This is a genomic window from Piezobacter thermophilus (assembly GCF_055386745.1).
In genome coordinates this window covers 2,208,804-2,430,633 of sequence record NZ_AP042380.1, presented here as the reverse complement: position 1 = coordinate 2,430,633, position 221,830 = coordinate 2,208,804, and the positions used below count along the sequence as shown (strand labels likewise).

Genomic DNA, 221,830 nt, shown 5'->3' with positions numbered 1-221,830 from the left:
AGGAAGGGCTCGGCCTTCAGCCGCTGCAGCCACATCTCGCGCCAGTCCTCGCGCAGGGCCGGGTCGGGGGCGCGCGAGGAATAGGCCCACATGGTCGCGCCCCATCCGAGGTTCTCGTTCAGCAGGCAGCCGCCCTTGTAGTGGATGTCGTTGGCGTAGCGGTCCACGGTCGAGCACAGCGTGATGATGGCCTTGAGAGGTTCGGGGGCCAGTGCCGCCACCTGCAGGGCGTTGAACCCGCCCCAGCTGATCCCCATCATGCCCACCGTGCCCGAGCACCACTCCTGCGCCGCCAGCCAGTAGATCACCTCGACCGCGTCGGCCAGCTCCTGCGGGGTGTATTCGTCCGCCATCAGCCCTTCGCTGTCGCCGTTGCCGCGCATGTCCACGCGGATGCAGGCATAGCCGCGGCGGGCGAACCAGGGGTGGGTCAGCGCGTCCCGCTCGGCGGTGCCGTCGCGCTTGCGGTAGGGGAGGTATTCGAGGATCGCCGGCACCGGATCGCGGCCTGCGTCCACCGGTCGCCAGACGCGGGCGGAAAGGCGGGTGCCGTCGGACAGCCGGATGCCCAGGTCGGGCAGTTCCTCGATCTCGCGCGGGGTGTTGCATGGCGGGCGGGTCATGGCGGGACTGTCCGGCCGGCGGGCCGGGCTGTCAAGCGCGGGCGGGGGGCGCTGCCCCCTCTTGCCCCGTACCGGGGCAATTCACCCCCGGGATATTTGCCGCCAGAAAAAGATCGGAGGGGTCAGTCTTGCAGGGCTGCGAGGGCTTCGTTGAGGTCGAGCGCGCCGTCGTAGAGTGCCCGGCCCGAGATCGCTCCGGCGATGATCCCGGTATCGCGCAGGGCGATGAGGTCGGCCAGCGAGGAGACCCCGCCCGATGCAATCACCGGGATCGAGACGGCGCGGGCCAGGGTCTCGGTGGCGTGGATGTTCGGCCCCTGCATGGCGCCGTCACGCTGGATGTCGGTGTAGATGATGGCGGCAACGCCTGCGTCTTCGAAGGAGCGGGCAAGATCGGTGGCATCGGTGTCGGTTTCCTCGGCCCAGCCGCGGGTGGCGACGCGGCCGGCGCGGGCGTCGATGCCGACCGCGACCCGGCCGGGGAAGGCGCGGGCGGCTTCGCGCACGAGGTTGGGGTTTTCCACCGCCACGGTGCCGAGGATCACCCGGGCAAGCCCCTTTTCCAGCCAGGCTTCGATGGTGGCCAGGTCGCGGATGCCGCCGCCAAGCTGGGCGGGGATGTCCACTGCGGCAAGGATTGCCTCGACCGCCGCCGCATTGACCGGCCGGCCGGCGAATGCGCCGTTGAGATCCACCAGGTGCAGCCATTCGGCCCCCGCCCGCGCGAAGGAACGGGCCTGGGCGGCGGGATCGTCGTTGAAGACGGTGGCCTTGTCCATCTCGCCGCGCAGCAGGCGCACGGCCTGGCCGTCCTTCAGGTCGATGGCGGGGTAAAGGATCATGGGGCAGCCTTTCCGGTGAGGTTCGGGCGGTTTCTTGCACCGGACGCGGCGGAATTGCAACGCGTGCCCTTGCCGGGCTTGCCAGACCGGCCCGGCCTGCGCCAATCTGCACCCATGACAGGGAGGCAAGACAATGCGGAAAATCCTTCTCGGCCTGGTTTTGGGAATGGGAGTGGCCGGCGCCGCGATGGCCGATCCGGTTTTCGGGAACTGGCGGACAGAACCGGATGACAATGGCGATTCCGGACTGATACGGATCGAGGCTTGTGGCGACAAGATCTGCGGTACGCTGGTGAAGGCTTTTGACGCCAGCGGCGCAGAAAAGGAGTCTGAGAATATCGGCAAGAAGATCGTCTGGGACATGGTCAACGAAGGTGACGGCGCCTATGGCGGCGGAAAGATCTGGGCGCCGGATCGGGACAAGGTCTATGCGTCGAAAATGCAGCTTCAGGGCGACAAGCTGGCGGTGTCCGGCTGCGTGCTGGGCGGGTTGATCTGCCGCAATGGCGGCAACTGGACGCGGCAGTAGGCGGACTTGGCCGCCCGCAGGCCGGCGCATGAGAGCTGGGGCGGGGCCTTGCGTGGCGCTCAGGGCCGCCAGCGCAGGAAATTTCCGATCAGGCGAAGGCCCACCTTCTGGCTTTTCTCGGGGTGGAACTGCATTCCCAGCATGGTGTCGCGGCCGATCACGGCGGTGACGTCGCCGCCGTAATCCACATGCGCCAGCCGGTGGGCGGGATCCTCGACCCGGAAGTGGTAGGAATGCACGAAATAGACGTGATCGCCGGTCCGAACCCCGTCGAACACGGGGTGGTCATGGTCGATCACCAGGTCGTTCCAGCCCATGTGCGGGACCTTGAGCGAAGGATCCGAAGGGATGATCCTGACCACTTCGCCGCCGATCCAGCCCAGCCCCGGCGTGTCCTCATATTCGCGCCCCCATTCCGCCATGAGCTGCATTCCCACGCAGATGCCCAGAAACGGGCGCCCGCGAAGTTCGACCGCCTCGCGCAGCGCGTCATGCAGGCCGGACTGGCCGCGCAACGCCGCCGCACAGGCAGGAAAGGCGCCGTCGCCGGGCAGCACGATCCGGTCGGCGCGCGCGACCACGTCGGCATCCGAGGTCACCACCACGGTTCCGCCGCCCACCTCGCGCGCCATGCGCTGAAACGCCTTCTCGGCAGAATGCAGGTTGCCGCTTTCGTAATCGATGATCGCCGTCAGCATGGGGTCACAGCGCACCCTTGGTCGAGGGCACCGCATCCGCCTTGCGCGGGTCCGTCTCGACCGCCTCGCGCAGGGCGCGGGCCACAGCCTTGAAGGCGGCCTCGGCCAGATGATGGCTGTTGAAGCCGTGCAGGGCATCCACATGCAAGGTGATGCCGCCATGAGTGGAAAAGGCGGTGAAGAATTCGCGCACTAGCTCGGTATCGAAACTGCCGATCTTCGGGGCCGGCAGGTCAAGGTTCCACACCAGATAGGGCCGTCCCGAAAGATCCAGCGCCGCGCGCACCAAGGCATCATCCATCGGCAGCAGGCAGGCACCATAGCGGCGGATGCCGGTCTTGTCCCCCAGTGCCTGCGCCAGCGCCTGGCCCAGGGCAATACCGGTATCCTCGACCGTATGGTGGTCGTCGATATGCAGATCGCCCTCGGCGCGAATCTCCATGTCGATCAGCGAATGCCGCGAAAGCTGGTCCAGCATGTGATCGAAGAACCCTATGCCGGTGCTGTTGTCATAGCGCCCGGTCCCGTCGAGATTGACGGTCACGGAAATCTCGGTCTCTGCCGTCCTGCGGCTGATCGTGGCGCTGCGCATCTCTGCATCCCCTGATGATCGCGACGCTTATAGACGCAAGCCCGCGCCGGGAAAACCCGTTTCCCGCCGGCTCGCCCATGCCATGCTTCCTCTTGCCCCAAATACTCCGGGGGTGAATTGCCCCGGCACGGGGCAAGAGGGGGCAGCGCCCCCTTCCTCCCGCCTCGCCAAGGCCGGGGATTGCGCCCGCCTGCGCGGCATGCCAGCTTGGGCAGCAAAGACCGAACCGAAGGCAAATCCCATGACCACCTGCGTTTTCGTCCAGATCCGCTGCAAGCCGGGCACCACCTACAAGGTCGCCGAGGAAATCGCCCTGCGCGAAATCCATTCCGAGCTCTATTCCACCAGCGGCGAATACGATCTGCTGATGAAGCTCTACATCCCCGAGGACGAGGATGTGGGCAAGTTCATCAACGAACAGCTGCTGGACATCCCCGGCATCGAAAGGTCGCTGACCACGCTCACTTTCAAGGCATTCTGAACCGGCCCCGGGCACGCATCCACGGCCGCCCTGCGCCGCCCGGGCCTGCCGCCGCCGGCACGCGGGATGGTGCTGTGGGCGGGGCTGTCCGAAAATGGAAAAGCCCCCGGAAAACCGGAGGCTTTTCAATGGAGCGGGCGATGAGATTCGAACTCACGACCCTTACCTTGGCAAGGTAATGCTCTACCCCTGAGCTACGCCCGCGTCCTTGGGTGAGGCGTGAAATATAAATATCCGCGTTGCGCTGCAAGAGGAAAATCGCGGGATCGGAAAAATTTTTGGCGCGGCGCAGGGCAGGCGGCAAGGTCCGCGATTTGCGGCACGCCCAAGGGGCCGCCCGGCCTGTGCCCGCGCGGAAGATGCGGCGGTCCGCGCCGGCCCGGCACGCCGCCCGGGTAACGGGCCGCCCCCGCAAGGCGCGGGGAGCGGTTCGGGTCATTCGTCTTCGAACTCGACCAGCAGATCCTTGGCATCGACCTGGGTGCCGGGGGCGACATGGACCGCCCTGACCACCGCCGCATGCTCGGCATGGATGCCGGTTTCCATCTTCATCGCCTCGATGGTCAGCAGCAGGTCGCCCGCGCTCACCTTCTGCCCGGCGGCAACCGCCACCGTCGCCACCACGCCGGGCATCGGCGCGCCCACATGGGCGGGATTGCCCTCTTCGGCGCGGGCGCGCGCAGATGCCCGCGACGCAACCCGCCGGTCGGGCACGCGAATCACCCGCGGCTGGCCGTTGAGCTCGAAGAAGACCTTGACCTCGCCCTCTTCATTGGTCTCGCCCACCGCCTGCAGGCGGATTTCCAGCGTCTTGCCGGGGTCGATCTCGGCGCTGATCTCCTCGCCCGGCTCCATGCCGTAGAAGAAGGTGGTGGTGGGCAGGGTGCGCACGGGGCCGTACTGGTCGTGCCGCTCCATGTAGTCGAGGAACACCTTGGGATACATGAGATACCCGTTCAGATCCTCGTCGTCGATCTCGCGCCCGCCCAGCCTTTCGCTTAACTCGGCGCGGGTCTTTTCCAGATCCACCAGCGGCAGGTGCCGGCCCGGCCGCCCGGTGTCGGGCTTCTCGCCCTTGAGCACCTTCCTCACGATCTTCTCGGGAAAGCCGCCCGGCGGCTGGCCCAGATTGCCCCGCATCATGTCGATCACCGAATCGGGGAAGGCGACCTCGACCTCTGGGTCTTCGACCTGCTCGCGGGTCAGCCCCTGGGCCACCATCATCAGCGCCATGTCGCCCACCACCTTGGAGCTGGGCGTGACCTTCACGATATCGCCGAACATGCGGTTCACTTCCGAATAGGTCTGCGCCACCTCGTGCCAGCGCTCCTCGAGCCCCAGGCTGCGCGCCTGTGCCTTGAGGTTAGTGAACTGCCCCCCCGGCATCTCGTGCAGATAGACCTCGGAGGCCGGCGCCCGAAGGCCGGCCTCGAAGGCGGCATACTGGTTGCGCACCGCCTCCCAGTAATCGGAGATGGCGCGGATGGCGCCGATATCCAGCCCGGTATCGCGCGGGCTCCCGCGCAGCGCCTCGACGATCGAACCCAGGCAGGGCTGCGAGGTGCCCCCCGACATCGCGTCCATCGCCGCATCCACCGCATCCACCCCGGCCTCGGCCGCGGCGAGGATGGTGGCGCCGGCGATGCCGCCGGTGTCGTGGGTGTGGAAGTGGATCGGCAGGCCGACCTCTTCCTTCAGGGCCCGGATCAGCACCCGCGCCGCGGCGGGCTTCAAAAGCCCCGCCATGTCCTTGAGCCCCAGGATATGGGCGCCGGCGGCCTCCAGCTCGCGGGCCATGGAGACGTAGTATTTCAGATCGTATTTGGCCCGGTCGGGGTCGAGAATGTCGCCCGTGTAGCAGATCGCGCCTTCGCAGAGCTTGTCCTGCTCGATCACCGCGTCCATGGCTACGCGCATGTTCTCGACCCAGTTGAGGCTGTCGAAGACGCGGAACAGGTCCACCCCGCTGGCGGCGGCCTGGCGGACGAATTCGCGCACCACGTTGTCGGGATAGTTGGTGTATCCCACCCCGTTCGCGCCGCGCAGCAGCATCTGCGTCATCAGGTTGGGCATGGCCGCGCGCAGATCGCGCAGCCGCTGCCACGGGCATTCCTGCAGGAAGCGATAGGCCACGTCGAAGGTGGCGCCGCCCCAGCATTCGACGCTGAACAGACCGGGCAGGTTGGCGGCATAGGCCGGCGCCACCCGGATCATGTCGATCGAGCGCATCCGGGTCGCCAGCAGCGACTGGTGCCCGTCGCGCATGGTGGTGTCGGTGATCAGCAGCCGCTTCTGCGCGCGCATCCAGTCGGCGACGGCCTTGGGGCCTTCGCGCTCCAGAAGGTTGCGGGTGCCCGGCGCCGGGTCGGTCATTCTTGCCGGCGGGCGCGGGGGCTTGAGGCCCGCGGGCGGGCGCGGGCGATCGCGGGTTTCAGGGTGCCCGTTCACGGTGACGTCGGCGATATAGGTCAGGACCTTGGTGCCCCGGTCGCGGCGTTTCTCGAAATGGAACAGCTCGGGCGTTTCGTCGATGAAGCGCGTCGTGTATTCGTTGCTCAGGAACTTCGGGTGCTTGAGCAGGTTCTCGACGAAGGCGATGTTGGTCGCCACCCCGCGGATGCGGAATTCGCGCAGGGCGCGGTCCATGCGGGCAATCGCCATCTCGGGCGTCGGCGCCCAGGCGGTGACCTTGGTCAGCAGGCTGTCGTAATAGCGGGTGATGACGCCGCCTGAATAGGCGGTGCCGCCGTCAAGGCGGATGCCCATGCCGGTGGCGCTGCGATAGGCGGTGATGCGGCCGTAATCGGGGATGAAGTTGTTCTGCGGGTCCTCGGTGGTGATCCGGGTCTGCAGGGCGTGACCGTTGAGGCGGATGTCCTGCTGGCACGCCATGCCGGTGGCCTCGGCAATGGATTTGCCTTCGGCGATCATGATCTGGGCGCGCACGATGTCGATGCCGGTCACCTCTTCGGTCACCGTGTGTTCGACCTGGATGCGGGGGTTGACCTCGATGAAGTAGAATGCGCCCGTATCCGCATCCATCAGGAATTCCACGGTGCCGGCGTTCTCGTAGCCCACCGCGCGGGCGATCTTCAGCCCCAGCTCGCACAGTTCGGCGCGGCGGGCGTCGTCCAGCCAGGGGGCGGGGGCGCGCTCCACCACCTTCTGGTTGCGGCGCTGGACCGAGCAGTCGCGCTCGTACAGGTGATAGATCTGCCCGTTCCGGTCGCCGAGGATCTGCACCTCCACATGGCGGGCGCGGGTAATCATCTTCTCCAGGTAGCCTTCGCCGTTGCCGAAGGCGGCCTCGGCCTCGCGCCGGCCCTCCATCACCTTCTCGGCCAGCTCCTCGGGACCCATGATCGGGCGCATGCCCCGCCCGCCGCCACCCCATGAGGCCTTGAGCATCAGCGGATAGCCGATGGCATCGGCCTGGGCGCGGATTTTGTCCATGTCGTCACCCAAAACCTCGGTGGCGGGGATCACCGGCACGCCGGCGGCAATGGCCACCTGCCGGGCGCTGGCCTTGTCGCCCAGCGCCCGCATGGTTTCGGCGCGCGGGCCGATGAAGGCGATGCCGGCGGCCGTGCAGGCATCCACGAAGTCTGGGTTTTCCGACAGAAGCCCATAGCCGGGGTGGATCGCGTCGGCGCCGCTTTCGCGGGCCACGCGGATGATTTCGTCGATGGACAGGTAGGCCGCGACCGGCCCCAGCCCCTCGCCGATGCGGTAGGCTTCATCCGACTTGAAGCGGTGCAGGCTCAACTTGTCTTCTTCCGCGTAGACTGCCACCGTGCGTTTGCCCATCTCGTTGGCAGCGCGCATCACGCGGATCGCGATTTCGCCGCGGTTGGCGATCAGGATCTTCTTGAACTCGGTCATGTGTGGCCTCGGCTGGGTGATGAGTTGCGGCGGTTTGTAGGGGGTATTACGCGTTCCGTACAGGCGCGGTGAGGGCGGATCCGGCATGATAACGCCAACAGGCGACCTTGCCGCGCGATGGCGGGAAGTATTGCAAAGCCTTGCCGGCGTGCACGGAAACTTCCTGTCTCAGCCGACCGGTCGGTCGGGATTTTCCTGCATTTCCGGCAGGTGGATCGGCGGTGGCAGGCTTTGCAGATCGCGGGCCCCCAGCTGTCCCATGTTCGCTTCCATGTCCCGCTTGAGGATGTCGATCAGGTGGTCCGGGCCGTTCGCGCCCAGGGCGGCGAGGGCGAAATGGAAGGCCCGTCCCAGCATCACGAAATCTGCGCCCAGCGCGACGGCGCGCAGGATGTCGAGTCCGCCTTCCACGCCGCTGTCGAAGATCAGCGGCAGTTTCGTCGCCGCGCGAATGGAGGGCAGGGCGTCGATGGCGGCGGGTGCGCCGTCGAACTGGCGGCCGGCATGGTTGGAAACCCACAGCGCATCGGCGCCTGCCGCCTGGAGCCGGTCGGCATCCTCGGGGCGCAGCACGCCCTTGACGATGAAGGGCCCGTCCCAGTGGTCGCGCAGCCATTTGACGTATTCCATGTCGGGCGAGGTGCGCAGGATATATCCGATATGCGCGGTGGGTGGCAGGGTCTTCAACTGCCCGTCGATATACTTGTCCAGCGTCCGCATGCGCGGCATGCCCGTTCGCGCCATGCCCAGCGCCCATGCCGGCCGCAGCGCCACCTGAGCCAGCAGCCGGGGTGTGAGTTTCGGTGGCTGGGTCAGGCCCGATCGGGTCTGGCGTTCGCGTCGGGACGCCACGGGAACGTCTGCGGTGAGGACAAGCGTGGTGAATCCGGCATCGCGCGCGCGGTTCACCAGGTCGCGGCGGATCTCTTCCCGTTTCGGGGGGTACAGCTGGAACCACGCATGTTCCCCCAGATGCGGCGCCATGTCCTCGGGGCTTTGCGTGGCAACGGTGGAGAGCGTCCATGGTATGCCGGCCCGGGCGGCGCAGCGGGCGAGGTGGCGCTCCGCTTCGGGCCAGATCAATCCCGACATGCCGATGGGCGCCACGCCGAAAGGCAGGGGAAAGCGGTGCCCGAGAAAGGTGGTGGAAAGGTTGCATTCCAGCGGACCGTGCAGGATCGACGGCATGAACCCCACCCGGTCGAGTGCTGCGCGGTTGCGGGCCTTGGTGGCCTCGGACCCGGTGCCGCTGTCGAGATATTCCCAGACGAATTTCGGCAGGCGCCGTCTTGCGCGCCATTTCAGGTCCATGACCCCCGGAAAGGTGCTGTGCAGGTTCATGATGCGAGGGTTGCGGCAAGGCAGCCGCGTTGTCCAGAGGGGGCTCTGCCCCCTCCGGGCCTTTGGCCCGTTCACCCCCGGAGTATTTCGGGCAAGAGGAAGGGGGCAGATCAGTAGCTGGAGATGGCCTGTTGCAGCGCGGAGCGGTCGGCGGTGCCCCCCTGGGCCCTCACCGCAATGTCGATCAGGCGGGCGGAAACATAGACGAGGCGGGCGGCATCGTCGGGCGGAGTTCCGTAGCGAGCCTGATAGCGGGTCGGAAAATCCGGGCCGTCAAGGAATTCGGTACGCGCGCGGGGGAGCACCTCGTCAAGCGTGAAGGCCCAGGCGGAGCCGGTATCGTCGGGCAGGGTGGCGGGTGCGATGGCCACGACGATGTCCGAATCCGGAACCTGCATGCCGGGGGTGACAAGTTCCAGTTGCGAATCGAGCCCTCCGAGATGGCCCTCGGAGGTTTCGCCCGCGTGGCCGTCGCGTTCCGACGAGGCCAGCAGGAAGGCTGCCCGTGCCTGTGGCTGCGCGGATTGGGCGATGATGTAGGTGACGGTGAATTCATGGGCCGTGGCCGCCGTCGGAAGCATCGCCGCGGCGGCAAGGGCAAATCTGAGGGTCGGGATCGGCATTCGCTGGCACTCCGTTCCGTGTCGGGCCCTGCCAGTATCGCAACATGCCGGACGCGGAACAAGAACTCCGGCTGCAGGCCCCGGTCAGGCCGCCTTGTTTCTGGCGCAGGACGGCGTCGTATCCGGTGCTGGCCGGGAATCGGGATGCGGAGCGGCGTCATCCCGCTCCGGGCCGGCTGTCCGAGACCCGTCCGCCGGTTCCGGGGCCCCGCGCACGCAGGCCTCGCCAGGTTGACAAACCGTGTTCCGGCCGCACGCCTTCGCGTCATAGAGCGCGTCATCGGCGGATTTCACCAGTTCCTGAACGGTCTGGCCATGCTCGGGGTAATGCGCGACACCGACCGAGATGGTGATTCGAGGCAGATCCTTGCCGGCATAGTGTACATGAAGCCCCTGAACGGTGGCGCGAAGCTGCTCGGCACGGGCGCGCGCGTTGTCCGGGGAGAGCCCCGGCAGGATCACCGCGAATTCTTCGCCCCCGGGACGGCAGGCGATTTCGTCGCCATTGACGCTGTGTTCCAGAAGTTCGGCAACACGACGCAGAACCGCATCACCCGCGTCGTGGCCATGATTGTCGTTGAACAGCTTGAAGTGATCGACGTCGATCGACAGCAGCGAAAGCGGCGTTCCGTCCTGCCGCGCACGCAGTAACCGGCGACGCAGTGTCTCGGTCATGTGGCGGCGGTTGAACAGGCCGGTCAGGGGGTCGCGAATCGACTGCTCGCGCAGCTGGTCGCGCATCTGCACGTTGGCGATGGCCATCGAGATCTGCTCGGCCGCCATCTGCGCCAGTTTCCGGCAGGAGCGGAAGCCCGATTCCGATTCATGTTCCGCCGCACGCAAATGCATGAGGCCGACGGTTTCCCCATGGGCGAGGATCGGAAAGCAGAAATAGGGGCGTCCATCATGCGGTTCGGTGTGCTCGCAGGCGAAATTGACTTCGGCGTTGCCATAGGCGTAGGTTCGCCCCCGGCGCAGGCCCCAGCATTCGTCGGGCCGGATGTGATCGCGCAGTTCCGCGCCGTTCCACGCGACCCACCCGTCCAGCACGTCGCGCGAATTGGAAAAGACATAGATCGCCCCTTCGGATGCGGCGAAAAGATGGGTCATGAAGCGCGACACCATCGCAAACAGTTCATCCAGCGTTGCCGCCGACTGCAGCCATTCGTTGAGTTCGCTGAGCAGTTGCACCTCGCGCGCAAGTTGCACTTGCCGGGCCATCGATTCTGCATCGCGCGCGGAGCGGGCATTCATTTCCTGCACGCGCTTGCGGTTCGCGCGGATCAGCGTGACAGTCCCGAAACCGGCAAACAGCAGGCCGCTGCCGCCGATCGTCAGAAGAAGCAGCCTGACCATGCGCAACAGCGCCGCGTGGGGGGCGGTCACATCCGAATAGAACTCCACCGCGCCGGCGAATCGCCCGCGCGCCCATATCGGCGTATAGACTTCGGCGACGACATGTTGGGGCCGTCCGGCACCAGGGCCCGAATGCAGGTCCAGATTGTCGATTTCCGAGGCCGGTGTGCGGTCCAGCCGCGCGAATTGCCGACCCCGGGCGACGGTATCGAAGAAATAGGCGGCAGTGGTGGTGGACCCGACCTCGCCCGGTCGCGATGACCAGATGATGCGCCCGTCGCGGTCAAAGATCTTCAGCCGATAGATGTCCGACATGAGCGGCAGCGCGGAAAGCCGCAGCTGGGCTTCGGGCGTCAGCCCGCCGGGTTTCAGACGCGCGACATCCTGGTCCAGAAGGGTCAGAACCCGGCGCTTCCACAGTTCGGCCCGGCGGGCGGTTTCCTGCAGAACGATGCTGTTGGCGACCGGCTCCGGCAAACGGGTCACTGCCAGCGCCACCGCCAGCGTGAGCGCCGAGAGAAGCGCCAGCGCCAGCCAGCCCGAGGAACAGTTCGAGGGTCGTGCGGCGGCAAGCCGGCGCAGCCGGGCCGCAAATCGGACTGCCCCTGCGCGCAAGGGCCGGGCGCGTTTGCGCAACTCCATCTCTGGTGAGGACATGGTGCCTCCGCCTTGAACTCCGGTTCCGGTTCTGGCCGAGGGATGTGACCGTCGGGTTAACGGCGGCGGGAAAAATCATGAAAACTGGCTGGAGGGAGATGGAACAATTATCGAACATGGTCTTTCCGACGCCTTGGAAAACGGGTAATCAGGGGGACATGACATATCCCGACGATACTGATGCCTTCGAAGCTGCCGATTCACTGTCTGCCCGTGCCGCGGCCGCACGGCCCGCACCTTATCTCGAGGGGCTGAATCCGGCCCAGCGCGAGGCGGTCGAGCGCCTCGACGGCCCGGTGCTGATGCTGGCCGGGGCCGGGACCGGAAAGACACGGGCGCTGACCGCGCGCATCGTGCATCTGCTGGCCACCGGCCGGGCGCGCCCGAACGAGATTCTCGCCGTGACCTTCACCAACAAGGCCGCGCGCGAGATGAAGGAGCGCGTGGCCGCGATGCTGGGCCAGCCGGTCGAGGGGATGCCGTGGCTGGGCACCTTTCATGCCATCTGCGTGAAGCTGCTGCGCCGGCATGCCGAGCTGATCGGTTTCGACCGGGGCGAGGCGGCCGGGGAAGGGGCGGACCGTATCCACCTGAAGCCGAATTTCACCATTCTGGATACCGACGACCAGCTGCGCCTGCTCAGGCAGCTGGTGGCGGCGGCCGGCATAGACGAGCGGCGCTGGCCCGCCCGTCAGCTGGCCGCCATCATCGACGGCTGGAAGAACCGGGCGCTGGCGCCCGGGAAGATGCCGGCGGCGGATGCGGGCGCCTACAACCGGATGGGGGTCGAGATCTATGCGCAATATCAGCGCCGCCTGGTCGAGCTGAACGCGGTGGATTTCGGTGACCTTCTGCTGCACATGGTCACGATCTTCCAGGGCCACCCGGACATTCTGGAGCGATACCGGCGCTGGTTCCGCTATATCCTGGTGGACGAGTATCAGGATACCAATATCGCCCAGTATCTGTGGCTGCGCCTGCTGGCGGGAGGGCACCACAACATCTGCTGCGTGGGCGATGACGACCAGTCGATCTATGGCTGGCGCGGGGCCGAGGTGGGCAACATCCTGCGCTTTGAAAAGGACTTTCCCGGCGCCCATGTGGTGCGGCTCGAACAGAATTACCGCTCGACCCCGCATATCCTTGCCGCGGCTTCGGCCATCATCCGCGGTAATGAAAGCCGGCTGGGAAAGGAACTGTGGACCGAGGCGGAAGAGGGCGAGAAGGTTCGCCTGATCGGCCACTGGGATGGCGAGGAAGAGGCCCGCTGGATCGGAGACGAGATCGAATCGATGCAGCGGGGCACGCGGGGAATGCGCCCCTTCGGCCTGAATGAAATCGCCATCCTCGTGCGCGCCAGCCACCAGATGCGCGCCTTCGAGGACCGTTTTCTGACCATCGGCCTGCCTTATCGCGTGATCGGCGGGCCGCGCTTCTACGAACGCCGCGAGATCCGCGACGCCATGGCCTATTTCCGGCTGGTGGTCAGCGCGTCGGATGACCTGGCCTTCGAACGCATCGTCAACACGCCCAGGCGCGGCCTTGGCGAGGTGGCGCAGCAGACCATTCAGCGCATGGCGCGCGACAACGGGGTGAGCCTGCTGCAGGGGGCGGCGCTGGCGGTCGAGTCGGGGGCGATCAAGGGCAAGGGCGGCGCCGCGCTGCGGCAGCTGGTGGCGGACCTTGCCCGCTGGCGGGGGATGATGGCCGAAACCGGCCATGTGGAGCTGGCCGAGATCATCCTCGACGAATCCGGCTATACCGGGATGTGGCAGAACGACCGCTCGCCCGAGGCGCCGGGGCGGCTGGAAAACCTCAAGGAACTGGTCAAGGCGCTGGAGAATTTCGAGAACCTCGAAGGGTTCCTCGAACATGTTGCTCTGATCATGGACAACGATTCCGATGATGGCGGCGACAAGGTGTCGATCATGACCCTGCACGCCGCCAAGGGGCTGGAATTTCCCGCCGTGTTCCTGCCGGGGTGGGAGGACGGCCTGTTCCCTTCGCAGCGCAGCATGGACGAAAACGGCATCAAGGGGCTGGAGGAAGAGCGCCGCCTTGCCTATGTGGGCATCACCCGCGCCGAAGAGCTGTGCACCATCTCGTTCGCCGGCAACCGGCGGGTCTATGGCCAGTGGCAGTCGCAGCTGCCCTCGCGGTTCATCGACGAACTGCCCGCCGAACATGTCGAGGTGCTCACCCCGCCGGGCCTGTATGGCGGCGGTGCCGGCGTGGCGGCGAGGGCCGGGGCAGGATCAGGGGCCGGATCGGGGGCCGGACCGGGAATCGAGGATCGCGCACGGTTGGCGGACGGCTACAACTCGCCGGGCTGGCGGCGGCTGCAATCCCGCGCGGGCCGGCATGAACCCGCCCGGCGGCCGCGAGCGGCGCGCGATGCGGTGATCGAGGCCCAGCCGGTGGCAAGCTTTGCCGTGGGCGCGCGCGTGTTCCACCAGAAATTCGGCTATGGCACGATTATCGGCATCGAGGGTGACAAGCTGGAGATCGCTTTCGAGAAGGCCGGCACCAAGAAGGTGGTGGCCCGTTTCGTGACCGCGCCCGACGACATCCCGTTCTGATCCCGCTCCGAGCGTTTGCCGCGCCCCTTCCGCCGGCGATGGCCGGCAGCGATGGAAGGCATGGGCGAAAGGAAAAACGGCGGCCCCCCGGGAGGAAGGGTGCCGCCGTCTTGCCTTTTGGGCGCGACCGAAGGGAGGAGGAGGAAGGCGGTCGCTGCCCCGGCCCGGCTGTTGCCGGCATGGAAGGGGCGGGCGGCGCCAGGGAGGAGGAAATGCGCCGCCGCGCCCTTGGTGGCGCCGGACCCTAGGGAGGAGGAGACGGGGCCGGTGCTCGGTCCCGGGTCTTGCGGCCCGGTATTGCTGGTCGCGGCGGCACCCGGGAGGAGGAGAGGTGCCGCCGCGCCTGTCTCAGTGACGGACCCAAGGGAGGAGGAAAAGGCCCGTTTCACTGATCCCGGCTTTTGGCCGGTATGGGTGCGGCAGCATCAGGGAGGAGGAAGGATGCTGCCGCAAATGTCAGGCCCTCAGGGAGGAGGAAGGGGGCCTGAACGGTCGTTCCTGGGTCGGCTCAGCGATCGTTGTGCGCCGCTTCCAGCGCGACCGCCTTCAGCCCGGACCGGTGCAGGCCCAGATCGGCCAGTTCGCGGTCGGTCAGCTGTGCCAGCTCGTTCAGGGTCCGGCGATAGCGCCGGTAGGCGTGAAAGCGCTCGCGGGCGGCCTCGAACAGCGCCGCCGGAGCGGCGAGATTGAGCCCCTTGCGGGCGAAGTTGTGAGTGGTAACGGCCATCGTCGTAGTTCCCGTCTGCTTTGCCGTGCGCCGATCCGCATCGGCCTGTTGCGAGGAACATAAGTCGATGCTGCAGATGCACAATCCCCCTGCGCGTCAATGCCGCTATGCAGCATTTGCATATTTGCCCCAAGGTCAGGGCGCCGGTCTGCCGTGGCGCCGGTGAACCGGGGATACATGGAGCCGAGGCGCGGGAATTCATGGCACCGGCGGCGTCGCTTTGGCTCATCTGCCGCGAATCAACGTCCCGGGACGGCGTGGAACGCATGGGAAACGGGAAGGTGGACACCCGGATTCGGGGCGAAGAAGGGCATGTTCGGAAGTGGAGGCAATGGATTTCGGGATTTTATGGGAAATTTTTTGAGGCCAGGGGATTTGCCATATATAGCGCTTTATATCTCATGATGCGCTAATTATGGTATGATGCAGAGAAATAATCTGCAGAATTGGCGATTCTGGTGGCATGAAGTACCGTGATTCAGTGGCAAGTGAGCAAGATTTTTATTGATTTCCATGAATTCCCATGTCATTCATTGGTCATCGGATGAAGGCGGGGATCAAGTTCACACGAACCCACCCACACAAGAAGAAAAGCGGGCTTCATACAGGCAATCCGCTTTCATCCAGCGAAAGATCCGGCGCGCGAGCGAGCAGACATCCCCCCAGGTGGCGCGCGCAGTCGGACACCCCGCAAGGCGGGACAAGGGCGGCGGGTTGAACGGTGGCAGCAGTTCAACCCGCCGTTTTCTTTCCGGGGGGGGCATGCGCGGGGGCGTGGGCACGAGAACGGGGACGGACGCGAAAGTGGGTCTGAGCTTCAGAGGCGAATTCAACCAGAAGGTTGACGGCAAGGGTCGCATGTCGATCCCGGCCAATTTTCGCCGCGTGCTGGAGACCGGCGATCCCGAGTTCCCCGAGAAGCGTTCGAGCCCGCGCATGGTGGTTCTTTACGGCCCGCATCTGAAAAACTGCCTGCACGCCTACACCATCGATGCCATGTCGGAAATCGAGGCCTCGATCAACGCCCTGCCGCGCGGCTCGGTGCAGCGCAAGACGGCCAGCCGCCTGATCCTGGGCAAGTCTCTGGAACTCGAGGTGGACCGCGACGGTCGGATCGTCCTGCCCAAGGAGCGGCGCGCGCAGATCGGCCTCGGGGCCGAGGCGACGATGGTCGCCATGGGCGAATATTTCGAGATCTGGGATGCCGCGACCTACGCGGCCGAGGAAGCCGCCGAGCTGGAGGCCTTCCTGGCCGACCAGCCCGAGGATTTCGACCCGCTCTCGCTGCTGGACGGCGCGGGGGGCGCGTGACGGCATGGCAGCGGCGGCCCGCCAGATCCCGTCCGAGCCGCATGTTCCGGTCCTGCTGGGCCCGCTGATCCGGGCGGTCTCGCCGGTGCGGGGGGTTTGGCTGGACGGAACCTTCGGCGCCGGGGGCTATGCCCGTGCACTGCTCGATGCGGGGGCCGAGCGGGTGATCGCGGTGGATCGCGACCCGCTGGCCTTCGAGATGGCGCGCGAATGGGCCGGGCAGTATGGCGACCGGTTGGTGATGCAGCCGGGGGTGTTCTCGAAGCTGGATGAATACGCCACCGGCCTTGACGGCGTGGTGCTCGACCTCGGCGTGTCCTCGATGCAGCTGGACCGGCCCGAGCGGGGATTTTCCTTCCGCAACGACGGCCCGCTGGACATGCGCATGTCGCAGAGCGGGCGCACGGCCGCCGATCTGGTCAACACGCTTTCCGAAAAGGCGCTGGCCGACATCCTGTTCCACTATGGCGAGGAACGCGCCAGCCGGCGGATTGCCCGCGCCATCCTTCGTGCCCGCGCCGAGGCCCCGATCACCACAACGCTGCAGCTGGCCGAAATCATCGAATCCTGCCTGCCGCGGCGCAAGCCGGGGCAGTCGCATCCGGCGACCCGGTCGTTCCAGGCGCTGAGGATTGCTGTGAACGACGAACTCGGAGAGCTGTTGCGCGGCCTCATGGCGGCCGAGCGCGCGCTTCACCCGGGGGGCGGACTTGCCGTGGTCACCTTCCATTCCATCGAGGACCGGATGGTCAAGCGCTTCCTGATGGCGCGGTCGGGCAGTCTGGGGCGGGCCAACCGCTATGCGCCCGAAGCTCCGGCGCAGCCGCCGCAATTCGTCCTGCGCCCGCGCAAGGCGATTGTCCCGGACGCGCGGGAACTGGCCGGGAACCCCCGCGCGCGCTCGGCCCGGCTGCGGGTGGCGATCCGCACCGACGCCCCCGCCGGCTCGGTCAATCCCGGATCCATCGGCATGCCGCAACTGAACGGGACCAGCCCATGAAAAGTCTGATCTATGTCCTGACCTCTCTCGTGGTGATCGGGCTTGCCTTCTGGGCCTATCGCGAAAACTACGCGACCCAGGAGGTGCTCAAGGAAACCCGCCGCCTGCAGCGCGAGATCGGCAAGGCGCGGGCGCGGCTCAACGTTCTGCACGCGGAATGGGCCTATCTCAACCGCCCCGACCGGCTGCGCGAGCTGGCCGAGATCAATTTCGACCGCCTCGGCCTGCTGCCGCTGCGCCCCGACCAGTTCGGCCGGGTGGATGAGGTCGCCTATCCGCCGCAGCCGGTGGTGCAGGTCACCAATCCTGTTGACGTGTCCACGATGAACGACGAGCAGCTCCCATGATTCGCACACCGCTGCGCCCGCTCGCCCGGATCCTGCCGGCCCGCGTGCGGGGCGAGAACCCCGATGCCATCGAGCGCGAGAACATCCGCCGCCGCCACGCCGAGATGCAGGCCCGCGCCCGCGCCCGGGCCGAGGGGCGCCTGCTGATGCTGGGGCTGTTCTTCGTCGGCGCCTTCGCCACCATCGGCGTGCGCATGGGGATGATGGCGACCTCCGACCCGCATGAACCGGTGGCCGGCCGATCGGGATCGGCCATCGTCATGCAGCGCGCCGATATCGTCGACCGCAAGGGGCGGGTTCTGGCGACCAATCTCGAGACCGTCTCGCTTTATGCGCAGCCCCCCCTCATGATCGACCCGATCGCTGCCGCCAGGGGGCTCAAGCGGATTTTCCCGGATCTTGACGAGGACCGGCTGATCCGCGACTTCACCGGCAAGCGCAAGTTCGTCTGGATCAAGAAGAAGATCAGCCCCGAACAGCGCCAGGCGGTGTTCGATCTGGGCGATCCGGGGCTTCTGTTCGGCCCGCGCGAGATGCGGCTTTACCCCAACGGGCGGCTGGCGGCCCATGTCCTGGGCGGGGCGAGCTTCGGCCGCGAAGGCGTCAATGCCGCCGAGGTGATCGGGGTGGCCGGGGTGGAGCGCCGCTTCGACGACTACCTGCGCGATCCGGCCAATGGCGGCCGGCCGCTGCAGCTGTCCATCGACCTCACCGTTCAGGACGCGGCCGAAAGGGTGCTTGCCGGCGGCATGAAGATCATGAACGCCAAGGGGGCGACCTCGATCCTGATGGACGTGGACACGGGCGAGGTGATCTCGCTGGTGTCTCTGCCCGATTTCGATCCCAATGAACGCCCGGCCCCGCCGACCAGGGGGGATCCTTCCGACAGCCCCCTGTTCAACCGCGCGGTGCAGGGCGTTTACGAGCTGGGCTCGACCTTCAAGATATTCACCGCCGTGCAGGCGATGGAGCTGGGCCTGCTGGGCCCGGATTCGCCCGTCGATACCTCGCGCCCGCTGCGCCAGTCCGGCTATGAGATTGGCGAGTTCAGGAACAAGAACTACGGACCCAGCCTGACCCTGGCCAAGGTGATCGAGAAAAGCTCGAACGTGGGCACGGCGCGGGTGGCACAGATGATCGGCACCGAGCGGCAGAAGCAGTTCTTCGAAGAGATGGGCTTTTTCGACCCGATCGGGATCGAACTGGCCGAGGCCCGCGGCAGCAGGCCCCTGATCCCCCGCCGCTGGCGCGAACTGGAGACGATGACCATCGCCTACGGTCACGGCATCTCGGTCACGCCGATGCACTTGGCCGCGGCCTATGCGACGATTGCGAATGGTGGCTATTACGTCAGCCCGACGCTGTTGAAGCAGGAGGGACCGCAATACGGGCCGCGGGTGCTGTCCGAGAAGGTCGCGGCCGATGCCCGGCGGATGCTGCGCAGCGTGGTCACCGACGGCACCGCGACCTTCGGCGAGGTTCCCGGCTACGAGGTCGCCGGCAAGACCGGTACCGCCGACAAGCCCGACCCCAAGGGCGGCTACTACAAGGACAAGGTCATCGCCACCTTCGCCTCGATGTTCCCGGCCAGCGACCCGAAATACGTGCTGATCGTGACGCTGGACGAACCCTCCATCACCGCCGCCGGGCAGCTGCGCCGCAGCGCCGGCTGGACCGCGGTGCCGGTGGCGGCCGAGATGATCGCGCGCGTTGCGCCGCTGCTGGGCCTGAGACCGAAAGTTGAAGCCCCGCGGGTGACTGGTATAACGCTGACGTCCAACTAGGGCGACGATCGACATCAAGGGGGCCGCGACTTGGGCGTTCAGCCGAGATCACTCAGCCAGCTGGCGCTCACGGCGCGCGGCGGGCAGGATCCGCGCATCCTCGGGCTGGCCGTGAACAGCCGCGAGGTGAAACCCGGCTTCCTGTTTGCGGCCCTGCCCGGCACGCGTGTCCACGGCGCGCAGTTCATCGCCTCGGCCCTGCGCGCCGGCGCGGCCGCCATCCTGACCGATGCCGCCGGGGCAGCCACCGCCGCGGCTGCGCTGGAGGGGTCGGGCGCCGCGCTGGTGGTGGTCGAGGATCCGCGCCAGGCGCTGGCCTTTGCCGCGGCGCTGTGGTTCGGCGCCCAGCCCGAGCAGGTCGTCGCCGTGACCGGCACCAACGGCAAGACCTCGGTGGCCAGCTTTACCCGCCAGATCTGGACCGGGCTGGGCCATGAGGCGGTCAACCTGGGCACCACCGGGGTCGAGGGCGCCTGGACCGCGCCGCTGGCCCATACCACCCCCGAGCCGGTCACCCTGCACCGGGTGCTGGCGCAGGCGGCAGAGGCCGGCGTGACCCATGCGGCCATGGAGGCCTCCAGCCACGGGCTGGAACAGCGCCGGCTGGACGGGGTGCGGCTGCGGGCGGCGGCCTTCACCAATTTTACCCGGGATCATCTGGACTATCACGACAGCTTCGCTGCCTATTTCTCGGCCAAGGCGCGGCTGTTCCGCGAGGTCCTGCCCGAAGACGGCACCGCGGTCATCAATCTCGACGACCCGCGCGGGGTAGAGATGCGTGCCGTCGCCTGCGCCCGCGGGCAGGATGTGATCACCGTCGGCCGCGGGCTGGGAGACCTGAACCTTCTGGCCCTGCGTTTCGACGCCACCGGGCAGGACATCCGCTTTGCCTGGGCGGGGCGTCCGTTCCAGGCGCGGCTGAACCTGATCGGCGGGTTTCAGGCCTCGAACGCGCTGATTGCGTGCGCGCTGGCCATTGCCACGGGGGATGCGCCGGACGAGGTATTCGGCTGCCTGCCGCAGCTGGCAACGGTGCGCGGGCGGATGCAGCTTGCGGCCAGGCGGGCGAACGGTGCGGCGGTATTCGTGGATTATGCCCATACCCCCGACGCGGTGGCCACCGCGCTGGCGGCGCTGCGCCCGCATGTGATGGGGCGGCTGGTGGCGATTGTGGGCGCGGGCGGAGACCGCGACGCGGCCAAGCGCCCGCTGATGGGGCAGGCGGCGGCTGAAAATGCCGACATGGTGATCGTCACCGACGACAACCCGCGCAGCGAAGACCCCGCCGCCATCCGCGCCGCGGTGCTGCGCGGAGCGCCGGCGGCGCAGGAGGTTGGCGACCGCGCCGAGGCGATCCTGCGCGGGGTCGATGCGCTGGGGCCGGGGGATGCGCTGCTGATCTGCGGCAAGGGGCATGAAACCGGCCAGATCGTGGGCGACGACATCCTGCCCTTCGACGACGCCGAACAGGCCTCCGTCGCGGTAGCGGCCCTGGACGGGGGGCGGGCATGACCCTGTGGACGGCGGCAGAGGCGGCGGCGGCCACAGGCGGGCAGGCCCGCGGCGACTGGGCCGCCACCGGCGTTTCCATCGACAGTCGGACCCTGCGGCCGGGGGATCTGTTCGTGGCGCTCAGGGCGGCGCGGGACGGGCATGATTTCGTCGCCGCCGCGCTGGCCAAGGGGGCGGCCGCGGCAATGGTGTCGCGCATCCCCGAAGGCGTGGACGAGGCGGCGCCGCTGCTTGTGGTCGCAGACGTGCAGGCCGGGCTCGAGGCGCTGGGGCGTGCCGCGCGGGCCCGCAGCCGCGCCCGCATCGCCGCCGTGACCGGCTCGGCCGGGAAGACCTCGACCAAGGAGATGCTGGTGGCGATGCTTTCGGGGCAGGGGCGGGTGCATGCCTCTGCCGCCAGCTACAACAATCACTGGGGCGTGCCGCTGACGCTGGCGCGGATGCCGGCGCAGACCGATTTCGCGGTGATCGAGATCGGCATGAACCACCCCGGCGAGATTGCCCCTCTGGCCCGCCAGGCGCGCCCCCATGTGGCGCTGATCACCACCGTGGCCCCGGCGCATCTCGCGGCCTTCGACAGCGTCGAGGCCATCGCCGCCGAAAAGGCCGCGATCATGGAGGGGCTGGAGCCGGGCGGCACTGCGGTGCTGAATGCCGATATCCCTCAGGCCGGGCCGCTGTTCGATCGTGCTGCGGCGCTGGGTGTGCGGGCGATGGGCTTCGGCCGCAGTGCGGGTGACTGGCGGCTGCGGTCGGTTTCGGTCGCGGGCGGGGCGCTGACCGTGCGCGCCGAGGCGCAGGGGCGGGCGCTGTCCTTCGGCCTTCAGGCCGAGGGGGTGCATTTCGCCGCCAATGCGCTGGGTGCGCTGGCGGTGTGCGCAGCGCTGGGGGCCGACCTCGACCTGTCGGCACAGGGCCTGGGCGGCTGGCAGCCGGGGCCGGGGCGGGGGGCGCGCGAAACCGTCCCGCTGCCTGGCGGCGGCGCGCTCGAGCTCATCGATGACGCCTACAATGCCAACCCGGCCTCGATGGCGGCGGCGCTGGAGCTGCTGGCAGGCGCAACCCCGGAGCCGGGCGGGCGCCGTATCGCGATCATCGGCGACATGCGCGAGCTGGGTGCCGAAGAACGGGCGCTGCACGCGGCGCTGGCCGATCTGCCGGCGATGAAGCGGATCGACCGGGTGCACTGCGTGGGAGAACTGATGCGCGCGCTGCATGGCGAACTTCCGGTCGGCCGGCGTGGCGACTGGTGCGAAAGCGCCGCCGAAATGGCCGAAGGGATCTCCGCGCAGGTTGGCATCGGCGATATCGTGCTGGTCAAGGCCTCGCTCGGCACCGGGCTGGCAAGGGTCGTTGACGCGATCCGCAAAATGGGCCATGGCGCGCCGCGCAAGGATGCGAACGAAGGCGCGAACGGGAAAGGGTGACATGCTTTACTGGTTGACCTTGCTGTCGGACGGGGGGGATGTGTTCAACCTCTTCCGCTACATCACCTTCCGTGCCGGCGGGGCCTTCCTGACCGCGCTGGTCTTCGGCTTCATCTTCGGCCGCCCGCTGATCGACGTGCTGCGCCGCCGCCAAGGCAGGGGCCAGCCGATCCGTGAGGACGGCCCCGAAGGCCACGCCGCCAAATCCGGCACCCCGACCATGGGCGGGTTGCTGATCGTCGGCGCGCTGACCACATCGACCCTGCTCTGGGCCCGGCTCGACAACCCCTTCGTGTGGATGGTGCTGTTCGTCACCCTCTCATTCGCGCTGATCGGCTTTGCCGACGACCTTGCCAAGGTCAGCCGGCAGAGCAGCCGCGGCGTGCCCGGCCGCGTGCGACTGGCAATCGGCATCGTGGTGGCAGTGATCGCGGGGCTGTGGGCCGCCCAGTACCACCCGGAGACGCTTCAGAATCAGCTGGCGGTTCCGGTCTTCAAGAACCTGCTGATCAATCTCGGCTGGTTCTACATCCCCTTCGTCACCCTGGTCATCGTGGGCTCGGCCAATGCCGTCAACCTGACCGACGGGCTGGACGGGCTGGCCATCATGCCGGTGATGATCGCCGCCTCGTCGCTGGGCGTGATCGCCTATGTGGTCGGCAACTTCAACTTCGCCGAATATCTCGAAATCCACTACGTCCCCGGCACCGGCGAGATCCTGATCTTCACCGCCGCCCTTTTCGGCGGCGGGCTGGGATTCCTGTGGTACAACGCCCCTCCCGCGGCGGTGTTCATGGGCGACACCGGCAGCCTTGCCCTGGGCGGCGCGCTGGGGGCGATTGCGGTCGCCACCAAGCACGAGCTGGTGCTGGCCATCATCGGCGGCCTGTTCGTGGTCGAGGCGCTTTCGGTCATCATCCAGGTGCTCTACTACAAGCGCACCGGCAAACGGGTCTTCCTGATGGCCCCGATCCACCACCACTACGAAAAGCTGGGCTGGTCCGAACCGACCATCGTCATCCGCTTCTGGATCATCTCGCTGATCCTCGCGATGATCGGGCTGGCAACGCTCAAGGTGCGGTAGGCCCATGAGACCCTCTCCCTTCCCTTCCTCTTGCCGCAAATACTTCGGGGGTCCGGGGGCAGAGCCCCCGGCGCGCCGCCCGTGATCCCCGTCCGCGGATATGCGGGCGCGCGCGCTGCGGTGCTGGGGCTGGGGCGCTCGGGCCTCGCGGCGGCACGGGCGCTCAGGGCCGGCGGGGCCGAGCCGGTCTGCTGGGACGACAACCCGGCTGCGCGCGAAGTCGCCGGGAACGAGGGCTTTTCCTGTACCGACCTCTCCCGCCCCGGCGCCTTCGAGGGCATCTCTGCCCTGATCCTGTCGCCCGGCATTGCCCATCTCTACCCCGAGCCGAACCCGGTCGTGGCCGCTGCATTCGAGGCCGGGGTGCCGGTGGACAACGATATCGGCCTGTTCTTCCGCTCTCTTGCTACCCCCGAATGGGACGAGTTCGACGTCTTCCCGCGGGTGGTGGCGGTGACCGGCTCGAACGGGAAATCCACCACCACGGCGCTGATCCACCACATCCTGACCGAAGCCGGCCGGCCCGCCCAGATGGGCGGCAATATCGGGCGCGGGGTGCTCGACCTCGACCCGCCGCGCGACGGCGAGGTGATCGTGCTGGAGCTGTCCAGCTACCAGACCGAGCTTGCCCGCGCGCTGACCCCGGACGTGGCCGTGTTCACCAACCTCTCGCCCGATCACCTCGACCGCCACGGCGGGCAGGGGGGCTATTTCGCGGCCAAGCGGCGGCTTTTCTCCGAGGGCGGCCCCGATCGCGCGGTGATCGGTGTGGACGAGATCGAAGGCCGCTTCCTGGCCGGCCAGATGGGCGAAGGCCCGGGCGATGACCGGGTGATCCGCGTCTCGGTCACCCGCAGGCTGACGGGGCCGGGATGGAACGTGTTTGCGCGCAAGGGGTTTCTGGCCGAATATCGCAAGGGACGCCAGGCGGCCTCGGTCGATCTGCGCGACATCCGCGGCCTGCCTGGCATTCACAACCACCAGAACGCCTGTGCCGCCTGGGCGGCCTGCCGGACACTGGGACTTGCCCCGCGGGTGATCGAGGCGGCGCTGCGCAGCTATCCCGGCCTGCCCCATCGCAGCCAGGTAGTCGCCGAAAGTGGCGGCATCACCTTCGTCAACGACAGCAAGGCCACCAATGTGGACGCGGCCATCAAGGCGCTGGCCGCCTTCCCCCGCATTCGCTGGATCTGCGGCGGGCTGGAGAAGGAAGGCGGCCTTGCCGCGCTGCGCGGGCAGACCGGCAACGTGGTCAAGGCCTACGTGATCGGCCGCGAAGCCGCCCGCTTCGCCATGCAGCTCGATGTCGAGGCCGAGATCTGCACCACCATGGCACGCGCCGTGGCCCTTGCGGTGGAAGAGGCCGAACCGGGTGACACCGTGCTGCTGGCGCCTGCGGCCGCGAGTTTCGATCAGTACGACAATTTCGAGCGCCGCGGCGAGGATTTCATCGCCGAACTGCGCCGGCACCTTGAACGCTGACGGGGGCCGGCGGGGTCGCGCCCGGCGCATTTCTGCCGCTCCGCCTCACCTTTGCCAAATTTCAGGCTGACACTGAGGCCCGGCTTTGTCACAACGGGGTTGGGGATGGGAAGCGGAAAGAGGGCGCGATGGCGAGAGTGCTCATCGTCAACGGCAAGGCATACGAGGTCGATCTGCCCGACGACATGCCCCTGTTGTGGGTGCTGCGCGACGGGATCGGCCTGACCGGCACGAAATATGGCTGCGGTGTTGCCGCCTGCGGCGCCTGCACCGTGCATGTGAACGGCCAGGCGGTGCGCTCGTGCCAGTTGCCGCTGGGCGAGGTCGCGGGCGAGGTCACCACCATCGAGGGGCTGGGCGCCGCCGGGGCGCTGAGCGCGATCCAGCAGGCCTGGGTGGACAACCAGGTGGCCCAGTGCGGCTATTGCCAGTCGGGTCAGATCATGCAGGCGGCGGCCCTGCTGGCGGAAAACCCCGACCCCGACGATGCCGAGATCGACGCGGCCATGCAGGGCAACCTGTGCCGCTGTGGCACCTATCCGCGTATCCGCGCCGCCATCCATGACGCTGCCCGGCGGATGAAGGAAGGCTGACCCATGGCCAGTGTCGGAAAGATTGCCCGCCGCACGTTCCTGATCGGATCGACAGCCATCCTCGGCGGCGTGGCCTTCGGCGCCTATGCGGTCTATCGCCCGGCGCCGAACCCGCTGAAACCGGCCGCAGGAGAGGCGGCCTTCAACCCATTCGTGATGATATCGCGCGAGCGCATCACGCTGATCGCGCCTAGGGCCGAAATGGGGCAGGGCGTGCGCACCACCTGGGCTGCGCTCATCGCCGAAGAGCTCGATGTCGATCTCGATCACGTGACGGTGCTGCACGGGCCGGCGGCGGCCGCCTATTACAATTCGGCGCTGATCGGCGAGTCGCTTCCCGACCGGGGCTATGACAGGTCCGGTTTCGGCGATCTGCTGGGCGACATCCTGTCGCCGCTGGGCAAGGTGCTGCGGCTCCAGGTGACTGGCGGGTCCACCTCGATGCGCGACGGGTTCGAGCGGATGCGCGCCGCCGGGGCCTCGGCCCGCGAGACGCTGAAACAGGCGGCGGCGGTGAAATACGGGGTCAAGCGCGAGCAGCTGAAAACCGCGCGCGGGCGGGTGATCCTGCCCGACGGGACCGAACTGCCCTATACCGAGCTGGCCGAAATCGCCGCCAAGGTCCAGCCGATCGACGCGCTGGTGCGGGATCGCTCGGAATGGCGGCTGCTGGGGCGCTCTGTGCCGCGCATCGACATGGTCGAGAAGGTGACCGGCGCTGCCCGCTACGGCATCGACGTGCGGCTCGAGGGAATGAAATTTGCCGCCGTCCGGATCAACCCCCGCCTGGGCGGCGGCATGAGGGGGTTCGATGCCGCCGAGGCCGAGGCGATGGCGGGGGTCGAAAGGGTGGTGGATCTGGGCAACGGGGTGGCCGTGGTCGCCACCAACACCTGGCTGGCCATGAAGGCGGTCGATGCCGTGCGCATCGACTGGGACGAGGCCCCCTATCCGCCCGACACGGAGGCCATTTTCGCCCGGATCGAGGCGGCGTTCGACGAGGCTCCCAATTCCACCCTGCGCGATGACGGCGACGCAGGGGCGCTGCCCGAGGGGGCGGCGGTACTCGAGGCCGAATATCGCCTGCCCTATCTGGCCCATGCGACCATGGAGCCGATGAATGCCACCGCCCGTTTCACGCCTGGGCGGCTGGAGATCTGGGCCGGCACCCAGGCCCCCACCTTCCTGGCGATGAAGGCGGGCGCGGCGGTGGGGCTGGATGCCGATGACGTGGTGGTGCACACGACCTATCTGGGGGGCGGATTCGGCCGGCGGGTGGAGTTCGACTTCGGCGTCATCGCGGCGCGTGTGGCCCGCGCTATGCCCGGCGTGCCGGTGCAGGTCACCTGGTCGCGCGAAGAGGACATGACCCATGACATGTATCGCCCCGGAGCGATCGCACGAATGCGGGGCGCGGTGAGGGACGGCCGGGCGGTGATGCTGGACGGGCAGGTGGCAGCGCAGTCGCCGACGCGGGGGATCGTGCAGCGGGTGATGGGGCTTTCGGCCTTCGGCCCGGACAAGGCGCATGTGGAAGGCCTCTTCAACCAGCCCTATGCGATTCCCGCCTTCCGCATCCGCGGGTATCTTGCCGATCTGGGCGTTCCGGTCGGGTTCTGGCGCTCTGTCGCCAGTTCGTTCAACGGCTTCTTCATGGAATGCTTCATCGACGAGATGGCCCATGCCGCCGGGCGCGATCCGCTGGAATTCCGCCTGGAAATGGCGCGCGCGGGATGGGAGCCGGCGGCACGGGTTCTGGAGGCGGTGGCCGAGATGTCCGGCTGGAGCGGCCCCACGCCAGCCGGCGTGGGGCGCGGCGTGGCCATGACCTACAGTTTCGGCACCCCCGTGGCCGAGGTGATCGAGGTGGTGCAGGCGCCCGGCGGCATCCGCATCGAACGGGCCTGGATTGCCGTCGATCCGGGGATTGCGCTGGATCCCGGCAATATCCGGGCGCAGATGGTCGGCGGCATGGTCTATGGCCTGTCGGCCGCCTGTTTCGGAGAGATCACCTTCGCCGACGGCGCGGTCGAGCAGCAGAACTTCCCCGATTATGATGCCCTGCGGATGCACAACATGCCGCGGGTCGATGTCCGCATCCTGGAAAACCAGCCGGATCTGGGCGGGGTGGGCGAACCCGGCACGCCCCCCGCCGCGCCGGCGCTGGCCAACGCGCTGTTCGACCTGACCGGAAGACGCGCGCGCAGCCTGCCACTGATCCACGATTTCGATCTGGCCAGCTGAGGCATGATGGCGGCCGGGGTACCAGAGCATGTCGCTCAAGAGCGGGAAGCGGTTTTGAGTTTCTCGGACATGCTCGAGCGGCTCAGGCCGACCGCCGTTGCCCGTCCGCCTGCGATTTCCCGGCCGCCCAGGCCCGCACCGCGTCGCCGAAGGCGGTGAACAGCGGTCGCGATACGGGGTCATTGGCCGCGTTCCATTCCGGGTGCCATTGCACCGACAGGGTAAAGCCCGGCGCATCGCGGACATAGATCGCCTCGGGGGTGCCGTCGGGGGCGGTGCCGTCCACCACGATGCGCGCCCCCGGCGTCTTGATTCCCTGCCCGTGCAGCGAATTGGTCATCACCTCGGTGGTTCCCAGAAGCTGGTGGAAGACGCCGCCCTCGGTGAAGGTCACGCAGTGGCGCAGGGCGAACTTTTCCTCCAGCGTGCCGTCGGGCGGCATCCGGTGATTCATCCGCCCCGGCAGGTCGCGGATCTCGGGGTGCAGGGTGCCGCCCATGGCCACGTTGACCTCCTGGAAGCCGCGGCAGATGCCGAAGAAGGGCTGGCCGCGCTCCACGCAGGCCCGCACCAGCGGCAGCGTGATCGAATCGCGGCAGCGGTCGAAATCGCCATGCTCGGGGGTCGGCTCCTCTCCGTATTCGGACGGGTGCACGTTCGGCCGCCCGCCGGTCAGCAGGAAGCCGTCGCAAACCTCCAGCAGTTCCTCGACGCTGACCAGCCGCGGGTCCGAGGGGATCAGCAGCGGCAGGCAGCCCGACACGCCCGCCACCGCCTGCGAGTTGATCAGGCCGGTCGCATGGGCCGGGTACTGATCGCCGATCAGGTAGGAGTTGCTGACGATGCCGACGACGGGCCGTGCCATCCGGGGGGCTCCGAACTGTTGCGCTGGATCCGGGATATCGCCGAAAACGCCGTCCGGCAACCGCCCGGCCCCTGCAGACAGGCACAAGCGGGGCGGCTGTTGCGCACATGAGCCGGCAAGGACGCAAGGCGGGCGCGAAGGGCAGGCGGGCCCGACACGCGCGCCGATCCTGACATCCCGTTCACGCCGGCGGCCGTTCAGCGTCCGCGGATGCGCGGATCCAGCGCGTCACGCAGCCCGTCGCCCAGGTAGTTCACGCTCAGCACCGTCAGCGAGATCGCCATGCCCGGCCAGAACACCCGTTCGGGGTATTGCTGGAGGTAGTCGGTGGCATCGAACAGAAGCCGGCCCCAAGTGGGGTAGTCGGGCGGAAAGCCGAGTCCGAGGAAGGACAGCGCGCTTTCGGTGATGATCGCCGTGGCGATGCCCAGCGTCGCCGACACCATGATCGGGCTGAGCACGTTGGGCAGGATGTGGCGGGCGATCAGCTTGGTGTTGGTGGTGCCGATGGAGCGGGCGGCGAGGACGAACTCGCGCTCCTTCAGCGCCAGCACGTCGCCGCGCACGATGCGGGCGGTGGGCATCCAGCTGGTGACTCCGATGGCGGTGACGATCAGGATGAAGATGCCCTGTTCGGGGCCGAAGGCGGCGTTGAGCGGCTCGCGGAAGAGCAGCATCATCACCAGCAGCAGCGGCAGCAGCGGCAGGGCGAGGAAGAGGTCGGTCAGCCGCATCAGCGGCCCGTCGAGGCGGCGGAAGAAGCCCGCCAGCACGCCGATCAGAGACCCCAGACCCAGTGCCAGCAGCATGGCGGCGATGCCGACCGAAACGCTTGTGCGCCCGCCGGCCATCATCCGGGCGAAGGTGTCGCGGCCCAGCTGGTCGGTGCCGAAAGGGTGCGCGAGGCTGGGTCCCTGGTTGCGGGCGCGGATGTCGATGGTGGTGGCATCAAGCGGCCACAGCCACGGGCCGACGAAGACCGTCAGCACGATGACCAGGAACAGGATGCCGCCGGCCATGGCGCCCTTGTGATGCTTGAACTGGTCCCACACGTCCAGCCACTGGTTGCGCGGCGGGCGGGTGAATTCCTCGATCTCGCCGGCGGCTGGAATGGCGGTCGAGGCGGGGGCAAGCCCCTCGTCGGGGACGAAGCGTTCCTTGTCAGTCATAGCGGATCCTCGGGTCGAGCACGCCGTAGAGGACATCGGCGATCAGGTTGAAGACCACGATCAGCACTGCGAAGATGAAGGTCAGCGTTTGCACCATGGGCAGGTCGTTGGCCTGGATGGCGCCGATCAGCAACTGGCCGATCCCGTTCACCTTGAACACCTGTTCGGTGATGATGGCGCCGCCGAAGATGGCCGGCACCCCCAGCGCGATCACCGTGACCACCGGGATCATCGAGTTGCGCAGGACGTGCACCATGACCACGGTGCGTTCGGTCAGGCCCTTGGCGCGAGCGGTGCGCACATAGTCCTGGTTGAGGTTGTCCAGCATCGAGGCGCGCATGAAGCGGCTGATCTGGGCGGTGATCTGCAGCGCCAGCACCATCACCGGCATGACCATCTGTTTAAGCTGCTGGAGGAAGGTCTCCCAGCTGTCCACCACCAGCGTGGTATCGTAGATCGATGGGAACCAGCCCAGTTCGACCGAGAAGATGACGATCACCAGTACCCCGGAAAAGAAGGGCGGCACCGAAAAGCCCACCATGGCGACGAAGGTGCCGATCTGATCGAACCAGGAATACTGCCGGTAGGCCGAGTAGATGCCGATGGGCAGGGCGATCAGGATGCCAACCAGATAGGCCGTGCCCACCACCCACAGGGTCTGGGGGATGCGCTGGACCACGATGTCCATGACCGGGCTGCGGGTCTGCCACGAGATCACCCGCAGATTGTCGGCCGAAAACGAGGTTCCGAAGAAATGGTCGATCAGCACCTGGGGTTCGACCCAGAAGAACTGGACGATCCATTTCCAGTATTGGACGTAGAGCGGCTGGCCCAGCCCCAGCGCCTCGCGCATCTTTTCCTTGACCTCGGGCGGCACGGTCAGCGGCACCTGCGCCATCGGGTCGCCGGGGGCCAGCTGCAGCAGCAGGAAGATGACCAGCGAGATGAACAGAAGCGTCGGAACCGCAAGGACCAGTCTGCGGATGGTGAAGGTCAGCATTCGGCGCGCCCTTGCTGGCTGTTCGGTCGGTCGGGTCGTGAGGAGGCGGCCCCGCCGGCAGCGGGACCGCCCGTCCGTTTCTCTAGGCCCGGATCACTTGATGCGGTACCAGTCGGCGATGTTCCACATCTCGCTGTCCCAGACGTTCATCTTGTAGCCGCCCAGGCTGCTGGCGATGGCCGAAACCCGGCCGCGGTGGACAAGCGGAACGATGGTGTAGCTGTCCTTGGTCAGCATGTTGTTCATCCTGATCGCGATCTCGCCGCGCTTCTTGATGTCGCCGGTGCGGGCCAGCTCGTCGATCAGCTTGTCATATTCCGGGTCGCAGTAGCGGTTGATGTTCTCGCCCTGCCACTGGCTTTCCGGCCTGGGTTCGTTGCCGCAGCGATAGGCGGCCAGATACTGCTGCGGGTCGGTGCCGTTGAAGGTGTTGGCGTACATCTCGACATCGGCATAGAACTTCTGGAAGGTATCCGGGCTGCCCGGGTCGCCGCCGAAGAACACCGATGCGTTGATGTTGCGCAGCTCGGTTTCCACCCCGATCTGGCGCCACCACTCCTTGATCAGCGCCTGGAAGTCCTGACGCACCGCGTTGGTCGAGGTCTGGTAGAGGATCTTCAGCGGCTTGCCATCCTTCGTTTCGCGGATGCCGTCGCCGTTGGTGTCCTTGTAGCCGGCCTCGTCCAGCAGCGCGTTGGCGCCGGCGATGTCCTGCTTGAGGCAGTAGTCGTTCTTGGCCGCGTAGTTGTCGGGCGAGGGCACCAGGTCGCAGGTCACCTTGCCCGCCTTGCCATAGCCGATCTCGACCAGCAGCTCGCGGTCGATGGCCATGCTGAGCGCCTGGCGCACGGCCTTGTCGCTGAGGAAGGGGTGCGGGTGCTTGCGGGTCGAGCGTTCGCCCTCGGGCAGGTCGGGGGAGGGATCGGTGAGGTTCATCTCCAGCCGCTCCACCAGCGGGCCGAAGCCCACCTGCACGGTGCCCTTGCCGCCCTGTTCCATCTTGGCGATCACGTCGGGGGCCAGCTGCAGGTTCCAGGCGTGGTCGAATTCGCCGGTCTCCATCACCGCGCGCGCCGCTGCCGTGGCGTCGCCGCCGCCCTTGAAGGTGACCGAGGCGAAGGCCGGCTTGTCCGGGTCGCGATAGTTGGGGTTGGCCACATACTGGATCACGTCATTGGGACGGAAGTCCTTGACCATGAAGGGGCCGGTGCCGACGGGGTTGAAGTTGGCCTCGGTGCATTCGGGGGCCTTGGCGCCGGTGCAGTTCTCGAACTGCTTCTTCTGGATGATCGGCGACTGGCCGCCCACGAAGGGGCCATAGGGGTTGGGCTTGGGCTGGTTGAAGGTGACCTTGACGGTCAGATCGTCCAGCGCCTCGACCTTTTCCACCCCGTCGAAGAAGGACAGCGAGGCGCAGCCGCCCTCGGGGTTCATGCAGTATTCGGCGGTGAACTTGACGTCCTCCGAGGTGACCGGCGAGCCGTCCGACCATTTCAGGCCCGGCTTCAGCTTCCAGGTGATGCTCTTGAGGTCTTCCGACACGCCGCCATTAGCGAGCGTCGGGATGTCCTCGGCCAGATAGGCCACGAGATTGCCCTTTTCGTCATAGCGGGCCAGCGGTTCGATCACCAGCGCCGAGGCGTCGATGTCCTTGGTGCCGCCCGAAAGATAGGGGTTCAGGATCGAAGGGGCCTGCCAGTAGATGATCTTCACTTCGCCGTCGCGCCCGCGCCCGCCTTCGGCGAATGCCGCCGGGGCCAGGACGGCGGTTGCAATGGTGCCAAGCAGAATGGCCTTGAAATTCATGTCGTTCTCCCGTGTTGGACACATGCGTGCCTTCTGTTGTCCGCGCGTCCCTGTCGTGCGCGGGGCTTGTGCCGCCTACCGGAAATGGTGCGAAAACAGACGCCTGGCGCACCATGACCCATCCGTTCCGGGGGGGCCGGTCGGCGGATACGCGGGTATCGAAGCAGAAGTAGAAAAAAAAGCAAGCCTTACCGCAGGGGAAAGCTTTTGCGGGTTTGACAGCGCGGCCACCCTCGCCGTAGCGTTTGCCGGCCGGAATGGAGGATGCAGGTGCTGGATCAACGCCCGATTGCACAGGTCAGGGAGCTCAGGGTCGAATTCCAGACCAGGGACGGCCCCGTCGTCGGGGTCGAGGACGTCTCGTTCGAGATCCACCCCGGCGAAACCGTCTGCATCGTGGGTGAATCCGGGTCGGGCAAGTCGGTGTCATCGCTGTCGCTGATGCGGCTGGTCGAGTTCGGCGGCGGCGAGATCACCCGCGGCCGGTTGCTTTTCGATCGTCGCGAGGGGGGCGAGATCGACCTTGCCCGCGCCGATCCCGATCTGATCCGCCACATCCGCGGCAACGAGATCGGCATGATCTTCCAGGAGCCGATGACCGCGCTCAACCCGGTCTTCACCGTCGGCCGTCAGCTGACCGAGGGGCTGCGCGTCCACATGGGGATGAACCGTGCGCAGGCCGAGGCCCGGGCGCTGGAGCTTTTGCGTCAGGTGCGCATCCCCGAGCCCGAGCGACGGCTGAAGCAGTATCCGCACGAGCTGTCGGGCGGGATGCGCCAGCGGGTGGTGATCGCCATGGCCATGGCCTGCGAGCCGCGCCTGCTGATCGCGGACGAACCCACGACCGCGCTGGACGTGACCATCCAGGCGGAGATCCTGGCGCTGATGAACCGGCTCAAGCGCGAGACCGGCACCGCGGTGATGTTCATCACCCACGACATGGCGGTGGTGGCGCAGATGGCCGATCGGGTGGTGGTGATGTATCGCGGCCGCAAGGTCGAGGAGGGCCCGGTCGAGGAGATCTTCGCCAACCCCCGCCACGACTATACCCGCGCGCTGCTGGCGGCGGTGCCCCGGCTGGGCGAGATGCGCGGCCGCCCCGCCCCCGAGCCGATGCGCCTTCTGGGTGTGGAGGATCAGAAGATCGCGCCCATCCCCGGCACCGACGAGCCGCTTTTGCAGGTGCGCGGGCTGGTGACGCGCTTTCCGGTCAAGGGCGGGTTCTTCCGCCGTACCGTGGCCAATGTGCACGCGGTCGAGGACGTCTCGTTCACCCTCAACAGGGGCCAGACGCTCAGCCTGGTGGGCGAATCGGGCTGCGGCAAGTCTACCGCCGGTCGCTCGATCCTGCGTCTGGTCGAGCCGCTGGCCGGAAAGATCGACCTCGACGGGGTGGACATCATGCGGCTGGATGCGGCCGGGCTGCGCGAGGCGCGGCGCGACATGCAGATGATCTTTCAGGATCCCTTTGCCTCGCTCAACCCGCAGATGCAGCTGATGGATCAGGTGGCCGAGCCGATGCGCAACTACGGCACCGCGGCGGGGTCCGAGCTGACCGACCGGGTGGCGCATCTGTTCGACCGGGTGGAATTGCCGCGCAGCTTCCTGCGCCGCTATCCGCACGAACTTTCCGGCGGCCAGCGCCAGCGCGTCGCCATTGCTCGGGCGCTGGCGCTGAACCCCAAGCTCATCATCGCCGACGAGGCGGTTTCGGCGCTGGATGTCAGCGTGCAGGCGCAGGTTCTCAACCTGATGATGGAGCTGCAGGCCGAGCTGGGCCTGTCCTTCCTGTTCATCAGCCACGACATGGCGGTGGTCGAGCGGGTCAGCCACCATGTGGGGGTGATGTATCTGGGTCGCATCGTCGAGATCGGCCCGCGCGCGGCGGTGTTCGAGAACCCGCGCCATGCCTATACGCAGGCGCTGATGAAGGCGGTGCCGGTGGCCGATCCCGGCCGGCGCAAGACGGAAAAGGATCTGAATTTCAAGCCGATCCCCTCGCCGATTCACCCGCTCGGGCATGTGCCGGGCCCCTCGGAATACGAGGAGGTCGAGCCGGGCCATTTCGTCCTGACCACCGACTGCGGGTATTGACGCCATGGCGGCGCGGCTTTCGCCCGAGGAGATCCTGGAGCGGCTGATCGCCTTTCCGACGGTGAGCCGGGAGTCCAACCTCGATCTGGTGCACTGGGTGCGCGACCATCTTGCCGGTCACGGGATCACGGCGCAGCTGGTGCCCGATGAAACGGGCCGCAAGGCGGGCCTTTTCGCCCATGTCGGGCCGCTGCGGGAAGGGGCGGTGGTGCTCTCGGGCCATACCGACGTGGTGCCGGTGGACGGGCAGGAATGGACCTCGGACCCCTTCACGCTGACCTTGCGCGAGGGGCGCTATTACGGGCGCGGCACCTGCGACATGAAGGGCTTTGACGCGCTGGCCATATGGGCCATGGTCGAGGCCGCCGGGCGCGGGCTGCGCCGGCCGCTGCAGCTGGCGTTCTCATATGACGAGGAGGTGGGCTGCCTCGGCGCTCCGCCGCTGATCGAGGCCATGGCCCGGGCGCTGCCCGAAGGCGGGCCGGTGATCGTTGGCGAGCCCTCGATGATGCAGGTGGTGACTGCGCACAAGGGCGGCTACGGCTTTCGCACCCGGGTGATCGGGCATGAGGTGCACTCGTCGCTGCTGCATCGGGGGGTGAGCGCGGTCATGCAGGCGGCGCGGCTGATCGAATGGGCCAACGAGGCCAATGCGCAAAGCGCCGCCGCGTCGCCCTCGCCGGTGGCGGCGCTGTTCGATCCGCCCTGGACGACGGTGCATGTGGGCATGATCCGGGGCGGCACGGCGCCCAACATCACCGCCGGCGAGTGTGCCTTCACCATGGACATGCGGGTGCTGCCCGACGAGGATCCGCAGGAGTGGCGGGCGCGCTACATGGAGCAGGTGCGCCGGGTCGAGCGCGACATGCAGGCGGTGCACCCCTCGGCGCGCATCGAGGTGCAGGCGAATTTCGGCGTGCCGGGTCTGCGCCCGGAACCGGACGGCGCGGCCGAGGCGCTGGCTCGCCGCCTGACCGGCGACAACGGCACTCATGTGGTCAGCTACGGCACCGAGGCCGGGCAGTTCCAGCAGGCGGGCCATTCGGCGGTGATCTGCGGCCCCGGCAGCATCGAGCAGGCCCATCAGGCCGACGAGTTCATCTCGGTGGCGCAGTTCCGGGCCGGGCGGGCCTTCATGGAGCGGCTGCTGGACATGCTGAGGGAGGAATAGGGAATGCCGATCAGGAACCGGCTGGCCGAGCTGCATGACGAGATCGCCGCCTGGCGGCGGCATCTGCACGAACACCCCGAACTGATGTACGAGGTTCACGAGACCGCCCGTTTCGTCGAATCGCGGCTGCGCGAAATCGGCGTGGACGAGATCGCCACCGGCATCGGCCGCACCGGAGTGGTGGCGGTCATTCGCGGACGCTCCGATACCTCGGGGCGGGTGATCGGGCTGCGCGCCGACATGGATGCCCTGCCGATCACCGAGGCCACAGGGGCGCCATATGCCTCGAAGGTGCCGGGGCGGATGCATGCCTGCGGCCATGACGGGCACACGGCGATGCTGCTGGGGGCGGCGAAATACCTCTCCGAGGCGCGCAATTTCGACGGCACTGCGGTGCTGATCTTCCAGCCCGCCGAAGAGGGCGGGGCCGGCGCGAAGGCGATGTGCGACGACGGGCTGATGGAGCGCTGGAACATCCAGGAGGTCTACGGCATGCACAACATGCCGGGCCTGCCGGTGGGGCAGTTCGCGATCCGCCCCGGGGCGCTGCTGGCCTCTTCCGACGAGTTCGAGATCACCGTGACAGGGCGCGGGGGCCATGCCGCCGCCCCGCATGAGGCGGTCGATACCACCCTGGTCGCGGCGCATGTGCTTATTGCGCTGCAAAGCATCGTTTCGCGCAATGTCGATCCGATCCGGCGGGTGGTGCTGAGCGTGGGGATCTTCGAGACCGACAGCGCCTCGTCCAACATCATCGCCCACCGGGTGCGGATGGAGGGCACGGTGCGCACGCTCGACCCCGAATGCCGGGCCCTGGCGGAAGAGCGCGTGCGCCGCATCGCCACCGACACCGCCTCGGCCTTCGGGGCCACGGCCGAGGTCGTCTGGACGCCCGGCTACCCGGCCACCATCAACCACCCCGGCCAGACCATCCACGCCGCCGAGGCCGCCCGGGCGGTGGCCGGCACGGTCATCGACAATGTCGATCCGGTCATGCCGTCGGAGGATTTCGCCTACATGCTGGAAAAACGCCCCGGCGCCTACATCTTCATCGGCAATGGTGATACGCCCATGTGTCACCACCCGGCCTATGACTTTGCCGACGATGCCATTCCCGCCGGCAGCAGTTGGTTTGCCGAGCTGGTCGAACGCCGGATGCCGGTCGGCTGAAACGCAGGACGAAACGAGAGGAAGCACGATGCCGGTCAAGAACCGATTTGCCGAAATGCATGACGAGATCACCGCCTGGCGGCGCGACATCCACCAGCACCCCGAAATCCTGTTCGAAACCCGCCGCACGGCGGCGCTGGTCGCCGAGAAGCTGCGCGAATTCGGCTGCGACGAGGTGGTGACGGGGATTGGCCGCACCGGGGTGGTGGGGGTGATCCGCGGCCTCTCCACCGCTTCGGGCAGGGTGATCGGGCTGCGCGCCGACATGGACGCGTTGCCGATCCAGGAGCAGACCGGGGTGGGCTATGCCTCGAAGACGCCCGGCGCCATGCACGCCTGCGGCCATGACGGGCATACGGCGATGCTGCTGGGGGCGGCGAAATACCTGGCCGAGACGCGCAATTTCGACGGCACCGCGGTGGTCATCTTCCAGCCCGCCGAAGAGGGCGGCGGCGGCGGCAAGGAAATGTGCGACGACGGCCTGATGGAACGCTTCGGCATCCAGGAGGTCTTTGGGATGCACAACTGGCCGGGCCGGCCGGTGGGCAGCTTCGCCATCCGCCCCGGCGCCTTCTTCGCCGCTACCGACGTCTTCGAGATCGACTTCGAGGGCAAGGGCGGCCACGCGGCCAAGCCGCAGGACACGGTGGACACCACGGTGATGGCCGCGCAGGCCGTGCTGGCGCTGCAGACCATCGCCAGCCGCAACGCCGACCCGGTGGATCAGGTGGTGGTCTCAGTGACCTCGTTCGAGACCTCTTCCACCGCCTTCAACGTGATCCCCCAGCGGGTGCACCTGCGCGGCACCGTGCGCACCATGAGCAACGCCATGCGCGACCTCGCCGAAACCCGGATCCGCGAGATCTGCACCGGGGTCGCGGCCACCTTCGGCGGCTCGGCAAAGGTCGAATACACGCGCGGCTACCCGGTGATGGTCAACAGCCCCGAACAGACCGAATTCGCCGCCGAAGTGGCGCGCAAGGTCTCGGGACAATGCGACGAGGCACCGCTGGTCATGGGCGGCGAGGATTTCGCCTTCATGCTGGAGGAACGCCCCGGCGCCTACATCCTCGTCGGCAACGGCGACACGGCGATGGTCCACCACCCGGAATACGACTTCAACGACGAGACGATCCCGGCCGGCTGCTCGTGGTGGGCGGAAATCGTCGAAAGCCGGATGCCCGCCAACTGATCGCCCACCCCCCCGCCGGTGCAGCCATCCTGTTCTTTTTCTGGCCTCAAATATCCTGGGGGGTGAGGCCCGCAGGGCCGAGGGGGGCGACGCCCCCCTTGCCTGTGAAGCAGGGCTTCTCAGGGCCGGGCCAGTCGCCATTTTCCGCCCAGCCCGTCTCCACCCCGGTCGCCGGGACGGGAATCGCCGCTCCACAGGTAGAGCGGCCGGCCGCGGAAGGCGGCCTGCATGCGGCCGTCCTCGCGTTCGATCAGGGAATAGCCCTCGCCCAGCGGCGTGCCGGGGTCCAGCACCGCCGGCGGCCATTTCTCGGCGCATTCGCCGGTGCAGTTGGACTTGCCCCGCGCGTCTTCGTCATAGGTGTAAAGGGCCATGTGATTGTAATACATCACATAGGTTTCGCCCTGGAATTCGCGGCTGTGCACCCATTTGTTGCCATGCGCATCGGCCAGTGCGGCCGGGGCCGTTGCCAGCGTGGCGATGAGTGTCACCGAAAGAGCCGCCCCTCTCGTCAGGTTCCGTGTCATGCGTGTCTGCCCTGTTGGTATCGTTCCCGCCGGATCCTATGCGGCGGGCGGGCATGAAGACAGCACCCGCCCGGTCACATCTGCGCGAGTGCCCGCATCCCGCCGCATCCCGTCCCGCGCCGGTCAGCGCACAGCACCCTGCCAGAGCGCGTCATAGACCCGCGCGATCCCGGCGGCCTCGGCGGCGGCGCTGAATTTCTGCCGGGCGGTTTCGCAGGCGGTCCGGCCCATGGCCGCGTGGCGGCCGGGATCAGAAAGGATGGCGCGGGCAGCCTCGGCGGCGGCGGCCGGTGCCTCGCGCGGGACCACCAGCCCGCAGCGCTCCTCGTCCGAGAAATCGCGGTAATGCCCGGCATCCGAGGCGACGAAGGGCACGGCGCTGGCCATGCCCTCCAGCGGCACCATGCCATAGCCTTCATAGCGCGGCAGCTGCACCACCAGCGACAGCGCCCGCATCAGGGCGGGCAGGCGGTGGGCGGGCATCTCGCCGACGAAGCGGATGCGGTCGATCATCCCCGCCCGCTGCACCCGGTCCTTGAGTTCGAGGTCGAATTTGTGGTGCTCGCGCGCGGCCCGGCCCACCACCAGCGCCACCGCGTCGGGCAGATCGGGCAGAAGGCGCAGCATCGCCTCGACGAACAGGTCGGTGCCCTTTTCCGGGCGCACCCGGCCGATGGTGGCGATGCCGAAGCGGCCGCCATATCCCAGTGCGGCCCATTCGGCGGCGCGGTCGGCGGCGGGGGCGAAGATATCCGTTTCCACCCCGTGCGGGACTACCGCGCGCACATGGGGGACGAAATCCGCTGCCTGCTCGGTGGTGGCGATGACTGCATCCATGCGCGAGATCAGCCAGCGCGGAAAGGCCGAGTGCCGCCGCTGGGCGGCCGAGGTGAAGACGATGCGCACCGGCAGGCGCAGCACGTCGCGGGCCCAGATGGCGGCGCGCATCTCGGGGTTGCGGCGCACATGCCAGATGGCAAAGGGGCGCCCGGGCGGCGGGGTGCGCGAGAGCGCCCGCGCTTCGCGCGGCGTGATCGGCTCGGGGCAGCCGGGCAGGGGGCGGCCCACGAGGCGCAGGTCGAACGCCCCCACCTGCTGGCGCACCACGTTTGCGGCGGTAGCCGAGACGCCGGTGAAGCGGGGATTGAAATTGGTGACGAAGAGCTCAGCCATCCGTCCCCCCCAGTTCCAGCGCGTCGATCAGCCGCCCGGCAACCTTGTCGAGGGCCGCGTCCTGCGCCTGAACATGGGCGTGTCCGGCGCGGCGGGCGGCCTCGAGCGCGCCGGGGTCGTCCAGCCACCGCGCCACCTGTTCGGCGATGCCGGTTGCATCATTCACCGTCGCCAGGGCGCCGGCACGCTCAAGCCCGGCATAGGCCTGTGCCGCATTGTCGCGATGCGGCCCGGCCATGATCGCGCAGCCGGCCATGGCCGGCTCGTAGGGGTTGTGGCCGCCCTTCGGCACCAGCGTGGCGCCCAGGAACACGATCTGCGAAAGCGCATACCATGTGCCGGTTTCGCCCAGCGTGTCGGCCAGATAGACGGAATGATCCGGGCCGGGCATCTCTCCGCGGCTGCGCCGGGCGAGGGGCGGGCCGGCGGCGCGGAGGGTTTCCTCCACATCGTCCCCGCGCTCGGGGTGGCGTGGCACCAGCACCAGGTGCAGATCGGGCCGGTCGCGCAGCAGCCGGGCATGGGCGGCCAGCACGATCTCCTCCTCGCCGGGATGGGTGGAGCTTGCCACCCAGACCGGGCGGTTTCCCAGCCGGGCGCGAATCCTAGCCAGCGCGGCGGTGTCCACCGGCGGGGCGGCGGCGGCGGCCTTGAGATCGCCGCCGATCTCCACCCGCGCGGGATCGGCCCCCATCGAGCGCAGATCGCCCGCGCTGGCCCCGTCCCGGGCCATGAGCAGATCGAAGCGGCTCAACAGGAAGCGGGCGGTATCGGGGTGACGGCGCCAGCCGCGGACGGAAGCCGCCGACAGGCGCGCATTCACCAGCGCGAGGGGCACCCCGCGCGCCCGCGCCATCACCAGCATGTTGGGCCAGATTTCGCTTTCGACGAAGATCCCCGCTGCCGGGCGCCAGTGGTCGAGGAACCGCCCCACCGGCCCCGGCGCATCCAGCGGTGCGAACTGGTGGCGGCTGCGCGGCGGCAGGCGCGCGCCGATCAGCTGCGCCGAGCTTGCCGTGCCCGAGGTGATGAGGAATTCGGCCTGCGGCAGCCGCTCGCCCAGGCGGCGGATCAGCGCCAGCACCGAGAGGCTTTCGCCGACGCTGGCGGCGTGGAACCAGATCACCGGCGCGGCCGGGCGCGGCAGGCTGGCATGTCCCAGCCGTTCGTGCATTCGCTCCACCGCCACGCCGTGCCGACGCAGCTTGCGCGACACCGCTGCCCAGGCCAAGGGCACCAGCAGGATGCTTGCCACGCGATAGAGGCGGAAAAGCGGCGTCGGGCCACCGCCGGCTGCGGCCATGTCAGCCGCCCGTGTGGCTCATGTGCCGGGGCATCTGCCCGCCCACCTGCCCGCCCGGGCGCTGGCGCGAATAGTCGAAATCATGCCCCTTGGGCTTGCGCGCGATGGCGGCGCGGATGGCGGCCTCAAGCGGCGCGTCGTCGCCGGGGTTCTCGCGCAGAGGCGCCCGCAGATCGGCCACGTCCTCCTGCCCGAGGCACATGTAGAGCTCACCCGTGCAGGTCAGCCGCACGCGGTTGCAGCTTTCGCAGAAATTATGGCTCAGCGGGGTGATGAAGCCGATCTTCTGTCCGGTTTCCTCAAGCCGCACATAGCGCGCCGGGCCGCCCGAGCGTTCGGCCAGGTCGGTGACCGTGTAGGCGCGTTCGTAAGTTGCGCGCACGTCCCCGAGCGACCAGAACTGGCCGATGCGGGCGGCGCTGTCGATGTCCTCGCCCATGGGCATGACCTCGATCCAGGTCAGGTCCATGTCCTGTTCGGCGCACCATTCGGTGATGCGCGGCAGCTCGTCCTCGTTGAAGCCCTTGAGCGCCACGGTGTTGATCTTGACCCGCAGCCCGGCGCGGCGGGCGGCGTCCACCCCCTCCAGCACCTGTTTCAGCCGCCCCCAGCGGGTGATGCGGGCGAATTTGTCCTCGTCCAGCGTGTCGAGCGAGACGTTCACCCGCCGCACCCCGGCGGCGTGCAGCTCGTCGGCAAAGCGGGCCAGCTGCGAGCCGTTGGTGGTCAGCGTCAGTTCCTTCAGCGCGCCGCTGTCGAGGTGGCGGCTCATGGACCGGAAGAAGGTGAGGATGCCGCGCCGCACCAGCGGCTCGCCCCCGGTGATCCGCAGCTTCTCCACCCCCATGCGGATGAAGGCCGAGCACATCCGGTCGAGTTCCTCGAGCGTGAGCAACTCCTTCTTGGGCAGGAAGGTCATGTTTTCCGACATGCAGTAGACGCACCGGAAGTCGCACCGGTCAGTGACCGATACGCGCAGATACGAGATCGGGCGGGCGAATGGATCGATCAGAGGTGCGCTCATGGGGAAATAGGTAAAGCGGGGGGGGCGTTGCGGCAAGCGGAATGTTGCGGGCGGCTCTTGTGGGCCGCCTTGCCGGTCCGGCGGGTGGTTGGTAGACAGGCGCAAAAGGCGAAAGGCAGGTGGATGCGGTTTCTCAAGGGGGTGGAGCGGGCGGCGAAAAAGCTGGTGCCGAAGCGGTGGCGCAAGTATTTCCGAGCCTCGAAATATGAACTCCTGATGGAGCGCCGCGCGCCTGTCGATCTGGTCGTGCATGTGGGGGCGCATTGGGGCGAGGATGCCGCCTTCTACGAGGCTTGCGGGGCGGAAACGGTGCTGTGGATCGAGGCCGACCCGGACACCCATGCCGAGCTGGTGCGGCGCCTGGCCGGGCGAGACGGGCCGGCACGGCATCTGGCGGAATGTGCGCTGGTATCCGCCAGTGGGGGTGAAAAGCTGGCATTTTTCCGTTTCGATGGCGACGGGGCGTCCTCGTCGGTACATCATGCCACCGAGACCTTCCGCGACCGCTTTCCCCATGTGCGCGAAAGCGGCGAGGTGCTGGAGCTGACGACCCGCAGCCTGCCCGAGATCCTTGCCCGGCATGGCATCGACCTGTCGCGGGCGCGCCGCCCGATGCTGGTGCTGGACGTGCAGGGGCATGAATACCCGGTGCTGCAGGGGCTGGGCGAGGGGTTGAAGGCCTTTGCCCAGTGCAAGTGCGAGGTCAGCCGGGTGCCGATGTACGAGGGCGCCTCGCGCTTCGAGGAGATCGACGCGCACATGCGCACCATGGGGTTCCGGCTGGCCTCGCACCGCTACTGGCAGGTGCCGCGGCATGGCGACGTGCTGTATTTGCGCGACTGAGCTCAGCCGCCCTGCCGGGCGGTCAGGGTGATCGTCAGGGCCATGGTCGGGGCGGGAGGCGCGGCCGCCGGCGCGGGTGCGAAGGGCGCAAGGTCCAGCCGGGTCCGGAAGGACAGGGTGCCGTCCCCCTGCACCGCGATTTCGACCGGCGCGCTGACCGGCTCGGTCCGCTCGCCCACGGACAGGGTGCCGATGGCCACATCGCCGCTGTCGCCGCGCCCGATTTCGGCCGTGAAGATGGTCGTGGGCCAGGTACTTGCGCCGAACAGGTCGCGCGGGGAGAGCGCGTCGCCGCTCCCGGCCAGGGTCGGCGAGCCGGACTCGATCACCACATCGACATAGCCGGCGGGGCCGGGAGAGGGCGGCGCGTTCCAGACAATGGCGGCGCTCCAGTCGGTGAAGGCGCCCGAGACGGTATTGCCGGCGCGGGTGACGGTCAGCGCGATCTGCCCGCCCGTCACCTGCCAGTTGTCCGCAGGCGGTGCGTCAGGGGCGGGTGAGAGTTCGGGCCCGGGCTGGGCGTTTTGCGCGGACAGGTTCGGCGGGGGCGCGAGGGATCCGGTGTTGACGGCGATGGCAAGGCCCGCCGCCCAGGCCGCCAGCGCGGCGAGGACGGGGCGGATGGTGCGGCGTTGCGGGGGTGGAACCGGGGTTGCTGCCGGCCCCGGAAGCATCCGCCGAAGCGTGGCGTCACGGTCGATCAGGGCATGTTTGAGCGCGCCTGCGACGTGCAGTGCCAGGGCGACGAAAAAGATGCGTTGAAGCACGACATGGAGCGAGCCGGCCCATGCGGCGAGGGCTTCGCTTTTCGGCACGAAGGGCAGCGACTGGCCGAAGGGCCACCAGATCGGTGCAAAGCCGGTCGCGGCTGCATGGCTGATCCAGCCCGAGAGCGGCACCAGGACCAGCGCGCCGTAGATGACCCGATGGACGGTTTCGGCCAGGAAGGCCTCGGCCCTTAGGTGCGCGTTCAGAAGGCCGGGGCGCGGCTGGATCAGCGCCCAGCCGATGCGGGCCAGCGCGAGAAGCAGCAGCGTCAAGCCCAGCGTCTTGTGCAGGCTGAACAGCAGCGCGGTGCGCTCGATATCGGCCAGCGTGGCCGGGGTGGCCGGGTCGCGCAGGTCGGCGGCAAGGCGGTTGGCATAAAGGCCCAGCGGGATCTGGGCGAAGATCAACGCCGCCATGAGCCAGTGAAAGGTCTTGGCGAGGCTGCCGTAGGATCGGGGCGTGTTGGCAAGCGGCATCGCGGTTTTCCGTCCTCGGTTCCCGCCCAGCATGTCCCTTGCCGCGGGCAGGCGCAACGCCTGCCTGCCGGGGCCGGCTTGTGCCGGGCGGCGACGCGGTCTACACCGGCGCAGACGCAGACCACTGGGAGAACCAGATGACCATTGCATTCGTATTTCCGGGGCAGGGTGCGCAGGCCGTCGGCATGGGGCGGGCGCTGGCCGAGGCCTGGCCCGAGGCCCGGGCCGTCTTCGACGAGGTGGACGAGGCGCTGGGCGAGAAGCTGAGTGACCTGATCTGGGAGGGCGATATCGAGACACTGACGCTGACGCGCAATGCACAGCCGGCGCTGATGGCGACATCGCTGGCAGCCATGCGGGCGCTCGAGGCCGAGGGCGTGCCGGTGACGCGGGCGGCTTTCGTCGCCGGGCACTCGCTGGGCGAGTATTCGGCGCTGGCGGCGGCGGGGGCGATGTCCGTTGCCGACACGGCGCGGCTGTTGCGCACGCGCGGGCAGGCCATGCAGGAGGCGGTGCCGGTGGGCGAGGGCGCCATGGCGGCGATTCTGGGCCTGGATCTGGACGCGGTGCGGGCAGTGGCGGCCGAGGCCGCGCAGGGCGAGGTCTGCGAGGCGGCCAATGACAACGATCCTGCCCAGGTGGTGGTCTCGGGTCACAGGCAGGCGGTCGAACGCGCGGTGGAGCTGGCCCGGGAAAGGGGCGCGCGGCGGGCGGTGATGCTGCCGGTGAGTGCTCCGTTCCATTGCGCGCTGATGGCGCCGGCGGCGCAGGTAATGGAAGAGGCGCTGGCCGCGGTCGCGTTCCGGGCTCCTGCGGTGCCGCTGATTGCCAATGTGCGCGCGGCCCCCGTCACCGACCCCGACGAGATCCGCGCGCTGCTGGTCGAGCAGGTGACCGGCGCGGTGCGCTGGCGCGAAAGCGTGCTGGCCATGGCCGGGGCCGGCGTCGGCGAGATCTGGGAAATCGGGGCCGGCAAGGCTTTGTCTGGGATGATCCGGCGCATCGACCGCTCGATCACCACGCGGGCGGTGGGCACGCCCGACGATGTGAAGGCGGCGGTGGCGGCGCTGACCGGGTGAGGGTTCGGGGCCGGGGTCGTCCGAAAGGCCCCCGCCGGAAGATGGCGAAAACTATTGGCTGCCGGTCTCGGCGGCAGGGAGAAAGGGAAAGATGTTCGATCTGACGGGAAAGCGGGCGCTGGTCACCGGCGCATCGGGGGGGATTGGCGGCGCCATCGCGCGGGTGCTGCACGAGGCGGGGGCAACGGTGGGCCTGTCCGGCACGCGGGTGAAGCCGCTGGAGGCGCTGGCCGCCGATCTGGGCGAGCGCGCCCATGTGCTGCCCTGCGATCTGAGCGATTCCGCCGCCGTCGATGCGCTGCCGAAACAGGCGGCCGAGGCGATGGGCGGGGTGGACATTCTGGTCAACAATGCCGGGATCACGCGGGACAATCTGTTCATGCGCATGTCCGATGAGGAATGGCAGAGCGTGATCGACGTGAACCTGACCGCCACCTTCCGGCTGTGCCGGGGGGTGCTGCGCGGGATGATGAAGGCGCGCTGGGGGCGGATCGTCAACATCTCGTCGATCGTGGGGGCCACCGGCAATCCCGGCCAGGGCAACTATGCCGCCTCGAAGGCGGGGGTGATCGGCATGTCCAAGTCCCTGGCGCAGGAGGTGGCGAGCCGCGGGATCACCGTCAATGCGGTGGCGCCGGGTTTCATCGCCACCGCCATGACCGACAAGCTGAACGACGACCAGAAGGCGCGGATCAACGCCCAGATCCCGGCCGGTCGCATGGGCGAGCCCGGGGAGGTCGCCGCCGCGGTGCTGTATCTGGCCAGTCCGGAGGCGGCCTATGTGACCGGCGCCACGCTGCATGTGAACGGCGGCATGGCGATGCTCTGAACGCCCGGCTTCGGGCGGGTGGCCAGGCGGGCGGGAAAGCGTTTGCCTCGGCCTCCGACTGTGCTATAGGCGGCGCAGAACGGATGGGCGCGGCCGGCCTTGGCCGCGCTTTGACACGCCCGGATCACCGGGACCGAACCGCCCGGAGAGGGCATAGCAAAGCCGCGCCGAAAGGGCATGGGCAGAACCGGGCCTCGGGCCCTGAAGAACGAGGAATTGACATGAGCGACATCGCTGATCGCGTGAAGAAGATTGTTGTGGAGCATCTGGGCGTCGAAGAGGACAAGGTTGTCGAGAACGCCTCGTTCATCGACGATCTGGGCGCGGACAGTCTCGATACGGTCGAGCTGGTCATGGCCTTCGAGGAAGAGTTCGGCATCGAGATCCCGGACGACGCGGCCGAAACCATCCAGACCTTCGGCGACGCGGTGAAATTCATTTCCGAAGCGTCGTAGGCGCATCGAACCGACTTCGTGCAGGGGCGTCCGTTCGGGCGCCCTTTTTCGTTTCTTTTCAGCCCGCTGCCGGAGCGCCCCGTGATGCGTGGCCGGGCTGCACGAATTGATGCCCAGAAATCGCATCTTTTGCGTTATGATGGAGTGACCGGTGACCATCACAAGGGGGGGAGCGGTCATGATCATCTATCCCGCCATCGAACTGCTTGGCGGCCGTTGCGTTTCGCTCGAAAAGGGGCGGATCGAGCGGCCGATGATCTGGCATGTGGATCCGGTCGAGAAGGCGCGCAGCTTTGCCGAGGCCGGGGCCGAGTGGATGCACCTGACCGATTTCGATGCGGTCGAGGGCAAGACGGTCAACGACGAACTGGTGGGCGAGATCATCCGTGCGGCCGGCATTCCGGTGCAGCTTTCGGGGGGGATGCGCAGCCGCGACCGGATCGAACAGTGGATCGACCGGGGGGTGGGGCGAATCGTCGTCGGCACGCTGGCCGCGCGCGAGCCGCACCTGGTGCGCGAACTGGCCGAGCATCATCCCGATCAGATCGTTCTGGCCGTTGATGTCTGGCGCGGGCAGGTCATGACCGAAGGCTGGCGCGAAGCCGGCGCGTTCGCGCCCGGGGATTACATCACGGCCTTCGGTGACACGCCGTTCGCGGCCATCGTGGTGACCGATATCGACAGCGACCTGGACGAGGTCGATGCCTCTCTGGGGCTGATTTCGGGGCTTGCCGAACGGGCCCGGGCGCCGGTGATTGCCAGGGGTATCGTGCGCACCATCGACGATGTTGCGCGGCTGAAATACGTTCCCAACATCGCCGGGGCGGTTGTCGGGCGGGTGCTGTTTCGTCGGACGCTGGATCTGCGCGAGGTGCTGGAGGCGGCCCGACCGGCGACCGAACCGGTGGCCGAGTTCCTCTGAACCCTGCCGTCGGGCTCTTGCGCTGCGCGGGAGCGCGCGCCACTCTGGGGGCAAGCGGGGGAGGGCGGCACATGGTGGATCTGAAGGACATGTTCGGCGGCGGGGACGAGAGGGGAACCTTTCTGGGCCTGCCGGCAGCCGGCGGCTGGGACGCGCTTGCGGCCGATATCGTGATCTTCGGGGCCGACTGCGCGACGCCTTATGCTTCGGTCGGCGCCTATTGCGCGGGCGGACCGGTGGCGATACGGGCGGGGATGGCGGCCTATGCCGGCGATACCGGGCGGGTAAATTTCGATCTCGGCGGGCCGGTCACGTCCGTCAAGGTGGTGTAATTTGGGTGGCCTCGTGTCATGATCATGCGGCCTGAGTTGTTATGCTGAGAATGGGGTCGGTCTCCTCGTTGTCGATCTGGGCGAAGGCCTCGACCTGCATGTAGCGGCTTGCGGTCTGCCATTCGTCGTTCTGCTCGAACAGGACGGCGCCGATGAGGCGGGTGATGGAGGCCTCGTTGGGGAAGATCCCGACGACGTCGGCCCTGCGCTTCACCTCCTTGTTCAAACGTTCAATCGGGTTGGTGCTGTGCAGTTTCTTGCGGTGCTGGCGGGGGAAGGCCATGTAGGCCAGCACGTCGTGCTCGCTCTCGTCCATCAGCTCGGCCAGTTTGGGCCAGCGAGAGCGTAGCTGGTCGGCGACGCGGCGCCATGTCTCGCCGGCCTGCTTTCGGTCGGGTTGATCGAAGGCCTGGCGGATGGCGGCGGCGACGACGGTGTGCTGGCCGCGCGAGACGTGGGCCAGGGCGTTGCGCATCCAGTGGACGCGGCAGCGTTGCCAGGTAGCGTCGAAGACCCGCCCGATGGCCGCGCGCAGGCCGCTGTGGGCATCCGAGATGACCAGCTTGCTCCCGTCAAGCCCCCGGGCCTTGAGGCCGCGGAGAAAATCCATCCAGAAGGTTTCTGCCTCCGACGGTCCCAGCCCCAGGCCAATGATTTCACGGCGTCCGTCCGTGTTCGCGGCGACGGCGATTATGGCCGCTACAGAGACAATGCGCCCGCCTTGGCGCACCTTGAGATAGGTGGCATCCAGCCAGACATAGGGCCATTCACCGGTAAGCGGCCGGTTCAGGAATTCGTTGACCCGTTCGTCAATGTCCTTGCACAGCTTCGACACCGTGCTTTTGGAGATGCCGTGCAGGCCCATCGCCTGTGCCAGTTCGTCCACGCGGCGGGTCGAGACGCCACCGATCCATGCCTCCTGGATCACTGCGACCAACGCCTTCTCGGATGTCTTGCGCGGCTCCAGAAAGCCCGGGAAGTAGCTGCCCTGCCGCAGCTTGGGCACCTTGAGGTTCAGCCGGCCCAAACGGGTATCGAGAGCGCGCTCTCGATACCCGTTGCGCCACGTCGTGCGTTCACTGTTGCGCTCATGCTTGCCGGCGCCGATCAGGCCCTCGACATCGGCCTCCATCAGAAGCTGCAGCACGGCCTCAGCAACGGCGCGAAGAAAATCGCCACCGTCCTGCTTGGCCAAAAGTTCGGAAAGGTCCATATTCGTCTTGGTCATCGGGGTCTCCGTGTGGTTCGTGGTTGAAGCTCTGAAACTCCACCGCAACCATACACCTCGATGGCCACCCTGGTTACACCGTCGAAGGTGCAGAAATTACACCACGTGCGCGAACACTAACGGCGGGCCGGTGCTGCCCGAAGGCGTGCGGGCGGTGGATGCCGGAGACCTGCCGACGGATCCGGCGGATGCGCTCGGCAATCGCGCGCGAATCGAGCGGGCCACCCGCGCGGTTCTCGAGGCCGGCGCGGTGCCGGTTCTGCTGGGCGGCGACGACTCTGTGCCGATTCCGTTTCTTGCCGCATTCGACGGGCAGGGGCCGGTGACGATCGTTCAGATCGACGCCCATATCGATTGGCGCGACGAGGTACAGGGCGAACGGCTGGGGCTGAGTTCGACCATGCGCCGGGCAAGCGAAATGGGCCATGTGGAACGTATCGTTCAGGTTGGTGCGCGGGGCATCGGGTCGGCCGGGATGGAGGCGCTGGCTGCCGCGCGCGGATGGGGGGCGCATCTGGTCTGCGCGCATGAACTGGACGGTGGCGGTATTGCCCGCGCGATCGAACTGGTGCCAGAAGGCGCGCGGGTGGTGATCTGTTTCGACTGCGACGGGCTGGACCCGTCGATCATGCCTGCGGTCATCGCGCCCACCGCCGGCGGGCTGAGCTATCGCGAGGCGCTGGCGCTGATCCGGGGCGTGGCGGGGCGGGCGCGGATTGCCGGGTTCGACCTGGTGGAGTTCGTGCCCGAACGCGACCGGACCGGCGACGGTGCGCGAACGGCGGGGCAGCTGCTGGCATCCGTGGTGGGGATCATCGGCCGGCAGGTGGCGGATTGCCGCTAGGAAGGGCGGACGTCCGAAACTCTTGCTCCTCTGCCCCGTGGCAGGGTAAGAGCGGGCGGAGTTTTCAGGGGCAAGAGGGCACCACATGCGCAGAGTAGTCGTAACCGGGCTGGGAATGGTCACGCCGCTGGCCTGCGGGGTCGAGGAAACCTGGTCGCGGATTCTGGCCGGAAAGTCCGGCGCCGGGCCGATCACGCGGTTCGATGCGGTGGCAAGCGGCCTGGCCACTACCTATGCCTGTGAGGTGCCCACGGGCGACGGCAGCGACGGCACGTTCAATGCCGATGACTGGCTTGCCGCCAAGGAGCGGCGCAAGATCGACGATTTCATCCTGTTCGGCATTGCCGCGGCCGAAATGGCCGTGCGCGATTCGGGCTGGATGCCCGAAGACGAGGAAAGCCGCCTGCGCACCGGGGTAATGATCGGGTCCGGGATCGGCGGGCTGAGTTCGATCGCCGACACTGCGGTGATGCTGAAGGAGCGGGGGCCGCGGCGGGTGTCGCCATTCTTCATTCCGGGGGCGCTGATCAACCTGATTTCGGGTCAGGTGAGCATCCGCCACGGCTTCAAGGGGCCGAACCACGCGGTTGTGACCGCCTGTTCCACCGGCGCTCATGCCATTGGCGATGCCAGCCGGCTGATTCAGCATGGCGATGCCGAGGTGATGATTGCCGGGGGCGCCGAGGCGGCGATCTGCGAGATCGGCATTGCGGGTTTCAACGCCTGCAAGGCGCTGAGCACGAAATTCGCCGACAATCCGCAGGCAGCCAGCCGCCCCTATGACCGCGACCGCGACGGTTTCGTGATGGGCGAGGGCGCCGGGGTCGTGGTGCTGGAGGAATACGAACATGCCCGCGCGCGCGGCGCGAAGATCTATGCCGAGGTTCTGGGCTATGGTCTGTCGGGGGATGCCTATCATATCACCGCGCCGGCCGAGGATGGCGAGGGTGCCGAGCGGGCGATGCGCGCGGCGGTGGCCGATGCCGGGATCGAGCCCGGCGATATCGACTACATCAACGCGCATGGCACCTCGACCATGGCCGACACGATCGAGCTGGCGGCGGTGGAGCGGGTTCTGGGCAATGCCGCGGGCAAGGCCACCATGTCCTCGACCAAGTCGGCCACGGGGCATCTTCTGGGCGCGGCCGGGGCGATCGAGGCGATCTTCGCGATTCTCGCCATTCGCGACCAGGTGGCGCCGCCGACCATCAACCTTGACAACCCGGCGGTCGAGACGCCGCTGGATCTGGCGCCCAATGGCAAGCGCGAGCGCGAGATCAACGTGGCGCTGTCGAACTCCTTCGGGTTCGGCGGCACCAATGCGAGCGTGATCTTCGGGAAAGCCGCCTGATGTGGCGTGCGATTGCGTCGAACGTGCTGACCATTCTGGCCGTAGGGCTGTTCCTGCTGGCCGGGCTGATCATGTGGGGCAAGGCGCAGTACACCGCGCGGGGGCCGCTTGAAACAGCGATCTGCGTGAAGGTGGACCGCGGGTCGAACCTGCGCAAGGTGAGCCGGCAGCTCGAGGCGCAGGGGGCGATCAGCAATGGCACGATCTTTCGGATCGGGGCCGACTATACCGGCAAGGCCGACGATCTGAAGGCGGGCAATTTCCTGATCGACGAGGGGGCCTCGATGGCCGAGATCGTTGATGTCATCACCCGCGGCGGGGCCAGTACCTGCGGGACCGAGATCGTCTACCGGATCGGTGTGCGGCAGTCGCGGGTTCAGGTGCGTGCGCTTGACCCCGCGACGCAGAAATACGTGGAAGAAGCGGCTTTCGTGCCGGGCCAGGGGGAAGCGCCTGCCGCGTACGAGAGCAGGCGGGCCGAGCCGGACACGCGCTATCGCGTTCTGGTGGCCGAAGGGGTGACCAGCTGGCAGGTGGTCGATGCACTCAAGGCGTTTGATGTGCTTGGCGGCGAAGTTTCCGAGGTACCGGCCGAAGGGATGCTTGCGCCTGACAGCTACGAGGTGACGCCGGGCACGCCGCGCGCGGTGTTGCTTGCGCGGATGGAGGAGAAGCAGCGTGCGCGGCTGGCGGCGGCGTGGGAGGGACGGCAGGAGGGATTGCCTTTGAAGAGCCCGGAGGAGCTGCTGATCCTGGCCTCGATCATCGAAAAGGAAACCGGGGTGCCCGAAGAGCGCGAACAGGTGGCCAGCGTGTTCGTCAACCGGCTGAAGAAGGGCATGAAGCTGCAGACCGATCCGACGGTGATCTACGGCATCACCAGGGGGCGGGGCGTTCTGGATCGAGGTCTGCGGCAGAGCGAGTTGCGCAAGGCGACGCCCTGGAACACCTATGTGATCGGGGGGCTGCCGCCGACGCCGATCGCCAATCCCGGCGAGGCGAGCCTGCAAGCGGCCGCGCATCCGGCCGATACCGACTATGTCTATTTTGTCGCCGATGGCAGCGGGGGGCATGCCTTTGCCTCGACGCTGGCCGAGCACAATCGCAATGTCAGGAAGTGGCGCAAGATCGAGGCCGAGCGGGAGACGTCGGGCAACTGATGCCCGGCGGGCAGAGCTCGTGGGGCCGGGCAGGCGGGCGGACGGGGGGATCACGGCCTGTGCCCCGGCATGGCGAAACTGCGCAGAGACGGGACCGCATGTTGTGGGTAAGGGATGGGCTAAAGCCCGTCCTTCGGGCAAGGCGGGGATTCCGTGCATGGCGCAGATCTCCAAATAACCTAACAAAATCATAATGTTGCGTACGCAGGTCGCGGCAGCCATCTTGACTCGCGGGCGATGTTCCCGTATAAGTTGTGTCATGCTGGAAGGGGCGGACAGGCGGTGACGGGGCGGTCCCCCGTGCGCTGCGGGAAGCTTCTCTCGTGCGGAGATCACTCACGCATGAGGTCGGGACTGCATGACTTTGATTACCCCGGAGGACCGGGTTTCCCGGACGGCCGATCTGCTTCGGTCGCTGGAGGATTCGATTCGCGAGCTGCGGCAGATGGCCGAAGAGCTGAAGCGGCAGATCGAGGCAGGGGAAAGTGCGGACCTTGCGGATGGAGGCCGGCAGGTGGAGCAGGCGGTACGCCTGATCCGGTCCTGCCAGAAGGTGGAGGAGTGTTTTGTCGAACAGCGCGAAAGACAGGCGGGAATCGTGCGGGGGGGCTATGCGCTCGACCTGCACAAGGCTCGACTTGAAATCGGGTGCCGGCTGGCTCGCCTCCGCGCCTGCCGCGATTCGCGAGGCGTTCCTGAGTGAGATCGGGGAGGGGGGGCTAATGGCCCTCCCTTTCCTTTTCGAATTCTGGGCCCTGCCGCATCAGCTGCCGCCCGAGGGGGCGTGGCGGACATGGGTGATCCTGGGCGGGCGCGGGGCCGGCAAGACGCGGGCCGGGGCGGAATGGGTGCGGGCGCAGGTCGAGGGCGCGCGGCCGCTGGATCCGGGGCGGTGCCGGCGGGTGGCGCTGGTGGGCGAGACCTATGACCAGGTGCGCGACGTGATGGTGTTCGGCGACAGCGGCATCCTGGCCTGTTCGCCGCCCGACCGACGGCCGGTCTGGAGAGCGGGCGAGCGGCGGCTGGTTTGGCCCAACGGGGCCGAGGCGCGCGCCTTTTCGGCCCATGATGCCGAGGCGCTGCGCGGGCCGCAGTTCGATGCCGCCTGGGCGGACGAGCTGGCCAAGTGGAAACGGGCGGGAGAGGCCTGGGACATGCTCCAGTTCGCCTTGCGGCTGGGCGAGGATCCGCGGGTCTGCGTGACCACCACGCCGCGCAGCTCGCAGTTGTTGCGCGACATTCTGGCGGCGGGTTCGACGGTGATGACCCATGCCCCGACCGAGGCCAACCGGGCCAACTTGGCGGCGTCGTTTCTTGAGGAAGTGCGGGCGCGCTATGCCGGCACGCGGCTGGGGCGGCAGGAGCTGGACGGGGTGCTTCTGGAGGATGTGGAGGGGGCGTTGTGGAGCAGCGCCATGCTGGAGGCGGCGCGTGCCGAGGCCGCCCCCGATCTGGACCGGGTGGTGGTGGCGCTGGATCCGGCGGTGAGCGCGGGTGCCGATTCGGATGCCTGCGGCATCGTGGTGGCGGGTGCGCGGCTGCAGGGGCCTCCGCAGGACTGGCGCGCCTGGGTTCTGGCCGATCGCACGGTTCGGGGTGTCGGGCCGCTGGGTTGGGCACGGGCGGCGGTGGCGGCAATGGAGGCATTCGGTGCCGACCGGCTGGTGGCCGAGGTGAACCAAGGGGGGCAGCTGGTCGAGGAGGTCTTGCGCCAGGTCGATCCGATGGTGCCGTTCCGGGCGGTGCGGGCCTCGCGCGGGAAGGTGGCCCGGGCCGAGCCGGTGGCGGCGCTCTATGAGCAGGGTCGGGTGAAGCATCTGCGCGGTCTGGCCGAGTTGGAGGAGCAGATGTGCCAGATGACGGCGCGGGGGTTCGAGGGGCGGGGCTCTCCTGACCGGGTGGATGCACTGGTCTGGGCCCTGCACGAATTGATGATTGCTCCGGCTGCGGCGTGGCGGCGGCCGCGGGTGCGGCTGCTGTGAGCGGCGCGGGGCGGGTCGCGGGGGTGTTGCGCGGCCGGCGCGCGGTGGTTTTGCCGGCCGTTGGTGAATTTGCGCGATAACCGCCGCATCGGGCCGGCGGGGCGCGGGCCGGAACGGCGTTAGGCAGACGGGAGAACGGGCATGGTATTCGATTTCTTGCGGCGCGGGGGCAGGCAGGCGTCCCCCGAGGCCAAGGCGAGCGCGGTCGGTCCAGTGGTGGCCTGGCATGGCCCCGGTCGCGTGGCCTGGAGTCCGCGGGACACGGTGTCTCTGACCCGCAGCGGTTTTGCCGGGAACCCGGTGGGGTTTCGTTGTGTCAAGCTGATCGCCGAGGCAGCGGCGGCGCTGCCGCTGGTGCTGCAGGATCGCGCGCGCCGTTACGAGGCGCATCCGGTTCTGTCTTTGGTGGCGCGGCCCAATCCGGCGCAGGGCCGGGCCGAGTTCCTGGAGGCGCTGTTCGGGCAGCTGCTGCTGTCGGGGGACGGCTATGTCGAGGCGGTGGGCGGCGCCGAAGGGGTGCCTCTGGAGCTGCATGTGCTGCGCTCGGACCGGATGCGGGTGGTGCCCGGTGCCGACGGCTGGCCGGTTGCGTATGAGTATGCCGTGGGGGCGCGCAAGCACCGTTTCGACGTGACCGGGGAGATCTCTCCGATCTGTCACATTCGCAGCTTTCATCCGCAGGACGATCATTACGGCTTTTCGCCCATGCAGGCGGCAGCGATGGCGGTGGACGTGCACAATGCGGCCTCGCGCTGGTCCAAGGCGCTTCTGGACAATGCGGCGCGGCCCAGCGGGGCGCTGGTCTGGAAGGGGGCCGACGGGCAGGGCGTGATGTCGGAAGAGCAGTTCCGGCGGCTGTCCGACGAGATCGAGGCCAATTTCCAGGGCGCGCGCAATGCCGGGCGGCCGATGGTTCTGGAGGGCGGCCTGGACTGGAAGCCGATGGGCTTTTCGCCATCCGACATGGAGTTCCAGAAGACCAAGGAGGCGGCGGCGCGCGAGATCGCACTGGCCTTCGGGGTGCCGCCGATGCTGCTGGGGATACCGGGGGATGCGACCTATGCCAATTACCAGGAGGCGCATCGGGCCTTCTATCGGCTGACGGTCCTGCCGCTGGTCTCGCGGGTGGCGGCGGCGCTGGCGCACTGGTTGTCGGGGTTTGCGGGTGAGGCGCTGGAGTTGCGGCCCGATCTGGATCAGGTGCCCGCGCTTGCGGCCGAGCGCGACGCGCAATGGGCCCGTGTGGCGGTGGCAGATTTCCTGACCGAAGCCGAGAAGCGGCGGTTGCTGGGGTTGCCGGCGCAGCCGGAAGGGGGGGCGAATGGCTGAGGAGCGGCGGATATCCGAGCCGTTCGAATGTGCTCCGGGGTTGCGGCTGGCGGCGCATGAGCGGGTGAGCGCCATTCATCACGAGCATCTGAACATGCGGCTGGATCGTCTGGAGGAGATGATGGAGCGGCTGGAGCGGCGGCTGTGGCTGGCGGTCTATGGCGTGGCGGGGGTGATCCTGGCGCAGGCGTTCCAGTCCTTCCTGGCGGCGGCGCGCTAGGGTTTCGGGCAAGGGTTTCAAGGAGATGGCAATGGATTTCGAGGTGGGGCTCGAACACAAGTTCGCGCGTTTCGGCGAGGCGCTGCGGGTCGAGGACGGCGCCGTGATTGCCGGCTATGCCAGCCTGTTCGGCGAGGTGGATCAGGGGGGCGACGTGGTGGCGCGGGGGGCTTACGGGGCTTCGGTGGCGGCGCTGGCGGCCGAGGGGCGGCGGGTGAAGATGCTGTGGCAGCATGATCCGGCGCAGCCGATCGGGGTCTGGGACGAGGTGCGCGAGGACGAGCGCGGGTTGTGGGTCAGGGGGCGGGTGCTGGACGTGACCCAGCGCGGCCGCGAGGCGGCGGCCCTGATTGCGGCGGGGGCCATCGACGGGCTGTCAATCGGGTATCGGACCAGGCGGGCCTCGAAGGATGGTCGGGGGCATCGGGTTCTGGATGAGCTGGAGCTTTGGGAGGTATCCCTGGTGACCTTTCCGATGCTGCCCGGGGCACGGGTGGCGGGCAAGGGCGACGCGCCCGGTGCGGTGGCTGCCCTGCGTGGATTGGCGGCGGTCTTCGAGGCCGCGCGGCAGGACCTGGCGCGGGACTGAGCGCGCCGGGAAAATTCGGGAAAAGGGAGTGCGGATGAGCAAGACCGAAGTGCCGGCCTTGGCCGGGGAAGATGTGCCTGCGGTTCGGGAAGTGAAACAGGCGGTTGCCGGTTTCATCAGCGAATTCAAGGGATTTCGCGACGAAATTCAAGATCGACTTCAACAGACGGAAGAGCGAGTGACCATGCTGGATCGGAAAACACAACTGGCGGCCAGGCCGCGTCTTGCGGCGGCTGTCGAGGAGGGTGCGCCGCACAGGAAGGCCTTTGATGCCTATCTGCGCAACGGCGATGATGCCGGTTTGCGGGGGCTGGAGTTGGAAGGCAAGGCCATGTCCAGTGCGGTCAATGTCGATGGCGGCTATCTGGTTGATCCGCAGACGGCCGAGACCATCCGCTCGGTGCTGCAATCGACGGCCTCGATCCGTTCCATCGCGTCGGTGGTGAATGTGGAGGCGACGTCATATGATGTGCTGGTGGATCATGCCGATGTCGGGGCCGGATGGGCCTCGGAGACGGCGGCAACGGTGGAGACGGCGACTCCGCAGATCGACCGCATCACCATTCCGCTGCACGAGCTGAGCGCCCTGCCCAAGGCCAGTCAGCGGCTTCTGGACGACAGCGCCTTCGACATCGAGGGCTGGCTGGCGGCGCGGATTGCCGACAAGTTCGCCCGCGCCGAGGCGGCGGCCTTCGTCAATGGCGACGGCATCGACAAGCCGACCGGGTTCCTGTCGCATCCGAAGGTGGACAATGGGGTCTGGGCCTGGGGCAATATCGGCTATGTGCCCACCGGCATTGACGGCGGTGTCGGCGCCGACAGCATTGTCGATCTGGTCTATGCGCTGGGGGCCGAATACCGGGCCAATGCCAGCTTCGTGATGAATTCGAAGACTGCGGGCGTGCTGCGCAAGCTCAAGGATGCCGATGGGCGCTTCATGTGGTCGGACGGGCTGGCCGCTGCCGAGCCGGCCCGTCTGATGGGCTATCCGGTGCTGATCGTTGAGGACATGCCTGATCCCGCGACCGACGCCTTTGCCGTGGCCTTCGGCGATTTCGCCGCCGGCTATACCATCGCCGAGCGTCCCGATCTGCGGGTTCTGCGCGATCCCTTCAGCGCCAAGCCGCATGTGCTGTTCTACGCCACCAAGCGCGTGGGTGGTGACGTGAGCGATTTTGCCGCGATCAAGCTGCTGAAATTCGGCCTGGCGTAAGCGGGCCGGGTGACGGGGCCGCACGGCGGCCCCGTCGCGGGCGCGTGCCGGGCAAGACCCCTCACGTTGTCTGGCTGTCCCCTCCGTTCGAGCAGCGTGGGGCGGCGCGCGTCCGTGCAAACGGTTGAACGAGGGTCCGCAGGGGCCGGATTTGCGGAGTGAATCGATGAGGTTGATCGAAGAGACCACCGTGCCCGATACGGCGCTGCCGGTGGACCAGTTCAAGGCGCATTTGCGGCTGGGCTCGGGGTTCGACGAGTTGAGCCTGCAGGACGGGGTTCTGAACGGGTTTCTGAGGGCTGCCATCGCGGCGATCGAGGCGCGCACGGGCAAGGTGCTGATCGCACGGAATTTCACATTGGTGGCGTCGGGGTGGGACGATCCGCGGGGGCAGGTTCTGCCGGTGGCGCCGGTGACGGCGGTGAACCAGGTGGTCGTGGAGGATGCGGCCGGGGTTCAGACCGCGGTGGCGGCGGATCGCTGGTGGCTGGAGGCGGATGATCAGCGGCCTCGCCTGCGCCCGCGAGGGGCGTGTCTGCCGGCGGTGCCTGCGGGTGGCGCGGTGCGGGTGTCTTTCTCGGCCGGCATGGCGCCCGACTGGGGCGGGCTGCCGGCCGATCTGGGGCAGGCGGTGATGCTGCTGGCGGCGCATTACTACGAATATCGCGACGAGACGGCCCTGGGGCCGGGCTGCATGCCGTTCGGGGTCAGCAGTCTGATCCAGCGTTACCGGCAGGTGCGCCTGGCGCCGGGGGCGGTGTGATGAAGCTGCCGCGGCTGAACCGGTCGCTGGTGCTGGAGGTGCCGATGCGCGTCGCTGACGGCTCGGGCGGGTTTGTCGAGAGCTGGCAGGCGCGCGGTGCGTTGTGGGCCGAGGTGAGCGCGCGCGGCGGGCGCGAGCGGGGCCAGGGCGGGGCGCCGGTGGCCAGCGTGTCCTGGCGGATCGTGGTGCGGGCGGCGCCGGTCGGGTCGTCGATGCGCCCCCAACCGGGGCAGAGGTTTCGCGACGGAGCGCGGGTTTTCGTCATTCGTGCGGTGGCCGAGCGCGATGCGGATGGGCGCCATCTGATCTGTTTTGCCGATGAGGAGGTTGCGACATGAGTTATGGCGTGGCGGGGGCGTTGCAGGAGGCGGTCTATCAGCATCTGCTGGCCGATCCGGGGGTGAATGCCCTGGTCGGTGGGGGTGTTTATGATGCGCTGCCTGCCGGACCGGTGCCCGAGACCTATGTGAGCCTGGGCGCCGAGGAGGTTCTGGACCGCTCCGATGCGTCGGGGGCCGGGGCCTTGCATCGTTTTACCGTGAGCGTGATCAGCGAGGCCTCGGGTTTTGCCGCGGCCAAGGCGGTGGCGGCTGCGGTGGGGGATGCGTTGCTGGGTGCCGATCTGGTGCTGAGCCGCGGGCGTGTGGTCGGGCTGTGGTTCGAGCGCGCCAGCGCCCGGCGCAGCGGCCGGGCGGGGCGGGTGCGCCGGATCGATCTGCGCTTTCGCGCCCGGGTGGAAGACAACTGAAGCGTTTGAATTTGGAGAGAGCCGATGGTTGCTCAGAGTGGCAAGGATCTGTTGATCAAGGTGGACATGACCGGGGGTGGTCTGTTCGAGACGCTGGCGGGGCTGCGGGCCACGCGGATCAGTTTCAACGCCGAAAGCGTGGATGTCACCACCCTGGAAAGCCAGGGGGGCTGGCGTGAACTTCTGGGCGGAGCGGGGGTGAAATCGGCGGCGATTTCGGGATCTGGGGTGTTTCGTGACGCCGGCACCGATGAACGCGCCCGGCAGCTGTTCTTTGATGGCGAGACGCCGGATTTCCAGGTCATCATCCCCGGTTTCGGCATCGTTCAGGGGCCGTTTCAGGTGACCGCGATCGAATATGCCGGCACCCACGACGGCGAGGCCACCTACGAGCTGTCTCTGGCCAGTGCCGGGGCGCTGACCTTCACGGCGGTGTGATCATGGCGAACCCTTGGGCGGGCGAGGTGGCGCTGGTCATCGATGGTGAGCGGCGGGTGATGAAGCTGACGCTGGGCGCGCTGGCCGAGCTGGAGGCGGCGCTTGCCGAGGGGTCGCTGGTCGATCTGGTGCGGCGCTTCGAGGAGGGGCGGTTTTCCACCCGCGACGTGATGGCGGTGATCGTTGCCGGGCTGCGTGGCGGTGGTGTCGATCTGGATGCGGAGGCGCTGCGCCGGGCCGACATCTCCGGCGGGCCGATGGCGGCGGTGCGGGCGGCGGCCGAGCTGCTGGCGCGGGCCTTCATGCTGCCGGGCGAGGCGGGATGAGCCGGTTCGACTGGCCCGCCCTGATGCGGGCGGGGATGCAGGGGCTGCGGCTGACGCCGGATCGGTTCTGGCGTCTGACCCCGGCGGAGCTGCGGTTGATGCTGGGGCAGGCGGGGGCGGTGGCGCCGCTGGGGCGCGAGGGGCTTGAGGCCCTGATGGCGGCCTGGCCCGATGCTGCGCCCGGTCCCGAAGCGGGGTCGGGCACAGGTGTCGGTATGGCCGGGGAAGGAGAGCGGGATGCAGGATCAGAGCGGGTTTGACGAGTTGGAGGCGCGGGCGGCGGCGCTGGAGGACAGTCTGGGTGCGGCAGCCGGGGTGACGGCGGATTTCGAGGCCGAGCTGCGCCGGATGCGGCGTTCGCTGGCAGCGACGGGGCGCGATGTGGCGTCGCTTGAGCGGGGGTTTTCGCGCGGTTTGCGGCGGGCTTTCGACGGGGTGATTCTGGACGGGATGAAGCTGTCGGATGCGCTGGGCGTGGTGGCCCGGTCGATGATCCAGACGGTGTATTCGGCGGCGCTTCGGCCAGTGACCGATCAGGTGGGCAGTGCGCTGGCCGGTGGGGTGGAGCGGTTCGTCAGCGGGCTTTTGCCTTTTGCCGATGGTGCCGGTTTCGCTCAGGGGCGGGTAATGCCCTTTGCCAGCGGCGGGGTGGTTTCGGGGCCGGTACGGTTTCCGATGCGCGGCGGGGTCGGGTTGATGGGCGAGGCCGGGCCCGAGGCGATCATGCCGCTGGCGCGCGGGCCCGATGGCAAGCTGGGGGTCAGGGCTGCGGGCGGCGGCGGCACGGTCAATGTGGTGATGAACGTCACGACCCCCGATGTGGAGGGGTTCCGCCGCAGCCAGGGGCAGATCGCGGCACAGCTGGGTCGGGCGCTGAGCCGCGGTGCGCGCAATCGCTGAGGCATGGAGGAAGCGATGGATTTTCACGAGGTGCGGTTTCCCGCGTCGCTGAGTTTCGGCTCGGTTGGTGGGCCCGAGCGGCGGACCGATATCGTCACGCTGGTCAACGGGTTCGAAGAGCGCAACACCCCCTGGGCGCATTCGCGCCGGCGCTTTGATGCCGGGGTCGGGTTGCGGTCGCTGGACGATATCGAGACGCTGATCGCCTTTTTCGAGGCCCGGCGCGGGCAGATGTACGGGTTCCGCTGGAAGGACTGGTCGGATTTCAAGTCCTGCCGGGCATCTGCCGTGGTGGGTTTCGACGATCAGCAGATCGGTGTTGGCGACGGGCGAGAGACGGTGTTCCAGCTGGTCAAGACATATCGTTCGGGGGGGCAGAGCTATGCCCGGCCGATCCGCAAGCCGGTGGCGGGCACCGTACGCGTCGGGGTCGAGCAGGACGAGCTGCGCGAGGGGGTGGATTTCGAGATCGACACCACGACGGGTCTGGTGACGCTGGCCCATGCTCCGGCCGAGGGGATGCGCGTGGTGGCCGGGTTCGAGTTCGACGTGCCGGTGCGGTTCGATACCGACCGCATCCAGACCAGCGTGGCAAGTTTTCAGGCCGGCGAGGTGCCCAGTGTGCCGGTGTTGGAGGTGCGAGTCTGATGGCGGGGCAGGAGGCGGCGCTGCGGGCGCATCTTGAGGGCGGGGTCACGACGCTGTGCCGGTGCTGGGCGGTGACCCGGCGCGACGGGGTGCGGTTCGGCTTTACCGATCACGACCGGACGCTGGTTTTCGACGGGCTGGCGTTTTGCGCCGATACCGGCATGTCGGCTCTGGCCCTGCAGCAGGGCACGGGGCTGGCGGTGGACAACAGCGAGGCCGTCGGCGTGCTCAGCGATGCGGCGGTGCGGGACGAGGACATCGAGGCAGGCCGCTTCGACGGGGCCGGGGTCGAGGTGTGGCTGGTCAACTGGGCCGCGCCGGAGCAGCGCCGGTTGTTGTTTCGCGGCATGTTGGGCGAGGTGCAACGGGCGGGCGGAGCCTTCCGCGCCGAGTTGCGGGGTCTGACGGAGCTGCTCAACCGTCCGGTGGGGCGGGTCTATCAGAAGCCCTGCAGCGCCGTTCTGGGGGATGCGGCCTGCCGGTTCGACCTGTCGCAGCCGGGGTATCGGGCGGAGCTGGCCGTGGCGGCGGTCGAGGACGGGCGCCTGTTCCGCTGGGCGGAGCTGCCCGGTTTCGATGCGGGCTGGTTCGCGCGCGGGCGGCTGGAGGTTCTTTCGGGGCCGGGGGCGGGGCTTTCGGCCCTTGTCAAGCGGGATGTGGTTGATGGGGATGGGCGTCTGATCGAACTGTGGGAGCCATTGCGAGCGGCCATCGAGGTGGGGGATCGGGTGGCGATCACCGCCGGTTGCGACAAGCGCTTCGAAACCTGCCGGCTGAAATTTGCCAATGGGGTCAATTTCCAGGGTTTTCCCGACATTCCCGGCGAGGACTGGCTGGCGGCGGTGCCGCGTTCTTCGGGAACGAACGACGGGGGGAGCAGACGGTGAAGGCGGATCCGGGGATTGTTGTCGCGCTTGCGCGGGGCTGGATCGGCACGCCGTATCGGCATCAGGCGTCCTGTCGCGGCGCGGGGGCCGATTGCCTGGGGCTGGTGCGCGGGGTGTGGCGCGAGCTGCACGGGCAGGAGCCGGCAAAGGTGCCCGCCTATACGCCCGACTGGTCCGAGCCGCAGGGCGAAGAGCGGCTGTGGGCGGCAGCGGCGCGGCATCTGGTGGCGCTGGCTCCGGGGGAGCCGGAGGCTGGCGACGTGGTTCTGTTCCGCATGCGGGCGGGGGCTGTGGCCAAGCATCTGGGCATCGTCACCCGGGCCGGCTGTGCGGGTCGGTTCGTGCATGCCTATGACGGGCATGGGGTGGTGGAAAGCCCGCTGAGCGGGCCGTGGGCAAGGCGGATCGTGGCAAGGTTCGCATATCCGGGGGAGATTGGCTGATGGCGACGATCGTTCTTGCCGCTGCGGGGGCGGCGATTGGCGGTTCGGTGGGGGGCACGCTTGCGGGGATTTCCTCGGTCGCGATCGGCCGGGCGGTGGGGGCGACGCTGGGCCGGGTCATCGATGCGCGGATTCTGGGTGCGGGCGCCGAACCGGTAGAAACCGGCCGGATCGATCGGTTCCGGCTGACCGGTGCCGGCGAAGGGGAGCCGGTGGCGCGGGTTCATGGCCGGATACGGGTTGGCGGGCAGGTCATCTGGGCCTCGCAGTTCCGCGAGACGGTGACGGTTTCCGGTGGCGGCAAGGGTGGTTCGGCGCGCCCGAAGACGCGGCGTTACAGCTACAGCGTGTCGCTGGCGATTGCCCTGTGCGAGGGCGAGATACTGAGCGTAGGCCGGGTCTGGGCCGATGGCGAGGAAGTTTCGCGCGATGATCTGAACATGCGCGTCTATACCGGCAGTCGCGACCAGCAGCCGGACCCGGTCATGGAGGCCATCGAGGGGGTCGGCGCGGTGCCGGCCTATCGGGGCACGGCCTATGTGGTGATGGAGGATCTGTCGCTGGAGCGGTTCGGCAACCGGGTGCCGCAGTTTTCCTTCGAGGTGGTGCGGGCCGAGCAGCCCGGCTCGTCCCGTTTCGGGCGCGATCTTTCGCAGATCGTGCAGGGGGTGGCGCTGTTTCCGGGGACCGGAGAATATGCACTGGCCACCACGCCGGTCTATCGGTCGGGCGGGCCGGGGCAGTATCGTGCCGACAATGTGAACACGCCCTCGGGGCGCACCGACTTCGTCACTTCCTTTGATGCGCTCGGCGAGGAAGTCCCAGCCTGCCGGGCGGTATCTCTGGTGGTGTCCTGGTTCGGCAGCGACCTGCGCTGCGGATCTTGCGAGATCCGCCCGAAGGTAGAGACGGCCGAGGCCGACGGCACCAACATGCCCTGGTCGGTGTCCGGGGTCGGCCGGGCCGGGGCGGGGGTGCTTGCGCAGGTGGATGGCCGGCCCGTCTATGGTGGCACGCCGGCCGATGCGGCGGTGGTCGAGGCGATCCGCCACATGCAGGAGGCGGGCAGGCGGGTGATGTTCTACCCGTTCATCCTGATGGAACAGATGGCCGGCAACGGGCTGCCGGATCCCTGGACGGGGGCAGATGAGCAGCCGGCCCTGCCGTGGCGGGGGCGGATCACGCTTTCGGTGGCCCCGGGGCGGCCGGGCAGCCCGGACGGGACGACGCAGGCCGAGGCGGAGGTCGCCGCCTTCTTCGGCACTGCGCGCGCGTCCGATTTCACCGTGGGCGACGGGGTGGTGACCTATTCGGGTCCGCAGGAATGGGGGATGCGGCGGTTCATCCTGCATTATGCCGCCCTTTGCGCCGCGGCCGGCGGGGTGGATGCGTTCTGCATCGGCTCGGAGATGCGGGCGCTGACGCAGATCCGGGGGGCGGGCTCCTTTCCGGCGGTGCAGGCGCTGCGCGATCTTGCGGCCGAGGTGCGTGCGCTGCTCGGGCCGGGTGTGAAGATCGGCTATGCCGCCGACTGGAGCGAATATTTCGGCTACATGCCGGCGGATGCGCCGGGGGACCGGTATTTTCACCTCGACCCGCTGTGGGCTGACGACAATATCGATTTCATCGGCATCGACAACTACATGCCGCTGTCGGACTGGCGCGACGGGTCGGATCATCTGGATGCCCGCGCCGGTTGGCGCAGCATCTACGACCCCGCCTATCTGGAGGCCAATGTCGAGGGCGGCGAGGGCTTCGACTGGTATTATCATTCCGCGCAGGCGCGTGCGGCGCAGATCCGCACCCCGATCACGGACGAAGCCCATGGCGAGCCCTGGATCTGGCGCTACAAGGATCTGCGCGGATGGTGGGAGAACGCCCATCACGAGCGCATCGGCGGCGTCAGGCAGGCGCAGCCGACGGCGTGGGTGCCGCGCTCCAAGCCGTTCTGGTTCACCGAGCTAGGCTGTGGCGCGGTGGACAAGGGGTCGAACCAGCCCAACCGGTTTCTTGACCCCAAATCTTCCGAGTCCGGGCTGCCGCATTTTTCCAGTGGCCGGCGCGACGACCTGATCCAGCGGCGCTATCTGCAGGCGATGCTGGGCCATTGGGCGAAGGGGGAAAACAACCCGGTTTCGGAACTTTACGGCGGCCCGATGCTGGATCTGGCCAATGTTTACATCTGGGCATGGGATGCGCGGCCCTTTCCGGCCTTCCCTGCCAATGACGAGCTGTGGGGAGATGGCGAGAACTACCAGACCGGGCATTGGCTGAACGGGCGGGTGGGCGCGCGCAGCCTGGCCTCGGTGGTTGAGGAGATCTGCCGCGATTGCGGGCTGACGGCGGTGGAGACCTCCGAGCTGACCGACATGGTTCGCGGCCATGTGGTCGAGCAGGTCGGCGATGCGCGCTCGGCGCTGCAGCCCCTGATGCTGCGATACGGATTCGACGCGGTGGAGCGTGACGGGGTGCTGAAGTTCCGGCCCCGGCCGTCGGGGGAACCCGTTGCCATCGGTGCCGAGGAACTGGCGGCCAGCCCCGAGCTCGAGGGCGATCTGGAGCTGAGCCGCGCCGCCGAGGCCGAGATGGCCGGGCGGGTGCGGATGCGCTTCGTGCAGGCGGAGGGGGATTTCGACGTGGTGGCGGAAGAGGCGGTTCTTCCCGACGACGAAACCCATGCGGTGGCCGCCCGTGATCTGCCGCTGGTGATGTCGCGGGGCGAGGGGCGCGCCGTGGCCGAGCGCTGGCTGGCCGAGGCGCGGCTGTCGCGGGACGTGGCCCGTTTCGCCCTGCCGCCGTCGCGGCTGGATCTGGGTGCCGGCGATCTGGTGCGGCTGCCGGCGCGGGGGGACGTGCCGGGGGGCATCTGGCGTATCGACCGGGTGGAGCTGGCCGAGATGCAGTTGATTGAGGCGGTGCGCAGCGAGCCTTCGGTTTACGAACCGTCCGAATCGGTGCGCGAACCGGCCCGGGTCCGGGCCTTCGTGCCGCCGGTGCCGGTTCGGCCGCTGTTCCTGGATCTGCCGCTTGTCGCCGGGGACGAGGTGCCCCATGCGCCGCATCTCGCGGTAACGGGCAAGCCGTGGCCGGGCAGCGTGGCGGTCTTCGCCTCGGACAGCGACAGCGGCTATGCCCTGTCGGACCTGATTGCGCGCCGGGCGGTGGTGGGAAGGACCGAGACCCCCCTGCCGGCGGCGCGGCCGGGTCTGTGGGACGAGGGAGATGCGCTGCAGGTGCGTCTGATCTCCGGCGCCTTCGAGTCGCGCCCGCCCGAGGCGGTGCTGGGTGGTGCCAACCTGGTGGCGATCGGGGACGGCACGGCGGCGGGCTGGGAGCTGTTCCACTTCGCCGATGCCCGGCTGGTGGCGCCCGATACCTGGCAGCTGTCGATGCGGTTGCGCGGGCAGTTCGGGTCGGATGCGCTGATGCCGGCGGTATGGCCGACTGGCTCATGGGTGGTGCTGCTGGACGACGCGGTGACGCAGATCACGCTGAGCGCCGACCGGCGCGGCATGGCGCGGCACTACCGGATCGGTCCGGCGGCGCGGGGCTATGACGATCCGTCCTATCGGCATCGGGTCGAGGCATTCGACGGAATCGGGTTGCGTCCCTGGGCACCGGCCCATCTGCGGGCCGGGCGCGCCGAGGACGGCAGCCTGCGGGTCAGCTGGATCCGCCGGACGCGGATCGACGGGGATCGCTGGGACGTGACCGAGGTGCCTCTGGGCGAGGAGAGCGAAGCCTATCTGGTGCGGGTCACCGAGGGCGGGACCCTTCGGCGCGAGGCGACCGTGACGGCGCCGCAATGGATCTATGACGCGGCGCTGCAGGCCGCTGACGGGCTGGGCTTTCCGGCGCGTCTGGAGGTGGCGCAGATCTCGGCCCGGTTCGGTCCGGGGGCATGGGCCGGTATCGATCTGCAGGGCTGAGCCGGATGCGGCCGGTCCTGCATGGCGATGTGAGCGCGGCGGCGCGCGCCCTGCTGTCGGTACCGCCCCCTGCGCGGAGGGATCTGTGCGCGCGGATGATCCGCGAGGCCGAGAGCGCCCATGTCTTCATGCTGCGCACCGGCCGGCCGCATCCGTCATGGGGCAATGGCTCGCTCATGGCGGCGGCGCGCCGGCGGGTGCTGCAGGACGAGCCGGGCTTTGACGACGTGGAGTATTGCCACTGCTTCGAGATGGTCTTGCAGGCGGTGGTCGCCCACCACCTCAGCCGCGGGCGCAGGTGATGCAGAGGGTGGCGGCCGGGTTCAGTTCAAGCCGGCGCAGCGCGATGTCAGCGCCGCAGTCGTCGCATGCGCCATATTCGCCTGACCCGATCCGCGCCAGGGCTGCGCGCAGGCGCCGGGTTTCGATGTCGCGCCGGGACTGCTGGGCGCGGGCCATGGCCTGGTTTTGCAGCGCGTCCATGCGGCTGAGCCGCCCGACCGACTGCTGATCGAGCGGCACCACGGCCTGACCTTCGCGGCCCCGCGCATTTTCTTCCTCGATTTCGGCCAGCCGCGCCCGGATGAGGGCGGCCAGGCGGGCCTGTTCGGTGTCATTCATGGCCGGATCTGCCTCATCACGGGTTTGCGTTTGGCATCTTTCGCCGTAAATGGTTAGTCTCGGACAAAAGACGGGAAAGGCAAGCCATGGCTGAAAGGCGCGCATTTGTTGCCCCGGTCGATCCGGTATGGGACCGGATCACCGCAGAGGCGGAAGAAGCGGTCCGTAACGAGCCGCTGATGGGGGCGCTGATTCACGCCTGCATCCTGCACCACACGACGATCGAGAAGGCGCTGTCCTACCGCATCGCGGCCAAGCTGACCTCGAACGAGATGTCCATGGTCGTGCTGCGCGAGATCGTCGATCAGGCCTATGAGGACGCCCCCGAACTGATCGAGGCCGCCCGCGCCGACCTGGTGGCGGTGCATGAGCGCGACCCGGCCTGCCACCGGCTGCTGCAGCCGATCCTGTATTTCAAGGGCTATCAGGCGATGCAGGCCTATCGTGTGGCGCACTGGCTGTGGAACCGCGGTCAGCGCGATCTGGCCTATTTCTTCCAGATGCGATCATCCGAGATCTACGGCATCGATATCCACCCCGCGGCCCGGATCGGCAAGGGGATCATGATCGACCATGCCCATTCCATCGTCATCGGAGAGACCGCGGTGGTGGGCGACAACGTGTCGATGCTGCATTCGGTGACGCTGGGCGGCACCGGCAAGGAGGACCAGGACCGCCACCCCAAGATCGGGGACGGGGTGCTGATCGGGGCCGGGGCCAAGATCCTGGGCAATATCAGGATCGGCAACTGTTCGCGCATCGCGGCCGGCTCGGTGGTGCTCAGGGACGTACCTCCCTGCACCACGGTGGCCGGCGTTCCGGCGCGGATCGTGGGCGAAGCCGGCTGCGATCACCCCTCGGTCGAGATGGATCAGCTGCTGCGCGATCAGACCTGACCGCCGTGAAGCGCGTCAGGAGATGGGATTTACCGAAAGTGCCCGCCCGCAGCGGCGGGCCTTTTCATGGCAGGAGGAGAACGGATGACACGGCAGACCGAAGGGCGCGGCAGGCTGTACGACGACATACTTGACACGATGGGCAACACGCCCTGCATCCGCATCAACCGGATCGCGCCGGATCATGTCACGGTTTACGTCAAGTTCGAGGCGTTCAATCCGGCCGGGTCGGTCAAGGACCGGCTGGCGGTGAACGTCATCGAGGCGGCCGAGAAGAGCGGCGCTCTGAAACCGGGGCAGACCGTCGTCGAGGCGACCAGCGGCAATACCGGCATCGGGCTGGCCATGGTCTGCGCGGTGAAGGGCTATCCGCTGGTGGTCACGATGGCCGAAAGCTTCTCGGTCGAGCGGCGCAGGCTGATGCGGTTTCTGGGCGCCAGGGTGGTTCTGACGCCGAAGGAGCTGAAGGGTTTCGGCATGTACCAGAAGGCGAAGGAACTGGCCGAGGCGCATGGCTGGTTCCTGGCCCACCAGTTCGAGACGCAGGCCAATGCCGACATCCACGAACACACCACGGGGCGCGAGATCGTCGCCGATTTCGACGGGCAGCGGCTTGACTACTTCGTCTCCGGTTACGGCACCGGCGGGACCGTTTCCGGGGTCAGCCGGGTGCTGCGGCGCGAACGCCCCGAGACCAGGATCATCCTCACCGAGCCCGCCAACGCGGCGCTGGTGGAAAGCGGCATCCCCCAGCCGCGCAATGCCGAGGGCGAGCCCGCTGCCAGCCACCCGGCGTTCGAGCCGCACCCGATCCAGGGCTGGACCCCGGATTTCATCCCGCTGGTGCTGCAGGAGACGCTGGACGAGAGCCGCTATGACGACCTGGTTCCGGTCGCTGGGCCCGAGGGCATCGAATGGGCGAGACGGCTGGCGGTGGAAGAGGGGATCTTTTGCGGCATTTCCGCCGGTTCGACATTCGCCGCGGCGATGAAGGTGGCCGAGAGCGCCCCGGAAGGCTCCGTCATTCTGGCAATGCTGCCCGACACCGGCGAGCGCTATCTGTCCACGCCGCTGTTCGATGGAATCGAGGCGGACATGGACGAGGAAGAGATCGCACTGATGCGCTCGACGCCCGGCTTTCGGATGACCTGAGCGCCGGGCACGGGCGGATAACGGCCACGGGTGGCGCGGGACGGCGCGTCGCATTTACATTCAATTTTTTTGAATCTCATATTTTCGTTACTGCAGATATTGACGGGAAAGGCTGTCCGCATGACGAAACGCGTTCTCACGACCATTGCCATGGTCGGTGCTCTTGGCGCCGCATCGACCGCGGTGGCGCAGGATGACAAGGCGGCCCTGGCCGCCGAGGGCAAGGCCGTGATCCAGAGCTTCGCCGGCGCGCTCAAGAGCGAACTGAAGGCGGCGATGAAGGCCGGCGGCCCGACGCAGGCCATCGGGGTGTGCAATCTCGAGGCACCTCAGATCGCCGAGAGGGTCTCGGCCGAAAGCGGCTGGACGGTGGCTCGCTCCAGTCACAGGTTACGCAACCCGGCCAACGCCCCCGATGCATATACCGCGGCTGTGATCGACGAGTTTCTCAAACGTCAAGGCGCGGGCGAGAAGGCGGCCGACCTGGTCAAGGCCGAGATCGTCGAAGAGGACGGCCGCAGGATGTTCCGCATGGTCAAGGCAATCCCGACGGGCGAGATCTGCCTTGCCTGCCACGGCGGAGCCGAGGTCAAACCCGAGGTCGAGGCACGCCTGGCCGAACTCTACCCCGACGACCGGGCCCGCGGCTTCGACCTTGGCGAAATGCGGGGCGTGTTCACCCTGAGCAAGCTGCTGGAGTAGATCCGGCAGCCTTCTTCCTCTTGCCGGAAATACTCCGGGGGTGAGGCCCGCAGGGCCGAGGGGGCAGAGCCCCCTGCACCCCTTTTCGGCACATCCTCCCGATCTGCCCGCCCGCGACTTCTGCTGCGTCAGGCCAGCATCGCCAGTGGATTTTCGAGGTTGTCCCTGATCGCCTGCAACAGCTGCGCCCCCAGCGCCCCGTCGATGACCCGGTGATCGACGCTCAGCGTGACCGACATGACCGTGGCCACGCACAGCTCTCCGTCATCGCCGACAACTGGCTTCTTCACCCCGGCGCCGACGGCAAGGATCGCGCCATGCGGCGGATTGATGACCGCGTCGAAACTGTCGATGCCATACATGCCCAGATTGGAAATGGCGAAGCTGCCGCCCTGGTATTCATGGGGGGCAAGCTTGCGGTCGCGGGCGCGGGCGGCCAGATCCTTCATCTCGGCCGAAAGCGCCGAAAGAGATTTGACTTCGGCATCCTTCAGCACCGGGGTGAACAGCCCGCCCTCGACGGCGACCGCCACGGCCACGTCCGAGGGCTTCAGCCTCAGGATCCGGTCGCCGGCCCAGACGGCATTGGCATCGGGCACCTGTTGCAGCGCCAGCGCGCAGGCCTTGATGATGAAATCGTTGACCGAAAGCTTCACGCCCCGCCCGGCCAGCTGCGCGTTGAGCTCGGCCCGCAATTTCAGCAGCGCGTCCAGCCGGATGTCGCGGCGCAGGTAGAAATGCGGGATGGTCTGCTTGGCCTCGCTCAGGCGGGCGGCGATGGTCTTGCGCATCCCGTCGAGGGTGATTTCCTCGTAGTTGCGGCCCTCGTAGATGCGCGCAATGGATTCCGCCGAAGCTGCCGGCGTTGCTGGCGCGGGGGTGGCCGGGGATGGGGTCGGGGCCGTGGCCGGCGAAGCGGCGGCGGCAGGTTGTGCGGCAGGCGTGGCTGTGGCGGCCAGCACGTCGGCCTTGACGATCCGCCCGCGCGGCCCCGAGCCGGAAATGGCCGCAAGGTCGATCCCCTTTTCCGCGGCGATGCGCCGGGCCAGGGGTGAGGCGAAGATGCGCCCGCCATCGGCGGCGGTCGGGGCGAGCGGAGCGCTGGCCGGGGCGGCGGGGGCGGCGTGCGGGGCAGGGGCAGAGGTCTCGGGGTCCCCTGCGGGGGCCGCCTTGTTGCCCGGCCCGGCCGCGGGTGCGGCCTCGGTCATGGCGTCGGCGTCCTCGCCTTCCTCCAGCAGGATGGCGATGGGGGTGTTGACCTTCACCCCTTCGGTACCTTCGGGGACGAGGATCTTTCCGATCACGCCGTCATCGACGGCCTCTAATTCCATCGTCGCCTTGTCGGTTTCGATCTCGGCCAGAAGGTCGCCGGATTGCACGCTGTCGCCCTCTTTCACCAGCCATCTGGCCAGCGTGCCTTCCTCCATGGTCGGCGACAGGGCGGGCATCAGGATTTCGGTGGGCATGGGGTTATGCTCCTGGATCGGTCCGGGGGCGGGGGCGAGGGGCCAGCCCCTCGCGCTCCCCGGAGTATTTTCGGCAAGAGGAAGAGGCGGTGTGGTGCATCATCGGTAGGTCACTTCGTGCACGGCGGCGACGACCTCGTCGGTGGTGACCAGCGCATGTTTTTCCAGGTTGGCCGCGTAGGGCATGGGCACGTCCTTGCCGGTGCAGGTCAGAACCGGCGCATCCAGCCAGTCGAAGGCCTCGCGCATGATGACCGAGGCGATATAGCTGCCGACTGATCCCTGCGGCCAGCCTTCCTCGACCGTGACGCAGCGGTTGGTCTTCTGAACCGAGCGGATGACCGTGGCGGTGTCCATGGGGCGCAGGGTGCGCAGGTCGATCACCTCGGCGCTGATGCCGTCGGCGGCGAGGCGCTCGGCCGCGTCCAGCGCATAGGTCATACCGATGCCGAAACTGACGATGGTCACGTCCGTGCCCTCGCGCCAGATCCGTGCCTTGCCGAAGGGGATGGTGAAGTCGTCGAGCTCGGGCACGTCGAAGCTGCGGCCGTAGAGGATTTCGTTTTCGAGGAAGATCACCGGGTTGGGGTCGCGGATCGCCGATTTCAGCAGCCCCTTGGCGTCGGCGGCCGAGTATGGCATCGCCACCTTCAGCCCCGGGATCTGCATGTACCAGGCGGCGTAGTCCTGGCTGTGCTGGGCGGCGACGCGGGCGGCGGCGCCGTTGGGGCCACGGAAGACGATCGGCACGTTCATCTGCCCGCCTGACATGTAGAGGGTCTTGGCGGCCGAGTTCACGATCTGGTCGATGGCCTGCATGGCGAAGTTGAAGGTCATGAATTCGATGATCGGCCGCAGCCCGGCATAGGCCGCGCCGACGCCGATGCCGGCAAAGCCCTGTTCGGTGATCGGCGTGTCGATTACCCGGCGGGCGCCGAATTCGTCCAGCAGCCCCTGGCTGACCTTGTAGGCGCCCTGGTATTCGCCCACTTCCTCGCCCATCAGGAACACGTCCGGGTTGGCGCGCATTTCCTCGGCCATGGCGTCGCGCAGCGCCTCGCGCACGGTCTGGGATTTCATCGGCGTGCCCTCGGGCCAGTCGGGCGAGAGATCGGCCGCCGGCGGTTCGGGCGCAGCAGCAGCGGCCGCCGGGGGTGCGGCCGGTTCGGAGGCGGGGGGTGCGGTCTTCGTGGCGGAGGAGGCGGGCAGGGCCGCGGCGTCCTCGCCTTCTTCCAGCAGGATGGCGATGGGGGTGTTGACCTTCACCCCTTCGGTGCCTTCGGGGACGAGGATCTTGCCGATCACGCCGTCATCGACGGCCTCGAACTCCATGGTCGCCTTGTCGGTCTCGATCTCGGCGATGATGTCGCCGCTGGATACGCTGTCGCCCTCTTTCACCAGCCATCTGGCCAGCGTGCCTTCCTCCATGGTCGGCGACAGGGCGGGCATCAGGATTTCGGTTGCCATGTCTGTCTTTCCCCTCAGGCGTAAATGTCGGTCCACAGCTCCTCGAGCGGCGGCTCGGGGCTTTCGCGGGCAAAATCGGCGGCCTTGTTGACGATCGCCTTGATCTCCTTGTCGATCGCCTTCAGGTCGTCCTCGGAGGCGTGTTTGCCGTCCAGCAGCAGCTGGCGCACATGCTCGATCGCGTCGCGGGTTTCGCGGATCTTCTGCACCTCTTCGCGGGTGCGGTACTTGGCCGGGTCCGACATGGAGTGGCCGCGATAGCGGTAGGTCTTGACCTCGAGGATGTAGGGCCCCTTGCCAGCCCGGCAATGCGCGGCGGCCTTCTCGCCCGCCGCCTTCACCGCCAGAACGTCCATGCCGTCCACCGCCTGGCCGGGGATGCCAAAGGCCTCGCCACGGGTGAAGATGTCCGGGGTCGAGGTGGAGCGCGTCTGCGCCGTGCCCATGGCATACTGGTTGTTCTCGATCACGAAGATCACCGGCAGCTTCCACAGCGCCGCCATGTTGAAGGTTTCATAGACCTGGCCCTGGTTGGCGGCGCCTTCGCCGAAATAGGTGTAGGTCACGCGGCCGGTTTCCCCGTATTTGTCGGCGAACGCCAGCCCCGCCCCCAGCGGCACCTGGGCGCCGACGATGCCGTGGCCGCCATAGAATTCCCGTTCCTTCGAGAACATGTGCATCGAGCCGCCCTTGCCCTTGGAATAGCCGTCCACGCGCCCGGTCAGTTCGGCCATGACGCCGCCAGGATCCATGCCGCAGGCCAGCATGTGGCCGTGGTCGCGATAGGAGGTGATCCGCCGGTCGCCTTCGCGGGCCGTGGCCTCGAGGCCGACGACGACCGCCTCCTGCCCGATATAGAGGTGACAGAACCCGCCGATGAGCCCCATGCCATAGAGCTGCCCCGCCTTTTCCTCGAATCGGCGGATCAACAGCATGTCACGGTAGAACCCGGTCAGTTCCTCGGCTGAAATGTTCGGTTTTCTCGTGCTTTTTCGCGCGGCCATGGGGGGAATGCCTCCTCCGGGAAAAATAGTTTAGCGTTAAACTATTTCATAATTGATTTTCTGAGGAAAGGCGAGAGGGAATATGACGCGTGATCACGAGGGCTGGGCCGGGCCCTCGCAGTGGCGCGCCGGCCCCCCCCTTGCCGGGACGATGGCGGGGTTAGCGGATCACCAGTTCGTCGGCGCGCAGCAGGCCCAGGACCGAGCGCGCCTGCTGATCCAGAAGATCGAGGTCCAGGTAGTCGTCGGACAGGCGGCGGGTGAGGTTTTCCATGCGCGCCACCTCGGCGTCGAGCTGCTCCAGCTCGCGTTCCAGTGCGCGTTTTTCGGCCAGGATCTCGACCCGCCGGAACAGGCCGTAATCGCCCTGCACGGCGGCAAAGGTGAAATAGGTGCCCACCGAAAAGGCGACGGCGAAGAAAATCAGCGAACCAAAGCTGTAGCGGTTGGAACGGGTCACGGTCATCTGCCCTGAACTGCCTCGAAACGGCGCCTCTGGCGGGCGCTCTGTGTGAGCGTGCCACAAGCGGGCGGCGATGGGAATCCCCGATCGTGCGGAGATTGGCGACGCGGCAATGGCGTGGCCATGACGCAACGACGCGCTGGCCCGACTCGCCCCTGCGCGGCATGCTGGCCATGACCCGCGAGGAGGAACCACCATGACCCGTATCGCCCCTGCCGCCGATCTTGGCACTCACGAAGTCATCAACCAGCCGCTGCCCCCCGGCGGGCGCGACCTGTGGGCATCGGATGCGGCTCTGCGTGACCACGCCTCCGCCGCCGGCGCGCGCACCGATGCGCTGGCCCGCGCCGGTGCCGAATATGGCGACGAGGCGCTGCTGCAGGCGGCCACCGACGCCCGGCGCGATCCGCCGCGGCTGGTCTCCTTCGACCGTTCGGGGCGGCGGCTGGACGAGGTGCATTTCAACCCCGGCTATCACAAGTGCATGGCCACGGGGATGCGGCTTGGCTATGCCCATGCCGCCTGGGACGGGGCGCCGGGCGGTCACGCCACCCATGCGGCGCTGGTCTACATGCAGGCGCAGGTCGAGCCGGGCGTGGGCTGCCCGCTGACCATGACCTATGCCGCGGTGCCGGCGCTGGCGGCCGAGCCCGAGCTGGCGGCGCTGTGGCGGCCGAAGCTGACCTCGGCCCGATACGACCCGTCGGTGCGGCCGGTGACCGAAAAGACCGGCGCCACCATGGGCATGGCCATGACCGAGAAACAGGGCGGCTCGGATGTGCGCGCCAACACCACCCGGGCGGTGCGCGATGGCGATGACTGGCGGCTGAACGGGCACAAATGGTTCTGCTCGGCGCCCATGTCCGACGGCTTTCTGACGCTGGCGCAGGCGCCGGGGGGGCTGACCTGTTTCCTGGTCCCGCGCTGGCTTCCCGACGGCACCCGCAACGGCATCCGCATTCAGCGGCTCAAGGACAAGATGGGCGATCGTGCCAATGCCAGCTCGGAGATCGAATATGTCGATGCGCTGGCCCATCGCCTTGGCGATGAGGGGGCCGGCGTGCGCACCATCATCGAGATGGTCCACCATACGCGCCTTGATACCGCGCTGGCGCCTGCCGGGCTGATGCGCGCGGCCCTGGCCGAGGCGCATTGGTGGGTGCAGGGCCGCTCGGCCTTTCAGCGCCGGCTGATCGACCAGCCGCTGATGCGGGCGGTGCTGGCCGATCTGGCGCTGGACTGGGAGGCGGCGACGGCGGCCGGATTCCTCGTCGCCCGCGCCTTCGACCGCGGCGACGAGGAGGGGCGCGCGCTTGCCCGGATCGGCGTGGCGCTGGCGAAATACCTCAACAACAAGCGCTGCGTTGCGGTGGTGGCCGAGGCCATGGAGGTTCTGGGCGGCGTCGGCTATGTCGAGGAAACCCCGATGCCGATGCTGTTCCGCCAGTCGCCGCTGAACGGCATCTGGGAGGGATCGGGCAATGTGATCTGCCTCGACATCCTGCGCAGCCTGTCGCGCGAGCCGCGCGCGGGGCAGGTGCTGGACGCCCTGTTCGACGGCCTGCGCGGCCAGGACGCGCGCTTTGACGCGGCGCTTGCCGCCCACCGCGACCGCTGGCCCGGCCTGCCGCCCGAGGCCGAGGCCCGCTGGTTCGCCGAAAGCCACGCCACGCTGCTTGCCGCCGCCGCCCTGATGCAGGCCGCGCCGACCGCGGTGGTGGACGGCTTCCTCACCGGCCGGGTCGAGGGGCGGCGCGGTTCGGTGCCGGGGGCGCTCTCGGGGCTGGACGAGGGGGCGATCCTGTCCCGCCTCGGCGGCGCGGCGGAATGACCTGCCTTCCGCCGGCCGACGCGCCCATGCGACAATTGCGCGCCGACGGTTGCCGGGGCAGGCGGGGGGCATATCTCGGATACCGGTCACGCCTGCCTGCCGCCGGCGCGGGCTGACAACCGGGACAGAGGGGAGACGAGAACATGACCGACAAGGCAACCACGCTGGAAAATCTGCAAACCGCGCTGTCGATGGAGCTGAGCGCCGCGGCGCAATATCTTCTGCATGCCCATGTGCTGGAGGACTGGGGGCTGGACCGGCTGGCGCAGACCATGCGCACGGAGATGAGCGAGGAGCTCGGCCATGCCGGCGCCTTCATCGACCGGATCCTGTTCCTGGGCGGCAAGCCCGAGATGTGCCAGCAGAAGACGCCGCATCTGGCCGCCGATCTGCGCGACATGTTCGAAACCGACCGCGCCGACGAAAAGGAGGCCATCGCCTTCTACACCCGCGCCGCCCGCGCTGCCCATGACGCCGACGACATCGGCTCGCGCGCGCTGTTCGAGCGCATCGTGATGGACGAAGAGGGGCACTGGGGCTGGCTCGATCAGCAGCTTTCGCTGCTGGAGCGGATGGGCGAGGCCGCCTATATCGCCAATTTCATGACTGGCGAGAGCGGCGAGGGCGCGGCCTGAGCGCCCCCCGCAATCTCACCCTCGCGCGGCCCTACCCCATGAGTGCGGCTACGCCCGGCAGGATCTTGCCCTCCATCCATTCGAGGAAGGCACCGCCGGCGGTCGAGACATAGGTAAAGTCATCGACCACGCCCGCCTTGTTCAGCGCCGCCACCGTGTCGCCGCCGCCGGCCACGCTGCGCAGCCGGCCGGCCCGGGTCAGCTTTGCCGCCTTGCGCGCGGCCAGGGTGGTGGCGGTATCGAAGGGCTCGATCTCGAAGGCGCCAAGCGGGCCGTTCCAGATCAGCGTGCGCGCGCCCTCCATCACCCGGCCGATCCGCGCCACCGTCTCGGGGCCGGCATCGAGGATCATTGCATCCGCCGGGCAGGCATTGGCCGCCACCGTTTCGCTTTCGGCGCCGGCCCGGAACTCGCGCGCCACCACCACGTCCACCGGCAGCACGATTTCGCAGCCTTCCTTGTCCGCCCTGGCCAGGATGTCCGTGGCAGTGGCGGTCATCTCGTGCTCGCACAGCGACTTGCCCACATCCATCCCCTGCGCGGCCAGGAAGGTATTGGCCATGCCGCCGCCGATCACCAGGTGATCGACCCGCGCCACCAGGTTGCCCAGAAGATCCAGCTTGGTGGAGACCTTGGCCCCGCCGACAATGGCCACCACCGGCCGCTCGGGATTGCCCAGCGCCGAGTCCAGCGCGCTCAGCTCGGCCTCCATCAGCCGCCCGGCACAGGCCGGCAGCAACCGCGCCAGCCCTTCGGTTGAGACATGCGCCCGGTGCGCGGCGGAGAAGGCGTCATTGCAGTAGATGTCGCCCAGCTTCGCCATCTCGGCGGCAAGATCGGGATCGTTCTTCTCCTCGCCGGGGTGAAAGCGAGTGTTCTCCAGAAGCAGCACCTCGCCCTCGCGCAGCGCAGCCACCGCCGCCTCGGCCGCCGGCCCCCGGCTGTCGGCGCAGAACATGACCGGCACGCCAAAGGCCGCCTCCAGCGCCGGCACCAGCGGGCGCAGAGACATCTCGGGCACCACCTTGCCCCTCGGCCGGCCGAAATGGGCCAGCAGGATCGGCTTGCCGCCGGCTGCCAGAATGTCGCTGACCGTCGGTACGATGCGGCGGATGCGGGTATCGTCGGTCACCCGCCCGTCCTGAACCGGCACGTTGATATCCACCCGCACCAGCACCCGCTTGCCGGCAAGATCCATGTCGTCCAGCGTCTTCCAGCCCATCAATCCCTCCCGTGGCAACAGGAAAATGAAAATCGCCCGCTGTCTGGCGCAGAACCCCGCCGCCGGTCAATGCGTCACTTGGACGGGCAACACCTGCCCCCTTCCTCTTGCTCCAAATACTCCGGGGGTGAGGCCGAAGGCCGAGGGGGCAGCGCCCCCTCGACGACCACCCCTGCCACCGGCCCCTCAGGCCAGTTCCGACAACCGCGCCAGCGCCTCTTTCAGCTTCGCCTCTTCCTCTTCCCGGGCGGCCAGGTTGGCACGCGCCTCCTCGACGACCTCCTCCGGCGCCGAGGCCACGAATTTCGGGTTGCCGAGCCGCCCGCGCAGGCCCTTCAGCTCCTTCTCCAGCTTGCCCACCGCCTTTTCCAGCCGCGCCTTCTCGGCCCCGATATCGATGATGTCGGCCAGCGGCAGGCCGAAGGTGGCCCCCTCGACGGCAATCGTCACCGCACCTTTCGGCATCTCCTCGACGCTCTGCAGATCGTCCACCCGGGCCAGCCGCCGGATCAGCGCCTCGTTGCGCGCCCAGGCCGCCCGGCCCCGGGCATCGATTTCGGCCACCACCAGAGGCACGTAAATTCCCGCGCGTACATGCATCTGCGCCCGGGCCGAGCGGATCTCCTCGATCAGCGCGATCACCCAGTTCATCTCGTGATCGGCGGCCTCGTCCACCAGATCGGCCGGAGCATGTTCCGGCCAGTCCGCATGCACCAGCATCTTCTCCCGCCGCCCCGACAGGCCCCACAGCTCCTCGGTGATGAAGGGCATGAAGGGGTGAAGAAGGATCAGGCACTGATCCAGAACCCATTTCATCACCGCCCGCGTCTCGTCGCGCAGGGCCTCGTCCTCGCCCTGCAGCAGCGGCTTGGAGAATTCCACGAACCAGTCGCAGACCTTGCCCCAGACAAAGGCGTAAAGCGCATTCGCCGCATCGTTGAAGCGGAAATTCTCCAGCGCCTCGTCCACCGCGGCCCGGACCTTGGCGGTCTCGCCCAGGATCCAGCGGTTGAGCGTCGCCTCGGCCCGCGGGATGCCCTCCACGGAGACCTCGAAAACGCCATTCATCTCGGCGAAACGGGCAAAGTTCCACAGCTTGGTGCCGAAATTGCGGTAGCCGGCAATGCGCTGGGTCGAAAGCTTCAGATCCCGCCCCATCGCCGCCATCGCCGTCAGCGTGAAGCGCACCGCATCGGCGCCATATTCGTCGATCAGCTCCAGCGGGTCCAGCACGTTGCCGAGGCTCTTGGACATCTTCTTGCCCTTCTCGTCGCGGACAAGAGCATGGGTATAGACGGTGCGGAAGGGCCGCTTCCCCACCACTGCGAATTGCATCATGATCATCCGCGCCACCCAGAAGAACAGGATGTCGAACCCCGTCACCAGCACGTCGGTGGGGAAGTATTTCTTCAGCTCGGGCGTGTCCTCGGGCCAGCCCAGCGTGCCGATCGGCCACAGGCCGGAGGAAAACCAGGTGTCCAGCACGTCCGGGTCGCGCGTCAGTTCGCGCCCGCCGGCCATCTCGCGCGCCTCCTGCTCGTTGGCCGCGCAATACTGGTTGCCCTCGGCGTCATACCACACCGGGATCTGGTGCCCCCACCACAGCTGGCGCGAGATGCACCAGGGCTCGATGTTTTCCAGCCAGTGGAAATAGACCTTCTTCTGCTGCTCGGGCAGGATCTCGATCTCGCCCGAGCGCACCGCCTCGATCGCCGGCCCGACGATTTTGGCCGTGTCCACGAACCACTGATCGGTCAGCATCGGCTCGATAACCACCTTCGAACGATCCCCGAAGGGCTGCATGATCGGCTTGTTCTCGATCAGCGGCACCTCGTTGCCCTCGGCATCGGTGGTCATCACCGCAAGGCCCTCGCTGGTGATCTGTTCGACCACGCGCTTTCGCGCCTCGTAGCGGTCGAGCCCGCGCAGATCGTCGGGCACCAGGTTGAGACTGTCCACCAGCGCGGCGTCGAATTCCATCTCGCCACGGGCGATTCTCTGCGCGATGGCGGCGCATTCGGCATAGGGGGCGCCGTCGTTGCGCATATGCGCGCGGGTATCCATCAGCCGGTAGAGGGGGATGTTGTTGCGCTGCGCCACGGCGTAGTCGTTGAAGTCGTGAGCCCCGGTGATCTTCACCGCGCCCGAGCCGAAATCGGGATCGGGGTATTCATCGGTGATGATCGGAATGAGGCGCCGATGCTCCTTAGGTCCGACAGGGATTTCGCAAAGTTTCCCGACGATTGGCGCGTAACGCTCATCCGACGGGTGAACCGCCACTGCGCCGTCGCCCAGCATGGTCTCGGGCCGCGTGGTGGCGATGGAGATGTAGTCGCGCTCTTCCTCCAGCACGATGTTGCCGTCCGCGTCGCGCTCGACATAGGTATAGGTCTCGCCGCCGGCCAGCGGATACTTGAAATGCCACATGTGGCCGTCGACCTCGACATTTTCGACTTCGAGATCGGAAATGGCGGTTTCGAAATGCGGGTCCCAGTTGACCAGCCGCTTGCCGCGATAGATCAGGCCCTTGCGATACATGTCCACGAACACCTTGATGACGGCATCGTGGAAATTGCCCTCCTCGCCGTTGGGGGCGCCGGGGGCGCCGGACATGGTGAAGGCGTTGCGCGACCAGTCGCAGGAGGCGCCCAGCCGCTTGAGCTGGTTGATGATGGTGCCGCCCGATTGCTGCTTCCATTCCCACACCTTCTGGAGGAACTTTTCGCGCCCCAGATCCTGGCGGCGGATGCCTTCCTCGGCCAGCTTGCGTTCGACCACCATCTGGGTGGCGATGCCGGCGTGGTCCTGGCCGGGCTGCCAGAGCGTGTCGAAGCCGCGCATCCGGTGCCAGCGCACGAGGATGTCCTGCAGCGTGTTGTTGAAGGCGTGCCCCATGTGCAGGCTTCCGGTCACGTTGGGCGGCGGGATCATGATGCAGAAGGTTTCCGCGCGGCGGGCATTGGCGCCCGCCCTGAAGCAGCCGGCCCTCTCCCAGGCCTCGTAGAGGCGGCCTTCGGCCTCGGCCGCGTTGAAGGTCTTTTCCATCGCCATCGTGAGCGTCCCCTTTCCGGTCGGGGGTTCCTCTAGCGAAAGGCGCGGGGAAGGGGAAGGCGGAAATGGCCGTGGCCGGGAACGGGAGGGGTGGCGGCGGGGCCGTGGTCAGGCCTCCAGTTCGGCGTCCCAGTAGAGGAAGTCGATCCAGCTTTCGTGCAGCAGGTTGGGGGGGAACTTGCGGCCGATGTTGCGCAGCTCCTCCGGCTGGGGCTGGCGTGGCGGGCGGCGCAGGGTCATGCCGGCCTCGCGCAGCGATTTCGCCCCCTTCTTCAGATTGCACGAAGAACAGGCCGCCACCACATTCTGCCAGCTGGTGACACCGCCGGCGGCGCGCGGCACCACATGGTCGAAGGTCAGATCACCCCTTGCGCCGCAGTACTGGCAGCGGAACTCGTCCCTCAGAAAAAGATTGAAGCGCGTGAAGGCCACGCGCTTGAGGGGTTTCACATAGTCCTTCAGGACCACGACGGAAGGGATGCGTATTTCGGTGCTGGGACTGCGCACCACCGCGTCATATTCGGCCACGATGGCGACGCGATCCAGCCACACCGCCTTGATCGCCTCCTGCCACGGCCAGAGCGAGAGCGGGTAATAGGACAGCGGCCGGTAGTCCGCGTTCAGCACCAGTGCCGGGTGCTGCTTCAACGCGCCCGGTTCGCGCACGAAGCCGGTTCTGAAATCGCCGTCCATTCGTGACTCGTCCTCCGCCCTGTCGGCCGATCCTCGACCTCTCCAGGGCGGGGAGTCCCGCCCCAGCCTGAAGCCGACTATATATCGCGCATGTCCGCAGGCAACCCCGGAGTTGAACACAACATGTCGCGGCTGCGGGCGGCGCGGCCGGCGTTTCCTGCGCCCGCTCCGCTTGCGGCGGGCGGGCGGCGGCTGCTAGAGCCGCGCCCATGACCCGCCTGATCCGCTTCAACAAGCCCTTCGACGTGCTGGCGCAATTCACCGACCGTGGCAATGCGGGCACGCCCCGCCGCACGCTGTCCGATTTCATCGATCTGCCCGGCGTCTATCCGGCCGGGCGGCTCGACCGCGACAGCGAGGGGCTGATGCTGCTGACCGATGACGGGCGGCTGCAGGCGCGCATCAGCGATCCGCGCCACAAGATGGAGAAGGCCTACTGGGTCCAGGTCGAGGGCCTGCCCGACGAGGCCGCCCTGCAGGCGCTGCGCCGGGGCGTGGAGCTGAAGGACGGCCGCACCCGCCCCGCGAAGGTGCGCCGCATCGACGCGCCGGACGGCCTGTGGCCGCGCAACCCGCCGATCCGGGTGCGAAAGACGGTGCCGGACAGCTGGATCGAGCTGGTCATCCGCGAGGGCCGCAACCGTCAGGTGCGGCGGATGACGGCGGCCGTGGGCCACCCGACGCTGCGCCTGATCCGCTGGCGGATCGGGCCGTGGACGCTCGGCGATCTGGCCCCCGGCGCGTGGGGGGAGCTTCCCCGCGCCGCGTGGCCGGCTCAGTTCAGGTAGAACTCGCCCACCACGTTCTGCCACTGCCCGGGCGAGATCATCTTGCGATGGGTGAAACGGACCGAGTGCAGCGGCCCGTCGATCTCGCGCTGCCAGAATTCGATGAATTCGAACAGGCGCGGATGATCCGGGGCAATGTCGTATTCCTGCCAGATGAAGGTGTTGAGCACATGCGCATGGTCCGGCATGTGGTAGAAGAATTCGGCCGTGGTCAGGCCGTAGCCCTTGAGCATCAGTTCGGTTTCGCTTCTCTCCATGAATCGCCTCATGTTCCCTGCTTGCGGAATCATGATGCGCCAGAAATCTTTATTTTCAAAGAAAACAAAGTGTTATCAGGTGACGGCCGCGGCTGCCAGTTTCGTGCTCCGCGGGCCATTGCACCTCATATGCCGGGTCTGATAAGGTGCATCCACAAGATGTAGTCCCTGCGGAAAGACAGGCGGAAAACGTGAGCGACACCCCGGAAGGCCCTGAAAACGTGGAAGAAAACGGATCGGACCTGCGCGGTCACGACGGCCCGACCATTTCCATCGAATCCGAGATGCGGACGTCCTACCTGGACTACGCGATGTCGGTCATCGTCAGCCGTGCGATTCCTGATCTGCGCGACGGGCTCAAGCCGGTGCACCGGCGCATCCTCTATGCGATGCACGAAACCGGCAACACCCATGACAAGCCCTACCGCAAGTCGGCCCGCCCGGTGGGCGACGTGATGGGTAAGTATCACCCCCATGGCGACAGCGCGATCTACGACGCGCTGGTGCGCATGGCGCAGGATTTCTCCATGAGCCTGCCGCTGCTGGACGGGCAGGGCAATTTCGGCTCGATGGACGGGGACAACCCGGCGGCTATGCGCTACACCGAGGTCCGCATGGCCCGCGCCGCGGCCTATCTGCTGGCCGATATCGACAAGGACACGGTCGATTTCCAGGACAATTACGACGGCAAGGACCGCGAGCCCACGGTGCTGCCGGCGCGCTTTCCCAACATGCTGGTCAACGGGGCGGGGGGCATCGCCGTGGGCATGGCCACCAACATCCCCCCCCACAATCTGGGCGAGGTGGTCGATGCGACGCTGGCGCTGATCGAGAACCCCGATCTGTCCAGCGAAGAGCTGATCGCCCACATCCCCGGCCCGGATTTCCCCACCGGCGGGATCATGCTGGGGCGCTCGGGGGCGCGCAAGGCCTATCTGGAGGGGCGCGGCAGTGTCATCATCCGCGCGAAGACCCATGTCGAGGAGCTGCGCAAGGACCGCTTCGCCATCGTCGTGGACGAGATCCCCTATCAGGTGAACAAGGCGGCGATGATCGAGAAGATCGCCGAGGCCGTGCGCGAAAAGCGCATCGAGGGCATCGCCCATGTCCAGGACGAATCCGACCGCAACGGCGTGCGCGTGGTGATCGAGCTCAAGCGCGACGCCACCGCCGATGTGGTGCTCAACCAGCTGTGGCGCTTCACGCCGATGCAGACCTCCTTTGGCTGCAACATGCTGGCGCTCAATGGCGGGCGGCCCGAGCAGCTGACCCTGCGCGGGTTTCTGACCGCCTTCCTCGATTTCCGCGAAGAGGTGGTGGCCCGGCGCACCGCCTATCTTCTGCGCAAGGCGCGCGAGCGCAGCCACCTGCTGTGCGGTCTTGCGGTGGCGGTCTCCAACGTGGACGAGGTGGTGGCCACGATCCGCGCCTCGGCGGACGCGGCCGAGGCCCGGCGGCGGTTGATGGAGCGGCGCTGGCCCGCGGCCGAGATTGCCGACTACATCCGCCTGATCGACGATCCGACCCACAAGATCAACGAGGACGGCACCTACAACCTGTCCGAGGCGCAGGCCCGCGCCATCCTCGACCTGAGATTGCAGCGCCTGACCCAGATCGGCGTGCGCGAGGTGACCGATGAGCTGGAGGAGCTGGCCGGGAAGATCCGGGAATATCTGGCGATCCTCGCCTCGCGCGAGCGGATCCTTTCGATCATCGCCGACGAGCTGCGCGAGGTGCGCGAGCTGTTCGCCGTGCCCCGGCGCACCGAGATCGTCGAATGGGCCGGCGATCTGGAGGACGAGGACCTGATCGAGCGCGAGGACATGGTGGTCACCGTCACCGCCTCGGGCTGGATCAAGCGCACGCCGCTGGCCGAGTTCCGCGCCCAGAAGCGCGGCGGCAAGGGGCTTTCGGGCATGGCCACCAAGGAAGAGGACGTGGTGACCACCCTGTTCGTGGCCAACACCCACACGCCGCTTCTGTTCTTCACCACCGACGGAATGGTCTACAAGCTCAAGTGCTGGCGCCTGCCGCAGGGCGGGCGCACCGCGCGCGGCAAGGCCATCGTCAACATCCTGCCGATCCCGCAGGGCGTGTCGGTGGCCGCGATCATGCCGGTCGATGCGCCGGAAGAGGACTGGGACAAGCTGCAGATCGTCTTTGCCACCAGCGCCGGCGACGTGCGGCGCAACCGGCTTTCCGATTTCACCAATGTGCGCGCCAACGGCAAGATCGCCATGAAGCTGCCCGAGGGGGTGGAACTGGTCAATGCCCGCATCGCCTCGGAAGAGGACGACATGATGCTGGTCACCCGCGCGGGCCGGGCGATCCGTTTCCCGACCACTGCCGTGCGGGTCTTCAAGGGGCGCGATTCGACCGGCGTGCGCGGCATCCGTCTGGGTGCAGGCGATCGGGTGGTGTCGATGTCGGTGATCCGCCATTTCGAGGCCACGCCGGATGAACGCGCCGCCTATCTCAAGATGCGCCGGGCGGTGGCCGGCGACACCGAGCCGGTCACGGAGCTGGCCGAGGAGGAGGAAGCCAGCGCCTACGCCACCATCAGCCAAGAGCGCTATGCCGAGATGTCGGCGGCGGAAAACCTCATCCTCACCATCACTGCCGGAGGGCTGGGCAAGCTGACCTCCAGCCACGACTACCCGGTGCGCGGCCGGGGCGGGCAGGGGGTGACGGCCTGGGAAAAATCGATGCGCGGCGGGCCGCTGGTGGCCTCGTTCCGGGTCGGGATGGACGATCAGGTGATGCTGGCCACCTCGACGGGGCAGTCGATCCGGGTGCCGGTTGCGGGCATTTCCTTCCGCTCGCGCAGCGCCGGCGGCGTCAAGGTGTTCAACACCCGCCCCGGCGAGGAAGTGGTCAGCGTGGCCCGCATCGCCGAACAGGGCGACGAGGAAGAATAGATCGCGGCGGGCGGCCGTGGCCGCCCGGTCGGGGGGGGCGTGCTCACATCAGCGCCGGCGAGAGCACGTAACCCAGATAGACCATGGACATCAGGATGAGACGCATTTTCCTGTCCTCTCTTGCGCCCTCACCCGTGCCCGATCCGACATGAAACTTGCGGCGCGAATGTGGCGCGGATCCGGCGGGGGGACGGGATCGTGCCACATTCCGCGCCATCGGCGAAAACCCGCCATTCTCCTCCGTCGGGCCGGTCGCACAGGCCCCCGGTTCGGCGTCTTGTGGTGCGCTGGCGCACAGAACATGTTGGTTCGCTGGAATTGTTCGCTTTTCGAAAGGGACTATTCTGATCCCCGGGAAACGCAACAAGGAAGGGAACCACCGAAATGGACAACTTCAAGGATACTGGACTTCTGGCCGCCCGCATTCTGCTGGCGGTTCTGTTCATCGTTGCCGGGCTGGGCAAGCTGGGCAACGTGCAGGGCTTTGCCGCCTACATGGCCTCGGGCGGCGTGCCGGCCTTCCTGGCCTGGCCGGTGATCGCTTTCGAGCTGCTCGGCGGTCTGGCGCTTGCGGTTGGCTGGCGCACCGTCTGGGTCGCGCTGGCGCTTGGCGCGTTCAGCCTTGCGACGGCAGTGCTCTATCACCTGAATCCGGCGGACCAGTTGCAGATGACGATCTTCTTCAAGAATCTCGGCCTTGCCGGGGGTTATCTGGCGCTGGCGCTGAGCGGGCCGGGGAAGTATTCGCTTGATGCCCGCGGCGGGCGATCGGGGCAGGGCGTGGCCGCCTGACACGCGCCCGAAAAACAAGGAATCCAGCCCGGCGCGCAGATCACGGCGGGCCGGTTCGCATCGCGGCCTTCCCGGGTCACAATCCGTAGAGCGCCCCGAATTTCTCTTCCAGGTAATCCAGCAGCGGCGCTTCGGACGGGGCCATGCCGCAGGCCTTCTCGATCGTCTCGCGCGGCGCGTAGAGCTTGCCGAAACGTTGCAGATTCTCGCGCAACCACGCGCTTGCCCCCGACAGGTCACCGGCCGCAAGCTGGTTGTCGAGATCGGGAACCGCCCGGCGCAGGGCATCGTGAAGGCAGCCGGCATAGATGTTGCCCAGCGCATAGGTGGGGAAATAGCCGAACAGCCCCACCGACCAGTGCACGTCCTGAAGGCAGCCGTTGGAGGGCCTGTCCACCTCGTGCCCGAAATCGGCGCGGAAGCGGTCGTTCCAGGCGGCCTCCAGATCGGCGACCTGCAGATCGCCGGCCATCAGCGCGCGCTCCAGGTCGAAACGCAGGAAGATGTGCAGGTTGTACTGCACCTCGTCGGCCTCGGTGCGGATATGGCCCCGATGCACCCGGTTCACTGCCGCGTGGAAGGCGTCGGCATCCTGCACGCCGATATCGCCGAACGCTTCGCGCATCTGCCCGAACAGCCAGCCGGTGAAGGCCCGCGACCGCCCCAGCTGGTTCTCGTAGAGGCGGCTCTGGCTTTCATGCACGCCCATCGAGGCCCCCCGGCCCAGCGGGGTCAGCGCCAGGCCCGGATCGACATTCTGTTCATAGGCGGCATGGCCGGTTTCGTGGATGGTGGAATAAATGCAGTTGAACGGGTCGGCCGGGTCGGTGCGGGTGGTGATGCGCACATCCGCACCGCTGCCGGAGCTGAAAGGGTGCACCGCCTTGTCCAGCCGGCCGCGATTCATGTCATAGCCGAACACCCGTGCCAGCCGGCGTGCCAGCCGCATCTGCGCCTGTTCGTCGAACTGCCCCGACAGGCCGGCCGGTTCGGGACGCGCCAGAATCTCCGCCCTGAGCGCCACCAGCCGCGGTCGCATGGCGTCGAAAAGCCCGGCCACCGCTGCGCCGGTCATGCCGGGTTCGTAATCGGCCAGCAGCGCGTCATAGATATCGCCACCCTGCGCCAGTGCCGCGCCTTCCTCGCGCTTGAGCGCGACCACCTCTTCCAGCACCGGCCTGAAGGCGGGGAAATCCTCCTCGGCGCGGGCGCGCGCCCATTTCCCCTGCGCCTCGGAGGTCACCTGCGCGATACGGCTGGCCAGGTCGGCGGGCACCTTGTTCGCCCGCTCCCACGCCCGGCGGATCTCGCGCAGCTGCGCCGCCCCGGCGGCATCGGAGGGCGCGGCCGCCTCCAGCCATTCGCCCACGCGCGGATCCGCGCGGCGGGCATGCAGCACCGCCTCGATGGCTGCCATCTCCTCGCCCCGCTGGGCGGCGGCGCCGCGCGGCATCACCGTCTCCTGATCCCAGCCCAGCCGCCCGGCGATCTGCGCCAGCGCCTCGGTGGTGCGCTGGAATTCCATCAGCGCGTCGAAGGCATTCATGCGCGTGCCTCCCGGATCGACGAGACCACCGGATAGAGGGTCTGGAACCGTGCCCGCAGGATCAGTACCCACACCGCCACCGCCATCAGCTGATGCACGATCGCGATCTGCAGCGGCGCGGCATTGAGCACCGTGACGATGCCCAGAGTCACCTGCACCACAAGCGCGGCCAGGGCCTCCGTGAAGGCGGACCGTGTCGCGGCATGGGCCGAGCTCCGCCCCCGCACCCAGGCAAAAATCCCCCAGCCCAGCAGTGCATAACCCGCCATCCGGTGCATGAACTGCACCAGCGAGGCGGTCTCGAAGAAGTTGCGCCACATCGGCGTGATCTCGAACGGCTCGGGCGGCAGGAACTGCCCGGCCATCCACGGCCAGTCGGTATAGGTCCGGCCGGCGTCGATCCCGGCGACCAGCGCGCCGAGGATTACCTGCAGAAAGGCGAAATGCATCCACCCGGTCGCCACCCGGGAAAGCCGCTCTTCCTTCGCCCGGCGTGCCTGCAGCAGGTCATGCTCGCTCCGGCCCAGCAGGAACACGTACCACGCGATGACGCCGAGAATGATGAAGGCCAGCGCCAGGTGAATGGCCAGCCGGTAGGATGCGACCGAGGTCATGCCCTCGCCCTGGGTCACCCCCGACGACACCATCCACCAGCCCACGGCGCCCTGAAGCCCGCCCAGAAACCCCGGCACCAGCATCCGCCCGGTCCAGCCGGGGGGGATCTTCCGGGCCAGAAGAAAGCCGAGGAATCCCGCCGCCCAGACCAGCCCGACCAGCCGGCCCAGCTGACGATGGGTCCATTCCCACCAGTAGATCTCCTTGAAATCCGAAAGCTGCATCCAGCTGTTTTCAAGGCGGAACTGGTCGATCTGCTTGTAGCGCTCGAATTCGGCCTGCCAGTCGGCCTCGTTCATCGGCGGCAGGGCGCCGGTGACGGGGCGCCACTCGGTGATCGACAGGCCGCTCTCGGTCAGCCGGGTCAATCCGCCCAGCGCGATCATCGCCGCCACCATCACGAACAGGATCACCAGCCAGACCCGCACGCCACGCCGCGCGCCGCCGCGCCCGCGGTCGATCAGACCCGGCCTTGCCTCCCGTGCCGCGTCGCCGGTTTCGGAAACTTCCTCGAAGATGCTGCGTTTTCCGCTCATCTGCCCCTCGCTCATAGCTGTTCGCCGCAGGCTAGGCAGGCCGCCGGCCCCCGTCCAGACCCAATGCTGTCCAGAGCCGATGCTCTGTCCAGACTCAATCCCGTTCAGCTTCTCTCCCGCGCTCCTTCCAGCGCACCATCTGCCGCATGATCCCGTGCAGCATCTGCACATCGGCCCGGGTCAGGCGCATCCGGCTCCACAGGTTGCGCAGGCTCAGCTTCATGCTGGCGGCCTTGGCCTCGGGAAAGAAGAACCCGGCCTCCTCCAGGCGCGCCTCGTAATGCTCGGCAAGCTTCTCGACCTCGAGGGCGCTGGCCCAGTCATGGCGGCCCGGCATGTCCACCTCGTGCACCACCTGCACCCGCTGGCGCTGCCACTCATAGGCCATCAGCAACACGCATTGCGCAAGGTTGAGCGATGGAAACTCCGGGTTGACCGGCACCGTAACGATGGCATTGGCCCGGACGATATCGTCATTCTCCAACCCGGTCCGCTCGGGCCCGAACAGGACCGCGACCCGCTCGCCGGCGGCAATCCGATCGGCCGCCAGCCGCATGGCGCGCTCAGGACTCAGAACCGGCTTGGTCAGATCGCGCCCCCGCGCCGTGGTGGCCAGAACCCAGCTGCAGTCGCCCACCGCGCAAGCCAGGTCCTCGGAAATAGGCGCCTCGCCCAGCAGCCGCCCGGCGCCGCTGGCCATGGCCACCGCGCGCGGGTTCGGCCAGCCGTCGCGCGGGGCAACCAGGCGCATCCGCTGCAGCCCGAAATTCCACATCGCCCGCGCCGCCGCCCCGATATTCTCGCCCATCTGCGGGCGCACCAGAACGAAAACCGGCTGAGGCCTCTCGCTCGCCATTCCGACCCTCCGCTGAAAACCGCCCCCGCTGTAATCCGCCCGCCCACCGGGGGCAAGCGGCCCGGTCTTTTCTGGCCGGCAAATATCCCGGGGGTGAATGGCGCCGCGCGCCAGAGGGGGCAGCGCCCCCTCCCGCATCGCGCCATTCCTCCGCGGCACTGGACCCTGCCGCCCGGCCCGGATATTCGGCAACCCATGCTGAATCGCATCACCCACGGAACCGCCACCGACCGCCCGCCCCTGGTCATCGCCCACGGCCTGTTCGGCTCGGGCCGGAACTGGGGCGTGGTCTCCCGGCGCCTCTCGGACCAGCGCCAGGTCATCGCGGTGGACATGCGCAATCACGGCCACAGCCCGTGGAGCCCGGTCCACGACTACCCCGCCATGGCCGACGACCTGGCCGAGGTGATCGAGGCGCATGGCGGGAGGGCCGACCTGCTGGGCCATTCCATGGGCGGCAAGGCGGCGATGATGCTGGCCCTGCGCCACCCCCAGATGTTGCGCCGGCTGATCGTGGCCGACATCGCGCCGGTGCGCTACGCTCACTCCCAGATGCCCCTCATCCAGGCCATGCGGGCGGTGGATCTGTCCAAGGTTGAACGTCGCTCGGACGCCGAGGCGCAGCTGGCCGCTCACGGAGTCGAGCGCGCGCTGCAAAGCTTCTTCACCCAGTCGCTGGACATTCCGGGGCGGCGCTGGAGACTCAATCTCGATGCGCTCGAGGCCGAGATGCCGAAGATCATGTCCTTTCCCGACACCGACGCAACCTGGCCCGGGCCGGCGCTGTTCCTGTCCGGGGCGCAGTCCGACTATGTGCGCCCCGAGCACCGCCCCGTGATCCGGGCGCGCTTTCCGGCCGCGCGTTTCGCGAAGATCCCCGGCGCCGGGCACTGGCTGCACGCCGAGCGCCCGCGCGCATTCGAAGCGGCGGTGCGCGCCTGGCTGAACGCCGAATCGTGACCTTCTGCCCGCCGCGAGACCTGCCCGCAGGGCAGGGCGCACCCGGCCCGCTCCTGCGCGAGCGCCCGCGCCCGTCCCGCCGCCGTTCCGATCGCCTGTCCGGTCACATGCCCGGATCCATCCCCTCGATCTTGTCGCCGGTCCAGTCCTTCAGCCCGCCGAGATTGTAGACCTCCCTGTACCCCATGTCCTTCAGCAGCTTCCCGGCCAGCGCCGCCCGCCCGCCGCTGGCGCAGTGCAGCACCACGGGCCGGTCAGGGCGCATCTCCGGGTCGTGATAGGGCGAGGCCGGATCGGCGCGAAACTCCAGCATCCCCCGCGGAATGTGATGGGCGCCGATGGCGCGGCCGGCCTTTTCCAGCTCGGGCGCATCGCGGATATCAAGCAGCAGCGCGCCCTGCGCCACCAGCTCCTGCGCCTTTTCGCCATCGATCCGTTCCACCACCGCGTTGGCGGCATCCAGCAATTCCTTCAGGGTCAGGGGCATCTGCGTCTCCGTTCTTCGACTCTGTTCGCGCGGACGCTAGCACGGGTCCGGCGCGGGGTGTAGGGGTGGGGCGCGGGCGCGACGGTCGGTCGCCCATCATCCGGCTGGACAATCTGCTTCGCGGCGGGAAGATGCCCCCGGTCGAGGCATCGCGAACTGGCGAACAGGAGGTACAGGAGGCCATGCGCATGCGCCCCCCCGAGCGAACCGGAGAGGAGATTGCCGAGCTTGCCGATCTCATGCGGGCGCGTCTGGGCGTGCGGGGGCCGACGCTGCGGGCCGTGCTGGCGCGGGCGCGGCACCGGCTGCCCCGCCGCATCCGGGCACGGGCGGCCCGGCTGGCCGAGGCCGAGCCGCTCGCCCGCCATCCGAAACTGCGCCTGACGCTGGATCACGCGGCGCTGGCACGGGCGGCAGCCGAGCTTCGCGGTCATCTCGACGCCATGGACCTGGCCGAGCGGCGCCGGGGCTGGTGGCTGGGTGTGCTGGGGGGGCTGGCCTTCAACATGCTGCTCTTGGCGGGGCTGCTTCTTGCGCTGCTGCGCTGGCGCGGGTTTGTCTGAAGCCGCCCCGCCGCCGGGGGCACCTGCCGCCGGCCGTTTCGGGATCATGCGGGAAACGGCCTGGCGTCGGTCGGGCCTTACCAGTGCGGCGGGCGCTCGTCGCCCAGGATCACGCCGCCGCTTTGCGCCGCCTCGCGTTCGGCCTCGCGCTCCATCAGCATCCGGACATGGCGGGACAGCCGGTCGATCTCGGCCTGCTGGCGGGTGACGATGTCGCTGAGGTCGTCCACGGCGCGGGTGAGGTGGGCGATCTGCTCTTCCAGATTCTGCATCGGCTCGGTTCCTTGTCCTCGGCGCGCGCGGCTCGGCAGGCCGGAGGCGATGTTGCCGGGATCCGGGCTTGCCTTGTGCCGTGGCCTGGCGCCACTCTCGGGGTCGGGAGAAGAGGGATAGCACATGACGGTCAGGGTCGAAACCGGCGAAGGGGTGACGGTGATCACCATCGACCGCCCCCGGCGGCGCAATGCGGTGGACCCGGACACGGCGCGGGCGCTGTTTCGCGCCTTTCTCGATTTCGAGGCCGATGCGGATGCGCGGGCGGCGGTGCTGACCGGGGCGGGGGGCAGCTTCTGCGCCGGGTTCGATCTTGGGGCGGCGGCGTCGGGGGCCGGTGACGACTGGCTTGAGGAGCTGGCGATTCCGCCCGGCTGGGCCGATCCGGTGGCGCAGCCCCTTCCCGGTCCGATGGGGCCGACGCGCTTGATGCTGTCGAAGCCGGTGATTGCGGCGATCGAGGGCCACGCGGTTGCCGGCGGCATGGAGCTTGCCGCCTGGTGCGATCTGCGGGTGATGGCCGAGGGCGCGGTGGCGGGGGTGTTCTGCCGCCGCTGGGGCGTGCCGCTGATCGATGGCGGCACGGTTCGGCTGCCGCGGATCCTGGGGCAGGGTCGGGCCAGCGACCTGATCCTGACCGGGCGCGGGATCGACGCGGCCGAGGCGCGCGAGATGGGCTTTGCCGACCGGGTCTGCCCGCGCGGGCAGGCGCGCGCCATGGCCGAGGCTCTGGCCCGCGATCTGGCGCGTCTTCCGCAGGCCTGTTTGCGCGCCGATCACCTGTCTTCGCGGCTGCCGCCGGCAGAGCTGGCCGCGGCGCTGCGGCGCGAGTGGGAATCGGTTGCGGTCTTTGCCGCCGAGGGGCGTGCGGGGGCTGCCCGCTTCGTTGCCGGCCGCGGCCGGTCGGGGGATTTTTCGGACATCTGACGGTGCTGCGCGGCGGCGGCCCGTTCCGGGCCAAGGTTTTTGCTGGCGCGCCTTGCGGCGCGCGTGCCTCCGGCGGGAGTATTTGGGGCAAGAGGAAGAGGGGGGCGGGGCGGCAGTGCCTTGCTCCGCGCGGGTGCTTGGGCTAGACCGCGCCGCGAGTGCAGCGACCGGGACAGATCCGCATGGCCAGGAAGAAGAAGCAGCCCCGCCCCAGGGCCGAGACGCCGAAGGGGTTTCGCGATTATTTCGGCGCCGAGGTGACGCAGCGGGCCGAGATGCTGCGGACCATTGCCGGGGTCTATCATCGCTATGGTTTCGAGGCGCTCGAGACCAGCGCGGTGGAGACGGTCGAGGCGCTGGGCAAGTTCCTGCCCGATGTGGACCGCCCCAACGAGGGTGTCTTCGCCTGGCAGGAGGAGGATGGCGGCTGGCTGGCGTTGCGTTATGACCTGACGGCGCCGCTGGCGCGGGTCTATGCCCAGTTCCGCAATGATCTGCCCACGCCCTATCGGCGTTATGCCATGGGGCCGGTGTGGCGCAACGAGAAGCCGGGACCGGGGCGTTTCCGGCAGTTCTACCAGTGTGATGCCGATACGGTGGGGGCGGCGAGCATGGCTGCCGATGCCGAGATCTGCGCCATGCTGGCGGATGCGCTCGAGGCGGTGGGCATTGCCCGCGGCGACTATCTGATCCGCATCAACAACCGCAAGGTTCTGAACGGGGTGATGGAGGTTGCCGGGATTCTGGACCCGGACGATCCTGCGCGCATGGAGCGCGAGCGCGGCATCGTGCTGCGCGCCGTAGACAAGCTCGACCGGCTGGGAACGGACGGAGTGCGGGCGCTTCTGGGCGAGGGGCGCAAGGATGACAGCGGCGATTTCACCCGCGGGGCGGGGCTATCGGAGGAGCAGGCCGGGATCGTGATGGGCTTTGTCGAGGCCCGGCGGGCGGACGGTGCGGCGACGCTGGCGCGGCTGCGCGAGCTGGTCGCGGGCAGCTCCACGGGCGGGCTCGGGGTGGACGAGCTGGAGCAGATCTCGGCGCTGCTGGAGGCCGGCGGTTACGGGGCCGACCGGGTGGTGATCGACCCGTCGGTGGTGCGGGGTCTGGGCTATTACACCGGCCCCGTCTACGAGGCCGAGCTGACCTTCGAGATTTTCGACGAGAAGGGCCGCAAGCGGCAGTTCGGCTCGGTGGCGGGGGGCGGGCGCTACGACGATCTGGTCAGGCGCTTCACCGGGCAGGCGGTGCCGGCCACGGGCATCTCGATCGGGGTGGACCGGCTGCTGGCGGCGCTGCGCGCCAAGGGCCGCGTCGGCACGGAGGCGCATGGTCCGGTGGTGGTGACGGTGATGGATCGCGACCGGATGGCGGATTACCTGGGGCTGGTGGCCGAGCTGCGCAACGCCGGCATCCGGGCCGAGCTTTATCTGGGCAACCCGAAGAATTTCGGCAACCAGCTGAAATATGCCGATCGCCGCCGCAGCCCGGCCGCGGTGATCGAGGGTGGCGACGAGAAGGCGCGCGGGGTGGTTCAGGTGAAGGATCTGATCCTCGGAGCGAAGATCGCCGAAACCGCGACGCTGGAGGAATGGAAGGAACGGCCGAGCCAGTTCGAGGTGCCGCGCGGTGAGCTGGTCGCAAGGTTGCGCAAGCTTCTGGCCGCGCACGGGATCGGGCAGGGCTGATGCCGGGCGGAGCCGACAGGCGGGTCGAGGAGCGGGCCCTGGCCGCCCGGTTGCGGGCGCAGTTCGAGGCGGCCGGTGCCCGGCCCGTGGAGGCGGCGATTCTGCAACCGGCCGAGACGCTTCTGGACCTTTACGGCGAGGACATCCGCGGGCGGGCCTATGTGACTTCGGATGCGCTCAGGGGCGAGCAGATGCTGCGCCCCGACTTCACCGTGCCGGTGGTGCAGATGCACATGGCGCATGGGGCCGAGCCGGCCCGCTATACCTATGCGGGCGAGGTCTTCCGGCGGCAGGAGCACGACCCCGACCGGCCCAGCGAATATGTGCAGGTGGGCTACGAGCTGTTCGCGCGCGAGGGCGCGGCCGGGGCGGATGCGGAGGTGTTCGCCCTGATCGCGCGGGCGCTGGAGGGGCTGGAGCTGCGGGCGGCGACCGGCGATATCGGTCTGCTGATGGCGGCGGTGGAGGGGCTGGAGACCACGCCCATGCGCAAGGCGGCGCTTTTGCGCCACATCTGGCATCCGCGCCGGTTCCGGGCGCTGCTGGAGCGTTTTGCCGGGCGCGTTCCGGTGCCGCCGGCACGGGCGGCGTTGCTGGCGGCGGGGGATCCTCTGGTCGGGATGGCTCCGCTGATCGGGCGGCGCGGACGGGACGAGATCGAGGCGCGGATCGCGGCGTTGCGTGCAGATGCCGCCGCCCCGCCGATTTCGGAACGCGAGGTGGCGGCGCTGGAGCGGTTGCTGGCGGTGCGCGACCGCGCGCCGCGGGCGCTGGAGCGGCTGCGGGATCTGGCGGCGGATCTGCCGCCGATCGGTCCGGCTGTGGAGCGTCTGTCGGCGCGGCTGGAGGCGTTGTCCCGCCATGGGGTCGCGGTGGAACGCCTCGACTTCGAGGCCAGTTACGGGCGCACCACGATGGAATACTACGACGGGTTCGTGTTCGGCTTCTATGCCGGGGATCGGCCGGATCTGCCTCCGATCGCCACCGGCGGGCGCTATGACGCGCTGACGCGGCGGCTGGGCGGAGGGGCCGAGATCCCGGCGGTGGGGGGCGTGATCCGCCCGGGGCTGATGCTGGAGCTTGCGGAGGGCCGGGGGTGAGTCTCAAGCTGGGCGTGCCGTCCAAGGGGCGGCTGATGGACAGGACCTTCGACTGGTTCGCGGCGCGGGGCGTGCGGCTGAGCCGGACAGGATCGGACCGGGAATATGCCGGTGCGGTGGAGGGGATCGACGGGGTTTCTCTGGTGTTGCTGTCGGCGGGCGAGATCCCGCGCGAGCTGGCGGCGGGGCGGCTGCATCTGGGGGTGACCGGCACCGATCTGGTGCGCGAGAAGCTGCCGCTGTGGAAGGCCCAGGTGGAAGAGGTGGCGCCGCTGGGCTTCGGGCGGGCGGATCTGGTGATCGCGGTGCCGCGGGCCTGGGTCGATGTGGACGTGCTGGACGATCTCGATGCGGTGGCGGCGGCGTTTCGGGCCCGGCACGGGCACCGGCTGCGGATTGCCACCAAGTATCATCGGCTGGTGCGCGAGTTTCTGGTCGCGGGCGGGGTGGCCGATTTCGCGCTGGTGGACAGCCAGGGGGCGACCGAGGGCACGGTGAAGAACGAGACCGCCGAGGCGATTGCCGACATCACCTCGACCGGCGAGACCTTGCGGGCCAATCACCTGAAGATCCTTTCGGACGGGCTGATCCTGCGCAGCCAGGCGACGCTGTGGCGCAGTCTTGTGGCCCGGTGGGGAGAGGCCGAGCAGCAGGTGATGGCGGCGCTGACGGCGCGGCTGGAGGCGCAGCGGTGACCGAACCGGGCCCGCGGCCTCGAACGGATGTGAACCGCGCCTGCGGCCCCGAGCAGATGTGAACCGCGCCTGCGGCCCCGAGCAGATGCGAACCGCGCCTGCGGCGCGGTGCCTCCGGCGGGAGTATTTTTGGCAAGAGGAAGGGGGCGGGGTCAGAGCACGCCGATTTCGGCCAGGGCGCGGTTCAGCCGTTCCGGGATCGGATCGTCGCGGTCGCGGCTTTCGGGCAGGTCGGGCGGGGCGTCTTCCGCTGCAAGATAGCGCCAGCCCTGGAAGGGACGGCGCGAGGCGGCCTGGGTGCGGTGGACCTTCGGGTCGAGGATGATGCCGCAGCGGCGGATGCCGTCCTGACCAGTCACCTCTTCCAGGCGCAGGATGCGCTGGCGGCACAGGATGGCGCCGCGGATGACCCAGTAGAGCGAGCCTCCGGCCAGCAGTTCGGCGCTGCGTTTCGGCCACATGCGGGTGACGTGGCGCACCGGCGCGTCGCCGTTCCGGCGGCGCATTTCGGCCCGGTGGGATTCGAGATGTTCCACCGACTCGATGCCGACGCAGAGTTTCACCAGGTGGACCGTGCCGCTCAATTCCGCCTCCTTGACGTGCCCCGTGGCGCGTTTTCTCGGGCTTCAGCATAGGGGATGCGGCGGGCTTGGCAATCGCCGGGAGCGATAACGGGAATGTGAGCAATCCGTGATGGTCCTGCCGGTGGGACGGGGGTAGGCTCGAAACCGGGAACGGCCGGGCCGGAGGGGTTGGGGATCCGGCCGTCTCTCGTCGAAACAATCCCTTGATGGAGGCCGCCATGTTCAATCGTTCAGGTCTGACCGGTGCCGTTCTTGCCGCTGCCCTTGCCGGCAGTGCAGCCTATGCGAGCGACGGAGAGACCCACGAGCCGCAGATTTCCGACCAGATGTCGCGGTCGGGGTTCCTTCTGGAGAACGGGCTGGTCATTCCTTCCTTCGACCCGGAAAAGGGCCGCAAGCTGTTTGCCGCCAAGGGCTGTGTGGTGTGCCATTCCGTCAACGGCATCGGCGGCGTGGATGCGCCTGAATTTGCCGCCGAATACATGGACGAGACCATGAACGCCTTCGAGTTCGCCGCCCGGATGTGGCGGGGCGCGGCGGCGATGGTGGCGATGCAGGAAGAGGAGCTGGGAAGCCAGATCGATCTGGACGGCGAGGAACTGGCGGCGATCATCGCCTTCCTGCATGACGAGGACGAGCAGAAGAAGTTCAGCCGGGCAGACATCCCCCATGACATCGAGGAGCTGATGCACGGCGACGAGGGCGAGGAACAGGAGGGGGCTCCGCACGAGGAGGTCGAGGAACACCCCGAGGGAGATGCCGGCCCCACCGGGCACGACAACTGAGGAGCGTGACCACCGGGCGGGCGTGCAGGGCGGTCCGGGGGCATCGGCCCGGCACCACAAGATCTGCGCCCGTTGCCCGCCCCATGCCCCAGAGGTGGCGTATCCCCCGGTGCCTTGTGACATCCGGAGGAGGAATGGCGGATTGACCGGCGCCGGCCTTCGGCCTAGGTTGAGAGCCCTTCATTCACATCGGGACGAAGCCGCAAGATGAGCCGATTCACCGCCCCCATCGCCGAGCAGATCTGGGACATGAAATACCGCCTCAAGGACGAGGACGGCACGCCTGTGGACCTGACGGTCGAGGACAGCTGGCGGCGAATCGCACGGGCTCTGGCCGTGGTCGAGAAGGATCCCGCGCATTGGGAGCGGCAATTCTACGGGGCGCTCGAGGATTTCCGCTTTCTGCCCGCAGGGCGGATCACCGCCGGCGCCGGCACTGGGCGCGAGGTGACGCTGTTCAACTGCTTCGTCATGGGCACCATTCCCGACAGCATGGGCGGCATCTTCGACATGCTGAAGGAGGCCGCGCTGACCATGCAGCAGGGTGGCGGCATCGGCTATGATTTCTCGACCATCCGCCCGCGCGGGGCCCGCGTGGCGGGGGTGGCGGCGGATGCCTCGGGGCCGCTGTCGTTCATGGATGTGTGGGATGCCATGTGCCGCACCATCATGTCGGCCGGCTCGCGCCGCGGCGCGATGATGGCCACCATGCGCTGCGATCATCCCGATATCGAGGATTTCATCTCCGCCAAGTCCGACCCGGCGCGGCTGCGCATGTTCAACATGAGCGTGCTGGTGAGCGATGCCTTCATGGAGGCGGTGAAGGCCGATGCGCCGTGGGAACTGACCTTCGGCGGCAAGGTCTGGCATGTGGTGAAGGCGCGCGACCTGTGGAACCGGATCATGCGTGCGACCTATGATTACGCCGAGCCGGGGGTGATCTTCATCGACCGCATCAACGCCATGAACAACCTCGCCTATTGCGAGGAGATCCGCGCCACCAACCCCTGTGGCGAACAGCCGCTGCCGCCCTATGGCGCCTGCCTTCTGGGCTCGATCAACTTGGCCCGGCTGGTCGCCGAGCCGTTCGAGGCGGGCGCGCGGCTTGACCTGGCGGCGCTGGAGGATCTGGTGGCGGTGGCGGTGCGGATGATGGACAACGTGGTGGACGTGTCGCGCTTCCCGCTGCCCCAGCAGGCCGAGGAGGCCCGCAACAAGCGCCGCATCGGGCTGGGGGTGACGGGGCTGGCCGATGCGCTCTTGATGCTGGGGCTGCGTTACGGCTCGGACGCGGCGGTGCGCCAGACCGAGGAATGGCTGCACGCCATCGCCCGCGCGGCCTATCTGGCCTCGGTCGATCTGGCGAAGGAAAAGGGGGCGTTTCCCCTGTTCGATGCGGAAAAGTACCTGGCCAGCGGCAACATGCGGCAGATGGACGAGGACGTGCGCGCGGCGGTGCGCGAACACGGAATCCGCAACGCGCTGCTGACCTCGATCGCGCCCACCGGCACGATCAGCCTCTATGCCGGCAATGTCAGCTCGGGGATCGAGCCGGTCTTTGCCTATGCCTATACCCGCAAGGTGCTGCAGCCCGACGGCTCGCGCACCGAGGAAGAGGTGGTGGATTACGCGGTGCAGCTATGGCGCGAGAAATTCGGCGACCGCGAGCTGCCCGATCACTTCGTCAACGCCCAGACGCTGGCGCCGGCCGATCACGTGCGCATGCAGGCGGCGGCGCAGAAATGGGTGGATTCGTCCATCTCCAAGACCATCAACTGCCCCGAGGACATCTCCTTCGAGGATTTCAAGGATGTCTACATGATGGCGTGGGAGACGGGCTGCAAGGGCTGCACCACCTACCGGCCCAACGCGGTGACCGGTTCGGTCCTGTCGGTGAGCGAAGATGCCGACAAGGCGCCGGGCGAGGCCGGAGCGCAGCAGGCGCAGGCGGCGGCCGGGGATGGCGACGCGGAGGGGGCCGAGGTGGTCTACATGTCCGAACCGCTGGGCCGGCCGCAGACGCTGGAGGGGCAGACCTACAAGCTCAAGTGGCCCGACAGCGAACATGCCATCTACATCACCATCAACGACATCGTCATCGGCGGACACCGCCGCCCGTTCGAGGTGTTCATCAACTCCAAGAACATGGAGCATTTCGCCTGGACGGTGGCGCTGACACGGATGATCTCGGCGGTGTTCCGGCGCGGCGGCGACGTGTCCTTCGTGGTCGAGGAGCTCAAGGCCGTGTTCGACCCCCGTGGCGGGGCGTGGATGAATGGCAAGTACATCCCCTCGATCCTGGCGGCCATCGGCGGGGTGATCGAACAGCACATGATCTCGATCGGCTTCCTCGAGGGCGAAGGGATGGGGCTGAAATCCGACCCCCAGGCGCGGGTGGTCAACATGGAGGCGCCGCGGGGCAGGGCCTGCCCCAGCTGCGGCCAGTACGACATGCGCATGATCGAGGGCTGCATGACCTGCGCAAGCTGCGGCTATTCGAAATGCGGGTAAAGGCTCGCCCCCCGGCATGAAGGGGGCGTCCGCGGCGCGATTCGCCGATCGGCCCCGGATGACGGGTTGACCTTACGTAACGGGTTGCCGATGGTCGGGCGCGTTCCGCGTCCCGGCCAGGGCGCATTCATTCCCCGGACAAGATGCTTGCGATAACAGTTCCCGGTGATGGGGCACGACGCTATGCCGAAAACGCCGCTGGCGCCATGACTTAAGTCAAATCACGGTTTCGTGAGTCCTTATAACATCTTCGTGAGCCACAAGCGATTCCCGTCATGTCGGCGGGGACGGAATTCAATCTGGTTTCGGCGATGCAGGGCAACAGGCGGGCTTTCCTGAGTGGGGCGTTCACGCAAGCGCCCGTGATGCGGCCCCCCGGCGCCGGTGGCGAGGACTCCTTTCGCGAAAACTGCAACGGCTGCGGCGCGTGCATCAGTGCCTGCCCCGAAGCGGTGCTGCGGGCGGATGCGCGCGGGCTTGCGCGTTTCGATCCCTCTCTGGGCGCCTGCACCTTCTGCGCGGCCTGCATCGCGGCCTGCGAAACCGGGGCGCTGGCCTCGGGGCGGCCTTGGCCATGGCGGGCCGAGGTTGCGCAGGGCTGCCTGTCGCTGACGGCAGTGCAGTGCCGCGCCTGCCAGGATCATTGCGATTCCGGCGCCATCAGCTTTCGCCTGCTCACCGGCGGGCGGGCCGCGCCGCGGATCGACGCGGATCTGTGCGTCGGCTGCGGCGGCTGTGCCGCGGCCTGCCCGGTGGGGGCGATTCGATTTTTCCGACAGAAACAGGACGTAGAGCCGCTGACATGCTGAACATTTGCGGATGCCTGGTGCATGCGGTGCCCGATCGCGCGGCCGAGGTCGTCGCGGCCATCGATGCCGTGGACGGGGCCGAGGTCCATGGCCGCGAAGGCGGGCGCATCGTGGTCACCGCCGAGGATACCGGCGACCGGCTGGCCTCGGACGTCATCATGGAACTGCACCAGATCCCCGGCGTCCTGGCCGTGACGCTGACCTACCACCATTTCGAGGAGCCGGACGAAGCGCCCGGCGATCTCGCCCACGCCACACTTTGAACGGGAGAAACAACCCATGACCTTGCCAACGTCCCGCCGCTCGTTTCTGAAGGCGACCGCAGCCGCGGCGACGGCTTCCGCCGCCGGGATCACCCTGCCCGAAGGGGCAAATGCCCAGCTTCCCGGACCGGACATCCGCTGGGACAAGGCGCCCTGCCGGTTCTGCGGCACGGGCTGTTCGGTGCTGGTCGGGGTGAAGAACGGCCGCGTGGTGGCGACCCAGGGCGACCCGGATGCGCCGGTGAACCGCGGCCTCAACTGCATCAAGGGCTATTTCCTGTCCAAGATCATGTATGGCAAGGACCGCCTGACCACGCCGCTGCTGCGCAAGTCGAACGGCGTCTATGACAAGAATGGCGAGTTCGAGCCGGTCAGCTGGGACGAGGCCTTCGACATCATGGCCGAGAAGTGGAAGGAGACCCTGAAGAAGAAGGGCCCGACCGCCATCGGCATGTTCGGTTCCGGCCAGTGGACCGTGTGGGAGGGCTATGCCGCGGTCAAGCTGATGAAGGCGGGGTTCCGCTCGAACAACATCGACCCCAATGCGCGCCACTGCATGGCCTCGGCGGTGGCCGCCTTCATCCGCGGCTTCGGCATCGACGAGCCGATGGGCTGCTATGACGACCTGGAGGCGGCCGATACCTTCGTGCTGTGGGGCTCGAACATGGCCGAGATGCACCCGATCCTGTGGTCGCGCCTGACCGATACCCGCCTGACCAAGCCCGGCTGCGAGGTGCATGTGCTGTCCACCTTCGAGCATCGCAGCTTCGAGCTGGCCGACAATGCCATCATCTTCAAGCCGCAGACGGATCTGGCGATTCTCAACTACATCGCCAACTACATCATCCAGACCGGCGCGGTGAATGAGGAGTTCGTCCGCAACCACGTCAACATCACGAAGACCAACACCGACATCGGCTATGGGCTGCGTCCCTCGGACCCGCGCGAGCAGGCCGCCGCCAACCCGGCCCATTCGGGCAAGCACGGCAAGCTCACGCCGATCAGCTTCGAGGAATATGCCGAGGCCGTCAGCGAATACACGCTCGAGAAGGTGTCCGAGATGTCCGGCGTGCCGGCGGCGAAGCTCGAACGCCTTGCCCGGCAATATGCCGACCCGAACCGCAAGGTGATGAGCCTGTGGACCATGGGCTTCAACCAGCACACCCGCGGCAGCTGGGTGAACGGGCTGATGTACAATGTGCATCTTCTGGTCGGCAAGATTTCCGAGCCCGGCAACTCGCCGTTTTCGCTGACCGGTCAGCCCTCGGCCTGCGGCACTGCGCGCGAGGTCGGCACCTTCGCCCACCGCCTGCCGGCAGACCTGGTGGTGATGAAGGAGGCCCACCGCGACATCGCCGAAAAGATCTGGGGCCTGCCCAAGGGCACCATTCCGGGCAAGCCGGGCTATCACGCGGTGCTGCAGAACCGCAAGCTGCATGACGGCGAGCTGAACTGCTACTGGGTGCAGTGCAACAACAACATGCAGGCCGCGCCCAACATGAACGAAGAGGGCTGGCCCGGCTATCGCAACCCGGAAAACTTCATCGTCGTCTCGGATCCCTATCCGACGGTAACCGCCATGGCTGCCGACCTGATCCTGCCCACCGCCATGTGGGTGGAAAAGGAGGGCGCCTACGGCAATGCCGAACGGCGCACCCAGTTCTGGCGCCAGCAGGTCAAGGCGCCGGGCGAGGCGAAATCCGACCTGTGGCAGGTGATGGAATTCTCCAAGCGCTTCCGCGTCGAAGAGGTCTGGCCCGAAGAACTTCTGGCGCAAAAGCCGGAATACCGGGGCAAGACGCTCTATGACATCCTGTTCGAGAACGGGCAGGTGAACCGCTTCCCGCTGAAGGACACCGCCAAGGGCTTCCCCAACGACGAGAGCGATCACTTCGGCTTCTACGTCCAGAAAGGCCTGTTCGAGGAATATGCCAGCTTCGGGCGCGGCAAGGGTCACGACCTCGCTCCGTTCGAGATGTATCACCAGGCCCGCGGTCTGCGCTGGCCGGTGGTGGGCGGCAAGGAGACGCTGTGGCGCTTCCGCGAGGGCTATGACCCCTATGTGAAGCCGGGCGAGGGGGTGAAGTTCTACGGCAAGAAGGACGGGCGGGCCAACATCATCTTCGCCCCCTACGAGCCGCCCGCCGAGGTCCCGGACGATGAATACGACCTGTGGCTGGTGACGGGCCGGGTGCTGGAGCACTGGCATTCGGGCTCCATGACCCGGCGGGTGCCCGAGCTGCACCGCTCCTTCCCGGCTTCGGTGGTGTTCATGCATCCCGAGGACGCCAAGGCGCGCGGGCTCAAGCGCGGGCAGGCGATCGAGATCTCGACCCGTCGCGGCACGGTGCTCAGCCGGGTCGAGACGCGGGGCCGGAACAAGCCGCCCCGGGGCGTGGTGTTCTTCCCGTGGTTCGACGAAAGCCAGCTGGTCAACAAGCTGACGCTGGATGCGACCTGCCCGATTTCGAAAGAGACCGACTTCAAGAAATGCGCCTGCAAGGTCGAACGCGCCTGACCTGAAGAGGGAAAGGGAAACCCATGTCCGCCGCCCGCCGCAAGACGATGCCCATGGACCGGCGCCGCTTCCTGAAGGATGCAGCGCGCGGGCTGGCGGGTTGCGCGGTGGCGGGCATGGGGCTGGCCTGGCTGGCCACCGGCGCGCGCGCCCTGCCGGCCCAGGCCCTGCGCCCGCCCGGCGCGCTGGGCGAGGAGGATTTCCTGTCCGCCTGCATCCGCTGCGGGCTGTGCGTGCGCGACTGCCCCTATGACACGCTGAAACTGGCCGAGCTGGGGGTGGACGGTCCGGCCACCGGCACGCCCTATTTCACCGCGCGCGAGATTGCCTGCGAAATGTGCGAGGACATCCCCTGCGTGGCGGCCTGCCCGTCCGGGGCGCTCGACAAGGGGCTGACCGACATCAACGATGCGCGCATGGGCACGGCGGTGCTGGTCGATACCGAGAACTGCCTGAACGCGCTGGGGCTGCGCTGCGACGTGTGCTACCGCGTCTGCCCGCTGATCGACGAGGCGATCACGCTGGAGTTGCAGCACAATGCGCGCTCGGGCCATCACGCGATCTTCCTGCCCACCGTTCATGCCGATGTCTGCACCGGCTGCGGCAAGTGCGAAAAATCCTGCGTGCTGCCCGAGGCGGCGATCAAGGTGCTGCCCGCCCGCCTGGCACGCGGGAAGGCGGGGGATCACTACCGGCTGGGCTGGGAGGAGAAGGAAAAGGCCGGCGGGCCGCTGGTCGAGGGGGTGATCGACCTGCCCGACCGGATGCCCGACCCTTCGATGGAGGGGGGATTCACCCCGACCTTCAAGCTGCCGGGGGCGAAGCCATGAACATGAAATCCCGCACCCCCGTCGGCCGCGAGGCGGTTCTGAAATTCGGCTGGTGGCGCGCCCATCGCTTTCTGATCCTGCGCCGGCTGTCGCAGCTGTTCTTTCTGGCCCTGTTCCTGCTGGGGCCGTGGTTCGGCATATGGTGGGTCAAGGGCAACCTTTCGGGCTCGCTGACTTTCGGGGTGCTGCCGCTGACCGATCCCTTCATCGCCGTGCAGTCCCTTCTCGCCGGGCACTGGCCCGAGCTGACCGCTCTGGTCGGGGCGCTGATCGTCGCCGTCGTCTATGCGCTGATCGGCGGGCGCGTCTATTGCAGCTGGGTGTGCCCGATCAACCCGGTGACCGATGCCGCCCACTGGCTGCACCGCAGGCTGGGCATGCCCAAGGGCTGGCAGCCCGGGCCGGGCACCCGCTGGTGGGTTCTGGCCATGGTTGTGGCGGTTTCGGCGCTGACCGGAACCATCGCCTGGGAGGTGGTCAACCCGATCTCGATGCTCCATCGCGGGCTGATCTTCGGCATGGGCTTTGCCTGGACCTTCGTGGTCGCCGTGTTCCTGTTCGACTTCGCGCTGGCGCGGCGGGGCTGGTGCGGGCATCTGTGCCCGGTGGGCAGCTTCTACGGCCTGCTGGGGACGAAATCGGTGCTGCGGGTCTCGGCCCCGCGCCGGGCTGCCTGCGACGACTGCATGGACTGCTTCGCCGTCTGCCCCGAGATGCACGTCATCACCCCCGCCCTTCGGGGCGCCGCCGGCGATACCCCCCTCATCCTTTCGCGCGACTGCACCAATTGCGGTCGCTGCATCGACGTCTGCGCAATGGACGTCTTCACCTTCACTCACCGTTTCGATGACACGGACGCCCCTGCCCGTGAAACCCGAACCAGACCGCAACCCGCATCCGGTGCCAGCCGCGCCGCCTGAGCAAGCAACGGAGTAAGCTCATGAAAAAAACAATTCTCATCAGCGTCCTGACGGCCTCCGCCCTGGTGGCGGCCGGCCTTGCCGTCGCCCAGTCCGGCACATCCGGCGTGCGCAGCCTGCGCAATGCGCCGATCGACGAGGTCGCCGAGGTGCCCGGCGTGTTCCACCAGGACGAAAAGAGGTTCGGGCGCAACTACCGCCAGCAGCCGCCGCTGATCCCGCACACGATCTCGCGCTACCAGATCGACCTGCGCGCCAACCAGTGCCTTGCCTGCCATGACTGGACCAATGCAGGCGAACGGGGGGCGCCCACCCTTTCCATGACCCATTATCTCGACCGCGAGGGGCGGCAGCTCGACCGGGTGGCCGGCACCCGCTGGTTCTGCACCCAGTGCCACGTGCCGCAGGCCGATGCGCCGGCGCTGGTGGAGAACACCTTCCGGTCGACGGCCGGGAAATAGGAACCGAGGCGACAGAGCGCGAGGACAGGAAACATGTCGGACAACATCAGCAAAGGGGACCGGCCGGGGATCATCCGCCGCGTCTGGAAATTCCTCACCCGGCCCGCCGTGGCCATCACCTCCGGGGCGCTTCTGGTTGCCGGTTTCGTCGTCGGCATCCTGTTCTGGGGCGGCTTTCACTGGGCGCTTGAACTGACCAACACCGAAAGCTTCTGCATCAGCTGCCACGAGATGGAAGACAACGTCTATGCCGAGTACGAGGGCAGCATCCACCAGAACAACGGCTCGGGCGTGCGTGCGACCTGCCCGGACTGCCACGTGCCCAAGGACTGGGGCCCGAAGGTGGTGCGCAAGATCAAGGCGTCCAAGGAGCTTTACGGCCATTTCATCACCCGCTCGATCTGGACCCGCGAGAAGTTCGAGGCCAAACGGCTGGATCTCGCAAGGAACGAGTGGCGCAGGATGAAGGCAACCGACAGCCGGGAATGCCGCAACTGCCACAGCTTCGAGTTCATGGACTTCACCTTGCAGGCAAACCGCGCCGCGCAGAACCACCAGAAGGCGCTGGACGAGGGCAAGACCTGCATCGACTGCCACCAGGGCATCGCTCACAAGTTGCCCGAAGGGTATCTGGAGGCCTATCGCGAGGTGGCACAGCAGGTCGAGGGCAACTGAGCCGACCTTTCCGCTGCACTTGCCGGGGCAGGCCGCCGCCTGCCCCGTTTTCGTTTCTCCTGCCGGCGCCGGCAAGAAGACCGATTCCCGGAAACGGCCGGATTCGGCAGGGAATCGCCGCGATTCGAACCCCGCCACCCCCGATCATGACCTCGGGGCGGCAACAATCCGGGGCATTCTCGAAATTTGGTTCCGGGTCCGGGACATCCATCGGGGTGAAATGGGGCAGAAACATGTCGGGCCGCGCCATGGGCAGAGTGGCGGCCAACAGGTTCATAAATGGAAACAATCTGGCGGAACATTTTTTGGGAAGCCGGAAAGGCGCCGTATTTTCAGTGTGTTGGCTTTACGCCCGGTTTGATTTGTCTCTCATATGAGAACATTTCCGGGCCTTTCGGAGAGTATTTCCTGGCAAGTCCGGGGCAATTGGGGCGAGGTTGGTCCCGAATTGCGGCAAATTTGTTGCATCTTCTGCTTCCGGTGGGCGGGCTCTGCGCGTAATTTCTGTTCAGCCCAACTGGGGGGTGATGTCTGACGGTCAATGGGGGCGACCGCGCGGTTTCGCATCGGGACGATGCGGGAGAAGCGAGTGCGATCGCCACGCGGCATCTGAGCTGCCGCATGAAGGATGCCAGTGCTTCTTTTCCCTTGTTCCCGAACGCCCGGCCGAACGGTTGCCCTTCGCGCCAATTGCATCATGCCTCGGGTGAAAAGGAATTTGGCAGCGACCGGCGTTGAAGTGACGGCCTCGCGGAAGTGGAGACCACGATGAGTAAGAAGTCGGAACACGAGCATTCGAAAGCTCACGAGCAGGAGCACCAGCACGGTAGTTCCAACGCGCACGAGCATGGGCATGACCATGGGCAGGGGCTCAAGCTTGGCCATGTGTTCGGACACGGGCATGACGGCGATGATGGCGACGGGGATCACGACGATACCGGCGGGCCGGCGGGCGGCAACGGCATCGTGGACGGCACCGGGCAGGCCGACCTGATCGACCTCTCCTACACCGGCGACCCCGAGGGCGACCGGATCGACAATGGCGACGCGATCCAGCCCGGCCTCGGCCCGGACGACGACATCGTGGATGCGCGCGGCGGCGACGATACCGTCATGGCCGGCGCGGGCGACGATACCGTCTATGCCGGCAGCGGCGCCGACGAGGTGCAGGGCGGCGCGGGAGATGACGTGCTGTATGGCGATTCCAACGCCCCCGGCGAACCGCAGACCGTCCGCGAGGTATTCCGCTGGGAGCTGGCGCCGGACCCGGATGGTGACGAGGACGAGGCCGAATACGACGACGATCACGAGGACGACGAGCCCCACGACATCGACGAAGGCGATGACCTCAGCGGCGGCTTTACCCAGGACACGGGGCATGTGACCGTTTCGTTCAACGTGCTGGAACAGTCCGAGCCGGTCGATACCTCGTTCACCGAGATCGAGCATGATGTCGATGGTGTGGCCACTGATGGCGACGAGGCCGACGACGAAAGCGGCCTGAAATCCATCACCTACGGCAAGGGCAACGCGGCCCGCTACGAGCTGGCCTTTTCCGAGGCGGTGGGGAACGTTTCGTTCAGCATCAGCGACATCGACGGCGACGGCGTGGTTTCGGTCAAGGCGTTCGACGCAGACGGCAACCAGATCGAGGTGGACCTGACCGGCGGCGACAAGCTCGACCTGTCCGATGAGGATGGCGTGTCCGGCAACGACACCGCCGACAGCGAAGGCGGCTATGGCGAGGCCGATGACGGGCGCTATTCGGTGCTGGTGAGCATCCCCGGCCCGGCGGCCCGGATCGTGATCGAGCACTCGCAGGATGGCGGGGACAACAGCGGCGTCATCGTGTCGGATGTCTATTTTGACGTGCTTGATGCCGACACCGCCGAGGACGGCGACGATACGCTAGATGGCGGTGAAGGCGATGACGTGATCTTCGGCGAGGGCGGCGACGACGTGCTGATCGGCGGCGTGGGCGACGACAGCCTGGACGGCGGCGCCGGTGACGACCAGATCGATGGCGGTGACGGTTCCGACACCGTAGATGGCGGCGACGGCGACGACGTGATCGACACCCGCGGCGGCACGCCTCTGCCCGACCGGGGCTTTGCCGGTTACGGGTCGATCCCCCCGATCCCGGCCGATGCGGATATCTACGATGACCGCGACGTGGTGGATGGCGGAGATGGTGACGACGTGATCCTGACCGGCGATGATGTGGATGTGATCGACGGCGGCGACGGTGACGACACCATCGATGCCGGCATCGACGACGATGTGGTGGAAGGCGGCGCGGGCGACGACCTGATCGTGGGCGGTGAGGGGGCCGACCAGATCGATGGCGGCGATGGCGACGATACCATCTATGGCGGGCTGGATCCGGTCTTTCCCGATTTCCTGAACATCCCCGATGATGGCGTCGGCCAGCCGGCCGATCCGGATCCGACCAATGGGACCGATTACCTCGACGGCGGTGACGGCGACGACGTGATCTATGGCCAGGACGACGACGACACCCTGTATGGCGGGGCTGGCGACGACTACCTCGATGGCGGCATCGACGAGGACGAGCTTCACGGCGGTCGCGGCGACGACACGTTGATCGGCGGCCAGGGGGACGACCTTCTCGACGGCGGCAAGGGCGCTGACACGCTTGAAGGTGGTGATGGCGACGATACGCTGTCGGGCGGCAACGACCAGGCCGGGGATGAGGGCGACCTCATGCAGGGCGGTTACGGTGATGACCGCTTCGTCGATATCGGCGAGGGCGAGCACATCTTCGGCGGCGAGGATCCCGATGACGGCGATGTGGACGTTCTCGACCTGACCGGTGCGGCCGAGGCGGTCAATCCCGGCGGCAGCCTGACCGTCGAATATGACGCCGGCGACCCGGAATCGGGCACGGTGCGCTTCTTCGATGCCGACGGGAACGAGACCGGATCGACCCGTTTCCACGAGATCGAGCATGTGATTCCCTGCTTCACGCCGGGCACGCTGATCGCCACTCCGCAGGGGGAACGCCGGGTCGAGGATCTGCGCCCCGGCGACCGGGTCATCACCCGCGACAACGGCATCCAGGTCATCCGCTGGGCCGGGCGGCGCGACCTGAGCGCGGCCGAGCTGGCGCAGGCGCCGAACATGCAGCCGATCCTGATCCGCCGTGGCGCTCTGGGCATCGGCCTGCCCGAACGCGACATGCTGGTCAGCCCCAACCACCGGATCCTGATCGCCAACGAGAAGACCCAGCTCTTCTTCGAGGAACGCGAGGTTCTGGTGGCGGCCAAGCACCTGACCGGGATGGAGGGCATCGACCGGGTCGAGGTGGATGAGGTGAGCTATGTCCACTTCATGTTCGATCGCCACGAGGTGATCCTGTCCGATGGTGCCTGGACGGAAAGCTTCCAGCCGGGCGACCTGACGCTGGCGGGCATGGACGACGACCAGCGGGACGAAATCCTGGACCTGTTCCCGGAACTCGCTACCCGCGAGGGGCTGGGGGCCTTCGGGGCGGCGCGCCGGTCGCTGAAGAAATACGAAGCCCGGTTGCTCGTTCATTGAGAGGGGGACGGGCCGGCAACCCCGATATGCAGCTATCCGCGCGAATCGGGGCGCGCGACCGAGGGGGCAGGGCGGGCAACCATCCTGCCCCTTCCGTTTTTTTCCGGGTGCGCCTCAGCCGCGCCGCCCGGCCAGCCATTCGGCCCAGGCTTCGGGCGTGTCCAGGTCCAGCCGCGCATGCCTGCCCGGCAGGGGCACCGGTTCGACCTGTCCGGCGTGACGGCGCACGACCTCGCCCGCTCCGCCGTCTCCGCCGAGCGCGGCAAGTTCGGGCCACAGGTCACGGGCGAAGACGACCGGGTGGCCGGGCTTTCCGTCGCTGGTCGTGCCGCGCCAGATCAGCCGGTCGGGATGGCTCTCCACGGCCTTCAGAACGGTTTCCAGATCGGCGGTGGTCAGCTCGGGCAGGTCGGCCAGCAGGATCATTACCGCCCGCGCCCGCCCCGGCACCCGGGCAAGCGCCGCCCGCAGGCTGGCATTCATCCCCTCGCCGGCATCCGGCACCGGCACCTTCGTCACCGCCAGCCCCGCGAGGGCCTCATGGCGGGGGTGCGGGGCGGGAGGAAGCGCGACGATCACCGGCTGGCCGGTTGCCCGCGCCCTCTGCGCGCTGCGCCGCAGCAGCGGTTCGCCGTCCACTTCGATCATCAGCTTGTCGCGCCCGCCCATGCGAGACGAGGAGCCCGCGGCAAGCAGCAGGACGGGGACGAGTGGCAAGCGGTGTCTCCTTCGGCGGACGGGTCGGTGCACGTGGCCGGGGGCGGGGGCCTCCGGCGGGAGTATTTTCGGCAAGAGGAAGGGGAAAGGAAAGCCGGAAACGCTCCTTCCCGCCTCAGCCGCGCATCCGTGCGCCGTCGGCGTCGAAGAGCGGTTCGGTAATCACCCGGGCCGGGCGCATCTGGCCGAGGATCTCGATTTCGACGGCGAGCCCTTCGGCGATGCGGTCTGCGGGCAGAAAACCCAGCGCCACGGATTTCCCGGCATGGTGCGACCAGCCGCCCGAGGTGCAGAAGCCCTGCACCCGCCCGTCGAGCCAGATCGGTTCGTAGGCGTTCACGTCGGCATCGTCCACGTCCACCTCGAAGGCGCAGAGGCGTCGGGAGGGGCCGGTGGCGCGTTCGGCCTCGGCGGCGGCGCGGCCGATGAAATCGGCATCCTTCCGGAACGAGATGAAGCGGTCGAGCCCGGTTTCGGCCGGGGTGTAGTCGGGGGAATATTCGCGCAGCCACGAGCCGAAGAACTTGTCGAGCCTGAGTGACATCATCGCGCGCATGCCGAAGGGGGTGATGTGGTGGGGCTGACCCGCCTGCCACAGGGTCCACCACAACTGCCGCTGCCCCATCGGGTCGCAGAAGATTTCAAAGCCCAGATCCCCGGTATAGCTGATCCGCTGCACGATGCAGTCGGTCATGCCCAGGACCATGCGGCGCACATCCATGAAGGTCATGTCCGAGGCGTCCTCGCGGGTGCAGGCGGCGAGAACCTCGCACGCTTTCGGTCCGGCGATCTGGAAGCCGGTGCGCCGGTCGGAGATGTTTTCGACCGCGACGCCGTCTTCTCGGTTCCGGTGGAACCAGCGCAAGTGAAACGCCTGCGCGCCGTAGGAGGCGGTGAGCTGGAACTCGTCCTCGTCAAGGCAGGAGACGGTGAAATCGCCGATGATCCGGCTCTTGGGCGACAGCATCGGGGTCAGGCTCAGCCGCCCCGGCGCAGGCACGCGCCCGGCCATGATCCGGTTCAGCCAGTCGCGCGCGCGCGGGCCGGTGACGCGGTATTTGCCGAAATTGTGGATCTCGTTGATGCCGACGCCTTCGCGCACGGCCCGCACCTCGCGCCCGATCGCGGCGAAGGCGTCCGAGCGGCGGAAGGAGGGGGTTTCGAAGGCCGGCTCGCCCTCGCGGGCGAAATAGTTGGGCACTTCCAGCCCGTATTGCTGCCCCCAGACCGCGCCCATGTCGGAAAAGATGTCGTACATCGGCGTGGTGCGGTGGGGGCGGGCTGCGGGCAGTTCCTCGTTCGGGTAGGAGACCGAGAACCGCCTCTGGTAGTTCTCGATCACCTTGGGCAGGGTATAGCCCGGCGTGATCCAGTCGCCGAACCGGGCCACGTCCATGGCGAAGACGTCGCGTTCGGGTTCGCCCTCGACCATCCATTGCGCGAGGCAAAGCCCGACGCCGCCGCCCTGGGAAAACCCCGCCATCACCCCGCAGGCCGACCAGTAGTTGCGCATTCCCGGCACCGGGCCGACCAGCGGGTTGCCGTCGGGGGCGAAGGTGAAGGGGCCGTGGATCACCGACTTGATTCCGGCGCGCTCCAGCACCGGGAAGCGGCGGTAGGCAAAGGCGACGCTGTCGGCGATCTTGTCGAAATCGTCGGGCAGCAGCTCGTGGCCGAACTCCCACGGCGTGCCGTCCACCGCCCATGGCTTGCAGGGCTGTTCGTAGAAGCCGATGCACAGGCCGCGCCCTTCCTGCCGCAGGTAGGATTCGCCGGAAGGATCCATCACGTGGGGGTGTTCGCTGTCGCGCTCGTAGATTTCGGGGATGTCATCGGTGACGAGATACTGGTGCGCCATCGGGTGCAGCGGGAAATAGATGCCCGCCATGGCGCCCACCTCGCGTGCCCAGAGGCCGCCGGCATTGACGATGTGCTCGGCATGGATGGTGCCCTTGTCGGTGACCACGTCCCACGTGCCGTCGGCGCGCTGGTTCGTCTCGCGCACCATGCAGTGGGTCTCGATCGTCGCTCCGGCCATGCGGGCCGCCTTCGCATAGGCATGGGTGGTGCCGGAGGGATCGAGATGCCCGTCGAGCGGGTCGTAGAGCGCGCCGATGATCCCATCGGTATTGGTGATCGGGGCGATTCGCCTGATCTCCTCGGGGCCGATGATTTCGGTTTCCAGCCCCATGAAGCGGTGCTTGGCCCGTTCGGCCAGCAGCATGTCGAACCGGTCGCGGTCGTCGGCCAGCGTGATGCCGCCGACGTGGTGCAGGCCGCAGGACAAGCCGGTGATCTCTTCCAGCTCCTTGTACAGCCGGATCGTGTAGCCCTGCAGCGCGGCCATGTTGGTGTCGCCGTTGAGCGTGTGAAATCCGCCCGCGGCGTGCCAGGTGGACCCCGAGGTGAGTTCGGAGCGTTCCAGCAGCATCACGTCGCTCCAGCCGAGTTTCGTCAGGTGGTAGAGAACGGAACAGCCAACGACGCCTCCGCCGATGATGGCGACCTGGGTGGTGGTCTTCATGGGGCCCTCCGGGGTTGTTTCCCGTCGAGCCTGCGCCGCTGTCGGCGGGCCCTGCAAGTCGGAAACCGACAGATCATGTCGTTTGCACAATGCCGCGCCGGTGGCGCGAAGCCGTTTTCGCGGGCCGCCGTCCCCGCGGCGCGGCGGCTCAACCCGGCGTCAGAAGCCTGCGATAGAGCGTCTCGACGAATTCCGGCGCGCCGTCGAACGGGTCCTCGCTGCCCAGCACCGCGCGCACCTGCACGTCGAAATCGGCATAGTGCTGGGTCAGCGACCAGATCGAGAAGATCAGGTGATAGGGGTGGACGCGGGCGATTCGGCCCTCCTCCATCCAGCGTGAGAGAAGAGCAGCCTTTTCATCGACCAGCGCCTTGAGTTCGGTCGACAGGACCGCGTGGATGCGCGGGGCGCCCTGGACGATCTCGTTGGCGAAAAGCCGGCTTTCGCGGGGGTAGTCGCGGCTCATCTCCAGCTTGCGCCGCACATAGCCGAGGATTTCCTCCAGCGGGTCCCCCTCCGGGTCGAGGGCGCGCAGCGGGTCCAGCCATGTATCCAGAAGCTTTCCCAGCAGTTCTTCGTGGATCGCCTCCTTGGAGGGGAAATAGTAGAGCAGGTTGGGTTTCGACAGGCCGGCGGCGGCGGCGATCCGGTCCACGGTGGCGCCGCGATAGCCGAGCGCGGAAAACACGTCCAGCGCGGCCTCGAGAATCGCGGCGCGGTTGCGGGCCTGGATGCGCGTGGGTTGGCGGGGGCGGGTCATCGTCGGGCCGACTCCTGGGTTGCTCGGAAATTGTGCGTTTATACCCCGGAGGCGAAAAAGGGCAGCGGCATTTTCTTGACTGACCGCAATCCCGTGATAGCGTTGCTTTGACCAGTTGGTCAAATCATTCGACAGCGAGAACCGGCAGCAGGGGGATTGGACGATGGCGGCACCGGCCGAGAATCTCAGGATCAACGGCGAGAGGCTGTGGAACAGCCTGATGGAGATGGCGAAGATCGGCCCCGGCGTGGCGGGCGGCAACAACCGGCAGACGCTGACGGATGCCGATGCCGAGGGGCGCGCGCTGTTCCGCAAGTGGTGCGAGGCGGCGGGGTGCTCCATGGGCGTGGACCAGATGGGCAACATGTTCGCCCGGCGCGAGGGCACCGACGCGCAGGCGCTGCCGGTCTATGTGGGCTCTCACCTCGACACCCAGCCCACGGGGGGCAAGTATGACGGGGTGCTGGGGGTTCTGGGCGGGCTTGAGATCATCCGCACGCTGAACGATCTGGACATTCGCACGAAGCATCCGATCGTGGTGGTGAACTGGACCAACGAGGAGGGCACGCGCTTTGCTCCGGCGATGCTGGCCAGTGGCGTGTTTGCCGGGGTGCATGATCAGGACTGGGCCTATGCGCGCGAGGATGCGGAAGGAAAGAAGTTTGGCGAGGAGCTGGAGCGGATCGGCTGGAAGGGCGATGAGCCAGTCGGCGCGCGCAAGATGCATGCGTTCTTCGAGTTGCATATCGAGCAGGGTCCGATTCTCGAGGCCGAGGGCAAGGATATCGGCGTCGTCACCCACGGCCAGGGGTTGAGCTGGACCCAGGTGACGGTGACCGGGAAGGACGCGCATACCGGCTCGACCCCGATGCCGATGCGCCGCAATGCAGGCCTTGGCATGGCGCGGATGCTGGAGCTGGTGGACGAGATCGCCCTGTCCCACGCCCCGCACGCGGTGGGGGCGGCCGGTCATATCGATGTCTATCCCAATTCGCGCAACGTGATCCCCGGCAAGGTGGTGTTCACGGTGGATTTCCGCAGCCCCGAACTGGCGGTGATCGAGGACATGGAGCAGCGGTTCCGCGTGGGTGCGGAGAAGATCGCCGCCGACATGGGGCTGGGTGTCGCGTTCGAGAAGGTGGGCGGTTTCGACCCGGTGAAGTTCGACGAGGGCTGCGTGTCGGCGGTGCGGCGCGCGGCCGAGCGGCTGGGCTATTCGCACATGGACATCATCTCGGGCGCGGGGCACGATGCATGCTGGATCAACCGGGTGGCGCCGACGGCGATGGTGATGTGTCCCTGCGTGGACGGGCTGAGCCACAACGAGGCCGAGGAGATCAGCCCGGAATGGGCCGCGGCCGGGGCGGATGTGCTGTTTCACGCGGTGGTGGAGACGGCGGAGATCGTGGAGTGAAGGGTGGAGCGTTTCGGGGCCGGCCGGGGGCTCTGCCCCCGGACCCCCGGGATATTTCCGGCCAGAAAAGGACGCGGAAGTTTTCGGGGACGGCAAGCGCGTGGAGGAACCGGACCGGATAAGGGAGATGATTGCGGCCGAGATCGAGGAGTTCGACGATTCCGGCCGGGCAGGGCGCATGGCGCTGGCCGAGTTCCGCGCGGCACTGACCGAGCCCGAGGCAGTGGAGGTGCAGTTCAGCGGCGGGTTCTGTCAGCAGTGCTGGGCGGTGACGCGACGAAAGGGGCCGTATCGTGTCGTGTTCATGCCGGCGGCCGGGTATTTTTCGCTATGTGTCGAGGGGCCGTTCGGGCCGCTGGACATCGGCGTACATGGGAGGGCGATCGACTGTTTCGGGTCGGTCTGAGAACAACGGGGAGAAGAGGATGTCCACAGTCATCAGGAATGGCACAATCGTCACCGCCGATCTGACCTACAAGGCGGATGTGGCGATCGAGAATGGCGTGATCACGCAGATCGGGCCGGATCTGAAGGGCGAGACCGAACTGGATGCTTCCGGCTGCTACGTGATGCCGGGCGGGATCGATCCGCATACGCATCTGGAGATGCCCTTCATGGGGACCTATTCGTCGGATGATTTCGAATCGGGCACCCGCGCGGCGCTGGCTGGCGGCACCACCATGGTTGTGGATTTTGCCCTGCCCAATCCGGGCGAGGGGTTGCTGGATGCGCTCAAGCGTTGGGACAACAAGTCCACCCGTGCCAATTGCGACTATTCCTTCCACATGGCGGTGACATGGTGGGGCGAACAGGTCTTCAACGAGATGAAGAACGTGGTCGATCGCGGTATCACCACCTTCAAGCATTTCCTGGCCTACAAGGGTGCGCTGATGGTGAACGACGACGAGCTGTTCGCCAGTTTCAGCCGTCTGGCCGAGCTGGGCGGAATCGCGCTGGTGCATGCCGAGAACGGCGACGTGGTGGCGGAGCTGACCGCCAAGCTTCTGGCCGAGGGCAATACCGGCCCCGAGGCGCATGCCTACAGCCGCCCCGCCGAGGTCGAAGGCGAGGCGACCAATCGCGCCATCATGATCGCGGACATGGCCGGCGTGCCGCTTTACGTGGTGCATGTCTCCTGCGAAGAGGCGCATGAAGCCATCCGGCGGGCGCGGATGCAGGGCAAGCGGGTCTGGGGCGAGCCGCTGATCCAGCATCTGACGCTGGACGAGAGCGAGTATTTCAACAAGGACTGGGATCATGCGGCGCGGCGCGTCATGTCGCCCCCCTTCCGCAACAAGAAGCACCAGGACAGCCTCTGGGCGGGGCTGATGTCGGGTTCGCTCAGCGTGGTGGCCACCGATCACTGCGCCTTCACCACCGAGCAGAAGCGCATGGGGGTGGGGGATTTCTCCAAGATCCCCAACGGCACCGGCGGGCTGGAGGACCGGATGCCGATGCTATGGACGCATGGGGTGAACACGGGCCGGCTGACGATGAACGAGTTTGTCGCCGTCACTTCGACGAACATTGCCAAGATCCTGAACTGCTACCCGAAGAAGGGGGCGATCATGGTGGGTTCGGATGCCGACATCGTGGTCTGGGACCCCGAGAAGGAGAAGGTGATCAGCGCCGAAACCCAGCAGTCGGCCATCGACTACAACGTGTTCGAGGGGCACAAGGTGAAGGGGCTGCCGCGTTTCACCCTGACCCGTGGCCATGTGGCGGTGCATGACGGCGAGATCCGCACGCAGGAGGGCCACGGCAGGTTCGTCGCGCGCGAGGCCAATGCCCCGGTCAACCGGGCGCTTTCCACCTGGAAGGAGCTGACCGCGCCGCGGCCGGTGGAACGCAGCGGCATTCCGGCGACCGGCGTATGAAGAAGGCCCTGCCCTCTGCGCCGGACGGGGTGCTCGAGGCGGCGCTTTACGTGGACGACCTGGATGCGGCCGAGGCCTTCTATGGCGGCGTCCTGGGGCTGGAACGGATTGCGCGGCAGGAGGGGCGGCATGTGTTCTTCCGCTGCGGCCCTACCATCGTGCTGCTGTTCCGGGCCGAGGCGACGCGGCGCGCGCCACGCGCGGGCGCATTGCCGGTGCCTCCGCATGGGGCCGAGGGGCCGGGGCATCTGTGTTTTGCCGCCGCCGGCGCGGCGCTTGACGGTTGGGTGCGCCGTCTGGAAGAGGCGGGTATAGAAATCGAGGCCGATTTCCGCTGGCCGAACGGGGCGCGTTCGATCTATCTGCGCGACCCGGCCGGCAACAGCCTGGAACTGGCCGAACCGAAATTGTGGGAGCGGGCAACGTGACAGATTCCAATTCCGTCATCAGCGCACGGGACGTGGACCTGACATTTCAGACTGGTGACGGGCCGGTGCATGCGCTGCAGGGCATCACCCTTGACATCGCCAGGGGCGATTTCGTCAGTTTCATCGGCCCTTCGGGCTGCGGCAAGACCACCTTTCTGCGGGTCGTCGCGGCGCTGGAACAGCCAACCGGCGGCACGATCACCGTCAACGGCATGAGCCCGGACGAGGCGCGCCGCCAGCGGGCCTATGGCTATGTGTTCCAGGCCGCGGGGCTGTATCCGTGGCGAACCATTGCCCGCAACATCTCGTTGCCGCTGGAGATCATGGGCTATTCCCGTGCCGACCAGCAGGAGCGGGTGGGCAAGGTGCTGGATCTGGTCGATCTGGCCGGATTCGGGGAAAAGTTTCCCTGGCAGCTTTCGGGGGGGATGCAGCAGCGGGCCTCGATCGCGCGGGCGTTGTCGTTCGATGCCGACATCCTGCTGATGGACGAACCCTTCGGGGCGCTGGACGAGATCGTGCGCGATCACCTCAACGAGCAGTTGCTGGCGCTGTGGCGGCGGACCGGAAAGACCATCGGCTTTGTCACCCATTCGATCCCCGAGGCGGTGTATCTTTCCACCAAGATCGTGGTGATGAGCCCGCGCCCGGGCCGTATCACGGATGTGATCGAAAGTCCGCTGCCGGCCGAGCGACCGCTGGACATCCGCGACACGCCGGAATTCCTCGAGGTGGCCCATCGCGTGCGCGAGGGCCTGAGGGCGGGGCATGCCTATGACGGGTGACGTGACAGGTCGTGGGGGCCGGGCCGAACGCCGTGCGGGCTTCGGCGCCGGTGGGGTGTCGAAGCAGGAGGGCGGGGCATGAAGTCGGTTCTTGCCGTTCTCAGCGTGGTCGGGGCGCTGGTGGCGGTGTGGTATCTGGCCGCCATCCCGATGAACATCCAGGGTGCTCTGGTCGAGGCCCAGCGTGCCGGCGTGGCGGTCGAGCCCGAGGACGCGGCGCAGCGCCGGCAGATGGGGGGCATTGTGCTGGCGGTGAAGAACCCGCAGGTGATCCCGGCAGTCTGGGCGCTCAAGCGGCCGCGCCTGCCGGCGCCGCACCAGGTGGCGGTGGAACTGTGGAAGACCACCGTGGGCAAGAAGATCACCTCGAAGCGGTCTCTGGTCTATCATTCATGGGTGACGCTGAGCGCCACGCTTCTGGGTTTTGCCATCGGCACCGGGCTGGGAATCGTGCTGGCGGTGGGGATCGTGCACAGCCGGGTGATGGACATGTCGGTGATGCCCTGGGCGATCATCAGCCAGACCATTCCGATCATCGCGCTGGCGCCGATGATCATCGTGGTGCTGTATTCGGTGGGGATACAGGGGATCATACCGAAGGCGGTGATCTCGGCCTATCTGAGCTTTTTCCCGGTGGTGGTGGGCATGGTCAAGGGGCTGCGCAGCCCCGATGCGATGCAGCTGGATCTGATGCGCACCTACAATGCCGGCCGGGGGCAGGTGTTCTGGAAGCTGCGGCTGCCGGCGTCGATGCCCTATCTCTTTGCCTCGCTCAAGATCGGCGTTGCCGCCTCGCTGGTGGGGGCGATCGTGGGCGAGCTGCCGACCGGCGCGGTGGCGGGTCTGGGGGCGCGGCTGCTGGCCGGGAGCTATTACGGCCAGACGATCCAGATCTGGGCGGCGCTGTTCGCGGCGGCGATCCTGGCGGCGGTTCTGGTCGGCATGCTGGGTCTTGTGGAGCGGCTGGTGCTGAAACGCATGGGGATGGTGCGATGAAGGACGCGGTAAGGGGGGGCTCTGCCCCCGTCGCGCAAGCGCGACTCCCCCGGAGTATTTGGGGCAAGAGGAAGCAGGGGGGCGCGGCATGGAGCTGGTGATTGCGGCGCTTGCGGTCTGGGGGCTGGGCTGGTGGGTCAATCTGCGTCTGGCGGCGGGGCAGGCGGCGCACAGCCGGGTCGGCCGGCTGGCGGTGGCGGCGATCTTCGGTGTCACCATCATCGCGGTGTGGGAGCTTCTGGTGCGCGGGCTCGAGGTGCCGATGGTGATCCTGCCCGCGCCGTCGCTGATCGCCCAGCGGTTCGTGGCCAGCACCGACGTGCTTTGGGCCGATTTCGTGCAGACATTTCTGAAGGGGGCGCTGGGCGGCTATGTCATCGGTTGCGCGGCGGCCTTCGCGGTGGCGGTGCTGGTGGATCGCAGCGACTTCCTGCGCCGCGGGCTGTTGCCGGTGGGCAATTTCATGGCGGCGCTGCCGATCGTCGGGACGGCGCCGATCCTGGTCATGTGGTTCGGCTTCGACTGGCAGAGCAAGGCGGCGGTGGTGGTGGTCATGGTGTTCTTCCCGATGCTGGTGAATACCGTGGCCGGCCTGAACGAGACCACCCAGATGCAGCGCGACCTGATGGAGACCTATGCTGCCAGCTACTGGCAGAGCTTTGCCAAGCTGCGCCTGCCGGCGGCGATGCCGTTCATCTTCAACGGGTTGAAGATCTCGACCACGCTGGCGCTGATCGGTGCGATCGTGGCAGAGTTCTTCGGATCGCCCACGCTGGGCATGGGGTTTCGCATCTCGACCAGTGTCGGGCAGCTGGCGCTGGACATGGTCTGGGCGGAAATCGTGGTGGCGGCGCTGGCCGGGACGTTGTTCTATGGCGCGGTGGTGTTGATCGAGCGCAGGGTGACCTTCTGGCATCCGTCGCAGAGGGAATGAGGGGCGGGGCCGTGCAGGTTCTGTCGAGCAAGGGACAACAACCATGCAACAAGGAGAGAAGAGGATGATGAAACGAATTGCCGGAGTGGCGCTGGGCCTTGCCCTGGCCGCCGGGGCGGCCGCGGCCGAAGAGGTCAAGCTGCAACTGAAATGGGTCACCCAGGCGCAGTTTGCCGGATATTACGTGGCCAAGGACAAGGGGTTCTACAAGGAAGAGGGGCTGGACGTGACCATCCTGCCCGGCGGCCCCGACATCGCACCGTCGCAGGTTCTGGCCGGCGGCGGGGCCGACGTGATGCTGGACTGGATGCCCTCGGCGCTGGCGGCGCGCGAAAAGGGGTTGCCGCTGGTCAATATCGCCCAGCCCTTCAAGCGGTCGGGGCTGATGCTGACCTGCTGGAAGGATACCGGGATCAGGAGTCCGCAGGACTTTCGCGGCAAGACCATCGGCGTGTGGTTCTTCGGCAACGAGTATCCGTTCCTTGCGTGGATGAGCCGCGAGGGCATCCCCACCAATGGCGGGCCGGACGGGGTCACGGTGCTCAAGCAGGGCTTCAACGTCGATCCGCTGCTGCAGCGGCAGGCCGACTGCATCTCGACCATGACCTACAACGAATACAACCAGGTGCTCGAGGCCGGGGTGAGCCCCGACGAGCTGGTGACGTTCAAATACGAGGACCAGGGTGTGTCCACGCTCGAGGACGGGATCTACGTGCTTGAGGACAAGCTCGAGGATCCGGCCTTCAAGGACAAGATGGTGCGCTTCGTGCGGGCCTCGATGAAGGGTTGGAAATATGCCGTGGAGAACCAGGACGAGGCGGTCGAGATCGTTCTGGAAAACGATGCCAGCGGCGCCCAGACCGAAGAGCATCAGCGTTCGATGATGGCCGAGATTGCCAAGCTCATCGACGGCTCCACCGGCGAGCTGGACCCGGCGGATTACGAGCGCACGGTCAACACCCTGCTTGCGGGTGGCTCGGATCCGGTCATCACGAAAAAGCCCGAGGGCGCCTGGACGCACGAGATCACCGATCTGGCTCTGAAATAGGGCCGGCCGGAGGCCGCAGGGCATGGCGCGGTCCCGATCACCGGGGCCGCGCTTCTTTTTTCCGGGCATGGAGAAGCATGGATGGGCGTGGCGGCCGGGCGGGGTCATCCCGGACGGGAGGAACGGTCCAGCCGGGTGGACAGGTGGATGAGGCTTTCCGACGAGCGCACGCCGCGGGCCTCGCCGATCCGGTCCAGCGTGTCGTCCAGTTCGGCCGTAGTGTCGGCGCAGACCTGGACCAGAAGGTCGAACCGCCCCGAGGTGGTGTGCACCACCTCGACGCCGGGCAGGGATTTCAGCCGGGCCAGCACCGCCGGGCCGCTGCGCGGCTCGATCGAGATCAGCACCGTGGCCTGCAGGGGCGGGCGCAGGCCGGCGCCCTCGCGCAGGGTATAGCCGGCGATCACCCCGGCCTTTTCCATCCGTTCGATACGGGCCTGTACGGTGGTGCGCGCCAGCCCGAGGCGGCGCGACAGCTCCGCCACCGGCGCGCGGGCGTTTTCCCTCAGAAGGGCCAGAAGTTGCCGGTCAGTGTCGTCGATCTGCATAGTCTGTTCGGCATTATGACAAATCTCTACTATATTCTAGTCGGTCTGATCGGAGAAATCGACGGTGAAACCCCGCATCCTGCGCGCACGACGAGCGAACAGGAGAGGTTTCGATGCAGTATCCCGGCACCCCCTGGACCGATCCGGTCGCGCATCTGGTGCGGGTCGGACCCGATCATCCGGTTCTGTATCTCGCGCCGAAGCAGCTGCATCAGACGGCGCGGCGATTTCTGCGCGGCTTTCCCGGCCTGGTGACCTATGCGGTCAAGGCCAATCCCCGCCCCGAGGTCCTGGAAAACCTGACGGCTGCGGGGATTGCCGCCTTCGACGTGGCCTCTCCGGCCGAGATGCGCGCGGTGCGGGCCGTCAGCCGGGAGGCGGTTCTGCACTACAACAATCCCGTGCGGTCACCGCGCGAGATCGCCGCCGGCATCGAACTGGGCGTGGCCAGCTGGTCGGTGGATGACGAGGCCGAGCTGGACAAGCTGGCGGCCGTGCCGCGCCGGGCCGAGATCGCGGTGCGTTTCGCCCTGCCGGTCGAGGGGGCGGCCTATCACTTTGGTGAAAAATTCGGGGCCGATCCGGCGACGGCGGTCGGGCTGCTGCGGGCCGTGGCGCAGGGGGGGTGGCGCCCGGCGCTCAGCTTTCACCCCGGCACCCAGTGTGAAAATCCGCAGGCCTGGGCCGCCTGCGTGGCCGAGGCCGCGCGGATTGCCGGCCGCGCCGGGTTGCGGATCGCGCGGCTGAACGTGGGCGGGGGCTTTGCTGCCGACCGCCACGGTCGCCCCCCCGATCTGGAGGCTGTCTTTGCCGCGATCGGCGACGCGACCCGTCGCGCTTTCGGCCCGGATGCGCCGAAGCTGGTTTGCGAACCCGGGCGCGCGATGGTGGCCGAGGCCTTCTCCCTTGCCACCCGGATCAAGGCGATGCGCGCGGGCGGGCGCAGGGTTTTTCTCAATGACGGGATCTATGGCGGGCTGGTCGATCTGCGCGACATGGGGCTTACGGGGCGGGTCCGGGTGCTGTCGCCCGAGGGCGTGCCGCGCCGTGGCCGGCCGTTGCCGCGGGTGGTGTTCGGGCCCACCTGCGACAGCCTGGATCGGCTGCCCGACGGGTTGGCGCTGCCCGGCGACTGCCAGCCGGGAGATTACGTCCTGTTCGACGGGATGGGCGCCTATTCGGTGGCCATGTCCACCCGGTTCAACGGCTACGGGCTGGACCGGGTGGAAACCGTCCTGCGCCTTGCTGGACATTGACAGCGTGGGCGTTACCTTGGCCGTGAACAGGTTAACGAGGGAGCGCCATGCAGAAATTCGGGAAAAGCCAGCCGGTGGTGCGGGTCGAGGATGTCCGCTTCCTGACCGGGGCGGGGCGGTTCGTCGATGACATCGCGCCGCCGGGCGCACTTTTCGCCCATTTCCTGCGCAGTCCGGTCGCGCATGGGCGGATCGTCGCGCTGGACGTGGAGGCGGCCCGCATCGCGCCGGGGGTGCATCTGGTGATGACGCTGGCCGATCTCGAGGCGGCCGGGATCGACGTGGCGATGACGGCGACCGTGCAGACCAACCGCGACGGCACGCCGGGGGCGGCGCCGGAACGTCCGATGCTGGCCCGCGACCGCGTGCGTTTCGTCGGCGAGCTGGTGGCGGTGGTGGTTGCCGACACCCCCGAGCAGGCCCGCGACGCGGCCGAGCTGATCGACTTCGAGACCGAGGATCTGCCGGTCAAGACCGATCTTTCCCCCGGCGGCCCGGCGATTCATGCCGAGGCCCCGCTCAACCGCGCCTTTGACTGGGCGTTGGGCGACGAGGCGGCCACGCAGGCCGCCTTCGACGCTGCCGCCCGCATCGTCGGGCTGGAGGTCGTGGACAACCGGGTGATGGCCTGTTCGCTGGAGCCGCGCGGCTGCTTTGCCGAGTGGGACGGGCGGCGGCTGCACCTGTGTTATGGCGGGCAGGGGGTCTGGGGGCTCAGGGCGCAGCTGGCCGAAAAGTTCGGCCTGGACGAGGCACAGCTGCGCGTGACCACGCCCGATGTGGGTGGGGGCTTCGGCATGAAGGCGTTTGCCTACCCCGAGTATTTCGTGGTGGCGCACGCGGCCCGGGTGCTGGACCGGCCGGTGCGGTGGATGGCGGATCGCTCGGAGGCGATGCTTTCGGACAACGGCGCCCGCGACCTGGTGACATGGGCCGAGCTGGCCTTTGACGCCGACAACCGGATCACCGGCTACCGGCTGCAGACGCGATGCAACCTAGGGGCCTACAATTCGCAGTTCGGGCAGATGATCCAGACCATGCTGTTTTCGCGGGTTCTGACCGGGCCCTACGACATTCCCGCCGCCTGGATGCGGGTCGAGGGGATCTACACCAACACAACCCAGGTGGATGCCTACCGCGGTGCCGGCCGGCCCGAGGCGATCTATGTGCTCGAACGCCTCATGGACCGCGCCGCACGCGAACTGGGCGAGGATCCGCTGGAGCTGCGGCGGCGCAACTTCATCCCGTCCTCGGCCTTTCCCTACCGCACGGTGAGCGGCGAAACCTATGATGTGGGCGAGTTCGACCGGGTTCTGACACGCGCGGCCGAGCGCGCCGATCTTGCCGGCTTTGCGGCGCGCCGGGCGGCGGATCGGGCCGCGGGGCGGCTGCGCGGTCTGGGGATCGGTTACTATATCGAAAGCATTCTGGGCGACCCTTCGGAAGGCGCGAAGGTGGAGTTCTGCGAGGATGGCACCGTGAACCTCTATGTCGGAACCCAGTCGAACGGGCAGGGGCATGAAACGGTCTTCGCGCAGTTCCTGTCCGATCAGACCGGCATCCCGGCCGACCGCATCCGCGTGGTTCAGGGCGACAGCGACCGGATTGCGAAGGGCGGCGGCACGGGCGGGTCGCGCTCGGTCACGACCCAGGGCACTGCCACGCTGGCGGTGGTGGATCGCATGATTGCGGCCTTCACCCCCTATCTTGCCGACAGGATGGGGGTGGCGCCCGAGGAGGTGGGTTTTGACGGCGAAACCTTCCGCGCGCCGGGATCGAACCTGACGCCGACCCTGGCCGAGGCCGCCGAGATGGCCCGCGCGGAAGGACGCGCCGATCTTCTGGTGCACGAGGCGCGGGCGAAGCTGGCCGGGCGCAGCTATCCCAACGGCGCCCATGTGGTCGAGGTGGTGATCGATCCCGAAACCGGCCATGTGCGGGTGGACCGCTATACGGTTGCGGATGATTTCGGCAATCTCATCAACCCGATGCTGGCTGAGGGCCAGGTGCATGGCGGGGTGGTGCAGGGCATCGGGCAGGCGCTGAGCGAACGGGTGGCATTCGATGCGGATGGGCAACTGCTCACGGCGTCTTTCATGGACTACGCCTTGCCACGGGCCGGTGACGTCCCCATGATTGATTTTATCCCCGTGCCGGTTCCTTCGACGACAAATCCCATGGGGATGAAGGGCTGTGGCGAGGCGGGGACGGTCGGCGCGCTGGCCGCGGTGGCGAATGCCGTGCAGGACGCGTTGTGGGACCGGGGCGTGCGACAGGCGGACATGCCGTTCACGCCGCAACGTGTGTGGGACTTGTTGAGACATGCCTCTGAAACGGCTGCATAGACGGATTCTGGGATGGCTCGGGCGCCCGCTGAGCGCCGAGCAATCCCCGGAAACGCGCCACCGGCGGCCGCAGACGCATGTCATCATCCTTGACGGAACCATGTCCACCCTGACGCCGGGCTATGAAACCCATGCCGGCGTGCTGCTGCAGCTGTGCCGCGAGATGGGGGCGCAGGTGTCGGTCTATTACGAGGCCGGGGTGCAGTGGAACAGCTGGCGCGACGTGATGAACGTGGTCACCGGGCGGGGAATAAACCGCCAGATCCGGCGGGCCTACGGCTATCTCGCCTCGCGCTACAAGCCGGGGGACCGGGTGTTCCTGTTCGGCTATTCGCGCGGCGCCTATGCGGTGCGCTCGCTGGCCGGGGTGATCGGCCGGGTCGGGCTGCTGCGGGCCGACTGCGCGACCGAACGCAACATCCGCGTGGTCTATCGCCACTACCAGCTGAACCCGGACAGCCCTTATGCCAGGGAGTTCGCCCGGACTCACTGCCACGACGACGTGCCGATCGAGATGGTCGGCGTCTGGGACACGGTGAAGGCGCTGGGGCTGCGCCTGCCGGTGGTCTGGCGCTGGGCTGAGCGCGAGCACCGTTTCCACGACCACCGGCTGGGGCCGAACATCCGCAACGGCTATCACGCGCTGGCGCTGAACGAGACGCGCGAGGTGTTCGATCCCGTCCTGTGGCAGTGCCCGCCGGACTGGCCGGGCCGGGTCGAGCAGGTCTGGTTCCGGGGCGCACATGGCGACGTGGGCGGGATGCTGGACGGGTTTGAACGGGCCCGCCCGCTGGCCAACATCCCGCTGGTGTGGATGCTCGAGCGGGCCGAGGCGCACGATCTGCCGTTGCCGAGGAACTGGCGTGCCCGCTTCTACACCGACGCCACCGCGCCGATGGTGGGGCCGTGGCATGGCTGGGGCAAGATCTTTCTTCTGCGCAGGCGCCGGGTGGTGGGCCGCGACCGGTCCGAGCGGTTTCACGAATCGGTGCCGCCCGAGATGCGGCGCCGCTACTGGAAGGGTCGCACCGATGCCCGCGGGGCAGGGGTCACCCCGCTGGACGTGCCGCGTTGAGATCGATCCGGCGCGGTCGGGTATGCCGCATTTCGCCTCCGGCGCGGTCGGAGAGGCAGTTCGGCGAAATCCTGTGTGCAGGCGGGTCCGGTGGTAGCCCGTAGGGGCCGCAAACAAACAAAATGAAAACAAAGGGTTAGAATGCCCAACCTTGTCGGGTGGGGGTATTGAAAACAAAGCGGAATTTTGGCGTGCGTCCAACCGTCGAAGGCCAAAAGAAAACGCCGCGGCTGTTGGAGCCAGCCACGGCGTTCACAAGGGAAAGCGCCTGTTTTCAACGCTCACCACGGAGAATAACCGACATTTTGTCATCGCAGCAAGCCGCAATCCTGAGTTTGCAGGACGCTTGGCATGACGAAGAAAAATGACCCGATCCGGGAAGCGTTTGCCAATGCCGAGCCGGTCGATAGACCGGCGGACATGGTGCCCATGAGCAAGGTAGTGCGGGATCGCTTGGCCCACATCAAGGGCCAGGTGCGTTCCGCAAACGATGCCCGCCCGAACCTTGATCCCGACTATCTGATCAAGGGCTGGCTGATGGGTGGCGCCACCAGCGTGATCTATGGCCCGTCAAACGTGGGCAAAACCTTCCTGGCGCTCAATATCGCGCAGGCAGTTGCTTCCGGCGCCGAGTGGTTCGGGTGCAAGACCCGCCGCCGCCCCGTTCTCTATGCTGCTGCCGAGGGCGGTCGAGCCTTCGAAAACCGCGTGGCCGCTCTTGGCGGGGCCGAATTCGATTGGATCACGCATCCGTTTGATTTCCACGCAAACGCGATTGACGCCCAGGTTCTTGCCCATCTCTACAATGAGATGAATGCGAACCAGGTTCCGGGGTTGATCATCATCGATACCCTGGCGCGGGTAATGGCCGCCGGGGATGAGAACTCCAGCGTGGATATGGGATTGCTGATCCGCAATGTGGACACGCTTTCCCGCATGACTGGCGCCCACGTCATGTTGATTCACCATACCGGCAAGGACGCTTCCCTTGGCGCGCGTGGGCATTCTTCCCTGCGGGCTGCGATTGATACCGAGATAGAACTGTCCCGCGACGATGAAAGCGGCGTCATATCCATCATGTCCCGAAAACAGCGCGATATCGGGATGGGGCGGGATGCCTATTACAGTCTGGCCGAGGTGCACTTGGGTATTGATCCAGACGGTGATGCAGTAACTACCTGCACGGTTTGCCCGACCGAACCGCCTCCAGCGGAAAAGAAGGACAGGCGGAAACCATTGAAGGGCAACCAGCAAGTTGCTCACCAGGCGCTCCAGGACGCATTGAGGGATCACGGCCAAAAGCGCAGCGGCCCGGATTATCCCGACAAACCTGTGGTTCACATAGACCACTGGCGGCAAGCCTGTGAGACCCACGGCCTGATCGATCCTGACGCACCAGGCGGCGGGCGAATGCGGTTCAGCCGTGCCAAGGAATGGCTATTGGCCGAAAATTACGCCCGCTCCTACGGCGATCACTGGTGGGTGTGCTGATGGCGCAACAGGTGAAAAGATACCCGCATCACCGCAACCAGTCAGGGGTTGCGCTGGCGTATCATTTGGGGGCAACTCCTAAAGGAGTTGACCCCCAGAAAAATGATACACTGATACGCGGCCTCGCATCGGCCGTATCGCTTTCGCTGGCGCTGCAGCAATACAGCCAATACGCGCCCGCTGCGGCGGTGCTTGCCAGCAAATGGGTGCTGCCATGAACCGCTGGCCCTATTGCACCACAGCCTGGCGAAAGCTGCGCGCTGCCAAACTGGATCAGCATTCGCTTTGCGTGATCTGCTTGCGGCGCGGCAAGACGGTGCTGGCCAACACGGTGGACCACATCAAACCGATCAGCCAAGGCGGCGATCCCTTCCCACCGCTGGACCAGCTGCAATCGCTCTGCGCCAGTTGCCATAGTGAAAAGACACACATGCACGACAAGACCCGAGGCAATGCCTTGGGCCGCAGGTTCAAGGGCTGTGATGAAACTGGCCAGCCTATCGACCCCAACGATGGGTGGTGGCGATGAACCGGGGGGCCTTTCAATCACGGGAGATGGACGCGCGCTTAACCAATCGCCCCCACGCGCAAATACTTAATTGGCCTGGAGCAACCCAAGGGCTGGGCGGTTCTGGAGGCTTCAATCTACCGGAAGAACTGCCCAGCCCGGCCGCTAGGACAACGGAAAGAAGGGAAGCGAAATGGGACTGAGAGGGCACGGCGCAAAGCCCAAGTTGATCGTGGACAACCGCCAGGGCGATCTGGGCTTTGGCCTGGAAGAAACCGCGCCCCTGCGCAGCACTTTGCCGTGGGAAACCCCCGGCCTGTCCCGCCTGGATCGTGTGGTGGCGTTCCTGGAGGATTTGCCGATTACCCAGGGGTCGCTGGCTGGAACAAAGCTGAAAATACGGCCCTGGCAGCGGGATTTCCTGGGCGCGGTGTATGCAGAGGATCAGAACGGACACCGCCCCGTGCGCACGGCCGTGCTGTCGATGGCCCGCAAGAACGGCAAGACCCAGCTTGTCGCTGGGTTGGCCTTGGCCCACCTTCTGGGGCCAGAGGCTGAGGGTCGCGGCGAGGTTTACGCCGCCGCGAATGACAAGGCCCAGGCAGGCAAGACCTTCGCGGAAATGAAGGCGATCCTGGAAGAACACCGGGAACTCGGCGCCCGGGTGAACATCATCAATTTCCACAAGCGCATCGAGGTGCTGCACGGCGCTGGCAAGGGGTCGATCTTCCAGGCGCTTTCGGCAGATGCCAGCACCAAACAGGGCCTTTCTCCCAACTTCGTCGTGTATGACGAACTCGGGACCGCGCCAAAGCGTGATCTGTATGAGGCGCTGGATACGGCAATGGGCGCCCGCGACAATCCGCTGATGTGCGTGATCAGCACGCAGGCCGCCAGCGACACGGCGGCGCTTTCCACGCTGATCGACTACGGGGTGAGGGTGAATTCGGGTGAGGTGATGGACCCGAGTTTCCATTTGACGTTCTACACCGCGGGGCCTGACGATGATCCCTGGAGTGAAGATACCTGGCGAAAGGCCAACCCGGCCCTGGGTGACTTCCGGTCCCTGGAGGACGTGCGCCGCCAGGCTGCCCAGGCGCGAAGGATGCCCGCAGCCGAACAGGGCTTTCGCAACCTGATCCTGAACCAGCGGGTGGATGCGCATGTGCGGTTCCTGGCGAAACGTGAATGGGACAACTGCGCCGGGCCGGTGGATTTTGCGGCGCTTTCCGGCCGCCAGTGCTGGGCCGGTTTGGACCTGTCGCAATCCCGCGACCTGACCGCCTTTGTCATGGTGTTTCCTGACGATGCGGGGGGCTTCGATATCTTCCCGCGCTTCTTCCTGCCCGAGCGGGGAATTGCGGAGAAATCAGACCTGGATCGGGTGCCCTATGACGTTTGGGCGCGGCAAGGTTTCCTGACCCTGATCCCTGGCGCCACCGTTGATCCGTCATTCGTGGCCGAGGCTATCGCGGATGCTTGCGACCAATTCGACATGCAGCGCATTGCCTATGACCGCTGGCGCATAGAGGATTTGCGCCGCGAATTGGCGCGCATGAACGTGGCACCACCGCTGGAGCCGTTCGGCCAGGGTTTCAAGGACATGGCTCCGGCGGTCGATAAGGTCGAGCGCCTGGTGGCCGAGGGGCGGCTGCGCCACGCGGGAAATCCGATCCTGACATTCTGCGCGGCGAATGCGGTGATTGAGCAAGACCCGGCAGGCAACCGCAAGCTGGCAAAGAACAAGAGCAGCGGCCGGATCGATGGGCTGGTGGCGCTGGCAATGGCCCTGGGCGGCATGGACCGGGAAACCGTGTCCGAGGTGCCTGGGTGTCTGGTTGGTTTGCTATGAATACCAGGATTTACAGATACCCGAAAAGTAAGGCTGGTCGGGTTCCCCCGACCAGCCGGAGCGCGACGTTCCGCACCGTTGAAACTTCGTCTCAGGGAGAACCGCCCCGTGGTTTGGGGCGGCCCATCAACTCCGCCAAGCGCCTCAACGAAACGCCTAAAGTTTTGCCCGCTGGGTGGGAAACCTCCTGTCGGCCTCTGGGTGTTCCTTCCGGAGTCCTTCGGCGGACAGGTCATGGCACAGCCACTCCCGTTCGCGGCCCGATAGTGCGGCATCACATCGGCACACTGACAAAACTCTTGCTCCAATCGCCCCATATGAAGCGCTTTAGCAAGTATGCCGCCCTGCTATCTCAGGTTCGGGGAGCCCAGAAAATCGACCAAAACGGTCCTCCTTTGCTCCCCCACTTATGAGGGTGTCGAAAATATAGGAGTGCCCTTTCTTGATTTCAACGGCCACTTGTACGGCACCTAAAACTTCTCGCACGACCCAAACCCAAAAGAAGACAACTATGAAAAGTGACAAGCGCCCAACCAACGAGCAACTGATGGAACAGGATCGCCAGGCCGCGATTGACGACGCGGTAAGCGATTGCGTCAGCCTGGCCAGGCTGATCGCCAACGAACTGTCCCGCGATACTTGGAGCCGCCCGGATCGGGATGTGGAAATCCTGCAATTCCTGTCCAAGAAGCTGAATGAACAGGTGGAGGAACTCCAGGCTTGCACAACTTACTAACCGTCGAGAACGCAGGCCACCGCACACATAAACGTGCACATCCCGTTTATGTGTGCAATATGTTGTTGTTTTTGCAATATTTTTTGCAAACTCGCACAATATATTGTGGCTTCGCTTGTTCCTGGCGGGGAACTCCGACTAGCTTTGATTTCAGCAATTGAGCGAGGCCAATCCGCGGCTCTTGCTGAGATAAGGAGAACGCAATGAACGTGTCAGTTTCAGAAGCGGTGGACGCAGTTTCGGGTTTTCTGGGCGAAGAAAACCGGACGGTCAGTCAGTATGCGCGCCAGTTGATCAATGCCGGGATGCTACCGAAATGCCGCGGCCGGGCGATTGCTACTGTGAATGCCGCGCAGCTGATGCGGCTCGTTTTGGCCGTTGCCCTGCGACCGAAGTATGCAGAAACCGCAAAGCTGACCCGGAAGTATTGGGGCCTCATGCTGGACGGCGCGCCCGAAAGCGCCCCATCCAGCATCAAGCAGACGGTGGGCGGCTTTCTTACTTCCTCGGCCAACCTTCTCGGGGCCGATCCCGCCAAGTTGGATGCAGAAGTGCGCCAGCTTCGCGAAGATGAGCGTGCCGCTGAAATCGAGGTGATCACCTCTTGGCCCGCGGTAATCCACCGGACACCCGGCGCAGGGCAAATCGTTTTCGCGTCGGATGGCGCGCCGGGGCATTGGCAGGGCCACGTCAAACGCTCTGTGACGATTTCGGGCCTGGGCTTGCTGGAGTTTCTGGACGGATTGGAACCGACCCGCCTGGGTATCCCCAACGCCTATGATGATCTGGACGGAACCGAATGACGTTGCGCCAGACATATGATTTCCCCTCGATGTATCTCCAGGCACCGCGGTGGTGCCAGCAAACCGTGCCAGGTTCGAGGGGGATTGGGTGTCAACCTGGCACGGACACCGCGTCACCTACCCCCGCTGTGAAGCGGCATTTTCCCTGCGCCAGGTTCGCCTGGCCCGCTGGACCTCAACCCCGCCGAGATGGCGGCACATTCCCAAAGATGGAGACCTGAATGAAAACGCAGGAAATCAAAGAGGCCCGCGCGGCCAAAATTGCCGAAATGCGGCAAATCAACGAAGCGGCTACGGCTGCCAACCGCGATCTGACGGGCGAAGAACGCAGCCGCTTCGATACACTCGACAGCGAGATTCGAAACCTCAATACCCGGCTGGCCGACGCGGAGCGTCTGGCCGAATACGAGCGCCTGGAAGAACGCGCCGAACCGATCAATGGTCGCACGTTTCGCCAGGGCGATCTATCAGGCTATTCGCTGGCCAAGGCGCTGGTGGAAAGCCGCGCTGGAACTCTGACCGGGCTGGAAGCCGAGGCGCACCAGGAGCTGGCCAAGGATCGCGCCGAGGTGCGCGGCGTCATGGTGCCGACCGATGTGATCCTGGGCGGTGAAACCCGCGCGTTGCTGTCCACTGGAACCGGCGGCAACATGGTGTCCACCGATCTGGCGGCCATGACGGACCGCCGCCGCCCGGCCCTCAAGGTTGAGGCGATGGGCGCCACCATCCTGCGCGGCCTGTCGGGCAATATCGATTTACCGCGCCTGAGCGCATCTGGCACCGCCGGGTGGGTGGCCGAGAACGCGGCGGCAGCGCGCAGCGATGCGACCTTTGCCAAGAAATCGATGGGACCGAAAACGGTGACGGCCGAATACGAGATTTCGCGGCGGATGCTGCTGCAATCGAACCAGGCACTGGAGCCGATCCTGCGCGCCGATCTGGGCTATTTGCTGGCCCAGGCGCTGGATGGTGCTGCGATCCGTGGCGGCGGCACCAATGAGCCGACCGGCATCCTTGCCGATGCAAACGTGACCAGCGTGACGGGTGGCGCCTTTTCCAGCGATGTCACGGCCGATCTGATTGCCGCACTGGAAACCGACGATGTGACGGGCACCACGGCATTTCTGACCAACCCGGCCGTCATGGCGGTGGCGCGCAAAGCCAAGGACACCACCGGCCGCGTGATCCCGCTGGCCGAACTGTTCCACAACCAGCGTGCCGAGGCATCCACCCAGGTGCCGGGTGATCTCGGCGTGGGCAGCGACAAGAACGCGCTGATCTATGGCGAGTGGGCCAGCCTCTACGTGGGCTATTGGTCGGGCGTCGATCTGTTGATGAACCCTTACCACACCGATGTGGCCAGCAAGGGCGGCGCGCTTCTGCACGCCTTCCTGGATGCTGATGTGGTGGTTCGCCACCCCGAAGCCTTCCGCTACGCGGAGATTGACTGATGGTTCTGCTGGCGGAAGCGAAAACCCACCTTCGCGTTGATACCGACGCGGAGGATGGGCTGATCCAGGGGCTGATTGATGCAGCCGCCGATCATCTTCAATCGATCGACGTGGACGTGTCGGCTGATCCGCTTCCGCCAGCACTCCACCACGCGATCCTGTTGCTGGTGGGCCATTTCTACGAACACCGCGAGGCGGTGAGCGATCAGCCGGTGCACGCCTTTCCCCTCGGCGTGGCCCGGCTGATCGCGCCCTATCGGAGCCTGGGAATATGAGCATCGAAAAGAGATTTCAGCCCGCGGAACTGCGGGCCAAGGGGCGGCGGCTGGAGGGATACGCAGCCCTTTTCGGTGCGGCCGCTTCTATCGGCGGCGGCTTGGTCGAAACCATCGCACCAGGTGCCTTTGCGGATACTCTGGCTACCCGTCAGGATATCCTGGCCCTGGTCGATCACGACCCAACGCGGGTTCTGGCGCGCACCCGGTCTGGCACGCTGCGCCTGGCAGAGGACAGCCAGGGGCTGGTCTTTGACCTGGACCTGCCTGACACCCAGGCGGCGCGCGATGTGCTGGCCCTGGCCGAACGGGGGGATTTGGGTGGCATGTCATTCGGCTTTACCACCACGCGCGACGATGTGCTTGGCGGCACGCGAACCCTGCACGCGGTCGAACTGTTCGAGATTTCGGTGGTGGCAGCCTGGCCAGCCTACGAGGGCACCACGGTCCAGGCCCGCGCGCTTTCCGATTTCACACCGATCCGCGCCGCGGCCGCCCGCCGCCTGCGCATTTGGGAGTTGATGCAATGAGCATTTTGAAGCGCCTGCTGGGCGTTGAAACCCGAGCAACCGCTACCTTGTCCGATCCGAGTCTGGCCGAATTCCTGGGCCAGCGCAGTGGCGTTTCCGGTTATGTCGATAATGCCCAGGCCTCGGGCTTAGCCGTGGCGCAGGCCTGTATCACTGTTATCAGTCAGAATCTGGCGGCGATCCCGCTGAACGTCTATCGGCGTGGTGATGATGGCAGCCGCGAACGCGCCCAGGACCACCCGTTACAGCGGGTGCTGCACGATCAATTTGCCCCGAACATGACCGCCTTTGAGGGTCACGTCCGTCAAGGTGGTGTAATTTGGGTGGCCTCGTGTCATGATCATGCGGCCTGAGTTGTTATGCTGAGAATGGGGTCGGTCTCCTCGTTGTCGATCTGGGCGAAGGCCTCGACCTGCATGTAGCGGCTTGCGGTCTGCCATTCGTCGTTCTGCTCGAACAGGACGGCGCCGATGAGGCGGGTGATGGAGGCCTCGTTGGGGAAGATCCCGACGACGTCGGCCCTGCGCTTCACCTCCTTGTTCAAACGTTCAATCGGGTTGGTGCTGTGCAGTTTCTTGCGGTGCTGGCGGGGGAAGGCCATGTAGGCCAGCACGTCGTGCTCGCTCTCGTCCATCAGCTCGGCCAGTTTGGGCCAGCGAGAGCGTAGCTGGTCGGCGACGCGGCGCCATGTCTCGCCGGCCTGCTTTCGGTCGGGTTGATCGAAGGCCTGGCGGATGGCGGCGGCGACGACGGTGTGCTGGCCGCGCGAGACGTGGGCCAGGGCGTTGCGCATCCAGTGGACGCGGCAGCGTTGCCAGGTAGCGTCGAAGACCCGCCCGATGGCCGCGCGCAGGCCGCTGTGGGCATCCGAGATGACCAGCTTGCTCCCGTCAAGCCCCCGGGCCTTGAGGCCGCGGAGAAAATCCATCCAGAAGGTTTCTGCCTCCGACGGTCCCAGCCCCAGGCCAATGATTTCACGGCGTCCGTCCGTGTTCGCGGCGACGGCGATTATGGCCGCTACAGAGACAATGCGCCCGCCTTGGCGCACCTTGAGATAGGTGGCATCCAGCCAGACATAGGGCCATTCACCGGTAAGCGGCCGGTTCAGGAATTCGTTGACCCGTTCGTCAATGTCCTTGCACAGCTTCGACACCGTGCTTTTGGAGATGCCGTGCAGGCCCATCGCCTGTGCCAGTTCGTCCACGCGGCGGGTCGAGACGCCACCGATCCATGCCTCCTGGATCACTGCGACCAACGCCTTCTCGGATGTCTTGCGCGGCTCCAGAAAGCCCGGGAAGTAGCTGCCCTGCCGCAGCTTGGGCACCTTGAGGTTCAGCCGGCCCAAACGGGTATCGAGAGCGCGCTCTCGATACCCGTTGCGCCACGTCGTGCGTTCACTGTTGCGCTCATGCTTGCCGGCGCCGATCAGGCCCTCGACATCGGCCTCCATCAGAAGCTGCAGCACGGCCTCAGCAACGGCGCGAAGAAAATCGCCACCGTCCTGCTTGGCCAAAAGTTCGGAAAGGTCCATATTCGTCTTGGTCATCGGGGTCTCCGTGTGGTTCGTGGTTGAAGCTCTGAAACTCCACCGCAACCATACACCTCGATGGCCACCCTGGTTACACCGTCGAAGGTGCAGAAATTACACCACGTGCGCGGACACTAACCCTTTGAGGCGCGCGAAGCGTTGATTTCCGATCTTCTGACGAACGGCAATGCGTATGCGGTGATTGAGACCAACGGGCGTGGCCAGGTGGCCCGCTTGTTCCGAGTCCCACCGGCGATGGTATCCATTGAGCGAATCAACAACGGCCGCCTGCGCTATCGCGTGGCGGATCATCGGGGGCAAACCAGGGTCATGATCCAGGATGAAATCCTGCACCTGCGATATCGCATCGGCCCGGATGGGGTGCTGGGCGTGTCCCCGATCCAGCTGGCGCGGGAAGCCTTTGGCTTGGCCCTTACCCAACAGGAACAAGCCAAGAAGCAAGCGGCAAAGGCATTCCGTGCCGAGGGCGCCCTGGTGTTTCCGCAGCCGATCCCCGGCGACAAGAAGAACGAGGCCCTAGACAAGCTGGCCGCCCGCCTGGAAAGCCAGGCCAGCACTTCGGGCGTTATCGTGCTCGACGGCGGCGCCGAATGGCACCCGCAATCGCTTTCATCGAAGGACGCGGAATTCCTGGAAAGCCGCAAATTGTCGAACTTAGACGTTGCACGGGTATTCAATGTACCACCCACGGCCGTTGGCATCGTGGACAATGCCACATACAGCAACGTTGAAGGCGAAACCCGCGCCTTGGTGACACGCTGCCTGGCTCCGATGGCCCGCCGGATCGAACAGGCAATGAATGCGGCCCTGCTGACTGCCGAGGGCCGGCGGCGGCATTTCATCGAGCACGACATGGGCGCCTTGCTGCGCGGCGATCTGGGCGCCCGTTATGATGCCTATCGCGTCGGCCGAGAGGCCGGTTTTCTGTCGGTGAACGAAATCCGGCGCCTGGAGAACTTGCCGCCGGTTCCCGGTGGCGAAACCTATATTCAGCCCCTGAACTTTATTGAGTTGGGTGACGAACATCCCAAAAGTGGAGAAATGAAAAATGTCTGACTTGGCCGCCGATTGGTTCACCTTGATTGGTCTAACGTTGACCGTTATTGGCGCTATCGTCGCAGCACGAGCAGTCATCTTGCGCCCGGAAGATGCCGTTCGGGTTGGTGTGCCTCGCATTGTTTCGAAAGACTTTGAGGGGCAATTGAAAAACCCGATGGTGCAGAACCTCTTATCTGCCTCAAAATGGGCAAAGCGCGGGCTTATCGCAATCGCATTGGGCACTGTTTTTCAAATGGTTCCGATCGGTTTTCGGATTTTGAGCGGCTTGGCAATTTAGGGATTGAGAGCGATGGCATATCCCCGCGCGACGGTGAAACAATCCGATCTGACAAGGTATCTCAAAGCGGCGCAAGCCGCAGGATATGAACGGCCGCGCGTGGTTATCCACCCGGATGGCAAAGTAGTTATCGAGGCGGCCGACGATGCTGGTGCATCAGACAACCCGTGTGACGTGCTACTGAAATGACCCGCCGTCGAAATCCATTTCCGGGTGTGACCCGCGCCGTTGATCGCCATGGAAAGGTGCGTTGGCGCTACCGGCGCAAGGGGTATTCCTGCTATCTGCCGGGTGAATATGCGTCGGCCGAATTTCGGGCGGCCTATGAGCGAGCGCGGCAAGGGGCAAAGACCCCTGTTGCCAATGCGCCGCAACCCGGCACGCTTCATTGGCTGGTGGAGCAATACCTGCGATCGGCAAAATACCGTGACCGCTCCGAGGTGTCGCGCCGCGTCCTGCGCAAGGAACTGGACTGGCTGCTTGACCAGGCAGGGAAATTGCCATTCGCGCGCTTGGAAATTCGCCATATCGAAGCGATCATGAATCGCAAGGATGGCCCCGCAGCGGCCAATAAAGTGCGCAAGAACCTGTCACTGCTGTTGAATTTTGCGATTCGGCGCGGGTATGGCGTGACGTTCAATCCCGCTCGATACGCGGAAAAGCGCAAAGAAAATCCAGATGGCTATCACGTTTGGACTGAAGGCGAGATTACCCGTTTCAAGGTGCACCACCCGGCGGGATCAAAGGCCCGTCTGGCGTTGGCCCTATTCCTGTGCACTGGTGCTTCACGGCAAGATGCGGCCGCGATGGGATGGCAAAATGTGGATGGCGACCGGATCAGCTACCGGCGCGGTAAAACAGGCGTTGAGGCCAATCTGCCGATCCTGTCCGATTTGGCAGAGGAATTGGCCCACCTGACAAAACAAGAAGGGCTGTTTCTCACTCACAGCGGTGGCAAGCCTTACAAGCCGGAAACCTTGGGAAACTGGTTTCGGGATCAGTGCAACGCAGCTGGCGTGCCAGGGAGCGCCCACGGGTTGCGTAAGGCAGGTGCTACGCGGCTGGCCAATGCCGGTGGCACGCCTGACGAAATCCGCGCTTTCCTGGCGCATGCAACGAACAAGGAGGGGCAAACCTACACGAAAAAGGCAGATCGGGCACGCCTGGCCGATAGTGGCCTTGCGAAGCTTGAAGGCGTCAACCATACTGAAATTTGTCCAACCACACAGACCCGGTTGGGCAAGAGAGGGGAAAAAGCCAATGAAACCAATGTGCAGGCAGGTTTGGTGGCAGCCCGTAGGGGAATCGAACCCCTCTTTCCAGGTTGAAAACCTGGCGTCCTAACCGATAGACGAACGGGCCATCCGGTGTGAGCGGGTCTTTAAGTAATCCCGCCGGGGGGCGCAAGACAAAAAATCGGCGGCAGGGAAAATTTTTCGCGTCTTTCCTGCCGCTTTCGTGGGTCCGGCGGGACCGGCCTTCTTCACGCGCGCGCGGCGTCTTCAAGACGCAGCTGGACCTTGCGCCGGCCGCCCCATTCGTTGATCTCCAGCCGCCCGGCAAAGTGGAATCGCGCACCGCCATGGGCCTCCAGCGCCGGGCCGAGCTCTCCGTCGAAGGCGCCGAAGGCGATAGCGTCCAGCCGCCCCGCCACCCCGTTCGAAAGGGTCAGCTTCAGATGCGTCTCGCCCACGCGCCGGGCGTGGCGAATGGCCATGTCCGGCAGGGCAAAGCGCGGCGCCGGGGCGCCCGCCCCATACGGGCCCGCCCGTTCCAGCTGTTCGATCAGCTCGACCGTCGCCGCGCCGGGCATCAGCACCCCGTCAAGGCGCAGATCGGCTGGCCCCATGGCGCCAGCGCCCTGCCGGGCCAGCAATTCCCCCAGCCGCGCCATCGCCTCGTCCAGCCGCGCGCGGGCAACGGTCAGCCCGGCCGCCATCCGGTGCCCGCCGCCCCTGAGCAGCAGCCCCTCGGCGGCCAGCTTCTGGATGGCGGCGCCAAGGTCGATCCCGCTCACCGACCGGCCCGAGCCCTTGCCCTCGTCCCCGTCCAGCCCGATCACCACCGCCGGGCGGCCGGCGGCCTCCTTCAGGCGCGAGGCAACGATGCCCACCACGCCGGGATGCCAGCCCTCGCCCGCCGCCCAGACCAGCGGCGCGTCAAGCCCGCGCGCCTCGGCCTGTTCCAGCGCCGCCGCGCGCACCGCGTCCTCGATCGCCCGTCTTTCGGAATTGAGCTGGTCCAGGCGTTCGGCCAGCGCCTCGGCCTCGTCGCGCGAGCGGGTGGCGAGAAGCCGCGCGCCCAGGTCGGCCCGGCCCACGCGCCCGCCGGCATTCACCCGCGGCCCCAGCAGGTAACCCAGGTGATAGGTGCCGGGCGCGCTGTTCATCCGCGCCACGTCCGCCAGCGCCACCAGGCCGGGACGGCGGCGCTGCGCCATTACCTTCAGCCCCTGTCGGACAAGCGCCCGGTTCACCTCCACCAGCGGCGCCACGTCGGCCACCGTGGCCAGCGCCACCAGGTCCAGCATCGTCATCAAGTCCGGCCCGTTGCCACGGCCCGCGGCCCGCAGGTGCCGGCGCAACTCCACCAGCATCAGGAACACTACCCCCGCCGCGCACAGATAGCCCAGCTCGCCGCTCTCGTCCTGGCGGTTCGGGTTCACCACGGCCAGTGCCGGCGGCAGGGTCTCGCCGCCCAGGTGATGATCCAGAACGATCACCTCCGCCGCCTTCACGGCCTCGGCGATCGGCTCATGCGACAGCGTTCCGCAATCGACGCACACGATCAGGTCATGCGCGGCGGCCAGCTCGCGCATGGCCGGAACGTTGGGGCCGTAGCCTTCCTCGATCCGGTCGGGAACGTAGAGCGTCGCCTCTCGCCCCATCTGCCCCAGCCAGTCGATCAACAGCGCCGCCGAGGCGCCCCCGTCCACGTCGTAGTCGGCAAAGATGGCGATGCGCTCACCGCGTTGCACCGCCGCCCAGAACCGCGCCGCGGCCGCTTCCATGTCTTTCAGGCTGCGCGGATCGGGCAGCAGGTCGCGCAGTTGCGGCGACAGGTAAGCCTCGGCCTCCTCGGCCGGCACGCCCTGGCGGGCCAGGACCTGACACAGCGCCGGCGCCAGCCCGGTACGCTGCTCGATCGCGCCTGCCGCACGTTCGAGTTCAAGCGACGGCCCGATCCACCTGCGCCCCGCCAGCGACCGTTCGACCCCCAGAAATGCCACCGCGTCCCGTGCTCCCCTGTTTCACCGCCGATCCTGCTTCCTCTTGCCGAAAATACTCCCGCCGGAGGCCCCCGGCGGCAGCCGCCCGCGCGGGATCAGATCGCGCGTCGGCGATACTGCATCCGCCGCACCGATCCGGTGCTCGACCGCATGAGCAGCGTCGTCGTCTCGATCCAGCCGGGCCCGCGCCGGACGCCGGGAAGAAGCGTGCCCCCGGTCACGCCGGTGGCGGCGAAGATCACGTCCGCGGTCACCATCTCGTCGCGCGAATAGACCCGGTCGAGGTCGGTGATCCCCGCCCTGGCCGCGCGCGCGCGTTCGTCGTCGTTGCGAAACAGAAGCCGGCCGAAGATCTGCCCGCCCATGCACTTCAGCGCCGCCGCCGCCAGAACCCCCTCGGGAGCGCCGCCCGAACCCATGTACATGTCGATGCCGGTGGTTTCAGGCTCGGCGCAATGCATCACCCCGGCCACGTCGCCGTCGGTAATCAGCCGGATCGCCGCCCCGGTGGCGCGCACCTCGGCGATCATCGCCTCGTGCCGGGGGCGTTCGAGGATGCACACGGTCAGATCGCCGGGCCGGCAGCCTTTCGCCGCTGCCAGCGCCTCGACCCGCTCGGCCGGCGCCATCTCCAGCGTCACCACGTCCGGCGCATGGCCCGGGCCCACGGCCAGCTTGTCCATGTAGACGTCCGGGGCATGCAGCATCGAGCCGCGGGGGCCGATGGCGATGACCGTCAGCGCGCCGGGCATGTCCTTGGCGGTCAGCGTGGTGCCCTCCAGCGGGTCGAGCGCGATATCCACCGCCGGCCCCTGGCCGGAGCCCACCTCTTCGCCGATGAACAGCATCGGCGCCTCGTCGCGTTCGCCTTCGCCGATGACCACCGTGCCCCTGATGTCGAGCAGGTTGAGCTGCTCGCGCATGGCGTTGACGGCGGCCTGGTCGGCGGCCCGCTCGTCGCCGCGCCCGACCAGCCCGGCCGAGGCTACGGCGGCGGCCTCGGACACGCGCGCGAGGCTCAGCGACAGCAGGCGGTCTTCGAAATCGGGGGCTGCATTCTGGGTGGTCATGGAAAATTCCCGGTCTGAACATCTGGTCCCCACGCAATAGCCCGTGGGCAGGCGCGGCCGCAAGGGCCGGGGCGCGAATGACAGGGACCGGCGGGGCGGGGGCGGATCGGCGAATTTCCGTTCATGCAGGGGTGCTTGCGCGCCTGCGGGCCTTGCAGGGCCGGCCCCGACCGTCTTAGGGTTGGCAGGACAGTTCCCGTGCGGACCGGTCACGGCCCGCCGCCCCCGTCCGCTTCCCGTCGGGCCCGCGGCGACCCGGCCCGCCCCGATCCGACCGGCGTCGGGGTCTTCCGGCGGGTCGGCCCGGCCAGAAAGGTGACATGCGACCAGCGATTGCCCTTCTCGTCCTGCTCGTGGTGCTTGTTGCGGCGGTCTCCGCCTGGCTGCTGCTGCAATCGTGCGGCGTTCGCCTGCCGCTGAGCGGAACGGTGCTGAGTTTCTGCGAAGCCGACGCGATGCCGCCCGAGCGGGAGCCGCTGGCGGAGGAGGAGCGCCGGACCAGTGAGCTGCGCGCGCGCATCGCGGCGCTGGAGAGCGATCTCGGCCTGATCGCCTGCCGGGCGATGGCCCCGCCGCCTCCGCCCCCGCCGCCGTCCCCGCCAAGGCCGAAGGCTCCGCCCCCCGCGCCGCCCACGCCCAGCGGGCTGGCCCCCGATGCCTTCGACAGGAAGGACATTTCGGTCATGGAAGGGTGCTGGCTTCTGTCCTCCGACTACGCGGTACGCGAAATCCGCACCGGCGAGATCACCCGGTTCCGGTATTGGCGCATCTGCTTCGACCGCAACGGCCGCGGAACCGAGGAGATGCGCTCGACCACCGGGGTGGTCTGCAAGGGCCGCCTTTCCGGGCGGATGCCGGGCAACGGGCGGCTCCTGATGAGCGAACCGGGGGATCTGCGATGCGACAACGATTCCTCGATCTTCCGGCGCGAGATCACCTGCCGGCTGGACGACAGGGGGCGCGCGCAATGCGATACCTATCAACCTGAAACCAACGGACGCGGCGCCGCCACCCTGCGCCGCGCCAGGAGGTGAGGACATGGCCGACCAGTTCCTGAGCAAGACCCGCGTAAGCGCCGAGGATTTCGTCGAGGCCGGTGGTCGGGCGGTGCTCGAACGCTACGGGGAGTTGCGGGCGCTGCTGGCCGAACGTGCCGGGCCCGAGGTGGCCGCGCTCTTTGCCGAGCCGCTGATCAGCCGTGGCAACGATGCCGCCCCCGCCACCGTGTCGTGGTATGCCGACGGCGCGGGGACGGGCGAGGTGCGCCCCCTCGACGATCTCGCCCCCGACGAGCGCGCCCGGGCCGAGGCCTGGCTGGCCGATCACCTGCGCCCGCTGCGCCCGCTGGCCGAAGATCCGGCGACGGCCGAGCTGGTGCTGGGCGCGCTGACGGTGATGGGCGCGGGGGACGTGATGGTGATCGACGACCGCCCGGTCATCGTCAACTGGGGGCTCATGCCCGGCGCCCGCGGTGCCAATGCGGCCGCGCGCCCGTCCCATTACGCGGCCACGCTGGGCCGGTTTCTGCCGCTGCCGGCGCTTCGCCCCGCCTCTGCTGCCGCCACGGCCCCGCAGGCCGCCATGGCGACGCCCGCACCTTCCGAAACGCCGGGTCCGTCGCCTGACCGCCTGTCTCGCTGGGCCTGGGTTCCGCTGCTGGTGCTGCTGATCCTTTCCGGCGCGGTCCTGGCCTGGCTCCTGATGCCGGGAACCCGGATCTTCCCCCGGCCCGGGCCGGCTGCCGTGACCGATGCCGACCGGCTGGCGGCGCAAAGGGCGCTCAACGACAGCCTGCGCGCCCGGCGCGACCAGTTGCAGGCGGCGCTTGAAGGCGCGGTATGCCGCCCCGACGGGGCGCTGGTCCTGCCCGACGGCCGCACGCCCGAGGGACTTTTGCCGCCGCCTGTCGGTACCGCCTTCCCCCGCAGGGCCGAGGCTGCACCCGACGCGCTGCTGCCCAGCCCTCCCGACCGGGTGGTGCTGCCCGCGCGCGACGCGGCGGGGCAGGAGGAGACGCTGCTGGAGTGGATCGAGGCGCGCACGGTGCTGGTTCTCGTGCCCGGCCCCGAAGGGCTGGTCGTCGGATCGGGGATATCGGTCGGGCCGGGGCTGATCCTGACCGGCCAGCACGTGATCGCCGGCGCCGGCGCGGGGGGGATCGTCGTCGCCGGCGGCGCAGTTTCCGCCCCGCAGGCGGCGCAGGTGATCCGCCAGCAGGGACCGCTGGAGCAGACGGGCGCCGATTTCGCCCTGTTGCGGATCGGGGATACCGGGCTGCCGGCCTTCGGCTTCTACCGGCCCGAGGGGTCGATGCGGCTGCAACAGGTGATTGCCGCCGGCTATCCGGGGGACGCGCTGGAGATGGACGCCGATTTCGCGGTGCTCAAGGCGGGCCGGGCGGGGGCGATGCCGGGGCTGACCGTGACCGACGGGATCGTGAATGCCGAACAGAAGATCGGCCCCGAAACATCGGTGATCATGCACTCGGCGCCGCTTGCGGCGGGCAATTCCGGCGGGCCGCTGGTGGACATGTGCGGGCGCGTGGTCGGCCTCAACAGCTTCGTCCGCGAGGGGCGGTTGCAGAACCGGGGCTATGCCCTGCCGACGGCCTCCATCCTGGACTTTCTCGACGGCACCGAGGCCCGGCCGGAAGTCGACACGGCCCCCTGTGTGCCGACGGTGATCGTGCCGCAACCCGCCGCGGCGCCGGCCCCGGGCGTGGATCCGGCCGCGCCGGCGGGCGGCGGGCAGGGCGGAAACTAGGGGCGGGGGGCATGCACGGATCGGTCCTCGTCACCACCGCGCCGGAAGGGCTGCAACCACTGGGAGCGGCGGCGCAGCGTTCGTGGGAGCTTCTGACCGGCGTGCTTCGCGACCGGCTGGGCGAGGATCACGCGGCGCTGCTGGCCGAGCCGGTGCCGAGCGAACATGGCGACCGCATCGACTGGCACGCCCCGGTCGAGGGCACGGGCCTGCCCCTGTCGGCGCTCGAGCCGGGCGACAGGCAGGCGCTGCGTGCCCGTCTCGACGCGCTGGTGGCGGATATCCGGGCCGAGGCCGACCGGCTGGCGCAGAGCGCGGATGCAGCCGACCGGCGCCTGGCCGAGGCGCTGGGCAATGCGCTGGAAATTCCGGGCGAAGAGATGATCTTTGCCATTCGCACGCCGGAGGGCGGGTTGCGTCCGGTCCTGGTCCACTGGGCCTGGATCCGCAGCGAGGCTCGAGCGGTGCGCGGCGTTCTCACCGGGCGGGTGCCGCATCCGGCACCGGCTCCGGGCATCGGCGCGGGCGGCGGGGGCAGCCGCGCCTGGCCCTGGCGGTGGCTTCTGGCGGCGGGATGGGCGCTTGTGGCGCTGATGATCGGCGCGATCCTTTACCTGATGATCGCGCCCTGCGGCCTGAATCCGGCCGGGCCGGATCTGTGCCCCGGCGAAGGGGCGGCGCTGGCGGCAGCATGGTCCGAGGAAGCGGCGATCCGGGATGAAATCGGGGCGCTTGAGCGCGAGATCGCCCTGACCGCGCGGGTCTGCCGGCCGGTCGTGCCGCTCTCGCCGGCACTTCCCCCCGTCCCCGCACCGACCCCCGCCCCCGCACCGACGAAACCGGCACCGGAGCCGCCGGTCTCGCGCCCGCCCGCGCCCTCCACCGACAGCCCCATCACGAGGTAGGCAAGATGAAGCAGTCACGACAACTGGCCCCCCTGACCGAGTGGCGCGACGAGATCACGCTGGTGCCCTTTTCCGGCACGCAGATCCTCGATTTCGGCTTCCGGCTGGATGCGTTCGATCTCAGGAACGCAAGGTTCATCGAACGCCGGGCCGGATCGGGGGATTCGCGGGAGGGGGCGGGCGAGGAGTGGGAACTCCTGCCGCTGAGCGGCGAGGCCGATCTGGACGAGGCGATCGAGGCCGGCGCGCGGCCCGACGATGACGCCTATGCCATCCGCCCCGTCGCTGCGCTGGAGCCGTTCCTGTCGAAATGGGTGCCGGTGCCGGTGCTGCGGCTGCGCAACGATCGCGGGCCGGGGGGCGAGGAACGCTTCGATCCCGGCCCCTCGGCCTGGGCGCGGATGCGTACGGTGGAACTTGACGAACCCGACCCGCTCACCGGCCATACCCATCGGGTGCAACTGGCGCTGGACACGGCGCTGGTCGAGGGGGAGCAGGGCCTGCGCTATCTCGGCCCCGACCGCAGCGATGCCGAGAAATCGCGCGAATTCCGCCTTGTCACGGACGCGGCGCGGATGGCGTGGTTCCTGCGCCGGCCCGAAACCGGCGAGAACGGCGAAAGCCTGGACCTGCAGAAATGGGTGTCGGACTGGCTGGACGATCTGTTCATGGCGTTCAAGCGCGCCGAACGGCCCGGCCGCAGCGTGACCCGCGAATCGCTGCCCCACCGCTTCGAGCACTGGGCGCGCTACCTGGCCTATCTGCGGCTGATCGGTCATGCGGTGAAGGTGCCCGGGCTGCGGCTGGCCAACACGGTGGGCGAAGGCGAAAGCGTCACCCCGGTGGATGTCGATCTGGTGCTCGACATCGGCAATTCGCGCAGCTGCGGCATCCTGATCGAGCGCTTCCCTGGCGAGATGCGCACCGATCTGGCGCGCTCGTTTCCGCTGGAAATCCGTGACCTGTCGCGCCCCGAATTCCACTATTCCGGCCTGTTCGAAAGCCGGGTGGAGTTCTCGGAACACCGCATGGGCGACGAACGCCTGGCCTCGCGCTCGGGGCGGCGCAACGCGTTCTTGTGGCCCTCGATCGTGCGCACCGGCCCCGAGGCGCTGCGCATGGTGGCCGAGGAGGAGGGGACCGAGACCGCCTCGGGGCTGTCCAGCCCGAAACGCTATCTGTGGGACGATGCGCCGCTGCACCAGGACTGGCGGTTTCACCATCATGCCGATCCCAACAACCTGCCCCGATCGCTGCGTGCGGCAATGCGGTTTCTCAACGAAGAAGGCGACGTTCTGGAGCAGGTGGAGGAGGACGAACGCGCGCGCCTGCGCCCGCGCGGGCAGGTCTCGAAAACGCCCGCGATCCGGCCGCGCTTTTCGCGTTCGTCGCTGTTCGGTTTCCTGCTGGCCGAGATCTTTTCACACGCGCTGGTGCAGGTGAACGCCCCGGCCGGCCGGGCCCGGCGGCCGCAATCGGATCTGCCGCGGCGGCTGGACCGGATCATCCTGACCCTGCCTACGGCGCTGACCGTGCAGGAACAGGCGATCATCCGCTCGCGAGCGCGCGGGGCGCTGAAGCTGGTCTGGGCGATGCTGGGGCTGAAGGGCCAGCCCGGCCCGCTGTCGCGGATGCCCGAGCTGATCGTGGAATGGGACGAGGCCAGCTGCACGCAGCTGGTCTGGCTTCATTCCGAACTGACCCAGAAATTCGAGGGCCGGATCGACCGCTTTCTCGAACTCAAGGGCAGGCCGCGCCCGATGCGCGAGGGCGCGCCCTCCGCGCCGTCGCTGCGGCTGGCCTGTATCGACATCGGCGGCGGCACCACCGACCTGATGATCACCACCTGGTGGGGCGAGGCCGGGCGGGTTCTGCACCCGCGGCAGAATTTCCGCGAGACCTTCCGCGTTGCCGGCGACGAGCTGCTGGAGCGGGTGATCTCGGTGATCGTGCTTCCGGGCATCCGGCAGGCGATTGCCGGGGCGGGCGGTGCGCATGCCGCCGAGAAGCTGCGCGAGCTGTTCGGCGGCGACTTTGCCGGGCTCGATCAGCAGAGCGTGCAGAAGCGCCGCCAGTTCGCGCTGCGGGTCCTGATGCCGCTGGCGGTGGCGGTGCTGAACGCCTGCGAGGAGGCCTGCGAGTTCGACAAGCTGACGGTTCGCGCAAGCGACGTTCTGGCGCTGGGCGAGGAGGTGAAAACGGACGGGCAGGGGCGCCAGCCGGTTCCGGCGGCCCTGGCGGCCTATGTCGAGGAGGCCGCTCGGGGCCTTGGCGCCGAGGGGTTCCGGCTGGGCGAGGTGGCGCTGGAATTCGGGCGGCAGGACGTTGACGGCATCGCCCGCGAGGTGCTGAACAAGGCGCTTGGCAACATGGCCGAGGTGATCGCGCATCTGGGCGCCGACGTTGTTCTTCTGACCGGGCGGCCCTCGCGCCTGCCGGCGGTGCGGGCGATATTGCAGGAGCTGCTGGTGGTGCCGCCGCACCGGCTGATCCCGATGCATGCCTGCAAGACGGGGCGGTGGTACCCGTTCCGCGACCCGGTGACCCAGCGCGTGGGCGACCCCAAGTCCACCGTGGCCGTGGGCGGGCTGCTGATGGCGCTGGCGCAGGCACGGATTCCCAATTTCAAGGTGACGACGCGGGCCTTGCGGATGCAGTCCACCGCCCGTTTCATCGGCGAGATGGACAATTCCGGGCAGATCCCGGATTCGCGCATCCTGTTTCGCACCGATGCCGATGGCGACGGCCACGGGGCGAACGGGCCGGCTTCGGCGGCTCAGATGCTGGCCGAGGTCACGATGCATACGCCGATCATGCTGGGATCGCGCCAGCTGCCGCTTGAACGGTGGACGACGACGCCGCTTTACCGGCTCGATTTCGCCACCCGTTCGGCGCAGGAGCGGGCGCCGCTTCGGGTGACGCTGGAGCGGACCGATTTCGACGACGACCCCGACAACGACACCCCCGAAGGCGTCCTGCGGCGCGAGGCCCTGCGCGAGGCCTTCTCGGTGGTCGAGGTCGAGGATGCCGAAGGGACCGCGATGAAGCCTTCGGAAGTGCGGCTGCGGTTGCATACGCTGGGCTTTGAGGAGGAATACTGGATCGACACCGGGGTGTTCCGGTTGTGAGGAGAGCACGATGACGAAAGAGGCGCAGGAAAGGCTTGGGCAGGCGTGCAGGGACGTGGCCGATCTGGCGGCGCGGGCGCGGGCCTGGGTCGAAACCCCCGGCAATGCCGATCTGGTCGGCGCCGAAGCGCGGTCGCTGGTGCAGGGGTTGCGTCGGGCCGGACGGCGGGCGCAGCGGCTGGCACGGGCGGCGGGCAGACGCATGTCGGTCAGCGTCTTCGGCCCCAGCCAGGCGGGCAAGTCCTTCCTGGTGTCGGTCCTTGCGCGCCCCGAAAAGGGCACGCTGGTGGCCGACTATGCCGGCGGGCAGCTCGACTACATCCGCGAGATCAACCCCGAGGGCGAGGGCGAAAGCACCGGCCTGGTCACCCGGTTCACCATGGAAAGATACGCGTCACCCGATGGTTACCCGGTGAAGCTCACGCTTCTGAGCGAAGCAGACATCATCCTCACGCTGGTCAACAGCTTCTTCATGGACGGCGACCGGTCCGAGCCGGTCCCCGATGCGGCGCTGATTTCCGAGCGCCTCGACGCGGCGCGGGCGCGGGCGGGGGCGGTGCAGCCCGGGCTTTCCGAGGACGACGTTCACGACATTGCCGAATATGTCGAGACGGTATTTGGCCGCGAGGCCTATGCGGCTGCCCTTCGCCCGCTGTGGGAGGAGGCCGCCGAAATCGCCCCCCGCCTTGCCAGCGCCGACCGGGCGGCGCTGTTTGCGCTGCTCTGGGGGGATCACGCGCCGTTTTCGGGGCTTTACACGCGGCTGGCCGGCGCTCTGGGCCGGCTGGGCCATGCGCAGGAGGTCTTTGCCGGGCTTGATGCGCTGGTGCCGCGGGAAAGCTCGATCATCGACGTCAAGACGCTGAGCGGCCGGGCCGACGGGGCACCGCTGACGGTCTCGACCGGCGACGGGCGGGTGGCGGAGCTGCCGCGCTCGGTCGTCTGCGCGCTGGCGGCCGAGCTGGTGCTGCCGATGCGCGATCTGCCCTCGCCGATTTTCGCCGAAACCGATCTTCTGGATTTTCCCGGTGCCCGCAACAGGTTCGAGCAGGATCTTGAGGCCGCGTTCGCCAAGTCCGAGGCCATCCTTCCCGAACTTCTGCTGCGCGGCAAGGTGGCCTATCTGTTCGACCGCTACGTGCAGAATCAGGAAATCACCTCGATGCTGCTGTGCATTCCCGACGGCAACATGGAAACCGTCGATCTGCCGGGGCTGGTGCAGGGATGGATCGCCGCGACCCATGGCGCCACCCCGCAGCAGCGCGCGCAGGGCGACACGGCCCTGTTCTTCGTGCTGACCAAGTTCGACAAGCACCTTTCCGACAGCGCCGCCGAGGGCGGCGACGAAAGCCGGTTCGAGCGGCGGATGCAGGCATCGCTGCTGGAAAAGTTCGGCAAGGGGGCCGATCCGTGGGTGGACGAATGGCTGCCGGGCCGGCCCTTCGACAACTGTTTCTGGCTGCGCAATCCGAACTACTACGTGGACGGTCTGATCGAGTATGACGATGCCCGGCGCGAGCTTCGCCTGCGCCCGGAGAAGGCCGAGCGGATCGCCCAGCTGCGTGCGGGCTGCCTGCGCGCGCCCGCCGTGCGGCGCCATTTCGCCGATCCCGAGGCGGCGTGGGATGCGGCCATGTCGCTCAATGACGGCGGGGTGAGCCATCTCACCGCGGCGCTGGCGCGGGTGTGCAGGCCCGACAGCAAGCTGCGCCAGATCTCGGCCCGGATCGGGACGATCGCAGGAGAGATGGCCCGCGCGCTTGCCCCCTATCACCTCTCGGACGACCTTCAGACCCGGATCGGCGAGAAGCAGCAGGCGGCGGATCGGGTGATCGACGATCTGCTGGTGGCGCTCGAGCGGCACCGCTTCGGCGCGTTGCTGGAGGCGCTGACCGTCGATCAGGACGAGATCGAGGCGCGCATCTCGCGGGTGCCGCCTTCGGTCCGGATCAGCAATGCGGTGGCCGCCGCCATGAGCGCGCCCCGGGCTACGGCGTCGGATCCGGGCCCGCTGCGCCCCGGCGGCCGCCGGGCGCGGCCGGAAGGCGGTGCTGATCGGGACGGGGGCGGCACGCGGACAATGACTCTGGAACAGTTCCAGGCGCAGAGCGCGGTCGAGGCATGGATCGACCGGATGAAGGCGCTGCGCGACGATCGCGCCCGGCGCGCGGCCTGGGGGTTGGGGGATGCCACGGCGGCCGATCTGGTGGCCGAACTCATCCATGCCGCGCGCCGCACCGGGTTGGCACCGCGCACCGCGCGGGCGCTGGCAGAGGTCAATTTCGGCCTGACCGTGGAACGCCAGGCCCCGCCCGCCGCCATCGTCGCGGCCGAGCGGATCAACGATTTCGTGGCCACGCTGGGGATGCGCGACATCCCCGAAGCCGACCGCCCGCGGGTGGAGCCGCCGGATGGCGAGGCCCGGCCCGTCTTTGCCGAACGACCGGTCTCTGAACGGGTGGACGATCTGCCCGAGCGGCCCCGGACGCTGGCCGCCGATGTCTGGAGCGACTGGGTGCACGCATTGTTCGCGCTGTTCGTCGCCAATGCGAAGGACATGGCCGGAGGCGAGATCGACGTGGAGCAGAACCTCGCTCTGGGCGAGATCCTGGCCGGGTTGCGCGAACGGGAACGGGAGGGCGCATGAAGCTCGTCATTCGCCCCGACCCGGGCGCGCCGGCTGGCGGCCACGCGCTGCTGGAGCTTCCCGCGGGAACGCTGGCCGAAACCGAAGTGCGCGTCGCCGTTCAGGAAAGTTACGGCGAACGCTGGCTGGGGCCGGATGGCTGGCAGCGCGAGCGGTACGGGTTCGGCCCCTTTCCCGTGCAGCGCTCGGGCAGCGCCGACCGCATCCGCATCGGCCCCGGGATCGTGGACCGGATCGAGGAATACACGCCCTTGCGGATCGTTCTGGGCGTGGTGGTGCATGACGTGATCTGGCCTGACAGCGTCGGCCCGCGCGCGGGTGCTGCCGCGACGGGGGCGATCCGCCCGGCCCGCCGCCCCGAGGCGGAGGAGCCCGCTGCGGAAGAGCCGCCTTCGCCACCATCGCCCGAACCCGCCCCCGGGTCCGTGCCCGAATCCGGTGCGTTGCCGGATTCGCCCCCCGATGCGGAGGAGGAAGCGCCCTCGCCGCCACCGGGAGGCCGGCGGCGGTGGAGGTGGATTTTGCTGCCGGCGGTTCTTCTCGCCGCCTTGGCGGCCGCATGGTGGTGGTCGCGCTTCGAAGGTGAAGATCAGCCGGCAAGCACAGGCGAGGCAACCGAAAATCTGTCTGCCGGCCCGGAGGGGCGGGGGCCGGTCTGCGACTATGAGGGGCTGCGCGCCGTTGATGGCGGCTTTGTCGCGGTGGAACGCGCGATCCGCCGCTGCGGCGCGGCGCTTGCCCCCGATGCCGCCCTGCGCCTGGTCGAGGATGCGGCGGCGCGTGACGATCCGGCCGCGCTGGCGCTGTTCGGCGCGCTCTATGACGGCGGGGTCGAGGATGCCCGGATCGAACGGGTGATCGGCCTGAGCTTCGGGGATGATCCGGCCAAGGCGGCCGAATACTATGCGCGGGCGGTGCGCGCCGGGGCCGAGGGGGTCCGGCCGCGTCTTGCCGCCGTGTGCGCGCGCCTGCGCGGCGCCGAGGGCACGCTGGAGAAGGGGGCTTTCGATGATTTCTGTGGTTAGGCTGCTGTGGCGGGGCGGCATCGCGGTGCTGCTGGCGCTGGGGGTGGCGGAGATGGCGCCGCCGGCCGGGGCGGCACCGCAGCGTCCGCTCGTGGTCGAGGGGCGCAAGACCGTCTATCAGCGCGTCCTCACCCGGCCCGGCGCCATGCTGCGCCCCGCCCCCGCGGATGAGGCCGGGGCCGATGCGGCGCGCCGGTATCCCGCCTTCCAGCCCCTTTATGTCTATGCCGTGCGCCCCGGCTGGTATCAGGTGGGCCCTTCGGTGTCCGCCGGCCCCGAGGGCTGGGTCGCAGCCGCCGAGGTGGTGCCGTGGAAGCACAACATCGTCGCCGCCTTCACCAATGCCGCCGGGCGCAAGCGCCAGATCCTGTTCGAATCCGAGGCCGCCCTGCGCCGGCTGATGGAGAGCGAGACTCTGGCCGCCGACCAGGACCGGATGCTGGCCGCCATCGAGGCCGGCCGGCCCGATCCGGCCGACGGGATCGTGGCGGCCGAGCCGAAGGAATTCGTCAACATCGTCGAGCGGCTCTATCTCATGCCGATCCTCGATTTCGTGCAGGATCTGCACCCGCTGACCTACGAGGACAACCTGCTGATGAAGGTCGCCTCGGTGCCATTACGCGAGGGCGGCGGGCAGACGGGGGCGATCTCGGACGATTTCGATGCGGGGATCGTCTTCGTCTTCGACACCACCCGGTCGATGGGCCCCTATATCGCCCGCACCCAGAAGGCGGTCGAGAAGATCGTCGAGGAGCTGCGTGGAACCGAGATCGGCAGCCGGGTGCAGTTCGGGGTGGTGGGCTTTCGCGACAACCCGGGCGCGGTGCCGGGGCTGGAATACCGCACCCGCACGCTGCTGCCGCTGGAGCGGCGCCGCGATCAGACGCCGGTGATCGCCACGATCCGGGCGGCGACGAAGGTGGCGGTGGCCAACTCGCCGGGGTTCAACGAGGACAGCCTTGCCGGGGTCGAGGACGCGGTGGAACTGACCCGGTGGGAGCCCGCCGGGGGCGATCCGTTCGATGCCCGCATCGTCATCCTGATCACCGATGCCGGCCCCAAGGATCCACGCGATCCCAACGCGCGCTCGCCCATCGGCCCGGCCGAGCTTCAGCGCGCGGCGCAGGACAAGGGGGTGGCGGTGATGACGCTGCACCTGCAGACCCCGGCCGGGGGCGAGGCCCAGCACGCCTGGGCCGAAGCGCAGTACCGGGCGCTGTCGCGGTTCAATGGCAACAGCTACTATTACGGCATCTCCGACGGGTCGGAGGCGGCGTTCGAGGCGACGGTGACGCGGCTGGTGACGGCGCTGACCGACATGATCCGCGAGGCGCGCGAGGAACGCCCGCTGCTGTCCCCGCAGGAGCGCGGGCAGGAGCTGGTCGATCTGGGCCGGGCGATGCGGCTGGCCTGGCTGGGCCGGCAGAAGGGCACCCAGGCCCCCGACATCATCGAGGGCTGGGTGTCGGAAAAGGCGGTCGAGAACCCGGCGAAGCTGGCGGTGGAGCCGCGCCTTCTGGTCACCCGCAACGAGATGGCGACCATGGCCGAGCTGCTCGACAATCTTCTGACCCTGGGCGAGCGGGCGCGCAGCGCCGAGGATTCGGACCGCTTCTTCGCGCAGGTGCGCGACGTGGTGGCGCGGATGGCGCTCAACCCCGACCGGCTGGTCAACCCGGAGGCGGAGACGCTGGGCGGTGCGCTCGAGTTCCTTGAGGATCTGCCCTATGAAAGCCAGCTCATGCTGACCACCGAGGAACGCTGGCGGCAGAGCGCGATGAACCGCCGCACGATCCTTGACGGGATGCGCCAGAAGCTTGCGCAATACCGCAAGTGGCTGCACGACCCGGCGGTGTGGACGGCCTTGTGGGAGGGGGCGCCGGATGGCGAATACGTCTTTGCCATGCCGTTCGACGTGCTGCCCTGAGCGCCGGTGAGCGGGGCGTTGCGGCTTGGCGCGGGGAGGTGCGACCTGCGCGATGGCGACCGGCTGTTCCGGCTGGAATGGGGCAGGCTGGAGCTGCGCGCGGGTCAGGCGGTGGCGCTGACCGGGCCCAGCGGGTCGGGCAAGACGCTGCTGCTGGAAATCCTCGGCCTGTTGCGCCCGCCGGGGCCGGGCGGCGGGAGCTACGAGTGGCAGGACGCGGCCGGCGCGCGGCGCGATCTGGCCGGGATGTGGGCGGCGGGGCCGCGCAGCCGGGCGCTGGCGCGGATGCGCGGGCGGATGTTCGGTTTCGTACCGCAAACGGGGGGGCTCATGCCGTTTCTGACGGTGGCCGAGAATGTCGCGCTCTCGCAGCGGGTGGCCGGGCACGCCGATCTCGACTGGTGCCGCGACCTGGTTGCGCGGCTGGGGCTGGAGGGGGTGGCCGGGCTGCGCCCCGGCGCGCTGTCCATCGGTCAGCGCCAGCGGGTGGCGGTGGCCCGCGCGCTGGCCCATCGCCCGCCCTTCGTGATCGCTGACGAACCCACCGGGTCGCTCGACCCCGAAAGCGCCGACCGGGTGCTGGAGTTGCTGCTGGAAATCGCCGGGGCCCAGGGCTGCGGCGTGATCCTGTCCAGTCACGATCTCGACCGGATCGGCGCCTTCGGGATTGCGCGCCTGTCGCTTTCGGTCGCGGCCGGGCCGGGGGGAGAGGTCGTAAGCCGGCTGGAGGCGGCGCCATGCTGATTGCCTCGCTCGCCCTGCGCGATCTGCTGCGCGACCGGCTTTTCCTGATCTGCAACGTGGCGGTGATGGTCGGGGTGCTGGTGCCGCTTCTGGTTCTGTTCGGGGTCAAGAACGGCGTCTACGCGGCGCTGATCGGCGAGATGCTGGCCGATCCGGCGAACCTGCAGATCGACACCTCCGGCAACGTGACCCTGACCGAGCCCGAGATCGCGCCGCTGCGCGACTGGCCCGAGGTGGCATTCCTGACCCCGAAGGTGCGCAGCCAGTTCGATTACGTGAACTTGCGGCGCGAGGGCGGCCGGCGGATGCGCCCGGCGCTGGTGATGCCCTCGGGGGCGGGGGATCCGACCCTGCCGCCGGAGGTGGTGCTGGAGGCGGGGCAGGTCGCGGTCAGCGCCGCTCTGGCCGCCCAGCTGGGCCTGCAGGCCGGGCAGAAGGTGCAGATGATCACCCAGGCCGAGGGCCGGCCCCGGCAACTGGTTCTGACGGCGGTGGTGGCGGCCGTCCTGCCCGAGCGCGCGGTGGCCGGGCGGGCGGTTCTGGCGCCGTTCGAGACGCTTGACCTGATCGAGGCGTTCTACGAGTCCTACAGCCTGCCCGAATACGGCATCACCGGCACCCGCGAGCTGAGCGAACGCGTGCCGGCCTATGCCGGGGTGCGGCTCTATGCCCGGCGGCTTGAGGACGTGGCGCCGCTTCAGGCGCGGGTGGAGCGGGCGCTGGGGATTTCCACCACCGCCCGCACGCGCGAGATTGCCTCGCTGCTGGGGCTGGGTCGGCGGCTTGATCTGGCGCTGGCGCTGACCGCGGGCATGGCGGCGACGGGGCTGGGGGCGGCGCTGCTGTTCGGGTTCTGGTCGGATGCGGTGCGCAAGCGGCAGGTTCTGGCCGGGATATCGCTTCTCGGTGTTCCGGCCGGCGAGCTTGCCCTGTTTCCGATGGTGCAGGCGGCGGTGACGGCGGCGCTGGGGCTGGCGTTGTCGTTTGCGCTCTATGCGCTGGCGGGGCGGGCGGCGGCGGCGCTGTTCGGCGACGGGCTGCCCGAGGGCGCGCAACTGGCGGTGATCGGGCCCGGGCAGGCGCTGGCGATCTGCGCCGGGGTGCTGGCACTGGTGCTGGCGGCGGCGGGGCTGGCGGCGTGGACGGTGTTGCGGCTGGACCCGGCCAGCGTGCTGCGGGAGGGGGCGTGATGCGCCCCCTGGTGGTGGTTGCGCTGCTGTGGGCGGCGGCGGTCCGGGCCGAATCCTGGCCCGTGGAGCTTGCCGATCCGGCGGCGGCGCGGGGCGACCCGGCCGATCTGGTCCTGCCCATGCCCTGCGGCGCGGCCATGGCGTTTCAGAAGGTGACGGTTCCGGTCGAGGCGGCCGACCCGCTGGCCGACCGGCGGCTGCGGCTGGGTCAGCCGGTCGCGGCCACCGGCTATGCCGACGATCTGCGCACCACCTTCCTGCGCGGCCCTTTCGAAGAGGGCGGGGCCACGCATTACTACATCGCCCGCTACGAGATGACCGAGGGTCAGTGGCGCGCGCTGCATGGCGACTGCTCCGCGCCCACCCGCCGCGATCGGCTGGCGAAAGGCGGGCTGAGCTGGTTCGACGCGGTGGATGCGGCGCGCCTTTATACCGAATGGCTGCTGGCGAACGCGCCCGAACGGATGCCGCGCGCCGATGGCGCGGCCGGCTTCTTCCGCCTGCCCACCGGGGACGAGTGGGAATATGCCGCCCGCGGCGGGGCGCGGGTGGATGACGCCCGCTTTGCCGAACGCACCTATTTCGGGGCGGGGGACATGCGCGAACACGCGCTGTTCCAGACCCCCGGCTCGGGGCGCGGGCGGCTGGGGCCGGTGGGGCTGCGCAAGCCCAACCCGCTGGGCCTGTTCGACGTCTACGGCAATGCCGAGGAGCTGGTGTTCGAGCCGTTCCGCCTGAACGCGGCGGGGCGGTTGCACGGGCAGGCGGGCGGGGTGGTCACGCGGGGGGGCTCGGTGCTTTCCTCCGGTGACCAGTTGTTCAGCGCGCAACGCACCGAATATCCGCCCTTCGACGGGCGGGGGGTGCCGACGCGCTCGGCCACCTTCGGGGTGCGGCTGGTGATCTCGGCGCCGGTGGTGACCTCGGATGCGCGGCTGGCGGTAATCCGCGACCGCTGGAAGGCGCTGACCGAGAGGGCGGGCGGCAAGGGTGGCGCGGCCGATCCCGATCTTCTGCTGTCCACCCTGATTGCGGCCGAACCCGACCCGCGGCGCAAGGCGGCGCTGGGGGCGATCCAGCTTGAACTTCGGCGCGATCGCGACCGGGCGCAGACGGCGCGGATGCAATCGGCGCGTGCGACCCTCCTGGCGGGGGCGATGTTCGTGCGTGCCCTGCGCGACACCGCCGACCGGATCGCCGCCAGGCAGGAAAGCATCCGCATGCTGGTGGCGTTTCAGCGCGCCGGCCGCGCGTCGGACGTGCTGAGGCGGCAGATGCGGGCGCATGTGCGCCAGCTGGAGGCCTTCCGCCGCCGGCAGTCGGGTTACCTGCTGTCCTACCGGGCGGCTCTGGAGACGCTGAGCACGGAGACCACGCCGGAGGAGCGGCAGACCGCCCATGACGTTCTGCGCGAAGAGCTTTCACTGTCCGGCCGACCGTCCGAGCGCGACATGCTGGACAGTTTCTGGCGCGATCTGGGCGTCTATGCCGCGCGTCCCGACATGGGGAGAGAGGCGCTTCTGTCGCTGGCGCTGGATTGAGGCGGCGGGCGCGCAGCGGATGCTGCGCGGGGGCGGCTGGGTCGGGTGTTCGGCAAATGCTTGCCGGTTCGCGTGCTTGACAGGGAGAGGTTTGTTTGATGGGCTGGTGTTCGATTGATGTTCATGTATCAACCGAAAGCGCCGCTCCTGCCAACAGGGCGCGGAAAGGTTACACGAGGTCGAGGATTTCACGATGATCGGACGCAAATTCATGGTTTCCCTGATGGCCGCCAGCATGATCGCGGCCCCCGCCACGAGGGTCGCGGCGGGCAATGACGCGGCGGCGCTGCTGGGTGGTGCGATCCTGGGCGGGATCATCGTCAACGAGGTCAACAAGAACAAGCAGCGCAAGGCGGCCGCAGCCGCAGCCGCCCGGCGCAACGCGGCGGCCCACCAGGCGCAGAAGCAGATGAATCGCGACATCCAGACGGCGCTGAACTTCTTCGGCTACGATGCCGGGCCCGTGGATGGAGCCATCGGCCGGCGCTCGCGCGCGGCCATTTCCAGGTTCCAGGCGGAAATGGGATACACGGCCGACGGCTATCTCGACGATTTCGAGCGCGACTTCCTGCTGAGCAGCTACCAGCGCGCGCTCGCATCGGCGAATGTGCCGCCCTACAACCAGATCCTTGCCACGCAGGGCCAGCGCGGCCTGCTGCGCACCTTCCGCAACGAACAGCTTGGCATTCCGACCCAGGCGCCGCCGATCCAGTCGGCCGTCGCCCCCGCGCCGGCGCCCGCCCCGACCCCGGCCCCGCAGCCCCGGACGGGCGGCGGCAACGCGGCATTGCCCAGTTTCACCTTCGGGCAGAACAGCCGCTCGATCGGCGAGCATTGCAACGAGATCGGGGTGCTCACCGCCGCCAATGGCGGGCTGACCGCTGCCGGGCGCGTGGCGGACAGCGAATTTGCCCTCAACGAACAGTTCTGCCTGGCCCGGACCAACGCCATGGCGGAAAGCTCGCGCCTTGAGGAAGCCATTCCGAACATGACGCCGGAGCAGGTCGTGCAGCAATGCAAGGGGCTGAGCCAGGCGCTGGCGGCGAGCCTGGCCAATATCACCTCCCAGCGCCCGTCCCGGGTCATCGCCGACACCTCGGCCTTCCTGCGTGAGTCCGGCAAGCCGCTGGATCAGCTGGCGGCGGGCGGCAGGGTCTGCCTGGGGGTGGGCTATCGCACGGATGACGCGCAGATGGCGCTGGCCTCGGCGGTGTTGCTGGTGGGGGCCGGGCAGCTGGGCTATGGCGAGGTTGTCAGCCACCACCTGCGTGAAGGCTTCGGCGTTTCCCAGGCCCGGCCGGACCTGGCGAAAGAGTGGATGCGGATGACGCTGAACGCGGTGCGCAATGGCGGCACTGCGGTTCTGGGGCAGTCGGCGGATCGGCTGGCGGTCCTGGCCGAGGCGACCGACGGGGCAACCGGGACGGGGGCGACGGCGCTGCCGGCCTTCCCGACGACCGGCGGCAACTGACCAAGCCGGCCGCTGCCGCCGGCGCGCGCGGGCATTGCGGGGCGGTGCCTTCGGGCCCCGTTCCGCATGATGCTACTCGCGTGATCGGGTCAGGCGCCGACGGCCTTGCGGATCATGTCCCAGTAGATGGCTTCCACCTGGTCGAGCGACAGCCGCCCGCCGGCGCGATACCAGGTGTTCACCCCGGTGAGCATGGCGATCACCGCCAGCGTCGCGATCTTGGGATCGGGCACCGCGAAAAGGCCCGCGGCCACCCCGCGCCGCAGGATGCCTTCCAGTTCGTCCTCGTAGCGTTTGCGCAGGGTCTCGATCCGGGCGAAGTTTTCCGGCGTGAGGTTGCGCAGCTCCATGTAGGCGATGAACACCGCGTCGGGGCGTTCGAGGTGAAACCGGATGTGGAAGCGGGTGAAGCTTTCCAGCTCCGCCACCGGATCGTCGGTGCGGCGAATCGCGGCGCGGGCTTGCAGAAGCTCTTCGAGGTGGCTTTCCATCAGCCCGAAAAGCAGGCTCTGCTTGTCCGGGATGTAGTTGTAGAGAGCGCCGGCCTGCACGCCGACCTCGCGGGCGATCTGGCGCATGGAGACGGCCGCGTATCCGTGGCGCGCGAACAGTTTCAACGCCGCCGCGCGGATGCGCGGACCGGTGATGTCGGAATGCGACCCTTGCGTGCGTGCCATGGGGCGAAAGGCTATCTGAACACGCGTTCAGATAAAACCCCTCTTTTGCCGCGGCACGCCGCCGCCGGGCGGCTCAGAGATATTCGACCGTGAGCGTCGAGGGGGAATCGAAGACCCCCTGGAGCAGCAGGTGCCCGCCCGAGAACAGGATCCTGATGCCGTCGAGGGTCTGGATCATCTCGACATCGGCCGCGGTCAGGCCGACGAAGGTCAGCTTGTCGGCGGCGGTATCGAAATCGGTGATGACGTCGGTGCCCTGGTCCGGCGCGGCGCCGAGGTCGAAGACGAACTCGTCGGCGCCGTTCCCGCCAGTCATCGTGTCGTCGCCGGCCCCGCCTTCAAGCGTATCGGCGCCACCGCCGCCCTCGAGCGAATCGTTGCCCGCATCGCCATCGAGGAAATCCTTTCCGCGCCCGCCTGCCAGCGTGTCGTTGCCATTGTCGCCGTCGAGAATGTCGTTGCCCTTGTTGCCGCGCAACTCGTCCGATCCGGCCCCGCCGACCAGGGAATCGCGGCCCGCGCCCCCCTTGAGAAGATCGTTGCCCTTGTTGCCGAACAGCGTGTCGTTGCCATCGCCACCGAAGAGCTTGTCGAATTTCGCTCCGCCGGTGATGCTGTCGTCCCCGGCCAGCCCGGCGATCCTGTCGCGGCCCGCGCCGCCGGCTAGGGTGTCGTTGCCGGCCGTTCCGTCGATGACGGTCACCGCGGCGGCGCCCGAAACGGTCGGAAAGAGCGCGGCGCCGGTGGTCTCGGTGGCGAGTTCGTCGAGAAAGGAAAAGGTCCAGATATCCGTGGTCGAACTGGCGCTGATGGTCATCTTGCCCCCCGGAAATGTCCTGATGCTGGTTGCAACCGTTGGCGGATACGAAACAACAGCTGGCGGACAGGTGCAACCTCATTCGCCGGATTTGCCGGGGGCGGGGCCGGAAGGCGCACCAAAATCGGCTCTGGTGCTTGCGCCGGCCGCCGGGACGCGGCATCAGGGGGCATGATGCGGAAAACCGGACGGAACTGGCGGGTGCGCTTGTGGGTGCGCCGTATTCCGGTGGCGGCGCTGGCCGCCGGGGTGCTGGCATTGTCCGCCGGTTGTGCGCAGGTGCCGGAACTGGCCGCGACGATCAGAGAGGACCTGCGCGACTCGGATTATCCCCAGCTGCGCCCGATCGGCTCTCTGGCCGCACCGCTGCCGCCCCCCGCCGAGGAGGCGGCGCAGCTGGAGGCGGCCATGGAGTGGCGCCGTCTTGCGCTGGAGCGGCGGGTGCGGGAATTGCGCCAGGCCGGTGGTGGGGGGGCATGACCGGAGCCGGATGGATGCTGGCGCGGGCAAGGACGGGAAACGGGGGGCCGGCGGGCGGGCGCATCTGTTGCGTTGCGCCGGGGCGGTGAACCGGCTAAGCCACGGGCCGGACACCGCAGAAGAGGATTTCGCCCCATGTCTCAGCCGCTGCGTCTTGGAATTGCCGGCCTTGGAACCGTTGGTGCGGGGGTGGTGAAGATCGTCCGGCGCCATGCCGATCTGCTGGCGGCGCGTACGGGCCGGCGGATCGAGATCAGCGCCGTGAGCGCGCGCAACCGCAACAAGGACCGGGGCGTGAGCCTTTCCGGCTATGGCTGGGAGGACGACCCGGTCGCCCTGGCCCGGCGCGAGGACGTGGACGTTTTCGTCGAGCTGATGGGCGGCGAGAACGGCCCGGCAAAGGCCTCGGTCGAGGCGGCGCTGGCGGCCGGCAAGGACGTGGTGACGGCCAACAAGGCGATGCTGGCCGTGCATGGTCAGGCGCTGGCCGAGCGTGCCGAGGCCGCAGGCCGCGCGATCCGCTACGAGGCGGCGGTGGCCGGCGGCATCCCGGTCATCAAGACGCTGATCGAGGGGCTTGCCGGCAACGAGATCACCCGCGTGATGGGGGTGATGAACGGCACCTGCAACTACATCCTGACCCGGATGGAGAGCGAGGGCCGCAGTTACGACGAGCTGTTCGAGGAGGCCGGGAGGCTGGGCTATCTCGAGGCCGACCCGGAACTGGACGTGGGGGGCATCGATGCCGGGCACAAGCTGGCGCTGCTGGCGGCGATTGCCTTCGGGGCACGGCCGGATTTCGCCTCCGTGGAGCTGGAGGGCATTCAGCGGATCGAGCTGGAGGATATCCGCCAGGCCGCCGACATGGGGTTCCGGATCAAGCTTCTGGGGGTGGCGCAGCGCACGGCGCGGGGGCTGGAGCAGCGGATGCAGCCCTGCCTGGTGCCGGCTGCCTCTCCGCTGGGTCAGCTTGAGGGTGGGACCAACATGGTGGTGATCGAGGGCGATTCGGTCGAACAGGTGGTGCTGCGCGGCCCCGGCGCGGGTGAGGGGCCCACGGCCAGCGCGGTGATGGGCGATGTGTGCGATCTGGCGCGCGGGCTGCGCGGGCCCACCTTCGGGCAGCCGGCGGTGTCGCTCAAGGCGCTGCCTCCGGCCCGCACCGGGCTGCCGGCGCCGTATTACCTGCGGATGAAGCTGGTGGACAAGCCCGGCGCGCTGGCCAGGATCGCCACGATCCTGGGCGAGGCCGGCGTGTCCATCGACAGGATGCGGCAATACGGCCATTCCGAGCCTTCGGCGCCGGTTCTGATCGTCACCCACAAGACCACCCGGGCCGGGATCGACCGGGCGCTCGAGGCCATGCGGGGTCTTGACGTGCTGAGCTCGGCGCCAGTGGCGTTGCGGATCGAGCAGGTCTGAGCGCCGCGGGGTGGTTCGCGGTTGCGTGGAAAGGGCGTTGCCGTCTGGCGCGGGCGGCGGGTGAAGGTGCCGTCGCGCAGGCGGTGACGGGTGCGAGGCCGCGCGGGCAATTTTCACCGAAGAATCGCCGGTGCGATCCGATCGGTGCGAGGGGCGCTGCCCCTCTTGGCCTGCGGCCAATTCACCCCGGAGTATTTCCGGCAAGAGGAAGGGGGGCGGTCAGGCGCCGGCCCAGGCCACCTGCGGCGCAAAGCGCGGGCGGGTGAACACGAAATTGTCCAGCGGGATCGGGTCGATGCCGACGTTGAACAGGGGCACGAAGGTGTTGCTGGTCTCGATCAGGATCACCCGCTCGCTGTCGGGCATGGTCGGCAGGCGGGTTTCGATGTCGCGCAGGTTGGCATTGGTGCGCAGCGTGGCATAGCCGCGTGCGGCCGACCAGTCCACGTAGTAGCGGTCGTCGGCTTCGTCGTAGCGGACGACGGTGATGCGCAGTTTCACCTCGGAGCCCGAGCGGGTCATCATCTGCAGCAGGCGGTACATGCTGTCCACGTATTCCTGGTCGATCGCCGCGGTTTCGCGCGAGATCAGGTCGCCGATGGTGTAGGCCGCCTTGAGGTTGGTGTTGCTCTGCCGGTAGCCGTCGAAATAGACGTAGCTGGCCATGAAGGCCCAGAACAGGAACGGCATCACAAGGACGAATTCGACCGAAACGCTGCCGCGGGTGCCGCGGGCGAATGCGCCGAGCCTGTTTGCGAGAGCCGTGAGCATCCTCTATCTCGGTTCCTGAACGAAGGCGCTGGTGGTGATCAGGGCGTATTGTCCGTCGGGGCCCCTGGCCAGCGCCCGGCCGAGGCCGGTGGTGGGAAAGATCGGGTCGATCATGGCGCAGGCGCGCAGGATCATCAGGTCGTTCTCGGCCCCGTTCACGAAGCTGCGCACGGGGGCCACCTCTTCGGCGCGGTTGATGCAGTCGGGTTCGTCGCTGATCCCGCCCCATGCGCGGGGATCGACCCGGACCATCTCCAGCCGCAGGGTGCTTTTGCAGTTGGCGATGAAACCGGCGCGCTCGCATATCTGATCGCGGATCTCGTCGTGCTGGGGGGCGGTGCCGGTGCCGAGACGGATGTCGCGCACGGTGATGTCCATGGCGCGTTCCAGCATCGCCTGCTGGAGCGTGACGAAGCCCAGTTCTACCCCTGAGAGCATCACGGTGAGCACCGCCGGGAAGACGATCACGAACTCGATCGTGGCCGAGCCGGACTGGTCGTTGCGGAACCGCAGAAGGCGTCCGAGCAGCCGCTTCATTGCGTCAGCCTCAGCTTGCGGATCGACGAGGCGATGGAGCGGAACGCGTCGGCGATCTCGAGCCCCCGTACGTCGAAGAAGTGACTGTCCGAGCTGGCGCAGTCGCGCAGCACCGCCTTGCCCCGTTCCGGGGCCTCGAAGCCGATGGTGAAGACGATGGTGCCGTTGGCCTTGGCCGCGTTGCAGATGGATCGGGTGCGCGCGTCCTTGGTACTGTAGGGAACGTAGCTGCGCACCGCGTAGTACCAGTCGTTCCAGGCGCGGCTGCTGCCCATCCACGGGCTGTAGAATCTCTCTACCACCCGGCGCATGGTGGTGTAGGCCCACAGGTCGGGGTAGCTCAGAACCCTGGCCTGGCCGGGTTCGTTCACGGTCACGGTGGTCCTGACCGTCCTGTAGCGCCGGCATGAGCCGTTGCGGCGGTAGGACCGGCAGACCCGCTCGGTCCGGGTTTCCTCATAGGTGCCGTTGCCATAGGCGTGGTCGCGCCAGGTGCCATTGAAGGGCCAGTAGAACATCGGTTCGTCGTAGATGCCGTCGCGGTCGCGGTCGTCATCGTCAAGCCCGGTATAGACCGAGTATTTCCTTTCTTCGGCGTTCCACCAGATGTTGGATTCGCCGCTGCGGTAGCCGTTGTTGATGTAGTACTGGCTGGTATTCTGGCCATCGGTCATCAGGACGATCACCTTGAGCGTGGTGCCGGCGTCGTAATCCGTGGGACGGTCGGCGAAGGCGGGGGATACCTTGCCGGCACCGATCAGGCCTCCGACGACGCCCCGCAGGCTGGGATCGAGAAGCGCCGCGCCCCATTTCATGCCCACGTCGATCGAGGTATTGCCGCGCGCCCAGAGGTTGTCGATATAGGACTTGAGCGTGGCGCGGTCCTTCGACAGGGGCAGGATTTCGCGGTTGGGCATCGCTTCGCAGACCGGCAGCGAGCTGTCATAGCCGCGGTCCATCCCGATCAACTCCATGGGCGAGCTGCCGCGCCCGTCGAACCGGTACCAGGGATCGAAATGCATTGTCCGTTGCAGCGGGGCGGCGGGATTGATTGCGGCGCTGCGGAAATCGGCCGATGCGAAGTTGACGCAGTTGGAGTAGCTGTGCTCGGCCGAGACGTTGAACTGCGAGATCATCTCGTCGGGCAGGCTCACCTGCGTGGCATAGGGGATGATCGAGATCGACAGGTTCCCGTCCGGGGAATTGTCGATCATGGTATCGACGAAATCCTTGGCGGCGATCTTGAGGTTGCGCAGGCGCCGGTTCCAGTTCATCGAACCCGACACGTCGAGCACCAGGGAGATCTCGACCCCGTCGATGCGTTCCTCGGCGGTCGTCGCGGCCGGGGCGCGCAGCACGTCAACCCCGGTCATCTGCATGAACTGCGTGGGTACGTCGATCGCTGCCGTGGCCGAAACCGTGCGATAGCCCAGCCCTTCGTCGATGGTCAGGCCGGTGAGGTAGTCGGCCAGCCCTGCCTTGCGGAGGTAGTCGAGCACCACGTCGCGCGGCGGGAGCGGCTGGTCCAGGTCGGCCGCGGCCAGGGCGGCGCGATCCAGCGTGTATTGCAGCGTGGCCCGGTCGCGCTCGAAGCGCATCAGGTCGATCCCGACACCCGCGACCATCAGGATGATCAGGAAGGCGAAGATGCCGAAGACCAGAAGGGTGCCTTCCTCGTCGCGCGAGAAGTCGGCCAGGCGGCCAATCCGGCCGTTGCGATGCCGGGTGCGGCTCCGGCCCCGCGGGACGGCGCCGCTCGGGTCGCCGTCATGCCCGGAAAAGGGCCCGGAAAACAGGGACTGGGCGGGGCGCGACATGAATTTCCTCGTCAATAACCTCATGTAAACCGGCAGGCTGGCAGGGTGAGCCGGCGCACATGATTCAGGGAAAGGGATGGCAGGTCTTCGTGGCGATATGGTGGCGGAATTCGACCGCTTTCCCGGCTTGCGGCAGGGGACGCGCGACAGTCCGGTTCTGCGCCCTGCGGTTGTTTCGGAATTGGAGAAAATGAAACGAATGTTTATGCCCTCGTCAGAGTGGGAAACAAAAGTGTCGCACCGTCGGAAATCCGGCCACTTCGCGCTTGAACAGGTCGGGACGGAGCGCCAATAAGCGGGTGCGGCGAGTCGCCGCAGCGAGTGATGCCGATGGAGGGCGCTGATGCCACCGAGGAACGAACCCAGCTTTCGCGAGAGCGTGGATCTGATGTTCAACAGGGCTGCGGCCCTGATGGATCTGCCCCCCGGTCTGGAGGAGAAGATCCGGGTCTGCAACGCCACCTACACGGTACGTTTCGGCGTCCGCCTGCGCGGCCAGATCCAGACCTTCGTCGGCTATCGCTCGGTCCACTCCGAGCACATGGAACCGGTCAAGGGCGGCATCCGCTATGCGCTGTCGGTCAATCAGGACGAGGTCGAGGCGCTGGCGGCGCTGATGACCTACAAATGCGCCCTGGTCGAGGCCCCGTTCGGGGGCTCCAAGGGGGGCTTGTGCATCGACCCGCGCCAGTATGACGAATACGAACTGGAGATGATTACCCGCCGCTTCGCCTATGAGCTGGCCAAGCGCGACCTCATCAACCCGGCCCAGAACGTGCCCGCCCCCGACATGGGCACGGGCGAGCGCGAGATGGCCTGGATCGCCGACCAGTATGCGCGCATGAACACCACCGACATCAATGCCCGCGCCTGCGTGACGGGCAAGCCGCTCAATGCCGGCGGCATCGCCGGTCGGGTCGAGGCCACCGGGCGCGGGGTGCAATACGCGCTGCGCGAATTCTTCCGCCATCCCCATGACGCGGCCAAGGCGGGGCTTTCGGGCAAGCTCGACGGCAAGCGGGTCATCGTTCAGGGTCTGGGCAATGTGGGGTATCACGCCGCGAAGTTTCTTTCGGAAGAGGACGGCGCGCGCATCACCGGCATCATCGAGCGCGACGGCGCGTTGTTCGACCCGGACGGGCTGGACGTGGAGGCGGTGCACAACTGGATCGTCCATCACGGCGGGGTGACCGGCTATCCGGATGCGCTGCATACCGCCGAGGGCGCCGCTGTGCTTGAAGAGGAGTGCGACATCCTCATCCCGGCGGCGATGGAAGGGGTGATCAACCTCACCAATGCAGCCCGGATCAGGGCGCCGCTGATCATCGAGGCGGCCAACGGGCCGATCACGGCCGGCGCCGACGAGATCCTGCGCGACAAGGGCACCGTCATCATTCCCGACATGTATGCCAATGCCGGCGGCGTCACCGTGTCCTATTTCGAATGGGTCAAGAATCTCAGCCATATCCGTTTCGGCCGGATGCAGCGCCGCCAGGAAGAGGCCCGGCACGAAGCGCTGGTGGCCGAGCTGGAGCGGCTGGACCGCTATCTTGGCGATGCCTGGTCGCTGCGTCCCGATTTCAAGGCGAAATACCTGCGCGGCGCGGATGAGCTGGAGCTGGTGCGCTCGGGGCTGGATGACACCATGCGCATTGCCTACCAGTCGATGAGCGAGGTCTGGAACGACCGGGCCGATGTTCAGGACCTGCGCACGGCGGCCTATCTCGTCTCGATCGACAGGGTGGCGAAAAGCTATCGCGCCAAGGGCCTCTGAGGCCGGGAAAACGACGGTTGCGGATGCGGGGCGCGGAGCGGGCCGGGGGCCTGCTCCGCCCCGTCGCATTGTATCTGTTCCGGCAACGGTGCCGGGGAAATGTATCCGTACCCTGCACCTTTTGTCTCAATCCTGCCATCTTTGCGCCCGGCTTCCGACCGGCTTGAGGGAGTAACGTCCCGAAGGTTGAGAGCAGCCAGTCGGAGGGTGTCATGAAGAAAGCCGGAGGTTTCCTCAAACGGTTCGCCCGTGAAGAGGACGGAAGCCAGACGATCGAAGCCATCATCTGGATGCCGATATTCGTGACGGTTCTGGCCCTGGTCATCAACGTCTCCCTCGTGTTCTTCGACCAGTCGCAGATGCTGCGGGTGGTTCAGGACGCCAACCGGGCGTTGTCGATGGGGATGTTCAAGTCCGACACGGATGTCGAGAAATACGTTCTGGAGAACCTTGCCTACATGTCGGATTCGATCGAGGCGGACGCCACCGTTGCCGACGGTTTCGTGACCACCACGGTCACGGTGCCGGCGCTCGACCTGATGCCGGTCAAGATCCTCGGCGGCTATTTCTCGGACACCAAGGTGACGGTGGTCGCCAAGCACCTTCTGGAGGTATGAGATGTCAAGCATCGGTCGATCCGGCGTGAGCCTGCGCAATTTCGTGGCGGACGAGGGCGGTGCGAGCACCATCCTCGCTCTTTACTTTTTCCTGATTTCGGCGGTGGTTGCCGGTCTGGCCATCGATTTCAACAAGCTGATGGCCGAACGCACACGGTTGCAGGTGACGGTGGATTCGGTTGCCCACGCCGCACTTCAGCTTCGGCAGTCGGAATCGCCCGATGCGGCCCGGCGCGAAGCCATGAAGATCACCGAGGCGATGCTGCCACCCGACCGCTACGGCAAGGCATTGCGCGAATCCGACATCGTGTTCGGCCGCTGGGATGCTGACACCGCGACCTTCATCGCCGACGAGAATTCCAAGGAGGCGGTCCGCGTCATCGCCGCCGAGAACGAAGCCCGCGGCAATCCGATCGACAATCTTCTTCTGCACATGGTCGGTATCGATTCCTTCGATGCCGTCCGCGATGCCGTATTCAAGACCCGCACCGACCCCTGCTATGTCGAAGGCATTCTTGCCGAAGGCGACATCCGGGTGAAATACGATCCCTGGTCGGATGACGAGGAGTCCGACGACAGTTCCGACGCGGAGGACGATTCCGACAAGGAGAGCAAGGACAAGTCCGAGGACGATTCCGACAAGGAGAAGAAGGACAAGTCCGAGGACGACTCCGACAAGGAGAGCAAGGACAAGTCGGAGGACGACTCCGACAAGGAGAAGAAGGACAAGTCGGAGGACGATTCCGACAAGGAGAAGAAGGACAAGTCGGAGGACGATTCCGACAAGGAGAAGAAGGACAAGTCCGAGGACGACTCCGACAAGGAGAGCAAGGACAAGTCGGAGGACGATTCCGACAAGGAGAAGAAGGACAAGTCCGAGGACGACTCCGACAAGGAGAAGAAGGACAAGTCGGAGGACGATTCCGACAAGGAGAAGAAGGACAAGTCCGAGGACGATTCCGACAAGGACAAGAAGGACAAGTCCGAGGACGACTCCGACAAGGAGAGCAAGGACAAGTCCGAGGACGACTCCGACAAGGAGAGCAAGGACAAGTCGGAGGACGATTCCGACAAGGAGAGCAAGGACAAGTCGGAGGACGATTCCGACAAGGAGAAGAAGGACAAGTCCGAGGACGATTCCGACAAGGACAAGAAGGACAAGTCCGAGGACGACTCCGACAAGGAGAAGAAGGACAAGTCCGAGGACGACTCCGACAAGGAGAAGAAGGACAAGTCGGAGGACGACTCCGACAAGGAGAAGAAGGACAAGTCCGAGGACGACTCCGACAAGGAGAAGAAGGACAAGTCGGAGGACGATTCCGACAAGGAGAAGAAGGACAAGTCGGAGGACGATTCCGACAAGGAGAAGAAGGACAAGTCCGAGGACGACTCCGACAAGGAGAGCAAGGACAAGTCGGAGGACGATTCCGACAAGGAGAAGAAGGACAAGTCCGAGGACGACTCCGACAAGGAGAAGAAGGACAAGTCGGAGGACGATTCCGACAAGGACAAGAAGGACAAGTCCGAGGACGACTCCGACAAGGAGAGCAAGGACAAGTCGGAGGACGATTCCGACAAGGAGAAGAAGGACAAGTCCGAGGACGACTCCGACAAGGAGAGCAAGGACAAGTCGGAGGACGATTCCGACAAGGAGAAGAAGGACAAGTCCGAGGACGATTCCGACAAGGAGAAGTCGGAGGATGACGGCGCGGAAGACAACACCGACCAGGCTGACGACTCCGGTTCGGATGACGGCACCGATGACGATCCCGAATTCGTCTGGGACGACACCCTGCCCGATGTCGATTTCAATCCCGATACCTGTGTGAAGGACAACCAGTATGTCGCCCTGCTGCACAAGGATCGCGTGCCGACGGTCATCGAGAATCTCGAGGATGTCACCGGCGACAACCTGCCGGACTACATCAACATCATGGTGCCGACCAAGATCGTGGCCGAAGAGATCGAACCCGAAGATCTACGCGAAGGTGCCGTCAACATCGTCGCCTGCAATGGAAACAAGCAGATCAAGCTGCGCACGGGCGACTATCGAAACGTGGTGATCGTGACCGACTGCCGGGTGAAGTTCGACAACAAGGTGACGCTCGAGAACGTGATCGTGGCAACGACCTCCACGGCGTCCAACTCGATGATCGCTGCCGCCGACCTGCGCATCGGCCGTGACGACAACTGCGCCGAGGGCGGCAGCGCGGTGCTGATCACCGAAGGCGGTTTCCACGCCGCCGCGCGGATGCGGATCTATGGCGGCCAGATCATTGCCGGCGGCGATATCCGCTTTGCCGCCAAGGCCAAGGGCTTCGACGGGGCCTCGCTGATCGCCGGCGGCGACATCAAGGGCGTCGGCGAGATCGAGCTGGGCACCTGTAGCGGCGAAGGCATGGACGACAACGTGACCATGGTGCAGGCGTTCATGGTGGATTGACGCAATGGCCCGGAAAATTGTCGCGGCCTGACCCAATCCTGTCGAAAAGCGGATGGGCAGCGCGCCGGGCCATTGCCACTCTCACGCAGACTTGGTTTGATCCGGCCGGGCGAGCAGGGAGTGCGCCATGCGATTTTCGGGGTTTCGCGTCTTCCGGGAGGGCCTGACCGGAAACCGGGGCTGGGGGCCGCAATGGCGGGATCCGGCCCCGAAACCGTCCTACGACATCGTGATCATCGGCGGCGGCGGGCACGGGCTTGCCACCGCCTGGTATCTCGCCCGCGATCACGGGATCACCGATGTTGCGGTGCTGGAAAGGGCGGAGCTGGGCAGCGGCAATGTGGGCCGTAACACGACCATCGTTCGCGCCAACTACTTTCTTCCGGGCAATTCCGAGTTCTACTCGCACGCGCTGAAGCTGTGGGAAGGGCTGGAGGCGGATCTCAACTACAACGTGATGCATTCGCAGCGCGGGCTGATCAACCTGTTCCACACCGATGCACAGCGCGACGCCTTCGCCCGGCGCGGCAATGCGATGATCAACCAGGGCGACGATGCGATCCTGCTGGACCGCGAGGGGGTGCGCCGGCTGGTGCCGTGGCTGGATTTCGACAACGGGCGGTTCCCGATCCTCGGCGGGCTCTACCACCCGCGCGGCGGGACGGCGCGGCACGATGCGGTGGCCTGGGGTTATGCGCGCGCGGCGGACCGGCGCGGGGTGGACCTGATCCGGAACTGCGAGGTGACGGGCATCGACACGCGAAACGGCCGCGTGACCGGCGTGCAGACCACGCGCGGGGCAATCCGGGCAAGGAAGGTCGCCATCGTCGTGGCCGGGCGGTCCAGCCAGGTGGCGGCGATGGCGGGGATGCGTCTGCCGATCGAATCCCATGTGCTGCAGGCTTTCGTCACCGAGGGACTCAAGCCCGCGATCGACCATGTCATCACCTTCGGCATGGGGCATTTCTACATCAGCCAGTCGGACAAGGGCGGGCTGGTCTTCGGGGGCGACCTGGACATGTATGCCTCTTATGCCGCGCGGGGCAACCTGCCGACGGTGGAACATGTGATGGAGGCGGGCATGACGCTGATGCCGATGATCGGCAAGGCGCGGGTGCTGCGCAGCTGGGGCGGGATCATGGACATGACGCCCGACGGCTCTCCCATCATCGATCGGACGGGGGTCGAGGGGCTCTATCTCAATTGCGGCTGGTGCTATGGCGGGTTCAAGGCGGTGCCGGCCTCGGGCCGGTGTTTCGCCCACCTTCTGGCGACCGACCGCCATCATGAGGCGGCCACGGGGTTCCGGCTCGACCGGTTCCGCACCGGGTACGGGATCATGGACGAGGAAGGCACCGGCGCACAGCACAACCTGCACTGACGATGCCGGCGGGAGGGTTCGGACATGGATGAGGTTTTCGGCGGCCGGATCGCGGGGGGCGGGGCATGAGGATCACCTGCCCGCTCTGCGGCGAACGCGACCGGCGCGAATTCTGGTACAGGGGGGCGGCCGTGGCGCTGGAGCGGCCGGCGCCGGATGCGGGCGAGGAGGCATGGGACGACCATGTTCACCTGCGCGAGAACCCCGCCGGGGTGACGCGGGACCTGTGGCTCCATGAAGGCGGCTGCGGGGCGTGGCTGGTGGTCACGCGCGATACCGTCACCCATGAGGTGATCGCCACCGCCCTGGTCGGGGAGGGGCGGGGATGAGGCTTTCGGGCAGGGGCTTGCTGGGGGCCGCGCGGATCGTTCCCTTCACCTTCGACGGGACGCGATACGAGGGGTTCGAGGGCGACACGCTGGCTTCGGCCCTGCTGGCCAACGGCGTGCGGCTGGTGGGGCGGTCCTTCAAGTATCACCGCCCGCGCGGCATCCTGACGGCGGGCAGCGAGGAGCCCAACGCGCTGGTGACCGTGGGCCGCGGCCCGGGGCAGGAGCCGAACCTGCGCGCCACCGTGCAGGAGATCTTCGACGGGCTGGAGGCGTACAGCCAGAACCGGTGGCCATCGCTGGATTTCGATCTGCTCGCGGTGAACGATCTTGCCGCGCCCTTCCTCGGAGCGGGTTTCTACTACAAGACCTTCATGTGGCCCCGGTCCTTCTGGGAGAAGGTCTATGAACCGCTGATCCGGCGTGCGGCGGGGCTGGGCCGGCTGTCGCGGGATCCCGGTTCGGACCGTTACGAAAAGACCTACGCCTTCTGCGATGTTCTGGTGATCGGGGCGGGGCCGGCCGGGCTCATGGCGGCGCTGACGGCGGGGCGCGCCGGCGCCGAGGTGATCCTGGCGGACGAGGATTTCCGCATGGGCGGCAGGCTTCTGGCCGAAACCGGCGAGGTGGACGGCCGCCCCGGCCATGCCTGGGCGGGCGGGGTTCTGGATGAACTTGCCGCCATGGACAACGTGCGGCTGATGCCGCGGACCTGCGTTTTCGGCGCCTACGATCAGGGCACCTATGGCGCGCTCGAGCGGGTCGGACGGCACCGGCGCCGGTCGGGGTCCGCCCTGCCGCTGGAATGTTTCTGGCGGATCGTGGCCAAACGCGCGGTGCTGGCGACGGGGGCGCTGGAACGGCCGGTGGCGTTTCGCAACAACGACCGCCCCGGGATCATGCTTGCCGGCGCCGTGCGGGCCTATCTGAACCGCTGGGGCGTGGCGCCGGGACAGCGCGTGGCGGTCTTCGGCAACAATGACGACGCCCACCACACGGCGCGCGACCTGCTGGCGGCCGGGGTGCATGTGGCCGGGGTGATCGACAGCCGGCACGATGCGCCCCAGTCGCGGGATTTCCCCGTCTGGCGCGGGGCGGTGGTCTGCGACAGCGCCGGGCGCAAGGGGCTGGAGAGCATCACCATTCGCAGCGCGCGCGGGACCGAGAAGCTGCAGACCGATTGCCTGGGGATGTCCGGGGGGTGGAACCCGACGGTACACCTGAGCTGCCACATGAACGGCCGTCCCGTCTGGCGGCGCGACATCGCCGCCTTCGTGCCCGCCCCCGGCGCCGTGCCGGGGCTCGAGGCGGCGGGCGCGGCCAATGGCGCCTTTTCCACTGCCGCCTGCCTGCGCGAAGGGGCCGAGGCCGGGGCGCGGGCGGCCGGGGCGCTGGGATACCGCGTGCCGGCAACCGACCTGCCCGAGGCCGAGGACGACCCTTTCCGCATCGCGCCGCTGTGGGTCGTGCCGGGGCGGGGACGGGCGTGGCTGGATTTTCTCAACGACGTGACGGTAAAGGACGTGAAGCTGGCCGCACAGGAGAATTTCCGCTCGGTCGAGCACATGAAGCGCTATACCACGCAGGGCATGGCCCCCGATCAGGGGAAGAATTCCAACGTCGTCGCACTGGCGGTTCTGGCCGACGCCACCGGGCGGTCGATCCCCGAGACGGGAACCACCACCTTCCGTCCGCCCTTCTCTCCGGTGTCGATCGCGGCGCTGGGCGCGGGCGGCCGGGGCAGGGGATTTGCGCCCGAGCGGCTCACGACCAGCCACGCCGCCAGCACCGAGCGCGCCGCGCCGATGGTCGAGGCCGGGCTGTGGTACCGCCCGAGCCACTTTCCCAGGCCGGGCGAGACCGGCTGGCGCCAGTCCTGCGACCGCGAGGTGACGATGGTGCGCCAGTGCGTGGGCGTGTGCGACGTCTCGACGCTGGGCAAGATCGACCTGCAGGGACCCGATGTGGGGGCGTTCCTGGATCTCGTCTATGCGAACAGGTTCAGCACGCTGAAGGTCGGGCGGGTACGATACGGCCTGATGCTGCGCGAGGACGGCTTCGCGATGGACGACGGCACCACCGCGCGTCTGGCCGAGAACCACTGGCTGATGACCACCACCACGGCGGCGGCGGGCGAGGTGATGCGGCATCTGGAATTCGTCCACCAGGCGCTGCGTCCGGATCTGGACCTGCGCCTTGCCTCGGTGACCGAGCAATGGGCGCAGTTCGCCGTGGCCGGGCCTAAATCGCGCGAGCTGCTGAACGGGCTTCTGGACGCGCCGGTGGATGATGCCACATGGCCCTTCATGGCCTGTGGCGCGGTGTCGGTGCTGGGGGTCGAGGGGCGGCTGTTCCGCATATCCTTCTCGGGCGAGCGCGGCTACGAGATCGCGGTGCCGGCGCGCTACGGCGACAGCCTGTTCCGCGAGCTCGCGGCACGGGCCGAGGCGATGGGCGGCGGGCTTTACGGCATGGAGGCGCTCAACGTCCTGCGGATCGAGAAAGGGTTCATCACCCATGCCGAGATTGACGGGCGCACCACGGCCTTCGACCTCGGGATGGCGCGCATGATGTCGCGGGACAAGGATTTCATCGGCAGCACCATGTCGCGGCGGCCCGGTCTGACCGACCCCGGCCGGGCGCGGCTGATCGGGCTCAGGCCCGTCGGCGCGATCCGGCAGATCACCGCCGGGGCGTATCTTTTCCGCCGCAGGGACGAGCCGGTGCGCGGAAACGAGCAGGGCCACGTGTCCTCGGTCGCCTTTTCGCCGACGCTGGGGCACATGATCGGCCTGGGCTTTCTGCAGCGCGGGCCCGAGCGGGTCGGGGAAACCGTGCGGCTGGTCGATCACCTGCGTGGAATCGATACGCTGTGCGAGGTGACGGCACCGGTATTCTTCGACCCGGAGGGAGGGCGCGCCCGTGGCTGAACTGATTGCCGTTACCCCCTGCAAGGGGCTGCTGCCGCCCGTCATCGGCGGGGTCTCCCTGACCGAGGAACTGCCCGGTGCGATGACCCTCGTGGCACCGTTTCGCGGCCGGGAAAGGGCGCTGTCCGAGGCGATGAAGGCTGCCCATGGCATGACCTTTCCGGCGCCGAACCGGGCCACCGGAAAGGCCGGCGCGCGGGCGGTCTGGTTCGGGCGGGCGGCGGCAATGCTGATGGGGCCGGTGCCCGATCCGTCGCTTGGCGCTCATGCGGCGCTTGCGGATCAGTCCGATGCCTGGGCGGTGCTGCGGCTCGAAGGCGAACGCGCCGAGGCGGTGCTGGCCCGGCTGGTGCCGGTGGAGCTGCGGGCGGGCGTCTTTCGCCGCGGCCACACGGCGCGAACCCTGATCGGGCACATGCCGGGTTCGGTCACGCGGATCGGGGTGCGGGCCTTCCAGGTCATGGTCTGGCGCTCGGTGGCGCGCAGCCTCGTGCACGAACTGAAAACCGCCATGGAAGCCGTGGCTGCGCGCGGTTAAGCTTTTGTCGGAGCAAACCACTGCGGAGTGCGATACCATGAAGCGATTGATCGTTGCCCTTCTGGCCGTTTCGGTGGCCCTCCCCCTTCGTGCGCAGGAAGACGAGAAGGAGCAGGACTGCCGCTATCAGGCCCAGGTGGTCGCGGCGGTGCAGAAGGCCCGGCTCGAGGGCGTGCGCGAACGCGACCTGGCCGATGCCATTGCCCGGACCGGGCCCGACTGGCCGGAACGCTACAACAACGCGATCCCGATTTTTGCCGGCGCGGTCTATCAGCTCGAGGAGAGCGAATTGCGCAAGATCGACCTGGCCGCGCAGTGGATGGACATGTGCATGCAGCAGCAATAGGCCGCCGGCCCTGTCTGTGCCCCCTTCCGGCCTCTGTGAGCCCCCCGTGAGACCCCGTCAGACCCCCGTCAGACCCTGTCGGCGGCGGCCGTGGGTCGGGCGGCGGTCGGGCAGGCGCAGGCTGGCCACCTGTTCGGCGATCGGCGGTACCGACAGCGGGTGGGTGGTGGCCTCGTGGCGCGAGGGGTCGGTCATCGGCTGCCACGCCCCGTCGCGGTAGACTTCCAGCCCGGAAAAGCCTGCCTTGTAGCCCATTTTCGGGCTGCCGGGCACCCAGTAGCCCAGGTAGACATGGGGAAGGCCGGCCTCGCGCGCGATCTCGACATGGTCGAGGATCATGTAGGTGCCCAGCGAATCCTGCGGCCGGTCGGGGGTGTAGAAGGAATAGACCATGCTCACCCCGTCCTTCAGCACGTCGGTCAGGCTGACGGCGACCAGCTCGTCGGTATCGGGATCGGTATACTCGATCACCCGGCTGCGGATCGGGGTTTCCTCGATCATGGCGGCGAATTCGAACACGTCCATGTCGGCCATGCCGCCATCGGCGTGGCGCGAATCGAGATAGCGGCGGAACAGGTCGTACTGCTCCTCGGTGGCCCAGGGCGAGGTGGCCCGCCGGGTGATGCGGCGGTTGCGCCTGAGCGTGCGCCTTTGCGTCCGCGACGGGCGGAAGCAGGCGACATTGATCCGCGCCGACAGGCAGGCCGCGCAGTCGGCGCAGGACGGGCGGTAGAGCACGTTCTGCGACCGGCGGAAGCCCTGCAGCGAAAGGCTGTCGTTAAGCTGCTCGGCGCCTTCCCCCTGGAGCGAGGTGAACAGCTTGCGCTCCATCCTGCCCTCCAGATAGGGGCAGGGCTGGGGGGCCGTCACATAGAATTGCGGCGCGATCGGCAGCGTGTGGCGCATGTGGTCTTCCCGTTCGTCACCGGCGACGATAGCAACGCATCCCGGACCCGCCAAGGGGGAATTCGCGCCCGTTCAGACGCGGCGATTGAGCATCACCGTGCCGAGGATGGTATCGGTCAGCCCCTGTCCGCGCGCGGTGGTCAGCATCATCACGATCGAGATCACCTGAAGCGGCGAAATCATCATGCTGATGGTATAGCCGGCGGTATGGGCCAGCGCGAGGCCCAGGTCGAGCCGCCGGCCCGCCGCGTCGCGCAGTTCGATCCCGGCAAAGCGCATTCCCCAGGTGGCCGAGCCGGCGGCGATGGTCACCACCCGGTAGCCGAAGCCGACGAGAAAATAGAGAAACACCCAGAAGAAGGCGCCGATGAAGGCGGTCATCACCACCGCCAGCGCCGAAAGCGCAAGGATGATGAAGCTGTCGATGATCCACGCCAGCAGCCGCTTGGCGGGCACCGAGTCATAGAATTCCGGCTGGCGGATGGGGTCGGGAAGGTGGGGCATGGGGAGTCACGGTAAACTGCAAGATCGGCCCCGGCAATCATGTCGGGGCCGACGGATGGGAGGGGGCAGAGCGCCGGCCGGGGCAGGCGCGGGACGCCTCAGAGGGAGGGCGCGCCGTCGCTGTCTTCGCTGCGCCCGGTGTCGGGGCGTTCGGCCTTGCGTTCGCGCTCTGCCATGAACTGGTCGAATTCGGCCTTGTCCTTGGCCTCGCGCAGACGGTCGAGGAAGGCCTCGAAATCCTGCTGTTCGCGCTCCAGCCGGCGCAGCGTGTCGGCCCGGTAGGCGTCGAAGGCCGAGTTGCCGGTGGGCGCCATGATGTCAAAGCTGCGGTGGCTGGAAGGAAGGTTGCGGTAGAAGGATCCGGACATGCGCCTGCTCCAGAGCATGTAGAAGAGAATGGCCAGGCCCACGGGCCAGAAGAACACGAAACCCAGGACCATCGCGGCGATCCAGGCGCCCTTGCCGCGGGCGTCCATCCAGCTTTCAGCCCGCCGGAACCAGCGGGGGCGGGCAAGGTTGGAGACCGGTGAAACGGGGGCGGCGGGAGGGTCGGGAAATGCGGTCATGGCGGCTCTCTCCTTTCGGTGCGAATGTAAATGCCTTTCACATTGCCGATGTCGGCATTGGCCGGGGCCATTGCAAGAGGGAATGTTAAGAATTTTTACATTAGGGCATGTCAGGCTTGATCGGACTCGCTTCGCCCGGGGCGTCCTGCGGCCCGGGCATGCGCCCGCCCGGGCGGTCGCCTGCCCTTCGTCCGTGCAGGGCGTCGAATCCAATCAGACGCGATGTGCCTTGGAAAAATCATTCCGTGAAATCAGCAATTTGCGCGCCGGTGATCCGGGCCAGATCGGCCGGGGAGACGGGAAAGAGGTGGTGCGGCGTGCCGGCGGCGGCCCAGATCTCGGCAAATGCGGTCAGGCGCGGGTCGAGAAAGGCGCGGATCGGGTTGAGGTGGCCGACCGGCGCCACGCCGCCGATGGCGAATCCGGTCTGTGCACGCACCAGTTCCGCGTCGGCCCGGCCCAGCGGCTCGCCCGCCAGCCTGGCGGCCTTGTCCGGATCGACCCGGTTGCCGCCCGCGGTCAGGAACAGGATCGCCTTGCCCGAGCGTTCGCCGCGGAAGATGATCGACTTGACGATCTGGTCCACCTCGCATCCGACCGCACGGGCCGCATCCCGGGCGGTGCGGGCCAGTTCGGTTTCGCGGATGCGCGGCGCCACGCCGGCGGCTTCCAGCGCGGCGCGAACGCGGTTCAGGCTCTTGCTCATGGGGCGTCTCCCGGTTGACACGGTGACTTTTCCCGCGACAGTTGCCGACATGACCGAGAATGACAATCCCGACATGCCGGACCTGGACGGGTTTCTGGCGCTGGAAACCCGGGTTTGGGAGGCGTTGGTGGTGGGCGATGCAGTCGCCGACGCGGCGCTGTTGACTCCCGATTTCCTTGGCGTCTACCCAGATGGCTTCGCCGATCGCGCGGCACATGCGGCACAGCTGAGCGATGGCCCGTCGATACGCCGCTTCGGATTGGATCGGGCGCGGTTGCGGCCGCTCGGACCCGATCGCGCGCTGCTGTGCTATCGCGCGCGCTATGTGCGGGCCGGATCGGAGCGGGAGGAGGAGATGTATGTCTCCTCGCTGTGGGAGCGTCGGGGGCGTGGCTGGCGCAACAGCTTCTCCCAGGACACCCCCGCCGCCGATTGACCCCGCCCGGCGTGCACCGCATGGTCGGGCCATGACGCTTGCCGACCGGATCACCCGCCTTCCCCGCGCCTTCGATCCCGATCTGGGGGCCGGGGCCCGCGCCGCCGTGCCCGCCCTGTCGGGCGATCTTGCCCTGCTGGTCGCGGGCGCGGGCGGCTCCAGCCCCTATCTGAACGAACTGATCCGGGCCGAGGCCGCATGGCTGCCCGAGGCGCTCGACGATCCCGAGGCTGCGCTTGCCGCGCTGAGGGACGCGGCGGCAGCGCTGGCGCCGGACCGGCTCCGGCCGGGGCTGAGGGTGGCAAAGCGGCGGCTGGCGCTGCTGGTGGCGCTGGCCGATCTTGCCGGGGCCTGGCCGCTGGAGCAGGTGACCGGGGCGCTGACGGATTTTGCCGATCTGGCTGTGGATCTGGCGCTGAAGGCCGAGATCGCGGCGCTGATCCGCCGCCGCAAGCTGCCCGGCATGGGCGAGGAGGACATCGCCGACGCGGCGGGCCTCGCCGTGCTGGCCATGGGCAAGATGGGGGCGGGGGAGCTCAACTATTCCTCGGACATCGACCTGATCTTCCTTTTCGACGAAACCCGCTATGACCCCACGGACTGGCACGAGGCGCGTGCGGCGCTGGTGCGGGCCACCCGCCGCGCCTGCGCGACGCTGAGCGACAAGACCGCCGAAGGCTATGTTTTCCGCACCGATCTGCGCCTGCGTCCCGACCCCGCGGTCACGCCGGTCTGCATGTCCATGGCCGCGGCCGAAACCTATTACGAAAGCCTCGGCCGCACATGGGAGCGCGCCGCCTATATCAAGGCGCGGGCCTGCGCCGGCGACGTGACGGCGGGGGAGCGGTTTCTCGAAACCCTGCGCCCCTTCGTCTGGCGCCGGCACCTCGATTTCGCCGCCATCCAGGACGCCCACGACATGCGCCTGCGCATCCGCGAGAGCAAGGGAACCGGCGGGCCGATCACTATTCCCGGCCACGACCTGAAGCTGGGCCGCGGCGGCATCCGCGAGATCGAGTTCTTCACCCAGACCCGGCAGCTCATCGCCGGCGGGCGCGACCCGGAGCTGCGGGTGCGCGGCACGGTCGAGGGGCTGACGGTGCTGGCCCGCAAGGACTGGGTGCCGCTGGACGTGGCGGAAACCCTGGCCGATCACTACCGCGCCCTGCGCGAGGCCGAACACCGCATCCAGATGGTGCACGACGCGCAGACCCACAAGATGCCGGCAAGCCGCGACGGGATGGAGCGGATCGCCTGCCTGATGGGGACCGACATCGCCCGGCTGCGTGCCGATCTGACCCGCCGCCTGAACGAGGTGCACGAACTGACCGAGGGCTTCTTCGCCCCCGATGCCGCTCCGCGGGAGGCGCCGCCCCTGCCCGAGGGGGTGGACGAGACGATCCTGGCCCGCTGGCCCTCCTACCCGGCCTTGCGTTCGCCGCGGGCGGCGCAGCTTTTCGAGACGCGGATCAAGCCCGAGCTTCTTGCGCGGCTGGCCCGCACCGCCCGTCCGGCCGAGGCGCTGGTGGCGCTGGACGGCTTCCTGGCCGGGCTGCCGGCGGGGGTGCAGCTGTTTTCCCTGTTCGAGGCCAACCCGCATCTGATCGACCTGCTGGTGGACATCGTCGGCACCTCGCCGTCGCTTGCGGCCTATCTTGCGCGCAATTCGGCGGTGTTCGACGCGGTGATCGGCGGCGACTTCTTTTCCGACTGGCCGGGGCGGGATGCGCTGGTCGCGGATCTGGCCGCGGCTCTGGCGGGCGAGTCGGATTACGAACGCCAGCTCGACGCCGCCCGGCGCTGGGCACGCGAGTGGCGCTTTCGCATCGGCGTGCACCACCTGCGCGGGCTGATCGACGGGCGTGCGGCGGCGGCGCAATATACCGATCTGGCCGAGGCGGTGATCTCGGCGCTTCTGCCTGTGGTTACTGCCCGGTTCGCCCGCCGCCACGGGCCGCCGCCCGGTCGCGGGCTGGCGGTTCTGGGCATGGGCTCGCTGGGGGCGGGGCAGCTGACGGCGACGTCGGACCTGGACGTGATCGTGATCTACGACCCGCAGGGGCAGGAGAGTTCGGACGGGCCGAAACCGCTGGCGGCGCGCCAGTATTTCGCGCGGCTGACACAGGCGCTGATCACCGCGCTGACCGCGCCGACCGCCGAGGGGCGGCTCTACGAGGTGGACATGCGGCTGCGCCCCTCGGGCACGCAGGGGCCGGTGGCCACCAGCCTGGCCAGCTTCACCGACTATCAGCGCAACGCCGCCTGGGTGTGGGAGCACCTGGCGCTGACGCGGGCGCGGGTGGTGGCCGGGGATCCGGGGCTTGGCGGCGATATCGAGAACTTCCGCCGCGCGCTTCTGGCCGGGGCGCATGACCGCGACCGGGTGCTGCGCGAAGTGGTGAAGATGCGCGCCCGCATTGCCGCGGCGAAATCGCCGGCGGGGCTGTGGGATGCCAAGACCGGCCCCGGCCGGGTGCAGGACATCGAGCTTCTGGCGCAGGCCGGGGCGCTGCTGTCGGGCTCGCCCCGGCGCTCGGTCGCCAGCGGCCTTGACGGCGCGGTGGCAAGCGCCATTCTGGGGGCTGCGGATGCGGCCTGGCTGCGGCAAAGCTACGATCTGTTCTGGAACATGCACGTGGCGACGCGACTGATTTCGGGCAAGGTGATCGATGCCGCGCAGATCGGCGAAGGGGGGGCGGCGTTCCTGTGCCGCGCGACCGGGTTCGAGGACCTCCCGGCCTTGCGCGCGGCGCTGGAAGAGCGTTATGTGCGCGCCGCCGCCATCATTGCCGCGGCCCTGCCGCCGGAGGACGAGGATGAAGGGTGATCCGAAATTCGACCCCAAGGGGCTGATCCGCGAATCCTACCGGATCGAGGGCATCTCCGATGCCGAATGCCGCTCCATCTTCCTCGACTGGGCAATCAGCCTGCCCGACGGAACCGTGACCGACCGGGCATTGCAGGTTCTGCTGGCGCGCCACGGCAAGGATGCCCCCGACCACCCGATGACGCGGGTGATGCGCGAGGGGCTGACCAGGATGGCCACGCCGCGCCGGCGCGGGGGCTGGCGCGCGCGCCAGCGCCGAAAGATCTGACCCACGCAGCCGATCCCCGCCGTCAGGCGGCCGTCCGTCGTTCCCCTTGCCCGACGACCACCCTGCACGGCAGCCGATATCTTCACTCCATTTTCCATCTTCCTCTTGCCGGAAATACTCCGGGGGAGTCGCGGCCTGCCGCGACGGGGGCAGAGCCCCCGCCGGGCTGCGCGGAATGCGGATCAGATGCGCATCACCGGGCGCCGCGTTCGGCGGTATCGACAGAGAACAACCTCGCCAGCCGGTCGAAGACATGGGTGCGCGTGGCTGCCGGTTCCATGAGGATTTCGTGTTCGGCGCCGGCGATGACCTCCAGCTCGCCGCGCGGCCACTTCGCCATCCGGTCGTGGATCGGCTGCGGATCGACGATCTTCTCGCACCCGCCCAGGAAGGTCACGCAAGGCAGGTCGGGCGAGGGCCGCCCGGCCAGGTGCCGGCATTCGCGCAGCGCCTCGCGCAGCCAGTGCAGGCTGGGCCCGCCCAGACCCAGCTCGGGATGGGCGGCAAGCTGGTCGCGCATCATCCGGTACATCTGCGGATCGGTGGTCAGCCAGTTGCCCTCGAACGGCTGTTCCTCGACATAGTTGCCCGCTGTCGAGCCGGGCGCCAGACGATCTCCCAGCCCCAGCAGCGGCGCGGCATGCGACAGGCCCCAGGCGATCGGGCGCATGTGAGCGGGCATCCGGATGCCCCACATCGGCCCGGTGAAGGCACAGCTCTGCACCGTCAGCCCCTCCATCACCGCGCGCAGGCCGATGCAGCCGCCCATGGAATGGGCCAGCAGGTGAAAGGGGCGGGGCAGATCCAGTTCGCGCGTCGCGCGCAACAGCGCGGCCACGTCCTTCTGGTAGTCGGGGAACCGCTCCACATGCCCGATCCGGCGATCCGGGAGCGGCCGGTCGGCCAGCCCCTGGCCGCGCCAGTCCACCGCCAGCAGGGCGAAGCCGCGTTCGGCCATGGCCCGGGCGGTATCGCCATATTTCTCGATATATTCGGTTCGGCCGGGAAACAGCAGCACCGTCCCCTGCGCCGCCCCGCGCGGGTGCCAGGCGCCGATGCGGATGCGCACGCCGTCCGACGTCTTCACCCACAGCGCCCGGCCACCCGGCGGCCCGCCGGCCACCTCTTCGAAAAGCGGGGCCGACTCCAGCTCCATCAGGCCAGAACCGAGGCCAGCTTCATGGCCACGCCCATGTCGCCATCCACCGTCAGCTTGCCCGACATGAAGGCGCCGGTGGGGTTGAGCTCGCCGCTCAGGATCGCCTCGAAGGTTTCGGCATCGGCCGACAGCGTCACATCCGCCTCGTCATCGCCGATGCGGGCGCCGCCTGCATCGATGATCACGGCACCGACGCCGGTCAGTTCGAACTTGGCGCTGCCATCGAAGCCCCCGCCAAGCTTTTCGTTCAGTTCCGCCACGGCCTTTTCAAGTATGTCGCTCATCTGCGTCCTTCCGTTTCACAAGGGCGCGCGCCCTCTGGTAATCGTTGCGCGCCGCGTTACATTGACCGATGTTATGAGACTTGCCCACCTCAATCTCAAACCTGTCGTGGCGGCAATCGCCCTGATCGCCGCCATTTCCGGCCCGGCCGCGGCGCAGCAGGCCGAGGCGGACGACGAATCCGCCCTGCTCCAGGCGCTGACCCGCGCCGACCCGGCCGAGGCAAGGCGGGTCGAACGCCAGTTGCAGGCGATCTGGTCGAAAAGCGGCTCGGTGGCGCTGGATCTGCTGCTCAGCCGCGGACGCGAGGCGCTGGAGGCCGGCGACACCCGCGCCGCCATCGAGCACCTGACCGCGCTGACCGATCATGCACCGGAGTTTGCCGAAGGCTGGCACATGCGCGCCTCGGCCTTCTTCAAGGCTGGGCTCTACGGTCCCGCAATCGCCGACCTGGGGCGCGCGCTGACGCTCAACCCCAACAACTACGACGCGATCTTCGGGCTGGCATCGATACTCGAAACCACCGGAGACGAGGAAAGGGCCTATGAAGCCTACGCCCGTGTCATCGCCATCAATCCCAACCACGAGGACGCATCCGAGGCACTCGAGCGGCTCGAGCTGCGGGTGAAGGGCAAGGCACTCTAGGACGGGCGCACACGGGTGCGGTCGCGAGGCGCGAAACGGGCACTATCAGGGGGCGCAGGGGGCAATCGTGAACGGCAATTCCAGGGTCGTGGCCGTGCTTGGCCCGACCAATACCGGCAAGACCCATTACGCGATCGAGCGGATGCTGGCTCATCGCACCGGCGTGATCGGCCTGCCGCTGCGGCTTCTGGCGCGCGAGGTCTATGACCGGATCGTGGCGCGGCGCGGGCCGTCGGTGGTGGCTCTGGTCACCGGCGAGGAACGGATCGTGCCGCCGCGCACGCAATACTGGGTCTGCACGGTCGAGGCCATGCCCGAGGGCATGGGCTGCGATTTCCTGGCGGTGGACGAGATCCAGCTTTGCGCCGACCCCGAGCGCGGCCACGTCTTCACCGACCGCCTGCTGCGGGCGCGGGGGCTGCACGAGACGCTGTTTCTGGGCTCGGACACCATGCGCGGCCCCATCGCGGCGCTGGTGCCGGGGGTGCAGTTCCTGCGCCGCGAGAGGATGTCGGATCTGGTTCATACCGGGGCGAAGAAGCTCTCGCGCATGCCGCCGCGCAGTGCCATTGTCGGGTTCTCGGTCGAAAACGTCTATGCCACGGCCGAGCTGATCCGCCGCCAGAAGGGCGGAGCGGCGGTGGTGATGGGGGCGCTGTCGCCGCGCACGCGCAACGCCCAGGTGGCGCTCTATCAGAGCGGCGAGGTGGACTATCTGGTGGCCACGGATGCCATCGGGATGGGGCTCAATCTCGATATCGACCATGTGGCCTTTTCCTCTCTGGTCAAGTTCGACGGGCGGCGGATGCGCCCGCTTCAGCCCAACGAGCTGGCCCAGATCGCGGGTCGGGCCGGGCGGGGGATGTCGAACGGCACCTTCGGCGTCACCGGCGAGGCCCGCCCGCTGGACGAGGGCGTGGCGCAGGCGATCATGGAGCACCGCTTTGCGCCGCTGCGGCGGCTCAACTGGCGCAATCCGCGGCTGGAATTCGGGTCGGTGGCGCGGCTGATCCGCGCGCTCGAGGCCGCGCCCGACAGCGAGGTGCTGGTGCGGGCGCGCGAGGCCGACGATCTGGCGGCGCTGAAGACGCTCTCGGACGTGGCCGAGGTGGCCGCACGCGCCACCGACGCGCCTTCGGTGCGGCTGTTGTGGGACGTGTGCCGGATCCCGGATTTTCGCGGCATCAGCCATGCCGAGCATGCCGCGCTGCTGGAGGTGATCTTCCGCTTTCTGCATGAAAAGGGCGCCGTGCCCGACGACTTCATGGCCCGCCAACTGGCCCGGATCGACCGCACCGACGGGGATATCGACGTGCTGGGCCGGCGGCTGGCCTTCATCCGGACGTGGACATATGTCGCGCAGCGCAAGGGCTGGGTGCGCGACGAAAGCCATTGGCGCGGCGAAACCCGCGCGGTAGAAGACAGGGTATCGGATGCGCTGCACGGCGCGCTGACGAAAAGATTTGTGGACCGGCGCACATCCGTTCTGTTGCGCCGGCTCAAGCAGAAGGAGGCCCTTTTGGCCGAAGTGAACGACAACGGAGAAGTGACCGTCGAGGGCGAATTCGTCGGACGGCTGGAAGGGTTCCGGTTTTCCCCGGACCGAAGCGCTCGGGGGGCCGAGGCCAAGGCGGTGAACGCGGCGGCGCTGCAGGCGCTGGCGCCGAAATTTCACCTGCTGGCGGACCGGTTCTACAACGCCCCCGATACCGAGATCGACTTTACCGATCAGGGCGGGCTGATGTGGGGCGACGTGGCGGTGGGCAAGCTGGTGGCCGGGCCCGAGCCGCTGCGCCCCGGGGTCGAGGTCTTCGTGGACGAGGCCGCCGGGCCGGAGGTGGCCGAGAAGGTGAAGCGTCGCCTTGCGCATTTCATCGACCGCAAGGTGGCCTCGCTGTTCGAGCCGCTGCTGGCGTTGCAGAAGGACGAAACCCTCACCGGCCTTGCCCGCGGCTTTGCCTTCCGCATGGTCGAGAATTTCGGCATCATCCCCCGCGCGCAGGTGGCGCGCGAGGTCAAGGAGCTGGACCAGGATATGCGCGGCGCGTTGCGCAAGCACGGGATCCGCTTCGGCCAGTTCACGATCTTCATGCCGGCGCTGCTCAAGCCGGCGCCGACGCGGCTGCGGCTGGTGCTGTGGTCGCTGGCCGAGGGGTTGCAGGAATTTCCCTCGGCGCCGCCGCCGGGGCTGGTGACGGTGCCGGTCGATCCCGAGGCGCCGAGCGGCTATGACACCATGAGCGGCTATCGCAACGCGGGCGCGCGCGCGATCCGCATCGACATGCTGGAACGGCTGGCCGACATGCTGCGCGGGCAGGACAGCCGCGCGGGGTTCGAGGCCAGCGCCGACATGCTGTCGATCACCGGCATGACGCTGGAACAGTTCGCCGACCTGATGCAGGGGCTGGGATACCGCGCCGAACGGGGCGAACGCGTCAAGCAGCGGGTGCAGCCGCAACCCGCCGGCGCGCAGGGCGGTGATAACGCGCCGGAAGGGGCCGCCGCGAAGGACGAAGCCGGCCCGCCCGAAGGCGATGCTGCCGCCGGGGGCGCGGCCGGCGATGCAACCGGGGATACGACCGCACAAGGCGACGGGGCGCAGCACGGCCCGCAGGGCACGGCACCTGCGCCCGAGGGCGATCCCGCGTCCCAAGCCGCTGCGGCGCCAGAGGAAACGGATGCCGCGGACACCGGAGATAGCGGGGCGGGCGATCCCGCGACCGCTGCGGACGGGGAGGTTTCCGCCGAGGAGGAGGCCCCGGAAATCGAGGTCTTCTACACCTTCACCTGGGCCCGCCCCCGCACCCGTGGCGGCGGGCGCCGCGAGGGGCAGGCAGGCGGGGCGCAGGGCCGGGGGGGCAAGCCCCGCGGCAAGGGCAAGCGGCCCCGGCAGGGCAAGCCGGGCGATGCGGGGCCGGACCGGGCGCCGCGCAGCTATTCCGCCCGCCCGCCGAAGAAGAAGGACGACCGGATCGACCCGGACAACCCCTTTGCCGCCGCGCTCATGGCCCTCAAGGACGGCAAGTAGCGCCTGCCGATGACGGAACCCGGGATACAAGCCGCCCGCGTCAGGTTGGACAGGTGGCTGTGGCATGCGCGCTTCTTCAAGACCCGCAGCCTTGCCGCGCGCCAGGTCGCGGGCGGGCATGTGCGCCTCAACGGCAACCGGGTCCGCAAACCCGCGCAGCCTGTGGGGCCGGGTGATGTGCTGACCTTCGCCCTGGCGCGGCGCGTCCGCGTGGTGCGCATCCTCGCCGCCGGTACCCGCCGCGGCCCTGCGCCCGAGGCGCGCCTGCTCTACGAGGATCTCTCGCCCGCCGCGCCGCCTTCCGCCACCTCTTCTTCCTCTTGCGACAAATACTCCGGGGGTGCGGGGGCAGCGCCCCCGCCGAACCCGCGCTTCGAAGGTCGCGGCCGGCCCACGGGGCGCGATCGGCGGCGGCTTGAGCGGGCGCGGCGGAACGAGGCCGATTGACGCCTTGAAGAACCCGGCGCGCTGCTCTAGTTGGACGGCCAGATGGTGAAACGGAAAGCCCGCCAATGACCTATATCGTCACCGACAACTGCATCGCCTGCAAATACACCGACTGCGTCGAGGTCTGCCCCGTGGACTGTTTCTACGAGGGCGAGAACATGCTCGTCATCCACCCCGACGAATGCATCGACTGCGGGGTGTGCGAACCGGAATGCCCGGCCGATGCGATCCGCCCCGATACCGAGCCGAACATGGAAAGCTGGGTCGAGCTGAACCGGAAATATGCCGAGCTGTGGCCGGTGATCATCTCGAAGAAGGATCCCCTGCCGGATGCCGAGAAGCATGACGGCGAGGAAGGCAAGCTGAAGAAATATTTTTCCGAGAAGCCGGGCGAGGGCGGCTGAGGGGAAACCGGCTCTCCGGGCGGGGAGGGATTGCAGGACCGGAACAGGCAGATTGCCGCGCGCCCACTTTGAAACGGGCGCGATTCGTGCTATGTTAACTCTTGTAAATGATGCCAGCCACCGGAATACCACCCCGCAGGGAACCTCGCATGGGGTGGTCTTGTTTGCGAAAAATGCGACCTGGGCCGCGAAACGCGATGACGCGGGCCGGCGCTTTTGACGCCGAGTTTCCGGAACAGACGCAAGGAAGACCTGTATGACCAAGTCCAAGAAGCTCGAATTCCGCCCCAACGACTACGTGGTCTATCCGGCGCATGGCGTCGGGAAGATCGTGTCGATCGAAGAACAGGAAGTGGCGGGTTTCAAGCTGGAACTGTTCGTGATCTCGTTCGAGAAGGACAAGATGACGCTGCGGGTGCCGACCAACAAGGCGACCGAGGTGGGGATGCGCTCGCTCAGCTCGCCGGACGTGATCGAGAAGGCGATGAAGACGCTCAAGGGCAAGGCCCGGGTCAAGCGGGCGATGTGGTCGCGCCGGGCGCAGGAATACGAACAGAAGATCAACTCGGGCGATCTGATCTCGATTGCCGAGGTGGTGCGCGATCTGCACCGCACCGACGATCAGCGCGAGCAGAGCTATTCCGAGCGTCAGCTTTACGAGGCGGCGCTGGAGCGGCTCACCCGCGAGGTGGCCGCCGTCAGCGGCGACGAGGCGGAAGCCGTGCGCAAGGTGGATGCGGTCCTGACCTCGCGCGCCGCCTGATCCATCCGTCCGACCGGTTCGCAACCGCGCCCCGACGGGGCGCGGTTTTTCGTTGCCCTGGCCGCTTCGGGGCTGGCTCTGCCGGGCGGGGGCTCTGCCCCCGTCGCGGCAAGCCGCGACTCCCCCGGAGTATTTCCGGCAAGAGGAAGGGGTGCGCGGGATTGGCTGTGGACAACTCCGGCCGAGCGGCTATCACCATTGGGGGCTGATGCGGGGCGAGCTCATGCGCGAGAGGGTGAAGAACAAGCTCAGGCAGCTGTATACCGGGCCCGAGGCGGTCGCGGTCCGGTTCCGTTACGCGCTCATCCTGTTCGACGCGCTGACCATCCTGTTCTTCATTCTCGCCACGCCGTTTCGGGACGTGCCGGGGTTTCACTCCGCCGGGATGGTCATCGGGGTGCTGATCCTGTGCGATTTCACCGCCCGGCTGTGGATCGCGGAGAACCGGTGGCAGGCGCTGCTCAGGATCTATACGCTGGCCGATCTGGTCGTGGTCGTCGTGGTGTTCCTTGACCCCTTTCTGGAGCACAACTTCGCCTTTCTGCGAATCCTGCGCGGGTTGCGCCTGATCCATTCCTACCAACTTCTGGGGGATCTGCGCCGGGACAGCCTGTTCTTTCGCAAGCATGAAGATGCGGTGATCGCCGCCATCAACCTGTTCGTGTTCATCTTTCTCACCGCTTCGGCGGCTTATGCGATGTTCTTCGACGACCGTCCCGGCGTGGAGTCCTATGTCGATGCGCTCTACTTCACCGTCGCCACGCTGACCACCACGGGATTTGGGGACATCACGCTGGATTCGACCGCCGGGAAGCTGTTTTCGGTCTTCATCATGGTGGTGGGGGTGGCGCTGTTCGTGCAGCTGGCGCGGACCGTGTTCATGCCGTCCAAGGTGCGTCACACCTGCCCGGTCTGCGGGTTGAGCCGGCACGACATCGATGCCGTGCACTGCAAGCACTGCGGTACCACGCTGAAGATCGAGACGCCGGGCGCGGATTGAGTTCAGCCGCTCAGCGCCGTCTGCAGCCCCAGCAGCAGGGTGATTTCGGCCATCTGCTGGGCGGCGCCGAGGATGTCCCCGGTCTGGCCGCCGATGCGGATGCGGGCCAGATGCGCCACGCCAAGCACCGCAAGCGCCCCCGCCAGTGCAGGCAGGATCACCGCGCCGCCGGCGAAAAGCAGCGCCAGCGCTGCTCCGAAGGTCAGCGCGGCAAGGCTGGCGTCGCGTCCGGGGCGGCCGATTGCGCGCGACAGCCCGTCCGGCCGGGCAGGCGGCAGGGCGGTCATCAGCAGCGGCAGCGGCGCGCGCGACAGGGCCGCTGCGGCCACCAGCGGGCCGGTCAGCGTGCCGGCGGCGATCAGCCCGGACAGGGCGCTCCAGCGCAGCCCCAGCCCGAGGATCAGCGCCAGCACGCCATAGCTGCCGATATGGCTGTCCTTCATGATGGCAAGTCTGTGGTCGCGGTCCTGCCCGCCCCAGAGCCCGTCCACCGTATCGGCAAGCCCGTCTTCGTGCATGGCTCCGGTGGCGGCGATCTGCACCGCGAGGACCAGTCCCGCCGCGGCCGCCGGGGACAGCCCGAAGGCAAGGGCCAGCGAGCCCGCAGCGGCGGCGATCAGGGCGATGGCGAGGCCCGCCAGCGGCCAGGCCCAGGCGGCGCGTGCCTGACGGGCAAAGGCATGCTCGGGGAGCCGTGGCAGCGGCAGCCGCGTGAGCAGTGCCAGCGCCACGCCGGCGTCCTGCAGCAGGGCGGGAAGGGGACCCGTGTCGTTTTTGCGCATCCTTAGGCCCTTTCCGGGGCTTGTGACCTTCGGGCAAGCGATTAAACACGCAAGTCGAACCCGTTGCAATGAGGCTGCGCATGCTTCCCCGTCTGACCGATCTCGATCATTTCCGTTCCCTTCTGGCCTCTGCCCCCGGACCCGACGAGGAGGCACGTGCGCAGGCACAGGCGCGCAACAGGCAGTTGACCAAGCCGCCCGGCGCGCTGGGGCGGCTGGAGGAGCTGGCGATCTGGTATGCCGGCTGGCGGGGCACGCCGCGGCCCGAGATCTCGGCCCCGCAGGTGGTGGTGTTTGCCGGCAATCACGGGGTCACCGAGCAGGGCGTTTCGGCCTTTCCGGCCGAGGTGACGGCGCAGATGGTGGCGAATTTCGAGGCCGGCGGCGCCGCGATCAACCAGCTTGCCCGGGCCGCGGGGGCGCGGATGGATGTGGTGGCGCTCGATCTCGACCGGCCGGTGGCGGATTTCACCCGGGCCCCGGCGATGGGCGAGGCGGAGTTTCTGGACGCGCTCCGCGCCGGCTGGGAGGCGGTCGATGGGGGGGCGGATCTGCTGGTGGTGGGCGAGATGGGCATCGGCAACACCACCGCGGCGGCGGCGATTGCCCACGCGCTGTTCGGAGGTTCGGCGGCGGACTGGACCGGGCGCGGCACCGGCGTCGATGAGGCGGGCCTTGCCAACAAGATCCGGGTGGTGGCCGCGGGCGTGGCCCGTCACGCGGGTGATGGGGCGGACGGGCTGGACATCCTGGCCCGGCTTGGCGGGCGCGAGCTTGCGGCCATGGCCGGGGCGATTGCGGCCGCCCGGATGATGCGGATTCCGGTGATCCTGGATGGGTTCATCTGCACGGCCGCTGCAGCCTGCCTGGAGGCGGTGCAGCCGGGTGCCCTGGATCATGCGGTGGCCGGGCATCTGAGCGCCGAGGGCGCCCATGGTGTGCTTCTGGCGCGGCTGGGCAAAGAGCCGCTGCTGTCGCTGGGTCTGCGCCTTGGCGAGGGTTCGGGCGCGGCGGTGGCGATTGGCGTGCTGAAGGCGGCCGTGGCCTGTCACAGCGGCATGGCCAGCTTTGCCGAGGCCGGCGTGGCCGAGGGCTGAGCGGGGCGGCTCAGCCGCGGCGCGCGGCGCGGGTTTCGGTCAGGATGTTGAGGTAGTTGCCGCCGAAGATGATTGCCGCGCCGACCAGTACCCAGATATCCAGCGGTTCGCGGTAAAGCAGCATCGCCGTGACGGCGATGGCCGGCAGGCGCAGGAAATCGAGAGGAACCACCACCGTGGCCGGGGCCAGCGTCAGCGCCTTGGCGATGCAGAAATGGGCGAGCAGCCCGGCAAGCCCCACCAGCAGCAGGAAGGGCGCGGTGGCGGCCGTCGGCAGGGCGATGTTTCCGTCCCAGCCGGCGAATCCCAGGCCAAGCCCCGCTTGCATCAGCGTCAGCCAGAACATGATGCAGCCGATGCTGGCGGTGCGGGTCAGCGCCTTGGTCGAGATGGTTGTCAGCGCGAAGAAGACGGCCGACAGGGCGGCGGCGGTGATGCCGGGGGTGAGTGCCCCCGCCCCCGGTCGGGCGACGATCAGGATGCCGGCGAAACCGATCAGCGCCGAGAGCACCCGCACCGGCGTCATGCGTTCGCCCAAGAGCAGCGGCGAGAGCAGGATCACCCATAGCGGCTGGGTGAATTCCAGCGCGAAGACCTGGGCCAGGGGGGTGACGGTCACGGCGTAGAACCAAAGGTTCTGGCCGGCGAAATGGACCGTGTTGCGCAGCCCGTGCATGCCCAGCCGCCGGGTGCTAATGCCGCTCCAGCCGCCGCGCAGGGTCAGCACCGCGCAGACCACGCCCAGGCCGATGACCGAGCGATACATCATGATCTCGAAGGTGTCGTGCACCGCGCCCAGCTCCCGCCCGGCCACCGCCATGGAGGAGAAGGATGCGATCGCTCCGGTCATCCACAGCGCGGCCTTGAGAGTCGGGGTCATGCGGTGTGGCCTCGGGCGGTGTTGCGGCGTCGGCGACAGAGGGGGGCTGCCTGCCCCCCTCGGCCCGTGCGGGCCTCACCCCCCGGGAGTACTTGTGGCAAGAGGAAGGGGGCGGGTCGGCTCATGCGGGGTGGAATTGCGGGTTGCGGTTGAGAGCGATGTAGTTGGTGGTGGTGAAGATTTCGTCCCGCTCGGAGTAGCGGGGGATGTCGAGGATGCCGAAGGGGGTGATCCGGTAGAGCGCGAAGCCGTGTTCGGAAAAGAAGGTCCAGAAGTCGCGGAAGAAGGTTCGGGTGTCGACGTTGCAGCCGCCGAATTCGAACTGGATCGCGCGGCAGTGATCGATGGCCGCGCCGGCCCCGTGCAGGGCGGCCAGCTCGTGCCCTTCGATATCCAGTTTCAGGATGTCGATCCGGGCCCGGCCGAGCCGATCCTGCCAGAAGTCCTCGAAGCGGGTGGTTTCGACCTCTTCGGTAACATCGAAGCCGAGGTTGAAGTGATCGAGATTGCGTTGCGACAGGCTGGCAAGCCCCGAGCCGGGTGCGTCCGAATGCAGCGTGGCTCGTCCGGCGGTATCGGAGAGTGCCTGCGGCCAGATCGAGACGCGGCTATCGTTGGCGAAGCGTTCCCTCAGCCGGGCGACATTGGTCGCCGCGGGCTCGAAGGTGTGGATCCGGGCCTGCGGGCAGCTGCGCAGCAGCGCGGCGGTGTATTCTCCGACATTGCCGCCGACATCCACGCACAGGCGGATGTCGGCCGGCCCGTTCAGGAGGCTGATGATGGCGTTTAGCTCGGCCGCGATGGAGCGCGTTCCGTAGCCCTTGCCGAGGCTGCGCAGGATCTGCTTTTCGAGGAATTTCAGTGCGGCGCCGGCGAGAGGGGTCATCGGTGGATCCTTCGGGTCGTTCAGCTGGTCTTGCCCGGGCGGCCCGGCCTGTTTGCCCCGCTCTGGCCGATCGCGTCAATGCTGTAGTGGCGCGGGATGCCGGCGGTGATCCGGACCCAGCGGGAGTTTCGCGTGCGCAGCTGGTGGGCGACGAAGGCCTTGCGGTTGCGGAAGGTTTCGCGCACCAGCCAGCGCCCCTTTACCTTCGGGTCGGGGGTGACCCGGAAGGACAGGCAGCCGGGTTCGGCGCGGGTGCGCCGGATGTGATCGGGCAGGGCGGCGGCGACCGCTGCGCGCCGGTGGGCTGGCACGTCGATATGGCCGGACAGGCGGATCATCTGCGGCGCGGGGGAAGGGGGGCTGCCTGCCCCCCTCGGCCCGTGCGGGCCTCACCCCCCGGGAGTATTTGCGGCGAGATGAAGGGGAGGGCGTTCATTCCCATTCGATGGTGCCCGGCGGTTTCGAGGTGATGTCGTAGGTCACCCGGTTGATGCCGGGCACCTCGTTGATGATGCGGGTGGCGGTTTCGCCCAGGAATTCGTGGGAGAAGGGGTAGTAGTCGGCGGTCATGCCATCGACCGAGGTGACCGCGCGCAGGGCGCAGGCGTAGTCATAGGTGCGCCCGTCGCCCATCACGCCCACGGTCTTTACCGGCAGGATGGCCGCGAAGGCCTGCCAGATTTCATCATAGAGCCCGTGGCGGCGGATCTGGTCGATGAACACCGCATCCGCCTTGCGCAGGATCTCCAGCTTTTCGCGGGTGATCTCGCCGGGGCAGCGGATGGCCAGGCCCGGGCCGGGGAAGGGGTGGCGGGCGATGAAGCTTTCCGGCAGGCCCAGTTCGCGCCCCAAGGCGCGCACCTCGTCCTTGAACAGCTCGCGCAGCGGCTCCACCAGCTTCAGCCCCATCTTTTCGGGCAGCCCGCCCACATTGTGGTGGGACTTGATGGTGACCGAGGGCCCGCCCGAGAAGGAGACGCTCTCGATCACGTCCGGATAAAGCGTGCCCTGGGCCAGGAATTCGGCGCCTTCGATTTCGGCCGCGTATTTCTGGAACACGTCGATGAAGAGGCGGCCGATGATCTTGCGCTTGGTTTCGGGGTCCGAGACGCCTTCGAGCTCGCCCAGGAACAGTTCGCTTTCGTCGGCAGCGATCAGCGGGATGTTGTAGTGGTCGCGGAACATGGTGACCACCTCCTCGGCCTCGTTCTCGCGCAATAGCCCGTGATCGACGAAGACACAGGTGAGCTGATCGCCGATGGCCTCGTGGATCAGCACCGCCGCCACCGAGGAATCGACGCCGCCCGAGAGGCCGCAGATCACCCGCTTGTTGCCCACCTGTTCGCGGATCTTGCGGATGGCCTCCTGCCGGTAGGCGCCCATGGTCCAGTCGCCGGCAAACCCGGCAATGCGGGTGAAGTTTTCCAGCAGTTTCCTGCCGCCGGGGGTGTGGTGCACCTCGGGATGGAACTGCACGGCATAGAAGTGGCGCGCGGGGTCGGCGGTGATGGCGAAGGGCGCGCCCGGCGAGGTTCCGAAGACGCGAAAGCCCGGCGCGATGGACGAGACGTGGTCGCCGTGGCTCATCCACACCTGTTCGCGCCCCTGCCCGAACCAGCCTTCGAGAATGTCGAGGGATTCCCCGGTCGGGGTGACCCATGCGCGGCCGAACTCGGCGGTGCCGTGGCCGCGCTCGACCCGGCCGCCCAGCATCTGCATCATCACCTGCTGGCCGTAGCAGATGCCCAGCACCGGAACCCCGAGTTCGAAGACGGCTGCCGGCGGGCGGGGTGCGTCCGCGTCGCTCACCGAGGCCGGCCCCCCCGAGAGGATCACCGCCCGCGGCGCGAAGTCGCGCAGGAATTGCTCGGTGACCTTCTGGCAGGGGTGGATTTCGCAATAGACGTTCAGTTCGCGCAGCCGGCGGGCAATCAGCTGCGTGACCTGACTGCCGAAGTCGATGATGAGAAGGCGTTGATGATGGGTCATGGGCGGGCTGATACAGGCGCCCGGCCGGTCGCGCAAGGGCCGCCCGCGCGCGAACCGGTCGCGCGCGGGCGGCCCTTGATTTCACCACGCTTCTACCACTTGTAGGACAGTCCCAGCGACAGCTCGTTCTGGTCCATCCGCAGCGATACCGGCTGGCCGAAACCCGGCGTCAGGTTGTTGCCGCTGACGGTATTGTTGAAGACATGGGTGAAGGCCCCCGTCAGCTCCATCTTGTCGCTGATCTGGTAGCTTGCGCCGATCGAGGCGTGCAGCTTGGGCGTGGCCGGGGCGAGGACGTTGAACAGGACCTCGTTGGTGCTCTTGAGGAAGTCGGAGGCATAGGACAGGCCGCCGCGAAGGGTGAGCTTCGGGCTGGCGCGGTAGATGCCGGCGATGCGGAACACGTTCATGTCGGTCCAGCCGAAGCCGGGGCCGTTGTTTGCGCCCAGCGGGGTGGCCAGTATCGCGTTGCTGTTGGCGATCGAGGGGATGTCGCCGTAGAAGATGCGCTGGTATTCCGCGGTCAGCGTCCATGCCGGGTTCGCGGCCGGCGTGTAGGCCGCGCCGATCGTCGCCGTGGCCGGGATGTCGAAGTCGCCCTGCTCGGCGTAAAGGCCGGCGTAGCGATCGAACTTGCTCATGTTCATCTTGGTCCGGTAGGAGGCGCCGATCGTCCATTCCGAAGTGGGACGCCATGCCATGCCGATATTGACGCCGAAGCCGGTGGACCAGTCATCGCCCTGGTTGGTCACCCGCGCGGGGTTGGACGAAAAGCCGGCGAAGGCCTCCAGCCCGGTGGCCGAGAAGCGCTGCACCGCGAAGGTCGGTGCAATGCCGAGCGTGAGCGATTCGCTGACGTCGAAGGCATAGTTGGCGGCGATGAACAGCTGTTCGAGGTTGACGCCGAGCGGCACCGATCCGGCTCCGAGGCCGGCGAAGGGGTTGGCGCCGTATTCGGTGTTCATGCCGCCATTGCCGAAGATGGAAATCCCGATGGTGCTGCCCTCGTTCAGCTGCCAGTTGGCGCCGACGCAGGGGATCAGAAAGAGGCTGTTGCGGCTCTTGTAGGTGCCGGGGGTCAGCGGGGCTGCGCCGCCGACAGTAAAGCTGCGGTCGGGCGAGAAGAAGGTCAGGCAGGCATCCGCCCGGTTGCCGACCTCGGTCCCCATGGCCGGGTTCTGCGCAAGTCCCAGCGTGCCGTTGTTCACGGCCACGCCGGATCCGGCCATCGCCTTGGATTCGTTGCCGTAGCCGTTTGCGAAATAGCCGTTGGTGGCGGCCGCCGGTCCGGCCAGCATGGCGGTTGCCACGCTTGCCGCAGCCATCAGTGCCAGATGGCTGCTCTTGTTCGGTGTCTTCATCTTTCCTCCCTGGGGCCACGCCATCCGCGTGGACGTTGCGCCCCCTTCCTTTCAGACGCATTGTGTTTGTCCCGGGCGCGGCTTCCTCCGTTTCAACAGCGCGCGGGGTGTTTCAGGCATAGCAAGATCGAGATATCTTGTCAGTAATATATGTGAGAATGCCTATGTTTTATGGGATCGCGATGTGTCCTGAAGGCGACGCACCTGTTGCGCGGCGGTGCCTGCACATGTCGCTTTTCCCTCTCAATCGCCGGTTTGCGCCTTCGGCGCGGGAAGGGGATACGGTATCTATCCGGGGCATGTGGACCCAACTGGACGGGACGGAATAGGATGGCGGAAGCAACCACGAGGCGTCGCGCGCGCGGCAAGGGCAGGGGTGGAGGCGGTGCGGCCCGGCGGGCCGAACGCATGGCGGTCCGGATCGAGACCGCGAAGTACATCGAGCGCAACATCCCCAACCTCGAGATTCTGAACGACGAGGCGCTCGAGATCATCGAGGCCAATGCCGAAACCGTGCTGGCCGAGATCGGCGTGAACTTCGTCAACAACCCCGGTGCGATCGCCCGCTGGCGCGATGCCGGCGCCGAGATCGAAGGCGAACGGGTGCGCATTCCCCGCGGTCTGGCGCGCAAGCTGTGCGCCACCGCCCCGTCCAGCTTCACCCAGCACGCCCGCAACCCCGAGCGCAGCGTGGTCATCGGCGGGCGCAACCTGGTGCTGGCGCCGGTCTATGGCCCGCCCTTCGTGCGCGACATGGAAGGCGGCCGCCGCTATGCCACCATGGAGGATTTCCGCAATTTCGTGCGCCTGGGCTACATGTCAAAATGGCTGCACCATTCCGGCGGCACCCTGTGCGAACCCACCGACGTGCCGGTGAACAAGCGTCACCTGGACATGCTGCTGGCGCACATGACGCTGAGCGACAAGCCCTTCATGGGCTCGGTCACCGATCCGGCGCGGGCGCGCGATTCGGTCGAGATGTGCGAGATCCTGTTCGGCAGGGAGTTCGTGCAGAACAACACGGTGATGACTTCGCTGACCAACATCAACTCGCCGATGACCTTCGACGACGTGATGATGGGGGCGCTGGAAGTCTATGCGAGCAACAACCAGGCCTGCATCGTTTCGCCCTTCATTGTCGGCGGTGCCATGGCGCCGGTCAGCGTGGCCGGGACGCTCACGCAGGTTCTGGCCGAAGTGATGGCCGGCATCGCCTATTCCCAGCTGATCCGGCCCGGCGCGCCGGTCATCTTCGGGGCGTTCGTGACTTCGATCGACATGAACTCGGGCGCCCCCACCTTCGGCACGCCCGAAGCCGCGCAGATCACTTATGGCGCGGGTCAGCTGGCGCGGCGGCTGGGCCTGCCCTTCCGCTCGTCCGGGGCCTTCACCGGCTCCAAGCTGCCCGATGCCCAGGCCGCCTATGAAAGCGCCAACAGCCTGAATGTGGGGCTTCTGTCGGGGGTCAACTTCATGCTGCACGCCTGCGGCTGGCTGGAGGGCGGGCTGGTGGCCTCGTTTGAGAAATTCGTGATGGACGCCGATCAGCTGGGCGTCCTGCACAAGATGGCCCGGGGCGTCGCGATGGATGGCGAATCGCAGGCCATGGACGCCATTGCCGAGGTGGGGCCGGGCGGGCACTACCTGGGCTGCGCCCATACCCAGGCCCATTTCCGCGACGCCTTCTGGCGGTCGGATCTTCTCGACTACAAGCCCTTCGAGACGTGGGAAGAGGAGGGCGCCCGCGACACCCAGACCCTGGCGGCCGAGCGGGTCCGGCAGCTTCTGGCCGACTATCGGCAGCCGCCGCTGGACCCGGGCGTGGCCGAAGCGCTGAACGAATATGTCGCGAAGAAGAAGGAGTCGATGCCCGACGCCTTCACGTAGGGTCCGGCGCGTCCTCGGTGCGGGCGGCCCTGAGCAGCTGTGCCTCGCCCATCATGGCGATCAGGAGGTCGAGGTGACGCGGGAGCGAATATCCCGCGTCACCCGCCCGCCGCCTTTCGTCCATTTCCCGTTCCTTCTCGATCAGGCGGATCAGCGCCTCGGCCGGCCGCGGATGCGTGCCATAGCCCAGAAGCCGCTGCAGGTGCCGTTCGCGGTTGTAGTCCTGCGCGCCGATCCGTGCGGTTCGGATCAGAAGCCGCGGGCGGCGAAGGCTGGCAAGCATGGTCAGCGGGTCGAGCATGGCGTTTCCCCTTCGATTCGGTTGTCGTGCCCGAAGGTATTGCACACGTAATCAGGGTGTTGCGGCTGATAAGTTCTCCGTACGATAGATTTACCAGTGTTTATCATTTCGAAACAATCTTTGGTTACGCGGTAAATTCTTAAGATTCTCGTAACCAATACATCCATAGGTTGCGGGAAGTTCTGGGGATAGCCGTCGGACAATCGGATCAGCCATTGTGCCATGAGGACATTGACGGGATGCATCAGGGGATTGTGACGGGGTTGCCGGACTGGGTGCCTGCAGAGGCGCGGCGCTATCTTGCCCATACCGAAGCCGGGCAGGGGATCCGGGAACTGGCGCGGCAGGAGGGATGCCACGCCTCGACCGTGTTGCGGCAGATCCGGCGGGTGGAAACCCGGCGCGACGATCCGCTTGTTGATGCGGCGCTTTCGTCGCTTGCGGCGGCGCATTTCGTGCGGCGTCGCGATGACGGTACGGTGCCGGATGACGGGCCGGGCGAGGGGGTGCGCAATCCGTTCCCGGAGGACGGGATGGAAACCGAAGCGGCCCGGATTCTGCGCCGCCTGAGCGAGAGCGGTGCGGTTCTGGCGGTGGCCGAAGGGATGGAGAAGGCGGTCGTGGTTCGCGACGACGGGGCGGGGGATGCTGCCCGGACGGCGGTGGTGGATGCGGGCGTTGCGCAGGCACTGGCGCTGAACGAATGGATCCACTGCGCGCGGCCGGGGCGCATCAGCCGTTATCGGATCACCGCGGGCGGGCGTGCGGCGCTGGGCCGGATGCTGGCCCGGGCCGAGAATCGCGCCAGCAGGGGGCAGGAGGCCGACCTTGCCGGCTCCATTGCCAAGGACGGGGCGCGGCGGCGCCCGTCAGGGCGTGAGGGCCGTCGGCGCGGGGTGCGATACGGTCTGCCCGAAAGCCCATTGACGCTGTTGTCCCGGCGGCGGGACCGGGACGGACGCCCGTTTCTGAGCGGGGATCTCGTTGCCGCGGGCGAACGTCTGCGCGAGGATTTCGAACTGGCCCGGACGGGGACCGGTCGCGGGGCGGAAGCCGCGCGGGAGCGGGTATCGCGGGCGCTGGCCGAGCTCGGGCCGGGGCTGGGGGATGTTGTCCTGCGGTGCTGCTGTCATCTGGAGGGGCTGGAAACGGCCGAAAGGCGGATGGGCTGGTCGGCGCGATCGGGGAAGATCGTGCTGCGGATCGCCCTGCAGCGGCTCAGGCGGCATTACGACGAACAGGCTCAGTCCGATCGCCTGATCGGATAGAGCATGTCGCTCAAAAGTGGGAACCGGTTTTGAGCTTCTCGGACATGCTCCAGCGCGGCCAACCGGCGCGCCTGCGGCGCATGCCAAACGGTTTGCGCCCGCGCGGTTGCGCGGGCGCGATGCCTCCGGCGGGAGTATTTCCGGCAAGAGGAAGGGGCGCGTTGTCGCGGCCCCGTCGCCGGTCAGGCGTTCTTGCGCAGATATTCGAGCAGGTTTTCGGGCGAGGATTCGCCATAGGGGTCGGCGCCGTGGTTGTCTTCGCGGCCCGGCTCTTCGAACCAGGCCTCGACCACGCCGTCATTGACGATTGCCGCATAGCGCCAGGAGCGGTAGCCGAAGCCGAGATTGTCCTTGTCCACCAGCATGCCCATCAGCCGGGTGAAGATGCCCGAGCCATCGGGGATGACCTTGACGTTTTCGAGGTTCTGGCTGCGTGCCCAGGCGTTCATCACGAAGCTGTCGTTCACGGACATGCAGTAGATTTCTTCGATCCCCAGCTTGCGGAATTCCTCGGCGTTCTTTTCGTAGCCGGGCAGCTGGTAGGTCGAGCAGGTGGGCGTGAAGGCTCCGGGCAGCGAGAACAGGATCACGCGCTTGCCGGCGAAGTAGTCGGCGGTGGTCATGTCCTGCCAGCGATAGGGGTTGTCTCCGCCGATGCTTTCGTCGCGGACGCGGGTGTGGAAGGTGACGTCGGGCAGTTTGACTCCGGCTTTCATCGCAGGCTCCTTTCGAGTTTGAAAACTTGGGGAGGGGCTTAAAACGATTCTAAACTTGGATCAACGCCTGAAATCCCGTGGCGCTGCTGCAACATGATCGCATGGCGGCCATGCGCGGCGGGTGGTGCATTTCCGCGCGGCCCGTGCTAATGGGCATCGGACTGTTTCCCTCAGAGGATTTCCGCCGTGCGCGACCTGAAGATCCCCGAGCAGCGCCACCCCGAAAAGGCGCATCGCCCAGACAATGCGCAACCGAAAAAGCCGGGCTGGATCCGGGTTCGCGCCCCGGGTGGCAAGGTATATGCCGAAACCCGGCGGATCATGCGCGAGGGCGGGCTGGTGACAGTCTGCGAAGAGGCCGGTTGCCCGAATGTGGGCGAATGCTGGTCGCAGCGCCACGCCACCATGATGATCATGGGCGAGATCTGCACCCGCGGCTGCACCTTCTGCAACATCGCCACCGGCCGGCCCGAGGCCCTCGATCCGTTCGAGCCGGCCCGTGTCGCCCAGGCGGTCGAGCGGCTGGGGCTGAAGCATGTGGTCATCACCAGCGTCGATCGCGACGATCTGGAGGATGGCGGGGCAGAACATTTTGCCCGCACCATCCGCGCGGTGCGGCAGCGCTCGCCTGCAACGACCATCGAGATTCTCACGCCCGACTTCCTGAAATGCGACCCGTCGGTACTCGAGGTGGTGGTCGAAGCGCGCCCCGACGTGTTCAATCACAATCTCGAAACCGTCCCCGGCCTCTACCCCGAGGTGCGCCCCGGGGCGCGGTATTTCCATTCGCTGCGCCTGTTGCAGCGGGTGAAGGAGCTGGACCCCGCGATCTTCACCAAGTCGGGGATCATGGTCGGCCTTGGCGAAACCCGTCAGCAGGTCTTGCAGGTCATGGACGACATGCGCGCGGCGGATGTGGATTTCCTGACCATCGGGCAGTATCTGCAACCCACGCCCAAGCATCACGCGGTGGATCGCTTCGTGCCTCCCGATGAATTCGCCGCCTATGAGAAGGCCGCTTACGGCAAGGGATTCCTGATGGTATCGGCCACGCCGCTCACCCGGTCGAGCTATCATGCCGGCGAGGATTTCGCGCGTCTGCGCGAGGCCCGGATTCGGCAACTCTCCGGGCAGTCCGGGTAAGCTGCTTCTTCCTCTTGCCGGAAATACTCCGGGGAGCGTGAGGGGCAGAGCCCCTCGCTCCCGCGCTCTGCCATCTTCAGCCGCGCGTGATCCAGCGCGCCTCGAGCCTTTCGAGCGCGGCAATTCGGTCGCGTGTCCGGGGATGACTCATCAGCCACGCCGGAGCGACACCGGCGCGTTGTTCGGTCAGCGCCTCGAGCTTGCTCAGAAGGGATTTCTGCGGGCCGACCCCGATTCCCGCCTTGGTCAGCAGCGCGGCGGCGTATTCGTCGGCCTCGAACTCGTCCGATCGCGACAGCCCAGCCGCCAGCAGAGCAGTGATCAGGTTCGCGATCCAGACCCCGAAGAACGGTATGATCCGGCCCAGAACCATCATCAGCGCGGTGCGCAACGCGTTCTGGCCCGAGAAATCGATCATTCGCCGGCGCGCGTGACCCAGTGCCACATGCCCCAGTTCATGTGCGACGACCGAGGCGAGTTCCTCTCCGGTCACTTCGCCGTTGCGGAATTTCCGGTAAAATCCCCGGGTAATGAAGATGCGCCCGTCTGGCGCCGCGAGACCGTTCACCGGGTCGATTTCATAGATGTAGACGGGAATGCGGTCGAGATCGAGTGCGGCCGCGAGCTTGCGGGTTACTGCCAGCAGCGCCGGGTCGGCGAGTTCGGTTGATCGGGCATCGAGTTCGCGATTGGTGCGCCAGACCGAAAAGCGGTACATCACCAGCGCGTAGAGAATGGCAAGGAGGATCGGAGCGACGCGGAGCATGAAGCCAATATGGGCGCGCGGGCCGGGGGCGGCAAGCGCCGATGGCGGCCGGGGGGACAGGGGTGAGGGGCTCTGCCCCTCACACTCCCCGGAGTATTTGTGGCAAGAGGAAGAAGCGCGCACGGGCCGCGTGCCGTACCGGTCAGCGCGACAGTTCCCGCATTCCCCTTTCCAGCCCCGAAAGGGTGAGCGGCACCATGCGGTCTTCGAAGATTTCCCGGATCAGGCCGATGGAGTGGGTGTGATTCCAGTATTTCTCGGGAACCGGGTTGATCCAGAGATTGGCAGGCCATTGTTCGCGCGCGCGTTGCAGCCAGGTCTGGCCGGATTCGGCGTTCCAGTGTTCGTTGGCCCCGCCCGGATAGACGATTTCATAGGGCGACATCGAGGCATCGCCCACGAAGATGCACTTGTAGTCCGGCCCGAAGGTGCGCAACACCTCCCAGGTGGGGGTCTGGGCATCCCAGCGGCGGCGGTTGTCGCGCCAGACGCCCTCGTACAGGCAGTTGTGGAAATAGTAGTATTCCAGGTGCTTGAATTCGGCACGCGCGGCCGAGAACAGTTCCTCCACCACCTTCACATGGGGGTCCATCGACCCGCCGACGTCGAGAAACAGCAGCACCTTGACCGCGTTGTGGCGCTCGGGCCGTTCCTTCACGTCGAGCCAGCCCTGTTCGGCGGTGGCGCGGATGGTGCCGTCAAGGTCCAGTTCCATCTCGGCGCCCTCGCGGGCCCAGCGGCGCAGGCGCTTGAGCGCGACCTTGATGTTGCGGGTGCCCAGCTCGACCGTGTCGTCGAAATTGCGGAATTCGCGCTTGTCCCAGACCTTGACCGCGCGGCGGTGGCGGGAACGGTCCTGGCCGATGCGCACGCCCTCGGGGTTGTAGCCCCAGGCGCCGAAGGGCGAGGTGCCCGCCGTGCCGATCCACTTGTTGCCGCCCTGGTGGCGGCCCTGCTGCTGCTTCAGCCGTTCGCGCAGCGTCTCCATCAGCTTTTCGAACCCGCCCAGGGCCTCGATTTCCGCCCTCTCTTCCGCCGAGAGGTGCTTCTCCGCCATTTTCGCCAGCCAGTCGGCGGGGATGTCCACGGCCTCGAGCACCTGTTCGAAGGAGATGTCCTCCAGCCCGCTGAAGCTGGCGGCGAAGGCGCGGTCGAACTTGTCGATATTGCGTTCGTCCTTCACCATCGCCGTGCGGGCGAGATAGTAGAAGCCTTCCACGTCATAGGTGACGAGGCCCGTCTTCATTGCCTCGAGGAAGGTCAGATATTCGCGCAGGGATACCGGAACCCCGAACTTGCGCAGGTTTTCGAAGAAGGGCAGGAACATCCGCTCATCCCGTCAGCAGCAGCCGGGCGATGATGGTGGCGAGATAGCCCAGCAGCGCGAAAATGATGGCGTGGGCGATGGCATACTGGGCCATGTCGGCCACCTTTCCGCCCCGCCGTTTCGCGTTGAACGCGCCCAGAATGGCGCCCGCAAGCGCCGCCACGATGACGATCATCCGTTCCTGTCCTGTCAGCCCGGTTGTTCGAGCGGGTTCAGCGCCGCGATTTCCCGCATCCGCGCCCGTACCGCCCAGTCGGAGCCAAAGCCGTAGCGCGCCCAGCCCAGGCTGTCCAGCCTGATGGCGCGTGCCGTGCGGGTCTGCCCGGCAAGATCGAGGGCCTCGGCCTTGAGCAGCATCAGCGTCGCCAGCAGCGCCGCGTTCTCGTAGCGGGCGGCGGTGGCGATGGCGGGGTCGAGCCGGGCCAGGGCGGCGCCGGCATTGCCGCGGCTGATGGCGTCGGCGGCAAGGCGGGCGGTGACGTTGGCGCGGTGCAGCTCGGTGCCGGGGGTTGCCTCGAGATAGCGCATGGCCGTGCGGAAATACTCGCGCGCGAGGTCGGGGTCGAAGGGTTCGGTCATCCGCCCCATGATGAAATAGCCGAAGGCCCGGCGGTGATCGGTCCAGCCTTCGCGTTCGGCAATGGCGATGGCGCGGCGGGCAGCGTTGCGCCGGGCCGGCGGCACCGTGCCGGGGCCAAGCGCGGTTTCGATGGCGTCGATCCAGTCGCGCGGGGTCGGCCGGACCGGTTGCGGCGCGATGCGCTCGCCGCGCGGGTTGAGGCGCGCCAGAATCCCCGGCAGGCGTGCGGCCACCTGTTCGCGGGACATGCCGCTGCGCAGCTCGGGCGCATAGGTGGCGCGCAGGATCAGCATGTCGAAGCCGGTCAGCACCGCGTGCACGTTGTCGTCGTTGAAGATCGAATCACGCAGCCGGTAGAGATCGTTCACCGGGCCCAGCGCCTGGGCCAGTTCCTCGTGCAGGCAGTCGCGCACCTCCTGCGGGCTGGTGTCGCCGGGGATGAAGATGCCCATGCGCCGGCGCTGGTCGAGGTTGGACCAGGCGGTATCGGGGCTGCGGCGCTTGCGGCGGAACTCGGACAGGCTGGAGACGTTCGGCACCACGAAGCAGGCCGCGTCGGGCTGGGCGCGGCGCAGCTCGGCGCGGCTCACGGTGACAATGGTGATGTTGGCGTCACTGCTGCTGACCAGGCGGATGTCGATGCCCGCCTCGCCCCTCAGCCGCGCGATCAGCCGGCGCAGGTCGGGCAGCATCGTCGGCGGCGGGTTGCCGGTGACGCGCACGGTTACCGGGGTTTCGAAGCGGGTGAACCTGGGCAGGCTGCGGCCGCTTTCCTGGACGAAGTGCAGCGACAGGAAGTCGGCGGCGATGTCGCGGTTGGAGCGCGCGGGCGGGGCCGGGCGCGGCGAGGAAAAGGTCTTCATCGGCGGCAGCGAGCTGTCGGAAATCGGTGCCGCGCGGGTGGGCGTGTCCTCGAACGGGACCGACGCGCAGGCCGCGAGAAGGGACATGAAAAGCGCAAGGCAGGCAAATCTGATCATGGATGCGTGTACCGGGAAGGGGGCACGAGGCGACCGGACGGATCGAACGCCCGGCGTGCGGTTTCAACGAAATGTGGTGTTTTCGAATGCATTGGCGATACTCCGACCGTTGCGGGCCGGTCTGTCCTGTTTCCGAAACGTGACGCGTCCCCGGTTGCGCAGGGCCGCATGAGGAGGACAGGATTGCCCGGCAACCGGGTGAAATTATGGCCCCGGCGCGGCAAGGATGGAACCCGTGGCGATACGGCCAGGGGCGGGCGGGCGCATTGCGCGCATCGCGCCCCTTCAGCGCCTGCCGCTGCGGGCCATGAAGGCCAGCCGCTCGAACAGGTGCACGTCCTGTTCGTTCTTCAGCAGCGCCCCGTGCAGTTTCGGCAGCGCGCTGGCGCCGTCGCGCCTGAGGTCCTCGGCATCGAGATCCTCGGCCAGCAGCAGCTTGAGCCAGTCCAACACCTCGGAGGTGGAGGGCTTCTTCTTCAGCCCCGATACCTCGCGGATTTCGTAGAACTGGGTCAGTGCCGTGGTCAGCAGCGATTCCTTGATCCCCGGATGGTGAACCTCGACGATTCTTTTCATCGTCTCCATGTCCGGGAAGCGGATGTAGTGGAAGAAGCAGCGGCGCAGGAAGGCGTCGGGCAGCTCCTTTTCGTTGTTCGAGGTGATGATGACGATGGGGCGGTGCCTTGCCCGGATCGTCTCGCCGGTTTCGTAGACGAAGAACTCCATCCGGTCGAGCTCCTGCAACAGGTCGTTGGGGAACTCGATGTCGGCCTTGTCGATCTCGTCGATCAGCAGCACGACCTTTTCATCCGATTCGAAGGCCTGCCACAGCTTGCCCTTCTTGATGTAGTTGCGCACGTCGTTGACGCGCGGATCGCCCAGCTGGCTGTCGCGCAGGCGCGAGACGGCGTCGTATTCGTAAAGCCCCTGCTGGGCGCGGGTGGTGGACTTGATGTTCCATTCGATCATCTGTAGACCCAGCGCATCGGCCACCTGGCGGGCAAGTTCGGTCTTGCCGGTGCCAGGCTCGCCCTTGACCAGCAGGGGGCGTTCGAGCGTGACTGCCGCATTGACCGCAACGGTCAGGTCGTCGGTCGCGACATAGGTACTTGTGCCCTGAAATCTCATGCTTTTCCAACCTCTTGCTGTTTTTCCCATGGCGCTGCGGTCAGCGGGGCGCATTTAGCCCAATTCCGCCCGCTTTGTGTAGTGACATTCTGAAACCCGTCGGATAAACGCAGCGGCAGAAGGGGTGCCGCATGTCCGGTATCGACAGGTGAAGGACATGACCGGCAAGACCAAGGGAGTGGAAATGAAGCAGGAAACATTTCTCCCGGACGATTACAGGCCGGCCGAAGATGAGCCTTTCATGAACGAACGCCAGCTCGAATACTTCCGGCGCAAGCTGATCGCATGGAAGAACGAGCTGCTGGAGGAAAGCCGCGACACGATCGAGGGTTTGCAGCACGGCACGCGCAACATCCCCGACGTTGCCGACCGGGCCAGCGAGGAAACCGACCGGGCGCTGGAGCTGCGCACCCGGGATCGCCAGCGCAAGCTGGTGGCCAAGATCGACGCGGCGCTGCGGCGGATCGAGAATGGCGAATACGGCTATTGCGAAGTGACCGGCGAGCCGATCTCGCTCAAGCGGCTGGATGCGCGGCCCATCGCCACGATGACGCTTGAGGCGCAGGAACAGCACGAGCGCCAAGAAAAGGTGCATCGGGACGACTGATCCCGAGAAGGAAAGGATCCCCGTTGCCGCGCCTCCGGACGGGGCCTGCGACAACGGGGCGGGTGCCGGGGCCTTCCGCTCCGGCCTTTTTTCGTCAAGTCTGGACGGCAAGGGGATGGGCATGAGTCTGGACGGAAAGACGGTTGCGGTGATCGGGGCCGGGATCGGCGGGCTGGCCGCGGCGCTGGCGCTGCGGGCGCGCGGCGCCGAGGTGACGGTGCTGGAACAGGCGCCCGAGATTTCCGAGGTCGGTGCCGGGCTGCAGATCAGCCCCAACGGCGTTGCGGTGCTGCGGGCGCTGGGGCTGGAAGAGGGGCTGGCCGGGCCGGCGGTGCGGGCGCAGGCGGTGGTGCTGCGCGATCACGCCCGCGGGGGCGAGGTGCTGCGGCTCGATCTGGTCCGGCACGCGCCGGACCTGGCCTATTACTTCGTCCACCGCGCCGACCTGGTCGATCTGCTGGCCGAGGCCGCGCGCCGGGCCGGCGTGCGGCTGCGCCTTCTGCAACGGGTCGAGCGGGTCCTGCCGGCCGACGAGCCCGGTGCGCGCCCGGCGATGGTCCTTGCCAGCAGCACGCGGGTCGAGGCCGACCTGATCGTCGGCGCGGACGGGCTGCATTCGCGGGCGCGGGTGGCGCTCAACGGGGCGGATGATCCGTTCTTCACCAGGCAGGTGGCGTGGCGGGCGGTGGTCCCGAACGATTGTGGCATGGGGCCGGAGGCGCATCTGTTCATGGGGCCGGGCCGGCACATGGTCTGCTATCCCCTGCGCCGCGGCGCGGCTGTGAACATCGTCGCCGTGCAGGAGCGCGCCCGCTGGGCCGCCGAGGGCTGGCATCATGGCGATTCGCCGGATCGGTTGCGGGCGGCATTTGCCGATTTCTCGGGGCTGGCGGGTGCGCTTCTGGGGCGGGTGAAGGAGGTCGCCCTGTGGGGGCTCTTCCGGCACCCGGTGGCGCCGCGCTGGCAGGGCGGTGGCGTGGCGATTCTGGGCGATGCCGCCCATCCCACCCTGCCGTTCATGGCGCAGGGGGCGAATCTGGCGCTGGAGGATGCCTGGGTGCTGGCCGAGGAAGTCGCCCGGACGGGTTCGCTGGCCGAAGGGCTTGCCGCCTATCAGCGCCGGCGCCATCCGCGCGCGGCGCGGGTCATCGCCGCGGCCAACAGCAATGCGTGGAAATATCACCTGCGCCCGGCCCCGCTGCGCGGGGCGGCGCATCTGGCCCTGAGGCTGGGGGGCGCGTTGGCGCCAGGGCGCATGGTGCGGCAGTTCGACTGGATCTATCGCCATGACGTGACTGCGGGGGGCTGAGCGGCATCGCTCGGGGAGAGGGGCGCTGTCCGTTGCGCCGAAGGCGCACCAAATCTGCTACTGTGCCGAAGGCACGCCAAAGGTGCGAGGGGCTCTGCCCCTCGCGCTCCCCGGAGTATTTGGGGCAGGGTCTATACAAGCTCAGCGCCTGAGCGGTTTCATTCTGCACGATCTGAGCAGGATCTTGTAGAGGTCGTTTTCGCGGTTGTTGAAGCGGAATTCGGTCTCTTTCAGGACCACCGGGAAAGAGGTTTTCCGCAACCCGTTGAACTTGGCGTGACGGCGCTTGGCGTAGCTCCAGAAGCTCTCGATGCCGTTGATGTGAACGCCGTTTGGGAGAAGATGGCACGGTCGCGCTGCCAGTACTTGTTGATCCTGTGGTGGCGCCTGAAGCCTGCCTCGACCAGCCCGTCATAGCTGCGGAACCCGTCGGAACTGATCTCGGCCGAGAGGTGGACGCGGCCCTCGATGATCGCCTGAAGCGTTGTTTTCGAACAGTTTTTCACGATCTGGCAGTGCACCCTTCCGCCGCGTTCAAGGATGCCGAAGACCGGCACCTTGCCCGCGACCCCGCGCCCGCGGCCCAGCCCCGGACGGCCGCGCTGGCGGGTCGGGCCGAAGTAGCTCTCGTCGATCTCGACCTGGCCCTGGAAGGGGCAGTCGGCCTCGGCCAGCTCGGCCATGCGTCGGCGCAGGAGGGTGTAAAGACGGGCCGTCGTGTTGTGACTGAGCCCGGTGAGAAGGGCGGCGCGGTCGGCTGTGATGTCGAGGGCAAAAAGCCGAAGCAAATCGCGGAATTTGCGCTCCGAAATTCTCCCCCGAAACAGATAGCGGTTTTTCCGAGCCATATGAGCACCTTAGCATGGGATCAGGAATGCTCAGCTTGTATAGACCCTGCCGGAAATACTCCCGCCGGAGGCATGGCCCGGCACGGGCCATTCCCCGCCCCGGCAGGGGCGGGGGCAAAACCCGTCGATCCGTCTTGACCCGACCGGCGATTCCTCCTAAACGCTGGCCACGAGTTTCCGGGCGCAGCCGTTGGCGGCGCCCCTGTTGATTTGGGATCCGGGCCCCGGCCCGCCACCCGCAGACGAAGGAAGACGAAAATGTCGCGCCGTTGTGAACTGACCGGTAAGGGCCCGATGTCTGGCAACAATGTCAGCCATGCCCACAACAAGACCAAGCGCCGCTTTCTGCCGAACCTCAACGAGGTGACGCTTCAGTCCGAAACGCTGGGCCGCGGCTTCCGGCTGCGGATTTCCTCGGCGGCGCTGCGCAGCGTGGATCATCGCGGTGGTCTGGATGCCTATCTGGCCAAGGCCCGCGACGAGGACCTGTCGCCGAAGGCGCTGAAGATCAAGAAAGAAATCGCCAAGGTCACCGCTTCGGCCTGATCACCGCGATCCCTGCGCAATCAGGGCGCAATCGAACGGACCCCGTGCCCCTCGCGCGGGGTCCTGTCGATTCCGGTTGCAGCTGATGCCCGGCCGCGCCAATATCCCGGCCGTCATGCGCCGCCTGCTCCGCATACATGCCGCCATTGCCCTGACGGTTCTTCTGGTCCTGACGGGGCAGGGGCTGGCCATGGCGCGGGGCAGCACCGGCCCGATCGGGCAGGTGGTGCTGTGTGCCGGGTCCGGTCCGGTCGTGGTGTTCCTGGATGAAGACGGCAATCCAACGGGGCCGCCGCATTTCTGTCCTGATTTCACGCTTCATGTCATAGGGGATGCAACCCTGCCAGAGGCGGTGGCGCTGCCGCGGCGGATGGCTGCGGTTGCGCAACAGCCTGCAGCGGGGCAATCCGTTCCGGGTCGGGCAGTGCATGGGTTTCATGCGCGGGGGCCTCCTCGGCCCGATGATCTTTCCTGACAGACTAGACATGGACAATCATCGAACGAGGAGACACGCGATGTCTTTCAGAACACTTGCCCTTTCCACTGCCGCGGCGCTGGCGCTGACCTTGCCCGTCCTTGCCGACGAGGCGAAGATCATGGTGGAGGACGCCTATGCCCGTGCAGCGATGCGCATGGCATCCTCAGGTGCTGCCTTCATGGTGCTGGTGAACCGGGGCGAAGCCGACGACCGGCTGGTCGATGTCCGTTCGGACATTGCCAGGCGGGTCGAATTGCATACCAACATCTCGGACGCAAACGGTGTGATGAAGATGGTCAGGATCGAGGGCGGCATCGAGATCCCCGCCGGGGGCCGGCATGCTTTGGCACGGGGGGGCGATCATGTCATGTTCATGGGGCTGAAGGAGCCCCTGGAACAGGGCGGAACGGTTCCGCTGACGCTGGTTTTCGAGAAGGCCGGGGAGATCGAGATCAAGGTGCCGGTGGACATGAATCGAAAACCGGGCATGGGCATGAAGAAGATGAAAGGCATGAAGATGGACATGCAGGACGACGGCTGAGTGCGGTCGGAAAGGCCGGCCCGGGGGCTCTGCCCCCGGACCCCCGGAGTATTTTCGGCAAGAGGAAAGGGGGAGCCGGGGCTAGGCCGTGTTGACAAAAAGGATTCACACGGAGCTGTAGACGTGATTCAAGCTGGTATCTTCAATGGAGGTCAGCTTGGCACGAGACCTGATGTCGGACGAGGAATGGGCGTTCTTTGAACATTTCATTCATGCGATCCGCGCCCCCAACGGGCGCAAACCCACCAACCATCGCCTTGTTCTTGATGGGATTTTCTGGATCACGCGAACCGGAGCCCCATGGCGTGACCTGCCCGAAGAGTTCGGCAAATGGTCCAGCGTTTACCGCCAGTTCCGACGTTGGACGCTGGCCGGGTTGTGGGAGCAGATCATGGATGCTTTGAACGAGAGCGGTGCCGTTCCAGACGCGCTGCAGATGATCGACAGCACCGTGGTTCGCGCCCATCATCAGGCAGCGGGCGCTAAAGGGGGACTCCGCGACAGGGTTTTGGCCGCTCAAGAGGTGGCTTCACGACCAAGATCCACCTCCGCGTCAAGGCGGCAGGCCTGCCCATGAGAACCGAGATTACTCCGGGTCAGACATCCGATTACCTCGGGTTCGACCTGGTCATGGCCGACAACCTGCCCGAGCCGAGGGTTCTGCTGGCGGACAGGGGCTATGATGCTGACAGCATTCGGGAAAAGATGAATGCGCGTGATGTTCTGACCCAAATTCCCATGCGCAAGTCCCGCAAGATGCGCGTCGGCGTCGATCACTCTCTGTATGCCCTGCGCAATCTTGTCGAGCGGTGTTTCAACAAGCTCAAAAATGCCCGGCGCGTCGCCACACGCTACGACAAGACCGCCGAAAGCTTCCTGGGTTTCATAGACATCACGTCAATCCGACTTTGGCTTCGCCTTTTGTCAACATGACCTAGTGGCGCGCGAGCAGGTCATCGACCCAGGCCGGCACGATCCGGGTGGCCGGGCCGAGCCGGTGTTCGTCGAAGACCGGGGATATCTCGGAGGGTTCGAGGTTGAGTTCGATCGTGCGGGCGCCATTGGCGGCGGCATCGTTCACGAAGCCGGCAGCCGGATGGACCTGCCCCGAGGTGCCGATGGCCGCGAACAGGTCGGCCCGGGCCAGATGCGCGCCTATGCGGTCCATGTGATAGGGGATTTCGCCGAACCAGACCACGTCGGGGCGTGCGGCGGGCGCGTGGCAGGCGGGGCAGGGCTCAAGGGGGGACATTTCTTCGGGGGCGAGCCAGCGGTGGCCGCAGGCGTTGCACAGCGCCCCTGCCAACTCCCCGTGCATGTGGATGACGTCACGGGTGCCGGCCTTTTCGTGCAGGGCGTCCACGTTCTGGGTGACGATCACCACCTCTCCCGGCCATTCCCGCTGCAACCGGGCCAGAGCCGCGTGGGCGGCGTTGGGGCGGGCCCGGGCGGCCTGGGCCCGTCTGCGGTTGTAGAAATCCTGCACCAGTTTCGGGTTGCGGGCAAAGCCCTCGGGGGTTGCCACGTCCTCGATACGGTATCGGGTCCACAGCCCGCCCTTGTCGCGGAACGTACCCAGCCCGCTTTCGGCGGAAATGCCGGCCCCGGTGAGAATGACGATCTTTTCCATGCGCTCCCTTTCCTGTAGCGGATTGTGGCCAAAGGAGGCGCCCATGACCACCCGGATTCTCTTTGTCTGTCTTGGCAACATCTGCCGCTCGCCCGCAGCCGAGGGCGTCTTTCGCACCCTGATGCCCGAGGCCGTCACCGACAGCGCCGGCACCTCGGACTGGCATGTGGGCGCGCCGCCCTATGGCCCGATGCAGGAAGCAGCACGGGCGCGGGGGTATGACCTGTCGGATCTGCGCGCACGGCAGTTCGTGGCGGGCGATTTTCACCGTTTCGATCTGATCATCGGGATGGATGGCGACAATATCCGCGCAATTGAGGCCCTGCGCCCGCGTGGCGCGGGGACACCCGTGCGGCTGTTCACCGACTACGCCCCGCTGACCGGGGCCGATCACGTGCCCGACCCCTACTACACCCGTGATTTCGACGGCGCGCTCGACCTGATCGAGGTTGCGGCCGCCGGGTTGCGGCGGGCGCTGACGGAAGGTGCCGGGGTGCCGGATTAAGAAAATCGAAAATCGGGAATTTTTCCTGCGAAATTCCCGCGCCGGCCTCTTGCGTGGTGGGGAAACGGAGGGCGTTGATGGAACGCGACCCGAGTCGATCCGTCTTCAGGCCCGTGCCATGATCCTCTGCATCCCGATCCAGGACTGCCCCTCGCGCCTTTTCCGGCGCGGCGCGAGGGTGCCGTCAGTGTTCCAGCAGTCGCAATTCGCCGGCCAGCCATGGCAGCCGGGAGATGGCGGGTTCGATCATCTCGGAGAGGACCAGCCCCTGCACCGTGTGGGCCACGTCGCGGGGCACCCGGTCGGACCAGTCGGCCCCGGCAAACAGCGAGATGGTGCGGGAAAAGGCGGCAAAGGGCAGGGGAAAGGCGTCGATGGCGTCGTGGAAGCGCCGCGTGCGCATGTAGCCCAGCGGGGTGGTGATCGCCCAGCCGATGCGTCGCGCCACCATCGCCATCAGGGCGAAGTGGCTGCCGATCTGAAAACGGTCCTCGAACACGAGTTTCTGCCGGGCCAGATGGGCCTCGATCTGCCGACTGATGAGTTGTTCGTGCGAATATCGCAGCAGGGGCAGGCCCTTCAGCGCCTGTGCAAGGTCATCGGCATCCGCAAAGCTGTCCTTCGGCGCCACGAGGATGAAGGGGTCGCGCACCAGCGGGTATTCTATCACGCCGTCGAGAACCTCTCCGGTCGAGGCGGCGATGCCCAGATGCAGGTGCCTCGATTGCACCGCGCGCGATATGTCGGCGCTGGGCGCGGTAATCAGCTTGAACCGCGAACGGGTGAGGTTTTCCGCCAGGATCGTGGCCAGCCGCGGCGTCAGGTCGTTGTCGAAATCGTCGATCAGCCCGATCGACAGCGTGCCGAGATGGGACAGGTCCATCACCGTCAGCTCGCTTTGCGCAAGGCGCAGTTCCGACAGGATCGTCTCGGCATGAGCAAGAAAGCTGCGCCCTGCGGGGGTCAGCCGCATCGGCCGGCGGGCGTGGTCCACCAGCTCGGCGCCGAGCGCGGCTTCGAGGTTGCGCATCTGCTGCGAAACCGCGGGTTGGCTGAGGCCGGTGATCTCGGCCGCCCGGGCGACCGAACCGGTGCGCGCCAGCGCCTCGAACACTTCGAGGCCACGCAGCGTGATGCCTCTGATCGCCATCGGAGAGTCTCCAGAGTTTTGCCTTTTCCGAAACTGATACTGCCCTCACGTCAAGTGCAGTCAATCCGGGATTGCCGCCCATGTCCATCGAGCATCTGAAAATCGCGCCGGGTCTTCCGCCTCGTCTGGCGGATGATACCGCCGGGACGGTTCGCGACATGCTGGCCCGGATACGGGCGGAGGGAGAGCGGGCGGCGCTGGAATATGCGCGCCGGCTGGATGGCTGGCGCGGCGAAGTGGTGGTCTCCCGCGCGCGGATGGAGGCGGCGGCTGCGCAGGTGCCGGCGGCCCTGCGCGCGCAGATCGGCTATGCCCATGACAACATCCGCCGCTTTGCCGAGGCGCAGCGCGCCAGCGCGGTGGCGTTCGAGGTGGAACTGCGCCCCGGCCTGTTTGCCGGGCAAAGGCAGATCCCGGTCTGCGTCGCCGGAGCCTATGTGCCCGGCGGGCGATATGCGCATGTGGCCTCGGCGCTGATGACGATCGCCACGGCCAGGGCGGCGGGGGTCGAGACGGTGATCGCCTGCGCCCCGCCCCGCGATGGGCAGGGCATTCACCCGCTGGTGCTGTATGCGATGACGCTGGCCGGGGCCGACCGCGTGCTTTGCCTGGGCGGCGTGCAGGGCGTGGCGGCGATGGCGTTCGGGCTGTTCGGCTGCCCGCCGGCCGATATCCTCGTGGGGCCGGGCAACCGGTTCGTGGCCGAGGCCAAGCGCCAGCTTTTCGGCCCGGTGGGCATCGACATGGTTGCCGGACCGACGGACAGCATGATTGTGGCCGATTCCACGGCCGATCCGCTGACCGTGGCCTGGGATCTGGCCGGTCAGGCCGAGCATGGAAGCAATTCGCCGGTCTGGCTGGCGACCGATGACAGGCGGCTTGCACGCGAGGTCCTGCGCCTTGTGCCGCGCTGCATTGCCGAACTGCCCGAACCGAATGCCGGTCAGGCCCGGGCGGCCTGGGACGCGCTGGGCGAGGTGATGCTGTGCGCCGACCGGGAAGAGATGGCGCAGGCCGCCGACCGCAAGGCGCCCGAGCATCTTCACGTTCAGGCCGCCGATCTCGACTGGTGGAGGGGGCGGCTGCGGGCCTACGGGTCGCTGTTTCTGGGGGCCGAAACGACCGTGGCCTTCGGCGACAAGGCCGCGGGGCCCAACCACGTTCTGCCCACTTCGGGGGCGGCGCGCCATACCGGGGGGCTGAGCGTTCACAAGTTCCTCAAGACGGTCACATGGCAGCGCGTGGATGGGCGCGCCCTGCCTGCGCTTGCCCGTGCCACCGCCGCGATCAGCCGGGCCGAGGGCATGGAGGGCCATGCCCGGACCGCCGATATCCGGCTGTCGGGGCCACCGCCCCTGCGGGCGGCGGGTGGTGGGGGGTGACGCCCGTGGCGCCGGCTGGTGCGGATGCCCGCATGTCAGGGTGCGGTGCCCGGGCGGATCGTCCGCCGCGCCATTCGGCGCCGTGCATCAGCCGCAGGTCTGGCGTGCCTCCTCGCCGAAGGCCTTGTAGCGTTCCCACAGCTTCCTGTCGCGTTTGCGGTGCGACTGGCGGGCCTTTTGCGACAGGTCGGGATCGTTGAACCATTTGGCGACCTTGCGCCGCTCGAACATGTTCAGGTTGCGATCGGCGACCTTCTGGATGCAGCTGCACAGCTCGGGCGTCGCCGAGGGGCTGTCGCTGAGCCGGCAGGCCCGTTCTATGACGCCGGCGGCGGCCGGGGCTGCCGGGACAAGTTCCAGGCCGATGATCGCGGCAAGGATCGCGGCAAGGGGTTTCATTGCTCGACCTCTTCCGTAGCTCCCGCATCGTTCGCGGCGCGGGCTGTCACGCAGTATGACGCAAGGACGGTGCGCGTGCAATCTTGGGCGCCGAGCTGCGCAGCAGGTCGGTTTCGAACCGGCGCAGCACGCGGCGGGCCGGTGGCATGGCCGGGCGGCGAAGCTGTGCCAGTTCGGGGAAGAAATGCCGCGTGTCGGCGCCCATGTCCGACAGTTGCAGGGTTTCGGTTTCGACCCCGTTGGCGCGGATTACCTCGTGCCGTTCCAGCAGGATGTGGAAATATTCGATCCGCACGCCCGGGATGATGCGGATCCCGCGCCCGTCAGCCAGGTGGCAGGCGGGGGCGAAGACTTCCGATTCACCAAACAGCAGCGAGGCGGCCGGGCTGCACAGCAACAGCCGGTGCTGGCGCGACACCCGCAGCGGCGCGGTGGCCCTCAGAACCCCGGCGGCGATCTCGACCGGGGCGAACCGGCCCACGCCCAGCGCGTGACGGCCGCCGACCCAGCGCACCGGCTGCAGGCCGTTGTCGCGCGTGCAGATCAGCTCGCCCACGGCCAGCATGTCGATCGGGCGGGCCCCGCGTGGCGTGTCGATCAGCGTGCCGCGGCCAAAGCAGATCGGCGTGGCATGAGCGGCGGCCTCGTGGTTCGGTCCCTCATGCGCGTCGATGACGGTCAGAGGGACGCCGACCGGTGGAAAGCCGCCGGGGCCGCCGATGAAGGCCAGCCCCTCGACCGTCGCATAGGCGGGCGAGGAATTGTTCAGGTTGAAGCCGATCGCCTCCCATGTGTTTTCCCCGTCGCTGAGCGTGAGTCCGTATTCCGCCTCGACCGTGGTGCCGTCGGGATAGAGCACCCCGTCGATGATCTGGTCGCCGTCCAGCCGCTGGTCGCCGTCATTGTCCTGGAAATTGACGTCGGTTTCGTGGTCGTCGTCATCGTGGTGGTGATCGTGGTCGTCGCCGTTGCCATCGCGGATTCTGACCTCGGTCCAGTCGGGAGCGTTCAGCGTGATCGTGTGCCCGACCAGGTGTGACCCGTCGCCCTGGGTCAGGCCGTCGAGTTGCTCGTTACCGGAAATCGTCATCCGGGATTCGCCCAGAACGAATATCGAATAGCTTGCCAATACCTCTCACGCCGCGAAGGCGCCCTTTCCCGGATCTGCCCTGGGGGAAAGGCTAGGCGTCAAATCGGGCGAGAATGGGGATTTTTCGCGGACAACCGGGGCAATGCCGGCGCGCGTCCGCGGGGGGTGCTTACGCGCTTGACGGGGTGACGCAAGCCATCCATATCCCCTGCCATGACCGATCTTGCCCATATCCGCAATTTCTCCATCGTCGCCCATATCGACCATGGCAAATCCACCCTTGCCGACCGCCTGATCCAGGAGACCGGCACGGTCGAGGACCGCGACATGAAGGAGCAGCTGCTCGACAGCATGGATATCGAGCGCGAGCGCGGAATCACCATCAAGGCCAACACGGTTCGCATCGACTACACCGCCGATGACGGCGAGCATTACGTGCTGAATCTGATCGACACGCCGGGGCATGTGGATTTCGCCTATGAGGTGTCGCGCTCGATGCGTGCGGTGGAGGGCTCGCTGCTGGTGGTGGATTCGACCCAGGGCGTCGAGGCGCAGACGCTGGCCAATGTCTATCAGGCCATCGAGGCCGATCACGAGATCGTCCCCGTTCTGAACAAGATCGACCTGCCGGCCTCGGACTGCGACCGGGTGGCCGAGCAGATCGAGGAGGTCATCGGCATCGACGCCTCGGGCGCCATCCGGGTCAGCGCCAAGACCGGCGAGGGCATTCACGAGGTGCTGGAGGCCATCGTGCGCGAGCTTCCCCCCCCGCAGGGCGAGCGCGACGCGCCGCTCAAGGCGATGCTGGTGGATTCGTGGTATGACAGCTATCTGGGCGTGATCGTCCTGGTGCGGATCATGGACGGGGTGCTGAAGAAGGGCGACCGCATCCGCATGATGTCCACCGGCGCCATCTACGGGGTGGACCGCATCGGCGTCTTTCGCCCCCAGATGGAGGCCGTCGAGTCCCTGGGGCCGGGCGAGATCGGCTTTCTGACCGCCTCGATCAAGCAGGTCCGCGATACCCGCGTGGGCGACACCATCACCCATGACCGCCGCCCCTGCGCCGAGGCGCTGCCCGGATTCAAGCCGGCCCAGCCGGTGGTGTTCTGCGGCCTCTTTCCGGTGGACAGCGCCGAATTCGAGGATCTGCGCGACGCCATCGAGAAGCTGGCGCTGAACGATGCCTCCTTCAGCTTCGAGATGGAGACCTCCGCCGCGCTGGGATTCGGTTTCCGCTGCGGCTTTCTGGGACTGCTGCATCTGGAGGTGATCCGCGACCGGATCGAGCGCGAATATGATATCGATCTGATCACCACCGCGCCCTCGGTGGTCTATCACGTCTACATGAAGGACGGGACCATGCGCGAGCTGCACAACCCCGCCGACATGCCCGACCCGACCCATATCGACCATATCGAAGAGCCCCGCATCAAGGCGACGATCCTGGTGCCGGACGAGTTTCTCGGCGATGTGCTGAAGCTGTGCCAGGACCGGCGGGGGATCCAGCTTGAGCTCACCTATGCCGGCAACCGGGCGATGGTGGTCTATGACCTGCCGCTGAACGAGGTGGTGTTCGACTTCTACGACCGGCTGAAATCGGTCACCCGCGGCTATGCCTCCTTCGACTATCAGCTGACCGGCTACCGGCCCGACAACCTGGTGAAGATGCAGATCCTCGTCAACGAGGAGCCGGTGGATGCGCTGTCGGTCATGGTCCATCGCGACCGGGCCCTGGCGCGTGGGCGGGCCATGGTGGAAAAGCTCAAGGAGCTGATCCCGCGCCACATGTTCAAGATCCCCATCCAGGCGGCCATCGGCGGCAAGGTCATCGCGCGCGAGACGCTCTCGGCCCTGCGCAAGGACGTGACCGCCAAATGCTATGGCGGCGACGCCACGCGCAAGCGCAAGCTGCTGGAAAAGCAGAAGGCCGGCAAGAAGAAGATGCGTCAGTTCGGCAAGGTGGAGATCCCGCAATCGGCCTTCATCAACGCGCTGAAGATGGACGGCTGACGGCCGGGGGTCTTCCGCAAACCGCGCCCCGGCCCCATCTTGCCCCGGAAGGACCGGAGGAAGAAGGAGTCGATCATGTCGCGTTTCCTGATCGCCCTCGGCGTGGTGCTGATCCTGGCCGGGCTCCTGTGGCCGCTGGCGGCGAAGATCGGGCTGGGCCGGCTGCCCGGCGACATCGTGATCGAGCGCGAAAACACCCGCATCTTCATCCCCGTCACCAGCGCGATACTGGTTTCGGTGGTGCTGTCGGTGGTGTTGAACCTGGTGCTGTGGTTCACTGGCGGCGGGCGGCCCTGAGGGCACGCCCGCCCGATAGAGCATGTCGCGTTCATTCACATTCACACGACATGCTCCAACCCCTTGTTTTCGCATGTCCGAGAAGCTCAAAACCGGTTCCCACTTTTGAGCGACATGCTCCGGTGTCAGAACGTCTTGCGGATGTCCTTCCGGATTTCCTTCACCGCCGAATTGATCGCGTGCCCGGCCTTTTCCAGGTCGCGGGTCGCGCCCCTGGTGGTTTCGCAGGCGGCAAGGCCGAGCAGGGCAAGGCCCAGAAGAGTGGCGCGTATCACGTTTCGAGGCTCCGTCATGTTGTCGAACTGGCCGGGATGTCTGCCCGCCTTCCCGCGCCACCGCAAGGCCTGTGGCGGGCCGGCCGGGCATATCGGCAAAAAGAGACCGACCGGGATCAGCGTCCTGCGCGGATCGCCGCCCAGCGCCCGATCGCGTGGTGGATCGCTGCCGCGAAAAGCAGCGCGGGGACGAAGCCGAACTCGGCCCTTGTCAGGAAAAGGGCCAGCGTCAGGTTGACCCAGCCCATCGCCAGCGCGGGCACGGTGTAATTCGGGGCAGATCTGATGTCACGATCCCGCATCGGGCAAGTCCTGACGTTTCACTGCCAGTATAGCCCCGCACGGGAAGCTTCCGTCAATCCCCGCGGGCTTCGGCCAGGGCCTGGGGCAGGGCTTCGGCAAAGGCCTCCATCTCGGCCTCGCCGCCGCAGCTTGCCCGGATGCAGCGGTTCTGGGGCGGGGCGAAGGGCATCCGCACGAACACGCCGCGGGTGGCGAGTGCGGCAACGACGGCGCGGGCGAAGTGTTCGTCCCGGCCGCAATCCATGGTCACGAAATTGGTGGCCGAGGGCAGCGGCGTCAGCCCGTTGTCGCGGGCGATTGCGGCAAGACGGGTGCGCGAGGCGGCGATTTCCTGCCGCACATGGGCCAGCCATGCCTGATCGGCCAGCGCCGCCAGCGCCCCGGCCTGTGCGATGCGGCTCATCCCGAAATGGTTGCGCACCTTGTCGAAGGCGGCGATCAGCTCGCGCGTGCCAAGGGCATAGCCCACCCGTGCCCCGGCCATGCCGTAGGCCTTGGAAAAGGTGCGCATCCGCACCACCCGCGGATCGTCGATCCGAACCTGCAGGGCGGTGCCCTCGGGGGCGCATTCCACATAGGCCTCGTCCAGCACCAGCAGCGTGCCGTCGGGCAGTGCCTCCAGCGCGGCGGCGATGGC

The 221,830-nt window shown here is 67.4% G+C and carries 208 protein-coding genes, 2 tRNA genes and 2 pseudogenes (2 of these 212 only partly in view); 137 read left to right on the top strand and 75 right to left on the bottom strand.

The genetic code is table 11. The features are described from left to right. Positions 1–623: the start of a CocE/NonD family hydrolase gene (locus ACZ5CM_RS11725; RefSeq protein WP_464638952.1), read on the bottom strand. Its footprint begins 1,375 nt before the window's first position; 623 of the gene's 1,998 nt are visible here — the first part of the coding sequence; the start codon lies at positions 621–623; its stop codon lies off the left edge, out of view. A 122-nt stretch (positions 624–745) separates the two neighbouring features. Further along, complete coding sequence (gene hisA, locus ACZ5CM_RS11720) at positions 746–1,465, bottom strand: 1-(5-phosphoribosyl)-5-[(5-phosphoribosylamino)methylideneamino]imidazole-4-carboxamide isomerase (protein ID WP_464638950.1); 720 nt, start codon at positions 1,463–1,465, stop codon at positions 746–748. Positions 1,466–1,598: 133 nt separating this feature from the next. Between hisA and ACZ5CM_RS11715 the strand changes: the two genes are divergently transcribed. After that, positions 1,599–1,994, top strand: coding sequence for a DUF2147 domain-containing protein (locus ACZ5CM_RS11715; RefSeq protein WP_464638948.1), 396 nt, complete (start codon positions 1,599–1,601; stop codon positions 1,992–1,994). A 59-nt stretch (positions 1,995–2,053) separates the two neighbouring features. On the opposite strand, the gene hisH is transcribed toward ACZ5CM_RS11715, so the two are convergent. Beyond that, positions 2,054–2,692, bottom strand: a complete 639-nt coding sequence (gene hisH, locus ACZ5CM_RS11710; RefSeq protein WP_464638946.1) for an imidazole glycerol phosphate synthase subunit HisH — start codon at positions 2,690–2,692, stop codon at positions 2,054–2,056. 4 nt (positions 2,693–2,696) lie between these two features. After that, entirely contained in the window at positions 2,697–3,284 is a 588-nt protein-coding gene (hisB, locus tag ACZ5CM_RS11705) for an imidazoleglycerol-phosphate dehydratase HisB (protein ID WP_464638944.1), read from the bottom strand. A 241-nt stretch (positions 3,285–3,525) separates the two neighbouring features. On the opposite strand from hisB, the gene ACZ5CM_RS11700 reads away from it, so the two are divergent. After that, the gene (locus ACZ5CM_RS11700; protein WP_464638942.1) at positions 3,526–3,765 is read left to right on the top strand and encodes an Lrp/AsnC family transcriptional regulator; all 240 of its coding nucleotides are present in this window, start codon (positions 3,526–3,528) and stop codon (positions 3,763–3,765) included. A 129-nt stretch (positions 3,766–3,894) separates the two neighbouring features. On the opposite strand, the gene ACZ5CM_RS11695 is transcribed toward ACZ5CM_RS11700, so the two are convergent. The 5 genes from ACZ5CM_RS11695 to ACZ5CM_RS11675 all read right to left on the bottom strand — a co-directional run bounded on the left by ACZ5CM_RS11695 (position 3,895) and on the right by ACZ5CM_RS11675 (position 11,624). Next, positions 3,895–3,969: transfer RNA gene (locus tag ACZ5CM_RS11695), tRNA-Gly, on the bottom strand. Positions 3,970–4,200: 231 nt separating this feature from the next. Next, entirely contained in the window at positions 4,201–7,647 is a 3,447-nt protein-coding gene (locus tag ACZ5CM_RS11690; protein WP_464638940.1) for a pyruvate carboxylase, read from the bottom strand. 168 nt (positions 7,648–7,815) lie between these two features. After that, positions 7,816–8,988 (bottom strand): alpha-hydroxy acid oxidase, encoded by a 1,173-nt coding sequence (locus ACZ5CM_RS11685; RefSeq protein WP_464638938.1) that lies wholly within the window; start codon positions 8,986–8,988, stop codon positions 7,816–7,818. 110 nt (positions 8,989–9,098) lie between these two features. Then, positions 9,099–9,611, bottom strand: coding sequence for a hypothetical protein (locus ACZ5CM_RS11680; protein WP_464638936.1), 513 nt, complete (start codon positions 9,609–9,611; stop codon positions 9,099–9,101). 84 nt (positions 9,612–9,695) lie between these two features. Next, a complete protein-coding gene (locus tag ACZ5CM_RS11675) occupies positions 9,696–11,624 on the bottom strand; it encodes a sensor domain-containing diguanylate cyclase (protein WP_464638934.1) in 1,929 nt (642 codons plus the stop codon). A 158-nt stretch (positions 11,625–11,782) separates the two neighbouring features. On the opposite strand from ACZ5CM_RS11675, the gene ACZ5CM_RS11670 reads away from it, so the two are divergent. Beyond that, entirely contained in the window at positions 11,783–14,203 is a 2,421-nt protein-coding gene (locus tag ACZ5CM_RS11670; RefSeq protein WP_464638932.1) for an ATP-dependent helicase, read from the top strand. Positions 14,204–14,711: 508 nt separating this feature from the next. Here the strand turns inward: ACZ5CM_RS11670 and ACZ5CM_RS11665 are convergent. Beyond that, on the bottom strand, positions 14,712–14,930 hold the full coding sequence (locus tag ACZ5CM_RS11665; RefSeq protein ID WP_464638930.1) for a DUF1127 domain-containing protein: 219 nt from the start codon (positions 14,928–14,930) through the stop codon (positions 14,712–14,714). 804 nt (positions 14,931–15,734) lie between these two features. On the opposite strand from ACZ5CM_RS11665, the gene mraZ reads away from it, so the two are divergent. The 10 genes from mraZ (at position 15,735) to ACZ5CM_RS11615 (ending at position 27,714) form a co-directional block, all read left to right on the top strand. Beyond that, positions 15,735–16,241, top strand: coding sequence for a division/cell wall cluster transcriptional repressor MraZ (mraZ, locus tag ACZ5CM_RS11660; RefSeq protein ID WP_464638928.1), 507 nt, complete (start codon positions 15,735–15,737; stop codon positions 16,239–16,241). Positions 16,242–16,245: 4 nt separating this feature from the next. Further along, positions 16,246–17,241, top strand: a complete 996-nt coding sequence (rsmH, locus tag ACZ5CM_RS11655; protein WP_464638926.1) for a 16S rRNA (cytosine(1402)-N(4))-methyltransferase RsmH — start codon at positions 16,246–16,248, stop codon at positions 17,239–17,241. Beyond that, a complete protein-coding gene (gene ftsL / locus ACZ5CM_RS11650; RefSeq protein WP_464638924.1) occupies positions 17,238–17,588 on the top strand; it encodes a cell division protein FtsL in 351 nt (116 codons plus the stop codon). Before rsmH ends, ftsL begins: the two co-directional genes overlap by 4 nt. Continuing rightward, positions 17,585–19,372 (top strand): peptidoglycan D,D-transpeptidase FtsI family protein, encoded by a 1,788-nt coding sequence (locus tag ACZ5CM_RS11645; protein WP_464638922.1) that lies wholly within the window; start codon positions 17,585–17,587, stop codon positions 19,370–19,372. Before ftsL ends, ACZ5CM_RS11645 begins: the two co-directional genes overlap by 4 nt. Positions 19,373–19,402: 30 nt before the next feature. Next, positions 19,403–20,884 (top strand): UDP-N-acetylmuramoyl-L-alanyl-D-glutamate--2,6-diaminopimelate ligase, encoded by a 1,482-nt coding sequence (locus ACZ5CM_RS11640; RefSeq protein WP_464638920.1) that lies wholly within the window; start codon positions 19,403–19,405, stop codon positions 20,882–20,884. After that, complete coding sequence (locus tag ACZ5CM_RS11635) at positions 20,881–22,311, top strand: UDP-N-acetylmuramoyl-tripeptide--D-alanyl-D-alanine ligase (RefSeq protein WP_464638918.1); 1,431 nt, start codon at positions 20,881–20,883, stop codon at positions 22,309–22,311. Before ACZ5CM_RS11640 ends, ACZ5CM_RS11635 begins: the two co-directional genes overlap by 4 nt. A 1-nt stretch (position 22,312) precedes the next feature. Continuing rightward, positions 22,313–23,395 carry a phospho-N-acetylmuramoyl-pentapeptide-transferase gene (gene mraY, locus ACZ5CM_RS11630; protein ID WP_464638916.1) on the top strand — a complete coding sequence of 361 codons (1,083 nt, stop codon included), beginning with the start codon at positions 22,313–22,315 and terminating at the stop codon, positions 23,393–23,395. Positions 23,396–23,476: 81 nt separating this feature from the next. Then, complete coding sequence (gene murD / locus ACZ5CM_RS11625; protein ID WP_464638914.1) at positions 23,477–24,877, top strand: UDP-N-acetylmuramoyl-L-alanine--D-glutamate ligase; 1,401 nt, start codon at positions 23,477–23,479, stop codon at positions 24,875–24,877. A 128-nt stretch (positions 24,878–25,005) separates the two neighbouring features. Then, a complete protein-coding gene (locus tag ACZ5CM_RS11620) occupies positions 25,006–25,470 on the top strand; it encodes a (2Fe-2S)-binding protein (RefSeq protein ID WP_464638912.1) in 465 nt (154 codons plus the stop codon). A 3-nt stretch (positions 25,471–25,473) separates the two neighbouring features. Next, a complete protein-coding gene (locus ACZ5CM_RS11615; protein WP_464638910.1) occupies positions 25,474–27,714 on the top strand; it encodes a xanthine dehydrogenase family protein molybdopterin-binding subunit in 2,241 nt (746 codons plus the stop codon). A gap of 82 nt (positions 27,715–27,796) precedes the next feature. Here ACZ5CM_RS11615 and ACZ5CM_RS11610 read toward each other — a convergent pair whose 3' ends face one another. The 4 genes from ACZ5CM_RS11610 to ACZ5CM_RS11595 form a co-directional block, all read right to left on the bottom strand. Beyond that, entirely contained in the window at positions 27,797–28,579 is a 783-nt protein-coding gene (locus ACZ5CM_RS11610) for a gamma-glutamyl-gamma-aminobutyrate hydrolase family protein (protein ID WP_464638908.1), read from the bottom strand. A gap of 197 nt (positions 28,580–28,776) precedes the next feature. After that, entirely contained in the window at positions 28,777–29,748 is a 972-nt protein-coding gene (locus tag ACZ5CM_RS11605; RefSeq protein WP_464638906.1) for an ABC transporter permease, read from the bottom strand. Continuing rightward, positions 29,741–30,748, bottom strand: a complete 1,008-nt coding sequence (locus ACZ5CM_RS11600; RefSeq protein WP_464638904.1) for an ABC transporter permease — start codon at positions 30,746–30,748, stop codon at positions 29,741–29,743. Before ACZ5CM_RS11600 ends, ACZ5CM_RS11605 begins: the two co-directional genes overlap by 8 nt. Positions 30,749–30,841: 93 nt before the next feature. Then, positions 30,842–32,554, bottom strand: coding sequence for a peptide ABC transporter substrate-binding protein (locus tag ACZ5CM_RS11595; RefSeq protein ID WP_464638902.1), 1,713 nt, complete (start codon positions 32,552–32,554; stop codon positions 30,842–30,844). A 273-nt stretch (positions 32,555–32,827) separates the two neighbouring features. On the opposite strand from ACZ5CM_RS11595, the gene ACZ5CM_RS11590 reads away from it, so the two are divergent. The 4 genes from ACZ5CM_RS11590 to ACZ5CM_RS11575 are packed head-to-tail and all read left to right on the top strand — an operon-like array spanning position 32,828 to position 38,181. Beyond that, positions 32,828–34,648: an ABC transporter ATP-binding protein gene (locus ACZ5CM_RS11590; RefSeq protein ID WP_464642590.1), complete on the top strand. Its 1,821-nt coding sequence runs from the start codon at positions 32,828–32,830 to the stop codon at positions 34,646–34,648. 4 nt (positions 34,649–34,652) lie between these two features. After that, complete coding sequence (argE, locus tag ACZ5CM_RS11585) at positions 34,653–35,819, top strand: acetylornithine deacetylase (RefSeq protein WP_464638900.1); 1,167 nt, start codon at positions 34,653–34,655, stop codon at positions 35,817–35,819. 3 nt (positions 35,820–35,822) lie between these two features. Continuing rightward, positions 35,823–36,989: a M20 aminoacylase family protein gene (locus tag ACZ5CM_RS11580; protein ID WP_464638898.1), complete on the top strand. Its 1,167-nt coding sequence runs from the start codon at positions 35,823–35,825 to the stop codon at positions 36,987–36,989. Positions 36,990–37,017: 28 nt separating this feature from the next. Then, entirely contained in the window at positions 37,018–38,181 is a 1,164-nt protein-coding gene (locus ACZ5CM_RS11575) for a M20 aminoacylase family protein (protein ID WP_464638896.1), read from the top strand. Positions 38,182–38,300: 119 nt separating this feature from the next. Here the strand turns inward: ACZ5CM_RS11575 and ACZ5CM_RS11570 are convergent, their stop codons facing one another. The 4 genes from ACZ5CM_RS11570 to moaA all read right to left on the bottom strand — a co-directional run bounded on the left by ACZ5CM_RS11570 (position 38,301) and on the right by moaA (position 42,208). Beyond that, positions 38,301–38,708: a COG4315 family predicted lipoprotein gene (locus ACZ5CM_RS11570; protein ID WP_464638894.1), complete on the bottom strand. Its 408-nt coding sequence runs from the start codon at positions 38,706–38,708 to the stop codon at positions 38,301–38,303. A 123-nt stretch (positions 38,709–38,831) separates the two neighbouring features. Beyond that, positions 38,832–39,881, bottom strand: a complete 1,050-nt coding sequence (locus ACZ5CM_RS11565; RefSeq protein ID WP_464638892.1) for a glycosyltransferase family 4 protein — start codon at positions 39,879–39,881, stop codon at positions 38,832–38,834. After that, a complete protein-coding gene (locus ACZ5CM_RS11560) occupies positions 39,874–41,184 on the bottom strand; it encodes a 3-deoxy-D-manno-octulosonic acid transferase (protein ID WP_464638890.1) in 1,311 nt (436 codons plus the stop codon). The genes ACZ5CM_RS11565 and ACZ5CM_RS11560 overlap by 8 nt, the downstream gene beginning before the upstream one ends. 1 nt (position 41,185) lies before the next feature. Continuing rightward, positions 41,186–42,208 carry a GTP 3',8-cyclase MoaA gene (gene moaA / locus ACZ5CM_RS11555; RefSeq protein WP_464638888.1) on the bottom strand — a complete coding sequence of 341 codons (1,023 nt, stop codon included), beginning with the start codon at positions 42,206–42,208 and terminating at the stop codon, positions 41,186–41,188. Positions 42,209–42,331: 123 nt separating this feature from the next. Here moaA and ACZ5CM_RS11550 point away from each other — a divergent pair, with 123 nt between their 5' ends. After that, on the top strand, positions 42,332–43,051 hold the full coding sequence (locus ACZ5CM_RS11550) for an FkbM family methyltransferase (protein ID WP_464638886.1): 720 nt from the start codon (positions 42,332–42,334) through the stop codon (positions 43,049–43,051). 2 nt (positions 43,052–43,053) lie between these two features. On the opposite strand, the gene ACZ5CM_RS11545 is transcribed toward ACZ5CM_RS11550, so the two are convergent. Beyond that, positions 43,054–44,295, bottom strand: coding sequence for a cytochrome b/b6 domain-containing protein (locus tag ACZ5CM_RS11545; protein WP_464638884.1), 1,242 nt, complete (start codon positions 44,293–44,295; stop codon positions 43,054–43,056). A 137-nt stretch (positions 44,296–44,432) separates the two neighbouring features. Between ACZ5CM_RS11545 and fabD the strand changes: the two genes are divergently transcribed. The 5 genes from fabD to ACZ5CM_RS11520 all read left to right on the top strand — a co-directional run bounded on the left by fabD (position 44,433) and on the right by ACZ5CM_RS11520 (position 47,912). Further along, entirely contained in the window at positions 44,433–45,374 is a 942-nt protein-coding gene (gene fabD, locus ACZ5CM_RS11540) for an ACP S-malonyltransferase (RefSeq protein WP_464638882.1), read from the top strand. A 91-nt stretch (positions 45,375–45,465) separates the two neighbouring features. Further along, entirely contained in the window at positions 45,466–46,203 is a 738-nt protein-coding gene (fabG, locus tag ACZ5CM_RS11535) for a 3-oxoacyl-ACP reductase FabG (RefSeq protein ID WP_464638880.1), read from the top strand. Positions 46,204–46,424: 221 nt separating this feature from the next. Further along, on the top strand, positions 46,425–46,658 hold the full coding sequence (locus ACZ5CM_RS11530; RefSeq protein WP_036558652.1) for an acyl carrier protein: 234 nt from the start codon (positions 46,425–46,427) through the stop codon (positions 46,656–46,658). A 178-nt stretch (positions 46,659–46,836) separates the two neighbouring features. Then, positions 46,837–47,580, top strand: a complete 744-nt coding sequence (locus tag ACZ5CM_RS11525) for a 1-(5-phosphoribosyl)-5-[(5-phosphoribosylamino)methylideneamino]imidazole-4-carboxamide isomerase (RefSeq protein WP_464638878.1) — start codon at positions 46,837–46,839, stop codon at positions 47,578–47,580. 71 nt (positions 47,581–47,651) lie between these two features. After that, entirely contained in the window at positions 47,652–47,912 is a 261-nt protein-coding gene (locus tag ACZ5CM_RS11520; RefSeq protein WP_464638876.1) for a hypothetical protein, read from the top strand. 22 nt (positions 47,913–47,934) lie between these two features. Here the strand turns inward: ACZ5CM_RS11520 and ACZ5CM_RS11515 are convergent, their stop codons facing one another. Further along, positions 47,935–49,140 carry an IS256 family transposase gene (locus tag ACZ5CM_RS11515; RefSeq protein WP_464637579.1) on the bottom strand — a complete coding sequence of 402 codons (1,206 nt, stop codon included), beginning with the start codon at positions 49,138–49,140 and terminating at the stop codon, positions 47,935–47,937. Positions 49,141–49,270: 130 nt separating this feature from the next. Between ACZ5CM_RS11515 and ACZ5CM_RS11510 the strand changes: the two genes are divergently transcribed. From ACZ5CM_RS11510 to ACZ5CM_RS11410, 21 genes are all read left to right on the top strand, one after another. Then, positions 49,271–49,984 carry an arginase family protein gene (locus tag ACZ5CM_RS11510; protein WP_464638874.1) on the top strand — a complete coding sequence of 238 codons (714 nt, stop codon included), beginning with the start codon at positions 49,271–49,273 and terminating at the stop codon, positions 49,982–49,984. Positions 49,985–50,069: 85 nt separating this feature from the next. After that, a complete protein-coding gene (gene fabF / locus ACZ5CM_RS11505; protein WP_464638872.1) occupies positions 50,070–51,335 on the top strand; it encodes a beta-ketoacyl-ACP synthase II in 1,266 nt (421 codons plus the stop codon). After that, entirely contained in the window at positions 51,335–52,495 is a 1,161-nt protein-coding gene (mltG, locus tag ACZ5CM_RS11500) for an endolytic transglycosylase MltG (RefSeq protein ID WP_464638870.1), read from the top strand. The genes fabF and mltG overlap by 1 nt, the downstream gene beginning before the upstream one ends. A gap of 358 nt (positions 52,496–52,853) precedes the next feature. After that, positions 52,854–53,198, top strand: a complete 345-nt coding sequence (locus tag ACZ5CM_RS11495; RefSeq protein WP_464638868.1) for a hypothetical protein — start codon at positions 52,854–52,856, stop codon at positions 53,196–53,198. After that, on the top strand, positions 53,107–54,477 hold the full coding sequence (locus tag ACZ5CM_RS11490; protein WP_464638866.1) for a DNA-packaging protein: 1,371 nt from the start codon (positions 53,107–53,109) through the stop codon (positions 54,475–54,477). Before ACZ5CM_RS11495 ends, ACZ5CM_RS11490 begins: the two co-directional genes overlap by 92 nt. A 141-nt stretch (positions 54,478–54,618) precedes the next feature. Next, on the top strand, positions 54,619–55,806 hold the full coding sequence (locus ACZ5CM_RS11485) for a phage portal protein (RefSeq protein WP_464638864.1): 1,188 nt from the start codon (positions 54,619–54,621) through the stop codon (positions 55,804–55,806). Further along, positions 55,799–56,026, top strand: a complete 228-nt coding sequence (locus ACZ5CM_RS11480; RefSeq protein WP_464638862.1) for a GTA head formation protein, RCAP_rcc01685 family — start codon at positions 55,799–55,801, stop codon at positions 56,024–56,026. The genes ACZ5CM_RS11485 and ACZ5CM_RS11480 overlap by 8 nt, the downstream gene beginning before the upstream one ends. A gap of 31 nt (positions 56,027–56,057) precedes the next feature. Further along, complete coding sequence (locus ACZ5CM_RS11475) at positions 56,058–56,615, top strand: HK97 family phage prohead protease (RefSeq protein WP_464638860.1); 558 nt, start codon at positions 56,058–56,060, stop codon at positions 56,613–56,615. Positions 56,616–56,649: 34 nt separating this feature from the next. Further along, positions 56,650–57,828: a phage major capsid protein gene (locus ACZ5CM_RS11470; protein ID WP_464638858.1), complete on the top strand. Its 1,179-nt coding sequence runs from the start codon at positions 56,650–56,652 to the stop codon at positions 57,826–57,828. 166 nt (positions 57,829–57,994) lie between these two features. Continuing rightward, positions 57,995–58,591, top strand: a complete 597-nt coding sequence (locus ACZ5CM_RS11465; RefSeq protein ID WP_464638856.1) for a head-tail connector protein — start codon at positions 57,995–57,997, stop codon at positions 58,589–58,591. Next, the gene (locus ACZ5CM_RS11460; RefSeq protein ID WP_464638854.1) at positions 58,591–58,929 is read left to right on the top strand and encodes a head-tail adaptor protein; all 339 of its coding nucleotides are present in this window, start codon (positions 58,591–58,593) and stop codon (positions 58,927–58,929) included. Before ACZ5CM_RS11465 ends, ACZ5CM_RS11460 begins: the two co-directional genes overlap by 1 nt. Next, on the top strand, positions 58,926–59,339 hold the full coding sequence (locus ACZ5CM_RS11455) for a DUF3168 domain-containing protein (protein ID WP_464638852.1): 414 nt from the start codon (positions 58,926–58,928) through the stop codon (positions 59,337–59,339). Before ACZ5CM_RS11460 ends, ACZ5CM_RS11455 begins: the two co-directional genes overlap by 4 nt. A gap of 24 nt (positions 59,340–59,363) precedes the next feature. Continuing rightward, on the top strand, positions 59,364–59,777 hold the full coding sequence (locus ACZ5CM_RS11450) for a phage major tail protein, TP901-1 family (RefSeq protein WP_464638850.1): 414 nt from the start codon (positions 59,364–59,366) through the stop codon (positions 59,775–59,777). Between the two features lie 2 nt (positions 59,778–59,779). Then, positions 59,780–60,103 (top strand): gene transfer agent family protein, encoded by a 324-nt coding sequence (locus tag ACZ5CM_RS11445; RefSeq protein WP_464638848.1) that lies wholly within the window; start codon positions 59,780–59,782, stop codon positions 60,101–60,103. Continuing rightward, complete coding sequence (locus ACZ5CM_RS11440) at positions 60,100–60,363, top strand: rcc01693 family protein (protein WP_464638846.1); 264 nt, start codon at positions 60,100–60,102, stop codon at positions 60,361–60,363. Before ACZ5CM_RS11445 ends, ACZ5CM_RS11440 begins: the two co-directional genes overlap by 4 nt. Further along, complete coding sequence (locus tag ACZ5CM_RS11435; RefSeq protein ID WP_464638844.1) at positions 60,341–61,003, top strand: phage tail tape measure protein; 663 nt, start codon at positions 60,341–60,343, stop codon at positions 61,001–61,003. The genes ACZ5CM_RS11440 and ACZ5CM_RS11435 overlap by 23 nt, the downstream gene beginning before the upstream one ends. Positions 61,004–61,018: 15 nt before the next feature. Then, positions 61,019–61,651 carry a phage distal tail protein, Rcc01695 family gene (locus tag ACZ5CM_RS11430; protein ID WP_464638842.1) on the top strand — a complete coding sequence of 211 codons (633 nt, stop codon included), beginning with the start codon at positions 61,019–61,021 and terminating at the stop codon, positions 61,649–61,651. Continuing rightward, positions 61,651–62,538 (top strand): DUF2163 domain-containing protein, encoded by an 888-nt coding sequence (locus tag ACZ5CM_RS11425; protein ID WP_464638840.1) that lies wholly within the window; start codon positions 61,651–61,653, stop codon positions 62,536–62,538. The genes ACZ5CM_RS11430 and ACZ5CM_RS11425 overlap by 1 nt, the downstream gene beginning before the upstream one ends. Next, the gene (locus ACZ5CM_RS11420; RefSeq protein ID WP_464638838.1) at positions 62,535–62,981 is read left to right on the top strand and encodes an NlpC/P60 family protein; all 447 of its coding nucleotides are present in this window, start codon (positions 62,535–62,537) and stop codon (positions 62,979–62,981) included. The genes ACZ5CM_RS11425 and ACZ5CM_RS11420 overlap by 4 nt, the downstream gene beginning before the upstream one ends. Beyond that, on the top strand, positions 62,981–66,910 hold the full coding sequence (locus ACZ5CM_RS11415) for a baseplate multidomain protein megatron (protein WP_464638836.1): 3,930 nt from the start codon (positions 62,981–62,983) through the stop codon (positions 66,908–66,910). Before ACZ5CM_RS11420 ends, ACZ5CM_RS11415 begins: the two co-directional genes overlap by 1 nt. A gap of 5 nt (positions 66,911–66,915) precedes the next feature. Beyond that, positions 66,916–67,212 carry a DUF7742 family protein gene (locus tag ACZ5CM_RS11410; RefSeq protein ID WP_464638834.1) on the top strand — a complete coding sequence of 99 codons (297 nt, stop codon included), beginning with the start codon at positions 66,916–66,918 and terminating at the stop codon, positions 67,210–67,212. Here ACZ5CM_RS11410 and ACZ5CM_RS11405 read toward each other — a convergent pair. Next, a complete protein-coding gene (locus ACZ5CM_RS11405; RefSeq protein ID WP_464638832.1) occupies positions 67,193–67,531 on the bottom strand; it encodes a TraR/DksA family transcriptional regulator in 339 nt (112 codons plus the stop codon). The genes ACZ5CM_RS11410 and ACZ5CM_RS11405 overlap by 20 nt on opposite strands. A gap of 86 nt (positions 67,532–67,617) precedes the next feature. Between ACZ5CM_RS11405 and cysE the strand changes: the two genes are divergently transcribed. The 3 genes from cysE (at position 67,618) to ACZ5CM_RS11390 (ending at position 70,281) form a co-directional block, all read left to right on the top strand. Then, a complete protein-coding gene (cysE, locus tag ACZ5CM_RS11400; RefSeq protein ID WP_464638830.1) occupies positions 67,618–68,427 on the top strand; it encodes a serine O-acetyltransferase in 810 nt (269 codons plus the stop codon). Positions 68,428–68,511: 84 nt separating this feature from the next. Next, positions 68,512–69,579 carry a cysteine synthase A gene (gene cysK, locus ACZ5CM_RS11395; protein WP_464638828.1) on the top strand — a complete coding sequence of 356 codons (1,068 nt, stop codon included), beginning with the start codon at positions 68,512–68,514 and terminating at the stop codon, positions 69,577–69,579. Between the two features lie 120 nt (positions 69,580–69,699). After that, entirely contained in the window at positions 69,700–70,281 is a 582-nt protein-coding gene (locus tag ACZ5CM_RS11390) for a Tll0287-like domain-containing protein (protein WP_464638826.1), read from the top strand. A gap of 128 nt (positions 70,282–70,409) precedes the next feature. Here the strand turns inward: ACZ5CM_RS11390 and ACZ5CM_RS11385 are convergent, their stop codons facing one another. The 4 genes from ACZ5CM_RS11385 to ACZ5CM_RS11370 all read right to left on the bottom strand — a co-directional run bounded on the left by ACZ5CM_RS11385 (position 70,410) and on the right by ACZ5CM_RS11370 (position 74,678). Continuing rightward, positions 70,410–71,747, bottom strand: a complete 1,338-nt coding sequence (locus ACZ5CM_RS11385) for a pyruvate dehydrogenase complex dihydrolipoamide acetyltransferase (RefSeq protein ID WP_464638824.1) — start codon at positions 71,745–71,747, stop codon at positions 70,410–70,412. Between the two features lie 99 nt (positions 71,748–71,846). Next, a complete protein-coding gene (locus ACZ5CM_RS11380; protein ID WP_464638822.1) occupies positions 71,847–73,214 on the bottom strand; it encodes a pyruvate dehydrogenase complex E1 component subunit beta in 1,368 nt (455 codons plus the stop codon). A 14-nt stretch (positions 73,215–73,228) separates the two neighbouring features. After that, entirely contained in the window at positions 73,229–74,218 is a 990-nt protein-coding gene (pdhA, locus tag ACZ5CM_RS11375) for a pyruvate dehydrogenase (acetyl-transferring) E1 component subunit alpha (RefSeq protein ID WP_464638820.1), read from the bottom strand. A gap of 160 nt (positions 74,219–74,378) precedes the next feature. After that, the gene (locus ACZ5CM_RS11370; protein ID WP_464642588.1) at positions 74,379–74,678 is read right to left on the bottom strand and encodes an FtsB family cell division protein; all 300 of its coding nucleotides are present in this window, start codon (positions 74,676–74,678) and stop codon (positions 74,379–74,381) included. Between the two features lie 199 nt (positions 74,679–74,877). On the opposite strand from ACZ5CM_RS11370, the gene ACZ5CM_RS11365 reads away from it, so the two are divergent. Then, a complete protein-coding gene (locus ACZ5CM_RS11365) occupies positions 74,878–76,512 on the top strand; it encodes an acyl-CoA dehydrogenase family protein (protein ID WP_464638818.1) in 1,635 nt (544 codons plus the stop codon). A 143-nt stretch (positions 76,513–76,655) separates the two neighbouring features. Next, on the top strand, positions 76,656–77,147 hold the full coding sequence (locus ACZ5CM_RS11360; protein ID WP_464638816.1) for a bacterioferritin: 492 nt from the start codon (positions 76,656–76,658) through the stop codon (positions 77,145–77,147). A gap of 31 nt (positions 77,148–77,178) precedes the next feature. On the opposite strand, the gene ACZ5CM_RS11355 is transcribed toward ACZ5CM_RS11360, so the two are convergent. The 3 genes from ACZ5CM_RS11355 to ACZ5CM_RS11345 all read right to left on the bottom strand — a co-directional run bounded on the left by ACZ5CM_RS11355 (position 77,179) and on the right by ACZ5CM_RS11345 (position 82,113). Further along, a complete protein-coding gene (locus tag ACZ5CM_RS11355; RefSeq protein WP_464638814.1) occupies positions 77,179–78,369 on the bottom strand; it encodes a phosphoglycerate kinase in 1,191 nt (396 codons plus the stop codon). Positions 78,370–78,555: 186 nt separating this feature from the next. Next, positions 78,556–81,420 carry a valine--tRNA ligase gene (locus ACZ5CM_RS11350; RefSeq protein ID WP_464638812.1) on the bottom strand — a complete coding sequence of 955 codons (2,865 nt, stop codon included), beginning with the start codon at positions 81,418–81,420 and terminating at the stop codon, positions 78,556–78,558. Between the two features lie 108 nt (positions 81,421–81,528). Next, positions 81,529–82,113 carry an HNH endonuclease gene (locus ACZ5CM_RS11345; protein ID WP_464638810.1) on the bottom strand — a complete coding sequence of 195 codons (585 nt, stop codon included), beginning with the start codon at positions 82,111–82,113 and terminating at the stop codon, positions 81,529–81,531. 209 nt (positions 82,114–82,322) lie between these two features. On the opposite strand from ACZ5CM_RS11345, the gene ACZ5CM_RS11340 reads away from it, so the two are divergent. After that, the gene (locus ACZ5CM_RS11340) at positions 82,323–82,901 is read left to right on the top strand and encodes a pseudouridine synthase (protein WP_464638808.1); all 579 of its coding nucleotides are present in this window, start codon (positions 82,323–82,325) and stop codon (positions 82,899–82,901) included. On the opposite strand, the gene ACZ5CM_RS11335 is transcribed toward ACZ5CM_RS11340, so the two are convergent. After that, entirely contained in the window at positions 82,889–83,158 is a 270-nt protein-coding gene (locus ACZ5CM_RS11335; RefSeq protein WP_464638806.1) for an usg protein, read from the bottom strand. The genes ACZ5CM_RS11340 and ACZ5CM_RS11335 overlap by 13 nt on opposite strands. 191 nt (positions 83,159–83,349) lie before the next feature. On the opposite strand from ACZ5CM_RS11335, the gene gyrA reads away from it, so the two are divergent. Beyond that, the gene (gyrA, locus tag ACZ5CM_RS11330; protein WP_464638804.1) at positions 83,350–86,076 is read left to right on the top strand and encodes a DNA gyrase subunit A; all 2,727 of its coding nucleotides are present in this window, start codon (positions 83,350–83,352) and stop codon (positions 86,074–86,076) included. Positions 86,077–86,460: 384 nt separating this feature from the next. After that, positions 86,461–86,868 carry a DoxX family protein gene (locus tag ACZ5CM_RS11325; protein ID WP_464638802.1) on the top strand — a complete coding sequence of 136 codons (408 nt, stop codon included), beginning with the start codon at positions 86,461–86,463 and terminating at the stop codon, positions 86,866–86,868. A gap of 76 nt (positions 86,869–86,944) precedes the next feature. Here ACZ5CM_RS11325 and ACZ5CM_RS11320 read toward each other — a convergent pair whose 3' ends face one another. The 3 genes from ACZ5CM_RS11320 to ACZ5CM_RS11310 form a co-directional block, all read right to left on the bottom strand. Beyond that, positions 86,945–88,414, bottom strand: a complete 1,470-nt coding sequence (locus ACZ5CM_RS11320) for a carboxypeptidase M32 (protein WP_464638800.1) — start codon at positions 88,412–88,414, stop codon at positions 86,945–86,947. After that, the gene (gene ctaA, locus ACZ5CM_RS11315; protein ID WP_464638798.1) at positions 88,411–89,565 is read right to left on the bottom strand and encodes a heme A synthase; all 1,155 of its coding nucleotides are present in this window, start codon (positions 89,563–89,565) and stop codon (positions 88,411–88,413) included. Before ctaA ends, ACZ5CM_RS11320 begins: the two co-directional genes overlap by 4 nt. 94 nt (positions 89,566–89,659) lie before the next feature. Further along, complete coding sequence (locus ACZ5CM_RS11310; RefSeq protein WP_464638796.1) at positions 89,660–90,421, bottom strand: RNA methyltransferase; 762 nt, start codon at positions 90,419–90,421, stop codon at positions 89,660–89,662. A gap of 195 nt (positions 90,422–90,616) precedes the next feature. Between ACZ5CM_RS11310 and ACZ5CM_RS11305 the strand changes: the two genes are divergently transcribed. After that, complete coding sequence (locus tag ACZ5CM_RS11305; RefSeq protein WP_464638794.1) at positions 90,617–91,381, top strand: alpha/beta fold hydrolase; 765 nt, start codon at positions 90,617–90,619, stop codon at positions 91,379–91,381. A gap of 103 nt (positions 91,382–91,484) precedes the next feature. Here the strand turns inward: ACZ5CM_RS11305 and ACZ5CM_RS11300 are convergent, their stop codons facing one another. Continuing rightward, the gene (locus tag ACZ5CM_RS11300) at positions 91,485–91,868 is read right to left on the bottom strand and encodes a rhodanese-like domain-containing protein (protein WP_464638792.1); all 384 of its coding nucleotides are present in this window, start codon (positions 91,866–91,868) and stop codon (positions 91,485–91,487) included. A 182-nt stretch (positions 91,869–92,050) separates the two neighbouring features. On the opposite strand from ACZ5CM_RS11300, the gene ACZ5CM_RS11295 reads away from it, so the two are divergent. Next, a complete protein-coding gene (locus ACZ5CM_RS11295; protein WP_464638790.1) occupies positions 92,051–92,431 on the top strand; it encodes a hypothetical protein in 381 nt (126 codons plus the stop codon). A gap of 77 nt (positions 92,432–92,508) precedes the next feature. Here the strand turns inward: ACZ5CM_RS11295 and ACZ5CM_RS11290 are convergent, their stop codons facing one another. Next, positions 92,509–92,703, bottom strand: a complete 195-nt coding sequence (locus ACZ5CM_RS11290) for a SlyX family protein (protein WP_464638788.1) — start codon at positions 92,701–92,703, stop codon at positions 92,509–92,511. 124 nt (positions 92,704–92,827) lie between these two features. On the opposite strand from ACZ5CM_RS11290, the gene ACZ5CM_RS11285 reads away from it, so the two are divergent. The 4 genes from ACZ5CM_RS11285 (at position 92,828) to hisG (ending at position 97,114) form a co-directional block, all read left to right on the top strand. Continuing rightward, entirely contained in the window at positions 92,828–93,631 is an 804-nt protein-coding gene (locus ACZ5CM_RS11285; protein WP_464638786.1) for a crotonase/enoyl-CoA hydratase family protein, read from the top strand. A 182-nt stretch (positions 93,632–93,813) separates the two neighbouring features. After that, positions 93,814–95,319: a histidine--tRNA ligase gene (gene hisS / locus ACZ5CM_RS11280; protein WP_464638784.1), complete on the top strand. Its 1,506-nt coding sequence runs from the start codon at positions 93,814–93,816 to the stop codon at positions 95,317–95,319. Beyond that, positions 95,319–96,419: an ATP phosphoribosyltransferase regulatory subunit gene (locus ACZ5CM_RS11275; protein ID WP_464638782.1), complete on the top strand. Its 1,101-nt coding sequence runs from the start codon at positions 95,319–95,321 to the stop codon at positions 96,417–96,419. The genes hisS and ACZ5CM_RS11275 overlap by 1 nt, the downstream gene beginning before the upstream one ends. Beyond that, positions 96,416–97,114: an ATP phosphoribosyltransferase gene (hisG, locus tag ACZ5CM_RS11270; protein ID WP_464638780.1), complete on the top strand. Its 699-nt coding sequence runs from the start codon at positions 96,416–96,418 to the stop codon at positions 97,112–97,114. Before ACZ5CM_RS11275 ends, hisG begins: the two co-directional genes overlap by 4 nt. Positions 97,115–97,266: 152 nt before the next feature. Here the strand turns inward: hisG and ACZ5CM_RS11265 are convergent, their stop codons facing one another. Then, positions 97,267–97,698 carry a DUF1489 family protein gene (locus ACZ5CM_RS11265; RefSeq protein WP_464638778.1) on the bottom strand — a complete coding sequence of 144 codons (432 nt, stop codon included), beginning with the start codon at positions 97,696–97,698 and terminating at the stop codon, positions 97,267–97,269. 218 nt (positions 97,699–97,916) lie between these two features. Between ACZ5CM_RS11265 and ACZ5CM_RS11260 the strand changes: the two genes are divergently transcribed. From ACZ5CM_RS11260 to ACZ5CM_RS11215, 10 genes are all read left to right on the top strand, one after another. Further along, on the top strand, positions 97,917–98,483 hold the full coding sequence (locus ACZ5CM_RS11260; protein WP_464638776.1) for a c-type cytochrome: 567 nt from the start codon (positions 97,917–97,919) through the stop codon (positions 98,481–98,483). Between the two features lie 207 nt (positions 98,484–98,690). Next, the gene (locus tag ACZ5CM_RS11255; protein WP_464638774.1) at positions 98,691–100,994 is read left to right on the top strand and encodes an adenosylcobalamin-dependent ribonucleoside-diphosphate reductase; all 2,304 of its coding nucleotides are present in this window, start codon (positions 98,691–98,693) and stop codon (positions 100,992–100,994) included. 275 nt (positions 100,995–101,269) lie between these two features. Next, positions 101,270–101,803, top strand: coding sequence for a ferredoxin-type protein NapF (gene napF, locus ACZ5CM_RS11250; RefSeq protein ID WP_464638772.1), 534 nt, complete (start codon positions 101,270–101,272; stop codon positions 101,801–101,803). Then, positions 101,797–102,066: a chaperone NapD gene (locus ACZ5CM_RS11245; protein ID WP_464638770.1), complete on the top strand. Its 270-nt coding sequence runs from the start codon at positions 101,797–101,799 to the stop codon at positions 102,064–102,066. Before napF ends, ACZ5CM_RS11245 begins: the two co-directional genes overlap by 7 nt. 16 nt (positions 102,067–102,082) lie before the next feature. After that, positions 102,083–104,584 carry a nitrate reductase catalytic subunit NapA gene (napA, locus tag ACZ5CM_RS11240; protein WP_464638768.1) on the top strand — a complete coding sequence of 834 codons (2,502 nt, stop codon included), beginning with the start codon at positions 102,083–102,085 and terminating at the stop codon, positions 104,582–104,584. A 23-nt stretch (positions 104,585–104,607) separates the two neighbouring features. Further along, positions 104,608–105,414, top strand: coding sequence for a ferredoxin-type protein NapG (gene napG / locus ACZ5CM_RS11235; protein ID WP_464638766.1), 807 nt, complete (start codon positions 104,608–104,610; stop codon positions 105,412–105,414). After that, positions 105,411–106,334, top strand: a complete 924-nt coding sequence (gene napH / locus ACZ5CM_RS11230; RefSeq protein ID WP_464638764.1) for a quinol dehydrogenase ferredoxin subunit NapH — start codon at positions 105,411–105,413, stop codon at positions 106,332–106,334. The genes napG and napH overlap by 4 nt, the downstream gene beginning before the upstream one ends. Before the next feature lie 20 nt (positions 106,335–106,354). Beyond that, the gene (locus ACZ5CM_RS11225) at positions 106,355–106,795 is read left to right on the top strand and encodes a nitrate reductase cytochrome c-type subunit (RefSeq protein ID WP_464638762.1); all 441 of its coding nucleotides are present in this window, start codon (positions 106,355–106,357) and stop codon (positions 106,793–106,795) included. A 33-nt stretch (positions 106,796–106,828) separates the two neighbouring features. Beyond that, entirely contained in the window at positions 106,829–107,470 is a 642-nt protein-coding gene (locus tag ACZ5CM_RS11220) for a NapC/NirT family cytochrome c (protein ID WP_464638760.1), read from the top strand. A 768-nt stretch (positions 107,471–108,238) separates the two neighbouring features. Continuing rightward, the gene (locus tag ACZ5CM_RS11215) at positions 108,239–111,031 is read left to right on the top strand and encodes a Hint domain-containing protein (RefSeq protein WP_464638758.1); all 2,793 of its coding nucleotides are present in this window, start codon (positions 108,239–108,241) and stop codon (positions 111,029–111,031) included. 114 nt (positions 111,032–111,145) lie between these two features. Here ACZ5CM_RS11215 and ACZ5CM_RS11210 read toward each other — a convergent pair whose 3' ends face one another. The 3 genes from ACZ5CM_RS11210 to ACZ5CM_RS11200 form a co-directional block, all read right to left on the bottom strand. After that, positions 111,146–111,748, bottom strand: coding sequence for a nucleotidyltransferase family protein (locus ACZ5CM_RS11210; protein WP_464638756.1), 603 nt, complete (start codon positions 111,746–111,748; stop codon positions 111,146–111,148). A 115-nt stretch (positions 111,749–111,863) separates the two neighbouring features. Beyond that, on the bottom strand, positions 111,864–114,272 hold the full coding sequence (locus tag ACZ5CM_RS11205) for a GcvT family protein (RefSeq protein WP_464638754.1): 2,409 nt from the start codon (positions 114,270–114,272) through the stop codon (positions 111,864–111,866). A gap of 148 nt (positions 114,273–114,420) precedes the next feature. Then, complete coding sequence (locus ACZ5CM_RS11200; protein ID WP_464638752.1) at positions 114,421–115,032, bottom strand: TetR family transcriptional regulator C-terminal domain-containing protein; 612 nt, start codon at positions 115,030–115,032, stop codon at positions 114,421–114,423. A 163-nt stretch (positions 115,033–115,195) separates the two neighbouring features. On the opposite strand from ACZ5CM_RS11200, the gene ACZ5CM_RS11195 reads away from it, so the two are divergent. From ACZ5CM_RS11195 to ACZ5CM_RS11160, 8 genes are all read left to right on the top strand, one after another. After that, on the top strand, positions 115,196–116,446 hold the full coding sequence (locus ACZ5CM_RS11195) for a Zn-dependent hydrolase (protein ID WP_464638750.1): 1,251 nt from the start codon (positions 115,196–115,198) through the stop codon (positions 116,444–116,446). Positions 116,447–116,546: 100 nt separating this feature from the next. After that, positions 116,547–116,852 (top strand): hypothetical protein, encoded by a 306-nt coding sequence (locus tag ACZ5CM_RS11190; protein WP_464638748.1) that lies wholly within the window; start codon positions 116,547–116,549, stop codon positions 116,850–116,852. Between the two features lie 19 nt (positions 116,853–116,871). Next, positions 116,872–118,323: a dihydropyrimidinase gene (hydA, locus tag ACZ5CM_RS11185; protein WP_464638746.1), complete on the top strand. Its 1,452-nt coding sequence runs from the start codon at positions 116,872–116,874 to the stop codon at positions 118,321–118,323. Then, positions 118,320–118,751: a VOC family protein gene (locus tag ACZ5CM_RS11180; protein ID WP_464638744.1), complete on the top strand. Its 432-nt coding sequence runs from the start codon at positions 118,320–118,322 to the stop codon at positions 118,749–118,751. Before hydA ends, ACZ5CM_RS11180 begins: the two co-directional genes overlap by 4 nt. Beyond that, positions 118,748–119,536 carry an ABC transporter ATP-binding protein gene (locus ACZ5CM_RS11175; protein WP_464638742.1) on the top strand — a complete coding sequence of 263 codons (789 nt, stop codon included), beginning with the start codon at positions 118,748–118,750 and terminating at the stop codon, positions 119,534–119,536. Before ACZ5CM_RS11180 ends, ACZ5CM_RS11175 begins: the two co-directional genes overlap by 4 nt. 78 nt (positions 119,537–119,614) lie before the next feature. Continuing rightward, a complete protein-coding gene (locus ACZ5CM_RS11170) occupies positions 119,615–120,532 on the top strand; it encodes an ABC transporter permease (RefSeq protein WP_464638740.1) in 918 nt (305 codons plus the stop codon). Positions 120,533–120,620: 88 nt separating this feature from the next. Next, positions 120,621–121,466 carry an ABC transporter permease gene (locus ACZ5CM_RS11165; protein WP_464638738.1) on the top strand — a complete coding sequence of 282 codons (846 nt, stop codon included), beginning with the start codon at positions 120,621–120,623 and terminating at the stop codon, positions 121,464–121,466. Between the two features lie 64 nt (positions 121,467–121,530). Further along, complete coding sequence (locus ACZ5CM_RS11160; protein WP_464638736.1) at positions 121,531–122,514, top strand: ABC transporter substrate-binding protein; 984 nt, start codon at positions 121,531–121,533, stop codon at positions 122,512–122,514. 104 nt (positions 122,515–122,618) lie between these two features. Here ACZ5CM_RS11160 and ACZ5CM_RS11155 read toward each other — a convergent pair whose 3' ends face one another. Beyond that, on the bottom strand, positions 122,619–123,062 hold the full coding sequence (locus tag ACZ5CM_RS11155) for an Lrp/AsnC family transcriptional regulator (RefSeq protein ID WP_464638734.1): 444 nt from the start codon (positions 123,060–123,062) through the stop codon (positions 122,619–122,621). Between the two features lie 113 nt (positions 123,063–123,175). On the opposite strand from ACZ5CM_RS11155, the gene ACZ5CM_RS11150 reads away from it, so the two are divergent. The 13 genes from ACZ5CM_RS11150 to ACZ5CM_RS11090 all read left to right on the top strand — a co-directional run bounded on the left by ACZ5CM_RS11150 (position 123,176) and on the right by ACZ5CM_RS11090 (position 135,737). Beyond that, positions 123,176–124,318, top strand: coding sequence for a type III PLP-dependent enzyme (locus ACZ5CM_RS11150; RefSeq protein WP_464638732.1), 1,143 nt, complete (start codon positions 123,176–123,178; stop codon positions 124,316–124,318). A gap of 47 nt (positions 124,319–124,365) precedes the next feature. Continuing rightward, complete coding sequence (locus ACZ5CM_RS11145) at positions 124,366–126,663, top strand: xanthine dehydrogenase family protein molybdopterin-binding subunit (protein WP_464638730.1); 2,298 nt, start codon at positions 124,366–124,368, stop codon at positions 126,661–126,663. After that, complete coding sequence (locus ACZ5CM_RS11140) at positions 126,641–127,738, top strand: DUF2235 domain-containing protein (protein ID WP_464638728.1); 1,098 nt, start codon at positions 126,641–126,643, stop codon at positions 127,736–127,738. The genes ACZ5CM_RS11145 and ACZ5CM_RS11140 overlap by 23 nt, the downstream gene beginning before the upstream one ends. A gap of 351 nt (positions 127,739–128,089) precedes the next feature. Further along, entirely contained in the window at positions 128,090–129,229 is a 1,140-nt protein-coding gene (locus ACZ5CM_RS11135) for an AAA family ATPase (RefSeq protein ID WP_464638726.1), read from the top strand. Then, positions 129,217–129,447, top strand: coding sequence for a hypothetical protein (locus ACZ5CM_RS11130; RefSeq protein ID WP_464638724.1), 231 nt, complete (start codon positions 129,217–129,219; stop codon positions 129,445–129,447). Before ACZ5CM_RS11135 ends, ACZ5CM_RS11130 begins: the two co-directional genes overlap by 13 nt. Continuing rightward, complete coding sequence (locus ACZ5CM_RS11125) at positions 129,444–129,758, top strand: HNH endonuclease (RefSeq protein ID WP_464638722.1); 315 nt, start codon at positions 129,444–129,446, stop codon at positions 129,756–129,758. The genes ACZ5CM_RS11130 and ACZ5CM_RS11125 overlap by 4 nt, the downstream gene beginning before the upstream one ends. 172 nt (positions 129,759–129,930) lie before the next feature. Continuing rightward, a complete protein-coding gene (locus ACZ5CM_RS11120) occupies positions 129,931–131,589 on the top strand; it encodes a terminase large subunit (protein ID WP_464638720.1) in 1,659 nt (552 codons plus the stop codon). Between the two features lie 547 nt (positions 131,590–132,136). Then, positions 132,137–132,325 (top strand): hypothetical protein, encoded by a 189-nt coding sequence (locus ACZ5CM_RS11115; protein WP_464638718.1) that lies wholly within the window; start codon positions 132,137–132,139, stop codon positions 132,323–132,325. Positions 132,326–132,528: 203 nt separating this feature from the next. Continuing rightward, a complete protein-coding gene (locus ACZ5CM_RS11110; protein ID WP_464638716.1) occupies positions 132,529–133,128 on the top strand; it encodes a hypothetical protein in 600 nt (199 codons plus the stop codon). Positions 133,129–133,349: 221 nt separating this feature from the next. Next, the gene (locus tag ACZ5CM_RS11105) at positions 133,350–134,579 is read left to right on the top strand and encodes a phage major capsid protein (protein WP_464638714.1); all 1,230 of its coding nucleotides are present in this window, start codon (positions 133,350–133,352) and stop codon (positions 134,577–134,579) included. Further along, positions 134,579–134,854 (top strand): head-tail connector protein, encoded by a 276-nt coding sequence (locus tag ACZ5CM_RS11100; RefSeq protein WP_464638705.1) that lies wholly within the window; start codon positions 134,579–134,581, stop codon positions 134,852–134,854. Before ACZ5CM_RS11105 ends, ACZ5CM_RS11100 begins: the two co-directional genes overlap by 1 nt. After that, on the top strand, positions 134,851–135,384 hold the full coding sequence (locus ACZ5CM_RS11095) for an HK97 family phage prohead protease (RefSeq protein ID WP_464638689.1): 534 nt from the start codon (positions 134,851–134,853) through the stop codon (positions 135,382–135,384). Before ACZ5CM_RS11100 ends, ACZ5CM_RS11095 begins: the two co-directional genes overlap by 4 nt. Next, positions 135,381–135,737, top strand: coding sequence for a phage portal protein (locus ACZ5CM_RS11090; protein WP_464638687.1), 357 nt, complete (start codon positions 135,381–135,383; stop codon positions 135,735–135,737). The genes ACZ5CM_RS11095 and ACZ5CM_RS11090 overlap by 4 nt, the downstream gene beginning before the upstream one ends. Here ACZ5CM_RS11090 and ACZ5CM_RS11085 read toward each other — a convergent pair. Further along, on the bottom strand, positions 135,725–136,930 hold the full coding sequence (locus ACZ5CM_RS11085; protein WP_464637579.1) for an IS256 family transposase: 1,206 nt from the start codon (positions 136,928–136,930) through the stop codon (positions 135,725–135,727). The two genes, ACZ5CM_RS11090 and ACZ5CM_RS11085, sit on opposite strands and share 13 nt — an antisense overlap. A gap of 135 nt (positions 136,931–137,065) precedes the next feature. Here ACZ5CM_RS11085 and ACZ5CM_RS11080 point away from each other — a divergent pair. The 4 genes and pseudogenes from ACZ5CM_RS11080 to ACZ5CM_RS11065 form a co-directional block, all read left to right on the top strand. After that, positions 137,066–137,989: pseudogene (locus tag ACZ5CM_RS11080) on the top strand (phage portal protein); the annotation flags it as partial. After that, the gene (locus ACZ5CM_RS11075) at positions 137,982–138,269 is read left to right on the top strand and encodes a hypothetical protein (RefSeq protein WP_464638685.1); all 288 of its coding nucleotides are present in this window, start codon (positions 137,982–137,984) and stop codon (positions 138,267–138,269) included. The pseudogene ACZ5CM_RS11080 and the gene ACZ5CM_RS11075, both read left to right, overlap by 8 nt. Positions 138,270–138,281: 12 nt before the next feature. Continuing rightward, the gene (locus ACZ5CM_RS11070) at positions 138,282–138,458 is read left to right on the top strand and encodes a hypothetical protein (RefSeq protein WP_464638683.1); all 177 of its coding nucleotides are present in this window, start codon (positions 138,282–138,284) and stop codon (positions 138,456–138,458) included. Then, positions 138,455–139,597, top strand: a complete 1,143-nt coding sequence (locus ACZ5CM_RS11065; protein ID WP_464642586.1) for a tyrosine-type recombinase/integrase — start codon at positions 138,455–138,457, stop codon at positions 139,595–139,597. Before ACZ5CM_RS11070 ends, ACZ5CM_RS11065 begins: the two co-directional genes overlap by 4 nt. Here the strand turns inward: ACZ5CM_RS11065 and ACZ5CM_RS11060 are convergent. The 3 genes from ACZ5CM_RS11060 to glpX all read right to left on the bottom strand — a co-directional run bounded on the left by ACZ5CM_RS11060 (position 139,557) and on the right by glpX (position 142,568). Beyond that, positions 139,557–139,631, bottom strand: a tRNA-Glu gene (locus tag ACZ5CM_RS11060). The genes ACZ5CM_RS11065 and ACZ5CM_RS11060 overlap by 41 nt on opposite strands. 121 nt (positions 139,632–139,752) lie before the next feature. Next, entirely contained in the window at positions 139,753–141,498 is a 1,746-nt protein-coding gene (recJ, locus tag ACZ5CM_RS11055; RefSeq protein ID WP_464638681.1) for a single-stranded-DNA-specific exonuclease RecJ, read from the bottom strand. A gap of 95 nt (positions 141,499–141,593) precedes the next feature. After that, positions 141,594–142,568, bottom strand: coding sequence for a class II fructose-bisphosphatase (gene glpX, locus ACZ5CM_RS11050; RefSeq protein WP_464638679.1), 975 nt, complete (start codon positions 142,566–142,568; stop codon positions 141,594–141,596). A gap of 320 nt (positions 142,569–142,888) precedes the next feature. Between glpX and ACZ5CM_RS11045 the strand changes: the two genes are divergently transcribed. The 11 genes from ACZ5CM_RS11045 (at position 142,889) to ACZ5CM_RS10995 (ending at position 159,909) form a co-directional block, all read left to right on the top strand. Next, complete coding sequence (locus ACZ5CM_RS11045) at positions 142,889–143,602, top strand: hypothetical protein (RefSeq protein ID WP_464638677.1); 714 nt, start codon at positions 142,889–142,891, stop codon at positions 143,600–143,602. A gap of 4 nt (positions 143,603–143,606) precedes the next feature. Further along, positions 143,607–145,331, top strand: coding sequence for a trypsin-like peptidase domain-containing protein (locus tag ACZ5CM_RS11040; RefSeq protein ID WP_464638675.1), 1,725 nt, complete (start codon positions 143,607–143,609; stop codon positions 145,329–145,331). A gap of 11 nt (positions 145,332–145,342) precedes the next feature. Further along, positions 145,343–146,236: a hypothetical protein gene (locus tag ACZ5CM_RS11035; RefSeq protein WP_464638673.1), complete on the top strand. Its 894-nt coding sequence runs from the start codon at positions 145,343–145,345 to the stop codon at positions 146,234–146,236. Between the two features lie 5 nt (positions 146,237–146,241). Then, a complete protein-coding gene (locus ACZ5CM_RS11030; RefSeq protein ID WP_464638671.1) occupies positions 146,242–149,364 on the top strand; it encodes a virulence factor SrfB in 3,123 nt (1,040 codons plus the stop codon). Positions 149,365–149,374: 10 nt separating this feature from the next. Then, on the top strand, positions 149,375–152,011 hold the full coding sequence (locus ACZ5CM_RS11025; RefSeq protein ID WP_464638669.1) for a virulence factor SrfC family protein: 2,637 nt from the start codon (positions 149,375–149,377) through the stop codon (positions 152,009–152,011). Next, complete coding sequence (locus ACZ5CM_RS11020) at positions 152,008–153,036, top strand: hypothetical protein (RefSeq protein ID WP_464638667.1); 1,029 nt, start codon at positions 152,008–152,010, stop codon at positions 153,034–153,036. The genes ACZ5CM_RS11025 and ACZ5CM_RS11020 overlap by 4 nt, the downstream gene beginning before the upstream one ends. Continuing rightward, positions 153,020–154,963 carry a vWA domain-containing protein gene (locus ACZ5CM_RS11015; protein ID WP_464638665.1) on the top strand — a complete coding sequence of 648 codons (1,944 nt, stop codon included), beginning with the start codon at positions 153,020–153,022 and terminating at the stop codon, positions 154,961–154,963. Before ACZ5CM_RS11020 ends, ACZ5CM_RS11015 begins: the two co-directional genes overlap by 17 nt. A 6-nt stretch (positions 154,964–154,969) precedes the next feature. Beyond that, positions 154,970–155,707 (top strand): ABC transporter ATP-binding protein, encoded by a 738-nt coding sequence (locus ACZ5CM_RS11010; protein ID WP_464638663.1) that lies wholly within the window; start codon positions 154,970–154,972, stop codon positions 155,705–155,707. Then, positions 155,701–156,897 carry an ABC transporter permease family protein gene (locus ACZ5CM_RS11005; RefSeq protein ID WP_464638661.1) on the top strand — a complete coding sequence of 399 codons (1,197 nt, stop codon included), beginning with the start codon at positions 155,701–155,703 and terminating at the stop codon, positions 156,895–156,897. The genes ACZ5CM_RS11010 and ACZ5CM_RS11005 overlap by 7 nt, the downstream gene beginning before the upstream one ends. Next, positions 156,897–158,438, top strand: a complete 1,542-nt coding sequence (locus tag ACZ5CM_RS11000; RefSeq protein WP_464642584.1) for a formylglycine-generating enzyme family protein — start codon at positions 156,897–156,899, stop codon at positions 158,436–158,438. The genes ACZ5CM_RS11005 and ACZ5CM_RS11000 overlap by 1 nt, the downstream gene beginning before the upstream one ends. Before the next feature lie 193 nt (positions 158,439–158,631). Beyond that, positions 158,632–159,909 carry a peptidoglycan-binding domain-containing protein gene (locus tag ACZ5CM_RS10995; protein ID WP_464638659.1) on the top strand — a complete coding sequence of 426 codons (1,278 nt, stop codon included), beginning with the start codon at positions 158,632–158,634 and terminating at the stop codon, positions 159,907–159,909. Between the two features lie 89 nt (positions 159,910–159,998). Here ACZ5CM_RS10995 and ACZ5CM_RS10990 read toward each other — a convergent pair whose 3' ends face one another. Next, positions 159,999–160,586 (bottom strand): TetR/AcrR family transcriptional regulator, encoded by a 588-nt coding sequence (locus tag ACZ5CM_RS10990; RefSeq protein WP_464638657.1) that lies wholly within the window; start codon positions 160,584–160,586, stop codon positions 159,999–160,001. Between the two features lie 73 nt (positions 160,587–160,659). Then, the gene (locus ACZ5CM_RS10985; RefSeq protein ID WP_464638655.1) at positions 160,660–161,403 is read right to left on the bottom strand and encodes a calcium-binding protein; all 744 of its coding nucleotides are present in this window, start codon (positions 161,401–161,403) and stop codon (positions 160,660–160,662) included. A 171-nt stretch (positions 161,404–161,574) separates the two neighbouring features. On the opposite strand from ACZ5CM_RS10985, the gene ACZ5CM_RS10980 reads away from it, so the two are divergent. Together ACZ5CM_RS10980 and ACZ5CM_RS10975 are read left to right on the top strand one after the other, a co-directional pair. After that, positions 161,575–161,883, top strand: a complete 309-nt coding sequence (locus ACZ5CM_RS10980; protein ID WP_464638653.1) for a hypothetical protein — start codon at positions 161,575–161,577, stop codon at positions 161,881–161,883. A gap of 135 nt (positions 161,884–162,018) precedes the next feature. Beyond that, complete coding sequence (locus tag ACZ5CM_RS10975) at positions 162,019–163,305, top strand: homoserine dehydrogenase (RefSeq protein ID WP_464638651.1); 1,287 nt, start codon at positions 162,019–162,021, stop codon at positions 163,303–163,305. A 219-nt stretch (positions 163,306–163,524) separates the two neighbouring features. Here the strand turns inward: ACZ5CM_RS10975 and ACZ5CM_RS10970 are convergent, their stop codons facing one another. From ACZ5CM_RS10970 to ACZ5CM_RS10960, 3 genes are read right to left on the bottom strand one after another with little or no spacing between them, the layout of a single operon-like run. Continuing rightward, positions 163,525–164,076 carry a TadE/TadG family type IV pilus assembly protein gene (locus tag ACZ5CM_RS10970; protein WP_464638649.1) on the bottom strand — a complete coding sequence of 184 codons (552 nt, stop codon included), beginning with the start codon at positions 164,074–164,076 and terminating at the stop codon, positions 163,525–163,527. Positions 164,077–164,079: 3 nt separating this feature from the next. Beyond that, entirely contained in the window at positions 164,080–164,613 is a 534-nt protein-coding gene (locus ACZ5CM_RS10965; protein ID WP_464638647.1) for a TadE/TadG family type IV pilus assembly protein, read from the bottom strand. Continuing rightward, complete coding sequence (locus tag ACZ5CM_RS10960; protein WP_464638645.1) at positions 164,610–166,430, bottom strand: pilus assembly protein TadG-related protein; 1,821 nt, start codon at positions 166,428–166,430, stop codon at positions 164,610–164,612. Before ACZ5CM_RS10960 ends, ACZ5CM_RS10965 begins: the two co-directional genes overlap by 4 nt. 343 nt (positions 166,431–166,773) lie before the next feature. Between ACZ5CM_RS10960 and ACZ5CM_RS10955 the strand changes: the two genes are divergently transcribed. The 8 genes from ACZ5CM_RS10955 to ACZ5CM_RS10920 all read left to right on the top strand — a co-directional run bounded on the left by ACZ5CM_RS10955 (position 166,774) and on the right by ACZ5CM_RS10920 (position 176,788). Next, positions 166,774–168,204 (top strand): Glu/Leu/Phe/Val family dehydrogenase, encoded by a 1,431-nt coding sequence (locus tag ACZ5CM_RS10955; RefSeq protein ID WP_464638643.1) that lies wholly within the window; start codon positions 166,774–166,776, stop codon positions 168,202–168,204. A gap of 212 nt (positions 168,205–168,416) precedes the next feature. Beyond that, positions 168,417–168,821 (top strand): TadE/TadG family type IV pilus assembly protein, encoded by a 405-nt coding sequence (locus ACZ5CM_RS10950; protein WP_464638641.1) that lies wholly within the window; start codon positions 168,417–168,419, stop codon positions 168,819–168,821. A gap of 1 nt (position 168,822) precedes the next feature. Next, entirely contained in the window at positions 168,823–171,264 is a 2,442-nt protein-coding gene (locus ACZ5CM_RS10945) for a Tad domain-containing protein (RefSeq protein WP_464638639.1), read from the top strand. 127 nt (positions 171,265–171,391) lie between these two features. Then, on the top strand, positions 171,392–172,645 hold the full coding sequence (locus ACZ5CM_RS10940; RefSeq protein ID WP_464638637.1) for a sarcosine oxidase subunit beta family protein: 1,254 nt from the start codon (positions 171,392–171,394) through the stop codon (positions 172,643–172,645). Between the two features lie 65 nt (positions 172,646–172,710). Continuing rightward, positions 172,711–172,974 carry a sarcosine oxidase subunit delta gene (locus tag ACZ5CM_RS10935; protein ID WP_464638635.1) on the top strand — a complete coding sequence of 88 codons (264 nt, stop codon included), beginning with the start codon at positions 172,711–172,713 and terminating at the stop codon, positions 172,972–172,974. Further along, the gene (locus ACZ5CM_RS10930) at positions 172,971–175,904 is read left to right on the top strand and encodes a sarcosine oxidase subunit alpha family protein (RefSeq protein WP_464638633.1); all 2,934 of its coding nucleotides are present in this window, start codon (positions 172,971–172,973) and stop codon (positions 175,902–175,904) included. Before ACZ5CM_RS10935 ends, ACZ5CM_RS10930 begins: the two co-directional genes overlap by 4 nt. Next, positions 175,897–176,442, top strand: coding sequence for a sarcosine oxidase subunit gamma (locus ACZ5CM_RS10925; protein WP_464638631.1), 546 nt, complete (start codon positions 175,897–175,899; stop codon positions 176,440–176,442). Before ACZ5CM_RS10930 ends, ACZ5CM_RS10925 begins: the two co-directional genes overlap by 8 nt. Before the next feature lie 37 nt (positions 176,443–176,479). Further along, the gene (locus ACZ5CM_RS10920; RefSeq protein ID WP_464638629.1) at positions 176,480–176,788 is read left to right on the top strand and encodes a hypothetical protein; all 309 of its coding nucleotides are present in this window, start codon (positions 176,480–176,482) and stop codon (positions 176,786–176,788) included. 57 nt (positions 176,789–176,845) lie between these two features. Here the strand turns inward: ACZ5CM_RS10920 and ACZ5CM_RS10915 are convergent, their stop codons facing one another. The 4 genes from ACZ5CM_RS10915 to ACZ5CM_RS10900 all read right to left on the bottom strand — a co-directional run bounded on the left by ACZ5CM_RS10915 (position 176,846) and on the right by ACZ5CM_RS10900 (position 179,470). Further along, positions 176,846–177,694, bottom strand: a complete 849-nt coding sequence (locus ACZ5CM_RS10915) for an arginyltransferase (protein WP_464638627.1) — start codon at positions 177,692–177,694, stop codon at positions 176,846–176,848. A gap of 72 nt (positions 177,695–177,766) precedes the next feature. After that, positions 177,767–178,198: an RDD family protein gene (locus ACZ5CM_RS10910; RefSeq protein ID WP_464638625.1), complete on the bottom strand. Its 432-nt coding sequence runs from the start codon at positions 178,196–178,198 to the stop codon at positions 177,767–177,769. Positions 178,199–178,296: 98 nt separating this feature from the next. Then, positions 178,297–178,764, bottom strand: a complete 468-nt coding sequence (locus ACZ5CM_RS10905; RefSeq protein ID WP_464638623.1) for a DUF2852 domain-containing protein — start codon at positions 178,762–178,764, stop codon at positions 178,297–178,299. A 238-nt stretch (positions 178,765–179,002) separates the two neighbouring features. Then, on the bottom strand, positions 179,003–179,470 hold the full coding sequence (locus ACZ5CM_RS10900; RefSeq protein ID WP_464638621.1) for a YbaK/EbsC family protein: 468 nt from the start codon (positions 179,468–179,470) through the stop codon (positions 179,003–179,005). A 49-nt stretch (positions 179,471–179,519) separates the two neighbouring features. Between ACZ5CM_RS10900 and ACZ5CM_RS10895 the strand changes: the two genes are divergently transcribed. Genes ACZ5CM_RS10895 through ACZ5CM_RS10885 form a run of 3 tightly spaced genes read left to right on the top strand, consistent with a single transcriptional unit; the run spans position 179,520 to position 183,001 of the window. Next, positions 179,520–179,906, top strand: coding sequence for a DUF4440 domain-containing protein (locus ACZ5CM_RS10895; protein ID WP_464638619.1), 387 nt, complete (start codon positions 179,520–179,522; stop codon positions 179,904–179,906). A gap of 31 nt (positions 179,907–179,937) precedes the next feature. Further along, positions 179,938–182,733 (top strand): [protein-PII] uridylyltransferase family protein, encoded by a 2,796-nt coding sequence (locus tag ACZ5CM_RS10890; RefSeq protein ID WP_464638617.1) that lies wholly within the window; start codon positions 179,938–179,940, stop codon positions 182,731–182,733. After that, positions 182,723–183,001 carry a hypothetical protein gene (locus ACZ5CM_RS10885; RefSeq protein WP_464638615.1) on the top strand — a complete coding sequence of 93 codons (279 nt, stop codon included), beginning with the start codon at positions 182,723–182,725 and terminating at the stop codon, positions 182,999–183,001. Before ACZ5CM_RS10890 ends, ACZ5CM_RS10885 begins: the two co-directional genes overlap by 11 nt. Positions 183,002–183,194: 193 nt before the next feature. On the opposite strand, the gene ACZ5CM_RS10880 is transcribed toward ACZ5CM_RS10885, so the two are convergent. Then, the gene (locus ACZ5CM_RS10880; RefSeq protein WP_464638613.1) at positions 183,195–184,157 is read right to left on the bottom strand and encodes an alpha/beta fold hydrolase; all 963 of its coding nucleotides are present in this window, start codon (positions 184,155–184,157) and stop codon (positions 183,195–183,197) included. Then, positions 184,157–184,444 (bottom strand): SCP2 sterol-binding domain-containing protein, encoded by a 288-nt coding sequence (locus ACZ5CM_RS10875; protein ID WP_464638611.1) that lies wholly within the window; start codon positions 184,442–184,444, stop codon positions 184,157–184,159. Before ACZ5CM_RS10875 ends, ACZ5CM_RS10880 begins: the two co-directional genes overlap by 1 nt. Positions 184,445–184,517: 73 nt before the next feature. On the opposite strand from ACZ5CM_RS10875, the gene ACZ5CM_RS10870 reads away from it, so the two are divergent. From ACZ5CM_RS10870 to ACZ5CM_RS10845, 6 genes are all read left to right on the top strand, one after another. Next, positions 184,518–185,087: a tetratricopeptide repeat protein gene (locus ACZ5CM_RS10870; protein ID WP_464638609.1), complete on the top strand. Its 570-nt coding sequence runs from the start codon at positions 184,518–184,520 to the stop codon at positions 185,085–185,087. Between the two features lie 67 nt (positions 185,088–185,154). Next, on the top strand, positions 185,155–188,115 hold the full coding sequence (locus tag ACZ5CM_RS10865; RefSeq protein ID WP_464638607.1) for a helicase-related protein: 2,961 nt from the start codon (positions 185,155–185,157) through the stop codon (positions 188,113–188,115). A 9-nt stretch (positions 188,116–188,124) separates the two neighbouring features. Then, positions 188,125–188,562 (top strand): RNA-binding S4 domain-containing protein, encoded by a 438-nt coding sequence (locus ACZ5CM_RS10860; RefSeq protein ID WP_464638605.1) that lies wholly within the window; start codon positions 188,125–188,127, stop codon positions 188,560–188,562. A 65-nt stretch (positions 188,563–188,627) separates the two neighbouring features. Continuing rightward, positions 188,628–188,966 (top strand): ferredoxin FdxA, encoded by a 339-nt coding sequence (gene fdxA / locus ACZ5CM_RS10855; RefSeq protein WP_464638603.1) that lies wholly within the window; start codon positions 188,628–188,630, stop codon positions 188,964–188,966. Between the two features lie 256 nt (positions 188,967–189,222). After that, positions 189,223–189,729 (top strand): CarD family transcriptional regulator, encoded by a 507-nt coding sequence (locus ACZ5CM_RS10850; protein ID WP_464638601.1) that lies wholly within the window; start codon positions 189,223–189,225, stop codon positions 189,727–189,729. A gap of 208 nt (positions 189,730–189,937) precedes the next feature. Further along, entirely contained in the window at positions 189,938–190,729 is a 792-nt protein-coding gene (locus ACZ5CM_RS10845; RefSeq protein ID WP_464638599.1) for a potassium channel family protein, read from the top strand. 2 nt (positions 190,730–190,731) lie between these two features. On the opposite strand, the gene cobS is transcribed toward ACZ5CM_RS10845, so the two are convergent. Next, complete coding sequence (gene cobS, locus ACZ5CM_RS10840) at positions 190,732–191,511, bottom strand: adenosylcobinamide-GDP ribazoletransferase (RefSeq protein WP_464638597.1); 780 nt, start codon at positions 191,509–191,511, stop codon at positions 190,732–190,734. Between the two features lie 80 nt (positions 191,512–191,591). On the opposite strand from cobS, the gene cobT reads away from it, so the two are divergent. Next, positions 191,592–192,608, top strand: coding sequence for a nicotinate-nucleotide--dimethylbenzimidazole phosphoribosyltransferase (cobT, locus tag ACZ5CM_RS10835; protein ID WP_464638595.1), 1,017 nt, complete (start codon positions 191,592–191,594; stop codon positions 192,606–192,608). Between the two features lie 10 nt (positions 192,609–192,618). Here cobT and ACZ5CM_RS10830 read toward each other — a convergent pair whose 3' ends face one another. From ACZ5CM_RS10830 to ACZ5CM_RS10810, 5 genes are all read right to left on the bottom strand, one after another. Continuing rightward, a complete protein-coding gene (locus tag ACZ5CM_RS10830) occupies positions 192,619–193,488 on the bottom strand; it encodes a DMT family transporter (RefSeq protein ID WP_464638593.1) in 870 nt (289 codons plus the stop codon). 121 nt (positions 193,489–193,609) lie between these two features. After that, positions 193,610–194,374 carry an FkbM family methyltransferase gene (locus ACZ5CM_RS10825; protein ID WP_464638591.1) on the bottom strand — a complete coding sequence of 255 codons (765 nt, stop codon included), beginning with the start codon at positions 194,372–194,374 and terminating at the stop codon, positions 193,610–193,612. Positions 194,375–194,394: 20 nt separating this feature from the next. Further along, the gene (locus ACZ5CM_RS10820; RefSeq protein ID WP_464638589.1) at positions 194,395–194,712 is read right to left on the bottom strand and encodes a putative quinol monooxygenase; all 318 of its coding nucleotides are present in this window, start codon (positions 194,710–194,712) and stop codon (positions 194,395–194,397) included. Between the two features lie 94 nt (positions 194,713–194,806). Then, a complete protein-coding gene (gene guaA, locus ACZ5CM_RS10815; RefSeq protein WP_464638587.1) occupies positions 194,807–196,363 on the bottom strand; it encodes a glutamine-hydrolyzing GMP synthase in 1,557 nt (518 codons plus the stop codon). A 92-nt stretch (positions 196,364–196,455) separates the two neighbouring features. After that, on the bottom strand, positions 196,456–197,724 hold the full coding sequence (locus ACZ5CM_RS10810) for an OmpP1/FadL family transporter (protein ID WP_464638585.1): 1,269 nt from the start codon (positions 197,722–197,724) through the stop codon (positions 196,456–196,458). A 330-nt stretch (positions 197,725–198,054) separates the two neighbouring features. Here ACZ5CM_RS10810 and ACZ5CM_RS10805 point away from each other — a divergent pair, with 330 nt between their 5' ends. Further along, positions 198,055–199,611, top strand: a complete 1,557-nt coding sequence (locus tag ACZ5CM_RS10805; RefSeq protein WP_464638583.1) for a trimethylamine methyltransferase family protein — start codon at positions 198,055–198,057, stop codon at positions 199,609–199,611. Here the strand turns inward: ACZ5CM_RS10805 and ACZ5CM_RS10800 are convergent. Next, positions 199,604–199,912 (bottom strand): DUF6477 family protein, encoded by a 309-nt coding sequence (locus tag ACZ5CM_RS10800; RefSeq protein ID WP_464638581.1) that lies wholly within the window; start codon positions 199,910–199,912, stop codon positions 199,604–199,606. The genes ACZ5CM_RS10805 and ACZ5CM_RS10800 overlap by 8 nt on opposite strands. A gap of 239 nt (positions 199,913–200,151) precedes the next feature. Between ACZ5CM_RS10800 and ACZ5CM_RS10795 the strand changes: the two genes are divergently transcribed. Beyond that, positions 200,152–201,180 (top strand): DUF6456 domain-containing protein, encoded by a 1,029-nt coding sequence (locus tag ACZ5CM_RS10795; protein ID WP_464638579.1) that lies wholly within the window; start codon positions 200,152–200,154, stop codon positions 201,178–201,180. 182 nt (positions 201,181–201,362) lie between these two features. Here ACZ5CM_RS10795 and ACZ5CM_RS10790 read toward each other — a convergent pair whose 3' ends face one another. Further along, positions 201,363–201,896 carry a redoxin family protein gene (locus ACZ5CM_RS10790; protein ID WP_464638577.1) on the bottom strand — a complete coding sequence of 178 codons (534 nt, stop codon included), beginning with the start codon at positions 201,894–201,896 and terminating at the stop codon, positions 201,363–201,365. A gap of 186 nt (positions 201,897–202,082) precedes the next feature. Here ACZ5CM_RS10790 and lipA point away from each other — a divergent pair, with 186 nt between their 5' ends. Further along, complete coding sequence (gene lipA, locus ACZ5CM_RS10785; protein WP_464638575.1) at positions 202,083–203,039, top strand: lipoyl synthase; 957 nt, start codon at positions 202,083–202,085, stop codon at positions 203,037–203,039. Positions 203,040–203,115: 76 nt separating this feature from the next. Here the strand turns inward: lipA and ACZ5CM_RS10780 are convergent, their stop codons facing one another. The 5 genes from ACZ5CM_RS10780 to ACZ5CM_RS10760 form a co-directional block, all read right to left on the bottom strand. Next, positions 203,116–203,805: a M48 family metallopeptidase gene (locus tag ACZ5CM_RS10780; RefSeq protein WP_464638573.1), complete on the bottom strand. Its 690-nt coding sequence runs from the start codon at positions 203,803–203,805 to the stop codon at positions 203,116–203,118. A 142-nt stretch (positions 203,806–203,947) separates the two neighbouring features. Beyond that, positions 203,948–205,132, bottom strand: a complete 1,185-nt coding sequence (locus ACZ5CM_RS10775; RefSeq protein WP_464638571.1) for a vWA domain-containing protein — start codon at positions 205,130–205,132, stop codon at positions 203,948–203,950. Between the two features lie 4 nt (positions 205,133–205,136). Beyond that, a complete protein-coding gene (locus ACZ5CM_RS10770; RefSeq protein ID WP_464638569.1) occupies positions 205,137–205,307 on the bottom strand; it encodes an apolipoprotein acyltransferase in 171 nt (56 codons plus the stop codon). 14 nt (positions 205,308–205,321) lie between these two features. Next, positions 205,322–206,692 carry a DUF2927 domain-containing protein gene (locus ACZ5CM_RS10765; protein WP_464638567.1) on the bottom strand — a complete coding sequence of 457 codons (1,371 nt, stop codon included), beginning with the start codon at positions 206,690–206,692 and terminating at the stop codon, positions 205,322–205,324. A gap of 285 nt (positions 206,693–206,977) precedes the next feature. Beyond that, positions 206,978–207,820: an AAA family ATPase gene (locus ACZ5CM_RS10760; RefSeq protein WP_464638565.1), complete on the bottom strand. Its 843-nt coding sequence runs from the start codon at positions 207,818–207,820 to the stop codon at positions 206,978–206,980. A gap of 184 nt (positions 207,821–208,004) precedes the next feature. Between ACZ5CM_RS10760 and dksA the strand changes: the two genes are divergently transcribed. Both dksA and ACZ5CM_RS10750 read left to right on the top strand, forming a co-directional pair. After that, positions 208,005–208,427, top strand: coding sequence for an RNA polymerase-binding protein DksA (gene dksA / locus ACZ5CM_RS10755; RefSeq protein ID WP_464642583.1), 423 nt, complete (start codon positions 208,005–208,007; stop codon positions 208,425–208,427). 121 nt (positions 208,428–208,548) lie between these two features. Next, the gene (locus tag ACZ5CM_RS10750) at positions 208,549–209,736 is read left to right on the top strand and encodes an FAD-dependent oxidoreductase (RefSeq protein WP_464638563.1); all 1,188 of its coding nucleotides are present in this window, start codon (positions 208,549–208,551) and stop codon (positions 209,734–209,736) included. Between the two features lie 141 nt (positions 209,737–209,877). Here the strand turns inward: ACZ5CM_RS10750 and ACZ5CM_RS10745 are convergent. Further along, positions 209,878–210,584, bottom strand: a pseudogene (locus tag ACZ5CM_RS10745) (IS1595 family transposase). A gap of 258 nt (positions 210,585–210,842) precedes the next feature. Between ACZ5CM_RS10745 and rpmB the strand changes: the two are divergent. The 4 genes from rpmB (at position 210,843) to ACZ5CM_RS10725 (ending at position 213,082) form a co-directional block, all read left to right on the top strand. Then, positions 210,843–211,130, top strand: a complete 288-nt coding sequence (gene rpmB / locus ACZ5CM_RS10740) for a 50S ribosomal protein L28 (protein WP_464638561.1) — start codon at positions 210,843–210,845, stop codon at positions 211,128–211,130. Between the two features lie 85 nt (positions 211,131–211,215). Then, on the top strand, positions 211,216–211,605 hold the full coding sequence (locus ACZ5CM_RS10735; protein ID WP_464638559.1) for a hypothetical protein: 390 nt from the start codon (positions 211,216–211,218) through the stop codon (positions 211,603–211,605). A gap of 40 nt (positions 211,606–211,645) precedes the next feature. Beyond that, on the top strand, positions 211,646–212,149 hold the full coding sequence (locus ACZ5CM_RS10730) for a copper chaperone PCu(A)C (RefSeq protein WP_464638557.1): 504 nt from the start codon (positions 211,646–211,648) through the stop codon (positions 212,147–212,149). Between the two features lie 145 nt (positions 212,150–212,294). Beyond that, a protein-coding gene (locus ACZ5CM_RS10725; protein WP_464638555.1) for an IS5 family transposase occupies positions 212,295–213,082 on the top strand; the annotation gives its coding sequence in 2 pieces (ribosomal slippage) (positions 212,295–212,634 and positions 212,634–213,082; 789 coding nt in all). 1 nt (position 213,083) lies between these two features. Here ACZ5CM_RS10725 and ACZ5CM_RS10720 read toward each other — a convergent pair. Next, positions 213,084–213,779: an NAD-dependent deacylase gene (locus tag ACZ5CM_RS10720; RefSeq protein ID WP_464638553.1), complete on the bottom strand. Its 696-nt coding sequence runs from the start codon at positions 213,777–213,779 to the stop codon at positions 213,084–213,086. Positions 213,780–213,822: 43 nt separating this feature from the next. Here ACZ5CM_RS10720 and ACZ5CM_RS10715 point away from each other — a divergent pair, with 43 nt between their 5' ends. Next, entirely contained in the window at positions 213,823–214,284 is a 462-nt protein-coding gene (locus ACZ5CM_RS10715; protein WP_464638551.1) for a low molecular weight protein-tyrosine-phosphatase, read from the top strand. Between the two features lie 184 nt (positions 214,285–214,468). Here the strand turns inward: ACZ5CM_RS10715 and ACZ5CM_RS10710 are convergent, their stop codons facing one another. After that, positions 214,469–215,434: a LysR family transcriptional regulator gene (locus ACZ5CM_RS10710; protein WP_464638549.1), complete on the bottom strand. Its 966-nt coding sequence runs from the start codon at positions 215,432–215,434 to the stop codon at positions 214,469–214,471. 80 nt (positions 215,435–215,514) lie between these two features. Here ACZ5CM_RS10710 and hisD point away from each other — a divergent pair, with 80 nt between their 5' ends. Then, on the top strand, positions 215,515–216,816 hold the full coding sequence (hisD, locus tag ACZ5CM_RS10705; RefSeq protein ID WP_464638547.1) for a histidinol dehydrogenase: 1,302 nt from the start codon (positions 215,515–215,517) through the stop codon (positions 216,814–216,816). A gap of 87 nt (positions 216,817–216,903) precedes the next feature. Here the strand turns inward: hisD and ACZ5CM_RS10700 are convergent, their stop codons facing one another. Both ACZ5CM_RS10700 and ACZ5CM_RS10695 read right to left on the bottom strand, forming a co-directional pair. Next, positions 216,904–217,215, bottom strand: a complete 312-nt coding sequence (locus ACZ5CM_RS10700; RefSeq protein ID WP_464638545.1) for a hypothetical protein — start codon at positions 217,213–217,215, stop codon at positions 216,904–216,906. A 46-nt stretch (positions 217,216–217,261) separates the two neighbouring features. Further along, entirely contained in the window at positions 217,262–218,305 is a 1,044-nt protein-coding gene (locus ACZ5CM_RS10695; RefSeq protein WP_464638543.1) for a Hint domain-containing protein, read from the bottom strand. Between the two features lie 213 nt (positions 218,306–218,518). Here ACZ5CM_RS10695 and lepA point away from each other — a divergent pair, with 213 nt between their 5' ends. Together lepA and ACZ5CM_RS10685 are read left to right on the top strand one after the other, a co-directional pair. Then, on the top strand, positions 218,519–220,318 hold the full coding sequence (lepA, locus tag ACZ5CM_RS10690; RefSeq protein ID WP_464638541.1) for a translation elongation factor 4: 1,800 nt from the start codon (positions 218,519–218,521) through the stop codon (positions 220,316–220,318). 75 nt (positions 220,319–220,393) lie between these two features. Beyond that, positions 220,394–220,615 carry a DUF2905 domain-containing protein gene (locus ACZ5CM_RS10685; RefSeq protein WP_464638539.1) on the top strand — a complete coding sequence of 74 codons (222 nt, stop codon included), beginning with the start codon at positions 220,394–220,396 and terminating at the stop codon, positions 220,613–220,615. A 125-nt stretch (positions 220,616–220,740) separates the two neighbouring features. On the opposite strand, the gene ACZ5CM_RS10680 is transcribed toward ACZ5CM_RS10685, so the two are convergent. The 3 genes from ACZ5CM_RS10680 to ACZ5CM_RS10670 all read right to left on the bottom strand — a co-directional run. After that, positions 220,741–220,908 (bottom strand): entericidin A/B family lipoprotein, encoded by a 168-nt coding sequence (locus ACZ5CM_RS10680; RefSeq protein WP_464638537.1) that lies wholly within the window; start codon positions 220,906–220,908, stop codon positions 220,741–220,743. 98 nt (positions 220,909–221,006) lie between these two features. After that, positions 221,007–221,192, bottom strand: coding sequence for a hypothetical protein (locus ACZ5CM_RS10675; RefSeq protein ID WP_464638535.1), 186 nt, complete (start codon positions 221,190–221,192; stop codon positions 221,007–221,009). 53 nt (positions 221,193–221,245) lie between these two features. Next, on the bottom strand, positions 221,246–221,830 hold the 3' portion of the coding sequence (locus tag ACZ5CM_RS10670; protein WP_464638533.1) for a pyridoxal phosphate-dependent aminotransferase. It continues 525 nt past the right edge of the window; only the last 585 of its 1,110 coding nucleotides appear in the window; its start codon lies beyond the right edge, outside the window; it ends in the stop codon at positions 221,246–221,248.

What these genes read in the sequence shown, in the direction of transcription:
- ACZ5CM_RS10965 (WP_464638647.1), bottom strand. Translation starts at nt 164,613, where the DNA reads ATGAAGCGGCTGCTCGGACGCCTTCTGCGGTTCCGCAACGACCAGTCC.
- glpX (WP_464638679.1), bottom strand. Translation starts at nt 142,568, where the DNA reads ATGACCACCCAGAATGCAGCCCCCGATTTCGAAGACCGCCTGCTGTCG.
- ACZ5CM_RS11165 (WP_464638738.1), top strand. Translation starts at nt 120,621, where the DNA reads ATGGAGCTGGTGATTGCGGCGCTTGCGGTCTGGGGGCTGGGCTGGTGG.
- ACZ5CM_RS11470 (WP_464638858.1), top strand. Translation starts at nt 56,650, where the DNA reads ATGAGCAAGACCGAAGTGCCGGCCTTGGCCGGGGAAGATGTGCCTGCG.
- hydA (WP_464638746.1), top strand. Translation starts at nt 116,872, where the DNA reads ATGTCCACAGTCATCAGGAATGGCACAATCGTCACCGCCGATCTGACC.
- cysK (WP_464638828.1), top strand. Translation starts at nt 68,512, where the DNA reads ATGACACGGCAGACCGAAGGGCGCGGCAGGCTGTACGACGACATACTT.
- ACZ5CM_RS11200 (WP_464638752.1), bottom strand. Translation starts at nt 115,032, where the DNA reads ATGACCCGCCCCCGCCAACCCACGCGCATCCAGGCCCGCAACCGCGCC.
- ACZ5CM_RS11305 (WP_464638794.1), top strand. Translation starts at nt 90,617, where the DNA reads ATGCTGAATCGCATCACCCACGGAACCGCCACCGACCGCCCGCCCCTG.
- ACZ5CM_RS10680 (WP_464638537.1), bottom strand. Translation starts at nt 220,908, where the DNA reads ATGACGGAGCCTCGAAACGTGATACGCGCCACTCTTCTGGGCCTTGCC.
- ACZ5CM_RS11610 (WP_464638908.1), bottom strand. Translation starts at nt 28,579, where the DNA reads ATGGCACGGCCCGTCGTCGGCATCGTCAGCAACTCCTACCTGATCGGC.
- ACZ5CM_RS11600 (WP_464638904.1), bottom strand. Translation starts at nt 30,748, where the DNA reads ATGCTGACCTTCACCATCCGCAGACTGGTCCTTGCGGTTCCGACGCTT.
- cysE (WP_464638830.1), top strand. Translation starts at nt 67,618, where the DNA reads ATGGCTGAAAGGCGCGCATTTGTTGCCCCGGTCGATCCGGTATGGGAC.
- ACZ5CM_RS11685 (WP_464638938.1), bottom strand. Translation starts at nt 8,988, where the DNA reads ATGAACCTGCACAGCACCTTTCCGGGGGTCATGGACCTGAAATGGCGC.
- ACZ5CM_RS11170 (WP_464638740.1), top strand. Translation starts at nt 119,615, where the DNA reads ATGAAGTCGGTTCTTGCCGTTCTCAGCGTGGTCGGGGCGCTGGTGGCG.
- ACZ5CM_RS11680 (WP_464638936.1), bottom strand. Translation starts at nt 9,611, where the DNA reads ATGCCGATCCCGACCCTCAGATTTGCCCTTGCCGCCGCGGCGATGCTT.
- ACZ5CM_RS10805 (WP_464638583.1), top strand. Translation starts at nt 198,055, where the DNA reads ATGGCGGAAGCAACCACGAGGCGTCGCGCGCGCGGCAAGGGCAGGGGT.
- ACZ5CM_RS11085 (WP_464637579.1), bottom strand. Translation starts at nt 136,930, where the DNA reads ATGACCAAGACGAATATGGACCTTTCCGAACTTTTGGCCAAGCAGGAC.
- ACZ5CM_RS11450 (WP_464638850.1), top strand. Translation starts at nt 59,364, where the DNA reads ATGGTTGCTCAGAGTGGCAAGGATCTGTTGATCAAGGTGGACATGACC.
- ACZ5CM_RS10930 (WP_464638633.1), top strand. Translation starts at nt 172,971, where the DNA reads ATGAGGCTTTCGGGCAGGGGCTTGCTGGGGGCCGCGCGGATCGTTCCC.
- ACZ5CM_RS10720 (WP_464638553.1), bottom strand. Translation starts at nt 213,779, where the DNA reads ATGGAAAAGATCGTCATTCTCACCGGGGCCGGCATTTCCGCCGAAAGC.
- ACZ5CM_RS11530 (WP_036558652.1), top strand. Translation starts at nt 46,425, where the DNA reads ATGAGCGACATCGCTGATCGCGTGAAGAAGATTGTTGTGGAGCATCTG.
- ACZ5CM_RS11405 (WP_464638832.1), bottom strand. Translation starts at nt 67,531, where the DNA reads ATGAATGACACCGAACAGGCCCGCCTGGCCGCCCTCATCCGGGCGCGG.
- ACZ5CM_RS11620 (WP_464638912.1), top strand. Translation starts at nt 25,006, where the DNA reads ATGGCGAGAGTGCTCATCGTCAACGGCAAGGCATACGAGGTCGATCTG.
- fdxA (WP_464638603.1), top strand. Translation starts at nt 188,628, where the DNA reads ATGACCTATATCGTCACCGACAACTGCATCGCCTGCAAATACACCGAC.
- ACZ5CM_RS11560 (WP_464638890.1), bottom strand. Translation starts at nt 41,184, where the DNA reads ATGGCCGCAGCCGGCGGTGGCCCGACGCCGCTTTTCCGCCTCTATCGC.
- mraY (WP_464638916.1), top strand. Translation starts at nt 22,313, where the DNA reads ATGCTTTACTGGTTGACCTTGCTGTCGGACGGGGGGGATGTGTTCAAC.
- ACZ5CM_RS11435 (WP_464638844.1), top strand. Translation starts at nt 60,341, where the DNA reads ATGCAGGATCAGAGCGGGTTTGACGAGTTGGAGGCGCGGGCGGCGGCG.
- ACZ5CM_RS11065 (WP_464642586.1), top strand. Translation starts at nt 138,455, where the DNA reads ATGACCCGCCGTCGAAATCCATTTCCGGGTGTGACCCGCGCCGTTGAT.
- ACZ5CM_RS11135 (WP_464638726.1), top strand. Translation starts at nt 128,090, where the DNA reads ATGACGAAGAAAAATGACCCGATCCGGGAAGCGTTTGCCAATGCCGAG.
- ACZ5CM_RS11455 (WP_464638852.1), top strand. Translation starts at nt 58,926, where the DNA reads ATGAGTTATGGCGTGGCGGGGGCGTTGCAGGAGGCGGTCTATCAGCAT.
- argE (WP_464638900.1), top strand. Translation starts at nt 34,653, where the DNA reads ATGGCGGCGCGGCTTTCGCCCGAGGAGATCCTGGAGCGGCTGATCGCC.
- ACZ5CM_RS11180 (WP_464638744.1), top strand. Translation starts at nt 118,320, where the DNA reads ATGAAGAAGGCCCTGCCCTCTGCGCCGGACGGGGTGCTCGAGGCGGCG.
- napH (WP_464638764.1), top strand. Translation starts at nt 105,411, where the DNA reads ATGAACATGAAATCCCGCACCCCCGTCGGCCGCGAGGCGGTTCTGAAA.
- ACZ5CM_RS10850 (WP_464638601.1), top strand. Translation starts at nt 189,223, where the DNA reads ATGACCAAGTCCAAGAAGCTCGAATTCCGCCCCAACGACTACGTGGTC.
- ACZ5CM_RS11220 (WP_464638760.1), top strand. Translation starts at nt 106,829, where the DNA reads ATGTCGGACAACATCAGCAAAGGGGACCGGCCGGGGATCATCCGCCGC.
- rsmH (WP_464638926.1), top strand. Translation starts at nt 16,246, where the DNA reads ATGGCAGCGGCGGCCCGCCAGATCCCGTCCGAGCCGCATGTTCCGGTC.
- mltG (WP_464638870.1), top strand. Translation starts at nt 51,335, where the DNA reads ATGTGGCGTGCGATTGCGTCGAACGTGCTGACCATTCTGGCCGTAGGG.
- ACZ5CM_RS10710 (WP_464638549.1), bottom strand. Translation starts at nt 215,434, where the DNA reads ATGGCGATCAGAGGCATCACGCTGCGTGGCCTCGAAGTGTTCGAGGCG.
- ACZ5CM_RS10990 (WP_464638657.1), bottom strand. Translation starts at nt 160,586, where the DNA reads ATGGCACGCACGCAAGGGTCGCATTCCGACATCACCGGTCCGCGCATC.
- ACZ5CM_RS10975 (WP_464638651.1), top strand. Translation starts at nt 162,019, where the DNA reads ATGTCTCAGCCGCTGCGTCTTGGAATTGCCGGCCTTGGAACCGTTGGT.
- ACZ5CM_RS10700 (WP_464638545.1), bottom strand. Translation starts at nt 217,215, where the DNA reads ATGAAACCCCTTGCCGCGATCCTTGCCGCGATCATCGGCCTGGAACTT.
- ACZ5CM_RS11255 (WP_464638774.1), top strand. Translation starts at nt 98,691, where the DNA reads ATGAGCCGATTCACCGCCCCCATCGCCGAGCAGATCTGGGACATGAAA.
- ACZ5CM_RS11350 (WP_464638812.1), bottom strand. Translation starts at nt 81,420, where the DNA reads ATGGCGATGGAAAAGACCTTCAACGCGGCCGAGGCCGAAGGCCGCCTC.
- ACZ5CM_RS11520 (WP_464638876.1), top strand. Translation starts at nt 47,652, where the DNA reads ATGGTGGATCTGAAGGACATGTTCGGCGGCGGGGACGAGAGGGGAACC.
- ACZ5CM_RS11150 (WP_464638732.1), top strand. Translation starts at nt 123,176, where the DNA reads ATGCAGTATCCCGGCACCCCCTGGACCGATCCGGTCGCGCATCTGGTG.
- ACZ5CM_RS11300 (WP_464638792.1), bottom strand. Translation starts at nt 91,868, where the DNA reads ATGCCCCTGACCCTGAAGGAATTGCTGGATGCCGCCAACGCGGTGGTG.
- ACZ5CM_RS11120 (WP_464638720.1), top strand. Translation starts at nt 129,931, where the DNA reads ATGGGACTGAGAGGGCACGGCGCAAAGCCCAAGTTGATCGTGGACAAC.
- ACZ5CM_RS10760 (WP_464638565.1), bottom strand. Translation starts at nt 207,820, where the DNA reads ATGAGATTTCAGGGCACAAGTACCTATGTCGCGACCGACGACCTGACC.
- ctaA (WP_464638798.1), bottom strand. Translation starts at nt 89,565, where the DNA reads ATGAGCGGAAAACGCAGCATCTTCGAGGAAGTTTCCGAAACCGGCGAC.
- ACZ5CM_RS11475 (WP_464638860.1), top strand. Translation starts at nt 56,058, where the DNA reads ATGGATTTCGAGGTGGGGCTCGAACACAAGTTCGCGCGTTTCGGCGAG.
- ftsL (WP_464638924.1), top strand. Translation starts at nt 17,238, where the DNA reads ATGAAAAGTCTGATCTATGTCCTGACCTCTCTCGTGGTGATCGGGCTT.
- ACZ5CM_RS11565 (WP_464638892.1), bottom strand. Translation starts at nt 39,881, where the DNA reads ATGGCTGAGCTCTTCGTCACCAATTTCAATCCCCGCTTCACCGGCGTC.
- ACZ5CM_RS11275 (WP_464638782.1), top strand. Translation starts at nt 95,319, where the DNA reads ATGCCGGGCGGAGCCGACAGGCGGGTCGAGGAGCGGGCCCTGGCCGCC.
- fabF (WP_464638872.1), top strand. Translation starts at nt 50,070, where the DNA reads ATGCGCAGAGTAGTCGTAACCGGGCTGGGAATGGTCACGCCGCTGGCC.
- ACZ5CM_RS10875 (WP_464638611.1), bottom strand. Translation starts at nt 184,444, where the DNA reads ATGAGCGACATACTTGAAAAGGCCGTGGCGGAACTGAACGAAAAGCTT.
- ACZ5CM_RS11665 (WP_464638930.1), bottom strand. Translation starts at nt 14,930, where the DNA reads ATGGCCGTTACCACTCACAACTTCGCCCGCAAGGGGCTCAATCTCGCC.
- ACZ5CM_RS11290 (WP_464638788.1), bottom strand. Translation starts at nt 92,703, where the DNA reads ATGCAGAATCTGGAAGAGCAGATCGCCCACCTCACCCGCGCCGTGGAC.
- ACZ5CM_RS10770 (WP_464638569.1), bottom strand. Translation starts at nt 205,307, where the DNA reads ATGATCGTCATCGTGGCGGCGCTTGCGGGCGCCATTCTGGGCGCGTTC.
- ACZ5CM_RS11445 (WP_464638848.1), top strand. Translation starts at nt 59,780, where the DNA reads ATGGCGAACCCTTGGGCGGGCGAGGTGGCGCTGGTCATCGATGGTGAG.
- ACZ5CM_RS11285 (WP_464638786.1), top strand. Translation starts at nt 92,828, where the DNA reads ATGACGGTCAGGGTCGAAACCGGCGAAGGGGTGACGGTGATCACCATC.
- ACZ5CM_RS11460 (WP_464638854.1), top strand. Translation starts at nt 58,591, where the DNA reads ATGAAGCTGCCGCGGCTGAACCGGTCGCTGGTGCTGGAGGTGCCGATG.
- ACZ5CM_RS11415 (WP_464638836.1), top strand. Translation starts at nt 62,981, where the DNA reads ATGGCGACGATCGTTCTTGCCGCTGCGGGGGCGGCGATTGGCGGTTCG.
- ACZ5CM_RS11325 (WP_464638802.1), top strand. Translation starts at nt 86,461, where the DNA reads ATGGACAACTTCAAGGATACTGGACTTCTGGCCGCCCGCATTCTGCTG.
- ACZ5CM_RS11495 (WP_464638868.1), top strand. Translation starts at nt 52,854, where the DNA reads ATGACTTTGATTACCCCGGAGGACCGGGTTTCCCGGACGGCCGATCTG.
- ACZ5CM_RS11340 (WP_464638808.1), top strand. Translation starts at nt 82,323, where the DNA reads ATGACCCGCCTGATCCGCTTCAACAAGCCCTTCGACGTGCTGGCGCAA.
- ACZ5CM_RS10735 (WP_464638559.1), top strand. Translation starts at nt 211,216, where the DNA reads ATGCCCGGCCGCGCCAATATCCCGGCCGTCATGCGCCGCCTGCTCCGC.
- ACZ5CM_RS11035 (WP_464638673.1), top strand. Translation starts at nt 145,343, where the DNA reads ATGCACGGATCGGTCCTCGTCACCACCGCGCCGGAAGGGCTGCAACCA.
- ACZ5CM_RS11105 (WP_464638714.1), top strand. Translation starts at nt 133,350, where the DNA reads ATGAAAACGCAGGAAATCAAAGAGGCCCGCGCGGCCAAAATTGCCGAA.
- ACZ5CM_RS11645 (WP_464638922.1), top strand. Translation starts at nt 17,585, where the DNA reads ATGATTCGCACACCGCTGCGCCCGCTCGCCCGGATCCTGCCGGCCCGC.
- ACZ5CM_RS11115 (WP_464638718.1), top strand. Translation starts at nt 132,137, where the DNA reads ATGGAACAGGATCGCCAGGCCGCGATTGACGACGCGGTAAGCGATTGC.
- ACZ5CM_RS11410 (WP_464638834.1), top strand. Translation starts at nt 66,916, where the DNA reads ATGCGGCCGGTCCTGCATGGCGATGTGAGCGCGGCGGCGCGCGCCCTG.
- ACZ5CM_RS10730 (WP_464638557.1), top strand. Translation starts at nt 211,646, where the DNA reads ATGTCTTTCAGAACACTTGCCCTTTCCACTGCCGCGGCGCTGGCGCTG.
- ACZ5CM_RS11515 (WP_464637579.1), bottom strand. Translation starts at nt 49,140, where the DNA reads ATGACCAAGACGAATATGGACCTTTCCGAACTTTTGGCCAAGCAGGAC.
- ACZ5CM_RS10985 (WP_464638655.1), bottom strand. Translation starts at nt 161,403, where the DNA reads ATGACCATCAGCGCCAGTTCGACCACGGATATCTGGACCTTTTCCTTT.
- ACZ5CM_RS10995 (WP_464638659.1), top strand. Translation starts at nt 158,632, where the DNA reads ATGATCGGACGCAAATTCATGGTTTCCCTGATGGCCGCCAGCATGATC.
- ACZ5CM_RS11570 (WP_464638894.1), bottom strand. Translation starts at nt 38,708, where the DNA reads ATGACACGGAACCTGACGAGAGGGGCGGCTCTTTCGGTGACACTCATC.
- ACZ5CM_RS11385 (WP_464638824.1), bottom strand. Translation starts at nt 71,747, where the DNA reads ATGCCCACCGAAATCCTGATGCCCGCCCTGTCGCCGACCATGGAGGAA.
- ACZ5CM_RS10715 (WP_464638551.1), top strand. Translation starts at nt 213,823, where the DNA reads ATGACCACCCGGATTCTCTTTGTCTGTCTTGGCAACATCTGCCGCTCG.
- ACZ5CM_RS10885 (WP_464638615.1), top strand. Translation starts at nt 182,723, where the DNA reads ATGAAGGGTGATCCGAAATTCGACCCCAAGGGGCTGATCCGCGAATCC.
- ACZ5CM_RS11020 (WP_464638667.1), top strand. Translation starts at nt 152,008, where the DNA reads ATGAAGCTCGTCATTCGCCCCGACCCGGGCGCGCCGGCTGGCGGCCAC.
- ACZ5CM_RS10940 (WP_464638637.1), top strand. Translation starts at nt 171,392, where the DNA reads ATGCGATTTTCGGGGTTTCGCGTCTTCCGGGAGGGCCTGACCGGAAAC.
- ACZ5CM_RS10830 (WP_464638593.1), bottom strand. Translation starts at nt 193,488, where the DNA reads ATGACCCCGACTCTCAAGGCCGCGCTGTGGATGACCGGAGCGATCGCA.
- ACZ5CM_RS11365 (WP_464638818.1), top strand. Translation starts at nt 74,878, where the DNA reads ATGACCCGTATCGCCCCTGCCGCCGATCTTGGCACTCACGAAGTCATC.
- cobS (WP_464638597.1), bottom strand. Translation starts at nt 191,511, where the DNA reads ATGCGCAAAAACGACACGGGTCCCCTTCCCGCCCTGCTGCAGGACGCC.
- ACZ5CM_RS10895 (WP_464638619.1), top strand. Translation starts at nt 179,520, where the DNA reads ATGACCGAGAATGACAATCCCGACATGCCGGACCTGGACGGGTTTCTG.
- ACZ5CM_RS11090 (WP_464638687.1), top strand. Translation starts at nt 135,381, where the DNA reads ATGAGCATTTTGAAGCGCCTGCTGGGCGTTGAAACCCGAGCAACCGCT.
- ACZ5CM_RS10945 (WP_464638639.1), top strand. Translation starts at nt 168,823, where the DNA reads ATGTCAAGCATCGGTCGATCCGGCGTGAGCCTGCGCAATTTCGTGGCG.
- ACZ5CM_RS11675 (WP_464638934.1), bottom strand. Translation starts at nt 11,624, where the DNA reads ATGTCCTCACCAGAGATGGAGTTGCGCAAACGCGCCCGGCCCTTGCGC.
- ACZ5CM_RS10860 (WP_464638605.1), top strand. Translation starts at nt 188,125, where the DNA reads ATGACGGAACCCGGGATACAAGCCGCCCGCGTCAGGTTGGACAGGTGG.
- ACZ5CM_RS11245 (WP_464638770.1), top strand. Translation starts at nt 101,797, where the DNA reads ATGCTGAACATTTGCGGATGCCTGGTGCATGCGGTGCCCGATCGCGCG.
- ACZ5CM_RS11025 (WP_464638669.1), top strand. Translation starts at nt 149,375, where the DNA reads ATGACGAAAGAGGCGCAGGAAAGGCTTGGGCAGGCGTGCAGGGACGTG.
- ACZ5CM_RS11360 (WP_464638816.1), top strand. Translation starts at nt 76,656, where the DNA reads ATGACCGACAAGGCAACCACGCTGGAAAATCTGCAAACCGCGCTGTCG.
- hisD (WP_464638547.1), top strand. Translation starts at nt 215,515, where the DNA reads ATGTCCATCGAGCATCTGAAAATCGCGCCGGGTCTTCCGCCTCGTCTG.
- ACZ5CM_RS10935 (WP_464638635.1), top strand. Translation starts at nt 172,711, where the DNA reads ATGAGGATCACCTGCCCGCTCTGCGGCGAACGCGACCGGCGCGAATTC.
- hisB (WP_464638944.1), bottom strand. Translation starts at nt 3,284, where the DNA reads ATGCGCAGCGCCACGATCAGCCGCAGGACGGCAGAGACCGAGATTTCC.
- ACZ5CM_RS11430 (WP_464638842.1), top strand. Translation starts at nt 61,019, where the DNA reads ATGGATTTTCACGAGGTGCGGTTTCCCGCGTCGCTGAGTTTCGGCTCG.
- ACZ5CM_RS11015 (WP_464638665.1), top strand. Translation starts at nt 153,020, where the DNA reads ATGATTTCTGTGGTTAGGCTGCTGTGGCGGGGCGGCATCGCGGTGCTG.
- ACZ5CM_RS11310 (WP_464638796.1), bottom strand. Translation starts at nt 90,421, where the DNA reads ATGGCGAGCGAGAGGCCTCAGCCGGTTTTCGTTCTGGTGCGCCCGCAG.
- ACZ5CM_RS11215 (WP_464638758.1), top strand. Translation starts at nt 108,239, where the DNA reads ATGAGTAAGAAGTCGGAACACGAGCATTCGAAAGCTCACGAGCAGGAG.
- ACZ5CM_RS11030 (WP_464638671.1), top strand. Translation starts at nt 146,242, where the DNA reads ATGAAGCAGTCACGACAACTGGCCCCCCTGACCGAGTGGCGCGACGAG.
- ACZ5CM_RS11095 (WP_464638689.1), top strand. Translation starts at nt 134,851, where the DNA reads ATGAGCATCGAAAAGAGATTTCAGCCCGCGGAACTGCGGGCCAAGGGG.
- ACZ5CM_RS11480 (WP_464638862.1), top strand. Translation starts at nt 55,799, where the DNA reads ATGGCTGAGGAGCGGCGGATATCCGAGCCGTTCGAATGTGCTCCGGGG.
- napG (WP_464638766.1), top strand. Translation starts at nt 104,608, where the DNA reads ATGTCCGCCGCCCGCCGCAAGACGATGCCCATGGACCGGCGCCGCTTC.
- fabG (WP_464638880.1), top strand. Translation starts at nt 45,466, where the DNA reads ATGTTCGATCTGACGGGAAAGCGGGCGCTGGTCACCGGCGCATCGGGG.
- ACZ5CM_RS11605 (WP_464638906.1), bottom strand. Translation starts at nt 29,748, where the DNA reads ATGACTGACAAGGAACGCTTCGTCCCCGACGAGGGGCTTGCCCCCGCC.
- ACZ5CM_RS11000 (WP_464642584.1), top strand. Translation starts at nt 156,897, where the DNA reads ATGCGCCCCCTGGTGGTGGTTGCGCTGCTGTGGGCGGCGGCGGTCCGG.
- ACZ5CM_RS11040 (WP_464638675.1), top strand. Translation starts at nt 143,607, where the DNA reads ATGGCCGACCAGTTCCTGAGCAAGACCCGCGTAAGCGCCGAGGATTTC.
- ACZ5CM_RS10795 (WP_464638579.1), top strand. Translation starts at nt 200,152, where the DNA reads ATGCATCAGGGGATTGTGACGGGGTTGCCGGACTGGGTGCCTGCAGAG.
- ACZ5CM_RS11465 (WP_464638856.1), top strand. Translation starts at nt 57,995, where the DNA reads ATGAGGTTGATCGAAGAGACCACCGTGCCCGATACGGCGCTGCCGGTG.
- ACZ5CM_RS11525 (WP_464638878.1), top strand. Translation starts at nt 46,837, where the DNA reads ATGATCATCTATCCCGCCATCGAACTGCTTGGCGGCCGTTGCGTTTCG.
- ACZ5CM_RS11045 (WP_464638677.1), top strand. Translation starts at nt 142,889, where the DNA reads ATGCGACCAGCGATTGCCCTTCTCGTCCTGCTCGTGGTGCTTGTTGCG.
- ACZ5CM_RS11335 (WP_464638806.1), bottom strand. Translation starts at nt 83,158, where the DNA reads ATGGAGAGAAGCGAAACCGAACTGATGCTCAAGGGCTACGGCCTGACC.
- ACZ5CM_RS11075 (WP_464638685.1), top strand. Translation starts at nt 137,982, where the DNA reads ATGTCTGACTTGGCCGCCGATTGGTTCACCTTGATTGGTCTAACGTTG.
- ACZ5CM_RS11575 (WP_464638896.1), top strand. Translation starts at nt 37,018, where the DNA reads ATGCCGGTCAAGAACCGATTTGCCGAAATGCATGACGAGATCACCGCC.
- ACZ5CM_RS11145 (WP_464638730.1), top strand. Translation starts at nt 124,366, where the DNA reads ATGCAGAAATTCGGGAAAAGCCAGCCGGTGGTGCGGGTCGAGGATGTC.
- ACZ5CM_RS10905 (WP_464638623.1), bottom strand. Translation starts at nt 178,764, where the DNA reads ATGACCGCATTTCCCGACCCTCCCGCCGCCCCCGTTTCACCGGTCTCC.
- hisH (WP_464638946.1), bottom strand. Translation starts at nt 2,692, where the DNA reads ATGCTGACGGCGATCATCGATTACGAAAGCGGCAACCTGCATTCTGCC.
- ACZ5CM_RS11225 (WP_464638762.1), top strand. Translation starts at nt 106,355, where the DNA reads ATGAAAAAAACAATTCTCATCAGCGTCCTGACGGCCTCCGCCCTGGTG.
- ACZ5CM_RS10780 (WP_464638573.1), bottom strand. Translation starts at nt 203,805, where the DNA reads ATGCTCCGCGTCGCTCCGATCCTCCTTGCCATTCTCTACGCGCTGGTG.
- ACZ5CM_RS11155 (WP_464638734.1), bottom strand. Translation starts at nt 123,062, where the DNA reads ATGCAGATCGACGACACTGACCGGCAACTTCTGGCCCTTCTGAGGGAA.
- ACZ5CM_RS10825 (WP_464638591.1), bottom strand. Translation starts at nt 194,374, where the DNA reads ATGACCCCTCTCGCCGGCGCCGCACTGAAATTCCTCGAAAAGCAGATC.
- dksA (WP_464642583.1), top strand. Translation starts at nt 208,005, where the DNA reads ATGAAGCAGGAAACATTTCTCCCGGACGATTACAGGCCGGCCGAAGAT.
- ACZ5CM_RS10845 (WP_464638599.1), top strand. Translation starts at nt 189,938, where the DNA reads ATGCGGGGCGAGCTCATGCGCGAGAGGGTGAAGAACAAGCTCAGGCAG.
- ACZ5CM_RS10920 (WP_464638629.1), top strand. Translation starts at nt 176,480, where the DNA reads ATGAAGCGATTGATCGTTGCCCTTCTGGCCGTTTCGGTGGCCCTCCCC.
- ACZ5CM_RS11670 (WP_464638932.1), top strand. Translation starts at nt 11,783, where the DNA reads ATGACATATCCCGACGATACTGATGCCTTCGAAGCTGCCGATTCACTG.
- ACZ5CM_RS11070 (WP_464638683.1), top strand. Translation starts at nt 138,282, where the DNA reads ATGGCATATCCCCGCGCGACGGTGAAACAATCCGATCTGACAAGGTAT.
- napA (WP_464638768.1), top strand. Translation starts at nt 102,083, where the DNA reads ATGACCTTGCCAACGTCCCGCCGCTCGTTTCTGAAGGCGACCGCAGCC.
- cobT (WP_464638595.1), top strand. Translation starts at nt 191,592, where the DNA reads ATGCTTCCCCGTCTGACCGATCTCGATCATTTCCGTTCCCTTCTGGCC.
- ACZ5CM_RS10765 (WP_464638567.1), bottom strand. Translation starts at nt 206,692, where the DNA reads ATGATCAGATTTGCCTGCCTTGCGCTTTTCATGTCCCTTCTCGCGGCC.
- ACZ5CM_RS10890 (WP_464638617.1), top strand. Translation starts at nt 179,938, where the DNA reads ATGACGCTTGCCGACCGGATCACCCGCCTTCCCCGCGCCTTCGATCCC.
- ACZ5CM_RS11545 (WP_464638884.1), bottom strand. Translation starts at nt 44,295, where the DNA reads ATGCCGCTTGCCAACACGCCCCGATCCTACGGCAGCCTCGCCAAGACC.
- ACZ5CM_RS10900 (WP_464638621.1), bottom strand. Translation starts at nt 179,470, where the DNA reads ATGAGCAAGAGCCTGAACCGCGTTCGCGCCGCGCTGGAAGCCGCCGGC.
- ACZ5CM_RS10915 (WP_464638627.1), bottom strand. Translation starts at nt 177,694, where the DNA reads ATGCGCCACACGCTGCCGATCGCGCCGCAATTCTATGTGACGGCCCCC.
- moaA (WP_464638888.1), bottom strand. Translation starts at nt 42,208, where the DNA reads ATGAGCGCACCTCTGATCGATCCATTCGCCCGCCCGATCTCGTATCTG.
- hisS (WP_464638784.1), top strand. Translation starts at nt 93,814, where the DNA reads ATGGCCAGGAAGAAGAAGCAGCCCCGCCCCAGGGCCGAGACGCCGAAG.
- ACZ5CM_RS11100 (WP_464638705.1), top strand. Translation starts at nt 134,579, where the DNA reads ATGGTTCTGCTGGCGGAAGCGAAAACCCACCTTCGCGTTGATACCGAC.
- napF (WP_464638772.1), top strand. Translation starts at nt 101,270, where the DNA reads ATGTCGGCGGGGACGGAATTCAATCTGGTTTCGGCGATGCAGGGCAAC.
- hisA (WP_464638950.1), bottom strand. Translation starts at nt 1,465, where the DNA reads ATGATCCTTTACCCCGCCATCGACCTGAAGGACGGCCAGGCCGTGCGC.
- rpmB (WP_464638561.1), top strand. Translation starts at nt 210,843, where the DNA reads ATGTCGCGCCGTTGTGAACTGACCGGTAAGGGCCCGATGTCTGGCAAC.
- lepA (WP_464638541.1), top strand. Translation starts at nt 218,519, where the DNA reads ATGACCGATCTTGCCCATATCCGCAATTTCTCCATCGTCGCCCATATC.
- guaA (WP_464638587.1), bottom strand. Translation starts at nt 196,363, where the DNA reads ATGACCCATCATCAACGCCTTCTCATCATCGACTTCGGCAGTCAGGTC.
- ACZ5CM_RS11140 (WP_464638728.1), top strand. Translation starts at nt 126,641, where the DNA reads ATGCCTCTGAAACGGCTGCATAGACGGATTCTGGGATGGCTCGGGCGC.
- ACZ5CM_RS10695 (WP_464638543.1), bottom strand. Translation starts at nt 218,305, where the DNA reads ATGACGATTTCCGGTAACGAGCAACTCGACGGCCTGACCCAGGGCGAC.
- ACZ5CM_RS11205 (WP_464638754.1), bottom strand. Translation starts at nt 114,272, where the DNA reads ATGAAGACCACCACCCAGGTCGCCATCATCGGCGGAGGCGTCGTTGGC.
- ACZ5CM_RS10960 (WP_464638645.1), bottom strand. Translation starts at nt 166,430, where the DNA reads ATGTCGCGCCCCGCCCAGTCCCTGTTTTCCGGGCCCTTTTCCGGGCAT.
- ACZ5CM_RS10910 (WP_464638625.1), bottom strand. Translation starts at nt 178,198, where the DNA reads ATGCCCCACCTTCCCGACCCCATCCGCCAGCCGGAATTCTATGACTCG.
- ACZ5CM_RS10790 (WP_464638577.1), bottom strand. Translation starts at nt 201,896, where the DNA reads ATGAAAGCCGGAGTCAAACTGCCCGACGTCACCTTCCACACCCGCGTC.
- ACZ5CM_RS11390 (WP_464638826.1), top strand. Translation starts at nt 69,700, where the DNA reads ATGACGAAACGCGTTCTCACGACCATTGCCATGGTCGGTGCTCTTGGC.
- ACZ5CM_RS10800 (WP_464638581.1), bottom strand. Translation starts at nt 199,912, where the DNA reads ATGCTCGACCCGCTGACCATGCTTGCCAGCCTTCGCCGCCCGCGGCTT.
- ACZ5CM_RS11160 (WP_464638736.1), top strand. Translation starts at nt 121,531, where the DNA reads ATGATGAAACGAATTGCCGGAGTGGCGCTGGGCCTTGCCCTGGCCGCC.
- ACZ5CM_RS10675 (WP_464638535.1), bottom strand. Translation starts at nt 221,192, where the DNA reads ATGCGGGATCGTGACATCAGATCTGCCCCGAATTACACCGTGCCCGCG.
- ACZ5CM_RS11615 (WP_464638910.1), top strand. Translation starts at nt 25,474, where the DNA reads ATGGCCAGTGTCGGAAAGATTGCCCGCCGCACGTTCCTGATCGGATCG.
- ACZ5CM_RS11550 (WP_464638886.1), top strand. Translation starts at nt 42,332, where the DNA reads ATGCGGTTTCTCAAGGGGGTGGAGCGGGCGGCGAAAAAGCTGGTGCCG.
- ACZ5CM_RS11580 (WP_464638898.1), top strand. Translation starts at nt 35,823, where the DNA reads ATGCCGATCAGGAACCGGCTGGCCGAGCTGCATGACGAGATCGCCGCC.
- ACZ5CM_RS11005 (WP_464638661.1), top strand. Translation starts at nt 155,701, where the DNA reads ATGCTGATTGCCTCGCTCGCCCTGCGCGATCTGCTGCGCGACCGGCTT.
- ACZ5CM_RS11295 (WP_464638790.1), top strand. Translation starts at nt 92,051, where the DNA reads ATGCGCATGCGCCCCCCCGAGCGAACCGGAGAGGAGATTGCCGAGCTT.
- ACZ5CM_RS10870 (WP_464638609.1), top strand. Translation starts at nt 184,518, where the DNA reads ATGAGACTTGCCCACCTCAATCTCAAACCTGTCGTGGCGGCAATCGCC.
- ACZ5CM_RS11690 (WP_464638940.1), bottom strand. Translation starts at nt 7,647, where the DNA reads ATGACCGAGTTCAAGAAGATCCTGATCGCCAACCGCGGCGAAATCGCG.
- ACZ5CM_RS10685 (WP_464638539.1), top strand. Translation starts at nt 220,394, where the DNA reads ATGTCGCGTTTCCTGATCGCCCTCGGCGTGGTGCTGATCCTGGCCGGG.
- ACZ5CM_RS10880 (WP_464638613.1), bottom strand. Translation starts at nt 184,157, where the DNA reads ATGGAGCTGGAGTCGGCCCCGCTTTTCGAAGAGGTGGCCGGCGGGCCG.
- ACZ5CM_RS11635 (WP_464638918.1), top strand. Translation starts at nt 20,881, where the DNA reads ATGACCCTGTGGACGGCGGCAGAGGCGGCGGCGGCCACAGGCGGGCAG.
- ACZ5CM_RS10955 (WP_464638643.1), top strand. Translation starts at nt 166,774, where the DNA reads ATGCCACCGAGGAACGAACCCAGCTTTCGCGAGAGCGTGGATCTGATG.
- ACZ5CM_RS10775 (WP_464638571.1), bottom strand. Translation starts at nt 205,132, where the DNA reads ATGTTCCTGCCCTTCTTCGAAAACCTGCGCAAGTTCGGGGTTCCGGTA.
- ACZ5CM_RS11355 (WP_464638814.1), bottom strand. Translation starts at nt 78,369, where the DNA reads ATGGGCTGGAAGACGCTGGACGACATGGATCTTGCCGGCAAGCGGGTG.
- ACZ5CM_RS11595 (WP_464638902.1), bottom strand. Translation starts at nt 32,554, where the DNA reads ATGAATTTCAAGGCCATTCTGCTTGGCACCATTGCAACCGCCGTCCTG.
- ACZ5CM_RS10810 (WP_464638585.1), bottom strand. Translation starts at nt 197,724, where the DNA reads ATGAAGACACCGAACAAGAGCAGCCATCTGGCACTGATGGCTGCGGCA.
- ACZ5CM_RS11125 (WP_464638722.1), top strand. Translation starts at nt 129,444, where the DNA reads ATGAACCGCTGGCCCTATTGCACCACAGCCTGGCGAAAGCTGCGCGCT.
- ACZ5CM_RS11485 (WP_464638864.1), top strand. Translation starts at nt 54,619, where the DNA reads ATGGTATTCGATTTCTTGCGGCGCGGGGGCAGGCAGGCGTCCCCCGAG.
- ACZ5CM_RS11490 (WP_464638866.1), top strand. Translation starts at nt 53,107, where the DNA reads ATGCGCTCGACCTGCACAAGGCTCGACTTGAAATCGGGTGCCGGCTGG.
- ACZ5CM_RS11440 (WP_464638846.1), top strand. Translation starts at nt 60,100, where the DNA reads ATGAGCCGGTTCGACTGGCCCGCCCTGATGCGGGCGGGGATGCAGGGG.
- fabD (WP_464638882.1), top strand. Translation starts at nt 44,433, where the DNA reads ATGACCATTGCATTCGTATTTCCGGGGCAGGGTGCGCAGGCCGTCGGC.
- ACZ5CM_RS11715 (WP_464638948.1), top strand. Translation starts at nt 1,599, where the DNA reads ATGCGGAAAATCCTTCTCGGCCTGGTTTTGGGAATGGGAGTGGCCGGC.
- ACZ5CM_RS11345 (WP_464638810.1), bottom strand. Translation starts at nt 82,113, where the DNA reads ATGGACGGCGATTTCAGAACCGGCTTCGTGCGCGAACCGGGCGCGTTG.
- ACZ5CM_RS10980 (WP_464638653.1), top strand. Translation starts at nt 161,575, where the DNA reads ATGATGCGGAAAACCGGACGGAACTGGCGGGTGCGCTTGTGGGTGCGC.
- ACZ5CM_RS10750 (WP_464638563.1), top strand. Translation starts at nt 208,549, where the DNA reads ATGAGTCTGGACGGAAAGACGGTTGCGGTGATCGGGGCCGGGATCGGC.
- ACZ5CM_RS10970 (WP_464638649.1), bottom strand. Translation starts at nt 164,076, where the DNA reads ATGCTCACGGCTCTCGCAAACAGGCTCGGCGCATTCGCCCGCGGCACC.
- ACZ5CM_RS10950 (WP_464638641.1), top strand. Translation starts at nt 168,417, where the DNA reads ATGAAGAAAGCCGGAGGTTTCCTCAAACGGTTCGCCCGTGAAGAGGAC.
- ACZ5CM_RS11110 (WP_464638716.1), top strand. Translation starts at nt 132,529, where the DNA reads ATGAACGTGTCAGTTTCAGAAGCGGTGGACGCAGTTTCGGGTTTTCTG.
- ACZ5CM_RS11260 (WP_464638776.1), top strand. Translation starts at nt 97,917, where the DNA reads ATGTTCAATCGTTCAGGTCTGACCGGTGCCGTTCTTGCCGCTGCCCTT.
- ACZ5CM_RS11195 (WP_464638750.1), top strand. Translation starts at nt 115,196, where the DNA reads ATGGCGGCACCGGCCGAGAATCTCAGGATCAACGGCGAGAGGCTGTGG.
- ACZ5CM_RS10820 (WP_464638589.1), bottom strand. Translation starts at nt 194,712, where the DNA reads ATGATCCGCCTGTCCGGCCATATCGACGTGCCAGCCCACCGGCGCGCA.
- ACZ5CM_RS11700 (WP_464638942.1), top strand. Translation starts at nt 3,526, where the DNA reads ATGACCACCTGCGTTTTCGTCCAGATCCGCTGCAAGCCGGGCACCACC.
- ACZ5CM_RS11425 (WP_464638840.1), top strand. Translation starts at nt 61,651, where the DNA reads ATGGCGGGGCAGGAGGCGGCGCTGCGGGCGCATCTTGAGGGCGGGGTC.
- ACZ5CM_RS11320 (WP_464638800.1), bottom strand. Translation starts at nt 88,414, where the DNA reads ATGAATGCCTTCGACGCGCTGATGGAATTCCAGCGCACCACCGAGGCG.
- ACZ5CM_RS11380 (WP_464638822.1), bottom strand. Translation starts at nt 73,214, where the DNA reads ATGGCAACCGAAATCCTGATGCCCGCCCTGTCGCCGACCATGGAGGAA.
- pdhA (WP_464638820.1), bottom strand. Translation starts at nt 74,218, where the DNA reads ATGGCCGCGCGAAAAAGCACGAGAAAACCGAACATTTCAGCCGAGGAA.